Origin of the sequence: Pseudomonas sp. B10(2017) (assembly GCF_002113295.1) — a bacterium.
Lineage (GTDB): Bacteria > Pseudomonadota > Gammaproteobacteria > Pseudomonadales > Pseudomonadaceae > Aquipseudomonas > Aquipseudomonas pudica.
Window position 1 is genome coordinate 1 of record NZ_NEJU01000012.1, and the last position, 176589, is coordinate 176589.

At 64.5% G+C, this 176589-nt stretch carries 149 protein-coding genes; 80 read left to right on the forward strand and 69 right to left on the reverse strand.

All coding sequences use genetic code 11. The features are described 5' to 3' along the window. Window positions 1-283: 283 nt before the first annotated feature. Both CAF92_RS15540 and CAF92_RS15545 read left to right on the forward strand, forming a co-directional pair. Window positions 284-544 carry a hypothetical protein gene (locus tag CAF92_RS15540; RefSeq protein ID WP_085601292.1) on the forward strand — a complete coding sequence of 87 codons (261 nt, stop codon included), beginning with the start codon at window positions 284-286 and terminating at the stop codon, window positions 542-544. 89 nt (window positions 545-633) lie between these two features. Continuing rightward, on the forward strand, window positions 634-813 hold the full coding sequence (locus CAF92_RS15545) for a hypothetical protein (RefSeq protein WP_178081800.1): 180 nt from the start codon (window positions 634-636) through the stop codon (window positions 811-813). Window positions 814-1151: 338 nt separating this feature from the next. On the opposite strand, the gene CAF92_RS15555 is transcribed toward CAF92_RS15545, so the two are convergent. The 9 genes from CAF92_RS15555 to CAF92_RS27465 form a co-directional block, all read right to left on the reverse strand. After that, window positions 1152-1916 (reverse strand): hypothetical protein, encoded by a 765-nt coding sequence (locus CAF92_RS15555; RefSeq protein ID WP_085601293.1) that lies wholly within the window; start codon window positions 1914-1916, stop codon window positions 1152-1154. A 64-nt stretch (window positions 1917-1980) separates the two neighbouring features. After that, complete coding sequence (locus CAF92_RS15560) at window positions 1981-3258, reverse strand: bifunctional O-acetylhomoserine aminocarboxypropyltransferase/cysteine synthase (protein WP_085601294.1); 1278 nt, start codon at window positions 3256-3258, stop codon at window positions 1981-1983. 118 nt (window positions 3259-3376) lie between these two features. After that, window positions 3377-3814, reverse strand: coding sequence for a hypothetical protein (locus CAF92_RS15565; protein WP_085601295.1), 438 nt, complete (start codon window positions 3812-3814; stop codon window positions 3377-3379). A 63-nt stretch (window positions 3815-3877) separates the two neighbouring features. Further along, window positions 3878-4567, reverse strand: a complete 690-nt coding sequence (locus CAF92_RS15570; protein ID WP_046614039.1) for a hypothetical protein — start codon at window positions 4565-4567, stop codon at window positions 3878-3880. 180 nt (window positions 4568-4747) lie between these two features. Beyond that, window positions 4748-5464 carry an aspartate/glutamate racemase family protein gene (locus CAF92_RS15575; protein ID WP_085601296.1) on the reverse strand — a complete coding sequence of 239 codons (717 nt, stop codon included), beginning with the start codon at window positions 5462-5464 and terminating at the stop codon, window positions 4748-4750. Continuing rightward, window positions 5461-6657: a DUF917 family protein gene (locus CAF92_RS15580; RefSeq protein ID WP_085601297.1), complete on the reverse strand. Its 1197-nt coding sequence runs from the start codon at window positions 6655-6657 to the stop codon at window positions 5461-5463. The genes CAF92_RS15575 and CAF92_RS15580 overlap by 4 nt, the downstream gene beginning before the upstream one ends. 30 nt (window positions 6658-6687) lie before the next feature. Further along, window positions 6688-8946: a sigma-54 dependent transcriptional regulator gene (locus CAF92_RS15585; RefSeq protein ID WP_085601298.1), complete on the reverse strand. Its 2259-nt coding sequence runs from the start codon at window positions 8944-8946 to the stop codon at window positions 6688-6690. A 124-nt stretch (window positions 8947-9070) separates the two neighbouring features. Then, window positions 9071-10828 carry an OPT family oligopeptide transporter gene (locus CAF92_RS15590; RefSeq protein WP_085601299.1) on the reverse strand — a complete coding sequence of 586 codons (1758 nt, stop codon included), beginning with the start codon at window positions 10826-10828 and terminating at the stop codon, window positions 9071-9073. Between the two features lie 183 nt (window positions 10829-11011). Then, the gene (locus CAF92_RS27465; protein WP_178081801.1) at window positions 11012-11152 is read right to left on the reverse strand and encodes a hypothetical protein; all 141 of its coding nucleotides are present in this window, start codon (window positions 11150-11152) and stop codon (window positions 11012-11014) included. 211 nt (window positions 11153-11363) lie between these two features. On the opposite strand from CAF92_RS27465, the gene CAF92_RS27470 reads away from it, so the two are divergent. Then, a complete protein-coding gene (locus CAF92_RS27470; protein WP_178081802.1) occupies window positions 11364-11519 on the forward strand; it encodes a hypothetical protein in 156 nt (51 codons plus the stop codon). A gap of 80 nt (window positions 11520-11599) precedes the next feature. Here the strand turns inward: CAF92_RS27470 and CAF92_RS15595 are convergent, their stop codons facing one another. Beyond that, window positions 11600-12571 (reverse strand): GlxA family transcriptional regulator, encoded by a 972-nt coding sequence (locus tag CAF92_RS15595; RefSeq protein ID WP_085601300.1) that lies wholly within the window; start codon window positions 12569-12571, stop codon window positions 11600-11602. Window positions 12572-12701: 130 nt separating this feature from the next. On the opposite strand from CAF92_RS15595, the gene CAF92_RS15600 reads away from it, so the two are divergent. Next, on the forward strand, window positions 12702-13343 hold the full coding sequence (locus CAF92_RS15600; protein ID WP_085601301.1) for an HD domain-containing protein: 642 nt from the start codon (window positions 12702-12704) through the stop codon (window positions 13341-13343). Window positions 13344-13395: 52 nt separating this feature from the next. Here CAF92_RS15600 and CAF92_RS15605 read toward each other — a convergent pair whose 3' ends face one another. The 3 genes from CAF92_RS15605 to CAF92_RS15615 form a co-directional block, all read right to left on the reverse strand. Beyond that, complete coding sequence (locus CAF92_RS15605; protein ID WP_085601302.1) at window positions 13396-14445, reverse strand: 5'-nucleotidase; 1050 nt, start codon at window positions 14443-14445, stop codon at window positions 13396-13398. Window positions 14446-14507: 62 nt separating this feature from the next. Then, complete coding sequence (locus tag CAF92_RS15610) at window positions 14508-14999, reverse strand: DUF1543 domain-containing protein (RefSeq protein ID WP_046614034.1); 492 nt, start codon at window positions 14997-14999, stop codon at window positions 14508-14510. 213 nt (window positions 15000-15212) lie between these two features. Continuing rightward, window positions 15213-16127, reverse strand: coding sequence for a LysR substrate-binding domain-containing protein (locus tag CAF92_RS15615; protein WP_085601303.1), 915 nt, complete (start codon window positions 16125-16127; stop codon window positions 15213-15215). Between the two features lie 94 nt (window positions 16128-16221). Between CAF92_RS15615 and CAF92_RS15620 the strand changes: the two genes are divergently transcribed. Next, on the forward strand, window positions 16222-17397 hold the full coding sequence (locus CAF92_RS15620; RefSeq protein ID WP_046614032.1) for an MFS transporter: 1176 nt from the start codon (window positions 16222-16224) through the stop codon (window positions 17395-17397). A gap of 67 nt (window positions 17398-17464) precedes the next feature. Here CAF92_RS15620 and CAF92_RS15625 read toward each other — a convergent pair whose 3' ends face one another. Further along, a complete protein-coding gene (locus CAF92_RS15625) occupies window positions 17465-18088 on the reverse strand; it encodes a glutathione S-transferase family protein (RefSeq protein WP_046614031.1) in 624 nt (207 codons plus the stop codon). Window positions 18089-18286: 198 nt separating this feature from the next. Here CAF92_RS15625 and CAF92_RS15630 point away from each other — a divergent pair, with 198 nt between their 5' ends. The 3 genes from CAF92_RS15630 to CAF92_RS15640 all read left to right on the forward strand — a co-directional run bounded on the left by CAF92_RS15630 (window position 18287) and on the right by CAF92_RS15640 (window position 20423). Beyond that, window positions 18287-18589: a DUF3077 domain-containing protein gene (locus CAF92_RS15630; protein WP_025338583.1), complete on the forward strand. Its 303-nt coding sequence runs from the start codon at window positions 18287-18289 to the stop codon at window positions 18587-18589. 79 nt (window positions 18590-18668) lie between these two features. After that, window positions 18669-19391 (forward strand): hypothetical protein, encoded by a 723-nt coding sequence (locus CAF92_RS15635; protein WP_046614029.1) that lies wholly within the window; start codon window positions 18669-18671, stop codon window positions 19389-19391. Window positions 19392-19502: 111 nt separating this feature from the next. After that, window positions 19503-20423, forward strand: a complete 921-nt coding sequence (locus CAF92_RS15640) for a LysR family transcriptional regulator (RefSeq protein WP_085601304.1) — start codon at window positions 19503-19505, stop codon at window positions 20421-20423. Between the two features lie 168 nt (window positions 20424-20591). Here CAF92_RS15640 and CAF92_RS15645 read toward each other — a convergent pair whose 3' ends face one another. After that, on the reverse strand, window positions 20592-21896 hold the full coding sequence (locus CAF92_RS15645) for an MFS transporter (protein ID WP_085601305.1): 1305 nt from the start codon (window positions 21894-21896) through the stop codon (window positions 20592-20594). A 266-nt stretch (window positions 21897-22162) separates the two neighbouring features. On the opposite strand from CAF92_RS15645, the gene CAF92_RS15650 reads away from it, so the two are divergent. From CAF92_RS15650 to CAF92_RS15660, 3 genes are read left to right on the forward strand one after another with little or no spacing between them, the layout of a single operon-like run. Beyond that, window positions 22163-23326, forward strand: coding sequence for an iron-containing alcohol dehydrogenase (locus CAF92_RS15650; RefSeq protein WP_085601306.1), 1164 nt, complete (start codon window positions 22163-22165; stop codon window positions 23324-23326). Between the two features lie 21 nt (window positions 23327-23347). After that, window positions 23348-23662: an NIPSNAP family protein gene (locus tag CAF92_RS15655; RefSeq protein WP_013972037.1), complete on the forward strand. Its 315-nt coding sequence runs from the start codon at window positions 23348-23350 to the stop codon at window positions 23660-23662. Between the two features lie 33 nt (window positions 23663-23695). Beyond that, on the forward strand, window positions 23696-24472 hold the full coding sequence (locus CAF92_RS15660; RefSeq protein ID WP_085601307.1) for an SDR family oxidoreductase: 777 nt from the start codon (window positions 23696-23698) through the stop codon (window positions 24470-24472). A 123-nt stretch (window positions 24473-24595) separates the two neighbouring features. On the opposite strand, the gene CAF92_RS15665 is transcribed toward CAF92_RS15660, so the two are convergent. The 5 genes from CAF92_RS15665 to CAF92_RS15685 all read right to left on the reverse strand — a co-directional run bounded on the left by CAF92_RS15665 (window position 24596) and on the right by CAF92_RS15685 (window position 29209). Next, on the reverse strand, window positions 24596-25531 hold the full coding sequence (locus CAF92_RS15665) for a cyclase family protein (RefSeq protein ID WP_085601308.1): 936 nt from the start codon (window positions 25529-25531) through the stop codon (window positions 24596-24598). Between the two features lie 98 nt (window positions 25532-25629). Next, window positions 25630-26172, reverse strand: a complete 543-nt coding sequence (locus tag CAF92_RS15670; protein ID WP_085601309.1) for a WYL domain-containing protein — start codon at window positions 26170-26172, stop codon at window positions 25630-25632. Between the two features lie 107 nt (window positions 26173-26279). Beyond that, window positions 26280-27266, reverse strand: a complete 987-nt coding sequence (locus CAF92_RS15675; protein ID WP_085601310.1) for a zinc-binding dehydrogenase — start codon at window positions 27264-27266, stop codon at window positions 26280-26282. 134 nt (window positions 27267-27400) lie between these two features. After that, window positions 27401-28198 carry an SDR family NAD(P)-dependent oxidoreductase gene (locus tag CAF92_RS15680; protein ID WP_046614021.1) on the reverse strand — a complete coding sequence of 266 codons (798 nt, stop codon included), beginning with the start codon at window positions 28196-28198 and terminating at the stop codon, window positions 27401-27403. A gap of 87 nt (window positions 28199-28285) precedes the next feature. Next, window positions 28286-29209, reverse strand: a complete 924-nt coding sequence (locus CAF92_RS15685) for a LysR family transcriptional regulator (protein ID WP_085601311.1) — start codon at window positions 29207-29209, stop codon at window positions 28286-28288. 291 nt (window positions 29210-29500) lie between these two features. Here CAF92_RS15685 and CAF92_RS15695 point away from each other — a divergent pair, with 291 nt between their 5' ends. The 4 genes from CAF92_RS15695 (at window position 29501) to CAF92_RS15710 (ending at window position 32591) form a co-directional block, all read left to right on the forward strand. Continuing rightward, complete coding sequence (locus CAF92_RS15695) at window positions 29501-30694, forward strand: MFS transporter (RefSeq protein ID WP_085601313.1); 1194 nt, start codon at window positions 29501-29503, stop codon at window positions 30692-30694. Between the two features lie 30 nt (window positions 30695-30724). Continuing rightward, complete coding sequence (locus CAF92_RS15700; protein ID WP_085601392.1) at window positions 30725-31831, forward strand: alkene reductase; 1107 nt, start codon at window positions 30725-30727, stop codon at window positions 31829-31831. A 243-nt stretch (window positions 31832-32074) separates the two neighbouring features. Beyond that, on the forward strand, window positions 32075-32320 hold the full coding sequence (locus CAF92_RS15705; RefSeq protein WP_013972043.1) for a type II toxin-antitoxin system Phd/YefM family antitoxin: 246 nt from the start codon (window positions 32075-32077) through the stop codon (window positions 32318-32320). Further along, window positions 32310-32591: a type II toxin-antitoxin system RelE/ParE family toxin gene (locus tag CAF92_RS15710; protein WP_003259987.1), complete on the forward strand. Its 282-nt coding sequence runs from the start codon at window positions 32310-32312 to the stop codon at window positions 32589-32591. The genes CAF92_RS15705 and CAF92_RS15710 overlap by 11 nt, the downstream gene beginning before the upstream one ends. A 15-nt stretch (window positions 32592-32606) precedes the next feature. Here CAF92_RS15710 and CAF92_RS15715 read toward each other — a convergent pair whose 3' ends face one another. The 3 genes from CAF92_RS15715 to CAF92_RS15725 all read right to left on the reverse strand — a co-directional run bounded on the left by CAF92_RS15715 (window position 32607) and on the right by CAF92_RS15725 (window position 34648). Beyond that, window positions 32607-33239 (reverse strand): BRCT domain-containing protein, encoded by a 633-nt coding sequence (locus tag CAF92_RS15715; RefSeq protein ID WP_085601314.1) that lies wholly within the window; start codon window positions 33237-33239, stop codon window positions 32607-32609. Between the two features lie 16 nt (window positions 33240-33255). Continuing rightward, the gene (locus tag CAF92_RS15720) at window positions 33256-33651 is read right to left on the reverse strand and encodes a hypothetical protein (RefSeq protein WP_085601315.1); all 396 of its coding nucleotides are present in this window, start codon (window positions 33649-33651) and stop codon (window positions 33256-33258) included. Window positions 33652-33739: 88 nt separating this feature from the next. Further along, a complete protein-coding gene (locus CAF92_RS15725; protein ID WP_046614017.1) occupies window positions 33740-34648 on the reverse strand; it encodes a LysR family transcriptional regulator in 909 nt (302 codons plus the stop codon). A gap of 290 nt (window positions 34649-34938) precedes the next feature. Between CAF92_RS15725 and CAF92_RS15735 the strand changes: the two genes are divergently transcribed. From CAF92_RS15735 to CAF92_RS15745, 3 genes are read left to right on the forward strand one after another with little or no spacing between them, the layout of a single operon-like run. Further along, window positions 34939-36243, forward strand: a complete 1305-nt coding sequence (locus CAF92_RS15735; RefSeq protein WP_085601316.1) for an MFS transporter — start codon at window positions 34939-34941, stop codon at window positions 36241-36243. A gap of 28 nt (window positions 36244-36271) precedes the next feature. Continuing rightward, window positions 36272-37513: a Zn-dependent hydrolase gene (locus tag CAF92_RS15740; protein WP_085601317.1), complete on the forward strand. Its 1242-nt coding sequence runs from the start codon at window positions 36272-36274 to the stop codon at window positions 37511-37513. After that, window positions 37513-38535 carry a histone deacetylase family protein gene (locus CAF92_RS15745; RefSeq protein ID WP_085601318.1) on the forward strand — a complete coding sequence of 341 codons (1023 nt, stop codon included), beginning with the start codon at window positions 37513-37515 and terminating at the stop codon, window positions 38533-38535. Before CAF92_RS15740 ends, CAF92_RS15745 begins: the two co-directional genes overlap by 1 nt. Window positions 38536-38657: 122 nt before the next feature. On the opposite strand, the gene CAF92_RS15750 is transcribed toward CAF92_RS15745, so the two are convergent. Next, window positions 38658-40082 carry a PLP-dependent aminotransferase family protein gene (locus tag CAF92_RS15750; RefSeq protein ID WP_046614013.1) on the reverse strand — a complete coding sequence of 475 codons (1425 nt, stop codon included), beginning with the start codon at window positions 40080-40082 and terminating at the stop codon, window positions 38658-38660. A gap of 48 nt (window positions 40083-40130) precedes the next feature. On the opposite strand from CAF92_RS15750, the gene CAF92_RS26865 reads away from it, so the two are divergent. Further along, window positions 40131-40406, forward strand: a complete 276-nt coding sequence (locus CAF92_RS26865) for a hypothetical protein (protein WP_135002437.1) — start codon at window positions 40131-40133, stop codon at window positions 40404-40406. Further along, on the forward strand, window positions 40406-41815 hold the full coding sequence (locus tag CAF92_RS15755; RefSeq protein WP_025338600.1) for an amino acid permease: 1410 nt from the start codon (window positions 40406-40408) through the stop codon (window positions 41813-41815). Before CAF92_RS26865 ends, CAF92_RS15755 begins: the two co-directional genes overlap by 1 nt. A gap of 3 nt (window positions 41816-41818) precedes the next feature. Here CAF92_RS15755 and CAF92_RS15760 read toward each other — a convergent pair whose 3' ends face one another. Then, window positions 41819-41998, reverse strand: coding sequence for a hypothetical protein (locus CAF92_RS15760; protein ID WP_085601319.1), 180 nt, complete (start codon window positions 41996-41998; stop codon window positions 41819-41821). Window positions 41999-42182: 184 nt separating this feature from the next. On the opposite strand from CAF92_RS15760, the gene tam reads away from it, so the two are divergent. Next, window positions 42183-42959, forward strand: coding sequence for a trans-aconitate 2-methyltransferase (gene tam / locus CAF92_RS15765; RefSeq protein ID WP_085601320.1), 777 nt, complete (start codon window positions 42183-42185; stop codon window positions 42957-42959). On the opposite strand, the gene CAF92_RS15770 is transcribed toward tam, so the two are convergent. Continuing rightward, the gene (locus tag CAF92_RS15770) at window positions 42949-43320 is read right to left on the reverse strand and encodes a DUF2784 domain-containing protein (RefSeq protein WP_085601321.1); all 372 of its coding nucleotides are present in this window, start codon (window positions 43318-43320) and stop codon (window positions 42949-42951) included. The genes tam and CAF92_RS15770 overlap by 11 nt on opposite strands. A gap of 73 nt (window positions 43321-43393) precedes the next feature. Further along, a complete protein-coding gene (locus CAF92_RS15775) occupies window positions 43394-44263 on the reverse strand; it encodes a LysR substrate-binding domain-containing protein (protein ID WP_013972053.1) in 870 nt (289 codons plus the stop codon). Between the two features lie 243 nt (window positions 44264-44506). On the opposite strand from CAF92_RS15775, the gene CAF92_RS15780 reads away from it, so the two are divergent. The 5 genes from CAF92_RS15780 to CAF92_RS15800 all read left to right on the forward strand — a co-directional run bounded on the left by CAF92_RS15780 (window position 44507) and on the right by CAF92_RS15800 (window position 50723). Next, window positions 44507-45823, forward strand: a complete 1317-nt coding sequence (locus CAF92_RS15780) for an MFS transporter (RefSeq protein WP_046614008.1) — start codon at window positions 44507-44509, stop codon at window positions 45821-45823. 15 nt (window positions 45824-45838) lie between these two features. Next, window positions 45839-47230, forward strand: a complete 1392-nt coding sequence (locus CAF92_RS15785) for an FAD-dependent oxidoreductase (protein WP_085601322.1) — start codon at window positions 45839-45841, stop codon at window positions 47228-47230. A gap of 97 nt (window positions 47231-47327) precedes the next feature. Continuing rightward, window positions 47328-48038: a YebC/PmpR family DNA-binding transcriptional regulator gene (locus tag CAF92_RS15790; RefSeq protein ID WP_085601323.1), complete on the forward strand. Its 711-nt coding sequence runs from the start codon at window positions 47328-47330 to the stop codon at window positions 48036-48038. Window positions 48039-48182: 144 nt separating this feature from the next. After that, window positions 48183-49127 carry a LysR family transcriptional regulator gene (locus CAF92_RS15795; protein WP_085601324.1) on the forward strand — a complete coding sequence of 315 codons (945 nt, stop codon included), beginning with the start codon at window positions 48183-48185 and terminating at the stop codon, window positions 49125-49127. Window positions 49128-49310: 183 nt separating this feature from the next. Continuing rightward, complete coding sequence (locus CAF92_RS15800; RefSeq protein WP_085601325.1) at window positions 49311-50723, forward strand: DOPA decarboxylase; 1413 nt, start codon at window positions 49311-49313, stop codon at window positions 50721-50723. 37 nt (window positions 50724-50760) lie between these two features. Here CAF92_RS15800 and CAF92_RS15805 read toward each other — a convergent pair whose 3' ends face one another. Next, window positions 50761-52134: an MFS transporter gene (locus CAF92_RS15805; protein WP_085601326.1), complete on the reverse strand. Its 1374-nt coding sequence runs from the start codon at window positions 52132-52134 to the stop codon at window positions 50761-50763. A gap of 375 nt (window positions 52135-52509) precedes the next feature. Here CAF92_RS15805 and quiC point away from each other — a divergent pair, with 375 nt between their 5' ends. After that, window positions 52510-54417, forward strand: coding sequence for a 3-dehydroshikimate dehydratase QuiC (quiC, locus tag CAF92_RS15815; protein ID WP_046614003.1), 1908 nt, complete (start codon window positions 52510-52512; stop codon window positions 54415-54417). Between the two features lie 126 nt (window positions 54418-54543). On the opposite strand, the gene CAF92_RS15820 is transcribed toward quiC, so the two are convergent. The 5 genes from CAF92_RS15820 to CAF92_RS15840 form a co-directional block, all read right to left on the reverse strand. Next, complete coding sequence (locus CAF92_RS15820) at window positions 54544-55212, reverse strand: bifunctional 2-polyprenyl-6-hydroxyphenol methylase/3-demethylubiquinol 3-O-methyltransferase UbiG (RefSeq protein WP_085601327.1); 669 nt, start codon at window positions 55210-55212, stop codon at window positions 54544-54546. A gap of 45 nt (window positions 55213-55257) precedes the next feature. Beyond that, complete coding sequence (locus CAF92_RS15825) at window positions 55258-56121, reverse strand: sensor domain-containing diguanylate cyclase (RefSeq protein ID WP_085601328.1); 864 nt, start codon at window positions 56119-56121, stop codon at window positions 55258-55260. Between the two features lie 115 nt (window positions 56122-56236). Beyond that, window positions 56237-57565 (reverse strand): TolC family outer membrane protein, encoded by a 1329-nt coding sequence (locus CAF92_RS15830; RefSeq protein ID WP_046614000.1) that lies wholly within the window; start codon window positions 57563-57565, stop codon window positions 56237-56239. A gap of 1 nt (window position 57566) precedes the next feature. Then, window positions 57567-58907: an HlyD family type I secretion periplasmic adaptor subunit gene (locus tag CAF92_RS15835; RefSeq protein WP_085601329.1), complete on the reverse strand. Its 1341-nt coding sequence runs from the start codon at window positions 58905-58907 to the stop codon at window positions 57567-57569. Window positions 58908-58914: 7 nt separating this feature from the next. After that, window positions 58915-60651 carry a type I secretion system permease/ATPase gene (locus CAF92_RS15840; RefSeq protein ID WP_085601330.1) on the reverse strand — a complete coding sequence of 579 codons (1737 nt, stop codon included), beginning with the start codon at window positions 60649-60651 and terminating at the stop codon, window positions 58915-58917. Window positions 60652-61195: 544 nt separating this feature from the next. Here CAF92_RS15840 and CAF92_RS15845 point away from each other — a divergent pair. Next, on the forward strand, window positions 61196-72829 hold the full coding sequence (locus CAF92_RS15845) for a peroxidase family protein (RefSeq protein WP_085601331.1): 11634 nt from the start codon (window positions 61196-61198) through the stop codon (window positions 72827-72829). 143 nt (window positions 72830-72972) lie between these two features. Here the strand turns inward: CAF92_RS15845 and ttdB are convergent, their stop codons facing one another. From ttdB to CAF92_RS15860, 3 genes are read right to left on the reverse strand one after another with little or no spacing between them, the layout of a single operon-like run. Beyond that, window positions 72973-73581, reverse strand: coding sequence for a L(+)-tartrate dehydratase subunit beta (gene ttdB / locus CAF92_RS15850; RefSeq protein ID WP_013972066.1), 609 nt, complete (start codon window positions 73579-73581; stop codon window positions 72973-72975). After that, window positions 73578-74477 carry a L(+)-tartrate dehydratase subunit alpha gene (gene ttdA / locus CAF92_RS15855; RefSeq protein WP_080958421.1) on the reverse strand — a complete coding sequence of 300 codons (900 nt, stop codon included), beginning with the start codon at window positions 74475-74477 and terminating at the stop codon, window positions 73578-73580. The genes ttdB and ttdA overlap by 4 nt, the downstream gene beginning before the upstream one ends. A gap of 54 nt (window positions 74478-74531) precedes the next feature. Beyond that, window positions 74532-75869 (reverse strand): dicarboxylate/amino acid:cation symporter, encoded by a 1338-nt coding sequence (locus tag CAF92_RS15860; RefSeq protein WP_046613997.1) that lies wholly within the window; start codon window positions 75867-75869, stop codon window positions 74532-74534. A 195-nt stretch (window positions 75870-76064) separates the two neighbouring features. On the opposite strand from CAF92_RS15860, the gene CAF92_RS15865 reads away from it, so the two are divergent. Further along, the gene (locus tag CAF92_RS15865) at window positions 76065-76976 is read left to right on the forward strand and encodes a LysR substrate-binding domain-containing protein (RefSeq protein ID WP_046613996.1); all 912 of its coding nucleotides are present in this window, start codon (window positions 76065-76067) and stop codon (window positions 76974-76976) included. 61 nt (window positions 76977-77037) lie between these two features. Here the strand turns inward: CAF92_RS15865 and CAF92_RS15870 are convergent, their stop codons facing one another. The 6 genes from CAF92_RS15870 to CAF92_RS15895 form a co-directional block, all read right to left on the reverse strand. After that, entirely contained in the window at window positions 77038-77943 is a 906-nt protein-coding gene (locus CAF92_RS15870; RefSeq protein ID WP_046613995.1) for a MurR/RpiR family transcriptional regulator, read from the reverse strand. Between the two features lie 79 nt (window positions 77944-78022). Beyond that, window positions 78023-78787, reverse strand: a complete 765-nt coding sequence (locus tag CAF92_RS15875; protein ID WP_085601332.1) for an ABC transporter ATP-binding protein — start codon at window positions 78785-78787, stop codon at window positions 78023-78025. 19 nt (window positions 78788-78806) lie between these two features. After that, the gene (locus CAF92_RS15880) at window positions 78807-79919 is read right to left on the reverse strand and encodes a succinylglutamate desuccinylase/aspartoacylase family protein (protein ID WP_085601333.1); all 1113 of its coding nucleotides are present in this window, start codon (window positions 79917-79919) and stop codon (window positions 78807-78809) included. A 9-nt stretch (window positions 79920-79928) separates the two neighbouring features. Continuing rightward, window positions 79929-80627, reverse strand: a complete 699-nt coding sequence (locus CAF92_RS15885; RefSeq protein WP_085601334.1) for an ABC transporter permease — start codon at window positions 80625-80627, stop codon at window positions 79929-79931. Between the two features lie 13 nt (window positions 80628-80640). Further along, entirely contained in the window at window positions 80641-81330 is a 690-nt protein-coding gene (locus CAF92_RS15890) for an ABC transporter permease (protein ID WP_085601335.1), read from the reverse strand. Window positions 81331-81354: 24 nt separating this feature from the next. Further along, window positions 81355-82131, reverse strand: a complete 777-nt coding sequence (locus CAF92_RS15895; protein WP_046613990.1) for an ABC transporter substrate-binding protein — start codon at window positions 82129-82131, stop codon at window positions 81355-81357. Window positions 82132-82411: 280 nt separating this feature from the next. On the opposite strand from CAF92_RS15895, the gene CAF92_RS15900 reads away from it, so the two are divergent. After that, a complete protein-coding gene (locus tag CAF92_RS15900) occupies window positions 82412-82897 on the forward strand; it encodes an isochorismatase family protein (RefSeq protein WP_085601336.1) in 486 nt (161 codons plus the stop codon). Between the two features lie 184 nt (window positions 82898-83081). Here the strand turns inward: CAF92_RS15900 and catA are convergent, their stop codons facing one another. Together catA and CAF92_RS15910 are read right to left on the reverse strand one after the other, a co-directional pair. Next, window positions 83082-83981, reverse strand: coding sequence for a catechol 1,2-dioxygenase (gene catA, locus CAF92_RS15905; RefSeq protein WP_085601337.1), 900 nt, complete (start codon window positions 83979-83981; stop codon window positions 83082-83084). Window positions 83982-84146: 165 nt separating this feature from the next. Continuing rightward, window positions 84147-85850 (reverse strand): sigma-54-dependent Fis family transcriptional regulator, encoded by a 1704-nt coding sequence (locus CAF92_RS15910; RefSeq protein ID WP_085601338.1) that lies wholly within the window; start codon window positions 85848-85850, stop codon window positions 84147-84149. Between the two features lie 373 nt (window positions 85851-86223). Between CAF92_RS15910 and CAF92_RS15915 the strand changes: the two genes are divergently transcribed. The 7 genes from CAF92_RS15915 (at window position 86224) to CAF92_RS15945 (ending at window position 91818) form a co-directional block, all read left to right on the forward strand. After that, complete coding sequence (locus CAF92_RS15915; RefSeq protein ID WP_085601339.1) at window positions 86224-86481, forward strand: phenol hydroxylase subunit; 258 nt, start codon at window positions 86224-86226, stop codon at window positions 86479-86481. Window positions 86482-86536: 55 nt separating this feature from the next. After that, window positions 86537-87532, forward strand: a complete 996-nt coding sequence (locus CAF92_RS15920; RefSeq protein WP_085601340.1) for an aromatic/alkene monooxygenase hydroxylase subunit beta — start codon at window positions 86537-86539, stop codon at window positions 87530-87532. Further along, window positions 87529-87798 (forward strand): MmoB/DmpM family protein, encoded by a 270-nt coding sequence (locus CAF92_RS15925; protein WP_019097310.1) that lies wholly within the window; start codon window positions 87529-87531, stop codon window positions 87796-87798. Before CAF92_RS15920 ends, CAF92_RS15925 begins: the two co-directional genes overlap by 4 nt. Before the next feature lie 30 nt (window positions 87799-87828). After that, the gene (locus CAF92_RS15930; RefSeq protein ID WP_063913723.1) at window positions 87829-89343 is read left to right on the forward strand and encodes an aromatic/alkene/methane monooxygenase hydroxylase/oxygenase subunit alpha; all 1515 of its coding nucleotides are present in this window, start codon (window positions 87829-87831) and stop codon (window positions 89341-89343) included. A 65-nt stretch (window positions 89344-89408) separates the two neighbouring features. Next, window positions 89409-89768, forward strand: a complete 360-nt coding sequence (locus tag CAF92_RS15935) for a phenol hydroxylase subunit P4 (RefSeq protein ID WP_085601341.1) — start codon at window positions 89409-89411, stop codon at window positions 89766-89768. Window positions 89769-89779: 11 nt separating this feature from the next. Then, window positions 89780-90841, forward strand: a complete 1062-nt coding sequence (locus CAF92_RS15940) for an NADH:ubiquinone reductase (Na(+)-transporting) subunit F (RefSeq protein ID WP_085601342.1) — start codon at window positions 89780-89782, stop codon at window positions 90839-90841. Between the two features lie 77 nt (window positions 90842-90918). After that, on the forward strand, window positions 90919-91818 hold the full coding sequence (locus CAF92_RS15945) for a transporter (RefSeq protein WP_085601343.1): 900 nt from the start codon (window positions 90919-90921) through the stop codon (window positions 91816-91818). Window positions 91819-91992: 174 nt separating this feature from the next. Here CAF92_RS15945 and CAF92_RS15950 read toward each other — a convergent pair whose 3' ends face one another. Next, window positions 91993-92691, reverse strand: a complete 699-nt coding sequence (locus CAF92_RS15950; RefSeq protein ID WP_013972071.1) for a pirin family protein — start codon at window positions 92689-92691, stop codon at window positions 91993-91995. A gap of 175 nt (window positions 92692-92866) precedes the next feature. On the opposite strand from CAF92_RS15950, the gene CAF92_RS15955 reads away from it, so the two are divergent. Beyond that, window positions 92867-95383 (forward strand): UvrD-helicase domain-containing protein, encoded by a 2517-nt coding sequence (locus CAF92_RS15955; RefSeq protein WP_085601344.1) that lies wholly within the window; start codon window positions 92867-92869, stop codon window positions 95381-95383. Between the two features lie 7 nt (window positions 95384-95390). Here the strand turns inward: CAF92_RS15955 and CAF92_RS15960 are convergent, their stop codons facing one another. Beyond that, window positions 95391-100262, reverse strand: coding sequence for an NEL-type E3 ubiquitin ligase domain-containing protein (locus CAF92_RS15960; RefSeq protein ID WP_346641919.1), 4872 nt, complete (start codon window positions 100260-100262; stop codon window positions 95391-95393). 253 nt (window positions 100263-100515) lie between these two features. Here CAF92_RS15960 and CAF92_RS15965 point away from each other — a divergent pair, with 253 nt between their 5' ends. From CAF92_RS15965 to CAF92_RS15975, 3 genes are all read left to right on the forward strand, one after another. Then, window positions 100516-101442, forward strand: coding sequence for an alpha/beta fold hydrolase (locus tag CAF92_RS15965; RefSeq protein WP_085601346.1), 927 nt, complete (start codon window positions 100516-100518; stop codon window positions 101440-101442). A 77-nt stretch (window positions 101443-101519) separates the two neighbouring features. Then, complete coding sequence (locus CAF92_RS15970) at window positions 101520-101945, forward strand: VOC family protein (protein ID WP_046613984.1); 426 nt, start codon at window positions 101520-101522, stop codon at window positions 101943-101945. A gap of 264 nt (window positions 101946-102209) precedes the next feature. Further along, window positions 102210-103886 (forward strand): MFS transporter, encoded by a 1677-nt coding sequence (locus CAF92_RS15975; protein WP_046613983.1) that lies wholly within the window; start codon window positions 102210-102212, stop codon window positions 103884-103886. Between the two features lie 129 nt (window positions 103887-104015). On the opposite strand, the gene CAF92_RS15985 is transcribed toward CAF92_RS15975, so the two are convergent. Then, the gene (locus CAF92_RS15985) at window positions 104016-104585 is read right to left on the reverse strand and encodes a hypothetical protein (RefSeq protein ID WP_023662794.1); all 570 of its coding nucleotides are present in this window, start codon (window positions 104583-104585) and stop codon (window positions 104016-104018) included. 111 nt (window positions 104586-104696) lie between these two features. Here CAF92_RS15985 and CAF92_RS15990 point away from each other — a divergent pair, with 111 nt between their 5' ends. From CAF92_RS15990 to CAF92_RS16020, 7 genes are read left to right on the forward strand one after another with little or no spacing between them, the layout of a single operon-like run. Next, window positions 104697-105374 (forward strand): thermostable hemolysin, encoded by a 678-nt coding sequence (locus tag CAF92_RS15990; protein ID WP_085601348.1) that lies wholly within the window; start codon window positions 104697-104699, stop codon window positions 105372-105374. After that, window positions 105364-106824 carry an AMP-binding protein gene (locus CAF92_RS15995; RefSeq protein ID WP_085601349.1) on the forward strand — a complete coding sequence of 487 codons (1461 nt, stop codon included), beginning with the start codon at window positions 105364-105366 and terminating at the stop codon, window positions 106822-106824. Before CAF92_RS15990 ends, CAF92_RS15995 begins: the two co-directional genes overlap by 11 nt. Window positions 106825-106839: 15 nt before the next feature. Further along, window positions 106840-107520: a TenA family transcriptional regulator gene (locus CAF92_RS16000; protein WP_085601350.1), complete on the forward strand. Its 681-nt coding sequence runs from the start codon at window positions 106840-106842 to the stop codon at window positions 107518-107520. Beyond that, window positions 107507-108313 carry an SDR family oxidoreductase gene (locus tag CAF92_RS16005; protein ID WP_085601351.1) on the forward strand — a complete coding sequence of 269 codons (807 nt, stop codon included), beginning with the start codon at window positions 107507-107509 and terminating at the stop codon, window positions 108311-108313. Before CAF92_RS16000 ends, CAF92_RS16005 begins: the two co-directional genes overlap by 14 nt. Then, the gene (locus CAF92_RS16010) at window positions 108310-108951 is read left to right on the forward strand and encodes a hypothetical protein (protein ID WP_085601352.1); all 642 of its coding nucleotides are present in this window, start codon (window positions 108310-108312) and stop codon (window positions 108949-108951) included. The genes CAF92_RS16005 and CAF92_RS16010 overlap by 4 nt, the downstream gene beginning before the upstream one ends. Before the next feature lie 2 nt (window positions 108952-108953). Beyond that, window positions 108954-109616: a response regulator gene (locus CAF92_RS16015; protein WP_046613977.1), complete on the forward strand. Its 663-nt coding sequence runs from the start codon at window positions 108954-108956 to the stop codon at window positions 109614-109616. Further along, on the forward strand, window positions 109613-110980 hold the full coding sequence (locus CAF92_RS16020; RefSeq protein WP_046613976.1) for a sensor histidine kinase: 1368 nt from the start codon (window positions 109613-109615) through the stop codon (window positions 110978-110980). Before CAF92_RS16015 ends, CAF92_RS16020 begins: the two co-directional genes overlap by 4 nt. Before the next feature lie 6 nt (window positions 110981-110986). Here the strand turns inward: CAF92_RS16020 and CAF92_RS16025 are convergent, their stop codons facing one another. Then, window positions 110987-111373, reverse strand: a complete 387-nt coding sequence (locus CAF92_RS16025) for a VOC family protein (RefSeq protein ID WP_046613975.1) — start codon at window positions 111371-111373, stop codon at window positions 110987-110989. Between the two features lie 203 nt (window positions 111374-111576). Between CAF92_RS16025 and CAF92_RS16030 the strand changes: the two genes are divergently transcribed. Next, the gene (locus tag CAF92_RS16030; protein ID WP_046613974.1) at window positions 111577-111762 is read left to right on the forward strand and encodes a hypothetical protein; all 186 of its coding nucleotides are present in this window, start codon (window positions 111577-111579) and stop codon (window positions 111760-111762) included. Between the two features lie 149 nt (window positions 111763-111911). Then, the gene (locus CAF92_RS16035) at window positions 111912-112817 is read left to right on the forward strand and encodes a LysR family transcriptional regulator (protein ID WP_085601353.1); all 906 of its coding nucleotides are present in this window, start codon (window positions 111912-111914) and stop codon (window positions 112815-112817) included. Window positions 112818-112855: 38 nt separating this feature from the next. Here the strand turns inward: CAF92_RS16035 and CAF92_RS16040 are convergent, their stop codons facing one another. Continuing rightward, the gene (locus CAF92_RS16040) at window positions 112856-113329 is read right to left on the reverse strand and encodes a YMGG-like glycine zipper-containing protein (protein WP_085601354.1); all 474 of its coding nucleotides are present in this window, start codon (window positions 113327-113329) and stop codon (window positions 112856-112858) included. A gap of 151 nt (window positions 113330-113480) precedes the next feature. Between CAF92_RS16040 and CAF92_RS16045 the strand changes: the two genes are divergently transcribed. The 4 genes from CAF92_RS16045 to CAF92_RS16060 are packed head-to-tail and all read left to right on the forward strand — an operon-like array spanning window position 113481 to window position 116887. Continuing rightward, window positions 113481-114077 (forward strand): paraquat-inducible protein A, encoded by a 597-nt coding sequence (locus tag CAF92_RS16045; protein WP_085601355.1) that lies wholly within the window; start codon window positions 113481-113483, stop codon window positions 114075-114077. Continuing rightward, window positions 114074-114718, forward strand: coding sequence for a paraquat-inducible protein A (locus CAF92_RS16050; RefSeq protein WP_046613970.1), 645 nt, complete (start codon window positions 114074-114076; stop codon window positions 114716-114718). The genes CAF92_RS16045 and CAF92_RS16050 overlap by 4 nt, the downstream gene beginning before the upstream one ends. Next, entirely contained in the window at window positions 114702-116342 is a 1641-nt protein-coding gene (locus tag CAF92_RS16055; protein WP_085601356.1) for an intermembrane transport protein PqiB, read from the forward strand. Before CAF92_RS16050 ends, CAF92_RS16055 begins: the two co-directional genes overlap by 17 nt. Before the next feature lie 11 nt (window positions 116343-116353). Continuing rightward, window positions 116354-116887, forward strand: a complete 534-nt coding sequence (locus tag CAF92_RS16060; protein WP_085601357.1) for a membrane integrity-associated transporter subunit PqiC — start codon at window positions 116354-116356, stop codon at window positions 116885-116887. Window positions 116888-116895: 8 nt separating this feature from the next. Here the strand turns inward: CAF92_RS16060 and CAF92_RS16065 are convergent, their stop codons facing one another. Continuing rightward, entirely contained in the window at window positions 116896-118674 is a 1779-nt protein-coding gene (locus CAF92_RS16065; RefSeq protein WP_085601358.1) for a phosphoethanolamine transferase CptA, read from the reverse strand. A 154-nt stretch (window positions 118675-118828) separates the two neighbouring features. Between CAF92_RS16065 and CAF92_RS16070 the strand changes: the two genes are divergently transcribed. Then, window positions 118829-118975, forward strand: coding sequence for a DUF2986 domain-containing protein (locus tag CAF92_RS16070; protein WP_023662626.1), 147 nt, complete (start codon window positions 118829-118831; stop codon window positions 118973-118975). 88 nt (window positions 118976-119063) lie between these two features. Here the strand turns inward: CAF92_RS16070 and CAF92_RS16075 are convergent, their stop codons facing one another. Then, window positions 119064-119432 carry a hypothetical protein gene (locus CAF92_RS16075; RefSeq protein WP_046613966.1) on the reverse strand — a complete coding sequence of 123 codons (369 nt, stop codon included), beginning with the start codon at window positions 119430-119432 and terminating at the stop codon, window positions 119064-119066. A gap of 258 nt (window positions 119433-119690) precedes the next feature. Here CAF92_RS16075 and CAF92_RS16080 point away from each other — a divergent pair, with 258 nt between their 5' ends. Further along, window positions 119691-120182 carry a GNAT family N-acetyltransferase gene (locus CAF92_RS16080; protein ID WP_085601359.1) on the forward strand — a complete coding sequence of 164 codons (492 nt, stop codon included), beginning with the start codon at window positions 119691-119693 and terminating at the stop codon, window positions 120180-120182. Between the two features lie 35 nt (window positions 120183-120217). On the opposite strand, the gene CAF92_RS16085 is transcribed toward CAF92_RS16080, so the two are convergent. From CAF92_RS16085 to CAF92_RS16100, 3 genes are all read right to left on the reverse strand, one after another. Next, window positions 120218-121591: an 8-oxoguanine deaminase gene (locus CAF92_RS16085; RefSeq protein WP_085601360.1), complete on the reverse strand. Its 1374-nt coding sequence runs from the start codon at window positions 121589-121591 to the stop codon at window positions 120218-120220. 224 nt (window positions 121592-121815) lie between these two features. Continuing rightward, complete coding sequence (locus CAF92_RS16095) at window positions 121816-123396, reverse strand: aldehyde dehydrogenase (NADP(+)) (protein ID WP_085601362.1); 1581 nt, start codon at window positions 123394-123396, stop codon at window positions 121816-121818. A 262-nt stretch (window positions 123397-123658) separates the two neighbouring features. Next, a complete protein-coding gene (locus CAF92_RS16100) occupies window positions 123659-125038 on the reverse strand; it encodes an APC family permease (protein ID WP_085601363.1) in 1380 nt (459 codons plus the stop codon). A 281-nt stretch (window positions 125039-125319) separates the two neighbouring features. Between CAF92_RS16100 and CAF92_RS16105 the strand changes: the two genes are divergently transcribed. The 4 genes from CAF92_RS16105 to CAF92_RS16120 all read left to right on the forward strand — a co-directional run bounded on the left by CAF92_RS16105 (window position 125320) and on the right by CAF92_RS16120 (window position 132459). Further along, entirely contained in the window at window positions 125320-126162 is an 843-nt protein-coding gene (locus CAF92_RS16105; RefSeq protein WP_085601364.1) for a helix-turn-helix transcriptional regulator, read from the forward strand. Window positions 126163-126203: 41 nt separating this feature from the next. Then, complete coding sequence (locus CAF92_RS16110) at window positions 126204-127586, forward strand: aspartate aminotransferase family protein (protein ID WP_085601365.1); 1383 nt, start codon at window positions 126204-126206, stop codon at window positions 127584-127586. A gap of 177 nt (window positions 127587-127763) precedes the next feature. Then, window positions 127764-129257 carry an aldehyde dehydrogenase gene (locus CAF92_RS16115; RefSeq protein ID WP_085601366.1) on the forward strand — a complete coding sequence of 498 codons (1494 nt, stop codon included), beginning with the start codon at window positions 127764-127766 and terminating at the stop codon, window positions 129255-129257. Window positions 129258-129573: 316 nt separating this feature from the next. Then, window positions 129574-132459, forward strand: coding sequence for an HD domain-containing phosphohydrolase (locus CAF92_RS16120; RefSeq protein WP_085601367.1), 2886 nt, complete (start codon window positions 129574-129576; stop codon window positions 132457-132459). Between the two features lie 352 nt (window positions 132460-132811). Here CAF92_RS16120 and CAF92_RS16125 read toward each other — a convergent pair whose 3' ends face one another. After that, a complete protein-coding gene (locus CAF92_RS16125) occupies window positions 132812-134524 on the reverse strand; it encodes an FAD-dependent oxidoreductase (protein ID WP_085601368.1) in 1713 nt (570 codons plus the stop codon). A gap of 194 nt (window positions 134525-134718) precedes the next feature. Here CAF92_RS16125 and CAF92_RS16130 point away from each other — a divergent pair, with 194 nt between their 5' ends. From CAF92_RS16130 to CAF92_RS16140, 3 genes are all read left to right on the forward strand, one after another. Continuing rightward, window positions 134719-135495 carry an IclR family transcriptional regulator gene (locus CAF92_RS16130; protein ID WP_046613956.1) on the forward strand — a complete coding sequence of 259 codons (777 nt, stop codon included), beginning with the start codon at window positions 134719-134721 and terminating at the stop codon, window positions 135493-135495. 139 nt (window positions 135496-135634) lie between these two features. Continuing rightward, the gene (locus CAF92_RS16135) at window positions 135635-136687 is read left to right on the forward strand and encodes a Gfo/Idh/MocA family protein (protein ID WP_085601369.1); all 1053 of its coding nucleotides are present in this window, start codon (window positions 135635-135637) and stop codon (window positions 136685-136687) included. A 17-nt stretch (window positions 136688-136704) separates the two neighbouring features. Next, window positions 136705-137520 carry a sugar phosphate isomerase/epimerase gene (locus CAF92_RS16140; protein ID WP_085601370.1) on the forward strand — a complete coding sequence of 272 codons (816 nt, stop codon included), beginning with the start codon at window positions 136705-136707 and terminating at the stop codon, window positions 137518-137520. Between the two features lie 301 nt (window positions 137521-137821). Here CAF92_RS16140 and CAF92_RS16145 read toward each other — a convergent pair whose 3' ends face one another. The 5 genes from CAF92_RS16145 to CAF92_RS16165 form a co-directional block, all read right to left on the reverse strand. After that, window positions 137822-139111: an MFS transporter gene (locus CAF92_RS16145; protein WP_371916245.1), complete on the reverse strand. Its 1290-nt coding sequence runs from the start codon at window positions 139109-139111 to the stop codon at window positions 137822-137824. Between the two features lie 226 nt (window positions 139112-139337). Then, the gene (locus CAF92_RS16150) at window positions 139338-141017 is read right to left on the reverse strand and encodes an FAD-dependent oxidoreductase (RefSeq protein WP_085601372.1); all 1680 of its coding nucleotides are present in this window, start codon (window positions 141015-141017) and stop codon (window positions 139338-139340) included. Window positions 141018-141051: 34 nt separating this feature from the next. Continuing rightward, complete coding sequence (locus CAF92_RS16155) at window positions 141052-141372, reverse strand: NIPSNAP family protein (protein ID WP_046613952.1); 321 nt, start codon at window positions 141370-141372, stop codon at window positions 141052-141054. After that, window positions 141357-143090 carry an FAD-dependent oxidoreductase gene (locus CAF92_RS16160; protein WP_085601373.1) on the reverse strand — a complete coding sequence of 578 codons (1734 nt, stop codon included), beginning with the start codon at window positions 143088-143090 and terminating at the stop codon, window positions 141357-141359. The genes CAF92_RS16155 and CAF92_RS16160 overlap by 16 nt, the downstream gene beginning before the upstream one ends. 4 nt (window positions 143091-143094) lie before the next feature. After that, complete coding sequence (locus CAF92_RS16165) at window positions 143095-143904, reverse strand: shikimate dehydrogenase (protein ID WP_085601374.1); 810 nt, start codon at window positions 143902-143904, stop codon at window positions 143095-143097. 155 nt (window positions 143905-144059) lie between these two features. On the opposite strand from CAF92_RS16165, the gene CAF92_RS16170 reads away from it, so the two are divergent. After that, window positions 144060-144830 carry an IclR family transcriptional regulator gene (locus tag CAF92_RS16170; RefSeq protein WP_085601375.1) on the forward strand — a complete coding sequence of 257 codons (771 nt, stop codon included), beginning with the start codon at window positions 144060-144062 and terminating at the stop codon, window positions 144828-144830. Window positions 144831-145041: 211 nt separating this feature from the next. Here the strand turns inward: CAF92_RS16170 and CAF92_RS16175 are convergent, their stop codons facing one another. The 7 genes from CAF92_RS16175 to CAF92_RS16205 are packed head-to-tail and all read right to left on the reverse strand — an operon-like array spanning window position 145042 to window position 151556. Further along, window positions 145042-146085 carry an ABC transporter substrate-binding protein gene (locus CAF92_RS16175; RefSeq protein ID WP_015269996.1) on the reverse strand — a complete coding sequence of 348 codons (1044 nt, stop codon included), beginning with the start codon at window positions 146083-146085 and terminating at the stop codon, window positions 145042-145044. Beyond that, window positions 146082-147215, reverse strand: coding sequence for an FAD-binding oxidoreductase (locus tag CAF92_RS16180; RefSeq protein WP_085601376.1), 1134 nt, complete (start codon window positions 147213-147215; stop codon window positions 146082-146084). The genes CAF92_RS16175 and CAF92_RS16180 overlap by 4 nt, the downstream gene beginning before the upstream one ends. After that, window positions 147212-148570, reverse strand: a complete 1359-nt coding sequence (locus CAF92_RS16185) for an NAD(P)/FAD-dependent oxidoreductase (RefSeq protein ID WP_085601377.1) — start codon at window positions 148568-148570, stop codon at window positions 147212-147214. The genes CAF92_RS16180 and CAF92_RS16185 overlap by 4 nt, the downstream gene beginning before the upstream one ends. Next, entirely contained in the window at window positions 148567-148857 is a 291-nt protein-coding gene (locus CAF92_RS16190) for a (2Fe-2S)-binding protein (RefSeq protein ID WP_024086802.1), read from the reverse strand. The genes CAF92_RS16185 and CAF92_RS16190 overlap by 4 nt, the downstream gene beginning before the upstream one ends. 14 nt (window positions 148858-148871) lie before the next feature. Beyond that, window positions 148872-149666, reverse strand: coding sequence for an ABC transporter permease (locus tag CAF92_RS16195; protein WP_085601378.1), 795 nt, complete (start codon window positions 149664-149666; stop codon window positions 148872-148874). Between the two features lie 4 nt (window positions 149667-149670). Further along, complete coding sequence (locus CAF92_RS16200; protein WP_046613946.1) at window positions 149671-150540, reverse strand: ABC transporter permease; 870 nt, start codon at window positions 150538-150540, stop codon at window positions 149671-149673. After that, the gene (locus CAF92_RS16205; RefSeq protein WP_085601379.1) at window positions 150537-151556 is read right to left on the reverse strand and encodes an ABC transporter ATP-binding protein; all 1020 of its coding nucleotides are present in this window, start codon (window positions 151554-151556) and stop codon (window positions 150537-150539) included. Before CAF92_RS16205 ends, CAF92_RS16200 begins: the two co-directional genes overlap by 4 nt. Window positions 151557-151804: 248 nt before the next feature. Here CAF92_RS16205 and CAF92_RS16210 point away from each other — a divergent pair, with 248 nt between their 5' ends. Beyond that, window positions 151805-152632, forward strand: coding sequence for an IclR family transcriptional regulator (locus CAF92_RS16210; protein WP_039613319.1), 828 nt, complete (start codon window positions 151805-151807; stop codon window positions 152630-152632). Window positions 152633-152735: 103 nt separating this feature from the next. Here CAF92_RS16210 and CAF92_RS16215 read toward each other — a convergent pair whose 3' ends face one another. Beyond that, complete coding sequence (locus CAF92_RS16215; protein WP_046613943.1) at window positions 152736-154589, reverse strand: ABC transporter ATP-binding protein; 1854 nt, start codon at window positions 154587-154589, stop codon at window positions 152736-152738. Between the two features lie 354 nt (window positions 154590-154943). Here CAF92_RS16215 and CAF92_RS16220 point away from each other — a divergent pair, with 354 nt between their 5' ends. The 9 genes from CAF92_RS16220 to bcsC are packed head-to-tail and all read left to right on the forward strand — an operon-like array spanning window position 154944 to window position 168644. Further along, a complete protein-coding gene (locus CAF92_RS16220) occupies window positions 154944-156425 on the forward strand; it encodes a BcsE family c-di-GMP-binding protein (protein ID WP_085601380.1) in 1482 nt (493 codons plus the stop codon). Next, window positions 156422-156607 carry a cellulose biosynthesis protein BcsF gene (gene bcsF, locus CAF92_RS16225; protein WP_085601381.1) on the forward strand — a complete coding sequence of 62 codons (186 nt, stop codon included), beginning with the start codon at window positions 156422-156424 and terminating at the stop codon, window positions 156605-156607. Before CAF92_RS16220 ends, bcsF begins: the two co-directional genes overlap by 4 nt. Next, on the forward strand, window positions 156600-158219 hold the full coding sequence (gene bcsG, locus CAF92_RS16230) for a cellulose biosynthesis protein BcsG (protein ID WP_085601382.1): 1620 nt from the start codon (window positions 156600-156602) through the stop codon (window positions 158217-158219). Before bcsF ends, bcsG begins: the two co-directional genes overlap by 8 nt. Next, window positions 158216-158434, forward strand: a complete 219-nt coding sequence (gene bcsR, locus CAF92_RS16235; RefSeq protein WP_025339608.1) for a cellulose biosynthesis protein BcsR — start codon at window positions 158216-158218, stop codon at window positions 158432-158434. Before bcsG ends, bcsR begins: the two co-directional genes overlap by 4 nt. Next, window positions 158431-159138: a cellulose biosynthesis protein BcsQ gene (bcsQ, locus tag CAF92_RS16240; protein WP_085601383.1), complete on the forward strand. Its 708-nt coding sequence runs from the start codon at window positions 158431-158433 to the stop codon at window positions 159136-159138. The genes bcsR and bcsQ overlap by 4 nt, the downstream gene beginning before the upstream one ends. Next, window positions 159135-161744 carry a UDP-forming cellulose synthase catalytic subunit gene (gene bcsA, locus CAF92_RS16245; RefSeq protein WP_085601384.1) on the forward strand — a complete coding sequence of 870 codons (2610 nt, stop codon included), beginning with the start codon at window positions 159135-159137 and terminating at the stop codon, window positions 161742-161744. The genes bcsQ and bcsA overlap by 4 nt, the downstream gene beginning before the upstream one ends. Further along, window positions 161744-164023: a cellulose biosynthesis cyclic di-GMP-binding regulatory protein BcsB gene (bcsB, locus tag CAF92_RS16250; RefSeq protein WP_371916244.1), complete on the forward strand. Its 2280-nt coding sequence runs from the start codon at window positions 161744-161746 to the stop codon at window positions 164021-164023. The genes bcsA and bcsB overlap by 1 nt, the downstream gene beginning before the upstream one ends. Beyond that, window positions 164023-165138 carry a cellulose synthase complex periplasmic endoglucanase BcsZ gene (gene bcsZ, locus CAF92_RS16255; RefSeq protein ID WP_085601386.1) on the forward strand — a complete coding sequence of 372 codons (1116 nt, stop codon included), beginning with the start codon at window positions 164023-164025 and terminating at the stop codon, window positions 165136-165138. The genes bcsB and bcsZ overlap by 1 nt, the downstream gene beginning before the upstream one ends. Next, window positions 165126-168644 (forward strand): cellulose synthase complex outer membrane protein BcsC, encoded by a 3519-nt coding sequence (bcsC, locus tag CAF92_RS16260; RefSeq protein ID WP_085601387.1) that lies wholly within the window; start codon window positions 165126-165128, stop codon window positions 168642-168644. Before bcsZ ends, bcsC begins: the two co-directional genes overlap by 13 nt. A gap of 58 nt (window positions 168645-168702) precedes the next feature. On the opposite strand, the gene CAF92_RS16265 is transcribed toward bcsC, so the two are convergent. Continuing rightward, window positions 168703-169620 carry a LysR family transcriptional regulator gene (locus CAF92_RS16265; protein WP_046613933.1) on the reverse strand — a complete coding sequence of 306 codons (918 nt, stop codon included), beginning with the start codon at window positions 169618-169620 and terminating at the stop codon, window positions 168703-168705. A gap of 120 nt (window positions 169621-169740) precedes the next feature. On the opposite strand from CAF92_RS16265, the gene CAF92_RS16270 reads away from it, so the two are divergent. The 6 genes from CAF92_RS16270 to CAF92_RS16295 all read left to right on the forward strand — a co-directional run bounded on the left by CAF92_RS16270 (window position 169741) and on the right by CAF92_RS16295 (window position 176554). Next, entirely contained in the window at window positions 169741-170499 is a 759-nt protein-coding gene (locus CAF92_RS16270) for a 5-oxoprolinase subunit PxpA (protein ID WP_085601388.1), read from the forward strand. 90 nt (window positions 170500-170589) lie between these two features. Beyond that, on the forward strand, window positions 170590-171477 hold the full coding sequence (locus CAF92_RS16275) for an allophanate hydrolase subunit 1 (protein ID WP_046613931.1): 888 nt from the start codon (window positions 170590-170592) through the stop codon (window positions 171475-171477). Next, window positions 171474-172445 (forward strand): biotin-dependent carboxyltransferase family protein, encoded by a 972-nt coding sequence (locus CAF92_RS16280; protein WP_046613930.1) that lies wholly within the window; start codon window positions 171474-171476, stop codon window positions 172443-172445. The genes CAF92_RS16275 and CAF92_RS16280 overlap by 4 nt, the downstream gene beginning before the upstream one ends. A gap of 220 nt (window positions 172446-172665) precedes the next feature. Continuing rightward, the gene (icmH, locus tag CAF92_RS16285; protein WP_085601389.1) at window positions 172666-173538 is read left to right on the forward strand and encodes a type IVB secretion system protein IcmH/DotU; all 873 of its coding nucleotides are present in this window, start codon (window positions 172666-172668) and stop codon (window positions 173536-173538) included. A 14-nt stretch (window positions 173539-173552) separates the two neighbouring features. Beyond that, on the forward strand, window positions 173553-175631 hold the full coding sequence (locus tag CAF92_RS16290) for a type VI secretion system Vgr family protein (RefSeq protein WP_085601390.1): 2079 nt from the start codon (window positions 173553-173555) through the stop codon (window positions 175629-175631). After that, window positions 175631-176554 carry a hypothetical protein gene (locus CAF92_RS16295; RefSeq protein WP_085601391.1) on the forward strand — a complete coding sequence of 308 codons (924 nt, stop codon included), beginning with the start codon at window positions 175631-175633 and terminating at the stop codon, window positions 176552-176554. Before CAF92_RS16290 ends, CAF92_RS16295 begins: the two co-directional genes overlap by 1 nt. Window positions 176555-176589: the final 35 nt, after the last annotated feature.

Here is a 176589-nt window from a genome sequence, read left to right on the forward strand (position 1 = left end):
TTCGGCGATCGCGAGGGCGATACGTTGGCTGATGGTCATGAGCGATCCTCGTGTTGGACAGGTCCTTGTCGACCTCTGAACACTAACGGGGAATCGCTTTCCAGAGAGGCATTGGGCGTCCTAAAAGCTTGTAGGAAACGTCTCTAAATAGTGGTTTAGCTCTATAGGGACCATGATCCGTACCCCGGCCTTTTGCGCCACCTGTCGAACCCAAGGCACTGCTGCTGGTTGTTTCCCGTCCGATCTGTATGCGCGATCAACGCGCAAACCCAGGAGAACTTCCATGGCAAACGATCAGAAAGGCCCGGGCCTCGAGCAAACCGAGTCCGAGCCAAGGCAAGACGTCGGCGAGGCGTGGTCCGAAAAGCGTCCCGTCGATTGGGACCCACCGCCTGGCAACCCCGGTTCGGACCAGGACGGGCAGCCTGGCAGCGGTGACGGAGAGGTCCCGCTACCTTCGGATGACGAAGGCCCGATCGAGGAGGAGATGGAGGACGTGCAGGCCAACAATTCGGTTTCCGCCGAGCACCCGCAGCCTCGCTGACGGGAGGAACGAATGCGGTTCACACCTTTCTTGCGAGGTACGCAGCGATGAGCCCCGATCCAAATGTACAAGGCGGCACGAACCCGGACATGCCTACTTCACCCGAACCGGCCGTTGACCCCGACCGCCCGACCATACCCGACCCCGACGACGACCCGCTCATGAACGAAGAGGAGGGTGGTGATTGGCAGGAGGAAGACAGCCTGGCTGATGACGGCAGGCAAAGCGTAGAGCAGCCTGCGGAAGACGTGGATCAGCGCAGGGAATGACCATTGATAGGGCAGAGCCCTGTGGGAGTGGGTTTACCCGCGAAGAAGCCAACGCGGTGGCTGGCACCGGCTGCGCCGGTGTTCGCGGGTGAACCCGCTCCCACAGGTACTGCGGCTGCCTTGAGGGTTGTGGTGATCCTGTGGGAGCGGGCATGCCCGCGAAGAATCCAACACGGTGTATGGCACCGGCTACGCCGGTGTTCGCGGGTGAACCCGCTCCCACAGGTACTGTGGCTGCCTTGCCTTGAAGGCTGTAGTGATCCTGTAGGAGCTGGCTTGCCTGCGATGGGCTGCGCAGCAGCCCCAATGGACGCAGCCCTGGCATGCACGCCGGCGTATCACCCCCGTCGCAACACCGCCGCCAACCCCACGGTCAGGATCACGGCACAAAGCATTGCCAGGCTGATGGCAATTGCGACACCCCAGGCATCGAGCAGCCCCGCCAATACCAGATAAAACGCAATCACCCCCACCGCCCCGATCGCATTTCCCCGCACCATCGCCGCCATCCCGGCACGGCCATTCTGCACATGGGCAAACACCACCAGCGGCCAGGCAATGACCGGAATCGGCGCAAGCATCCCGCTGGTCGCCGGGCCCAGCCAGTTGGCCAGGCTGGTGGTGACCATCAGCAAAGAAGTGGCAGACACCATGCGCAAGGGGATTTCCCAAATCCGATTTCGCGGCCGGACCAAGGTGTCTGGCCTGGGCTCGCGGCCGCTGGCGCGTATCAGCCCCCCTATCAACAACAGCGCCACGGCAATCGACAGGTGCAGGCTGCCCCAGTGGGTAAATGCATGGGCAGCCATGCCATAGAACAGCATCGCCAGCAGCACGGCCGGGGTGATGCCGAGCCTGCGTGTGGCGAACAGGTAGAAGGTGTACGTGGCCTGCACCGCCGCCAGGCCGCCCAGGGCGCCGGGCACCGCACCCAGGGCGAAGGCCGTGCCCTGTTCCAGGCACAGGAAGGTCATTACCAGTGCCGAGGTGATCGGCAGGCCGGACAACAACCCGCCGAGCAGGCCGCCCCAGCGACGCGAGGCGAGGGAGATGGCCCACATCAGGAGAGGGGTGACGATCAGCTTGAGGTAGAACAGGGTCATCGCAAGGCTATCCAGATGTGCGAAAGGTGCGCCCGCCGTCGGCATTGGGTAGGGCGCAGATGAATCAGCCGCGGCTGGCATCCAGCGCTTGAGCCAGGTCGGCGATGATGTCGTCGCTGTGCTCGATGCCGATCGACAGGCGCACCATGTCCCGTGGCACGCCGGTCTTTTCCAGTTCCTCGTCATTGAGCTGGCGGTGGGTGGTGGAGGCGGGGTGGCAGGCCAGTGACTTGGCGTCGCCGATGTTCACCAGGCGCACCACCAGCTGCAACGCATCGATGAAGCGTGCACCGGCCGCCTGGCCGCCCTTGATGCCGAACGACAGGATCGACGCCGGCTTGCCGCCGGTGTAGCGCTGGGCCAGTTCATGCTCGGGGTGGTCGGGTAGCCCTGCATATTTCACCCACGCCACCTGCTCGTGCGCTTGCAGGTAGCGGGCGACCTTCAGCGCGTTCTCGGTGTGGCGCTCCATGCGCAAGGCCAAGGTTTCCAGGCCTTGCAGAATCAGGAAGGCGTTGAACGGCGACAGCGCGGCACCGGTGTTGCGCAACGGCACCACGCGGCAGCGGCCGATGAAGGCGGCGGGGCCGAAGGCCTCGGTGTAGGTGACGCCGTGGTAGGACGGGTCGGGGGTGTTGAGCAGCGCGAAGCGCTCTTTGTTGTCGGCCCAGGGGAATTTGCCGGAGTCGATGACGATGCCACCGATGCTGGTGCCATGGCCGCCGATGTACTTGGTCAGCGAGTGCACGACAATATCGGCACCGTGCTCGAACGGCCGGCACAGCACCGGGGTGGCCACGGTGTTGTCGACGATCAGCGGTACGCCATGACGGTGGGCAGCCTCGGCCAGCGCGGCGATGTCGACGATGTTGCCGGCAGGGTTGCCGATGGACTCGCAGAACACCGCCTTGGTGCGCGAATCGATCAATGCTTCGAGGGCGTCGATGTCGTCATGCGCGGCGAAACGGGTGTGGATGCCCATGCGCGGCAGGGTGTGGGCCAGCAGGTTGTAGGTGCCGCCGTACAGTTTTGCCACCGAGACAATATTGTCGCCGGCCTCGGCGACGGTCTGGATGGCGTAGGTGATGGCCGCCATGCCCGAGGCCACCGCCAGCGCGCCAACCCCGCCCTCCAGGGCGGCCATGCGCTGTTCGAGCACATCGTTGGTGGGGTTCATGATGCGCGAGTAGATGTTGCCGGCCACCTTCAGGTCGAACAGGTCGGCGCCGTGCTGGGTGTCGTCGAAGGCGAAGGAAGTGGTCTGGTAGATCGGTACGGCCACTGCCCGAGTGGTTGGGTCAGGGCTGAAGCCTGCGTGGATGGCGAGGGTTTCCAGCTTCATGCAATCGTTCCTTGAGCGTGGTGTGGAGCGAACGAGCATGTGGCGGGGGGAGGGTGTGGGTCAAGCGTGAACGCGCGATGGGCTGCCCGGCAGCAGCCCATCGCGTTCAAGGGTGCTTCTACTGGTCCTGGCGGCGCACCTGCATCAACCACTGCCCGGCCTGCCAGGCACCGCCTACCGCGATCAGGCCCGCCACCGCGCGCCAGTCACGGAAGAACAGTCGCATCGCGTTGATGGTGGGTGGCGCGTCGCTGCTGCGGACGAAGATGCGGATCCGCGAGGGTTGCGGGGCGGGATCGGTCTCCTCGTAGCGGTGCTGCGGCAGTGACGCGGGGCTGAGGCCCTCCTGGATGATCAGGTAGTCATGGCCCTGCTGAGTCACGCGGGCATTGATTTTCTCTTTCTTCAACTGTTCGACCAGCCCTCTGGTGACGCTTTCGATTTGTCGATCCACGGTATGGACGAAGTCCAGTAACTGGGCGCCACTCACCTTTGAGTCGGCCGTAAACGCCAGCGGGCCGGCGTCGAGGGTGGCGATGTCAATGGGTTTGTTCATTTTCAGCTCCTTGCCGAATCCGGCGACATCAGGCCGGCGCGCTGCTGCGCGCCGGCCGCAGCTTCAGGCGTGTTCAAGAACCCTGCCAAGGCGCTCCTGGCGGGCAGCGATCAACCGTTGGGTAGCCTCGTAGGATACTTTGGTCACTTCGGAGTAGGTTATGGTCAGTTTGATATTGGCGCCGTCCATGCGCGCAGTTGCGGTTGCGCAGTTCATGCCACTGGGGAACTTGATCTCTCTTGGGCCGACAACGACGTTGCTGCTGATGACTTCACCCAGCTGTACTTTCTGGAACAGCCCCAGGTAATAAGTGGGTGTCACCTTGAACTGAGCCTGGCCGCTACCGACCACATCCGGCTTGAACACCGAACCCTGCCCGCTCATGCCGATACCCAGGTTGGCAGGCAAGTTCGATTTGTTGTTGATCTGGATGCTGTCTCCGGGCGCCGAGCCGCTACCCAGCACCAGTTGCTGTACGTTGTCCTTGAACACACAGTCCCAGACCGATCCGAGCTGCGTCGACAGGGTCTGGCTGGCCTTGTACACCCCAACGCCACCGACCTGCCGATAATTGGCGATCACCACGTTGTAGTCGATGGTCCACTCCACCCCGCTGAAGCCCTGGGTGGGCACGGTAGTCTGCTTCCAGGACACGCTGTCGAGCCCTACCGAGCTTGGCAAGGTCTGGTAGACCGCGAGGGTCCAGGTATCGTTGGTCTGGTTGTCGAAATCTACATAGTAGTCAGTGCTCATGATGCTCTCCTTGTCATGTGGGCCGAGCGTGTGGGGTCACGCGCTCGGCCCAGTGACAGGAGCATCGATCATGCCAGGCTGGTGATCGCTTTCCTTTCAACCAGTTAGGCCGAAAAGCAGGGATACAGGTGGACGTTTTCGTCCACCCGGGGGAGCCCAAGGCGGACGTATCCGGCCACCTCAGCCAAGGGGCGCCCTGGCGTAGCACAAACGGCTCGGACGCACCTTCATCCGTACCAGCGACAGCAGGAAGCCGAAGCCACACTGGTTGGGGTCCAGCACCGGTACGTAGCAGCCAAGGTCCTGTTCGATAAGCTTCGACAAGCGCTCGGCGACACCCATGAAGCCGGTACAGCCAAGCAACAGTGCCTGCGCGCCATCCTCGTTGATGGCAGCCAGCCCGGCTTGCAATGCCTTGACCAGTACCACCTCCACATCACCCAACTGGGCTACCTGGCAGTCGATGGCACGGATCGAGGCAAAATTGATGCTTTGGCCATAATTGGCCACATGGCCGCGTTGCAGGGCCAGGGTGCTCTGCAGGATGGTGATGATGGAAAACCGCTGACACAACCCCAGGGCGCTGAACGCGGAGGTGGGGAAGCCGCCAATGATCGGGATATCGATCACTTCGCGGGCAGGCTCCACGCCGCACATGTCGAAATCGCTCAGCCAGATACCGTCGAACCCCTGTTGCTCAAGCTGCTGGGCCAGGCGCACCACCGCCAGGGCGTTCTCGGTGAGATTCAGCCGGTTCTGGATACACGGGCTGCCATGGTCGATGTTGTACACCTGGACCTCGACATCCGGGGGCACCACTGGGGCTATCGAGGCCAGCAGGCCCTCGTTGTAGTCGCTGCTGTTTACCGGAGCGAGAACCGCAATACGCAGGCTCATGGTCGTAACTCCTGCAGTTGCTCGATGCTTCGGTAGGCGCCCATGTAACCCAGGTCTGCCAGCAACTGCTCGAAGCTCCACGCGATCAACCCACCGGGTTGGCGCAGCGGCGCCGCCGCCTGCCAGCCGATAAGGCAGGCAGCGCGCCCGGCATAGCTCGGGTCCAGCGAGCCGTCGGCGCGCACCAGGTCGCCGTTGGAGGCCAGTGCCGGCCCTGGGCCTTCAAAGAACCAGGCAATGCTGTCCGGGGCCATGGCCAGCGGTTGCGGCTGGTGTTTGTCCCACAGCAACAGCGACTCGTTCTCGTAGCACAGGCGCAAGCTGCCTTCTGGGCTGTCGAGGTCGATGCGGCCAATGTCAAAGCCGCCTTGGGTAGTCACGCCGGCGTGGGTCAGGTGCGCATTGCGGGACAGGCAGCGGGCCATCAGGCCGAACTGGCCAAGCCAGTCGAGCACGGCCTGGCAAGTGTGCAGCTGCCCCGCAGCCAGGGCTCTGCCCAGCGCCAGGGCGCGGCTGAGGGTGCCGCGCAGCGGCAGCGCGGAAGGCAGCTGGTCGGGGCGCATGCACCATAGCGCCAGGCCACCGAACTCACCGAACGCCGGCGAGCCGACCACAGGGCGCAACATCTGCTCAGCGATCACATTGGCGTTTTCCGGGTACCCCCGGGCCTCGGCCGGCGGCGTCACATTCAGCTCCACCACCAGTCCGCCCTGGCTGACCACGAACGCCGGCCGCGGTGGTATACCGGCAGCAGCGAAGGTGAGCATCGGCAATGAGGGCACCGCGCGCCCGGCGCCGTCCGCATCGACCACCGCCAGGCCCAGCTTGGCGGCGGCCAGGCACGCAACCACAAAGCCTAGCGCGCCGCTTTCCGGCGGCACCACGTAGGCAAGCTCGCGGCCCTGCTCATTCAAGCGCTGGCGCAAGCATTCCAGTGCCTGGATCGGCCCGAGTGGGTACTCGCAACCCCCGATCGTTTCCGGTGCACCCATGTATGCCACAACCGCGGCGTCGCCAGCACGGGCCTCATCCACCGTGACCACCCTGACGCGGTCGTGCCGGTAGAATTCCCCGACCTTGAACGCGGCCAGCAAGTGCCGGGCCGACGCCAAGGTGCCACCACCACCACTGCCAAAGAAACAACCGCCGTTGATCAACGCTTGCAGATCCTTGTGCTCCAGCTCGAATGCCATGATCGTGCTCCTGCTTTCCGGTTGAGGGGATCAGCTCGACAAACGTGCCAGCCAGCTACGCACCTTGCTGGCGGGCGGGTAGTCCAGTTGCGGGTCGAGACCGCGAAGCGCACGCACCAGGATCGACTGCACCTGGGCGCCACGTTCGCTGCGTTCGAGCAACCGGGCCAATTCCAAGGCGGCGTGCAGCCGCGCCGGCACCACGCCGAGGGTCAGCGCGGTGGACAAGGCGACGCGCAGGGTCGCCTCGGCTTCGCGGTCGTCGCCAAGCGCCAGCAGCGCCCGGCCGCGTAACAGCATCAGTTCGCACAGGTAGGCGCGCTCCTGATGGTCCTGGGCCAGGTCGAGGGCGACATCCACCAGCTCCAGGCAGGCTTCTGCCCGCCCGCCCAGCAACAGCACTTCGCCGCGCTTCCAGGCCTGGAAGCCATGAAACAGAAGGCCGCCGTTACGCAGTACATGCTGCTGGTAGCCTTCGGCAATGGCCTGTTCACCGGCTTCGTACTCACCCGATATACCTTGGTGATAGCCGCGCAGGATCATGCCCACGCCCCGGTAGAAGGAGAATTCGTGGCGCGCACTGAGCAGCTCCAGTTCGCGGGCCTGGCGCCCGAGTGCATCCCGCTCGCCCAGCACTGCGGCTAGCCAGGCCGCGCCCTGCAGGGCGACCGCGCGGTTGAAGGGGTTGTCGACCGCCTGCTCGGCGCGGGACTGCAAGCGTGCCAGCGCCTGGCGCGCCTGGCTGAACAGGCCCAGCTCGAAGGCGGCCAGGCCTTCGAAAGTGCGGGCCAGGCCCACCAGGTCCAGCCCTTGGTTCGATGGCCAACTGACCTGGTCGTCCTCCAGCAGCCTGCCGCGCGTCAGGCAGGCCAGGCTTTCCTCGAAATCGCCGAGCCAGAACAGGGTGTTGGCCATGGCCAGGTGGGCCTCGATGCGCAGTGCCTCGCCACCGGCTATCTGCGCCTGCTGCAGCATCTGTTGTGCCGTAGCGCGGGCCTCTGCCAGTTCCAGGCCCATCAACAGGGTGGTCCACAGCCCGAACGACACCGACGCCATCTCTTGCGCCTGGCCTTGGCGCGCGGCCAAGGCCTGGGCGTCCCGGTAGCTGGCCAGGCTGGTGATGCTCAACCAGCCCTCGATACTGCGAAAGCTAACCCCCAGTAACCGGTGCAACTCAAATTGCAAACGCCACAGGTCCTTGCCCTCGTAGACCCGCTCGGCTACTTCCAGGCCTTTCTGCAAAGGGCCCAGGGCGCCGCGGAAGTCGGCCCCGTCGATCAGCTTGCGGCCTTCGGCCAGGTAGCGCTCCACGGTCAGGCGCAAGTCCTGGCGCAACCGGACCCGCCGCTCGATCACCTTGCGATTGACCCCCAACAGCTGCGCCGCAGCACTCTTGTTGCCGTTGCAGCGGTTCAGCGCATGCTCGATCAGCAGTGTTTCCACCGCCGCCAGCTTGTCCGGCCCCTCAAGCCCGAGCAGCGCTTCGGCCAGTTCTACGGCAAGCGCAGAGGCGGGCGAGGGCGGTGCCAGCAACTGCTCGAGGGTTTCCCGGTCAACCAGTGGTGACGGGGCCAGGGTGCCGATGCGATCGATCGAATTGCGCAGTTCGCGCACATTGCCCGGCCAGTCTCGCTGGCACAGCAGCTCCAGTGCTGCTGCATCGAAGTGCAGCGGTCGCCGTTGCTGACGGCAGAAGTGCTCGATCAGGTCCGGGATGTCCTCCCGCCGCTCGTTCAGCCCCGGCAGTTCGAGCTCGAACACCGACAAGCGGTAGTACAGGTCTTCGCGAAAGCGCTCCTCGGCCACCAGGCGCTTGAGGTCACGGTGGGTGGCCGCCACCACCCTGCCGCGGAAGTGCCGGCTCTCGCTGCTGCCGAGCGGCCGGTACTGCCCGGTTTCCAGCACCCGCAGCAGCTTCGGCTGCAGGGCCAGGGGCAGTTCGCCGATCTCGTCGAGGAACAAAGTCCCCGCCCCAGCCATCTGCAGATGGCCCATGCGCTCGCCAACCGCGCCGGTGAACGCGCCGCGGGCATGGCCAAACAGCTCGGACTCGAGCAATTGCTCGGGGATCGCCCCGCAGTTGAGGTCGATGAACGGTTTGCCCGGCGCGCTCAGGCGGTGCAGTTGCTGGGCGATGACTTCCTTGCCGGCTCCCGTCGGGCCAAAGATCAGCACCGGCCGGTCGCTCTGCGCCACCCGCCGCAGCAGGGCTTGCAATGCCTGCATAGCAGGTGAACGGCCAGGCACGCCGTCCTCGTCGCCCGGGTGCGTGGTGCACAGTGGCTCCATGAGAATCCATCCTCGTTGGGGTGAGCCAGGCAATGAGGTATAGCAGAGCGACGCGGCCGCTGCTGCGTGTCCGGGTGGCCACTGGTCAGAACGTGGCTGCGGCATGGCCGCGCGATGCCAACCGCTACAGCATCCGCACCATCTCCCAGAACGATGCCGCCACCCCGGTAATGCTTTCCCCGGCGATCAGCCCCGCTGCGGCCGTGATTGCAAACCGCTCTGTAACGTTCGGCCAACGGCAACCGACCAGCCAGGTAACCACCGCGCCGAGCCCCATCATCATGCTGATCGATGCCGGCAGTATGAACGCCAGGCCCAGCGCGCCGGTACTCGGCAGCCAACGCGCCACCCGCTGCGGCAGCAGGCTGTCCAGCGCGCCCAGCAGTACGCCAGCCGCGCTGCCGGCCAAAATTGCCCAGCGCAGCTCTGGCGCCAGCGCCCCCAGCCCTTGCATCAGGGTCTGGGCCACGGCTTTCCAGGTGGCCACGGCTGGTGCGGGCCATTGCTCGGTGAGCAGCAAGGTCTGCGGGTCGGGAATCAGCAACAGGTACACCAGCACGCCGACCACGCTGCCGATAAGGATGCCCAGGCACTGTGCAATCAGTTGCTTGTGTGGCGTGGCGCCGATCGCTTGGCCAACCTTGAAGTCGTTCATCAGGTCGGTGGCTTGCCCGGCCGCGCCACCGGCGGTGTTGGCGCTCATCAGGTTGATGGCCACCTGGCCTGGTGCAACCAGGCCAAAGCTCAGCTGCGACAGCTTGCCGATGGCGCCGATCGGCGCAATACCGGTGGCGCCGACCACGCGCGCGGCGACCACCGCAAGGCAGATCGCCAAGGGAATGCTCAGCAGCGCCATCCACCAGTCGATGGCGAACAGCAACGCCTGAAGCGCCACCACCAGCGCAATGGACAATAGAAGCCCGCAGGCAGGCGCCAGGGAAAACCGCCCACGGGCGTGCGCTACCCGGCTTGCCTGCGCTTCGGCGAGCCTTTGCCGGGGCATTTGCAACAGGCGGGCCGACAATGAAGTCAGGGTTGCGCATACCATCAGGCTGACGCCCGGCCACAACAGCCATTCCACCAGGGCGGCGAACTGCGGGCCGCTGGCGTTCGGGGCCAGCACCACCAAGGCATGGTCGACCAGCCAAGGTGCCAGCCCGCCCCACGCCAGCGCGGCGCCGAACAGCAGCGTAAGGCCCACCCGGATGCCGATGATGCCGCCGAAGCCGACCAGCATCAGCGAAGGATCGAGCGTGAATGTCAGGCGCTCGAGCACTGGCGAGGGTGCCCAGCGCGGTATCGCCCAGACGAACCCGTCAATCCACTTCACCAGCCCCGACAGCAACGCGGCGCTGCACAGCACCTTTATCCGCATCATGGCTTCGTGGCCGTGGCGGTAGATCTGCTGCAATGTCTCCAGGGTCGCCATGCCCTCGGGGAACTTCAGGCCATGGTCATCGAGCAGGGCGGGGCGCAGATACCAGGCGATCCAGATGCCCAGGAAGCTCACGGAGAACACCCAGGCCATCATCGGCAGCGGGTCGAGTTGGTGACCGGTGAGCAGGGTATAGGCGGGGATCGGTGCGACCAGCCCGCCAGAAACGATGGACGCGGCGGCCGAGGCCACGGTCTGGTTGATGTTGCTTTCGTGCAACGTCCATGCAGGCCGGCCGTTGCCGCGCCCTGCCAGGCCCTGCCACAGGGTGAAGCCGACCAGCAAGGCGATGATCGACATGTTGAACGACCAGCCGATCCGAAGGCCCGCGTACACATTCGCGGGCGTCAGCAGAATGCCCAGCGCTACGCCGGTGAGCACCGCCCGCGGGCTCAGTTCACGTTCGATGCGAACCTGGGGAGGGGCAGTGGACGGGGCAGATCTCATGGCAATCCCTTGTCGGAGTGGTAAGCGCGCTTTGCACAACTGAGCCACTGATGCCACAAAGGTTCACTGTTGCTTCTGATTGTGAAAGGTGTCCAGCAACAGCCCCGAAGTGCTAGTGGCGACAGCGTCGTGTCTCAAGAAAAGTGCTGTGCACAGGGGCTCGCTTTTGCTGACATTGCCGAATCAAGAGAGATTCGTTCCGAAAACCAGTTGGCCGCGTTGATCACCGCTTTGCATCGCTGTGCCGAAGGCCAGTTGCAGGTCACGCTGGTGCGGGCTGGCCTGCGATACGGCGTTCACGGTGCCGCTTTTCGATGAGTTCATGCGGCGTATCATGCCGGGCGATGATTGGCGGATGGGCTAGCCTGCTTTAAGGGCATGCAAGCCGCAACCACAGGCAACGGTCCTCCCTGATGCCAGTGCGACTGTAAAGATATGCAAAGTTTCCCCGTGCCATCACTCCGCAGCTCTAGAATCCGCCCGCTGCCGAACCGGCCAACGGCCGGCAGCAGATCTAGCCTTGTGGAGCGTTGCAATGAAGTCGAAACACCTTTTCCGCGCAGCCTTGGTTGCGGCGCTGGTATCGGCCTTGTCAGGCTGCTGGATGTTCATGCCGCCGGGTGGTGGTAATGGCGGTGGCCACGGTGGGGGCGGTGGCTTTGGCGGTCATCAGGGCGGTGGCCCTCGCTAAGCTGACCTTGCGATGGAGCGCACAGCCTCGGCCGGGACGCACAAGCGTACCCGGCGCGAGCGCAAACACCTCGGTTCAGCTCACCCCGACCGCCCAAACCGCTTGCGATACTCCGCCGGCGTCACCCCCACATGCTTCACGAACGCCCGCCGCAACGTATCCGCATTGGCAAACCCGCACAGCGCCGCCACCTGCTTCGGTGCCTCTCGCCCAGCCTCCAGCCGCGCCCGCGCAGCATTCACCCGCGCCAGCTCCACCCACGCGGCCGGGGTCATCCCCACATCACCCTGAAACACCCGCGCAAAATGCCTCGGGCTCAGCCCAACCCGCGCAGCCAGGCTGGCAACCCCGTGGTCCAGTGCAGGGTTGGCGGCCACGTAACGCTGCAACCCCTGCAATGCCGAACGCCCAACCGGTGATGTCCCACCTTGCCGGCTGAACTGCAGTTGCCCGCCAGGCCGCTTGAAGTACATGACCAGGTGCCCCGCAACCAGCTTGGCAATATCTCGCCCCAGGTCTTCCTCCACCAGGGCCAGTGCCAGGTCCAGCCCGGCCGTTACCCCCGCAGCGGTACGCAGGTTGCCGTCATGCACCTGAATGGCATCGGCATCCACCTGCACCCGCGGATAACGCTCGGCCAGCGGCTGCGCCACGGCCCAATGGGTGGTCACACGCCGGTCATCCAGCAGCCCGGCAGCCGCCAGTGCAAACGCCCCCGTGCACACCGAGCCGTAACGCCGGCAAGCGCCCGCGCGTTGCCGCAGCCAGTCGAGAATGCCGGGGCGCAGGTATTGCTCGGCAGCCTGCGGTGTGCCGGCGACCAGCAGGGTGTCGATTGCCTCCAGGTCTTCGCCGATCCAGCCGTCGGCCACCAGGCGCGTACCAGAAGAACTCACCAGCGGCCCCGGTTCGCAGGCCAGCAAAAGCAGGCGGTAGGCGTCTTGGCCGGCCTGGCGGTTGGCTTCGGCGAACACATCGAGCGGGCCGCAGGCATCCAGCAGTTGTACGCCGGGCATGGCCAGGATGGCGACTGTGATGGGGGCAGAGGGCATGGTGGCTCCGGGTTTTGCATCGCAAGTCTGTTATTCGCCGACAATGGCAGTATCTGGCGTTACAAGTCAATTGAGGACATCGACTCGCAGCCGCAGACTGGGCTCGTCATCAACCCACCCAGGAGCGACCATGTCTTCATCCATCGCCGGTATCCAGCTGCCCGACAGCGTCATGGCTCGGGAAATCACCGAGCTCGTCCGTGACACGGCTTCCCCTTTGCTGTTCCACCACTCCAGCCGGGTGTTCTACTTTGCGGCCCTTGCCGGGCAGCGGCTGGGGCTGCGTTACGACAGCGAACTGTTGTACGCAGGCTGCATGTTCCATGACATGGGCCTGACCCATCAGCACAGCAGCGATTGCTACCGTTTCGAGGTGGACGGTGCCAATGCGGCGCGCGATTTCCTCCAGCGCCACGGCGTGGACGAGCGCGATGTCGAGCGTGTGTGGACGGCGATCGCGCTGCATACCACGCCGGGCATTCCAGAGCACATGCACCCGCTGATCGCTCTGGTCACCGCGGGGGTAGAGACCGATGTGCTGGGGCTGCACCACGAAGGGCTGGAAACTGCCGCACGGGATGCCGTGGTCCAGGCGCACCCGCGTGGGGAGCGGTTCAAGGAGGCGATCATCCAGGCGTTTTACGACGGGATCCGGCACAAGCCGCAGACCACGTTTGGCAACGTGAAGGCGGATGTGATCGCCGACAAGGAACCTGCATTCCGGCCTGGGAATTTCTGCAGCATCATCCGGCAGTCCTGCTGGGCGAGCTGAGCAAAGCGGGCAAAGGCTGCAGAGCTGTCCCGGCACATTCAACTGTTGCGCATCAACCCTGGGGCCGCCTTGCGGCCCTTTCGCGACACAAGGCCGCTCCCACAGGTTCAGCGACAACCTCGGGAGCAACGCTGTACCTGTGGGGCACGTCGTGCGCAGAGTCCGCCGCCGAACGCTCGCGATTCGCCACCCCGAACGGCACATGCACCATCGGCAAATCCCCCGCCGGCGATTGCAAATGGCTGCGCTGGTCATCAAAGAACACATGCGGCTTCAGTATCGACAGCACCCTGGGTTTTTCCATCCCTCCCAGAAAGAAGCACTCGTCCGGCGAAACGCCCCAGTCTTTCAAGGTCGTCACTACCCGCTCGTGCGAAGGGGCATTGCGCGCCGTCACGATCGCAATCCGCAAGATGCGCTGGTACGCCGGGTCCTCGGCCAACCTGCGGTCCTCGAGCATGCGAATCAGCGAAAGCTTGCGGTACAGGTCGGCCAACGGCCCCGGCGAATGCGGGATGCCCTTGCGCACGCGTTCATGCTCCTGAAACTCGTCCAGGTTGTCGTCGCGCTTGTACACGCGCTCGGCCTCGTCATCGGCAATCACCCCGTCAAAGTCGAAGGCCACCCGCAGTTCGGTGTCGATCTCGTCATCGTAGATGCGTGTCGGCAGCACCCGCCCGGCCGGGTAGTTGGCGTCGATGGCTTTCTGCACATCTTCCTCGTTGGCGCTGAGGAACAGCGAGGCATTGAACGCCGGGATGTACTCGTAGGGCGAGCGGCCCGACATGAACGCCGCGCGGGTGATGTCCAGCTGGTAGTGGCTGATCGAGCGAAACACCCGTAGGCCGGTTTCCGGCGAGTTGCGCGACAGCAGCACCACCTCCACCGGCAACTGCTCGGGGAAGGCCTGATTGATGCTCAGGAAGCGGCGGATGAACGGGAACGCCACGCCTTTGGGGAAGGGTTCGTCCAGGTTCTGCTGCTGGTGCTGGCGGTAAGCCTCGACGCCCTGGGTCTGGTAGATGTCGTCCGAGACGGTGAGGTCGAACAGCGCACTCGAAGCAACGCCGATGACCAGTTTCTGTTCGATGGGGTAGGGCATGAAGCAACTCCTGAGCGTGAGCTGAAGGCAAGTGTACCGCGCGCTTAGCGGCGCTGTTGGCGTCAGATCAGGATGTAGTCGTTACGCACCACCACCGGCTCGTGTGCGCCTTCGACCAGGTGCACGAACTGGCCTGCTACCTGGTCGATCGCCAGGCAGTCGTCGACAGCCAGCAAGGCATCGGTATGCGGCTTCAGCCAGTCCGCCTGCATGCGTTGCTTGCCCAGGGCCTTGGCCTCGGTCTTGTTGTGGGCGGTGACCAGCAGGTAGCGGTGGGCCTCGCCGAACACTTCGCGTTCATAACCACCGAGGTTGATGAAGTACAGGCGCAGCGCACCGCGGGCGGGGGCGTGCGGGCGCAGTTCGATGCGCTGGCCGTCGACACCATGCACCTCCAGCCACGAATCGATGTGCAAACCTTTCGGGCTGCCGAACCAGGCCTGGCGCAACTGCGGGTAGGCCTGTTCGAAGGTGTCGGCCAGGGCGAACACCACATCGTGAACTTCGATCTTGGCGCCGGGGTGGCGGCCTCCGAGCATGACGACGTAAAGCATGGGCGGTCCTTTGCGGGGCTAACGTAAGAATGCGGCATTGTACTGCCTGATTCGCGGATGCCGCTTTCATGGAATTGCACAGGACTCACTGAATTAGCAGGGCCCCTGTGGGAGCGGCTTTAGCCGCGAACACCGGCGCAGCCGGTGCCATACACTGTGTTGGATTCTTCGCGGCAAAGCCGCTCCCACAGGGTACGCGTACCGTTTGCGAATTCAGTTCTCTGCGCGACAGCTCCGGCCTGACAGTTGTTCTACCAGAAAATCCACGAACACCCGCACCCGCGCCGGCATCGCCGGGCCGCCGACGAACACCGCATGGATCGGCTCGCGATCACCCGGGTTGTACACCTCCAGCAACGGCACCAGCTGCCCGTTGGCCAGGTCGTCGGCCACGGTAAAGGTACCGATGCGCGCCACGCCGGCGCCGAGCCTGGCCAACTGCGCCAGGGCCTCGCCGCTGCTGCATTCGATGTTGCCCGTCACCTTCAATGAAAAGACCTGCCCGTCGCGGCGGAACGGCCAGTCGGGCGCGGCGCGGCGGAAGTTGAAGCGCAGGCAGTTGTGCCGGGCCAGGTCCTCTGGCACAAGCGGCGTACCGCAGCGCGCCAGGTACTCGGGCGAGGCGACGATCACCTGGCCGGTTTCGCCAATGGCACGAGCGCTCAACGAACTGTCCGGCAGGTGGCCGAAGCGCAGCGCCACGTCGGCCTGGCCGCCGAGAACGTCGGCCACTTCGTCGCTGAGGGTAAGGTCGACCAGCACCTGCGGGTAGCGCGCGCTGAACGCTGCCAGCAGCGGTACCACGGTCAAGCGGCCATGGCCCAGCGCTGCACTGACCCGCAAGCGCCCGCGTGGCACGCCCTGGTCGGTGATGGCCTCTTCCACTTCGAGCATGTCGGCCAGCACCCGCCGTGCACCGCGCAGGTACGCTTCGCCCTCGGGCGTGAGGGTGAGCGCTCGGGTGGTGCGCAGCAGCAGGCGGGTGCCCAGGCGCTGTTCGGTGCGCGCCAGGATGCGGCTCACCGCCGAAGGTGTCAGGCCCAGCGCCCGGGCGGCGGCGGACAGGCTGCCCTCCTGGGCCACCTTGGTAAATATTTCCATCTCGCCGGATCTTCCACTGAAGTCCATTTGTGCCTCTTCAGCAAAGGTGGTTCGCAAAAATGCAGTCTAGTGCGGCTTGGCTTGGGATCGTAGCATCTGCAGCACAGATAAGGAGCTTGCCATGCGTATCAATCCACCTCTTGTCGCACTCGCCATCGGTGCCTTCGGCATCGGGGTCACCGAGTTCGCCCCCATGGGCATGCTGCCCAGCATCGCCACCGACCTTGGCGTCTCCATCCCCGCTGCCGGGTTGTTGGTCAGTGCCTATGCGATCGGTGTGCTGATCGGTGCGCCGCTGATGACCCTGGCCACGGTGAAGATCCCGCGGCGTTACCTGCTGATCGGGCTGATGGCCATCTTCACCCTCGGCAACCTGATGTCGGCCTTGGCCAGCGACTACGCCAGCCTGCTGGTTGCCCGCGTGGTCACCTCGCTGAACCACGGTGCGTTCTTCGGCATCGGCTCGATCGTCGCGGCCAGCGTGGTGCCGCCCGAGAAGCGCGCCGGGGCCGTGGCCGCCATGTTCATGGGGTTGACCCTTGCCACCATCGGCGGTGTGCCGCTGGCGACCTGGTTCGGTGAAATGCTGGGGTGGCGCACGGCATTCTGGGGCATCGCCGGGCTCGGCCTGGTAGCAATGACCACCCTCTGGTACGCACTGCCCAACGTGCCGTCGCCCAAGGGCGGCGGGGCCATGGCCGAAATCCGCGTGCTGGGCCGCGGGCCGGTGCTGGCGGCATTGCTGCTGACTGTGGTGGGCTCCAGTGCGATGTTCACGGTATTCACCTACATCGCGCCGATCCTGCAGAGCGAGGCGGCAGCGTCCACCACTTTCGTCACGGCCATGCTGGTGTTGTTCGGTGTCGGCCTGACCTTGGGTAACGTGTGGGGCGGCAAGGCGGCGGACCGTTCGATCGACCGTACCCTGATGCTGTCGCTGGCCGTGCTGATTGCGGTGTTGCTGGTGTTCCCGCTGGTGATGGACTGGCCGCTGGCGACTGCGTTGGCGGTCCTGGTGTGGGGCGCTGCCAGCTTTGCCCTGGTGCCGCCACTGCAGATGCGGGTGATGGAGGCGGCCAAGGATGCGCCCAACCTGGCGTCGGCGGTGAACATCGGGGCGTTCAACCTGGGGAATGCAATTGGTGCGGCGCTGGGTGGGGCAGTGATCAACGCCGGGCTGGGGTATTCGGCGGTTTCCCTGGCGGGGGCGGCGATGGCGGCTTTGGGCCTGGTGATGGTGCTGCTGTTCGCCTGGCGGGGGCGGGCGGGGGCTGCGGCGAGTCAGGTTGCTGTGTAACCGGTGGAGACTTTCGGGGGCGCTTTGCGCCCCATCGCGACACAAGGCAGCCCCACAGTTTTGCCCGTCACGGCGTACCGTTACGGCCATGCAGGTGATAGGCCGGGCGCTCGCTAAGCCGCTCGTAATAATCGCGCACTGCCGGCAGGTGCGGGTGCTCGAATGGCGTTTCGAACCAGCGGTTGACCGACAGGCCAATGGGGATGTCCGCCAAGGTGAACTGGCTACCAGCCACGTAGGCACCGGTGTTTGCCAGCTGGCGGTCGAGAATGCGCATGTAGCGCGCCCAGTCCGCGCAGCCGGCGGCCAGGGCCTGTGGGTCCTGGTGGGCGGGCGAGTGCCTGACCAGCGACATGAACGCGTAGCTCCACGAACGGTTGAGGTCCGAGGCCTGCCAGTCGATCCACTGGTCGATCCTGGCCCGCGCCTGCGCCTCGCCCGGGTAGAACCCGGTGGCGCCATAACGCGTGGCCAAGTAGCGGATGATGCTGTTGGATTCCCACAGGGTAAAGTCGCCATCCTGGATCACCGGGATCATGGCATTGGGGTTCAACGCAAGGAACTCGGCGCTGTCCGTGGGCTTGAAGCCCGCCCCCCAGTCTTCGCGCTCGAACGGGACCTCGAACTCGGCGCACGCCCACAGAACTTTTCGTACATTGATGGAGGAGGCTCTACCCAGTATCCGTAGCATGGTGTTCATCCTTGTGGGGGGACACCGATCGTCCGTCACTGCCGGGTTACCGGTCAAGAGCCTGAGTGGTGACGGAGCATCCCCTTTGTAGGGTTCTTGTAGTCCATTTCTGAAAGTAAGCCTTTCCACCCCCAAGGTTATTGTGGCGGGGCAGGCAGCGCCCTAGTCTCGGCACGCTCGTAACCCCGAGGAATGGACATGGACAAAGACACTCCGAAAGAAAGCAGCAACCTCAATGTCGTGCGTGCAGCGGGCCGTTTTGGCAACGGCGGCGCCGAACTGGTGCAGATGAACGCGCAGCTGCCAATGCGTACGGCGCTGATGGAGGCCTCGAGCATCATGGGCTGCATTACCGAACTCACCCGCAAGGCCATCGACCGGCCCGGTGACCGCAAGGCGATGATGCAGGCCACGTATTACCTGGCAGGCATGGCCAAGGCGCTGATCGACGGCCAGTTGCAGCAGTTGCGCCAGGCTCGGGGAGGCGAGCAGGAGCCTTAGTCAGGCTTGCCTGGGGGCCTTGAACTTGGCACCCTTGGTCGGTTTGAATCGTCTGTATCACGACAGAAGGAAGTTCGCATTGAGCTGGGACAAGGTGGGGAAACTCCTCGTAGCCGTGCTGCTTGGCCTGATGGTCCTGCTGGCCGCCTATGGGTTGCTCAGGGGCAACCCGCGCCTGGAGGCATCGCTGACCTATGCCTACCTCACCTATCCCAGCCAGTTCAGCGAACGCATCAGCAAGGCCAGCGAGCAGCTCAAGTACGAGCAGTTGCAGGGGCGTATCAATTCCATCAGCGAGGGTGGGCTGAGCCACGATCAGGTCGAGCGGCTGATCGAAATGGCCCAGGCGCCGTATGCCCAACTGTTCGCCAAGCCCTTCGAGGCCGGGCTGGTCGACCACCGTACCGGCCTGCTCATCGAGCTGCGCAACAGCGGTGATGCGCAGGTGCGCCAGGTGAAAATCCGCCTGCCGGCGAAAGGCCTGGTGCAGGTGCGCGATGCAGCTGGCAATGACACCATCCTGGAAACCTCCACGATGCAAGCGGACATCCCCGTCATCGAGCCGGGTGGCGCGTGCAAGGTATGGGTGTATTTCGATGCGGACTACTCGCAGATCCGTCAGGGCGGGGTCAGCATCAGTCACGCCGATGGCAAGGCTGACATCCAGGTGTACCGCGAAGTCATCGGTTTCCCGGCCTGGGTGGCCCGTTACAGCCGCGAGCTGATGGTGCTGCTGGGCGTATTGGCGGCCAGCGTCCTGGGCCTGGGGTATGCCTGCCTGTCGCGCCGCCGCGTGGCGTGAGCTTGCCGGGCGTGTCTTCAGGGCAAAGGACATTTGCCGCAAACTCAACAATCGCCCGTTGACAACCCTCTATAGTGCTCGGCATTACAAGACCCATGCCGAGCCTGCCCGATGATCCCCTCCCTGGACTCCATTTTTTCCCGCCTGCGCCTGCGTCAGTTGCGCCTGCTCATCGAACTGGACCGTTGCGGCTCCCTGCACAAGGCGGCGGAGGCCATGGCGATTTCCCAGCCCGGGGCTACCAAGGCCTTGCGCGAGGTGGAGGAAGTGCTGGGTGTGCCGTTGTTCCAGCGCCTGCCCAGCGGCCTGGTGGCCAATGACGTAGGCCGTTGCGTGGTGCGTTATGCGCGGTTGATTCACAGTGACCTGGGGCATTTGCGCGAAGAGGTGCTGGGCATTGTCCAAGGCCAGGGTGGGCGGCTGGCGGTGGGTAGCATCATGGGTGCCATGCCGACCCTGGTCGGTGCCCTCGGGCGGTTGCGCCGCAAGCAGCCGCAACTGGCGGTGGAGATCGCCGAGAACACCAGTGCCAACCTGCTGGCCCAGCTTGATGAAGGGCGCCTGGACCTGGCCATCTGCCGGCCAGGGTTGGGCCGCAATGCGGCGGACTACGCCTTTGTCGAACTGGCCCAGGAGCCGCTGGCGGTGGTCGCGCACCCGCAGCACCCGCTGGCCGGGGCGGCGGCGCTGGAGGTTGGCGACCTGAGCCAGTACCGTTGGATCGTCTACCCGGCCAACATGCCCATGCGCCAGGCGCTGGAGCGTGAATTGAGCGAGGCGGGGGTGGAGGTGCCACGCTACCCGCTGGAAACCTTCTCCACCTTCGCCACCTTCATGCTGCTGGAAGACGACCCGACGCTGGTGGCGGTGATCCCCAGCGCCGTGGCGGCCTTTGCCGAGCAGCGCGGGTTGCTGGTGTCGCTGGCAGTGCAACTGCGGGCGCTGAGCGAGCCGTTCGGGATCGTGCACCGAGTAGCAGCGCCGCTGTCGCCGGCGGCGCGGTTGCTGGTGGAGGAGCTTAAGGCCGGTTGAGCCCTGTTGCGGCTCCCTGTTGGAGCAATTGTCTCGCGCTGCCTGTCCTGGCCTTATCGCCGGCAAGCCAGCTCCCACAGGTACTGCAAAAACCTTGAAAGCAGCTCGACCGGTGTGGGAGCCTGCTTGCCGGCGATGGGCTGCAAAGCAGCCCCAACCGGCTGTATCTCAGAACTGCCGCTCGCGGTAATCGATCAAGCTGGAAAACACCGCAATCAACACCGCAGCCGCCACAAAGAAGATCAGCGCAAAGAAGTAGTCCCCGGTGAACTGTACGATCAGCCCGATCACGATCGGCACCAGCACCCCGGCCATGTTGCCGCAGAAATTCATGGTGCCACCCAGCACGCCGGTGCGCGACGGCCCGCCGATGATCGCCGGCAGGCACCAGTACATCCCGCACCAACGGATGAAGAACATCGCCACGCACAGCAGGCTGATCACCGCGACGGTCTCGCCCACATAGGCTGCCGCCAGGATGCACAGCGCCGCCACCAGCGCCGAGCCGCTGAACAGGGTGCGCATCACCAGGTTCGGCGAGGCACCGCTGGCCCGCCAGCGGTCACCGATCCAGCCACCGATCAGTTCGCCGACAAACCCGCACATGAAGATCAGGAAGGTCGCCCCGCCCATGGCCGAGATGTTCAGGCCGTGGGCCTTGTGCAGGTAGCTCGGCATCCAGGTCAGCAGGCCATAGAACACTGCCAGGATGCAGCTGTAGCCGGCGAACATGGCAAAGATCGAACGGTCCTTGAGCAATTCGCGCAGCGGCAGGCTGGCCTTGGCTGCCGCGGCATGTGCGCTGGCGTTGCCTTCGGTGATGTGGCGCAGCTCGGCCTCGTTCACCCCCGGGTGCTCGCTGGGGTGGTTGCGGATGTACTTCCACGCCAGGATGCCGGCCAATACGGTGCCGACCCCGGCCACCACGAAGGCCAATCGCCACGAGCCCAGCCAGGCAATCAGCCCGGAAATCAGGATCGCACCCAGGGCGCTGCCCAGCGGTGCGCCGCCATCCACCAGCACCGCGCCACGGCCACGTTCGTTAGGCGTCAGCCAGGCGCCATTGAGCTTGGCCCCGGCGGGCATGATCGGCGACTCGGCCACGCCCAGGCCGATGCGTGTCAGCAGCAGTACCAGCCAGTTGTGCGAGGCCGCGCCCAGTGCCTGGAACAGGCCCCAGGCCACGGTTGCCGCGCCAATGATGCCACGGGTTTGGAAGCGGTCCAGCAGCATGCCGCCAGGGATTTGCATCAAGGCATAGGACCAGAAGAACGCACTGAGCATCAGCCCTTCCATGGCCGGCGTCAGGTTGAATTCGGGGGCGATCAGCGGCAGCGCAACCGACAGCGAGGCGCGGTCGATGTAGTTGATTGCGGTCAGCAGCAACAGGATCAGGAAGATGCGCCAGCGCACCGTGGTCATCGGGGCCGCAGCGGGCAGCGCCAGGTCGGCCGGGGAGGGGATGGTCTTCATCGCAGGAGCTCGTTGTTGTGATTATCGGGAGGCGTAGCAACTACGCAGGCCGATTGTTGGAGCGCTGCCGGCATTGCAGGTAATGAAAAGAGCTGATCCGCCAATAACGCCTGCTTATTACCCGGGCAGGGGATAAGCAGCGGTTATTGGCGGATCAGCTCTTTTCATTATCGGCGGCCCTGGCCCGCGCTCTAGATTGCCCCGGCACGGCCCGCCAGCGTCACGGCGGGCACAACAAGAACAACGCAGTTGCCTGAGGACCCCTCATGAGCCAATTCCAGTTCCATTTCCCCACCATTGCCAAATGTGGCGCGGGCCTGGCCGACCAGGCCGGTGCGCTGCTCAAGCCGTACGTGGACGGTACCCTGTTGGTGGTCACCGACCAGGGCCTGATCGACGCTGGCATTCTGGCCGGCTTCTTTGCCTCGCTGGAGCAGGCGGGCATCGACTACCAGCTGTTCTCTGCCGTTGAAGCCAACCCCAGCACCGACGTGCTCGACGCTGCCGTGGCGCTGCTCAAAGCGCGCAACTGCACCGCCGTGATCGGCGTGGGCGGCGGCAGCAGCATCGACACCGCCAAGGGCGTGGCGGCGATGGCCACCAACCCTGGCAACATCCTCGACTACGAGGGCTACGACAAACTGCCCCAGCCGCCGCTGCCGATCTTCGCCATCCCGACCACCTCCGGTACCGGCAGCGAATGCACGGCGTCGACCGTGTTCACCAACAAGCGCACGCTGTTCAAGACGGTGATCGTCAGCCCGCGGCTGTTCCCGCGCCTGGCCATCCTCGACCCGGCACTGACCCTGAAGCTGCCTGCAGCCATCACCGCTGCCACCGGCATGGATGCCCTGACCCATGCCATCGAGTCGTATGTGTCGCGCCAGGCCAACCCGATCAGCCAGGCCATGGCCCTGCAGGCCATTCGCATGATTGCCGGCAGCCTGGAAAAAACCTACTTCGTCGGCACCGACATGGCCGCCCGCGAACAGATGCTGCTGGGTTCGTTCCTGGCCGGGGTGGCGTTCTCGCAATCCAAGCTGGGCAACGTGCATGCCATTTCCCACACCTTCGGCGGGGTGTTCAACATCCCCCATGGCATCGCCAACGCCGCCCTGCTGCCTTACGTGATCAAGTTCAACCTGCCGGCCTGCCCGGAGCGCTTCCGTGACATCGCCATTGCACTGGGCGCCGATGTGACCGGGCTCAACGTGGAACAGGCCGCGGCACGCACGGTGGACGCGGTGGTGGCCCTGAACCAGGCCATCGGCATTCCCGCGACCATCCGTGAACTGGGCGTGGACCTGGAGTTCCTGCCGCAAATGGTCAGCGACTCGATGCGCAGCGGCAACGTGCTGGTCAACCCACGCCTGACCACCGCGTGCGATGTCGAGCGCCTGATCACCGACGCCTACCACGGCAACCTCTGAACCTTTAGCGGAACCACGACCATGTTCTATGAAATGCGTACCTACACCCTTCACATCGGCAAGATGAAGCAATACCTGGAGCACTTCGAAAAGGAAGGCTTGCCGGTGATCTCGCGCTACGCCAAGCTGGTGGGCTGGTGGTACACCGAGATTGGCGAACTGAACCAGGTGGTGCACATCTGGGCCTACGAGAGCCTTGACGACCGCATCGAGCGCCGCGCCGCCCTGTACCGCGATGCGGACTGGCTGGAGCGCTTCATCCCCGTGGCCTTCCCGATGCTGGTGCGGATGGAATCGAAGCTGTTGATGCCTGCCGCGTTTTCGCCGATCCAGTGACCCTGTAACTGCATAGCATCAAGGAGCAACCCAATGGATCTAGGCATTACCGGCCGCTGGGCCATCGTCTGCGCGGCCAGCCAGGGCCTGGGCAAAGGCTGCGCCGAGGCGTTGGGCAAAGAAGGCGTCAACCTGGTCATCAATGCCCGCACCCAGGCCACCCTGGAGCAGACCGCCGCCGAGTTGCGCGCGGCCTGCCCGGGCATCGAGGTGCGCACCGTGGCCGGTGATGTCGCCGATGCCGAGGTGCGCCAGGCGCTGCTGGCAGCCTGCCCGCAGGTGGATATCCTGGTCAACAATGCCGGTGGCCCGCCGCCGGGCGACTTCCGTGACTGGGGCCGCGAGGACTGGCTGAAGGCACTGGACGCCAACATGCTTACCCCCATCGAGCTGATCAAGGCGGTGGTCGATGGCATGGCCGAGCGCGGGTTCGGCCGGGTGGTGAACATCACCTCCGGTGCGGTAAAGGCGCCGATCGATATTCTTGGCTTGTCCAATGGTGCACGCAGTGGCCTGACCGGCTTCATCGCCGGCCTGGCACGTCAGCAGCGCCTGGCGGGCAGCAACGTCACGCTGAATAATCTGCTGCCTGGGGCGTTCGACACAGCGCGCCTGCAGAAGACCTGGAAGGCGGCAGGTGGGGATGTGCAAGCCACCACCCAGGCGCGGCGCAAGGCCATCCCGGCGGCGCGCTTTGGCAATGCCGGCGAGTTCGGCGCTTACTGCGCGTTCCTGTGCAGTGCACATGCCGGGTACATCACTGGGCAGAACCTGTTGATCGATGGCGGGGCGTTCCCCGGTACGTTCTGAAGATGGGGCCGCTTTGCGGCCCTTTCGCGACACAAGGCCGCTCCTACAAAGGGATGTGCATCCCCCTGTAGGAGCGCCTTGTGTCGCGAAAGGGCTGCAAAGCAGCCCCAGGATCGAAATCGATCAGTGAATCGCCACGGGGTTGATGTTCACCTGGGTCGAGCCCTTGTACAGCGGCTGGCCAAGCACGAACAGGAACTCGAACGCCTTGTCCTTCACCAGCGCGCGGGTGTCGATCAGTTCCAGGTTGTAGATGCCGCGCTTGGCAAGCATGAACTGGTTGACCGGGAACTCTTCGCCGGTCGGGTTCGGGTACACCTCTGACGCCCAGGTATCGCCACCAAAGGCGACAATGCCCTGGTCCGCCAGCCACTCGGCCGCCGGCAGGTCGATGCCCGGTTCGGTGGCGAGGAACTGCTGGTTGTCCTTGCCGATCAGTTCCAGCCAACCGGTGTTGAACAGCACCACGTCACCCTTGCGCAGGGTAATGCCTTGCTTCTTCAGTACGGCCTTGATGTCGTCGACGGTGAACGAGGTGCCGCCGGGCACGATGGCCTTGCCGTAGTGAGCGGTCATGTCCAGCACCACGCCGCGGGTGACCATGGGCGGTACTTTTTCCACGCCCAGCTTGGTCACGCCTTCGACAGTGACGAAGTCGGCAGCTTTGTTGCCGTTGTAGTAGACATTGTCGATACCGATGTGGCCGATGCCGTTGAGCTGGGTGCCGACGCCGGTCCAGCCGTTGACCAATTCATCGTTGAAGCTGAACTTGTTGCGGCCCAGGGTCTGGCCGGCCTGCTCGCCAGGCTGGATGTTGTACAGGTGGAAGCTGCGGTGGCGGAAGGCTGGCAGGTCTTTGCTAACCGGTACGGCCAGCGGGTAGGTCTTGCCGGTCTTGACCAGGCCAACCGCCTGTTTGACCACTTCGGGGGTGAGCAGGTTGGCGGCGCCGATTTCATCCTGTTTGCCGTAGGGCGAGGTCTGCCAGTCGGCGGCCAGGGTGGCCTGGGCAGTGGACGCCAGGGCGACGGCAAGCAGCAGGGGCTTGAAGCGTTTCATCGGGTACTCCTGATAGTGAGGCGTTGTCAGGAGCTGATTCTGCGCAGGGCCACCTGTGGGAAAAAGCGGCCCGGGGGACAATGACTTTTGCTTGCCGGTCAACAACCATCATCGTGCAGCGCCAGGCTCTGGCGCAACTGCTCGAGCATGGCCTGGCGCAGTGCCTGGGGCGCCTGCACGCAGATCGAGCCGGCCTGGGAAAGTAGCCAGCCCATCAACGCGCGGTTGTCGTCGACGGTGGCTAGCAGGGTGGCGCCACCGTCCGCTTGCAGCGTCAGTTGCATGTCTGCCGACAGTGGCGACGCTTCCAGGCGCCGGGCCAGGGCATCATCGACCCACGCGTGCAGCACCACCTGTTCCGAGGGGGTGAGCGCATCAGGTTGCAACTGCTGCGCTTCACGCAGGTTCAGGCCCGGTTGCCAGTACCAGCCGTAGGGCATGCCTTTGCTGTTGCACTGCACCGGGAACAGCGCCGCAAGCTCCACCAGGTCGCGTTCGACGGTGCGTTTGCTGGTGATATGGCCCACGGCTGTCAGGGCGGCCTGCAACTGGGTGGAACTCATCCCTGGGTGACGGCCGGGCAGCAGCTTGAGCAGTTGCCACTGGCGGGCGATGGTGTGACGGGTAGGGTGGCTGGGCAAAGGGCTCGTCCTTGAAGACAGGCACGAGGCCTGCCTGAGCAGTGGCGTTTAGCTATTGCCCAGCATACCTTGTAGCAGAATGGGATCCAAGTTTTCGCACAGGGCGTTCAGTCGAGGCGCGTCACCCATTTGCCTGCGCCTTGGCCCTCTTTCAACTGCCGCAGAGCCTGTGGCAATGCCGAGAAAGCGAACTCGCGGCGTTGTGGCGCGATCAGGCTGCCATCGGCGACGGCCTGCAACAGGCGTTCACCAGCTACGCGCAGGGCTTGGCGGTCAGCCAATTGGCCATGGGCATGAATGCTGTTGAGCGCCACTTCATGCAGCGAGATCGCCGTGCCGAAGGCCGGCGTTGGCGCGGTTTCCTGGCGGTCCTGGATGCACACCAGGTGGCCGTTGTAACCGAGCAGGTGAGCAAGGCTGCCGGCATGGGCGCCGCTGACGGTGTCGAACAGGGCATGCAGCGGGCGCTCGCCCAGGGCGGCCTGCAGTTGGTTCTGCCAATCGGCGTCGTGGTAGTCGAACACCCCGCTCACACCAAGGGCCTTGAGCGTGGCGTGGTGGCGTCGGCCGGCACTGGCCCACACGCGCAGGCCACGCTGCGCGGCCAGTTGTGCGAGGTAGAAGCCCACTGCGCCACCGGCGCCGATCACCAGCACGTCGCGGCTGGCACCTTCGGGTACCTTGGCCAAGGCCTGCCAGGCGGTCAGGGCGGGGCAGGGCACAGCGGCCGCGGCGGTGTCGCCGAGCGCACTGGGGATATGCATCACCAGGCTGGCATCGAGCAGGCAGTGCTGGGCAAAGCTGCCGTCCCGCGCCAGCGACTGGTGGTAGGCAACGCGGCTGCCCAACGGCAGGTCGACGCCTGCGCCAACGGCGACTACCACACCGGCGCCATCCACACCCGGGACCGTGCCTTGCTGCCAGGCAGGGTGGCCCCATTCGCAGATTTTCCAGTCCACCGGGTTGAGGGCAATGGCGCGATTGGCCACCAGCACCTCGCCGGGGCCGGGTTGTGGCAGGGGTTTACGCAGCAGTTGCAGGCCATCGAGGCCGGCGTTCGGGGTCCAGGCCCAGGCTTGATGATCGGTTGGCATGGTGCGGGTCCTCTCGAGACGGGTGTGGGCGGCAGGCTAGCGGGGATCGGGCGGGGGAAACAGGTGCGGTGAGGGCAAGGTGTTTTGATTTCAGGGCAAAAGTCTGGGGCCGCAAAGCGGCCCCCAGGTTGAACTCAGATAGCCAGGCTGTCGACCACACCACCGTCGACCCGCAGCGCTGCACCGGTGGTGGCGGACGAGTAAGGGGAGGCCAGGTACACCGCCAGGTGAGCGACTTCGTCGACATCGGCGGCACGCTGGATGATCGAACTCGGCCGTGCGGTACGCACGAAGTTGTCGGCTTCTTCACGAATGCTGCGCCCGGACGCCTGGGCTGCATCAGCCACCAGCGCGGCCACGCCGTCGGTCAGTGTCGGGCCGGGCAGCACTGCGTTCACGGTTACCCCGGTGCCAGCCAGGCGCTTGGCCAGGCCATGGGATACCGCCAGGTTGGCAGCCTTGGTGACGCCGTAGTTGATCATGTCGGCAGGGATGGCGATGCCCGACTCCGAGGAGATGAACAGGATCCGCCCCCAACCGTTCTCCACCATGCCCGGGGCATAGAGGCGGGCCAGGCGCACGCCGCTCAGCACGTTGGTGTCGTAGAACCGCGTCCACTCGCTGTCGGCCACTTCGAAGAAGTCGACATCGTCGTAGATGCCCAGGTTGTTGACCAGGATGTCGGCCCGTGGGTGGGCGGCGAACAGGGTTTCGGCACCGGCGGCGGTGCCCAGGTCGGCAACCACGCCGTGGATCTGCCCACGGCCGCCTTGTTCGCGCAGTTCGGCCAGGGCGGCATCCAGCGACTTCTGGCTGCGGCCGGCAATGACTACGTCAGCGTTGGCGCGGGCCAGGCCGCGGGCGATAGCCAGGCCAATACCGCCGGTCGAGCCGCTGATGATGGCGGTGCGTCCGCCGAGGTCGATGTTCATGGAATGGCTCCTGTGGAGTGAGTTGTATCGATGGGAGCCATCCTAGTGAAGCGCAGTAAGACTGTAAAAGACGCAATTCGACTGAGTTCAGACCTTGATTGACTTATCAAACCCTTGCTCGGCCAATGCCAGTACGCGCTCGCGGAAAATGCCCACGATCGGCCTCAAGTCGACCTGGTGCCAGACCGCCCACAACTGCTCGCTGGGCTGGAACCAGTCCAGCTGGCGCAGCACCACGGTCGGCCCGGCACTGGCCGACAGGCTGCTTTGCACCATGGCCAGCCCCAGGCCGGCGGACACCAGGCCTAGCACGCTCAGCGGGTCGTTGGCCTCCAGCGACAGGCGCGGGGTGAAGCCGGCATCGCCACAGCGGGCGATGAAATCGTCACGCTTGTGGCCCTGGTCGGGCTGGCCGCCAGTGATGATCCAGTCGTGTTCGTGCAGGTCGGCGGGGGTCAGCTCGGCCCTGCTGGCCAGCGGGTGCGTGGCCGGGATGGCGAGCAGCAATGGGTCGTCCAGCACCGGCTGGCCGCTCAGGTCGGGGTCATTCTTTGGCGGCGGCTCGCAAACCAGGGCAATGTCCAGGCTGCGCTGACGCAGGCCTTCGAACTGTTCGTTGGGGGTCATGTTGTACAGCGCAATGTGAATGTTCGGACGCTCGCCACGAATCGCCCGCACAGCGCCCGGCAGCACGCCGGCATGGATGGCATGGTTGACGTAACCGATGCACAGCCCGCCTTCCTCACCACGGCCCAGGCGCTTGCCCAGCGATTCCAGGCGCTCGGCATGCTTGAGCAGGCCACGCGCTTCGGCCAGGAAGGTGCGCCCGTCCCTGGTCAGGTACAGGCGCTGGTTGCGCCGTTCGAACAGGGCCAGGCCAAGGTTGTCCTCCAGCTGAGCAATCTGTCGGCTGAGGGGGGATTGGGAAATATGCAGCTGCTCGGCGGCCCGGCCGACGTTCTCGCATTCGGCGACGGCTACGAAGTAGCGCAACTGACGTAGATCTTGCATGAGACCTCCAGGGACTTAACTGTTAACAATTATGACTTTGGCGGTCTCGATCTTGCCAGCCTGGGATGCGTTCACTTCGTCGGGTTGATGAACGCGGTCAATTGTGGGAGCGGCCTTGTGTCGCTCCCACAACTGACCGCGCAGGCTGGGACATTTAAGTTGACCCCCTCGCAATAGCTTGAAGATAACCTTTGCCTTCAAGTCAAAACTCATTGTCCCGTCCCCACCTTTTTCCCATCCCCACGTCCCCCGAGAATTCACCCATCCCAACCTTCCACAGGTGATTCTCAAATGCCTCTCGCCTTGTTAGCCCTGACCCTGGCGGCTTTCGCCATCGGCACCACGGAGTTCGTGATCGTCGGCCTCATCCCGACCATCGCCAATGACCTGGCGGTCACCCTGCCTTCGGCCGGCTTGCTGGTCAGCCTTTACGCCCTCAGCGTCGCCATCGGCGCGCCTCTGCTCACCGCCATGACCGGCCGTGTCCCGCGCAAGCTGTTGCTGGTCGGCCTGATGGCGCTGTTCACCGCCGGTAACCTGGTGGCCTGGCAGGCACCCAGCTACGAATCGCTGATCATGGCGCGCATCCTCACCGGCCTGGCCCATGGGGTGTTCTTCTCGGTCGGCTCGATCATCGCCACCAGCCTGGTGCCGAAAGAAAAAGCCGCCAGTGCCATCGCCACCATGTTCAGTGGCATGACCGTGGCCTTCGTCACCGGTATCCCGCTGGGTACCTTCATCGGCCAGCACTTCGGCTGGCGTGTGACCTTCCTGGTGGTGGCGGCCTTCGGCCTGGTGGCGCTGCTCGGTGCATTGCTGTTCGTGCCCAAGCGCATCCAGCACAGCCAGCCGGCACCGCTGCTGCGCCAACTGCGGGTGATGCTGCAACCGCGCCTGCTGCTGGTGTATGCCATGACTGCCGTGGGTTACGGCGGCTCGCTGATCGCCTTCACCTTCCTTGCCCCGATCCTGCAGGACATCGCCGGCTTCGGCGCCAACAGCGTCGCCCTGGTGCTGCTCGCCTACGGTGTTTCGGTTGCCCTGGGCAACATCTGGGGCGGCCGCCTGGCCGACCGCAAAGGCCCGGTCAAGGCACTGTCGATCATTTTCCTGCTGCTGGCCGTGGTGCTGCTGGCGCTGACTTTCACCGCGCCGCATCCGGTGCTGGTGGTAATCACCGTACTGGCCTGGGGCGCGGTGGCCTTCGGCAACGTGCCGGGCCTGCAGGTGTACGTGGTGCAGCAGGCGGAAAAGGTCGCCCCCGACGCAGTCGACGTGGCTGCCGGTTTCAACATCGCCGCCTTCAACCTGGGTGTGGCCGGTGGTTCCTGGGGCGGTGCCCAGGTCGTGCAACAGCTCGGCCTCGGCCACACCCCATGGATTGCCGCGCTGGTCACCCTCAGTGCCCTGGCCCTTACCCTGTACAGCGGCCGCCTCGACCGCCGCGTACCTGCCCAGCCACAACCTGTCGTCAGCCGCGCCTGACCCCTGATTCGACTTACGGAGATGCTCATGATGACTCAAGATCCGCTGTTCCAACCCCTGCAATTCGGCGCCCTTGACCTGCCCAACCGTGTGCTGATGCCACCGATGACCCGCTCCCGCGCCGCACAGCCTGGCGATGTCCCGACCGCGCTGATGGCCGAGTACTACGCACAACGCGCCAGTGCCGGGCTGATCGTCAGTGAAGGCACCTGGATCTCGCCACTGGGCAAGGGTTACGCCCGCACCCCGGGTATCCACACCCAGGCACAGATCGACGGCTGGCGCCTGGTCACCGAGGCGGTACATGCCGCAGGCGGGCGCATCTTCGCCCAGCTCTGGCACGTCGGTCGCCTCAGCCACAGCAGCCTGCTCGGCGGCCAGGCACCGGTGTCGTCCTCGGCGATGCAGGCCGAAGGCGTGAATGTGTTCATCGACAATGCCGACGGCACGCCAGGCTTTGTCCAGGCCTCCAAGCCGCGCGCGTTGAACGAAGCGGAAATTGCCGAGATCATCGAGCAGTACTGCCAGGCTGCGCGCAATGCCATGGCGGCTGGTTTTGACGGTGTCGAGTTGCACGCGGCCAACGGTTACCTGGTCAACCAGTTTCTCGATTCCGGCGCCAACGATCGTACCGACCGCTACGGCGGTTCGCTGGAAAACCGTCTGCGTTTCCTCGACCAGGTCACCCGTGCGCTGGTCGAAGGCACCGGCGACGCTCAGCGCGTAGGCGTACGCCTGGCGCCGCTGACCACGCTCAATGGCTGTGTCGATGCCGACCCGGTCACCACCTATACCGAGGCGGCCAAGCGCCTGGGCGAAATCGGCATCGGCTACCTGCACATTGCCGAAGCCGACTGGGATGACGCGCCGGACATGCCAGTGGACTTCAAGCAACAGCTGCGGGCAGTGTTCCCCGGGGTGATGGTGTATGCCGGCAAATACACCGGCGAACGTGCACGGCGTGCGCTGGAGGAGGGCTGGGCTGACCTGATCGGCTTCGGCCGGCCATTCGTGGCCAACCCGGACCTGCCGGCGCGGCTGAAGCTGAATGCGCCACTGGCCGAGCACGAACGGGCCACGCTGTTCGGTGGTGATGCCCATGGCCTGACCGACTACCCGGCACTGGCAACAGCCTGACCCCGACCGCTCCCCATGGAAATGCAAATGACTCATTGAGCTAGCAGAGACCCTGTGGGAGCGGTTTTAGCCGCGAACACCGGCGCAGCCGGTGCCATGCACCGCGTTGGATTCAAAGGGCTGGGCGATCTCCCACAAACACGGCATTTCGCCTGTCGTGTCTCACCTCTGTGCTTGAGCAGTGACGACTTGTTTGTGTCCTATATATGGACCAAAATATGGCTCTCTATTGAGGGTGTAAACATGCAAAACATATTCGCTGACGTGGCCGTAAGCGTGTCGGAACTGAAAAAGAACCCATCCGCGGTGATGACCGGCGCTGCGGGTATGCCCGTCGCCGTGCTCAATCACAACCGCGTGATGGGTTACATGGTGCCGGCCGAACTGTACGAGGCCATGATGGAACGCTTGGAAGATCTCGAATTGAGCGAACTGGCCAAGTCGAGGTTGGGTGAAAAAGGCGTACCGGTATCCCTGGATGACCTATAAACTCGAATTCCTGCCTTCGGCACTGAAAGAGTGGGGCAAGCTAGGCCACACCGTGCGCGAACAGATCAAGAAAAAACTCGCCGAGCGCCTGCAGTCACCCAAGGTACAGGCCGACGCGCTGCGTGACCTGCCGAACCACTACAAAATCAAGCTCAAGGCCTCTGGATATCGCCTCGTCTATCGAGTCGAGGACGAGCGTATCGTTGTAGTGGTGGTATCGGTTGGCAAACGCGAGCGTAGCGAGGTGTATCGATCCGCTCAGAAGCGGTAAACGCCATCATGGCCATCAACCAAACGCCGCACGCTGCCAATGCGCCTCGCTTACGATCGCAATGTTCGCACCCGCTTCCCTGATTTCCACTGCTTTCTTGATCTTCGTGCCATAACTGCTGTGTAGCCACTGCTCGTTGCCAATACTGCCAATGACCAGGTAGTGGGTCTTCTTGCTCACCCCCGCGGCGATTGAACCCCCACGTTCGACTACCAGCGCTTCGCATGCTTTGCGAGGCCCGTAAGCCATTGTGCCGGTAAACAGGAACATGCGGCCTGTCCACTCCAGTGTGGGTTCGGGGTTATCGAGTGGCAGTGAGGTGGGTGAAGAGAATGGGTTGTCGCTGCAGCGCGGCTTGCCGGTGAACTGCTGCAATAGCTCAAGCAGTTCAGCCGACTCGGCAGCATCCAGCATATTGTCCTTGAGCATGTCGCTCAGGCGCCGGTACAACAAATTGATGACCGGATCCTCAAGATGAACGAGTTGCTGCTCCATCCATCCTTTGAGGAACTCGGCTTCTTGTTGATTGACCTGATTGTCAGCAGTCAGGCCCGCAGCGATTCCAATCAACCCATCAACCGAGCGCTGCGCGATCCGCGCTTCGTGAAAAAAGCGGCTGTTCTGAAATTCCTGATGAAGATCGACCATTCCCTGTTCCTCGTTTCTATTCCGTCAGGATCACAGCATTGGCGTATTTTTCCTGGTCCGGTGTGAACGTTGTCAGCATGCCGGTGTGATTACAGGTCAGGGTGAGCTCTGTTCGCGTATCGATGAACAGATCCTCGCCGCGAAGGCCCTGCCATTGCGCCAGGTACTTGAACGAACCGTACTTCATCGGCTTCTTCAAGGCGCGATCATGGCCACCTTTCCAACCTAGCACCGGGAGTGCGCCATCGATGCAGTGCCGGGCAAGTTCTGGCTGGGTCAGGGCCCGCTCACGGCCAATCTCCCAGCACCGGATCAAGCCCTCGTCGGGCCCCTTCCATGCTTCTTCCCAGGTAATCAAAGTGCGGATGGGGTAATGAATAGGGCGTCGAATGACCCCGGTGGCTCGATCCATGACTGAGATTGTCCGTAATATTCAGTTGGTCTGGATGCTACTAATTGGCCACTATTGTGTCCAGTGCTCGCCAACCCCGGCTCCGCGTTCAGTCAAGGCGTTGCTGCAACGCCTCGATAAACACCTCTTCCGCCCGGCTGAAGCGCTGTTCCCTGTTCCACAACAGGTGGATATCCACATCGGCAATCCCTTCCTGCGGCGGCAGCTTCCACAGCAACCCGGCGTCTACATCCGGTGCTACCACATGCTCGGGCAGGCAGCCTATGCCAAACCCGGCAATCACCAGCCGGCGCACTTCCTCAAGGCTGGGTGACGATGCCACGATCCGCCCGGCAAACCCTTGCTGGTCGCGGAAAATGGTCAGTGGCGACAGCATGCCGCCAATCTGGTCACTGGTGAAACTGACGAAGTTCTCACGCTGCAGGTCGCCTTCGGCCTGGCCGAACAGGGCATGGTGCTTGCCACAGAAGAACGCATAGCGCTGGCGCAGGAACAACCGTTGTTCCAGCCGTGGCTGCGCACGCCGGTTCAGGCTGAGGCCCGCCGTGGCGGTTTTTTCCTGCAGGGCGGCGACGATGTCTGAGCTGCGCATTACATCAATCTCCAGCTCCACCCGCGGGTGCTGGCGGTGGAAGTCGGCCAGGAAGTCGTCGAAGCGTTCGTTGACGATACGGCTGATCATCAGCAGGCGTACCTTGCCCACCAGTTCGTCCGCCGGCTGCTCCAGCAAGCTGCCGATCTGCGACATCTGCCCATAGACCTCGCCAGCCAGCTGAAACAGCTGCTCGCCCATTTCCGTCAGCACGAAGCGCGGCCCGCGGCGGGCGATGAGCTGGCGGCCAAGCTGTTCTTCAAGGCGCTTGAGCGCCTGGCTCACTGCCGGCTGGGTGAGGTGCAGGCGCGCGGCAGCGCGGCTGATGGAAAGCTCCTGGCCGATGACCCGGAAGGTACGCAGCAGGTTCCAGTCGAGGCGGTCGTTGAGCAGACGGTCGGGCATGGCAGGCTCGATAATAAGCAAGGCTAATATTTCGAATAATAAATAGAAAATTGACTAATCATAGCCCCGGGCCGATAAATCGCAGGTATCGAGGCCTGCTGAGTCGGTGCTGGCCTCTTCGCGGGCTTGCCCGCTCCCACAGGGTCACCACAAGTTTCGAATGCTGCGCAGTACCTGTGGGAGCGGGCGAGCCCGCGAAGAAGCCAACACCGATTCAACAAGCCAAGCGCCACAAGAGCGCCCCCGTGCCCCTGACAACTCCTGCCAGAACAACAAGCAAAGGAGCCTCCATGAAGCCCACCGCTTCCCCCCAGCCACGCCGTGCCGCCGCTGCCGCGTTCATTGGCACCATGATCGAGTGGTACGACTTCTACATCTACGCCACCGCCGCTGCCCTGGTGTTCGGCGCGCTGTTCTTCCCCTCCGACAACAGCCTGTTCAGCACCATGGCCGCGTTCGGTACCTTCGCCGTCGGCTTCTTCGCCCGGCCGCTGGGTGGCATCGTCTTCGGCCACGTGGGCGACCGTATCGGCCGCAAGAAATCGCTGGTCATCACCTTGCTGATGATGGGCATCGTCACCGTGGGCATCGGCCTGCTGCCGACCTACGCACAAATCGGCGCCACCGCGCCGGTACTGCTGATCCTGCTGCGCATCGTCCAGGGCATTGCCGTGGGTGGCGAGTGGGGCGGGGCAGTGCTGATGGCTGGCGAGCATGCGCCCAAGGGCCGGCGCAACTTCTTCGCCTCGTTCGCCCAGCTGGGCAGCCCGGCGGGCCTGATCCTTTCGCTGCTGGCCTTTGGCGCGGTCACCCGCCTGCCGGAAGCAGACCTGATGAGCTGGGGCTGGCGCGTGCCATTCCTGGCCAGCGCGCTGTTGCTGCTGGTGGGCCTGGCGATTCGCCTGGGGGTGAATGAGTCGCCCGAGTTCATCGCCAGCCGCGAGCAGGCGGAAAAGGCCCGGCGCAAGGAGCAGGCCCCGGTATTCGAAGTGCTGCGCACGGCCTGGCGCCCGCTGTTGCTGTGCATCGGTGCCAATACCCTGGGTATTGCCGGGGTCTACTTCACCAACACCTTCATGATCAGTTACACCACCCAGCAATTGCACCTGGAGCGCTCGTTGATTCTGGAGTGCCTGTTCTTCGTGGCGATCATCCAGTTCTGCGTGCAGCCGTTGGCCGCCTGGCTATCGGAGAAGATGGGCGCCACCCGCTTCCTGGCCCTTGTCGCGCTGCTGGCGATGGCTTCGCCTTACCCGATGTTCGTGCTGGTCAGCTCGGGTCAGGGCCCGTTGATCGTACTCGGCATCGCCCTGGCAGCTGCGTGCATGGCGTCTTTCTACGCGGTGATCGCCGGCTATGTCAGCGGCATGTTCGAAACCCGCGTGCGCTACACCGCCATTTCCCTGGCCTACCAGATCTGCGGCGCCATCGCGGGCGGCCTGACCCCGCTGATCGGTACCTGGCTGGCCCACACCTTCACCGGCCAATGGTGGCCGATGGCGGTGTTCTACACCCTGATCGCCACTATTTCGCTGGTCTGCGTGCTCGCCCTGGCGCGCCAGTACGCCCGCAGCCAGCGCCTGGAACTGGCCTGATCGAACCGTTTTTCTGGAGTACCCGCACATGTTGAAAAGTAATGGCGAACGCCTGTGGGCGAGCCTGATGGCCATGGCCGAAATCGGTGCCACTGCCCGTGGCGGCAGCTGCCGCCTGGCCCTCAGCGACGAGGACAAGGCTGGCCGTGAACTGTTCAGCCACTGGTGCCGTGAAGCCGGCCTGACGCTGACCGTCGATGCCATCGGCAACCTGTTCGCTCGCCGCGCTGGCAGCGACCCGGATGCAGCGCCGGTGATGATGGGCAGCCACCTCGACACCCAACCTGAGGGCGGCCGTTTCGATGGCGTCTACGGTGTGCTAGCGGGCCTTGAAGTGGTACGCCGGCTCAATGACCTGAACATCCAGACGCGCAAACCGCTGGAAATCGCCGTATGGACCAACGAGGAGGGCGCCCGCTTCACCCCGGCCATGTTCGGTTCGGCAGTGTTCACCGGCACTCTGGCTCTGGACGAAGCGCTGGCCATTCGCGACGCCGATGGCATCAGCGTCGCCGACGAACTGCAACGCACCGGTTACGCCGGCCAGCGCCCGCTGGGCGGCCGGGTGGATGCCTATTTCGAGGCGCATATCGAGCAAGGTCCGATCCTTGAAGACAACGCCAAGGCCATTGGCGTGGTCAGCGGCGGGCAGGCCATCCGTTGGCTGGACGTTACCGTCGAAGGCATGGCCGCACACGCCGGCACCACACCGATGCCATTGCGCAAGGATGCCCTGTACGGCGCTGCACAGATGATCCAGGCCGTCGAGCAACTGGCCGCCGAGTTCGCGCCGCAAGGCCTGACCACCGTGGGTGAACTGTCCATCGCCAAGTCCTCGCGCAACACCATTCCAGGGTTGCTGCAGTTCACCGTCGACTTGCGTCATCACCGGGATGAAGCCATCGAGGCGATGGAGCGCGACCTGACGTTGAAGCTGCAAGCCATCGCCAATCAGCGCGGGTTGCGGGTGCGTATCGAGCGCCACTGGGTCAGCCCGGCCACGCCGTTCGACGCCGACTGCGTAGCTGCCGTGCAGCAGGCGGTGGATGGCCTGGGCTATGCCCAGCAGTCGATCGTCAGCGGTGCCGGCCACGACGCCATCCTGCTGGCCCGCTACTGCCCGACCGCCATGGTGTTCATCCCCTGTGTCGGCGGCCTGAGCCATAACGAAGCCGAAGACGTACTGCCCGAGGACGCCCGCCAGGGTGCCGATGTACTGCTCAACGCCGTGCTGGCCCGTGCGGGCCTGATCGAACAAGGAGAAGCCTGATGCGTTGCTACTTCCACCCCGAACAACTGCTGCACCACCCACGCAGCTATTACTCGCGGGGCGCCATGCGCACCCCGCAGGAAGTCCCCGAGCGCGCCCAGCGCCTGCTCCAGGCAGCCAAGGCTCTGGGCTTCGACATCCGTCAGCCTGAGGACGCCGGCCTCGAGCCGCTAAAGGCAGTGCATGGCGAGGCCTACCTGGCCTTCCTCGAAGAGGCCCATGCGCGCTGGAAGGAAGTGCCCGAAGATTGGGGCGACGAGGTCATGTCCAACATCTTCGTGCGCGAACCCAACGCCTTGCGTGGCATCCTCGCCCAGGCCGGGCGCTACCTGGCTGACGGCAGCTGCCCTGTAGGCGAACACACCTGGCGCTCGGCCTATTGGTCTGCGCAAAGCGCGGTGGCCGGTGCCAAGGCCATTCTCGACGGTGAGCCGGCGGCCTATGCCCTGTGCCGGCCGCCCGGCCACCATGCGCGCTTCGATGCGGCCGGTGGTTTCTGCTACATCAACAATGCCGCCGTGGCTGCCCAGGCCTTGCGCAGCCGCTACAGCCGAGTGGCCATTCTCGATACCGACATGCACCACGGGCAGGGCATTCAGGAAATCTTCTACGACCGCCGGGATTTGCTGTATGTGTCGGTGCATGGCGACCCCACCAACTTCTACCCAGGTGTTGCCGGGTTCGCGGACGAGCGTGGCAGCGGTGCGGGGGAGGGGTACAACCTCAACTTGCCGATGGCGCATGGGGCTAGCGAAGCGGACTTCATGGGCCAGCTAAAAATCGCGCTGGCGGCGGTGAAGGACTTTGGCGCCGAGGTACTGGTGTTGTCGCTGGGGTTCGATATCTACGAACTCGACCCGCAGAGCAAGGTGGCGGTGACGACTGAAGGGTTTGCGGTATTGGGCGAGCGGATTCGGGCGATGCGCTTGCCGTGCCTGATCGTGCAGGAAGGGGGGTATCACCTTGAGAGCCTGGAGGCGAATGCGCAGGCGTTTTTTGCCGACAAGGCGGACTGGCGATAAGTAGTGTCGGGGCTGACAGGTGCTTGCCATGACAGTTTCAGCGCCCATGAGATCGAGCGCCGCCCGCGCGGCGCTCGATCTCATGGGCGCTGAAGGTGTTGTGGCGAACACCCCGCAACCCGTTACACCCCACCCCGGCGCACATGCTTCACCAACACCTTCTCCAGCAACTCCCACATCGCCGGCTCGGTACTGAACGCCACGTTGAACCGCATCCACCCGGTCGCCTTGGCATCGACCATGAACAACTGCCCGGGCCCGAGCATGATGCCTTTCTCCAGCGCGTCATCCAGCAACGCCGCGCTGTCCGGAATCGCCGGGTGGCGGGTCCAGATATACATCCCTTCATCCGACTCGGTGAACAGCTCGAAGCCCAACCGATGCAGATGCCGGCCAACTTCCTGGTGCGCCTCGGCCAAACGCTGGCGCAGGCGCTTGAGGTGCTTGCGCCAGCGCCCGTCGATGATCGCGGCATACACCACGCGCTCCATCACCTGCGAGGTGGTCAGGCCAGAGCGCATCTTCAGGTGCAGCAGCTTCTGCATCAGCTCGGGGTTGGCCAACATGTAGCCGACCCGCACATTGGGCGAAATGCTCTTGGAGTAGCTGCCCACGTACACCACCTGCTGCAGGTGGTCGAGGCTGGCCAGACACGGCTGCGGTTCGGCGACCATGTCGGCGTACAGGTTGTTCTCCACCAGGCGGAAGCCGTGCTGGCTGGCCAGCTGCAGCAGGCGGTGCAGCTGCGGCAGCGGGGTGCGCGAGCAGGTCGGGCTGTGCAGGTGCGGCTGGGTGAAGAACGCAGTGGGGCGGTGATGGGTGAGCAACTGCTCCAGCTGGTTCAGGTCGTAGCCGGCCGGTGTGCGCGGCACGCCGACCAGGGTCGCGCCCTGGGTGCGCAGGATGCTCATCAGGTTGGGATAGCCCGGGTCGTCCACCAGCACCACGTCGCCCGGGCGCACCAGGGTGCGCGCGGCCAGGTCCAGGGCCTGGCTGGCGCCATGGGTGAGCATCAGCTGCGCCGGGTTGGCGACGATAGACAGTTCCTGCTGCAGGTTCTGTGCGGTCAGTGCACGCAGCTCCATCAGGCCCATGGGGTCGCCGTAGCCCGACAGCTCCAGCGGGCTGCCGGCCACCTGGCGCAGGCCGCGGCGCAGGCCGTCTTCGTACATCCAGTCGTTGGGCAGCCAGCCGCAGCCCGGCTTGAACGGCAACTGGCGGATTTCGAAGATCTGCTGCAGGTACCACTCGGAGTTGAACGTTGGTCGACTGGTGTCGGCCTCGGTGTTGTGCGGGTCGAGCAATTCGCCCGCCGCGCGGTTGACGAAGAACCCCGCATTGCCCCGGCTCACCAGCAGGCCCTGGGCGACCAGACGGTCGTAGGCCTCGACCACGGTGAAGGTGCTCACCGAATAGCTCGCGGCAAAGGCGCGGATCGAGGGGACCTTGGCGCCTGGCTTGAGGGTCTGGTTGTCGATCAACTCGCGCAGCCCGTCGATGATCTGGTTCACCAGCGGGGTCGAGGAGTCTGGATGTAATTCGAACATTCGGGGCCTTCAGGGTGCGTATCGCCCGGCGTTTGCAAGGTGTATTGCATGGGCGACCTGTACAGTGCAGTGCGAGTTTCATGCCACTGTGCATGGCTCTCTGCGCCGGACATTTTTACATTAGGTGTCAGATATCGCCACCTAAAGCATGTTCAGTTCGCCCCAGGCGCCTGCCCTGGGGCGCGTCAGCAGGCCGCCATGGAAGGCCTGCGTGTGTTCGCTCACACCATCCTGCGCGCATTGGCACTGATGTACGTGAAGCCGCCAGCCATCGGGGTTTCACAGTTTTCCTTGGATAAAAAGAAGCACGGGGTACACAACTGATGGACGCAACATCCACAACCACCACCGCGAAAAGCGGGCACGAGAGCAAGCTCAGTGCCTCGCTCAAGTCGCGCCACCTGACGATGATGTCGATCGCCGGGGTTATCGGCGGCGCCTTGTTCGTCGGTTCCGGCAGCGTGATTCACAGCGCCGGCCCAGCCGCCGTGCTGGCCTACCTGGCAGGCGGCATCCTGGTGGTACTGATCATGCGCATGCTGGGTGAAATGGCGACTTCCTCGCCAGACACCGGTTCGTTCTCTACCTACGCCGATCGCGCCATCGGCCGTTGGGCCGGTTTCACCATCGGCTGGCTGTACTGGTGGTACTGGGTCATCCTGATGGCCTGGGAAGCTTATGTGGCGGGCAAGATCCTGCATGGTTTCTTCCCCGACGTCAGCGTCAACGTGTTCGTGCTGGCCACGACCCTGTTGCTGATCACCGTCAACTTCTTCAACGTCAAGCACTACGGTGAGTTCGAGTTCTGGTTCGCCTTGATCAAGGTGATCGCGATCGTCTGCTTCCTGATCGTGTGTACCGCTGCCGTGCTGAACATCTGGCAGTTCGGTGAAGTGCGTGGCATCAGCCACCTTACCGCCGAAGGGTTCATGCCCAACGGCATCACCACCGTGATCGGTGCCTTGCTCGGGGTGATGTTCGCCTTCCTCGGCGCGGAAATCGTCACCATTGCCGCTTCCGAAGCCAAGGACCCTGCCGCGCAGATCGTCAAGGCGACCAACTCGGTGGTGTGGCGTGTGTGCCTGTTCTACGTAGGTTCGATCTTCCTGATCGTCTGCCTGGTACCGTGGAACGACCCGCACCTGGGCGTTTCCGGCTATGGCGCCTACCGCCGCACCCTGGAGCTGCTGGGCGTGCCGTATGCCGAGCTGCTGATGAACTTCGTGGTACTGACCTCGGTGAGCAGCTGCCTGATCTCGGGCCACTACACCGCTTCGCGCATGCTGTTCTCCCTGGCACAGCGTGGCGACGCGCCGTCGTTCTTCAAGATCACCCGCGCTGGCACCGGTGTACCTGTTTACGCGATCATGGGCTCGTGCGCCGTGGCCGTGGTGTGCGCGCTGATCAACTTCAGCGAGACCCTGCGCCCGAAAGACGTGCTGGAAACCCTGATGAACACCACCGGCATGATTGCCCTGCTGGTGTACCTGGTGATTGCCTTCTCGCAGCTGCGCATGCGCCGCAAGCTGATTGCCGAAGGCAAGGAAGTACGCCTGAAGATGTGGCTGTTCCCATGGCTGACTTACCTGGTGATCGCGTTCATCGTGGCCGCCCTGGTGACCATGGCCTTCATGCCTGACTACCAGATCCTGGTGATTTCCACCGGTATCGCCGCGGCAATCGTGGTGGCAATGGGTGTTGTGCATCAGATCCGCACTGGCAAGCAGCACTAAGCGTCATTCGCTCATCGAAACGGCCGGCTCCCTCGGGGACCCGGCCGTTTCGCGTTGTTGGGCATGGTTTTTTTCCGCTGGCATGTGAAAGCGCTGGTTCATCCAGGGCGAGCCGAGCAGGGCGGCGGTGGCGATCAGGGCCAGGATGGCGAGGGCGATGAAAGTTTTCATGGAGGGGCGCATACATGGACGACACCAAGCATAGGTGGTCAGTTCCGGCCCTATCGCCGGCAAGCCAGCTCCCACAGGTATTGCACATGGCTTGAGATCGGTGCGGTCCCTGTGGGAGCTGGCTTGCCGGCGATAGGGCCCTCAAAGCCGACAGATGGCATATGCTGAACACATTGCCCGCCCAGAGGAGCTTCACATGGCCTGGTCCGCCACCCAGTATTCGCTGTTCGAAGACGAGCGTACCCGCGCCGTGCGCGACCTGCTCGCCGCTGTGCCACCACGCCCGGTACGCCACGCCACCGACCTGGGCTGTGGCCCTGGCAATTCCACCGAGGTGCTGCTGCAACGTTACCCGGATGCCCAGGTGACGGCCATGGACAGCGACCCCGACATGATCGACAAGGCCCGCGAGCGCAAACGGCTGTGCATACCCCGGGTGCGCATGGTCATTGGTGACATTGCCGGCTGGTCAGCCCCCGAGCCGCAGGACCTGATCCTGGCCAATGCCTCGCTGCAATGGGTGCCTGACCACGCCTCGCTGTACCCGCACCTGGTGCGCCAGTTGAGCGAAGGTGCCAGCCTGGCCGTGCAGACCCCGGACAACCTCGACGAGCCGGCCCACCGGCAGCTGCGCGAAATCGCCAGCCAGGGCCCCTGGGCGGCGAAGTTCGCTGATTTCCAGCTGCCGCCACGGCACAGCGCGGCGTTCTACTACGACCTGCTCAGCACGCTGTGTGCACGGGTGGATGTGTGGCGCACCACCTACCACCACCCGTTGGCCGGCGGCGCCGAAGCCGTGGTGGAATGGTTCAAGGGTTCGGCCTTGCGACCGTATCTGGGGCGGTTGGATGCCCGGGAGCAGGTGGATTTCCTGCAGATGTACCTGCAGGCGATGCAGCGCGACTACCCGCCGGCCACCGATGGCAAGGTGCTGTTGCCGTTCCCGCGGCTGTTCCTGATCGCTACCCGCTAGGGCGGCGCCAGCGCCAGGCCACGTAGCTGTAGATGCCGAGGTTGAGCAGCAGCACCAAAGTGCCCAGCAGCAGCTGGATGTGCGGTGTCAGCCCTGCGGGGTAGATCAACGGCCAGATGTAGTGCTCGACGAAGCCGCCCTGGTAGCCTGCGTCACCGGCCGCGCTGCGCATGCGGTTTTCCCAGATGGTCAGCGGGCAGCCCAGGTGCAGGCATTCCACCGCCAGGCCCCAGGCCAGCGCCGGCAGGTGCAGCAGCAGGGCAGGGCGCCAGCGCAGTACCAGCAGGCCGCCGAACAGCACCAGCAGGATGAACAGCAGGTGCAGCAGGACCAGGGTGTCGGCGGCAAGGCGGTAGAGCATGGGTTGTGTGCCGAGGGTTGAGGTTATCCCAGCATAGTCGGGTTGCCTGTGCCGGCCTCTTCGCAGCACAGGCTTACAACCCTTCCTCCACCATCTGCAGGAAGGTCGCCACCACCCGCCGCGTGCGCTGCTCGCTCAGGCACACCAGTGTCTCGGTCAGGTGTCGCTGGCAATCGACGATCGGCAATGCGCACACCCGCGCATCCGCACCAAACTCCGCCGCCGACACCACCCCCACACCAATCCCCACCACCACCGCTTCCCGCGCCGCTTCCCGGCCTTCTACCTGGATCGCCGGGCGGATCCGCAGCCCGGCTCGTTGCATTTCTTCTTCCAGGGTCTGCCGCGTCACCGACCCGGGCTCGCGCAGCACCAGAGGCGTATCGTCCAGATCCGCCAGGCTGATCGCGCCGCGGCTGGCCCAGGGGTGCTGGTGGGAGACAAACGCCACCATCGGGTCGCGGCGCAGCGGCAGGCAGTGCAGGCGCTCATCGTCCACGTCCCGCCCCAGCAGGGCCAGGTCGGCCTGGTAGCTGAACAGCCGGGCCAGCGATTCGTCGGTGTTGCCAGTCTCGATCTTCACCTGGATGCCCGGGTAGCGCTGGCAGAAGCGGGCGATCTGCGGCAGTACGTGCACTGGCGCATCCACCGCCAGCACCAGGCTGCCGGTGTGCAGCGCACGCGAATCCTGCAGTAGTTCATGGGCCTCGGCCTCGCAGGCGAACAGGCGCTGGCTGATGCCCAGCAGGCGCTCGCCAAGGTCGGTGAGCTGCACCGAACGCTTGTTGCGGTGGAACAGCAAGACGCCGAAGCGCTCCTCCAGTTTGCGCACCTGGTCCGACACCGCTGGCTGGGTCAGAAACAATTTTTCGGCAGCGCGGGTAAAGCTGCCGTGAACGGCCACGGCATGGAAGGCCTTGAGTTGTGCGTGGGAAACCGACATGACGACCTCAGTAACAAGCTGGGCTTATGTGTGAAATACGATAAATCGATTTTATTTATCTTAGCGCAACTGTTTCCATGCATGTCAGCCCGACGCTGGCACCACAAGTGCCGCCAGGGCCATGGTTCCTACACGGCGCCATCTGACCCGATGACAGCCTCGTCATCGCTGTGCGTAACACAAGAACAAGACAGGCGTTTCTTCACATTCTGCCGGCACACTTGAGCAAGAGGTCAGACTTACATGAATCAGTCCCTAGCCGCGTTCAAACGCTGGCGCATCCAGATTTTCGCCATTACCTGGCTGGCCTACGCCGCCTTCTACTTCACCCGCAAGGCCTTCTCGGTGGCCAAGCTGGGCATCGGTGAAGACCCCAACTTCATGCTCGACAAGGCCGCCATGGCCAACCTCGACGCCATCTACCTGGCCGCCTACGCCGTGGGCCAGTTCACCTGGGGCATGCTCGCCGACCGCTTTGGCCCACGTGTAGTGGTGCTCGGCGGCCTGCTGATTTCTGCTGCTGCGGCGGTGGTGATGGGCAGTTACGCCACCTTCCCGATCTTCGCCACCTGCATGCTGGTGCAGGGGCTGGCGCAATCCACGGGCTGGGCCGGGTTGTGCAAGAACATCGGCAGCTTCTTCCCGGCGTCGCAGCGTGGGCGGGTGCTGGGCCTGTGGAGTTCCTGCTATGCCTTCGGCGGCCTGGTAGCCTCGCCGTTCGCCGGCTGGTGGGCCTATACCTTGGTCGGTACCTGGCACGCGGCGTTCTTCTCCAGTGCCGCGGTGGTGGCGCTGGTGGCCGTGCTCTTCTTCTTCCTGCAGCGCAACAAGCCTGAAGACGTCGGCCTGCCGGCGGTGGAGCCCGAGCCGCAGAGCATGGCCCCGGCCGGCAACCTGTGCAGCGTTTGGGCACCGCTGAAGGAGATCCTGCGCAACCGCACGGTGCTGACCCTGGGGCTGGCGTACTTCCTGTTGAAGCCGGCGCGCTACGCCATCCTGCTGTGGGGGCCGGTGATCGTCTTCGAGCAGATGCCCTCGGTGGGCAAGGTGGGGGCAGCGATCATACCGACAGCCTTCGAACTGGCCGGGCTGCTCGGCCCGATCATCATCGGCCTGGCCTCCGACAAGCTGTTCGGCGCCCGGCGCATGCCGGCCTGTGTCATCAGCCTGGTACTGCTGACCGTGGCGTTGGCGGCGTTCATGGCGGCCATGCACACCGGCAGCGTGATGCTGGTGGTGGCCCTGCTGTTCGTCATGGGCCTGACCCTGTACGGGCCGGACTCGATGATCAGCGGCGCTGCGGCCATCGACTTCGGCACCGCCAAGGCTGGCGCTACCGCAGCTGGCTTCGTCAACGGCTGCGGTTCGGTGGGGGCGGTGCTTGGCGGGCTGCTGCCGGGGTACTTCGATGGTGTCACGGTGTTCATCGTGTTTGCCGGCTGCGCGCTGTTCTCGGCACTGGTGCTGCTGCCGCACTGGAACAGCCGCCCGGCCAGCGCTGCGCAAAGCACCGACGTGGCACCCAATACCAGCATGGCAATCAAGCCACTGCGTACCTGAAAGGAAAGCGAGCGAATGAGACCCTTCTGGCTGCAACAGGCCCTGGATTCGGCGCAAGAGGCGGTGTGCCCGCCGCTGCAAGGTGATGCCCGCTGCGATGTGTGCATCGTCGGCGGCGGCTATACCGGCCTGTGGACCGCGCTGATGCTGAAGGAGGCGGTGCCGGCCCTGGATATCGTGCTGATCGAGGCCGATATCTGCGGTGCCGGTGCAAGTGGCCGCAATGGTGGCTGTGCGTTGTCCTGGTCGGCCAAGTACTTCACCCTCGAGCGGCTGTTCGGGGTGGCCGAAGCGGTGCGCCTGGTGCGTGAGTCGGAGCGCAGCATCGCTGAGATCGGTGCGTTCTGCGCGGCCAATGGCATCGATTGCGACTACCGCCTGGACGGCACGCTGTACACCGCCACCAATGCCGCGCAGGTCGGCGCCACAGACGCGGTGATCGCCGCGCTGGAGCAAAAGGGGATCAATTCGTTTCGCCGCCTGCCGCTGCAGCAGGTGCAGCGCCTGGCGGGTTCGGCGCGGCACCTGGAAGGCTGGTTTTCGCCGGCCGCGGCCACGGTGCAGCCTGGCAAGCTGGTGCGCGGCCTGCGCCGGGTGGCCTTGCAGCGTGGCGTGCGCATCCATGAGGGCAGCGCCATGACCGGCCTGGAGCACGGCGCCCCGGTGCAGGTGCGCACGGCCCATGGGACGGTGCGCGCCGACCGCGTGGTATTGGGCCTGAATGCCTGGATGGCGCGAGCTTTCCCGCAGTTCGAGCGCAGCGTGGCGATTGTTTCCAGCGACATGGTGATCACCGAACCTTGCCCCGAGCTGCTGCACCAGACCGGCCTGGACAGCGGCATCAGCGTGCTCGATTCGCGGATTTTCGTGCATTACTACCACAACACCTCCGATGGCCGGCTGATGCTCGGCAAGGGCGGCAATACCTTCGCCTATGGCGGGCGCATGCTGCCGGTGTTCGACCAGCCGTCGCCGTACCGGCCACTGCTGCGTGAAAGCCTGGGTGGTTTTTTCCCGGCGCTGGCCGAGGTGCCACTGGCGGCCAGCTGGAACGGGCCGTCCGACCGCTCGGTGACCGGCTTGCCATTCTTTGGCCGGCTGGACGGGCAGGGCAACGTGTTCTACGGCTTTGGTTACTCCGGCAGCGGCGTCGGGCCGTGCCACATGGGCGGGCAGATTCTGTCGTCGCTGGCACTGGGGCTGGACAACCCATGGACCCGTTCGCCGCTGGTCAAGGGGCCGTTGGGGCTGTTCCCGCCCGAGCCGATCCGCTACCTGGGCTCGCTGATGGTGCGCAATGCCATCCGCCGCAAGGAGCGGGCCGAGGACCGTGGGCTGCGGCCGCGCAGGCTGGATGTGCGGTTGGCGCGGTTTGCCGCGGCGGCTGGGAAGGCCGATAAAGGCTGATGAGATTTCTTGTCGAACACAGGCCGGAGGGCGTATAAACTGCACCCACTTTTGGCCGGTCGCTTCCTGAACCGGCCGCTGAAACAAGAGAGTCGACATGGGCGCACAGTGGAAAGCCAAACATAAAGAAGCCGCGGCCAACGCCAAAGGCAAGATCATGGGCAAGCTGTCCAAAGAGATCCAGATCGCTGCCAAGTCCGGCGCCGACCCGGACATGAACCCACGCCTGCGCCTGGCCATCGAGCAGGCCAAGAAGGCCTCGATGACCCGCGAGACGCTGGAGCGCGCAATCCGCAAGGGCGCGGGCCTGGACGGCGATGCCGTGCAGTACTCGGCGGTAAGCTACGAAGGTTTCGCCCCGCACCAGGTACCGCTGATCGTCGAGTGCCTGACCGACAACGTCAACCGCACCGTCGCGCAGATCCGTGTGCTGTTCCGCAAGGGCCAGCTGGGCGCCAGCGGTTCGGTGGCCTGGGACTTCAACCATGTCGGCCTGATCGAAGCCACCCCGAACGGCGACGCCGACCCGGAAATAGCGGCCATCGAAGCCGGTGCCCAAGACTTCGAGGAAGGCGACGAAGAGGGTTCGACCCTGTTCATCACCGACACCACCGACCTCGACGCGGTGCAGAAGGCCCTGCCGGAGCATGGCTTCACCGTGACCTCGGCGAAGATCGGCTACACCCCGAAGAACCCGGTGAGCGCGGCCAGCCTGAGTGCTGAAGCATTGGCCGAGGTGGAAGCGTTCCTCGAAGCCATCGACGAGAACGATGACGTGCAGAACGTGTATGTTGGTCTGACTGACTGATCTGCTTCTCTGGGGCCGCTTTGCGGCCCAATCGCCGGCAAGCCAGCTCCCACAGGTACAGCACAAGCCTCGATGGTTGTGGTGACCCTGTGGGAGCTGGCTTGCCGGCGATTGGGCCGGTCGACCCTCTGAAAGGGAGCCTGTATGAACCCCGCTTTCGCCTCCCTCAGCCTCGCCCACCTGCGCACCCTCGACCACCTGCTGCAGCTGAAGAACCTCAGCCACGCCGCCGAGCGTTTGGGCGTCAGCCAGTCCGCCCTCAGCCGCCAGCTGGCCCATCTGCGCGAAGCCTTCGACGACCCCTTGCTGGTACGCCAGGGCCGCGGTTACGTGCTCAGCGAATACGCCGAAGCCCTGGTCGAACCCCTGCGCCAGGTTCTCGAGGAGCTGCACGCCCTGCGCCAGCCCGCGGTGTTCGACCCGGCGCGTTGCGAGCGGCGCTTCTGCCTGGCCGCGTCAGACTATGTGGCCGAGCACATGCTGCCGCTGCTGGTGGCAGCGCTGGAGCGCGAAGCGCCGGGCGTATCGCTGGAATATCGAACCTGGCAGGCCGGCCAGTACACCTTGCTGGCCAGTGGCGAGATCGACCTGGCCACCACGTTGTTCGACGAGTCGCCACCCAACCTGCACGGCAGGTTGTTGGGCGAGGACCGCGCGGTATGCCTGATGCGCCATGACCACCCGCTGGCCGCCCGCGGCGCGCTCAGCCAGGCCGACTACCTGGCGCACAAGCATGTGCGTATTTCCGGTGGAGGCGACAAGGACAGCTTCATCGACCGCCACTTGCGCGCCCAGGGCCTGCAACGGCGGGTCAGCCTGGAAGTGCCGTTCTTCTCTGCCACCGTGCAGGTCATCGTCAACAGCCAGGCGCTGGCCACCGTGCCCGAACACATCGCCCGGCAGCTGTGCCGCCTGCACGACCTGGCCTGGCGGCCGCTGGGCTTCATCGACCACAGCCAGCGCTACTGGGTGGTGTGGCACCAGCGCCTGCAGGCCTCGGCCGAACATCGCTGGTTGCGCAACCGGGTGTTCGAGTTGTGGCGCCAGTCGCAGTTCGGTGTGCAGGGCGGGCATGCGGGTTTGCCATAGCAGGTATGCGCGAGGCGGGGTTATTCACTTCGGGATAGGTGCCTAGACTGGGGGCATTGCGCTGCCTGTAGCGGCCTCTTCGCGGGTAAACCCGCTCCCACAAGCGATGCAGTACCTGTGGGAGCGGGTTTACCCGCGAAGAGGCCAGTACAGGCAGCAAACCACCCCCCCAGGAGAACCCAGGTGACCCCCGAACAATTCCGCCAATACGGCCACCAACTGATCGACCTGATCGCCGACTACCGCCAATCCGTCGGTGAGCGCCCGGTCATGGCCCAGGTCGAACCCGGCTATCTCAAGGCCGCCTTGCCCGCTCAGGCCCCCCGCCAAGGCGAGCCTTTCGCCGCGATCCTCGACGATGTCAACCAGTTGGTCATGCCCGGCCTGTCCCATTGGCAGCATCCGGACTTCTACGGCTATTTCCCCTCCAACGGCACCCTGTCGTCGGTCCTCGGTGACTTCCTCAGCACTGGCCTGGGCGTGTTGGGCCTGTCGTGGCAGTCCAGCCCGGCCCTGAGCGAGCTGGAGGAAATCACCCTCGACTGGCTGCGTCAGTTGCTGGGCCTGTCTGGCCAATGGAGCGGGGTGATCCAGGACACCGCATCCACCAGCACACTGGTGGCGCTGATCTGCGCGCGGGAACGCGCCAGCGACTACGCACTGGTACGCGGCGGCCTGCAAGCCCAGTCCAGGCCGCTGATCGTCTATGTCAGCGCCCATGCCCACAGCTCGGTGGACAAGGCCGCATTGCTGGCCGGTTTCGGCCGCGACAACATCCGCCTGATCCCGACCGACGAACGCCATGCCCTGCGCCCGGAAGCACTGCAGGCGGCGATCGAGCAGGACCTGGCCGCCGGCAACCAGCCCTGCGCCGTGGTCGCGACCACCGGCACTACCGCCACCACGGCCCTCGACCCGTTGCGGCCGATCGGCGAGATCGCCCAGGCCCATGGCCTGTGGCTGCACGTGGACTCGGCCATGGCCGGCTCGGCGATGATCCTGCCGGAATGCCGCTGGATGTGGAACGGCATCGAGCTGGCCGATTCGCTGGTGGTCAACGCGCACAAATGGCTGGGCGTGGCCTTCGATTGCTCGATCTACTACGTGCGCGACCCGCAGCACCTGATCCGGGTCATGAGCACCAACCCCAGCTACTTGCAGTCGGCGGTGGATGGCGAGGTCAAGAACCTGCGTGACTGGGGTATCCCGCTGGGCCGCCGGTTCCGCGCGTTGAAGCTGTGGTTCATGCTGCGCAGCGAGGGGGTAGAGGCGTTGCAGGCACGGCTGCGGCGTGACCTGGACAATGCCCAGTGGCTGGCCGGGCAAATCGGCTCGGCGGCGGAGTGGGAGCTGCTGGCGCCGGTGCAGTTGCAGACGTTGTGCATTCGCCATCGGCCGGCGGGGCTGGAAGGGGAGGCGCTGGATGCGCATACCAAGGGGTGGGCCGAGCGGCTGAACGCGTCCGGGGATGCCTATGTGACGCCGGCGACGCTGGATGGGCGGTGGATGGTGCGGGTGTCGATTGGCGCATTGCCGACCGAGCGGGAGCATGTCGAACAGCTTTGGGCGCGCCTGCAGGAAGTGGTCAAGGGCTGAAATTGCCGGGGGCTGCAAAGCAGCCCCCGGCAATCGATCAGTGGCTCACTGCCTGAAAGCTCCCTTTACGGCTAGCCTCATACGCGGTCTTTTCCATCGGCTTGGCATTGGGGTTGCCAAGGTCATCCATCGCCAGGCGATGGGTTTCCGGGGCAATGTACGCTGCCAGGGCACACACGCAGGTGATGAAGAACGCCAGGCCACCGACCACCAGTGGGATGTTGTCCGAACCAGGCGGGGCAACCAGGGCGAACAGCGCCGGCAGCATGGCGGTCAGCATGGTGCCGATGTTCTGCGCGATGGCCATGGCCGAAACACGGTAGCGGGTGTGGAACAGCTCTGGGTAGAAGCTTGGGAACACCGCGTTGTAGCCCTGGTACACCATGCCCCACATGACGATCGACGAGGCGAACGCCAGCGGTACGTTCTGGATGCTGATCGCATACAGGTAGAGGAACGCCAGCAGGCCCGAGCCCAGGCAACCGGCGATCATGGTCGGGCGACGGCCGATCTTGTCGGACAGGTTGCCGACAAACGGAATCACCAGCACCGCAACGATGTTGCCGACTACCGGAATCCACAGGTATACGCTCTTGTCGAAGCCGATGCCATAGGCCGGCTGTACCGCGTAGGCCGCACCGAAGATGGTGGCCACCACCGGGATCACGTTCATCAGTGCCATGAACATCACCAGCACCATGTGCTTCCAGCTGTGGCGGAAGGCCTCGCTGATCGGCGACTTGGCGACTTTGTCCTGCTTCTCTTCCTTCACGAACGCCGGGGTTTCGTGCACTTCCTTACGGATGATGAAGCCGGCAATCAGCACGATGGCGCTCATCAGGAATGGAATGCGCCAGCCCCAGTCGTTGAAGGCTTCGCTGGGCATGAAGTAGGCCAGTGGCAGGAACACGGCCGCCGCCAGCACCTGGCCAGCCTGTACGCCTTGCAGGGTGAAGCTGGCGTAGTAGCCCCTTCGACCGAATGGCGCATGTTCCATGATCATCGAACTGGCACCGGAAATTTCACCGGCCACGGCAAAGCCCTGGATCAGGCGCAGCACCACCAGCAAGGCCGGGGCGAGCAGGCCGATGTCGTGGTAGGTGGGCAGCAGGCCCACGGCCATGGTCGACAGGCCCATCAGGAACATGCACAGCAACAGTACGTTCTTGCGGCCGCGGGTGTCACCCCAGTGGCCCAGCACGAAGGCGCCGAACGGGCGCGCCAGGTAACCCACGCCGTAGGTGGCCAGCGAGGCAATGATGGCCATTTTCGGGTCGGTGTTAGGGAAGAAGATCTGCGGGAAAATCAGCGCAGCGGCCTGGGCGTAGATGAAGAAGTCGTAGTACTCGAGTGCCGAGCCTATCCATCCACTGGCGGTCGCTTTCTTGGCTTGAGAGCTGGAGTGAGCCATCGTTGTCTCCGTTGTTATTGTTGTTAGCGCAGGTTCCGCCGGAGGTTAGCCAAGGCAGGAGGCAGTGGTCGGTGTGCCTGCGTCTGTGGTTCATGTTGACCACGGGCCAGCGGACTGGCAATTCGCTAAAACGGGTATTGTGCGATAATCGAACGCAAAACTAACCATTCCGTACAAAGAGATTGAAGCGACGACTTTACCTGCGAATAATCGATCGTGCCAGGAACTGTGGTTCTGATTTTCCAGGTCTGGCCCAATCGCCGGCAAGCCAGCTCCCACAAGGTATGCGCCAATCCTGTGGGAGCTGGCTTGCCGGCGATTGGGCCGGTACAGGCAGCCCTGGCCTCAACCCTCTAACAACAAGGAACTCCCGCCATGCAGCGTTCGATCGCTACCGTGTCCTTGAGCGGCACCCTGCCGGAAAAGCTCGAAGCCATCGCCGCCGCCGGTTTTGACGGCGTCGAGATCTTCGAAAACGACCTGCTCTATTACGCTGGCAGCCCGCGCCAGGTGCGGCAGATGTGCGCCGACCTGGGTATTGCCATCACCCTGTTCCAGCCGTTTCGCGACTTTGAAGGCTGCCGCCGCGACCGCCTGCAGAAGAACCTCGACCGCGCCGAGCGCAAGTTCGACCTGATGCAGGAACTGGGCACCGACCTGGTGCTGGTGTGCAGCAACGTCCAGGCCGATGCCCTTGGCGAAGAACAACTGCTGGTCGACGACCTGCGCCTGCTGGCCGAGCACGCTGGCAAACGCGGCCTGCGCATTGGCTACGAAGCCCTGGCCTGGGGCCGCCACGTCAACACCTACCAGCAAGTCTGGAACCTGGTGCGCCAGGCCGACCACCCGGCCCTCGGGGTGATCCTCGACAGCTTCCACACCTTGTCGCTCAAGGGCGACCCGAGCGCGATCCGCGACATCCCCGGCGACAAGATCTTCTTCGTGCAAATGGCCGACGCGCCGATCCTGGCCATGGATGTGCTGGAGTGGAGCCGCCACTTCCGCTGCTTCCCGGGGCAGGGCGAGATGGACATGGCCGGTTTCCTGGCGCCAATCCTTGCCACCGGCTACCGCGGGCCGCTGTCGCTGGAAATCTTCAACGACGGCTTCCGCGCCGCGCCGCCCCGGCAGAACGCCGCCGACGGCCTGCGTTCGCTGCTGTACCTCGAAGAGCACACCCGCCTGCGTCTGGAGCAGGAAGGCACCTCGATCGAGCCTGGTGTGCTGTTCACCCCGCCGGCGGCCAGTGCCTATGACGGCGTGGAGTTCCTCGAATTCGCGGTCGACGAAGCCGTCGGCGCGCGCCTGGGCAGCTGGCTGAAGCGCCTGGGCTTTGCCGAAGCCGGCAAGCACCGCAGCAAAGAAGTGCAGTTGCTGCGCCAGGGCGATATCAACATTGTGCTGAACGCCGAACCCTATTCCTTCGGCCACAACTTCTTCGAGGCCCACGGGCCGTCGCTGTGCGCCACCGCGCTGCGGGTCAAGGACCAGCAAGCCGCCCTGAAGCGCGCCACCGCCTTCCGTGGCCAGCCGTTCCGTGGCCTGGTCGGGCCCAACGAGTGCGAAGTGCCGGCGGTACGTGCACCGGATGGCAGCCTGCTGTACCTGGTGGAGCAGGGCACTGCCGGCCAGACCCTGTACGACACCGACTTCAGCCTGGACAAGAACGCCACGGCCACCGGCGGCCTGCGCCGCATCGACCACATGGCCCTGGCCCTGCCGGCCGAGTCGCTGGACAGCTGGGTGCTGTTCTACAAGAGCCTGTTCGATTTCGCCGCCGACGACGAAGTGGTGCTGCCGGACCCTTACGGCCTGGTCAAGAGCCGCGCCCTGCGTAGCCAGTGCGGCACCCTGCGCCTGCCGCTGAACATCTCGGAAAACCGCAACACCGCCATCGCCCATGCGTTGTCCAGTTATCGAGGTTCGGGGGTGCATCACATCGCCTTCGATTGCGACGACATCTTCCGCGAGGTGGCGCGGGCCAAACTGGCTGGGGTACCGCTGCTGGAAATCCCGCTGAACTACTACGACGACCTGGCGGCGCGTTTCGATTTCGATGACGAGTTCCTCAGCGAACTGGCCTACTACAACGTGCTGTACGACCGCGATGCCCAGGGCGGCGAGCTGTTCCACGTGTACACCGAGCCGTTCGAAGAGCGTTTCTTCTTCGAGATCATCCAGCGCAAGGGGGGGTATGCCGGTTACGGTGCGGCCAACGTCGCGGTGCGCCTGGCGGCGATGGCCAAGGCCCGCAGCGGGGCGGCGCGCAAGCCGGTCCTGTAGTTGCTTGCCTGTATCGGCCTCATCGCCGGCAAGCCAGCTACCACAGGATCACCGCGGCCCGATGGGCTTTTGCAGCCCCTGTGGGAGCTGGCTTGCCGGCGATGAGGCCGGTAAAGCCACTGCCGATCAGCGCCCCTCGGCCACCAACAGCAGCGACTGTGGCAGCGCACTCTGCGGGTGCTGTGGCTCCTGCAGGCTGGCCAGCCGCAACCCCGCCATGTCCAGCGCGCTCAGCCAGCTGGCCAGGGTACGGAAGTACCACGGCATCACCTGCCAATCCCCGACGAACCCGGCAAACGATTCCTCCCGCCAGCCATCCTGGTAATCCCCATCCGCCACGCCCCACGGGTGCAGGGTCTGGATCACCAGCGCACCGCCGGGCGCCAGCAATGCATTCATTGCCGCCAGCAGCGGGATGATGTCCTGCTGCAACAGGGCGAAGTTGGCACAGATCAGGTCATAGTCCTTGCCAACATAGGCCTGCCCGGCGGCCAGCTGTGCATAGCTGGCCAGGTGTACCTCGGCGGAACCGGCAGCACGCGCGGCATCCACCAGCGCCCGGTCTCCATCCACACCTACCGCCTCGACACCCCGGTCAGCCAGCGCGCGCAGCAGCCAGCCTTCACCACAGCCCAGGTCGAGCACCCGTTCGGGCTGGCGGCCAAGAATGGCCAGCAGGATGGCCTGGTCGGTGACCTGGCGACGGCTCTCGATACTGCCGCTGCGCACGGCATCGATCCAGGCCTGAGCGTTGTACTGCCAGCTGTCGAGCAAGGCGTCTTCAGGATTGCGCATGGTCATCTCCGTTGTGCTCGATTTCGCCAGCGGCCGCCAGAGCACTCAGCCGGCCGCAGCGCGCTGTCGCTTGATCCGGTACATATCGCCATCAGCATGGCGCAGCAGCATGTCGGCATCGTTGCCGTCATCGGGGAAACGGGCTACGCCAATGCTGCAGGATGGCGCATCGATGCCGGCAAACTCGGCGCCAAGTGGCTCGGCCATGGCGGCCAGGATACGTGCCAGCTGCTCGGCGATGGCCTCTGGCGACACGTAGTCGGTCAACAGCACGGTGAACTCGTCACCGCCCATCCGCGCCACTGTATCGGTCGCGCCTACGCAGCCTTCCAGGCGCCGCGCCAGGGTGCACAACACGCGGTCACCCATGCTGTGGCCGTGGTTGTCGTTGATGTCCTTGAAGTCATTGATATCGATGAACAGCAACGCCAGCGGCTGGTTGTGATGCCGGGCCGCGGCAAGGGCGGTGTCCAGCCGCTCGTTGAACATGGCCCGGTTGGCCAGGCGGGTGAGGGGGTCATGGTGGGCCAGGAAGCGCAGTTCCTCCTCGGCCTGGTGTTGGGCGGTGACATCCCGCGCCACACCGATGCGGGCATCGGCCTCATCGGACCAGCAGGCTGCCCACAGGATGTGCACGATACCGCCATCCTTGCGGATGTAGCGGTTGCGGAAGTCGTAATGGGATTGGCCGTTCATCACCCGGAGGATCGATGCACGGGTGATCGCCAGGTCGTCAGGGTGCATGTAGTCGGTGATCGGGGTGCCGATCAGTTCGCAGGCCCGGTAGCCCAGCAGCGCCTCGCAGGCATCGCTGACGAAAACGATCTGGTTGTCCCTGTCGACCACGAACACCGTGTCCAGCATCAGGTGGATCAGCCTGGGGTATAACGCTTGCAAGTCTACGGGCATGGGGCAGGGCGTCCGCGGCAGGGTGACCGATCATAGCCTGAAATGGAAGAAAATGCGGCAGGTGCCGCATACCCTGCCAGAGCGGGTATGCCCGCTGCCGCTGGGCTGCCGATAGTCAGTTGCTTACCACCAGTTCCGGCCCGAGGTAATCGTTGATCTGCTGGATATCGTCATCCCCCAGGCTGCCCACCGACGATGCCAGGCGCAGCCGCGACATCAGGTAGTTCAGCTTCGCCTCGAACAGGTCATGCCGGGCGTCAAACAGCAATTCCTCGGCATTGAGCACATCCGAGTTGGTGCTGGTGCCGCCTTCCCTGAACCCCTTGCGGGCCGAAAGCAGCGAGCGTTCGTTGGATGCCACGGCCTTTTCCAGCGCCTGAATGCGCAAGGCGCCACTCTGCACGCCGCGGTACTCGCGGGTGGTGCCAGAGATCACTTCCTCGCGTGTGGCGTCCAGTTCATCCAGGGCCTTGGAACTGTTGGCGCTGGCCTGGCGGGTGAGGGCGCTGGTGCTGCCGCCGCTGTACAGCGGAATGTTCAGCTCCAGCCCGATCGAGCTGTAGTGGTTGCGCTGGTTCAGTTCGGAAATCGACTGGCTGCTGCCGGCGGTATAGCCCGCCACGAAATCCAGGGTCGGCCAGTGCCCGGCGCGGGCGCGTTTCACTTCTTCTTCGGCCAGCTCGTAATTGTGCCGGCGCGCATGAATCAACGGGCTGTCGGCCTGGGCCTTGACCAGCCAGTCCTGCAGGTTGCCCGGCATCAGCGGCGGGGTGCTGAAGCCCGGCTGCAAGGTGGTCAGCGACTCCGGCGTTTCACCGATGTACTCTTCCAGCTTTCGGCGGGCGTTGACCAGGTTGTCCTGGGCCTCGATCAGGTCTGCCTCGGCCAGGTCGCGACGGGCTACCGACTCGTCGATGTCGGTGATGGTGCCGGCACCCAGCTCCATGCGCCGCTTGGCCGACGCCAACTGCTCTTCGAAGGCATTCAGCTTGGCCTTGGCCAGGGTGATGGTTTCACTGGCCAGCAGCACGTCGAAGTAGGCGTCTGCCAGACGCACCGCAGCGTCCTGGCTCTTGGCATCGAACACCGCCACGCTGTAGTCGGCACGTTGCTGGCCCTGACGGTATTCGGCCATCTTCTGCTTGTTGAACAGCGGTTGGCGCAAACGCACGTTGGCGCCCTTGGAGTCATAGTCCAGGTCGCTGTCCCGGCCATTCTGACGCTGGCTGCCATTGACCTTGTTGAAGTAGCCCGCAGCGTTGATCTGCGGTAGCAGGCCGGCCTGGCCGATGGCGCGGTTCTCGCTGCCGGCTTCTTTCTCGTGCACCGCGGCGCGGTAGATCGGGCCTTGGTACTGCAGCAGGTCCCAGGCTTGCTTCAGGTCCATGGCACTGGCCTGTACGGACAACCCCAACAGGCACAACATCAGGCACGGGCGATTCATGTCATTGCTCCTTGAACGAGGCGTCCACGCGTTCGAGCATCGGCTTGAGCAGGTAGCTGAGCAGGTTGCGCTCGCCGGTCTTGATGGTGACGGTGGCCGGCATGCCGGGGCGGATGTGGTTGCTGCCCAGCAAGCCCATGCCGTCCTGCGTCACTTCCACCTGGGCCAGGTAGTACGGCTGCTTGCTTTCTTCGTCCATCAGGCGGTCGGCCGAGATCGTCTTGACCCGCCCCGGGATGTTTGGCGTCTTCGCATGGTTGAAGGCGGGGAAGGCCAGGTCCACGTCCAGGCCCGGCACCATCTTGTCGATGGCCTGCACCGGGATCATCGCGTCCACCTGCAACGGCTGGTCGAGCGGCACCACCTCCATGATCTTTGCCCCAGGCTGGATGATGCCGCCGACCGTGGCGATGCTCAGAGCCTGGACCATGCCGTCGATCGGCGAGCGGATCACCGTGTGGGTCACTTCATAGTCCAGCGCGCGCAGGCGATCGGCCAGGGTGGTGTTCTCCTTGGCGGTATCGGTCAGTTGCGATTCCACTTCCTTGAGGTAGTCGTGCTGGCGTTGCAGGATGCGCAGCTTGATCTCGGTGGCCTGGCTGCGCGTCCGGGCAATGTTGTTGAGGTTTTCGGCCTGGCCGGCGGACAGGTCGGCATTGTTGCGCTCAAGCTCCAGCAGGCGGTTGCGTGGCACATAGCCTTCGGCGGCCAGCACGCGTGTGCCTTGCAGTTCCTGGTTGAGGAAGCCGATCTGCGAGGCCCGGGCGCCATACACCTGCTGCAGCCCCTTGAGCTGCACCGCCGTGGCAGCAAGGTTTTCCTCGAGGATGCTCAGTTCACCGGCCAGGCCAGCGCGGCGTGTATCCAGCAGGCGCTGTTGCAGGTCCATGGCGGCCAGCAGGCGCGGGTCGCCGTCGTAGTGCTTGAGCAGTGCAGGGTCGAAGGTGACTGTGTCGCGGCCATCGCGTTCGGCTTCCAGGCGGTTTTCCACGGTCTTGCTGACGATGTACTGGGCACTGACCGCGCCCTGTTCGGCCACCGCGCGCAGGGCGTCCAGGCGTACCACTTCCTGGCCTTTCCTCACCACATCGCCTTCGCGCACCAGGATCGCCTCGACCGTGCCGCCGGTCAGGTGCTGCACCGCCTTGCGGTTGCTGGTGACCTTGACCGTGCCAGTGGCGACCACGCCGGCGTCCAGCGGCGCCAGGCACGACCACAGCAGGAAGCCGCCAAAGCCCGCGATGACCAGCCATACCCCCCAGCGTGCCGGCCGCCCTGCGTCCAGGTCGATCAGGTTGCGGGCCTCGGCAGGAATCAATTCGGCGTGTTGGGTCATCTGCATGATTCGGTCACTCCCGTACTTTTACCGAGGCCAGCGGCGCTGCGGTCGCCGCCGGGATCACGCTGGCCTTGCGCAGCGCCGCGAACACCTCGTCGCGGCTGCCGAGCATGTGCACGGCGCCGTCACGCAACATCAGCACCTTGTCGACCGCACACAGCACATTGGGCCGGTGGGAAATCAGGATTACCGTGGCCCCGCGCGCCTTGAGTTCGGCCAGCGCATCGACCAGGGCCTTTTCGCCGACGTCATCCAGGTTGGCATTGGGCTCGTCCAGCACTACCAGGTTCGGCTCACCATACAGCGCACGGGCCAGGGCGATGCGTTGCTTCTGGCCACCGGACAGCGGGCTGCCGTCGGCTGCCAGGCGGGTGTCGTAGCCCTGCGGGAAGCGCAGGATCATGTCGTGCACGCCGCTGCTACGGGCCGCACGGATCACCGCTTCGCTGTCCACCTCGGCGAAGCGTGCGATGTTCTCGGCGATGGTGCCCTCGAACAACTCCACGTCCTGGGGCAGGTAGCCGAGCCACGGGCCGAGTTCGGCCTTGTTCCAGGTGAAGATGTCGGCGCCGTCCAGGCGCACCTTGCCGGCCTGGGTCGGCCACACGCCTACCAGCAGGCGGGCGAGGGTGGACTTGCCCGAGGCCGAAGGGCCGATGATGCCCAGGCTTTCACCCGGGACCAGGCTGAAGCTGACCCCGCGCACGATGTTGTTGCTGGTGCCGGGGGCGCCGGCGATCACGTTTTCCACGGCCAGCATGCCCATAGGCCGCTGCAGCGACATGCTCGGTGGCCGCTGCGGGTAGTCGTGCAGCAGGTCGTTTAGCCGGCCCCAGGCAGAACGGCAGCCCAGCAGCTGCTTCCATGCGGCGATCACCTGTTCCACCGGGGCCAGGGCGCGGCCGGTAAGGATCGAGCAGGCGATCATCATGCCGGGGGTGATCTTGCCTTCGATCGCCAGCAGTGCGCCGGCACCGAGGATTACCGATTGCAAGGTGATGCGCACGAAGCGCCCGGTGCTGCTGATCACCGCGGCGCGGTCGGAGGCCAGTGTCTGCATCTGCAGGATGCGCAAGTGCCCCTGGTACCAGCGCTTGCCAATCGCCGGCAGCATGCCCATGGCTTCGATCACTTCGGCGTTGCGCAGGTTGTTGTTGGCATAGCTGGCCGAGGCCAGGGCCGCCTGGTTGGCTTCGGCCAAGGGTTTTTGCGTGGCCTTCTCGGTGAGGTAGGCCAGGCCTACCAGGATCAGCGAGCCGATCAGCGTTACCAGCCCCAGCAGCGGGTGGATCAGGTAGCAGACCAGCAGGTAGATCGGTGTCCAGGGGGCATCGAAGAAGGCAAACAGGCCGTTGCCGGTCAGAAACTGGCGCACCTGCGCAAGGTCCTGCAGGGCCTGGGCGGGGTTGCCGCCGGCGCGGCTCAGGTTGCGTTCGAAGGCAGCGCTGAAGATGCGTCGGTTCAGGTCCATGTCGAGGAAGTTGCCGACCCGGATCAGAACGCGGGTGCGGACCATCTCCAGGGCCGACATCAGCATGAACAAGCCGATCACCAGCAGGGTGAGCATGGTCAGGGTGGTGACGTTGCGGCTGACCAGGGCGCGGTCATACACCTGCAACATATAAATTGCTGGCGTCAACATCATGACGTTTATCACGCCGCTGAAGGCGGCCAGGGTAAAAAAGCTGCGGCGCAGGCGGAACAGCACATCGGCCAGCTCTGAGCGAGTGCGTGGTGGCTTGTGCATCGGGGCCTCCCTTTTATCGCAAATCGGGAAGCCCTTGCGGCGCCCCGTACAGCGGTAGTTGTGGCTTCTGGTCGGCTCGCAGGCGGGTCGCTCTAAGGGCGAATGGTCCAAAACGCTGCGCTGCTCCCACATGCTGGAGCGTAGGTTGCAGCTGGGTGGCCGGTAATATCGTTTCGCTCTATAAAATCTCTGAACTTTTCATAAGTGCCAAAAAAACAGCTAGTTGCATCGCATTATCATCGAGCGATGATTTTTTTGACGGGATATTGACAATGTTTTGCCCTACGACTTTAGTCTGAAGTATTCGGGCCCTGTGCGAGCTGGGGTCGATGCATGTGCGTTACAGCTGTATCGCATGCTTAACAAGGCCCCCCTGACAGCGGTGCCGGCTTGCGAATGATTAGGCCAGTGGGAGCCAGCACAAGAGTGTTGTGCCCACTGCACCTGTAATACCGAACCAGTATCTGCGCACGTCAACACTGACTGGGCGCGGGAAGGACCCTGTTGCCCTGTGTCATCTCCGGACAGATCGAGGGCAATTGAAATGGCAGATTTCAGCAAGTCGGACCTGGAGTTCATCCTTCAGCAGATTTTCATCGCCGAAGCCCACGCCGATGGCGCGAGCCTGATCGACCTGCTGCCCAACAGCCAGGTACCGTTCGGCCTGCGCACCGTGGACGGCAGCTACAACAACCTGGTGACCGGGCAGAGTGAGTTCGGCGCCGCCGACAATTCGTTCCTGCGCCTGCTCAGTCCGTCCTTCACCGGCGCCTATGCCGGCACCGGTACGGTCACCGACTCGCAACCACGTACCATCAGCAACCTGATCGTCGACCAGACGGCGAACAACCCGGCCGCAGTCGAAGCCAATGGCGGCGCCGCCCCGGTGATCAGCCCCGGCATCGATGGGGTATTTGGCACCGCTGATGACACGGAAGTGTTCTTCATCCCCAACGTGTCGCCCGACGTCGGCCTGACCGCCGGCTTCAACGCCTGGATGACCTTCTTCGGGCAGTTCTTCGACCACGGCCTGGACCTGGTCACCAAAAGCAGCACCGACGTCGTGTTCATCCCGCTGCAGCCGGACGACCCGCTGTTCGTTGAGGGCAGCCCGACCAACTTCATGGTGCTGCCGCGTGCCGTGCGCACTGCCGGCGCCGATGGTGTGGTGGGTACGGCCGACGATGGTCAGACCAACACCACCTCGCCGTTCGTCGACCAGAGCCAGACCTACAGCTCGCACCCCTCGCACCAGGTGTTCCTGCGTGAATACACGCTCAATGCCGCAGGCGACCCGGTAGCCACCGGGCGGCTTATCACCAACCGTGACCTGGGCGCCGATGGCCGCTTCGGTACTGCCGACGATGGCAATGGCGAAAACGGTGGCATGGCCACCTGGGCAGTGGTCAAGGCCCAGGCCCGCGACCTGCTCGGCATCAACCTGACCGACGCCGACGTGCACAGCGTGCCGCTGCTGGCCACCGACCCCTACGGCAACTTCCTGCGCGGGCCCAACGGCATGCCGCAGGTAGTGATGCGCGTGAACAATGGCGCCGACGGCATCGCCGGTACCGCCGACGACGTCACCACGCTGGTCGAAGGCAACCGCGACGCGCCGATCAGCCTGGCCAATGCCGTGAGCACCGGGCATGGCTTCCTTGACGACATCGCCCATAACGCCGCGCCGGTGATCGTGAACGGTGTGCTGCAGGCCGACGCCGATACTGCCGTGGGCAACGCACAGCCGGTGGGGCCGGGTGGCAACAACCTGACCTACGACAACGAACTGCTCGACGCCCACTACATCGCTGGCGACGGCCGGGTGAACGAGAACATCGGCCTGACTGCCGTGCACCATGTGTTCCACTCCGAGCACAACCGCCTGGTGCAGCAGACCAAGGACACCCTGCTGGCTTCCGGCGACCTGGCGTTCCTCAACCAGTGGCTGATCGATGATGTTGCTGCCATCCCCACCACGCCCGCCGAAATCGCCGCGCTGGTATGGGACGGCGAGCGGCTGTTCCAGGCCGCCAAGTTCGGCACCGAAATGCAGTATCAGCACTTGGTGTTCGAAGAGTTCGCCCGCACCATCCAGCCGCAGATCGACGAATTCCTCGCCCCCAACGGCTACGACACCTCGATCGACCCGGCCATCCTCGCCGAGTTCGCCCATGTGGTGTATCGCTTCGGTCACTCGATGCTGACCGAGACCGTCGACCGCTTCGACCCGGCATTCGCCCCGGTGAACGGCGACCCGCAGCTCGGCCTGATCGCTGCCTTCCTCAACCCGCTGGCCTTCGCTGGCAGTGGTGCGACTGCCGACGAGGCGGCCGGCGCGATCATCCGCGGCGTCACCCGCCAGCTGGGCAACGAAATCGACGAATTCGTCACCGAGGCGTTGCGCAACAACCTGCTTGGCCTGCCGCTGGACCTGCCCGCGCTGAACATCGCCCGGGGGCGTGACACCGGCATTCCCACCCTGAACGAGGCGCGCCGCGATTTCTACGCCATGACCGGCGACAGTCAGCTCAAGCCGTACATCAGCTGGGCCGACTTTGCCGACCATCTCAAACACCCGGCGTCGCTGATCAACTTCATCGCTGCCTACGGCACCCACGCCACCATCACCGGGGCGGACACCGAAGCGGCCAAGCGCGCCGCCGCCGTGGCGCTGGTGCTTGGTGGCGACGGCGCGCCAGCGGACCGCCTGGACTTCCTCAACGGCACCGGCGCCTATGCCAACGTGACACTGGCCGGCGCGGACGGCATCCCCGGCACCGCCGATGACATCAGCGGGGTGACCGTGACCGGCGTCGATGACATCGACTTCTGGGTCGGCGGCCTGGCCGAGCAGAAAATGCCCTTCGGCGGCATGCTCGGCTCCAGTTTCAACTTCGTCTTCGAGACCCAGCTGGAAGCCCTGCAGAACGGCGACCGGTTCTACTACCTGTCGCGCACCGCGGGCATGAACTTTGGCACCGAGCTGGAGAACAACTCCTTCGCCAAGCTGATCATGCTCAACTCCGATGTCACCCACCTGTCCAACACCGTGTTCCTCACGCCGACCTTCACCCTCGAGGTGAACCAGGCCAACCAGTTCACCGGGCTGGGGGCCGATGGCCGGGCCGACCCGACAGGCGGCATCATGATCAACGGCGTCGAAGTGGTGCCGCTGGTGATTCGCGACAACCCCGATACCGTGGGCACCGACACCAACTTCCTGCATTACACCGGCGAAGACCACGTGGTGCTGGGCGGCACTTCCGGCAACGACATCATCATCTCCGGTGAGGGCGACGATACTGTCTACGGCGACGCCGGCAACGACACCCTGGAAGGCGGTGCGGGCAATGATGCGGTGCTGGGCGGTGCCGGTGATGACATCATCACCGACTCCTTCGGCGACAACCGCCTGGAAGGCAACGACGGCAACGACGTGATCGTCGCCGGCAGCATGCTGGTGGGCGGTAACCTGATCCTGGGCGGCAACGGCCAGGACTTCATCATCACCACCGAGGACATCAGCACCACCTTCGGCGGCCAGGGCGACGACTTCATCCTCGGCGCCAAGACCAACCTGCCACCGACCGGCAACGAGGGTGACGACTGGATCGAGAAGGGCACCCAGGACGGTGCGCCCGGCGACAACTTTGCGCCGCTGCTGGGTGACGAAGTGGTCGGCAACGACATCTTCGTCGGTGGCGGTGGCTTTGACGAGATGATCGGCGAGGGCGGTGACGACATCTTTGTCGGCAGCGACGCCCAGGACAAGATGGACGGCATGTCCGGCTTCGACTGGATTACCAACAAGAATGACCAGGTTGGCGTCACCGTCGACCTGACCCTGGCCGCCCTGGCTCAACCCCATGGCAACGCACCGAACCAGAACACCGGTATTTTCAACCCGGTCGGCGCCTCGCCGGCTTCCATCCTCGACCGCTTTGCCGAGGTCGAGGGCGTGTCCGGCTCGAACTTCGCCGATGTGCTCAAGGGCGATAATGTCGATGCCGTGACCATCCTCAACCACGGCGGTGCCACCGGCAGTGCGCTGACCAACGTGGCACTGATCCGTGGCCTGCAGCAGTTCCTGGCCGATGCCGGGTTGCCAACCACCGGCTTTGCCACCGGCAACATCATGCTCGGCGGCAACGGCAGCGACCTGATCGAAGGCCGTGGGGGCGATGACCTGATCGACGGTGACAAGTGGCTCAACGTGCGCATTGCCGTGTATGCCCCGGGAGACGTCGACCACACCGGCCCCGAGATCGCCAGCTTCGACAGCATGGTCGACATGATTCCGTTCATGCTCGACCGTACCTATAACCCCGGGCAGCTCAAGGCCGTGCGGGAAATCCTGCCTGGCACCTCGACAGGTGGAGCGGCGTTCGACACGGCGGTGTTCTCGGGGGTGCAGAGCGAGTACACGGTGACTCAGAACACCAAGGGTACGCTCGACACATCCGATGATGTCTGGACGGTGACCGACAACGTGGCTGGCCGCGATGGCGTCGATACCCTGTTGCACATCGAACGCCTGCAGTTTGCCGACAGCCAGCGGGTGCTGGTGGAAGGCGTGAATGCGCAACCTGTCGGCAGCCCGGCCATTGCCGACGGCAACGGCGGTGCTATCACCGTGGGCGATCTGCTTACGGTTAACGTGGCCGGCGTGCGGGATGCCGATAACATCAGCGCCGGCAACCCGTTGGGCACGCTCGCCGACCGGTCGGTGTCGTACTACTGGCAGTTCGAGGCTACCCCGGGCAGCGGTGTGTTCGAAGACATCATCCTGCTGCCGGCCGGCGACCTGGCGTTCCAGAGTGCCGACGGCACCTCGTTCAAGGTGTCACCAGACCTGGCCGGGTTGTCCCTTCGGGTCAAGGCGATCTACCAGGACGCCCATGGCACCACCGAAGTGCTGTTCTCCCAGCCCACCACCGTGGTGCAACCGGGCGCGCCTGTGGTACCGACACCAGCCACGCCGGTGGCGGATGCCACGGCTGGCGGTGCCGGGTTGCACATGGTGCGTTCCGACCTCAACTTCATCCTCGAGCAGATCAAGATTGCCGAGGCCGACGCCAACGGGGCAGATATCCTCTCGCTGCTGCCCAACATTCGCGCGCCACTGGGCCTGCGGGCGGTGGATGGTTCGAACAACAACCTGATGAACCTCAACGGTATCAACAACACGCAGTACGGTGCTGCCGACAACGTCTTCCCGCGCGTGACCGACCCAGTGTTCAACCCGGCCGAGGGTGCACCGGCCGGCTTCTTCGGCCCTGGTTCGCCGGCCATTCCGGGCTCGTCGTACGAGCAGACCAGCGGCCCGGTATTCGACTCGCAACCACGCACCATCAGTAACCTGGTGGTCGACCAGACCTCCAACAACCCGGCGGCCTATGCCACCGCGTATGACCCCGGTGCGGACGGCGTGCTCAACTTCGGCGCCGTGGGCAACGACGACGTGCTCAAGGACGGCGTGCGCATCGTCGCCAGCCCGGGCATGGACGGCCAGTTCGGCACCGCCGACGACCACGACGTGTACCTGTTCGAGAACACCGCCGCCGATGCTGGCCTGTCCGCGCCGTTCAACGCCTGGATGACCTTCTTCGGGCAGTTCTTCGACCATGGCCTGGACCTGGTCACCAAGGGGGGCTCCGGCACCATCTACATCCCGCTGCAACCGGATGACCCGCTGTACGTGGAGGGCGGTTTCACCAACTTCATGGTGGTGACCCGTGCCACCAACCTGCCCGGGCCGGATGGCATCCTCGGCAATGCCGATGACATCCACGAGCACACCAATACCACCACCCCGTTCGTGGACCAGAACCAGACCTACAGCTCGCATCCTTCGCACCAGGTGTTCCTGCGCGGTTATGTGCTGACCGACGACGGGCCTGTCGCTACTGGCCGGTTGATCACCAACCGGGACTTGGGCGCCGACGGCCGTTACGGTACCGCCGACGACACCGAAATTGGTGGCATGGCGACCTGGAAGGTGGTCAAGGCCCAAGCCCGTGACGTACTGGGCATCAACCTGACCGATGCTGACGTCGACAACGTGCCGCTGCTGGCGACCGATGCCTACGGCAACTTCATCAAGGGGCCCAACGGCTTCCCGATGGTGATCATGAAAGGGGCCGATGGCATTGCCGGCACGGCCGACGACCAACAGGTCGAAGGCAACCCGCTAGCGCCGATCGACCTGACCAACGCCGTGCGCACCGGCCACCAGTTCCTTGCCGACATCGCGCACAATGCCGTGCCGGTGTTCAGCAATGGCATACTGGTGCCTGATGCCGATACCGACGTGGGCAACGCCGTGCCGGTGAACCCGCAGACCGGCGCCAACCTGGCCTACGACAACGAGCTGCTCGATGCGCACTACATCGCCGGCGACGGCCGGGTCAACGAGAACATCGGCCTGACTGCCGTGCATGCGATCTTCCACTCCGAGCACAACCGGCTGGTGGCGCAGACCATGGACACCGTGCTCGATTCGGGTGACCTGGCCTTCATCAACGAGTGGTTGCTCAACCCGATAGCCGTGCTGCCGGCCGACCAGGCCGCAATCGACGCACTGGTGTGGAATGGCGAGCGCTTGTTCCAGGCGGCCAAGTTCGGTACCGAAATGCAGTACCAGCACCTGGTGTTCGAGGAGTTCGCCCGCACCGTGCAACCGCGTGTCGACCTGTTCTTCGCCCCGACCCAGGTGTATGACGTCGACCTCGATGCGTCGATCGTTGCCGAGTTCGCACACACCGTGTACCGCTTCGGCCACTCGATGCTGACCGAGACCGTCGACCGCTTCGACGTCGACTTCAACGTCATCAGCGACCCGGCCAGCGCCAATCCCGACCAGCAACTGGGCCTGATCGCGGCGTTCCTCAACCCGCTGGCGTATGCCGCCAGCGGTGTCACCCCCGAGGATGCCACCAGCGCCATCGTGCGCGGGGTCACCCGCCAGGCCGGTAACGAGATCGACGAGTTCGTCACCGAGGCGCTGCGCAACAACCTGCTCGGCCTGCCCCTGGACCTGCCGGCGATCAACATCGCCCGCGGCCGCGACGTCGGTATCCCTTCGCTGAACGCTGTGCGCCGCGACATCTACGCGCAAACCGGCGATACCCAGCTCAAGCCTTACACCAGCTGGGTCGACCTGGTGCAGCACCTGAAGCATCCGGAGTCGCTGATCAACTTCATTGCTGCCTACGGCACCCACAGCACCATCACCGGGGCTACCACGTTACTGGAAAAACGTGCGGCAGCCATGGCCTTGGTGTTCGGCGGCGACGGTGCACCAGCCGATCGCCTGGACTTCCTCAACAGCACCGGTGCCTATGCCAATGTCACGCTTCCTGGCAAGGATGGCGTACTCGGCACCGTCGATGACCTGCGGGCGGTGACCGTGACCGGGGTCGATGCCATCGACCTTTGGATCGGCGGCCTGGCGGAGGCGAAAACCCCGTTCGGCGGCATGCTCGGCACCACCTTCAACTTCGTGTTCGAGAACCAGATGGAGAAACTGCAGGACGGCGACCGCTTCTACTACCTGGAGCGCACTGCTGGCCTGTCGATGAACGCCGAACTGGAAAGCAACTCGTTCGCCAAGCTGATCATGGCCAACACCTCGGCCACCCACCTGCCGGGCCTGGTGTTCTCCGACCCGGGCTTCTACCTGGAAGTGGACCAGAGCAAGCAGTTCAACGAAGGCCTGGGCAATGCCGACCCACTGGGCGAAAACGGCGAGCAGGTGGTGTTCCGCGACAGCCCGCTGACAGCAGGCCCGGACACCAACTACATCCGCTATGCCGGTGACCAGCACATCGTGCTGGGTGGCACCGACGGTGACGACATCCTGGTCTCCAGCGAGGGTGACGACACGGTCTGGGGCGATGGTGGCAACGACCGCATCGAAGGTGGCGATGGCAACGACCAGCTGCGTGGTGGTGCCGGCGACGACATCATCAGCGACATGGGTGGTGACGACAACATCCAGGGCGGCGACGGCAACGATGTGCTGCACGGCGGTAATGGCGTCAACCTGATCATCGGCGGTTTCGGCAACGACTTCATCGTCACCGGTGAGGACGCCTCCGAAGCCATCGGCGGCCAGGGCAACGACTTCATCCTGGGCAGCAAGGCCAACGAGCAGGACATGGGCAACGAAGGTGACGACTGGATCGAGAAGGGCACCTCGGACGGTGCGCCTGGCGACAACTTCGACCCGCTCGGCAACGACCCGATCATCGGCAACGACGTGTTCATCGGAGGCAACGAGAACGACAAGTTCAACGGTGAAGGCGGCGACGACATCATGGTTGGCAGCCTGGGCTTCGGTGACCGCTACATCGGTGGTTCCGGCTACGACTGGGCGACCTTCAAGGGGCTGGCCCAGGGCGTGACCGTCGACTTCAGCGACCGCTTCTTCGATGTGCCGCCGGTACCGGGTTCGGGCGCGTCTGCGCTGGTGCGCTTCGACATCATGGAAGGCCTGTCGGGTTCGGCCCATGGCGACTTCCTGCGCGGTGACAGCGAAACTTCTGCCACCTTGCCTACCAATGGCGCCAACGGCAGCGTGCTGACCAACATCAGCCTGATTGACGGCCTGGCCGGCCTGCTGGCTGCCGGGGCAACGTTCTACGATGGTGGCAACATCATCCTCGGCGGTAGTGGTAGCGACCTGATCGAAGGCCGTGGTGGCGACGACATCCTCGACGGTGACAAGTGGCTGAACGTGCGCATCAGCGTGCGCGCCAACAGCGACGGCACCGGCCCGGAAATCGCCAGCTACGACAGCATGGAGCCGATGGTGCCGCTGATGCTCAATGGCACCTACAACCCGGGCCAGTTGGTGATCGTCCGTGAAATCCTGAGCGGCACCGACAGCTACGACACGGCGGTGTTCTCGGGGGTGGCCAGCGACTATAGCGTGGTGGTCGATGGCAACTCGGTGATCGTCACTGACCTGGTGGACGGGCGTGATGGTGTCGACCGCCTGACCGGTATCGAACGCCTGCAGTTCTCCGACAGCGCCCAGGCCTCCGGTGTGGGTACTGCGGTCAACGCCGGCCCAACGGGCCACCTGGCGATCCTCGACGCTGTCACCGGCCTGCGTAACGACACATCGGTCAGCGGTCAGTTGCTGCGGGTTAGCAACCTGGCGGTACACGATGCCGACAATGTCAGCGCCACCAATGCGAGCGGCGCCATCAACGGGCCTGTGGCGTACTATTGGCAAGTCGAGACCCTGCCAGGTTCGGGTGTCTATGAAGACATCACCTTCGTCGCTGCCGGCGAAGTTTCCCGGGCCACCGGCGCCACCTACCGGGTCACGGACGATGTGGCGGGGCTGAACATCCGCGTTCGGGCGGTGTATCAGGACGCCAAGGGCACGCTGGAAATCGTCGATTCGGCGGCGAACAGCGCGCCGACCGCCGGGCCGACCGTGACCGGGCTGCTGGTGCAGAACCAGACGCTCACCGCCAACACGGCGACCATCGTCGATGCCGACGGCCTGAGCAACCCGCAGTTCACCTTCCAGTGGCAGTCCAACCGAGGGCTCGGCTGGGTCAATATTGCCGGCGCCATCAGCAGCACCTTTGTCCTTACCCAGGAACAGGTGGGGCAGAACATGCGGGTGGTGGTCAGCTATGTGGACGACTTCGGCGTGCAGGAAAGCATCGCCTCCGACATCCTCGACCCGGTGGCCAACGTCAACGATGCGCCTACCGGTGCCGTGCTGATCAGCGACACCACGCCAGCCCAGGGGCAGACGTTGACGGCGCTTACCGGCAGTATTGCCGACCTGGACGGGCTGGGGGCGTTCAGCTTCCAGTGGCAGCAAGGTAATGGTACCTCGTTCAGCAACATTGCTGGTGCGACTGCCGCTACCTTCACCCCTGGTCCTTCGCAGGGCCACTTCCAACTGCGCGTGCTGGTGCGCTACACCGATGGGTTCGGCGCTCAGGAAACGTTGACCTCTGCACCTACGGCAGAGGTGCCGGCGGTCCCAGGCGTGACGCTGGTGGGCACAACCGCTGCAGATACGCTGACCGGTTCGGTGGGTGACGACATCCTGATTGGTCTGGCTGGTAACGACACGCTCATCGGCCTGACCGGGTTCGATCAGTTGTTCGGTGGCGATGGCAACGACACGCTCGATGGCGGTGATGGCAACGATACCCTCGACGGCGGCGCCGGTAACGACGTGCTCAATGGTGGGCTTGGTGCAGATGCGATGACGGGCGGCGCTGGCAACGACACCTTCGTCGTCGACAACGCTGGTGACACTATCAGCGAGGCGGCTGGCGGAGGCTCGGACCTTGTGCAGACCAGCCTGGCAAGCTACACCTTGGGTGCCAACCTGGAGAACCTGAGCTTTACTGGCACCGGCAACTTCATTGGTGTGGGTAATGCCTTGGCCAATACCATCGTGGGTGGTGCCGGCAACGACTTCCTCAACGGTGGCGCGGGTATCGACCAGCTGGTGGGCGGTGCCGGTAACGACAGCTATGTGGTCGACAATGCAGCCGATGTGCTCGTGGAACAGGCAGGCGGTGGTACCGATCTGGTGCGCACGACGCTGGCCAGCTGGACGCTGGGCAACAACCTGGAGAACCTGACCTACTTCGGCGCTGCCAACTTCGTCGGTACTGGTAACGGCCTGGATAACGTCATCACTGGCGGTTCAGGTAACGACATCCTCACTGGCAACGCCGGCAACGACACACTCAACGGTGGGCTCGGTGCGGACACAATGATCGGCGGAGTTGGTGACGACACCTTTGTCGTCGACAACACCGCAGACATCGTCGTCGAGGTGTTGGGCGGTGGCTCCGATCTGGTGCGCACCAGCCTGGCGAGCTACACCCTGGCGGCAACCTTGGAAAACCTGAGCTTTACTGGCACCGGCAATTTTGTAGGTGTAGGTAATGGTCTGGCCAACACCATCGTCGGAGGGGCCGGCAACGACTTCCTCAACGGCGGCGCGGGAATCGACCTGTTGATAGGCGGTACCGGCAACGACAGCTATGTGGTCGATAATGCCGGGGACGTGCTCGTGGAACAGGCAGGGGCAGGTACCGACTTGGTGCGTACGACGCTGACCAGCTGGACACTGGCCAATAATCTGGAGAACCTCTCCTACTTCGGTGCCGGCAACTTCGTCGGAACCGGTAACGGCCTGAACAACGTCATTACCAGCGGCTCGGGCAATGATGTCCTGAACGGTGGGGCAGGCGCAGATACCATGACAGGGGGTGCCGGCAACGACACCTATGTTGTCGATAACGTGGGTGACACTGTCATCGAGGCTGCTGGCGGTGGCACGGACCAGGTGCAGACCAGCCTGGCAACCTACACCTTGGCCGCGACCCTCGAGAACCTGACCTTTACCGGCACCGGCAACTTCACTGGTGTGGGTAATGCCGTGGCCAATACCATCGTCGGCGGAGCCGGCAACGACTTCCTCAACGGTGGTGCGGGTATCGACCAACTGGTGGGCGGTGCCGGCAATGACAGCTATGTAGTCGACAATGCCGGCGACGTGATCGTGGAACAGGCCGGGGGTGGTACCGACTTCGTGCGCACCACGCTGACCAGTTGGACGCTGGGCAACAACCTGGAGAATCTGAGGTACTTCGGCGCCGGCAACTTCACCGGTACCGGTAATGCCCTGAACAACGTCATCACCGGTGGTTCAGGTAACGACACCCTCAACGGTGGCGACGGCAACGACAGCCTGGATGGTGGCCTCGGTGTCGACATCCTGAACGGCGGGGCAGGCAACGACACGCTGTTCGGCGATGATGGCAACGACATCCTGTCGGGTGGTAGCGGAAGTGACTTCCTCAACGGCGCAGCAGGCGATGACACGGTCAACGGCGGTGCGGGCGATGACACGATGATGGCCACTGATGGCAATGATGTCTTCCAGTTCGCCGCAGGCTTCGGCAATGACCTGATCATCAACTTCGATAGCGATGCGACGGGTGGGCAGGACCTGCTGGATATCACTGCCTTCAACATCACCGCGGCTACCTTTGCCGCCAACGTTACCATCGCCGATGACGGCGCGGACACGCTGGTCAGCATCGGTGCTACCGACTCCATCCGCCTGGTGGGAGTGGCGGATGCAACCACAGTGACTGCAGCGGACTTCAACCTGTCGGTTTGAGGAACCGAAGGATAAGCTGTCGGCTTGAAATGCACGGGCTGCTGCGTGGCCCATCGCGACACAAGGCCGCTCCTACAGGAGATCCCCTGTAGGAGCGGCCTTGTGTCGCGAAGGGCCGCAAAGCGGCCCCATGTCGCACGCAGTTACTTGATGAACCGCACCTGGCTGTTGATCTTCTCGATCACCGCCCCCTTGCGTTCGTTGAACCGGGCCTTGTTCTGCTCGAACAGGTTGTTGCCCTTGGTGTCGATGGAGATGATCAGCGGGCCGAACTCGCGCACGCGGTTAACCCACAGCGTCTCCGGCATGCCCAGGTCCTGCCATTCCGCCCGCTCGATCTCTTCCACCTGGGTCGCTGCCAGCACCGCGCAACCGCCCGGGAACACTGCATGCACTGCCATGTTCTCCAGGCAACCGGTCGTGGTTTCCGGGCCCATGCCGCCCTTGCCGACGATCAGCTTGACGCCGGTCTGCTCGATGAACTGCTTCTCGAACTTTTCCATGCGCATGCTGGTGGTCGGGCCGATGGAGACCATCTCGAAGCTGCCATCGTCCTTCTTCCTGACGATGGGGCCCGCGTGGAATATCGCGCCGCCACGCAAGTCGACCGGCAGCTCGCGGCCCAGCTCGATGAGCCGGCGGTGAGCAACGTCACGGCAGGTCACCAGTTGGCCGGTGAGGTAGACCACATCGCCCACGTTGAGGTTGGCCAGGTCTTCGTCGCTGATAGGTGTGCTCAGGATCTTTTTCACAGTACTACCCCTTCGTGCGAGAGGATGTCGTAGGACAGGTCGGCGTTGATGCGGATCTTGCCGCGGCGGTGCGCCCAGCAGCCGGTGGACACCGCCACACCGATGGTGGACGGGTGGCGGGCCGAAGACTCGATGTTCACGCCCATCACGCTGCTGTTGCCGGTAAGGCCCTGCGGGCCGATGCCGATTTCGTTGAGGCCTTCCTCCAGCAACTTTTCCATCATCGCCGCGCTTTCGTTGGGGTGGCTGGAGTCCACTTCGCGCAGGATGGCCTTCTTCGACAGGCGTGCCGCTGTCTCCACCGAGGTCGATACCCCTACACCCACCAGCAGTGGCGGGCAGGCATTGACACCGCGCGAGGTGATGACATCGAAGACGAACTCGGTCACCCCTTCATAGCCTTGCCCCGGCATCAGTACCTTGGCCGAGCCCGGCAGGGTGCAGCCACCGCCGGCCATGTACACGTCGATGATGGCGTAGTCGGCATCGGGGATGATTTCCCAGTCCAACCACGGGATTTTCGAGCCAGTGTTGGTGCCGGTGTTCTTCTCGATGAAGGTTTCCACCGCATTGTGACGCAGCGGCCCCTGGATGGTGGCTTCCCTGGTGGCGTTCTCGAGGATGCCTTCCATCTCGCCCAGCAGCGGGAAGCGCGCGCCTGCCGAGACGAAGTACTGGATGACGCCGGTGTCCTGGCAACTGGGCCGGTTGAGCTTGTCGGCGTATTCCTGGTTGTCGGCCATCGAGTCGTACACGGCGATGGCCAGCGGGTTGGTTTCGGCGGCGCGCAACTTGGCGGTCTTTTCCTTGACGTCGCGGGGCAGGCGCTTGCCGATATAAGCGGTGAACTTGGCCATCACGTCGGTAAGCGATGACACGGCTGTTTCTTTGTCCATGATTATTTCCTCACTGCATCACAAGGCGGGTTCTTTTTGCTGATTTTCGAAAGGTCAGGGTGCGGGTGTGCCGGCCTCCATGCGTGCGAGGGCAGGGTGCGGCGCAGCGGCTTCGGGTTCGGGGTCGGCCGGCAGCTGGCCGTCCAGGGCCTGGGCCATGCGCTGCTTGTCCAGCGCACCCACCCAGCTGGCGATGGCCACGGTGCCGACCGCGTTGCCGATGGTGTTGGTGATGGCCCGGGCTTCGGACATGAAGCGGTCCACGCCCAGCAGCAGGACCATGCCGGCGACCGGGATGTTGTCCATGGTCGCCAGGGTCGCGGCCAGGGTGATGAAGCCCGAGCCGGTTACGCCTGCAGAGCCTTTGGAGGTGAGCAGCAGCACACCCAGCACGATCAGTTGGTCCATCAGGGTCAACGGTGTGTTGGTGGCCTGGGCGATGAAGATGGCGGCCATGGTGTAGTAGATGCACTGGCCGTCCGGGTTGAAAGTAAGGCCCGAAGGGATCACCAGGCCGACCACAGGCTTGGACACGCCAACCTTTTCCAGCTTGTTCATCAGTTGCGGCACCACCGACTCGGATGAGCTGGTACCCAGTACCGTGAACAGTTCTTCCTTGAGGTACTTGAGGAACTTCCACAGGTTGAAGCCGCACAGCCGGGCGATGGCGCCCAGCACCACCACCACGAACAGGAAGCAGGTCAGGTACATGGTCGCCATCAGCTTGCCTAGCGAAACGATCGAGCCCAGCCCGTACTTGCCCACGGTGAAGGCCATGGCCCCGCAGGCGGCCAGCGGTGCCACGCGCATGATCATGCCGACGATGAAGAACATGCCGTGGGAGAACGCTTCAAGCACATCCACCATCGGCTTGCCGCGCGGGCCCAGGTGGGAGAGGGCGATGCCGAACAGGGTGCTGAACAGCAGGATCGGCAGGATCTCGTTCTTGGCGAAGGCATCGGTCACGCTGCCGGGTATCACGTGCAGCAGGAAGTCGATGAAGCCGCCGCTGTTGCCGGCTGCCGCGGCGGTGTAAGTGGAGATGCTCTTGGCATCCAGGGTGGCAGGGTCGACGTTCATGCCCTGGCCGGGCTGCACGATGTTGACCACCACCAGCCCCAGTACCAGGGCAAAGGTGGACAGCACTTCGAAGTAGATCAGCGCGCGCACGCCGACACGGCCGAGTTCCTTCATGTTTTCCATCTTGGCGATGCCCAGCACCACCGTGGCGAAGATGATCGGGGCGAAGACCATCTTGATCAGTTTGATGAAGGCATCACCAATGGGCTTCAGGTCAGCGCCAACCTGTGGCCAGAACACCCCGATCAGCACCCCGAGGGTTACGCCGATCAATACCTGTACGTAGAGCTTGCCGAACAATCGCTTGGCCATTGCCGTCTCCGAATTATTGTTGTGAGTCGGATTTATCTGGCGGCCGGGCTGCTCGTGAGGGTGCAGGTCACACCTGGCCTTGGCGGCCGAAGAGCCCAGCTTTGTTGTGGTTAATCACGCAGGGCAAAAGGTAATGGTTTTTCAAAAATGCTGTAATACAATGAAATTCAACTCATTATTTCCCTCAGGTTAATTATGAATCCGGTATCGGAGCTGGCGTTCTTCACCCAACTGATCAGGGTGGGAAGCCTGGCGGGCACTGCTCGCGAACTGAACCTGACCCCGCCAGCTGTCTCCAAGCGCCTGGCGCAGCTGGAACAGCGCCTGGGCGTGCGCCTGCTAAACCGCACCACACGCAGCATCAGCCTTACCGCCGAGGGCGAGACTTACCTGGTGAATGCCAAGCGCATACTGGGCGAGATCGAGGAAATGGAGCGGCAGGTGTCCAGCAGCCGCGCCGAGCCCAAGGGCTTGCTGCGGGTCAATGCGCCGCTGGGCTTTGGCCGAACTCACGTGGGGCCGGCGGTGTCATCGTTTGCCAAGCGCTACCCCGAGGTGGAGGTGCAGTTGCACCTGACCGACCGCCCCATCGCCCTGCCGAACGACGCCATCGACGTGGGCATCCGCTTTGGCGAGTTGCCCGACTCGCGGCTGATCGCCCGCAAGATCGCGGCCAACCGCCGGCGATTGTGCGCGTCGCCCGGTTACCTGGAGGCCCACGGTACCCCTGAGGCGCCGAAGGACCTGGCCAGCCACAACTGCATCGTATTGCGCCAGAACGACGCCGCGTTCGGTATCTGGCGGCTCAGCCGCGGCAAGCAGAGCGAGTCGGTGAAGGTGCATGGCAGCCTCAGCACCAACGATGGCGAGGTCGCCCTGAACTGGGCGCTGGACGGGCAGGGTATCCTGCTACGGGCCGAGTGGAACCTGGCCGACCACCTGCGCAGCGGGCGCCTGGTGGAAGTGTTGGGCGATTACCAGACGCCGCCTGCGGACATTTATGCGGTGTACCTGGAGCGCCTCAACCTGTCGGCCAAGGTGTCGTGCTTCGTCGAGCACCTGAGGGCGTTCTTCCGCCAGGGCGACAGCCGGGCGGCGTGGCAGTAAGGCCGTGTCAGGAAGTTGGCAAGCACTGCAATTGCCCAGCCGGCCTCCGATCATGCAGTGACTACTTTCTTGAAGCCTTGCCGCTGGGCACATGCAGATAGGACATCACGCTTTCTGTCAATTCTGTCGCCAGCTTCACCGCTTCCTTGTTGCGCGCCATGGCGCCGGCTACCAGCCCTTCTATCAGTGCCAGCACGGCAATGTTGGAGCTGGTAAGCACCGGATGATCGGCGGGCGCGAACAACACATGGTGAGCGATGGCTGTAAGGGGGGAAGCGGGCGAATCGGTAATCGCCAGCACCGTGGCATTGCGCTCGCGGGCAAAGCGCGACAGCTGGAGGGTGTCCTGGGAGTAGCGGGGCAGGGTAATCGCCAGCAGCACGTCCTGCTCGGTGATGGCAGCCAGACGGTAGGCGGCATTCTCGTTGCCACCCTCCATGCTGATGGCACATGTGTCCTTACAGAACGGTACCAGCGTCGAGGCCGCGAGGCCGGCCATGTAGACACTGTTGCCGAAACCCAGCACGTAGACTTTGCGTGCCGCGATCAGGTTGCTGACGAAGGCTTCGAACGCATCGGCCTGGTTGTTGCTGGCGGCAGTGGCCAGGTTGCTGCTGGCGCTCTGGATCTGCTCATGCAGCCCAAAGTCGCCACCGGGCCGCTGGGCCAGCTCATTGCGCAGTTTGTCCACGGGCGAGACCATTTGCTGCAAGGTCGTCACCAGCTCGGCTTTCATGCCGCTGTAGCCGCCCAGTTGCAGGGCCTTGGCCAGGCGATTGACGGCCGCTGGCGAAGTGCCCGTGGCTTGGGCCATGTCTTCGATCGTCAGGGTCGCTGCCTTCAGCGGGTGACGCAGGATGTAATCGGCAACCTTGCGCAGCGAAGGCGGCAGGTCGGTCAGGCTCTCCGACAACTTGCGCATGACTGGCGAGGCGTACACGGTGGTGTTTTTCGAATTGCTCGGCATGCGGCTCAACACTCCCTGAATGAGTGCCGTAGTGTATCCCAAGGCTTCCCCGGCAGCAGCCGGGGGCGCTTGTCGAGGCTTACTTGAGGCTGCCAGCAAGGAATTGCTGCAAGCGTTCGGACTGCGGACGAACGAGTACCTCGCGCGGATCGCCACGCTCCAGGGCCAGCCCCTGATGCAGGAACATGACCTGGTTGGAGACCTCGCGAGCGAAGCCCATTTCATGGGTGACCACCACCATGGTCCGGCCCTCCTGGGCCAGCTCCTGCATGACCTTCAGCACCTCGCCGACCAGTTCCGGGTCGAGCGCCGAGGTCGGTTCATCGAACAGCATCACCTCCGGCTCCATGGCCAGGGCCCGGGCGATCGCCACGCGCTGCTGTTCGCCACCGGACATGTGTGCCGGGTAGGTGTCACTGCGATGGCTGACGCCGACCTTGTGCAGGTAGTACTCGGCTTTGTCACGGGCGTCCTTGCGGCTCATGCCCAGCACATGCACCGGGGCTTCCATGACGTTGTCCAGGGCGCTCATGTGTGACCAGAGATTGAAATGCTGAAAGACCATGCTCAGCCGCGAGCGCAGGCGCTGCAGTTGGCTCGGGTCAGCTGCCCGCAGCCCGACGCGTGGGCAGGTGCGCAACTTCAGGCGTTCGCCATTGACCATGATCTGCCCGGCATTGGGTTGCTCGAGCAGATTGATACAGCGCAGGAAGGTGCTTTTGCCCGAGCCGCTGGAGCCGATGATGCTGATCACGTCGCCTGCCTTGGCCTGCAGCGAAACGCCCTTGAGTACCTGGTGGTTGCCGTAGCTTTTGTGCAGGTCCTGAATTTCCAGTTTGTTCATCGATGGGTACTCGTTGGTATCAGTCGCTGAGCAAGCGACCGTGGCGAATGGGCAGGCTGCCAGCGACTTTCGCCAGCCAGAGGCCCGGTTGGGCGAAGCGAAGGCGTTCGCGGGCATAGAGAATGCCGTCGGTTGTGGCCCTGACTACGCTGTGGCGGTCACTGAGCGGGTCGATGACTTCGAAGAGTGGGTCCCCGGTTCTAACCTGGGCACCCAGAGGTTGCAGATAGCTGACTACGCCGGGGTGTTCGGCATAGGCGTACTGGGCGCCGGCAAACGGCGTGGCCTGGCAGCAATGGGTCGGTGCCTCCGGCCATGGGCCGCTGACCAAGCCCTGGTCGGCCAGGTAGGCAAGAATGTGCTCTGCGTCGGCTTGGCAACGTTCTCGCTCGGTATCGGCCATGCCGCGCAGCTCGATGGTGGTGGCGATACAGGCCAACGGGATGTTTGCCTGCGTAAAATGCTCGGCCAGCTTCACCCATGGCAGCGCACAGGCTTCGTCGAACGCATTGCCGCCAGCATCCTCGGCCAGCAATGCAGCTTCAGCAGCCAGGCGTGCCGCCAGCGAGCGCAAGCGGGGCCAGTTTTGCGGCAGTGCATACAGCAGCATCACCGATTCGAAATCACAGTGCAGGTCCAGCACCACATCGGCGTCGCACGCATGCTGCAGAAGCAGGCGACGAAGGCCTTCGAGCTCCGATGGCGCAGCAGGCAGGTCGTGGAGGATGTCGAGCATGGTGCGGCGAATGATGGCCACGTTGGCCTCGCCATCCTTGCCTAGATGGCCCTCCAGGCGCCTGATAAGCGCTTCGGTCAGTGCCGGAAAATCGCGGTTGAAGTTCTTGCCGCTGCTGAACTCGAAACGGCCTTGATGGGTGGCCTGTAACATCTGGCCGATACCGATCGGGTTGGCCAGCGGCACCAGTTCTATCACGCCCGTGAGTCGGCCCTGGGCTTCCAGCTCGGTCAGACGGGCCTTCAATGCCACCGCCACGCGCATGCCGGGCAGTTCGTCAGCGTGCAGAGAGGCCTGAATATACGCTTTGCGCGGGCCGTTGCCGAAGCGGAAGAGGCGCAGAGTGCGCTGGGTACCGCAGGCACTCCAGGGCAGGATATGGTCGATTTGCTGCATGGATGCTCCTCAGTGCTTGCGTGGGGCCAGGTACGTCAGCCAGCGGCGCTCGGCCAGCTTGAAGAGGCGAACCAGCAGGAACGTCAGGGCCAGGTAGATCAGCCCCGCAGTAATGAATGCCTCGAACGGAAGGTAGTAACGAGCGTTGAAGGTTTTTGCCGCGCCTGTGATATCGACCAGGGTGACGATCGAAGCCAGGCTGGTTGTCTGTAGCATCATCAGCACTTCGTTGCTGTACTGCGGCAGCGATCGACGCAGGGCCGACGGCAGCAGGATGCGCCGGTACAAGGCCAGGCGCGACATGCCCATGGCACGTGCGGCTTCAACTTCGCCGTGCGGCGTGGCCCGCAGGCTGCCGGCCAGCAACTCGGCGCTGTAGGCGCTGGTGTTGAGGGCGAACGCCAGGCAGGTGCAGAAGGTTGCGCTGGACAGGTACGGCCAGAGCGGGCCCTGACGCACCAGTTCGAACTGAGCCAGGCCGTAATACACCAGAAACAACTGCACCAGCATCGGTGTGCCACGAATGACATAGGTGTAGAGCCAGGCCGGGTAGCGCAGCAGGCAGGAGTGCGAAACGCGCATCAGTGCCAGTGGGATAGCCAGTGCCAGGCCGCAGGCCAGGGAAATCAGCAGCACCTTCAGGGTCAGCGCAATGCCGTTCAGGTACAGCGGCAGGTTCTGCCAGATAAGTGGGTAGTCAAGCATCATGCAAACCTTCCCTTCATAGGTCGGCGGCTTTGAAGCCGAACGAATAACGCTTTTCCACGCTGCGCAGCAGGACCAGCGACAGGCTGGTCAGCAGCAGGTAGAGCCCAGCCACGGTGAGGAAGAACGTGAACGGTTCATGGGTGGCATCGGCTGCGTTCTTGGCCTTGAACATCATGTCCTGCAGGCCGATCACGGAAATCAGCGCAGTCGACTTGATCAATACCAGCCAGTTGTTGGTGAAACCCGGCAGGGCCAGGCGCACCAGCTGCGGCACGCTGATCCGCCAGAACACCTGGAGGCTGCCCATGCCAAAAGCGGCCCCCGCTTCGGCCTGGCCCTTGGGAATGGCGAGAAACGCCCCGCGAAAGGTCTCCGAAAGATAGGCACCGAAAATGAAACCCATGGTGCAGACTCCGGCGATGAACGGGTTGATGTCGATGTACTGCTCGTAGCCCAGTGCCAGCGCAAGACGGTTGATCAGGTCCTGTCCGCCATAGAACACCAGCAGAATCAGGACCAGGTCAGGAATACCGCGCACTGCCGTGGTGTAGATCTCGCCCAGGGCTGCCAACCATCGCAGTGGTGACAGCCGGCAGGCGGCGCCGACCAGGCCGAGGCTGATGGCCAGGGCCATCGCCATCAGGGCCAGGCTGATGCTTAAACACGCGCCATCGAGAATGCTCGATCCGTAGCCGTGAAGCATGATGAAAGTCCTCGTCAGCCGGGGTCATTGGCCGTAGATATCGAACGGGAAGTACTTGCTCTGCACTTGCTGGTAGGTCCCGTTGGCGCGAATGGCCGCAATGGCGGCGTTGAAGCGCGCCAGGTTGGCGCTGTCCCCCTTGCGCACGGCAATTCCCGCACCCCGACCGAAGTAGCGGGGGTCGTTTATATCCGGACCGACAAGCGCAAAACCTTGGCCGGCGGGCGTCTTGATGAAGCTCTCTTCGGTATTGACGATGTCGGCGAGGGTGGCATCCAGCCGCCCCGCGGCCAGGTCGAGGAAAGCTTCGTTCTGCGAGGCGTAGCGCACGACCTCGACACCTGCACTCTCCAGCTGCTCGGTAGCGAAGCGGTCATAGGTGGAGGCGCGCTGCACGCCGAGTTTCTTGCCCTTGAGGTCCTGCATCGGGTCGCTGATCTGGCTGCCGGACTTCATCGCGAACTTGCCCGGGGTGTGGTAGTACTTGTCGGTAAAGTCGACGGACTTGAGCCGGTCTTCAGTAATCGACATTGACGACAGCACGGCATCAATCTTGCGCACCTTCAACGACGGGATCATCCCGTCGAACTCCTGGATCACCCACTGACATTTGACTTGCATCTGCGCGCACAGGGCGTTGCCGATGTCGTAGTCAAAGCCGGCGAGTTCGCCTTCGGGGGTGCGGTAGGAGAAGGGCGGATACGCCACTTCGATCCCGATGCGCAGGCTGCCTTCGTCAGCCTGGGAAAGTGCGCTGCAGGCACAGAGTGCCAATGCGCCTAGAAGTCCGGTCTTGTTCATATTCTTGACTCCGGTGGATAGGGCGGTACCAGCCTGGGCCCATTGTGGGGCTCGGTTCGGCAGGAAGAAAAATGACACGTTTAATTTCACAAATCAATATTAATGAAAATATATGTGTCAGTTTGGCGGCTGCCGGTCATCCGGCGTGCGCGGAGGTGGGGAAGATGGCTGCTGCGTGAGGCGTGGGTTGGCCAGGCGTATCGTGTCCGGGCCCGCTGGGCGACCACGGCACTTGCATCACGCTATACTCCGCGCCTTTTGCCAGCACCGGAATCCGCCCATGCGCCAGGTTTTGCTCATCGTCGATGTCCAGTCCACCTTCAGCCCGCCCGAGTGGCTGGTCGATGGGCTGCGCCGTTTGTCGGCGAACATCCCCACTATCGCCTCGGTCGAGTTGCACGACGAACAGGTCACGCCGTTCGAGCGCCAGCTTGGCTGGCACCCGGCGGCCGAGGACGACAGCCTGGTCGAGGCCGACCAGGTGTTCGTCAAGCATGGCTACGGGCAGAGTGCAGAGGCCATCGAGTACATTCGGCAACTGGGCGTGGAGAGAGTGCTGGTATGTGGGCTGCAGACCGAAACCTGCGTGCTGGCCGCGGGTTTTGCCCTGTTCGACGCGGGGCTGATGCCCACCCTGGTCACGGACATGACAGTAGGATCTTCGCTGGACAGGTCGGGCAAGCTGGGCATCGACCTTTGGAAGCATCACTTCCGCCAGGTCACCACCTCGGCCGAGGTGTTCGCTGAACTGGCCGCACGAGGCTAGTGCATGTCGTCATCATGCGGGGTAGCTTTAGCCGCGAAGAATCCAACGCGGAGCATGGCACCGGCTGCGCCGGTGTTCGCGGCTGAAGCCGCTCCCACAGAGTCCCTGCCAATTCAATGAGTCGTGTGCAGTTCTGCGGGAGCGGCCTTTGTCGCGAAAGGGCTGCATGGCAGCCCCGGCAATCTCAAGCTGTTTGCATGGCCCGCGGCCGCTGGCTGCGTTGCTCGTCATCCGCATGCGCTGCCGGCTGCAGGCAGAAGTCGAACACCACCCGCGCCACGCCGCCCTCGAGCCGTTCCACCTCGCCCACCAACCCGTCGCGGGTAGCATGGGCAAAGTCATCCCACAGGTACGCGTCACCCGCCAGGTTGATCTGTGTGGTCAGGTGCCGGTACCCCGGTGCACTGATGAAGAAGTGGATATGCGCAGGGCGCTGGCCATGCCGGCCCAACTGGTCCAGGCAGGCCTGGGTCGGGCCATCGGCCGGGCAGCCGTAGCCGCTCGGGACGATGCTGTAGGCGCGGTAGCGGCCTTGGGCGTCGGTGACAATGCGGCGGCGCAGGTTGTAGGCCGACTGGCCGGAATCGAAGTAGGAATAAAGGCCTTGGGTATTGGCGTGCCACACGTCGACGATAGCCCCGGCCAGCGGCTGGCCGGCCAGGTCCAGCACCTGGCCTTCAAGCAGCATCGGCTGGCCTGGGTCACGGCCGTCGTCCAGCCGCGCCTCGCCTTCGCACAGCGGCGCACCGGCCACGTACAGCGGACCTTCGATGGTGCGCGGGGTGCCGCCGGTATGCCCAGCCTGGCTGTCGCGGGCATCGCTGAGCAGGTCGAGGAAGTGCTCCAGGCCAAGGCCGGCCATCAGCAGTCCGGCTTCGTTGCGGCTGCCCAAGCGGTTGAGGTAGTCGACAGCGGTCCAGAATTCGTCGTCGCTGATCGCCAGGTCCTCGATCAGCTTCGCGCTGTCCTGCAGTATGCGCAGCACGATCTGCTTCAGGCGTGGGTTGCCCTGGTCGTTGCCAACGCCTGCCGCTTTCGCGAAGAAGGCTTGTACTTCGGGGGAATGGGAAATCGCTACTGTCATGGTTGCCTCACCGGTCGTTGTTGTTTTGCGGTGCAAGGCTCGAAGCAAATGCGATGCCATATTCATAACTGTTTGATATAAAAAGAATTTTTATTTTTCACTTACCGGGTGCCGGCGCGCGCTCGATCATATGATCAATTCGCACCAGCACCATTGCGCAAATGCTCAAGGCTTGTCGGTCACGCTTTCGCCTGGGGCTTTCTTCAGCCGATAGGCCAGGGCCGGGCGGGTCATGCCGAGCAGGCGCGCGGCTTCCGAGACGTTCTGCCGGCAGCGCTGCATGGCTTCCTGCATCAGCGCTTCCTCGACGGCATCCAGGCTGGTGCCGCTGTCGAGAATCTGTGCCACCCAGCCGGGCGCGGCCTGGTCACTGGCCGCCACCAGCCGACCATCGCTGGCCAGGCCGATGCTGTCGGCGGCCGGTGGCGCATGCGGGAACAGTGCATCCAGGCCGATGCTCTGGTTTTCGTCGGTGATGATCACGCCGCGTTCCATGAGGTTTTCCAGCTCGCGGATGTTGCCCGGCCAGTCGTACTGCAGGCACACCTCCAAGGCCCGGTCGCTGAGGCCACGGGTTTTCTTGCCGTAGCTCTGGTGCAGGCGGCCGAGGAAGTGCTCGATCAGCAGCGGGATGTCTTCGCGGCGCTCGCGCAGCGCCGGGACATGCACCGGGAACACGTTCAGGCGGTAGAACAGGTCGGCGCGAAAACGCCCGTCCTTGACCGCCTGTTCGAGGTTTTCGTGGGTGGCGGCGATCACCCGTACATCCACCGGCCGCGTGCGGCTGTCACCCACCCGTTCCAACTCGCCCTCCTGCAGTACGCGCAACAGGCTGGCCTGCGCGCGCGGCGTGAGCTCGACGATTTCATCGAGGAACAGGGTGCCGCCGTTGGCCCGCTCGAAGCGGCCCATGCGCGCCTGCTGGGCGCCGGTGTAGGCACCTTTCTCGACGCCGAACAGCTCGGCCTCGATCAGGTCGGGCGGGATGGTCGCGCAGTTCAGCGCCACGAACGCCGCGCCGGCGCGCTCGCTGCGCAGGTGCAGGCTGCGGGCGATCACCTCCTTGCCGACCCCGGTTTCGCCCAGCAGCAGCACCGAGGCCTTGCCCGGGGCCACCTTGTCGGTCAGTGCGCAGCAGCGCCGGTACACCGCCGACTGGCCGATACCGTAGAACTGTCCCGACTCGTACTGCAGACGCTGGCGCAGGTTGGCCACCTGCACCTGCAGCGATTGCAGCTCGTCGATCACCGGGTCGCTCTGGAAGTAGCGCAGGAAAGTCTCGGCATCTTCCCACTGTTCCACCGGCTTGCCGATGATGCGGCATTCGCTGCCACCGCAGCCGCGGCAGCTGACTTCCTTGTAAAGCACCTGGCGACCGAGGAAGAACGAGCTGTAGCTGATCGCGTAACCCAGCAGCATCCAGCACACCGGCTGCTCGGAATGCAGGCCTTCGGACTGGCAGTTTTCCACCTCGAAGGAGTCCTGCCACTCGATGTCGGCGTAGAAGTGGCCGCTGTCCATGTCGATTTCCAGCTGTAGCGGGCGCACCTTGACCATGCCCTTGAGCGAGTGCAGCTGGGGGCCGATGAAGAACATCTCCACCGGGTTGCCGTTGGGGCGCAGCTTGCGCGCCAGTTCGGCGTCCTTCAAGCCCGACTGGTAGCCCAGGCGCAGGAAGAAGCCCTTGGCCCGCTCCACACCGAGCATTTCGATCAGCTCGCGGCGCATGCTGGCCATGGTCGCGGCCTGTACCAGCAACATTCGCTGCTCGTCCAGCCAGATCTTGCCTTCGGTGCCGAGGAACCGCACCCGTTCGGTAAGGTCCTTCAGCGCCGGTGCAGGCTCCGGCGCCCTGTACTGGGTAATCATTCGCTTGCGCCCCTTGCTTGTAGTTGTATGGGGAGGTGGCGTGCGCCCCGCTCAGGCAAGGCGGGTACTGGGCGCGCCGGGACGACCGCGGCGCTGCAGGCAAGGCTCGGGTCGCTCTTTTACTAAACCGCCTGAAAGCGGCGCAGAAGTCAATCGCCGGTCTTGTTCGCCATTTGCTCGAAGCGCCCTGGCCCGATTGAGCAAATGATCAATCGGGCCGGCTGTGGCGCGTCGGCCGCACAGGCGGTGGTCAACCTATCCATGATTAAAAAATTTTAAAAAACAATTGGTTATGTCTTGGCTTTGAGGTTTTTCAAGCGCCTGGCACAGCCGTTGCTCTAGTCCTTGGCACGTCCAACCGGAGCACCTGCGCATGACCCCAGCCACCACACCCTTCGAGCAGATGCCGCGTTACGTCCGCGTACGCAGCGAGCCGGACTCCACCTTTGTCGAGTTCGACTTTGCCATCGGTTACCCGGACCTGTTCGTCGAACTGGTCCTGCCGCGTACTGCCTTCGCCAGCTTCTGCGCCAGCAACCGGGTCCGCCACATGGACGCTGCGATGGTCGCCGCCGTCGATGCCGACATGCAGAAGTGGCGCTATGGCGAAAGCCGCGACGAGGACGAATGAAGCGCCGTTTGTCGGCACGTTGCATCCCCACAACAACAAGTACAGGACGCCTTGCATGAGTATCGAGATCAAGACGGCCACGGTCGAGCCGATCCGCCAGACCTTCAGCCATACCCGCCGCCGTTTCGGCGACAAGCCGGCCAGCCGCTACCAGGAAGCCAGTTTCGACATCGAAGCGGCCACCAATTTCCACTACCGCCCGCTGTGGCAGCCCGACAAGCTGCTCAACGACCCCAGCCGCACCGCACTGCAGATGGCCGACTGGTACGCCGTCAGCGACCCGCGCCAGTACTACTACGGCACGTACGTGCAGGCCCGGGCGCGCATGCAGGAAAACGCCGAGCACAGCTTTGCCTTCTGTGAAAAGCGCGAGCTGCTGGCCAGCCTGCCGGCGGCAACCCGTGCCCTGGTCGCACGCCTGCTGCTGCCGCTGCGCCACGCCGAACTGGGCGCCAACATGAACAACAGCGGCATCGCCGCCGACGCCTTCGGCACCAGCGTCACCCAGATGCACATGTTCCAGGCCATGGACCGCCTGGCCATCGCCCAGTACCTGTCGCGCATCGGCCTGCTGCTGGAGGACGATGGCCTGGCACTGCTGGCCGAGGCCAAGCAGCGCTGGCTGGACGATCCGGCCTGGCAAGGGGTGCGGCGCTATGTCGAGGACAGTCTGGTGATACGCGACTGGTTCGAGCTGAGCCTGGCGCAGAACCTGGTCAGCGACGGCCTGGTGTACCCGTTGCTGTTCGAATACTTCGATGCGCAGCTGGTGGCCGCCGGGGCAGGGCAGCTGGGCATGCTCACCGAATTCATGCGCCTGTGGTTCGCCGAGAGCCAGCGCTGGGTAGATGCGCTGGTCAAGACCGCGGTCGCCGAGAGCCCGCACAACCGCCAGCTGATCGAAGGTTGGGTCAGCCAATGGCGCGGACGAGCCGTGCAAGCGCTGCTGCCGCTGGCCGAGACCGGCCCCGGCCGCGACGCGCTGGATGCCTGCGACAGCGCCTTTGGCGCACGCCTGAAAAAGCTCGGCCTCAGTGGAGACGCCGCATGACTTCCCTCGTCTACATCGCCTTCCAGGACAACGACAGCGCCCGCTACATCGTCGAGGCCATCACCCAGGACAACCCCCACGCCCAGGTGCAGCACCAGCCGGCGATGATCCGCGTACAGGCCGAAGGGCGCCTGGAAATCCACCGTGCCACGGTGGAAGAAAAAATCGGCCGTGAATGGGACGTGCAGGAAATGCTGATCGACGTGATCACCCTGGGTGGCAACGTCGAGGAAGACGAAGACTGCTTCGCCTTGCACTGGAACTGATCCGCACACGACAAGAACCCGGAGACCACCATGGCCGCCAAGCGCCTCAACCAGAAAGACAAGTACCGCTGCCTGACCCGAGACCTGGGCTGGGAGCCGAGCTACCAGAGCAAGGACGCCATCTACCCCTACGAGCGGTTCGAAGGTATCAAGATCACCGACTGGGACAAGTGGGAAGACCCGTTCCGCCTGACCATGGACGCCTACTGGAAATACCAGGCCGAAAAAGAGAAGAAGCTGTACGCCATCTTCGATGCCTTTGCCCAGAACAACGGCCACCAGAACATCTCCGACGCCCGTTACGTCAATGCCCTGAAGTTGTTCCTGAGCGGTGTCACGCCCCTGGAGTACCAGGCCTACCAAGGCTTTGCCCGGGTGGGCCGGCACTTTGGCGGCGCCGGTGCGCGGGTGGCCTGCCAGATGCAGGCCATCGACGAACTGCGCCACGTGCAAACCCAGGTGCACGCCATGAGCCACTACAACAAGCACTTCAACGGCCTGCATGACTTTGCCCACATGCACGACCGGGTGTGGTTCCTGTCGGTGCCCAAGTCGTTCTTCGAGGATGCGCGCACGGCTGGGCCGTTCGAGTTCCTCACTGCCATTTCGTTCTCGTTCGAGTACGTGCTGACCAACCTGCTGTTCGTGCCGTTCATGTCGGGCGCGGCGTTCAATGGCGACATGGCCACGGTCACCTTTGGCTTCTCGGCGCAGTCCGACGAGGCCAGGCACATGACCCTGGGCCTGGAGGTGATCAAGTTCCTGCTGGAACAGCACGAGGACAACGTGCCCATCGTGCAGCGCTGGATCGACAAGTGGTTCTGGCGTGGCTATCGGTTGCTGACCCTGGTCGGGATGATGATGGACTACATGCTGCCGAACAAGGTGATGTCCTGGGCCGAAGCCTGGGAGGTGTACTTCGAGCAGGCCGGCGGCGCGCTGTTCAAGGACCTGGAACGCTACGGCATTCGCCCGCCGAAGTATGTAGAGCAGACCACCATCGGCAAGGAACACATCAGCCACCAGGCCTGGTCGATCTTCTACCAGTACAGCCAGGCCACCAACTTTCACACCTGGATCCCCACCGACGAGGAACTGGACTGGCTGTCGGCCAAGTACCCGGACACCTTCGACCGCTACTACCGGCCACGCTACGAGCACTGGCGCGAACTGCAAGCGCGCGGCGAGCGCTTCTACAACCCGACGCTGCCGATGCTGTGCCAGGTGTGCCAGATTCCGCTGGCCTTTACCGAGCCGGATGCGCCCACGCAGCTAAGCCACCGCAGCCTGGTGCATGAAGGCGAGCGTTACCACTTCTGCTCCGATGGCTGCTGCGACATCTTCGCCTTCGAACCGGAAAAGTACGTGCAGGCCTGGCTGCCGGTGCACCAGATCCTGCAGGGCAACTGCGGTGGCGGCGATGTCGAGGCAGTGGTGCGCGACTACTACAACATCGCCCCCGGGCAGGACAACTTCGAGTATCAGGGCTCACCCGAACAGCAGCGCTGGCAGGCCGTGCAGGGCACCGAGCGCCAGGCCGGCTGAGCCACTGAAGCGCCAGGGCGCCGTTGCTGCGCCCTGGTTCCGACAAGAACAAGAGGAACATTGCCATGCCCGTGACCGCCATCGGCACCTACACTGCCCAACCCCTGGACCGCCAGGCCAACTTCCACGGCGCCCAGCTGGTGTACCTGTGCTGGGAGAACCACTTGCTGTTCTGCGCACCCTTCACCCTGCCGGTGGACCCGGCGCAACCCTTCGCCGCCTTCATCGAGCAGGTAGTCAAGCCGGCCATTGCCCTGCACCCGGATGCCGTCCGGGTCGACTTTACCGTGGCGCGCTGGCGCCTGGACGAGCAGCCGTTCAGCCCTGACCTGGCCTGTGGCCTGGCCGCCAACGGTATCGCCCACAAAAGCCTGCTGCACCTGCATACCCCTGGCCTCGAAGGCCTGGGCGGCAGCCATAACTGAGGAATGCTGCCATGAGCTACCAAGTCACCATCGAACCAACCGGCGAACAGATTGAAGTGGAGGAGGGCCAGACTATCCTCGAGGCCGCCCTGCGCCAAGGCGTGTGGCTGCCGTTTGCCTGCGGCCACGGCACCTGTGCCACCTGCAAGTGTCAGGTGCTCGAAGGCGAAGTCGACCTGGGGGGGGCCTCGTCATTTGCGCTGATGGACATGGAGCGCGACGAGGGCAAGGTGCTGGCCTGTTGTGCCATCCCGCAGAGCGACCTGGTGATCGAAGCCGACATCGATGTCGACCCGGACTTCGCCGGCCTGCCGGTGCAGGACTACCGCGCCGTGGTCACCCGGCTTGTGGAATTGTCGCCGACCATCCGCGGTGTTCACCTCAAGCTCGACCGGCCGATGGCCTTCCAGGCCGGGCAGTACGTGAACCTGCTACTGCCGGGCATTGAAGGCACCCGGGCGTTCTCCCTGGCCAACCCGCCGCAGCAGGCCGACGAGTTGGAGCTGCATGTGCGCCTGGTGGAAGGCGGCGTGGCTACCGGGCACATCCACCGGCAGCTCAAGGTGGGCGACGCACTGGAGCTGTCCGGCCCTTACGGGCAGTTCTTCGTGCGCAGCTCGCAGCCGGGGGACCTGATTTTCATCGCTGGTGGTTCGGGGCTGTCCAGCCCGCAGTCGATGATCCTCGACCTGCTGGCGCGTGGCGACACCCGGCGCATCACCCTGTTCCAGGGCGCCCGCACCCGTGCCGAGCTGTACAACCGCGAGCTGTTCGAGGCGCTGGCTACCCGGCATGCCAATTTCAGCTACGTGCCGGCCCTCAGCCAGGCCGCCGAGGACGTGCAGTGGCAAGGTGTGCGCGGCTACGTGCACGACGCGGCCAGGCAGCATTTCGAGGGCCGTTTCAACGGCCACAAGGCCTACCTTTGCGGCCCGCCACCGATGATCGATGCGGCCATCACTTGCCTGATGCAGGGGCGCCTGTTCGAGCGCGACATCTTCATGGAGCGCTTCTACAGCGCCGAAGACGGTGCCGCCGACGGCCAGCGTTCGGCCCTGTTCAAGCGCATCTGAACCCTGTGCTGCCCGGCTCCCTGACCTGCGGGGGGCCTGCGTGCACCCGACCGATAACAACAACAAAGGTTGACCCGATGAACCCGACCCTAGCGAACCTGCTTCGCCTTGCCGTGTGCGCCTCGTTGTTTGGCGCTGCCAACCTGTCCCATGCCACCGAAGGGGGCGGCACCTCGTACCCGCTGGGTGCCGAAAACTACATGTCCGGCGCCATGCCGCCGCCGGGCTTCTATGGCCAGCTGTTCGTCAACCATTACGAAGCCGACAACCTGCGTGGCAACGACGGGCGCAAGCTGCCGGTGGACTTTCGCGTGCGCGCCAACGCCATCGTGCCGCGGCTGATCTGGGTGAGTGACTACACGGTGCTGGGCGCCAGCCTGGCGCTGCATGCGATCGTGCCGCTGGTGGACGTCAAGGTGTCGCTCAATGGTCAGTCGCAGCGCAACAGCGGCCTGGGCGACGTGATCTTCGGCCCGGCGCTGGGCTTTCACCACAGCGACAAGTTCCACAGCATCCTGGCTTTCGACATGATTGCCCCCACCGGCCGCTACGACAAGAATGACCTGGCCAATCCCGGGCGTAACTACTGGGTGTTCGAGCCGGTGTATGCGATGAGCTATGTCGACCCGGCCGGGCTCAATCTGGATGCCAAGGTGATGTACGACTTCAATCGCCGCAACCCGGCCACCGATTACCGCTCGGGCCAGGAATTTCATGTGGACTATGCCGTGGGTTGGGGGCTTGGGAATGGTTGGGTGCTGGGGGTAGGGGGGTATTACTACCGGCAGACGACAGACGACAATCAGGATGGCGAGCGCATCGACGACAACAAAGGGCGCAGCTTTGCCGTTGGCCCGTCAATCAAGTACAGCGGCAAGGATGGCTGGTTCGTGACGGCGAAATGGTCGAAGGAAACCGGAGTGCGCAACCGCGCACAGGGTGATGCCTACTGGTTGAAGCTGACCTTGCCCTTCTGAAAAGGGGCTGCTGTGCAGCCCATCGCCGCGGTTCGTGCCACGGCAAGCCAGCCCCCACAGGGACCATACAGGCCTTACATCAATTTTCAGGCCTGCATGGTTCCTGTGTTAGCTGGCTTGCCGGCGATGAGGCCAGCACAGGCAATACAAGGCAGCCTGAACTGGCCCGATCCATCAGGCCACATCCACCAGTACGATCTCGCTGTCCTCGATGGCGGTAACCCGCAGCACCTCCTCCTGCTCGATCGCCACGCCATCGCGCGCCTTGGCACGCAGCCCGTTGACCTCCACCAGCCCCTTGGCTGGCACCAGGTAACCCCGGCGAGCGGTATCGAAGCGGTACTCGGCAGTTTCACCGGCCCGCAGGGTGGCAGCCACCAACCGCGCATCGGTGCGGATCTGCAGGCTGTCCTCATCGCCCGCACGGCCGCTGGCCAGGGTTACGAAGCCTTCGCCACGCTCACCTTTGGGGAACGGCCGGGTACCCCATTGCGGTGCTTCGCCGGTGCGCTCCGGCACGATCCAGATCTGGAAAATACGCGTGTCGACGTCTTCCAGGTTGTACTCGCTATGCACGATGCCAGTGCCGGCGCTCATCACCTGCACGTCACCGGCTTCGGTACGGCCTTTGTTTCCCAGGCTGTCCTGGTGGCTGATCGCGCCTTCACGCACATAGGTGATGATTTCCATGTCGCGGTGCGGGTGCGGCGGGAAGCCGCTGCCGGCGGCGATCAGGTCGTCGTTCCACACCCGCAGGTTGCCCCAGTGCATGCGCGCCGGGTCGTAGTACTCGGCAAACGAGAAATGATGGTGGGCATCGAGCCAGCCGTGGTTGGCGTGGCCGAGGCTTTCGAACGGTCGCAGTTGCAGCATGGTCGTGCTCCTTGAATCAGTGGAATGAGGCCATGATGCGTCAAAGAAGCATCGAAAATAAGCGTAAATATCGGCTTAAAATAATCAGTAAAATAGATTTGTTGCGATGGCGTGTTTTATCCGTTTCATCGCCTAATCCACTGATTTGCATGCATTCGCTGGCGATTTTTTGTCGATGCGGCGAACATGCCCGCTGTTTTTGTTTTTCAACGGAGTGACCGTGGCCCACGAGCAACCCCAGGCCCCCGCCGACCTTGCCCCTCCTGCCCAGCTGCCTTGGTTTCGCCGCCTGGCGGCCCGCCTGCTGGGGCGTGGCCTGACCCGCTTGCAGGCCCAGCACCGCGACTCCTGGTTCCTCGGCCATGTCAGCGGCCAGCGCAGTGGCCATGCCGATGGCGTGCGTGAAGGGTACGAACGCGGGCGGGTGGAAGGTTACGAGGCCGGGCGCCAGGTTTTGGTGATCCGCGATACCCGGCCCGACACCGCCGCAGTGCCGGGCCGGGATGACAACCTGTTCGATGACTGGCGCCTGCCGCTGACTGCCGAGCTGAAAAAGCGCTTCAAGGCCGATGTCGCCCAGCGCCTGCCCGCCGAGGCGCAACCCAGTGCTGCGCAATGGAAGCTGATTTTCAGCGACACGCCATCCACCTGCGTGGTGGCGGGGGCCGGGGCGGGCAAGTCCACCTCGCTGGTGCTGCGCATCCTGCTGTTGCGCCACTACCTGGGCTATGAGCTGGATGCGATGACCGTGGTCACCTTCACCCGCGAGTCGCGCAAGGACTTCATCAAGCGCCTGCTGCAAGTGTTCGCCCTGTGGCAGATCAACCTGCAACCGCTGCAGGCCCGCGAGCTGGTGCGCACGTTCCACTCGCGCATCCTGCCGCTGGTGCGCAGCCTGCCGGGCTTTGGCCAGGTGCGCGCCTTCGAAACGCTGGGCAACGAGATGCCGGCCGGGCGTGAGGCCGAGGCCGAGAGCAACCCGTTCGACCTGCGCCTGAACGATGCTCAGCGCCAGCAGCTGAACCAGTGCTACAGCACCCTGCTGGGCGAGAGCCCGCGTTTTGCCGAGCTGGTCGGCCTGTTGCGCAGCGAAGCCCTGCAGCTGAAGCCGCTGGACCCGAACAATCCCGAAGTGCAGAAGCGCGCTCAGGTAACACAACTGGCTGCCCAGCGCGACGAAGAACTGTGTGACGTGATCGAGGACCTGTGGTTCGCCGCCGGCGCCTGGCCGATCAAGGGCATCGAACCCTGCCGCGAGACCATCCAGATCCGTGGCAGCCGCTTCCATGTACATGGCCGCCTGGCCGGCCAGGGGCCTTTGCTAGTGCTCGGCTTCGACCCGGCGGAAAGCGCGCAGTATCAGCGCCCCGGTGCCAAGCTGACAGTGCGCGCCGAGTGGGCGGTCAAGCGCACCCTGTTGCAGGCCTTCTGCGACCAGCCGCTGATCTGGCTCGACAACTACGCCATGGCCCGGCGCCTGGCGGCTTCGCTGGCCGGTGATGCCGTGGCCGGCCCCGGTTTCGAATACAAGGTCAAGGGCGAGCTGGCCCCGGCGCCGCTGCTCGATGCCTTTGTCGGTGCGGCGAATTTCATCGAGAACCTCGGCCTGGAGGTGAATACTGCCGTGGCGGCGATGAGTTTCCCGTCCGGCGACAGCGATGCACTGTTCTTCGAGGCCCTGGCTCTGTACTGGAAGGCCCTCGAGGCGCACCTGCTGGACCAGTCGCCGCCAGTGATGAGCTACAACCGCATGTTCGCCTTGTTCGGCGAGAACAACCCGGAAAACCTGCAGCTGCTGCCCGACCCGTTGCTGCGGCCGCTGGCGCACCTGATGATCGACGAGTTCCAGGATGTGTCACCGCAGATTGTCAGCTGGCTGCGTGCCAGCCTCGCCGAGATCCGTCGTCGCGGGCCGGCGATGCACACCGGGCGCCATGCCCAGCACTCGTCACTGCTGTGCGTGGGCGATGACTGGCAGTCGATCTACGGCTGGCGTGGCAGTTCGCCCAAATACTTCATGGAGTTCACCAAGGCCTTCCCGTCGCCGGCCAACACCCGTGTGATGCTGGTCGACAACTACCGTTGCCAGCAGCAGGTTATCGACGCGGCCGAACACTTGGTCAAGGGCACCCCGGCGATTGCCGGAAAGAAAGCTCGGGCCAGCGGCCCGGCGGCCGAGCTGCCAGGTTCGCCGGTCAAGGTGTTCGACCGAGACGAAGCTGCCCTGGGTGAAACGCTGCTCGAGCACTACCAGCGTGGCGAGACAGTGATGATGCTGTACCGCAAGGGCAGCGACAGGGCGCTGATGAACGAGCACCTGCAAGGCGTGCTGCACGCCGAGGCGGCGTTGCCGACCGAGCAGCGCCGGCTGCGCCAGTTGACCTACCACAGTGCCAAGGGCTTGCAGGCCGATGCGGTGTTCATGCTGGGCGACTGCCAGTACCTGACCAGTTCACCCTACAAGAACCAGGTGTATCGCCAGGCCGGGCTGGGCAGGCCCGGTGATGCCCAGCCGTTCGATACCGCACAGAAAGAAGAGGTGCAGCGCCTGGCCTACGTGGCGGTGACCCGCGCGGTCAGGCACTGCTATTGGCATGTGGAGGCGGCCAACGCAGAGGCGGCGGCAGCGCCGCGTGCGTCGAGCCAGGTGGATGGGCGGCAGGCCTTCTTCGAAGACCTGCGGGGTCATTGATCAGCGTTCAGGCATTGAGGATGTCCGCTTGCCGGGTAAGGCTTAGCAGTAGCCCGGCTTCCACCTCCTGCTGTGCCTGGGCCAGGGCGTTCGTAGCCTTGACATAGGCTTCCTCATTGAGGGGAACCCGACGTAGCGTGCCGTTTTCGTCCAGCGCAGAGGTAGGCATTTGCGGGGCCAATGCACGTAATATCGCGTTGTCCAGGTGCGTGACCGGCTCCTGGTTTTCATCTAGGCAATACAACAGATAATCCAGGCCCGGGCGCCAGAATTCGGCAATGGCGTCGAACTGACCGGCATTCTCGCGCTTGAAGTAATCAACCCAGACCGGTTCTTTGCTGATCCACTCCTGTCGGGCGGTGGCATCGGTATCGAGTTTGCGCACGGCATCGCGTACGTTGTCGATGATTTGCTGGTTGATCCGTGCAACATCCCGATAGAGCATGCCGCTGCTGGGCTCAGGGAAATCGAGCTCTGCGCTCAAGGACTGGCGCAGCGCCAGGCGGACTTCGATATCGTCAACCAGGCCCGTTTTAAGGTCCGTATCGGGGAACGCTTCCTCGACATCCAGCACATCACGGGGCGGTAACTGCGCAGCATTTTCCTTCAGCTTCTGTTGGCGCAAGTTGCGATGCAGGCTGATGCGATCGGCCAACTCGTCGACTTTATGGCGACGATACAGCTTGCGATAGAGTTCGAGCAGCGGTTTGAGCGTGCCCTGTGCTCCCTCTGATGCTTGCTTGGCCAGTAACGCTGTTTCCAAGGCGCTGAATCCATCGGCGGCGGCATCACCGCAGGTGGCGGGGGAGGCTTGCGCCACTTCGTTCAACCGCTCGCGCAACGCCGTATCCTCGTGGGCCTGCTGCAATAGTGCCCATACTCGCGCACGCAGGCCTTGCGGATCTCGTCGTGCTTCCACCGACTCGGTCAGGCGCTCCAACACCGCTTGCAGGTAACCATTGTCGCCCTGATCGAACAGTTCGGCCCACAGCTCTATCTGCTGGGCTGTCGCGGCATCGCGCCATACCCCTTGCCACTCTGGTCTGTCGGGCGCGTGCTCGAAGATATTGACGCCGCTGGCTCGTAGGCGTCTGGCCGATTCGGCTTCCAGATCGTTGTAGTTGAACAGCCAGCGGCGCTCGGGCAAGCGAGCGGCAACATCCCGCGCATAGGGACTGCGCAGGATACCTTCCAGGTCTGGAACATGGTGAATGCGGTTGAATGAGAGGTCCAGGTAGCGCAACTGGTACTGTGTCTGGCTCATCAGGGTGGTCAAGCCAGTGGGAAATGCCCGCAACTCAGCATTGGACAGGTTCAGGCGCTGCAGCCGCGCCATGTAGCGCACATCAGGCGCATGCTGCAGCGGGTTGAAGTTCAGGTCCAGCTGCTGCGGATGGACCATGTCCTGGAAGCGCGTGGCGAGGTTTTCATCGAGCGTGATGAGGTTGTTCCCCAGCTTGAGGACATCCAGTGGCCGGCTGCAGAGGAAGGACAATGTCGCTTGATCCAGTGTCAACCGGTTGTACCGCAGGTTCAGCTGGCGCAGGTCTGGCATCGCTGCCAGCACTCGCTGTGCGGTGGGTGAGAGGGCAGCAAGGGTGTTGCCGGTCAGGTCCAGAGAGCGCAGCCTGGGCACCGATTCGAGTGCTTGGAACAGCGCTTCTCCGTCGATTTCCCGGTTGTTGGTCACTTCCAGCACTTGCAGGTTGGGGAAGCGTGACAGGAACGCCCTGTCCAGTCGTTGCAGTTGCAGTTCGTTTAGCTTGAGTTCACGTATGTGGGGCAGGCTGGCTGTGATCGCTGGTAACTCGGGTAACCGCATTCGCTCCAGAACGAGCCTGTCCAGATTGCTTTGACCCTCCCGCCGCCATGCATCCTTGATGCGTTCGGCGCATCTTTGTCGCTCGAAGCGCTCGGTGAGGTCGTGCGGGCTCTTGTACCATGTATCCAGATAGCGTTTCAGATCTTGCCACTCTGTCTGCAGTTGCCGTACTGCCGCACCCAGATCTCCGGTCTGGCTCAGTTCGATCCGCAGGGCTCTGATCTGGTTGTTGCTCAGTGAGGGAAACAATGACTTGAGTCGGCGTGTCGCGGCGCTTTCGTCAAGAGGGCCTGCGCCTCGACCACTGAGCGGGTAACCGATTCGCCCATGTGCCAGGCGCATGGGCGAGCGAAAGCCTGGCTTGATGGGTTGCTGGCCAAGTAGCTCGGCGCAGCCCGCGCGGTCGGCGAGAGCGCTGGCGAACAGTTCAGCGTCATTCGCCTGCGGCTGTTCGGTTACCAATGCGTCACGCAGCAGTTGGCTGTCGGCATTGGCCAGGGCTGGTCGGTACAGGCCGGTCAGGGCACGATCGAGGCGGGCGCGGGCTTGCAGGTAGCGGGCTTCTTCAGCCACGCGCAAGGGCACGCGCCCACTCTTCAGGCGTTCGCGTTCGGCACTGTCGGTATGCGCGACCAGCTCTTCAAGGGCATTGTCGGGCAAACCGGGGAATTGGCGGCCCAAAGTCTGTGCTTCGTCGCCAAGCGGTACTCGATGGCTTTCCAGCATGCTCGCGTAGACTTCGCGACGACGCGCTTTCAGGTGGTTGGCCAGTAGCTCGTTCAGGGCGCCCGGGCGCTGCTCTGCTGGTGTATCGGGTAGCAACTGCTGTATGACATCTTCGTCCATCTGCGCCAGGACAACCTGGCTCAGTCCGCCTTCGTCAAGTTCTGTGCGGCCGATCTCGATCTGCAGCGTGTCGGCTTTTGGCTGCGCACCGAAGTAGACTGCGTCCCCCCATTTTTCGGCACCGGTGAAGACTTTCAGCCTGTAGTTCGCGGGCCAGCCAGGCAGCTGTACCAGTTCCGGCAGCGCGAAGTTCATATGTGCAGCCAAAGGCTGGCCATGGCGTACCTTGGTGATGATGCCATCCATGTCGCCAGCCAGTCGCAGGCGCAGCAAGGTATCGGCCAGCAGAGCCGGCGGCCGCGAGCCGGTGACCTGGCTGCGACGCAAGGTGTCTGCGTCGACTTCGGTAATGCGCAAGGCGGCAAGTTGCTCCGATGCATCCAGCCCCTGGGCGAACTGGCCCAGCCCTTCGAGCAGCTGCGATTCGTCCCATTCGAGCGGGTTGTCGTGGGCCAGCTGCCAGCGCTGGTCGCCGAGGTAGTGCAAGGCCGGAGTGTAGGCATCCGGGGCGTTCGGGTGGCGCACATGCCACTGACCGTCGGTTTCGAACACTTCATACAGTGTGCCTTGAAGCCAAACATGGGTTTTGTCATCGATGACGTAGAGCCCTTGGGCGTTTTTCTGCACACCCACCGGCAACGAGTTCGAAGTGCTGTAGGGACCCATGTCAGGGTGCCAAAGCCTTTCGCGGCCATCTTTCCAGACGCTTTCCAGCGCATCGACGAACCCTGATGCCTTGAGCGCCTTGCTGCTGACGGCGAAACCGGCAATCACGGCGGCATTGACGGCAAGTGACTCGAGTTGTTGCAGCGCTCCCTGGGTATCGCCTTCTTCCCAGGCTTCGAACCCGGTGAACACCGAATCCATGAGGTCGTAGGCAAATACGCCAAGCATCACGGCATCCAGCCCAGGCACGAAGAAGGCGGCCACGTTCAGTATGTTCATGCCTGCGTCCAGCCAATGCTGCAGCCGCTCCTTGCGTGCCTTGGCGTCGGCATCGGCGGTCGGTACCGCAATCGCTCTGGCAGTTGCCTTGACGCGGCGCTTGTGGTCCCTGTAAAGCACCTGCCAGACAGGAAGGGCCAGGCGCGTTCGTTTGAAGTGCAGCTCAGGCTTGTCGTTGGGTTTGCGTGTGGAAGCCTCGTGCTTGAATACGGCATTTTCGAGCTTGCGGCTGAGCTCGACCTGGTTGTCCTGGTCAGCGAAGCTGATCAAGTCCTGGCGAAACGTGGTTTGCACCAGGCGTTGACGCAGGAATGAGCCGGCCTTTTGCAAAGAAGCAAACTCCCTCACCGGGTGTTCGGTATCGTGGGGAATGTAGAGCATGCACGGATTGATCTGGTCGGCTTCATCAGGGCCTGTCAGCAGTACGCCATGAAGCGGGATGCCGAACAGGCTGAAGCGCCAGCAGTGAAGCTTGTGTTCACCGTAACGCGGCGTGCTGTCGTTGTCGCATAGCTGTACCAAGGCATCGCGACCTTTGAGCGTTACCAGGTTCTTGAGATAAGCGATCATTGTCTCGGTTTTCAGCGCCTGCTGGCTTGCATCGATCCACTGCTGTTCGATCGCGGCCTTTCTCGGGCCTTCATAAATGCTCTGCAAGTGGTCTTGATACTGCTGGCCCAGGTCCAGGCTGCGGCAAAGGCTGACGAACGCTTCGGGCTCGAGCCCGGGAAGCGAGGCGTCGTTGCCCGGGCCAAGGGTCAGGGTGTCGAACGGGCCCACTTCGTCGGGCCCTTCGAAATTGTGCAGTGCGGCCTCCAGCAGCGAGCGCTTCTGTGGCGGCCCTTCGGGACGCTTGATGTACGTATCGTCACCGCCGAGCGAAAAATCGAGGCCGGGGGCATTTTCCAGCTTGGTGTACACCTTGAACGGCTGGTGCAGGTATTGGGCCTTGTCCGCGTTGATATCGGGGCCCAACCGGCTCTCGAGCAAAGGCTTGCAGAATTCGCTGATCTGCCTGAAGTCCTCGAGCAAGATTCGCAGCGATTTGAACGCGGCATCGCGGGCGCTGATCAGCTGCCGCACATGCGCCTGGTCTTCGTCGCTGGCAGCAGCGTACCAGGTGTAAGGCGAGCCGTTTTCGTCGAGGTAGTCCTTGCGCACGCGCTGCACGACGCGGCGGGTATGGTCGGGGTGCATCGTTCGGCACCAGGTAGGCAGGTTACGGACAATCTGGGCCTGATGGAAAGGCATGGGTTTGCTGGTCATGCTCGATACTCGTGGTCAATGGAGGCGCCAGTCGACAGGTTTCACCTCGGCATGCGGTGGTATTTAGTTGGGTGCACAGGTCGGTCCTGTGCACGAGAGCGTCGGTAGGGGAGCAGCGCGGGCAGGGTCGTTGGGAGATGGTGGAGCAAGACATGGGGTAGGCATGTCGTGTGGATGATGCCGGCGTGTGGGGCATGGGCCGATGTCATGTGATGCCTGGCCATGGGCCGGCGTTCTATCAGGGAGAACTACGATGCATTCGCTGTGCAGTCCCAAGGATCACCTGCTGGACCTCGACGGTATTGAAATAGCGGTACGGACCTGGGGGGCGGAGGATGGCATCCCGGTGCTGGCCCTGCATGGCTGGCTGGACAACGCCGCCTCGTTCGAGCGCCTGGCACCGATGCTGGACGGCTGCTTCGTGGTCGCCCCCGACCTGGTCGGCCACGGCCGCTCGGACCACCGCCGCCACGACAGTGGCTACTACCTGTGGGAACATGCCCAGGACATGCTGGCGGTGACCGACAGCCTGGGCCTGGCGCAATTCCATGTAATGGCCCATGGCATGGGCACCGGGGTAGCGTCGCTGCTGGCAGCGATGACCAGCGGTATTGCCAGCATGACCTTCCTCGACGGCATGGGCGCACCGTTCACGGTGGCCGAGGATGACCGCGTGCAGCACCTGGCCCGGGCCTACCGGCTCAAGCGCATGGTGCAGCGCAGCCAGCTGCAGGGTTTTGCCGAGCCGGACGTCGACCGTTTCGAGGACCTGGACACGGCGTTGGAACAACGCCGCGAGCGCCTGGACACCGAGCTGTCGGAAGAGGCGGCACGGCTGTTGGCAATGCGTGACCTGCTGCAACTGGGCGAGGGCTATTGCTGGCGCCACGACCCACGGCTGGTGCTGCCCGAACCCATGCCGCTGACCGAGCGCGAAGCCTGCGATTTGCTCAGGCAGATCCGTTGCCCGTTGTACCTGCTGTTCGGCCGGCAGGGGGCATTCACCGGTGAAGCCTTTACTCGCCGCCAGGCGGCCTTGCCCATCCAGGCGAAGATCTCCTGGCATCCGGGCGGGCACCACTTTCACCTGGATGCGCCGGACCGGGCGCTGGTCGACCAACTGTTGCGCATCCTGGCTCGCCATGAAGGGGGCGTGCTGCAACGGTTGGTAAACGAGTAACTGCATATGGCCATGCCATGCGCGCGTGGGCTATGGTGGTGAGCCTCAGGAATCCACCGGCCACAAGGAGCCTTGGCATGCGACCATTCGCCATCAAGCATATCGACCATCTCGTCCTGCGGGTCAGCGACCTGGAGCGCAGCGTCGCCTTCTACACCGAACTGCTCGGCTGCACGGTCAGCCGCGTGCGCGAAGACCTGGGCATGGTCCACCTGGCCACGGGCACGGCCATGATCGACCTGGTAACCCTAGACGGCCCCCTGGGGCAGCCTGGTGGGGCGGCGCCTGGGGCCGAGGGGCGCAATCTGCACCATTTCTGCCTGCGCATCGAGCCGTTCGACGAGGCGGCACTTACGGCCTACCTGCAAGCCGCGGGAGTTGAAGTAGAACCTGCCGAAAAGCGCTATGGCGCCGAGGGTGAGGGGCTGTCGCTGTACTGCTACGATCCCGATGGCAACCAGGTCGAGCTGAAAGGGCCGGTACCGGCAACCAAGGCCCCATGAGTAACCTGCACACCCTCGAGCACTGGGTCGATACCGCACAAGGCAAGCTGTGGCTCTCTCCAGGCTGGCGCGGTCCTGCAGGGGCCGTGTAAGCCAAGTGGATATCCCGCCAAAGCCTATTATGCTTCAGATACCTTGCTGCGATCCGAGGCGGCCTGCCTCGTCGTGCTTCGCATATCCAAAGCAAGCCCCCAGGGCCTGGGTGCGATGGTGTAAATGACATGAGGTGCTCCCGGCCTGAATGACGACAAGACGGAGGCACCCATGGCGGTTCTCGACAGCACATCCACGGGCAGCGCGCCCCAACGCGGTATCACCCGGGAGGAGCGCAAGGTCATTTTCGCCTCGTCCCTGGGCACGGTATTCGAATGGTACGACTTCTACCTGTACGGCTCCCTGGCGGCGATCATCGCCAAGCACTTCTTTGCCGGGGTCAATGAAACCACCTCGTTCATCTTCGCCTTGCTGGCCTTTGCCGCCGGCTTTGCCGTACGGCCATTCGGCGCCATCGTGTTCGGCCGCCTGGGTGACATGATCGGGCGCAAGTACACCTTCCTCATCACCATCGTCATCATGGGCCTGTCCACCGCTGTGGTGGGCCTGCTACCCAGCTATGCCACGATCGGCGTGGCCGCGCCGATCATCCTCATCAGCCTGCGCCTGCTGCAGGGCCTGGCATTGGGTGGCGAATACGGCGGCGCGGCCACCTATGTGGCCGAACATGCACCCAAAGGCCGGCGCGGCTTCTTCACTGCCTGGATCCAGACCACGGCCACCCTGGGGCTGTTCCTCTCGCTGCTGGTGATCATGGCCTGCCGCACGGCGATGGGTAACGAGGTGTTCGAGGCCTGGGGCTGGCGGGTGCCGTTCCTGCTGTCGATATTGCTGCTGGCGATTTCGGTATACATCCGCATGCAGCTCAACGAGTCGCCGGTGTTCATGAAGATGAAGGCCGAGGGCAAGGCGTCCAAGGCGCCACTGACCGAATCGTTCGCCCGCTGGGACAACCTCAAGGTGGTGATCATGTCGCTGCTGGGCGGCACCGCCGGCCAGGCCGTGGTGTGGTACACCGGGCAGTTCTATGCGCTGTTCTTCCTGTTGCAGATGCTCAAGATCGAGCCGCAGACCGCCAACCTGCTGATCGCCGGTTCGCTGCTGATCGGCACGCCGTTCTTCATCTTCTTCGGCAGCCTGTCCGACCGCATCGGCCGCAAGAAAATCATCATGGCCGGTTGCATCATCGCCGCGCTGACCTACTTCCCGATCTTCAAGGCGCTGACCCAGTACGGTAACCCGGATGTGTTCGTCGCCCAGGAGCAGAACCCGGTGGTGGTGATGGCAGACCCTGCCCAGTGCGCGTTCCAGTTCGACCCGGTGGGCAAGGCCAAATTCACAAGCTCGTGCGACATCGCCAAGAGCTTGCTGGCCAAGCGGGCCATCCCCTATACCAACGAAGCGGCCGAACCCGGCAGCGTGGCGCAGATCCGCATTGGTGAACGGGTACTGCCAAGTTTTGATGGCAGCAGCCTGGCGGCAGCGGACTTCAAGGCACAGAGCGACGCCTTTACCGCGACCTTGAGCGGGGCGTTGAAAGAGGCTGGCTACCCGGAAAAGGCCGACCCGGCGAAGATCCACTACCCGATGGTGCTGTTGCTGCTGACCATTCTGGTGATCTACGTGACCATGGTCTACGGGCCGATCGCGGCCTGGCTGGTGGAGCTGTTCCCGGCGCGTATCCGCTACACCTCGATGTCGCTGCCTTACCATATCGGCAACGGCTGGTTCGGCGGCTTCCTGCCGACCGTGGCGTTTGCCATGGTGGCGGCGACCGGGGATATCTATTACGGCTTGTGGTACCCGATCGTGATTGCGGTGATGACGGCGGTGCTGGGGATCTTCTTCCTGCCGGAGACCAAGGACCGTGATATCAACCACACTTGAAGTTTGAGGCTGCCTGTAACGGCCTCTTCGCGGGCATGCCCGCTCCCACAGGGATACCACTGTGCCTGAGGGCAGTGAGATACCTGTGGGAGCGGGTTCACCCGCGAAGAGGCCGGCACAGTCAACCCATCAGTCGAAATAGCCACGCAAGCCAAAGGCATACCCGGTATCCACTCCGGCAGCCTCGCCCCGGCTCCAGCGCTTCTTCAACACGAACTCGAACGCCGGCTCGTACAGCCCGTCCCGCACCAGCGCACCCGCCAGCACCTCCACGTCATACCAGCCATTGTCCAGCTCGATGATCGGCCGTCCGGGTACCTGGTAGCGCGCCATCAGGTCACCCAGCGTCTTGGGTGTGAAGTGCTGCAGGATGCGCCAGGTGTACAGCATCAGCGCACCGTGCTCGACCTGCAGCACATAGCCATTACGGCGGTGCTTGAGGCGGCTGCCGGGTTCGCGCAGGGCCGGGGTATGGTTGTCCAGGGTGAACAGGATGCGGTAGGGCAGGTTATCGACTCCGGCCAGTGGCAGCACAATCCCTTCGCGCACCGCCTGGTCGCCGCTGTCGCCGTGGGTGAACGCATGGGCCAGGTCGTCGGGCAGTTCATGTTGTTGCTTGAAGCGCTCGAGCAACTGGATATCGCCGAGCAGAAAGTAGTCGACCAGGTCGTTGAGCACTTCGCTGAATTCGTGGCGCATCTGTTTTCCTTGTTGGTGCGCATGAGGGCAATGGCAAATGTAGCACTTCAGATTGGCTTCAGATTGCCCCCTGATACTGCCCCCGAGACCTGACTTGAAAGGGGGACAGCCATGACCCAGGCAGACAGCGCCAGCCTGTTTCCACTGGCTATCGGCAGCCACGGCGATCGCCTTGCCCACATGACACTGAAACACCCGGGGGCGCCGGGGCGCGACGAGCTGGAACAGTTCATTCACGCCCGCTTTGCCTGCGCGCACCACGCCGACGTGCAGCACTACCTGCCCGAACTGCTCGGCCTGCATGACAGCCACGGGCGCCTGATGGCCGCTGCCGGCATACGCCTGGCCAGCAGTGGCCCGACCTTCATCGAGCGTTACCTGGATGAACCGCTGGAAGCGGCTGTGACCCGGCTGTCGGCCAGCCCGGTCAGCCGTACGCAGTTGGTCGAAGTGGGCAACCTGGCTGCGCTCAGCGCCGGCAGCGCGCGGATCATGATCATTGCCGTGACCTGGTTGCTGGCCGCCCGCGGCTTGCAGTGGGTGGCCTTCACCGGTGCCGCGACGCTGGTCAACAGTTTTCATCGCCTGGGCCTGGTGCCCACGGCGTTGGCCGTGGCCGACCCTGGCCGGCTGAACGGCGATGCCAACAGTTGGGGCAGCTACTACGCGCAGCACCCGCAAGTGTTCGTCGGCAACATCGACTACGGTCATGCAGCCCTGGCCCGCGGCGGCGTATTCGAGCGGCTGGGCTTGCCCGCGAGCGTGCAGGAGGCCGGCCATGCCGCGTGAATGCCAGCTGTTCAGGGACGTGTTGCAACTGCATGCCCGCCACCGAGGGGCGCAACCGGCGTTGCTGGGCCTTGGCGGGCCGTTCACCTATCAACAGTTGCTGGACGAGGTCGAGCAACGCCAGGCCTGGTTGAGCGTGCAGCCACCGGGCACCTTCGCCCTGGCCCTGGAGAACAGCCCCGAGGCGCTGTTCTGGGACCTGGCGGCGCTGTTCGCGGCGCGTCCCATCGTCATCCTGCCGGCGTTCTTCAGCAGCGCCCAGCGCCGCCACTGCCTGGCGCAGAGCGGGGCGGTACTGGCGCTGGCCGACGACGCCTTCGCTGACGACTTGCACGCCAGCGGCTTCACTAGCGGTGAGCGCTTCTGGAGCCGGCAGCTGCCAGCGGCCGCACTCTTGCCCCCGGGCACCGCGAAGGTTACCTACACCTCCGGTAGCACCGGTGCACCCAAGGGCGTATGCCTGAGCGCTGATGCCATGCTGCGGGTAGCGCTTGAACTGGAGGCCGCCAGCCGGCCCACGGCACCAGGCAAGTACCTGGCGGTATTGCCCCTGGCGGTGCTGTTGGAAAACCTGGGCCTGTACGCAGCCCTGCTGGCCGGGGCGAGCATTGCACTGTACCCGCAGGCGCAACTGGGTTTTCGCGGTGCCAGCCAGGTCGACTTCAAGCAATTGCTGGGCGCCATCGCCTTGAGTGGTGCCGAAAGCCTGATCCTGGTGCCGCAATTGCTGCTTGGGTTGGTCACCGCCATCGAGCGCGGCCTGATGCGGGTCGGCCCGTTGCGCTTCGTGGCGGTAGGCGGTGCGCGGGTGGCGCCGAGCCTGCTGGCCCGGGCCGAGGCCGTCGGGCTGCCGGTGTTCGAGGGCTATGGCTTGTCCGAATGTGCCTCGGTGGTCTGCCTCAATCGCCCTGGGGCGCACCGCGCGGGCAGTGTCGGGCGGCCGCTGCCGCATGTGCAGGTGCGCGTTGCCGAGGACGGCGAAGTGCAGGTGGCCGGTTCGGCGTTGCTCGGCTACCTGGGCGAGCCACCCTTCGAAGAGCCGTGGTTGCCGACTGGTGACCTGGGCCACTTCGACAGCGACGGCTTCCTGTACCTGGCCGGGCGCAAGAAGCACCAGTACAGCACCAGCTTCGGGCGCAACGTCAACCCCGAGTGGGTCGAGGCCGAACTGACCCAGGGCGGGGTGATCGCCCAGGCATTTGTCCACGGCGAAGGCCTGGCACACAACCTGGCGCTGATCTGGCCGCTGGACCCGCAGGCTGACGACCACACCCTCGAGCAGGCCATCCGTCAGGCCAATTCCGGCCTGCCGGACTATGCCCGGGTGCATGCCTGGCGGCGCCTGCCCGAACCCTTGAGTGCCGCCGGGCAAACCCTTACCGCCAACGGCCGGCCTCGCCGCGAACAGATCCTGCGGTGTTACCAGTCCTTGTTATCCGACCTTCAATGACCCACGAGGTTTGCCATGCTTTTCTTCGATACGCTGCAGCAGGAAACCGCCGACGAGCGTACGGCATTGTTCAGTGTTCCGGTCATCCGCGACGCGCTGGCCGGCAAGGCCAGCCTCGAGGCCTATGTGGCCTTTCTGACCCAGGCTTACCACCACGTGCGCCACACCGTACCCTTGATGATGGCCTGCGGGGCCCGTTTGCCGGCTCGGCTGGAGTGGCTGCGCGGCGCGGTGTGCGAGTACATCGAGGAGGAATACGGCCATGAGCGCTGGATTCTCGATGACATCGCCGCCTGTGGTGGCGACCCACACAAGGTGGCGGGCGGCCGCCCGGCATTGCCTATCGAGCTGATGGTGGCCTTTCTCTACGACCAGATTGCCCGTGGCAACCCGGTCGGGCTGTTCGGCATGGTCAACGTGCTCGAAGGCACCAGCATTGCCCTGGCCACCCAGGCTGCCGGTACCCTGCAGGGCAGCCTGGGCCTGCCGGACCAGGCGTTCAGCTACCTGAGTTCCCATGGCGCCCTGGACCAGGACCACATGGCCACCTACCGTGGCCTGATGAACCGCCTGGACCAGCCCGAGGACCAGCAGGCGGTAGTCCACGCTGCCAAAGTGGTGTACCGCCTTTACACCGCCATGTTCGAAGGGCTGCCGCGTGCCGCGCAGCAGGAGGTACAGCATGCGCTTGCCTGATTGCGTGGCGGTGCTCACCGGCGCCAGCGGTGGCATCGGCCTGGAGCTGGCGGACCAGCTTTGCAGTGCCGGGGCCCGCGTACTGGCGGTCAGCCGGCAGCAGGGCAAGCTGGCCGAACTGATGGCGCGCTACCCCGGGCAATTGCGCTGGCAGCAGGCCGACCTGCGCTGCGCCGAAGGCCGCCGTGAAGTGCTGGAGGCAGCGCGGGACATGGACAGTTGCAACCTGTTGATCAACGCTGCCGGGGTCAACCGCTTCGCCCTGCTCGAACAGATGGACGAGGCCGCCCTGGACGAGTTGTTCGACCTCAACATCAAGGCCGCCGTGCAGCTCACCCGCCTGTGCCTGCCGTTGCTGCGCGCGCAGCCCAGTGCACTGGTGGTGAACGTGGGGTCGATCTACGGCTCCATCGGCTACCCCGGTTATGCCACCTACTGCGCCAGCAAGTTTGCCTTGCGCGGGTTCTCCGAGGCATTGCGCCGCGAGCTTGCCGACACCTCGGTGAACGTGCTGTATGCCGCACCGCGCACCACCCGCACGACGATGAACAGTAGCGCCGCGCAGGCCCTGAACCAGGCGTTGAAGGTGGGCGTCGATGACCCGCAGGATGTCGCCCGGGCGGTGCTCGACGCAGTACAGGCCGAGCGTAGCGAACTGTACCTGGGCTGGCCGGAAAAACTCTTCGTGCGCCTTAACGGCATGCTGCCGGGCGTGGTTGATCGCGCCTTGCGCAAGCAACTGCCGCTGATCCGTCGCTACAGCGCCTGGCACAGCAAGGAGTCGAGCAAATGAAACGTGTGATTCTGGCCAGTCTGCTGGCCATCGCCCCGTTCACCTGGGCCCTCGACCAGAACGGTACCCAGCAACTCAATGCCATCCAGCAGCGCTGGGCGGTGATTCGCTACAACCTGCCCGAAGCCGAGCGTGCCGGCGCGTTCGAGGCCCTGGCGGTACAGTCGGCGGCGTTGGTGCGCCAGCAGCCGGGCTCGGCCGAGCCGCTGATCTGGGACGGCATCGTCAACAGCAGCTGGGCCGGTGCCACCGGCGGGTTGGGGGCGCTGGGCAAAGTCAAGGCTGCCCGCGCCAGCCTGGAAAAGGCCCTGGCCGTTGACCCCAAGGCTCTGCAAGGTTCGGCCTACACCAGCCTGGGCGCGCTGTACGACCAGGTGCCCGGCTGGCCGCTGAGCTTCGGTGACCAGACCAAGGCCGAGGCCATGCTGCGCCAGGCGCTGGTGATCAACCCCGACGGTATCGACAGCAATTACTTCTGGGCTGACCACCTGTACCGGCAGAACCGCTACGTCGAAGCCCGCGCCGCCCTGCAAAAGGCGTTGCAGGCACCGCCCCGGCCCGGGCGGGAGCTGGCCGATCAGGGCCGGCGCGGTGAAATCGATGCTTTACTCAAAGCGATCAAGGACAAACAGGATTAAGCATGCGCCTGCTGCTGGTAGAAGACGACGCCGCGTTGGGGGAGGGGATCTGTGACGGCCTGCGCCGCGAGGGCTATACCCTCGACTGGTTGCAGGATGGTGCCAGCGCCCTGCATGCCCTGTGCCACGAGGAGTTCGACCTGGCCATTCTCGACCTGGGCTTGCCGCGCCTGGATGGCATCGAGTTGTTGCGGCGCCTGCGTGCAGCCGGGAAGAGCCTGCCGGTGCTGGTGCTGACCGCCCGCGACGCCACCGAGGACCGCATCGCCGGGCTGGACGCCGGCGCCGACGACTACCTGGTCAAACCCTTCGACCTCAACGAACTCAAGGCCCGCTTGCGGGCCTTGCTGCGGCGCAGCAGCGGCCGCGCCCGGGTGCTGATAGAGCATGCTGGTGTGTGCCTGGACCCGGTCAGCCAGCAGGTGCACTACCAAGGCCAGCCGGTGGTGCTCACGCCCAAGGAATACCTGCTTTTGCACGAACTGCTGGCCCAGCCGGGCAAGGTGTTCACCCGCGAACGCTTGACCCAGTTGCTGTATGGCTGGGATGAGGAGCCGGAAAGCAACACCCTGGAAGTGAATATCTATCACCTGCGCAAGAAGCTGTTCAACAGCCTGATCCGCACCGTGCGCGGAATCGGCTACCTGGTGGAACGCAAGGCATGAGCTCGCTGCGCCAACGTACCTTGTGGCGGGTGATGCTGCTGTTGCTGGTCGGCAGCGGGTTGCTGGCGCTGTACAACTACCACGACAGCCGCCACGAAATAAACGAGGTGTACGACGCCCACCTGGCGCAGAACGCTCGGCTGTTGCAGGGCATCATGAGCCTGCCGGTGCAGGAACAGAGCCGTGACGAGTTGTACCGCGCCTTCGACGAGGCCTTGAGCAAGGCCGGGCACCACAAGGTGGGGCACCGCTACGAGAGCAAGCTGGCCTTTCAGGTGTGGGCCGACGACAACGGGCTGCTGGTGCATACACCCAGCGCCCCCCAGCTGGAGCAGGCACCGCGGGTGCCAGGTTTTGCCGATGTGGTGGTGGAAGGGCGCCGTTGGCGCAGTTTCGTCCTGCCGGTACCGGAAAAACACTGGGTGATCTGGGTGGGCGAGCGCAACGACGTACGTGACGACCTGATCGAACGCATCGTGCGGCACACGCTGTTGCCCTTCCTGTTCGGCAGCCTGGCCCTGGCCTTGCTGGTGTGGGCGGCCATTGGCTGGGGGCTGAAGCCGCTGCAGAACATGGCCAGGGTGATCCGCGCTCGCCACGCCGAGTCGCTGGAGCCGCTGCAGTTGGTGCCGCTGCCGAAGGAGCTTGAACCGATGCAGGCGGCGATCAACCGCCTGCTCGGGCAGATCGATGACTTGCTGCGCCGCGAACACCGTTTCATCGCCGACGCTGCCCACGAGATGCGCACGCCCTTGGCCATCCTGCGCCTGCATGCGCAGAACGCGCTCAATGCAGACAGCGCTGCCGAGCGGGACAAGGCCCTGCAGTTCCTGATGGGCGGCGTCGACCGCCTTGCCCGGGTGGTCAACCAGCTGTTGACCCTGGCTCGCCTGGAGCCGCGTCCAGGCCGCCGTGACTGGCCGCGGGTGGACCTGGAGGGCGTGGTGGCCGAAACCCTGGCCGAGCTGACTCCATGGATTCTGGAGCGCGGGCTTGAGCCTTCGCTGGACATCGCTGCAGGCGACTACCACTTGCACACCGACGCGGGCTTGCTGGGTATCGCCTTGCAGAACCTGGTGGCCAATGCCGTGGACCATTCGCCGGCAGGCGGTCGGGTTACGGTGACATTGCAGCGCGAAGGGCAGGCCTTGCTGGTCAGTGTCGACGACGAAGGGCCGGGCATTGCCGAGGTGGACCAGCAGCGGGTGTTCGAGCGTTTCTACAGCAAGGGCTCGACCAATGGCGCCGGGTTGGGTTTGTCGATCGTCAGCACCATCATGACCCGCCTGGGTGGCAGCGTGCAGTTGCGCAACCAGGCGCCCCACGGGTTGCGCGCGACCTTGCGCCTGCCCGTGGGGCCCTGAACGTTGCTAGTGTTTCTGTAGGATCTGGATCAGGTTGCCGCAGGTGTCATCGAACACCGCTACGGTGACGGGCCCCATGGCGGTAGGCGGCTGGGTGAACTGCACGCCCGCCGCGCACAGCCGGGTGTATTCGGCCTGGATGTCGCGCACGCCGAACGAGGTGGCGGGGATACCGTCCTGCTTGAGTGCGGCCTTGTAGTCCTTGGCGGCCGGGTGCGCGTCGGGTTCGAGCAGCAGCTCGACGCCGTTGGGGTCGTTGGGGGAGGTCAGCGTCAGCCAGCGGTGTCGACCCATGGGCATATCGTGCTTGGGCTCGAAACCGAGTACATGGTGGTAGAAAGCCAGGGCTTTGGCCTGGTCATCGACGAGAATGCTGGTGACCACGATCTTCATGAATGCACGCCCTATGCCTGGAACCGTTGAGTATCAGTAAAGACAATCGGGGGCGTTTGGCCAGGTCTCTCTCGGGGCGCCTGCGAATATCACGATGCGGTCCGACAGCATTTCTCTTTCCGGTCAAAGTTCCAGATGGGTTGGTGGCAATGGCGGCTGTAGCTTCGATCGGGCAATACCACCCAAACCAAGGAGTGAACCCCATGCAAGAAAAACCCATGAACGAGCCAGACGACACTCTCGACCAGGAGCAGCTGGAAAATGCAGAACCGCAGGCAACACTGTCCCGGCGCAAGCGCGGTATAGGGCCCGTAGTCGGCATGCCCTGCGCGCCAGGGTACAAATTGATTGGTGATGACTGTGTAATCGCTAATATCGATTTCGAGTGAAGCAATGGGGGGCGCCCGGCGCCCCCTTCGTAAAAACCTGCTCAAGCCATAGGTAAATCCTTCATTACCCGCCCCCCAACCAGCCGCTGCCAAGGGTAAAGTGACAGGCATGATCCCAGCGCGCCCAGACCGGCGTCAGAGAGGTGCCCGTGGCGGCCTACACATTGCGACAACTCAAGTACTTCGTCACCACCGTGGAAGCCGGCAGCGTGGCCGAGGCTTCACGCCAGCTTTACATCGCCCAGCCTTCCATCTCCACGGCCATCAAGGGCCTGGAGGAAAGCTTCGGTGTGCAGCTGTTCATCCGCCACCACGCTCAGGGTGTGTCACTGACGCCCAGCGGCAAGCGCTTCTATGCCAAGACCAAGTCGCTGCTGCAGATGGCCCATGAATTCGAGCAGAACGCCCTGGCCGACAACGACACCGTGGCCGGGCAAATCGATATTGGCTGCTTCGAAACCGTGGCCCCGCTGTACCTGCCGCGCCTGATCGCCGGCTTTCGCCAGCGTTACCCGGGGGTGGATATCCGCCTGCGCGACGGCGAACAGCAGGACCTGATCCAAGGCCTGACCGCGGGTACCTTCGACCTGGCGTTCCTCTACGACCATGACCTGGACGGCACCATCGAGGCCGAGCCGCTGATGCCGCCGCAGAAACCCTATGTGCTGCTGCCCGAGAACCACCGCTTTGCTGGCCAGGCCCAGGTGTCGCTGCGCGACTTGTGCCCGGAGCCGATGATCCTGCTGGACGTTGCCCCCAGCCGTACCTACTTCGTCAGCCTGTTCAACGAAATGGGCCTTACGCCCAACATTGTCTTCAGCTCACCGTCGATCGAGATGGTGCGCGGCATGGTCGGGCAGGGCTTCGGTTTTTCGCTGCTGGTAACGCGGCCTCACTCGGAGTACACCTACGACGGGCAACGCCTGGCCATGCTGGATATTGCCGAGCCAGTAGCGCTGTCAGGGCTGGCAGCAGCCTGGTTGAAGCGAGTGCAACTGACCAAGCCGGCGCAGCTGTTCGTGGAGTTCTGCCGGGAGCAGCTGGCGACGTTCTGAAACGGGCACGCCATGCAGGAGCGTGGCGTGCCCGGCGGTCAGGGGCTGACCTGATAACCGCGCCCTTGCAGGCACCCGGCATAGGCACTGGCATGAGCCTGGGCTTTCGCTTCGTCCTGGCCGCGCCGGTCCTGACGGCGGTCCTGACGCTGGCGCATGCCACCGACCGCAGCACCGGCGGCAGCCACTTCGCCCGCGCGGTTCTGCCGGTATTGCTGCTTGGCATCGTCACCAACCCGGTCATACAGCTCGTCGTGCTGGTTGCCGCGCACCTGCGCGCCTGCCGCACCGGCAACCGCGCCGGCGGCGGCACCGCGTACGCGGCCACCGACATGGGGGTCGCTGGAGGTCGCGGCACTGTTCGCGGCATTGGTCGCGACGGTATTGCAGTCATTGATATCCAGTTGCATCTGTTGGCTGCTCTGGCCCTTGAGCGGCACCACCGACTGCGCCTGGGCTGCCGATGCTGCGCACAGCAGCACCAGCAGGCAACTCCACGTGAACGTACGCATGGCAAACCTCCAGCAAGTGGGGATCCCGTTTCAGAGGATAGTCCGGCTTTGCTGCCCCTGATGGCAGTTTTGCCGGGATGGTCTAAACCGGATATCAGATGTTGTTCGCCTGCATATGACGGCCTGAACCCAGGCTGCCTGTGGAACCGCCATGAACCAGACTCAGCACCTGATCATCTGTGAATACTGCGACACGGTGTATCACCGTGCGCCGTTGCTCAAACACCAGCGCGCCGTATGCCCGCGCTGTGGCGGCGTGCTGTATCGGCACACCTCGCTGACCGTGCAGCAGCGGCTGGCCCTGAGCGTGACGGGTGGCATCCTGCTGGTGTTCGCCAACTTCTACCCGGTGATGACCATCGGCATGCAAGGGCTGACCCACTCGGCGACGTTATGGGACTCGGTACAGATTCTCAGCCAAGGCAGTATCACCTTCATCGCCCTGGTCATGGCTTTGGCGATCATCTTCGCGCCGGTGCTGCAGATTACCCTGTTGTGCTGGCTGCTGAGTTTCGCCCTGGCCGGCCAGCGCGCCCCCGGCTTTGCTGTGTGCATGCGCAGCCTGGAGAGCTTGCGGCCATGGAGCATGCTGGAGGTGTGCCTGCTGGGGGCGATGGTGGCCGTGATCAAGCTGGCGGGGCTGCTCGATGTGATCCCCGGCATCGGCCTGCTGGCCCTGGCCGCGCTGAGCATGCTGATCATCCATGTCGCCGGCAAGGACATCCGCGACTTGTGGGAGCAGGTATGAATACCCCGGCCAGCGCCGATGATCTGGGACTGTGCCTGTGCCATGGCTGCGGTCAGGCCTGCGAACTGGGCAGCGGCATGCACACCTGCGAGCGCTGTGGCGCCGCCATTCATCGGCGCAAGGCCAATGCCATCAGCCGCGGCTGGGCATTTCTGCTGGCGGCCCTGGTTTTCTACATTCCAGCCAATCTGCTGCCGGTGATGCGCACCGAAATGCTCGGCAGCGGCAGCGAAAGCACCATTGGCGGCGGCGTGCTGGAGTTCTGGGAGGCCGGTGCCTGGGATATCGCGCTGATCATCTTCATCGCCAGCGTGGGTGTACCGGCCATCAAGTTCTTCTCGCTCGGCCTGCTGCTTTTTACCGCCCAGCGCGGTTCCACCTGGGCTTGCCGACAGCGCTCGCAGCTGTACCGTTTCGTCGAGCTGATCGGCTACTGGTCGATGCTCGATGTGATGGTGGTGGCGCTGGTTGCGGCGCTGGTCCAACTGCGTGGGCTGGGCACCATCGAGCCGCGGGTGGGCATCCTGTTTTTCGGCATGGTGGTGGTACTGACCATGTTTTCTGCGATGAGCTTCGATCCACGCCTGATCTGGGATAGCCGTGCCAACGAGGGAGGCCGCATTGATGGTGCAACAGACTGACAAGCGCGAGGGCGCGGGGCAGGTTGAAGTGCACACCCGGCGCTGGAGTGTGTCGCTGGTATGGATCGTGCCGATACTGGCGATCCTGATCGGCGCTTCGCTGGTGGTGCGCAACTGGATGCAGCAGGGGCCGGTCATCGCCATTTCCTTCCACACCGGGGAAGGGCTGGTGGCGCACAAGACCCAGGTCAAGTACCGCAGCGTGGTGATCGGCGAAGTCACCACGGTGGACCTCGCCGATGACAAGAAGAGCGTGGTCGCCAAGGTCCAGCTGTCCAACGACGCCCGTGCCTTCGCCACCCAGGGGGCGCGCTTCTGGGTAGTGCGGCCACGCATTGGCGTGGGTGGTGTGTCCGGTGTGGATACGCTGCTGTCGGGCAGTTTCATCGGGGCGGATTCCGGCGAGTCGAAAGTGCCGGAGAAGTCCTTTGTCGGCCTGGAGCTGCCACCGCCGATCACCTACGACGAAAAGGGCAAGCGCTTTGTCCTGACCGCCAGCGACCTGGGGTCGCTGGATATTGGCTCGTCGATCTACTACCGCAAGATACCGGTGGGCGAGGTGGTGTCCTTTGCCCTGCAGGGCGATGGCAAGGGCGTGGAGATCGGCGTGTTCGTGCAGGCCCCCTACGACAGCTTCGTCACCGCCGATACCCGCTTCTGGAACGCCAGTGGCGTCGACATGCAGATTGGTGCGAACGGCCTGAAGATCGATACCGAATCGCTGTCGTCCATCCTGGTGGGCGGGCTGGCCTTTGGCTCGCCAGATTTCGCCCCGCAGGCCGAACTCGCTGCCGACCAGGCGCGCTTTCAGCTGTTTGCCGACCGCGACACCGCCCTGGCACCGCCCAGTGGCCAGGCGCAGTACCTGCAGTTGCGCTTCGACCAGGCCATGCGCGGCCTGTCGGTGGGCGCGCCGGTGGAGTTCAAGGGTGTGGAATTTGGCCGGGTCACTTCGGTCAAGCTCGACTACGATGCCACCCGGCAGAGCTTCCCCGTGGTGGTCGATGCGGTGATCTACCCGCAGCGGCTGGGGCCGGTGCACCGCAAGATGCTGGCCGTGTTCAAGCACGCCGAAGGCGACATGGATGGCGCGCGGAGGCTGATCGGCACCTTCGTCGAGCACGGCCTACGGGCCCAGGCGCGCAGCGGCAACCTGATCACCGGGCAGATGTTCATTTCCCTGGACTTCTACCCCGATGCCCCCAAGGTGGCCTTCGACAAGACCGCAGACCCTATCACCATACCCACATTGCCCGGCAGCCTGGAGCAGTTGCAGGAGCAGTTGCAGCGTGTGGTGGAGCGCATCAGCAAACTGCCGCTGGAGAGTATCGCCAACAACCTGGATGGCAGCCTGCGAGAGTTGCGCGCCAGCCTCAAGCAGTTCAATGGCCAGACGCTGCCGGACGTGAAGGTGGCGCTGGACGAGGTGCACAAGACCCTGCGCACCGCCAATTCGGCCATTTCCGAGGACTCGCCGCAGCGCGAGCGGATGGGCGAAACCCTGGACGAACTGGAGCGCATGTCACGTTCGCTGCGTGACCTTGCCGATTACCTGGGCCGGCACCCCGAGTCGCTGATACGCGGCCGGCCGAAAGCGGCCGCTGCCGCCGACCTTGAACCCTGAGGAGACAGCCGATGCATCGACTGCGCAATGTGTGTGGCGCCGGCCTGCTGGCCGTGCTGTGGGGCTGCAGCAGTACCCCGAACAACTATCACACGCTGGTACCGAGCGAACCGGTACGCGACGGTGGCCAGCGCATTCAGGTGGCGAGGGTGGCCGTGCCGCCGCAGGTGGACCGCCCGCAGTTGGTGGTGCGCCAAGGACAGAGCGGCCTGGCCATCCTCGAGACGGAGTGGTGGGGGGCCAACCTGGTGGATGAGTTCCGCAGCGCCTTGCAGGACCAGTTGGGCGGGCCGGTGGGTGGCGGCAAGGCGTTGCTGCGGGTGGACGTGCAGCGCTTCGATAGCGTGCCGGGGCGCTATGCCTCGCTGGAGGCGGTATGGCGCCTGACGCGCTCGGGCGAGGCCGAACTGACCTGCCGTACCTCGCTGCAGACGCCCGCGGACAACAGCATCGCCAGCCTGGTCAATGCCCACCAGGCCAACCTGCGCAAACTGGCCGAGGCGGTGCGGGGGAGTGCCCGGCAGGGCAGCTGTTCTGCATCCTGAGCAAGCAATCAGTTCAGGCGGCCAGCATTCTGTGTCTTGCCACTACTGACCGTCTCCCGCAACCGCTCGGCCTTGTCCAGCGGCAGGTGGTCGAACTCGCGCAGGCCATCCTTGCGGTACGGGTCGCCAATCCAGCGTGGTGCCACCACGAATTGCGGGCTCACCAGGCTCTTGGCCGGTTCGTAACGGTCATAACTCAGCCCGGCCAGGTCGGACAGGGTATGGATCAGGTGCGAGCTGCTGTAGGGGCGGTCGGCCATCGCCTGCAAGTCGCGCGGGTGCCCGGCCTGCCAGCTGGGCGAAGTCCACAGCAGGAAGGGAATGGTGTACATCGGCCGGGTCGGCGCGCCTTCGTTGCGCCCCAGGCGGTCGTGGTTGCCAGAGCTGTACACATCTTCGCCATGGTCGGACAGGTACAGCAGGAAACCATTGGGGTTGCCGGCCGAGTAACGCTTGATCAGGCTCGACACCACGTAGTCGTTGTAGCGCACCGCGTTGTCGTAGAAATTGTAGGTTTCCACCTGGTCATCGGTCAGCTTGCCGGGCACCCCCTGGCGGTCGTTGAAGTGCGCGTAGTCGTTCGGGTAGCGGTAGCGATAATCCATGTGCGTACCCAGCAGGTGCACGATGATGAACTTGTTTGGCGCCGGGTCCTGCAGGGCCTCCTCGAACGGTGGCAGCACCACGTCGTCGTACTGCCTGGCATTCTGGTTGCGCTGGTTGTTCAGGTACACCGGCGCGTCCGTCTGCTGCGAGAAGGTGGTCAGCATGGTGTTGCGCTTGGTCATGGTCTGCTGGTTGGTGATCCAGAAGGTCTTGTAGCCGGCCTGCTTCATCAGGTTGATCAGCGACGGGGCGGTGAGGAAGCGGTCCGGGTTCTGCTCGTCGCCGAAGGTGAGGATCTGCTGCATCACTTCGATGGTGTACGGGCGTGGCGACACCACGTTGCGGAACACCGTCAGGCCCTTGTCGCTGGCGGCCAGCGCGTCGAGGTTGGGCGTGGTGTCGCGGTTGTAGCCGTAAAGGTGCATGTGCTCGCGCGTGGTGGATTCACCCAGCACCAGCACCAGCGTGCGTGGCGCTGCACCGCTGCTGTCACGCAGGTTCTGCAGGGGCGGCAGCGCGGCATTCTGGGCCAGCAGCTCCTGCATGTTGTCCAGCTGCTGGCGGTACTGGCGGTAGCCGACCAGCAGTTGCCAAGGCACGGCGGGTTCCATGCGCTGCTGCACCTTTTCTGCCGCATCGGCGAAGCTGCGCTGCTGGGTTACCATCTGCTTGTAGAACGGGTACACCAGGTTGGCCAGCAACAGCAGGGCGACCACCGGCAGGCGACTGCGCAGCGGCAGGCTGACCGGGCGTACGCGCTTCCACAGCAGCACTGCCACCAGCGTGTATAGCAGCAATGCCAGGCCCAGCCAGGCGCTGAAGTACTGGCTGAAGTACTCACCGGCCTCGGCGGTGTTGGACTCGAACATCACGAAGATGACGCTTTGCGAGAACTCCTGGCGATAGATACCGAAGTAGCTCAGGCCCACCAGCGAAGCAGCCCACAGCACCAGGCCGATGACCGCTGCCGTGGCGCGAGTGAAGCGCGGTAGCAGCAGTACCGGGGCCAGCCACAGGCTGCTGAGGAAGAATGCATCGCGAAAACCGGCGAACCCGGTGGTACCACTGAACAGCAGCAACGCCTGGGTCACGCCCGAGAAGTACCAGAAGAACAGCAAAAGCCAGCCCAGGCCGGCCCAGTCCACGCGTTTGGGCGAGGAGGGGGATGCAGTGTGTGACACGTATGCCTCGTCGTAGCTTGGCGGCCAACGGATGTGCCCGTGGCCGGAAAGGGCGTGACGCTAATCTGCCGAGCGTGAAAATAACGTCAACGAGACGCTGGCCCAGGCAAGGTATGATGTGTTCCGCCAAACCGGACTGACAGGTCGAGTGAAAATGAACCGTCGCAAGAAGATCAAGCAGCTACTGCAGGCGCATGCCAAGAAGGCCAGCGCCAAGCTGGCGCCGCGCAAGCCCAAGTACATTTGCAAGGCCGACCGTTTGAAGATGGAAGCCGAGGCGGCGGGGGATACCCCCACCTGAAAGACTGGCGCGGACCTTGTAGCAGCGGTCTTGTGTCGCGATCAGGCCGCAAGGCCACTCCTACAGGGGGCGCGTTGGCGGCTTGCGATCAACGGCGATAGTAGCGGTGGTCATCATGGTAGCGGTGGTGCATGGCCCGCTCATGGCGGTGCTCCCAGTCGCGGCGCCGCTCCCAGTCGCGTCGGCGTTCCCAGTCTCGCCGGCGCTCCCAGTCACGGCGGGCCTGCTCGCGGCGCCACTGTTCGCGGCGCCAGTCGCTGCGGTGGTCATGCCAGCGGTCGTCATCGTGGGCCAGCAGCGTGGCTGGCTGTTCGTCGGCAATACTGGCCACCCTGGACCAAGGGTTGCCAGCAGGCTGCAACGGTGATTCAACCGCCGGGGCGGCTACTTCGGGCGCCTTCATTTGTGTTGCCGATGCCGTGCCCATTGCCGCGAACGAGAACAGGCCGAGCAGCATCAACCTAGCGACATGTATTTTCATGAGCGAAGCCAACCTCTGATAACAATTGAGCCATCTGGCCAGCAGGTGGTCGGCGAACCTTCTCTCGCGTTCCGCTACCTTTCTGTGCCTCCCACATAGACCGGTAAACGGGAAAAAGTTCGCAGCGGCAACAAGTTGTAGGATTTTTTTCTACCGGGTGTATGGCGTGGTGAAGTCCGGCGAGCGCTCATTTACCATGGCGGCTGTTTTCAGCCATTACCAAGGAAACCCGCCATGAGCGCCCCTCAGTTTCGCACCCCCACGGCCGCCGACGCCGAACGTTGCTACGCCATCGAAATCGGTGCCTATGAAGGCGATGAGGCGGCCACGCTGGAGAAGATCCGCACCCGCATCGCGCAGTATCCGCAGGGCTTCCTGCTGCTGGAAAGCGCGGGTGAGATCGTCGGTTTCATCAACAGCGGCTGCGCCCATGAAGTGGTGATGTCCGACGAGGCATTCAAGGAACTGGTCGGGCATGACCCGGCGGCGCCAAACGTGGTGATCATGTCGGTGGTGGTGGACCCGGCACACCAGGGCCAAGGCTACGCCAAGCGGTTGATGGATGAATTCATCGCACGCATGAAAGCTGCGGGCAAGCTGACCATTCACCTGATGTGCAGGGAGCAGCACGTGGCGCTGTACCAGAAGCTGGGGTATCAGTACATCAAACCATCGCCATCGGACCACGGCGGCATGGCCTGGCATGAAATGGTCATGGTCCTCTGATAGGCAATGGGCCGCAGGGCGGCCCAAATGGCAGCTTATTCGCCGCAGACCAGTTGGCGTGCCAACTGGTTGTGGCGCTCCAGCACCCGTGGCAGGTCGACCGTGGCCAGCTGGCCATCCTTCACCACCACACGGCCATTGATGACACTGGTGTGCACCTGGGTCGGGGTGCAGAACACCAGCGCCGCCAACGGGTCGTGGTGGCCGCCGGCATAGGCCACGTGGCCTAGGTCGAAGGCGACGAAGTCGGCCACCATGCCTGGGGCGAGGGCGCCGATGTCATCGCGATTGAGCACCTTGGCACCACCGAGCGTTGCAATTTCCAGCGCCTCGCGTGCAGTCATCGCGTCGGGGCCGAAGCCCACCCGTTGCAGCAGCAAGGCCTGGCGCACTTCACCGATCATGCTGGCGCCATCGTTGGATGCCGAACCGTCGACCCCAAGGCCTACCGGCACACCGTGGTCGCGCATCTTGCGCACCGGGGCGATGCCCGAGGCCAGGCGCATGTTCGAGCATGGGCAGTGGGCGACACCCGTGCCGGTGCGGGCGAACAGCTCGATCCCATGCTGGTCGAGTTGCACGCAGTGGGCGTGCCACACGTCGTGGCCGACCCAGCCGAGATCCTCGGCATACTCGGCGGGGGTCATGCCGAACTTCTCCCGGCTGTAGGCGATGTCGTTGACGTTCTCGGCCAGGTGGGTGTGCAACGACACCCCGTACTGGCGCGCCAGCACGGCGGCTTCGCGCATCAGGTCGCGGCTGACCGAGAACGGCGAGCAAGGCGCCACCACGATGCGGCGCATCGAGCCGTGGCTGGCGTCGTGATAGTCCTCGATCAGGCGCTGGGACTCCTTGAGGATGTCGGCTTCCTTCTCCACCACCGAATCAGGCGGCAGGCCGCCCTGGCTGCGGCCCACGCTCATGCTGCCGCGCGCGGCGTGGAAGCGCATGCCGATCTCGTCGGCGGCATGGATGCTGTCGTCGAGCCTGCAGCCGTTGGGGTAGATGTACAGGTGGTCGCTGGAGGTGGTGCAGCCGGACAGGATCAGTTCGGCCATGGCGGTCTGGGTCGACACCGCGATCATCTCGGGGGTCAGGCGTGCCCAGATCGGGTAGAGGTTGGTCAACCAGTTGAACAGCTCGCCGTCCTGGGCTGCCGGCACCACGCGAGTGAGGCTCTGGTACATGTGATGGTGGGTGTTGACCAGGCCAGGGATGACCACCTTGCCGGCCATGTCCAGCACCACGTCGGCGTGCTGTGGCAGGGTATCGCTGGGGCCGACCTGGCGGATCAGGTTGCCTTCGATGAACATTCCGCCGTTCTTGATCTCGCGGCGTTCGCCGTCCATGGTGACCAGGAGTTGGGCGTTCTTGACCAGTAGCGTTCTTGGAGCATTTGTAGATGACATGGCTTGAGCCTGCCGCAATACGCATCGGCGATTACCGATGTCATAGGCGCATGGCATTGTAAGCAAGGTTTTTGCGGATTGTATACAGGGCCGGTGATCCTGTGCCGGCCTCTTCGCGGGCTCGCCCGCTCCCACAGGTACGGCACAGTTCTGGAATTCTGTGCAGTACCTGTGGGAGCGGGTTTACCCGCGAAGAGGCCAGTACAGGCTACCTCAATGTCAGATCAAACCGCGCCACGGCTGGCGACCCCATCCACCAACCGCGCAATCCCCAGCGGGTTGGCACTTTTCAGCGCATCCGGCAGCAGCGTATCCGGGTAGTTCTGGAAGCACACCGGGCGCAGGAAGCGGTCGATGGCCAAGGTACCGACCGAAGTGCCACGGGCATCGGAGGTGGCCGGGTATGGCCCGCCATGCACCATCGCGTCCGATACCTCTACGCCGGTCGGGTAGCCGTTCAGCAGCAGGCGCCCGGCCTTGCGCTCCAGCAGCGGCACCAGCGCAGCAAAGGCACGCAGGTCGTCGGGTTCGGCAATCAGGGTGGCGGTCAGCTGGCCTTGCAGGTGGCGCAGCGCCTCGGCCAGTTGCTGGGCATCGGTCACTTCCACCACCACGGTGGTTGGGCCGAACACTTCTTCCTGCAGCAGCGGGTCGCTGTTAAGCAGCAGGCTCACGTCTGCCTTGAACAGCTGCGGCTGGGCCTGGTTGCCGGCTTGTGGCTGCCCGGCCAGGTGCTGGATGCCAGGGTGCGCCAGCAGGTGCTGCACACCGTTCTGGTAGCTGCGCAGGGTGCCGGTGTTGAGCATGGTCTGCGGCGCCTGGTCGGCCATGCGTGCCACCAGCGTGTGCACGAAGCGTTCGAACTGCGGCGACTTGATGCCCACCACCAAGCCCGGGTTGGTGCAGAACTGCCCGCAACCCAGCACTACCGAGGCGGCCAGTTCGCCGGCTACCTGCTCGCCACGGGCCTGCAGGGCCTGGGGCAGGACTATTACCGGGTTGATGCTGCTCATTTCGGCGAACACCGGGATCGGCTGCGCACGCGCAGCCGCCATGTCGCACAGGGCGCGGCCACCACGCAGCGAACCGGTGAAGCCGACCGCCTGGATGGCCGGGTGCTTGACCAGTGCTTCGCCCACGCCGGCACCATAGATCATGTTGAACACGCCTGCCGGCATGCCGCTGCCGGCCACCGCGCGGTCAATGGCCGCGGCCACGTGGGCAGCGGTGAGCATGTGCCCGCTGTGGGCCTTGAACACCACCGGGCAGCCAGCCGCCAGCGCCGAGGCGGTGTCACCGCCAGCGGTGGAGAAAGCCAGCGGGAAGTTGCTGGCACCGAATACAGCCACCGGGCCGACGCCGATGCGGTACTGGCGCAGGTCCGGGCGTGGCAGCGGGGTGCGCTCGGGCAGCGCGCGGTCGATGCGCGCGCCGAGGAAGTCGCCACGACGCACCACATCGGCGAACAGGCGCAGCTGGTTGCTGGTGCGGGCACGCTCACCGCGGATGCGTGCCTCGGGCAGTGCGGTTTCGCGCGTCACATGCAGGATGAAGTCATCGCCCAGTGCGTCCAGTTCATTGGCAATGGCATCCAGGAAAGCGGCACGCTGGGCCGGGCTGGTGCTGCGATAGGCCGGGTAGGCAGCCTCGGCGGCCTGCACGGCGGCTTCGACTTCGTCGCTGGTCGCCTGGTTGAAGGCGTATGGCAGTGGCTCGCCGGTGTGGGCGTCGACGCTGTTCAGCAGCACGTCACCGTTGCCGCTGAGCTGGCCGGCGATGTGGTTCAGGCGGTGTTCGATGGACATTTCGTTTCCCGTTGGCAATGACAGTCGATGGGCTGGGACTGTAGGGGGCGAAATGCGTGCTGAATAATGATTAATGCGGATCAGGTGATAACGGATCGTTATCGCAAAGGCCTTCTCCAAAAGTTTTCATCGTATGCACGGCCCCCTGTGGGAGCGGGTTCACCCGCGAACACCGGCGAAGCCGGTGCCATCCACCGAGTCGCCTGCTTCGCGGGTAAACCCGCTCCCACAGGGACCGCGCAAATGCTCGACAGCGCGCGTGTCACTCGGCCATCTGCAACTCCGGCAGCTTCACCCGGAACGCCCGGGTAAGCCCCAGCAACACCACCAGGCCCATGCCCATCCAGCACAAGCCGATGGTGAACGACAGGCTGGTCAGGCTGCTCCAAAGCCACAGCGTGCTGAGGAAGCCCAGGCCGGGAATGGCGCCATACAGCAGGTAGTTGCGAGCACCACGCAGCTTGTGGTCGATCAGGTAGTGCTTGACCACGGCCAGGTTCACCGCCGAAAAGGCGAACAGCGCGCCGAAGCTGATCATGTTGGCCACCGTGTCGAGGCTGATCACCAGGGCAATCAGCGACAGCAGGCTGACCAGCAGGATAGCCGTGGCCGGCACGCGCTTTTTCGTCACCAGCTGGCCGAAGGCACGGGGCAACGCACCGTCGCGGCCCATGGCGAACAGCACCCGCGACACGCTGGCCTGGGACACCATGGCCGAGGCGAAGCAGCCGGCCACGTAGGTGGCGGTGAAGGCGGTCACCAGCAGCTCGCCGCCAACCCGGCGCATCACGTCCACCGACGCCGAGTCCGGGTCGGCGAAGCTGCCCCAGTCGGGGAACACCATCTGTGCGCAGTACGACACCACCAGAAACAACATGCCGCCGATCAGCGACACGGCGAGGATCGCCACGGGAATGCGGTAGGTGGGGTTGCTGGTTTCCTCGGCCATGGTCGAGACCGCATCGAAGCCCAGGAACGACAGGCACAGCACGGCGGCGCCGGTCATGATCAACGGCACGCTGAAACCTTCGTGGTGGAACGGCGCCAGCAGCGACACCGGCTGTGCCTGCCCACTGAGGTTCTGGATGGACAGGGCGACAAACACGATGATGAACACCAGTTGCACCACCACCAGGATCCAGTTCACCCGGGTGATCGACTCGATGCCGATCAGGTTGAGGAAGGTGACCAGGGCAATGGAACCCGCTACCCACACCCAGGCGTGGATGGCCGGGAAGTATTCCGACATGTAGATGCCGATCAGCAGGTAGCTGAGCAGCGGCAGGAAGATATAGTCGAGCAGCAGGGTCCAGCCGGCGATGAAGCCGATGTGGCTGCCGAAGGCCTTGCGGGTGTAGGTGTAGACCGAGCCGGAGTAGGGGTGGGCCTGGACCATGCGGCCGTAGCTGTAGGCGGTCAGCAGCATGGCGGCGAGGGTCAGCAGGTAGGCGGTGGGCAAGTGCCCCTTGGTCATCTGGGTGACCAGCCCGTAGGTGGTGAAAACTGCAAGGGGGACCATGTAGGCCAGGCCGAACAGCACCAGGGCGGGCAGCCCCATGGACTTGCGGAAACGGCCGTTGCTGGCGGTGGGTTGCGACGGGCTATGTGCAGGGCTATGGGCTGTACTTGTTGTTGTATGCATTGCTAACTCCTGGAAAGGGATGCAGGACGCCGCGGTATGCGAGCGGGCTCGATACCGGTGGGTGTTGTGCAAGGAGGTCGAGCGGGTGGCTCGCAGCGCTGGGGCGGGTTGATGCTCCCACACCCCGCCGGTACCCGGAATCACCCTTTGGGGTGAGCCGGCAGAGGGCTTTGCCTGCTCACCCCAAAGGGTGATTTCGGTGTTTGCAGTGCCATGGGAGTATCTGGCCAACGACGCACCGCACTGGCGGCGGTGCCTTTACTTGACACGGCAGGCCCACAGTGACTGATCAATTGCTTTCGCAACAGTGGTTCGAGCACCTGGCCAAGGTCACCGAGGCGATCGGCCGGCCGGGCTTTGCCGCCAATCTCTTTGCAGCACTTGGCGTGATCCGGCCTATCCAGGCGACCACGGTGTACCTGTACCCCCACGACGGCATGCCCTGCGCGCTGTTCGAGCAGGACGACAAGGCGCCCTGGCAGCCCGAGGGCAATGTCAGCCGCTACCTGTCCGGCTTCTATCTGCTCGACCCGTTCTACGGGGCCTGTGTGGAGCAGGTCGAGTCCGGTTGCTATGGCCTGTTCGAAGTGGCGCCCGACCACTTCGAGGTCAGCGAGTACTACCAGTCGTTCTACCGGCACTCGCACCTGGAGGACGAGCTCAACTACATCCTGCAGGTCGCACCCGGGCAGAGCCTTGCGGTATCGATGGCGTTCACCGAAAAGCTCGATGGGCAAACCCGTGCGCTGTTCGGGCGTATCACGCCCTGGGTGCTGGCGGTGCTCGGCAAGCACTTCGTCGGGCTGGACAGCCGCAGCGGGCGCTTCGAGAACATCCTCGAGCAGCGCATCCACGCGGCGCTGAACAACTTCGGCAGCTCGCTGCTGACCGAGCGTGAATGCCGTATCGCCCAGTTGATCCTGCGGGGCCACTCGACCAAGTCGCTGGCCGAGCGCCTGGGGGTGTCGGAGGACACCATCAAGTCACACCGCAAGAACGTCTACGCCAAGCTCGATATCGGTACCCAGTCCGAGCTGTTCTCCCTGTTCATCGACGCGCTGGCCAATGCCCAGGGCGTGCTGGGCAAGGACCCGCTGGAAAGCTACATGGGCAAGCTGCGCTGAGCGTCAGCCGCCCTGCAACCCACCGCAAAGGAAAACCAACAATGAATGCGCCTTTCGCCCCGCAACGCCAGACCCGCGACTACCAGGCCTCCGATGCCGCACACCACATCCATGCCTTTCTCGACCAGAAGGCGCTGAACGCCGAAGGGCCGCGCGTGATCGTCGGTGGCGAACGCCTGCACCTGTGGGACAGCGAGGGCAAGCGCTACCTGGACGGCATGTCCGGCCTGTGGTGCACCCAGCTCGGCTACGGCCGTCGCGACCTGACCGCCGCCGCTGCCACGCAGATGGACCAGCTGGCCTACTACAACATGTTCTTCCACACCACCCACCCGGCGGTGATCGAACTGTCCGAGCTGCTGTTCAGCCTGTTGCCGGGGCACTACAGCCACGCGATCTACACCAACTCCGGCTCGGAGGCCAACGAAGTGCTGATCCGTACCGTGCGCCGCTACTGGCAGGTGGTCGGCCAGCCGAACAAGAAGATCATGATCGGCCGCTGGAACGGTTACCACGGCTCGACCCTGGCCGCCACGGCGCTGGGCGGCATGAAGTTCATGCACGAAATGGGCGGGCTGATCCCGGATGTGGCGCACATCGACGAACCTTACTGGTACGCCGAGGGCGGTGAGTTGACCCCGGCCGAGTTCGGCCGCCGCTGCGCCCTGCAACTGGAGGAGAAGATCCTCGAACTGGGTGCCGAGAACGTCGCCGGCTTCATCGCCGAACCGTTCCAGGGCGCGGGTGGCATGATCTTCCCGCCGGAAAGCTACTGGCCCGAGATCCAGCGCATCTGCCGCCAGTACGACGTGCTGCTGTGTGCCGATGAAGTGATCGGCGGCTTTGGCCGCACTGGCGAATGGTTCGCCCACGAATACTTCGGCTTCGAGCCCGACACCCTGTCCATCGCCAAGGGCCTGACCAGCGGCTACGTGCCCATGGGCGGCCTGGTACTGAGCAAGCGCATTGCCGAGGCGCTGGTGGAGCGGGGCGGGGTGTTCGCCCACGGCCTGACCTATTCCGGGCACCCGGTGGCGGCGGCGGTGGCCATCGCCAACCTGAAGGCGCTGCGTGACGAAGGCATCGTACGCCAGGTAAAGGACGACACCGGGCCGTACCTGCAGCGCATCCTGCGCGAAGTGTTTGCCGACCACCCGTTGATCGGCCAGGTGCAGGGTGCCGGGTTGGTGGCGGCGCTGCAGTTCGCCGAGCACAAGCCGACGCGCAAGCGCTTCGCCAACGAGAACGATTTGGCATGGCAGTGCCGTACCTTCGGTTTCGAGGAAGGGGTGATCATTCGCTCCACCCTGGGCCGGATGATCATGGCGCCGGCGCTGATCGCCAACCACAGCGAGCTGGATGAGCTGGTGGAGAAGACCCGCATTGCCGTGGACCGCACGGCGCGCCTGGTCGGCAAGCTCTAGACCGCTGATCCCTGTGGGAGCGGGCAAGCCCGCGAACACCGGCGAAGCCGGTGCCATCCACCGTGTCGCCTGTTTCGCGGGCATGCCCGCTCCCAAAGAGGGAGTGCGGCGTGCTTGCGGACTGTGTGGTATCTGTTAATTGCAAGAAGACCGCCACGACGGTCGCCTGGAGTACAAATGTACACCCTCGAATTCTGGCAACAACGTGCCTCGGACCTCTACCTTCCGGCCAATGCACTGATCGACGGCAAGCCCGTCAACGCGCAGGGCGGTGCCACCTTCGCCGCCATCAACCCCGCCACCAACAACGTACTGGCCCAGGTCACCGCCTGCGGCCAGGCCGAGGTCGACCTGGCCGCCGCCAGCGCCCGCAGGGCTTTCGAGCAAGGCCCGTGGCCGCGCATGGCACCGGGGGAGCGCAAGAAAGTGTTGTTGCGCCTGGCCGAGCTGATCATGGCCCATCGCGAAGAACTGGCCCTGCTGGACTCGCTGAACATGGGCAAGCCGGTCATGGACGCCTACAACATCGATGTGCCGGGCTCGGCGCAAGTGTTCGCCTGGTACGGCGAGGCGCTGGACAAGCTGTACGACCAGGTGGCGCCCACCGCACCCAACGCGCTGGCCACCATCACCCGCGAAGCCCTCGGCGTGGTCGCCGCCGTGGTGCCGTGGAACTTCCCGCTCGACATGGCCGCCTGGAAGCTCGCCCCGGCGCTGGCCGCTGGCAACAGCGTGGTGCTCAAGCCCGCCGAGCAATCACCGTTCTCGGCCCTGCGCCTGGCCCAGCTGGCGCTGCAGGCCGGTGTACCGGAGGGCGTGCTGAACGTGGTGCCGGGCCTGGGCGAGCAGGCCGGGCAGGCGCTGGGCCTGCACCCGGACGTGGATTGCCTGGTGTTCACCGGCTCCACCCAGGTGGGCAAGTACTTCATGCAGTACTCGGCACAGTCCAACCTCAAGCAGGTATGGCTGGAGTGCGGCGGCAAGAGCCCCAACCTGGTGTTCGAAAACTGCCAAGACCTGGACCTGGCTGCGGAAAAGGCGGCATTCGGCATCTTCTTCAACCAGGGCGAGGTGTGCTCGGCCAACTCGCGGCTGTACGTGCAGCGCTCCATCCATGACGAGTTCATCGAGCGCCTGCAGGCCAAGGCCCGCCAGTGGCTGCCAGGCAACCCGCTGGACCCGGCGAGCCGTGCCGGTGCGATTGTCGATGCCGGGCAGACTGGCCGGATCGAAGCCGCCATCGCCCGTGCCGGGCAGGACGGGGCGCGGTTGGTGTGCGGTGGCCGGCGCCTGACTATCGATGGTTCGGACAATTACATCGAGCCGACCATCTTTGCCGGGGTCGATGGCCGTATGAGCCTGGCCCAGGAGGAGGTATTCGGGCCGGTGCTGGCGGTCAGTGCCTTCGACAGTGAAGAGCAGGCCGTGCGCCTGGCCAACGACAGCATCTATGGGCTGGCGGCGTCGGTGTGGAGCGATGACTTCAACCAGGTGCACCGCGTGGCGCGGGCGTTGAAGGCCGGTACCGTGTCGGTGAACACGGTCGATGCGCTGGACGTGACGGTGCCATTCGGCGGCGGCAGGCAGTCCGGGTTTGGCCGCGACCTGTCGCTGCACTCGTTCGACAAGTATTCGCAGCTCAAGACCACCTGGTACCAGTTGCGCGCCTGATACATCCGATCTTGCACCGCGTCGCCTGTTTCGCGGGCTCGCCCGCTCCCACAGGTACTGCACTGGCTCAGGTGCTGCGCGGTCCCTGTGGGAGCGGGCAAGCCCGCGAAGCAGGCGACGCGGTACCCGGATCATTCATGGCGTTCCGTTAATTTTCTTTGCCAACCCGGCAGAAAGCTCGGGTCCGCTCTACACTGCTGCCAAGATGGGGCTGGGCTATGTGCCACCACGCCCCCGTCTCGCTGCCTGCGAATGGCTTCGGCCTGCATGATCGTCCTGGCTGCCCCGTCAAACCGCCATACATGGAGTACCTGAGATGGGCTGCGTGTCGAATGGTCGTGCTGCTGGCAACGCCGGACGTGGCATTTCACTACAGTGGCTGGTGGCACTCGCCATCGTGCTGGGCATGTTGCTGCTCGGCGCCGCCCTGGCCTGGCAGGGTTATCACGGCATTCGTCAGACCTTGGTGGCCGCAGCGGGTGATTCGGCCCAGCAAATTGGCAAGACCATCGACGAACGCGCCCGGCGCCTGATCGACCCGGTGCAAAGCAGTATCCGCCTGCTCGCCCACAACCCGGCCGCGCAAACCCCGGCGCAGCGCCTGGAACGCTTGCCGCAACTGGTCGAGACGCTGGACGCCAACCGCATGCTCAGTGCCGCCTACATGGGTTACCCCAGTGGTGATTTCCTGCTGGTGCGCCGCTTGCGTGACCCGCAGGTGCTGCAGCGTTTCGCCGCACCGCCGGGGTCGGCATTTCTGGTGCAGAGCGTCAGCCGTGAGGGTGGGGCGGTGCAGGGTGAGTGGCGCTTCTACGACCACGCGCTGAACCTGCTGCAGGCCCGGGCCAAGCCCGAATACCGCTACGATCCGCGTACGCGCCCGTGGTTTGTCGAAGCCAGCGCCCAACCCACAACCGTGCTGACCCACCCCTATGTGTTCTTCACCACCCGCGAGATCGGCCTGACCATGGCCCAGCGCAGCGTCGACGGCGGTGCGGTGATTGGCATGGACGTTTCGGTCGACGACTTGGTCAGCGAGACGCAGGGCCTGCGCATGACTCCCGGCACCGAGATCGTCGTGGTCGACGACCAGGGCAGCGTGGTGGCCTACCCGGACCTGCAGCGGGTCATCGTGCACGAAGGGCAGACCGTGCGCTTGTCGCGCATCGGCGAACTGGGCATTCCCAGCCTGGAGCACCTTTACGCAAACCTGTCGCAAGGCACCCGGCCGCACCCTTATCAGGTGGATGGCCAGACCTGGTATGGCATGCGTGTGCAACTGACCAACCTGGCCGGCCAGGACCTGCAGGTGCTGATCGCCGTGCCAGGCCATGAGTTGCTGGCCGGTGCGCGCAAGGTACTGCTCGAACAGTTGCTCTGGACCGCCGTCCTGATTAGCGTGCTGCTGGTGCTCGGTGGTGTGATTGGTCGGCGTATCGGTCGCCCGTTGCGGCTGCTGGCTGAACAGGTGCAAGGCCTGGCCGGCTTTGATTTCAGCCGCGAAGTCGGGGTGCGCTCGTGGGTGTACGAGGTGCGTGAGCTGAGCCGCGTGCTTGGCCGCATGTCGGGCACCATCCGCAGCTTCCAGGCGATTACCCTCACGCTCAGCCGCGAGCGCGACCTGGAGAGCATGCTCGACGGTGTGCTGACCCATCTGGTGGAAGCCGCCGGGGCCAACGCTGGCGTGGTTTACCTGTTCGATGCCGAACACACCTTGCTGCGCCTGGCCGCGGCCTGCCGTGGCGAGCAGTACCCTGGCGAGCTGGCCGTGGATGAGACTGCCCAGCAACACCTCGCCACGGCGGTGACCCAGGCCCTCGGCCTGCCCGAGCACAGCCTGGCCTTGGTGCTGAATGACCGTAGCCAGGCGCTGCTGGGCATCCTGGTCCTGCAACTGGGCGATGGACCTGCACACGAGCAGGCCGGCCAGCCGTTTCGCAGCTTTGTTGCGGAGCTGTCCGGGGTGGCAGCGGTGGCCATCGAGACGCGCCAGCTGGTCGAAGCCCAGCAACGCCTGCTGGATGCCATGATCAAGCTGCTGGCCGATGCCATCGATGCCAAGAGCCCCTATACCGGCGGCCATTGCGAGCGGGTGCCACAACTGGCGCAAATGCTGCTGGACCAGGCGGTGGCGGCCGAAACCGGCCCGTATGCCAGCTTCAGCATGAGCGCGGCTGAACGCTACGAGTTCCATGTGGCGGCCTGGCTGCACGACTGCGGCAAGGTCACCAGCCCTGAGTATGTGGTGGACAAGGCGACCAAGCTGGAAACCTTGTACAACCGTATCCACGAGGTACGCATGCGTTTCGAGGTGCTCTGGCGGGATGCCGAGCTGGTCTATTGGCAAGGCCTGGCCAGCGGTGGCGACCAGCAGGCGCTGCAAGCCACCCTGGCGCGCAGCCAGGTCCAGCTGCAGGACGACTTCGCTTTCGTCGCCCAGGCCAACATCGGCGGCGAGTTCATGCAGGACGCCGACATCGAACGCCTGCAGCAGATTGGCCGGCGCTGCTGGCAGCGCCATTTCGACAACCGCCTGGGCATCTCCCGTGATGAAGCGGAACGCTTTGCCGACATGCCTCCGCCCGCGCTACCGGTTGACGAACCACTGCTGGCCGACCGCCCCGAGCATTTCGTGCCCTGGGGCCCCCGCAAGCCACCGGTGGCCAAGGACGACCCGCGCAATCGCTGGGGCTTCGACATGCGCTTGCCGGCCTACGCCAGCAATCATGGCGAGCTGTACAACCTGGCGATCCGCCGCGGCACGCTGAATGATGAGGAACGCTTCAAGATCAACGAACACATCGTGCAGACCATCATCATGCTCAGCTCCTTGCCGTTCCCGCGCCAGCTCAAGCGGGTGCCGGACATCGCTGGCAACCATCACGAGAAAATGGACGGCAGTGGCTACCCGCGCCGGCTGGGCGAGCAGGACCTGGGCGTTGCCGAGCGGGTGATGGCGATTGCCGACATCTTCGAGGCGCTGACCGCGGCCGACCGGCCTTACAAGGCACCGAAGACCTTGTCCGAGTCGGTGAAGATCCTGGTGGGCATGGCCCGTGGCGGGCACATCGACGGCCAGCTGCTGGAGCTGTTCCTCAGCAGCGGGGTATACCGCCAGTATGCCGAGCGGTTCTTGCGTGCCGAGCAGATCGACGAGGTGGATGTGGCGTACTGGTTGGAGCAGATGCGTTGCCCGGCTTGAGCGAAAAATCGGATTCAGCCCCTTCCTTCCCCATTCCTTCGAAGACACCTTGATCGAGGTGCAGATGCCCAATGGGCGAAGCACTTTGCACCAGGGCAGAAGTAATGTGTTGCCTGCTCTGGCCTCTTCGCGGGCACGCCCGCTCCCACAGGATCTTCACCATACTCAAGAGTTGCACAGTACCTGTGGGAGCGGGGGTGCCCGCGAAAGGGGTGCGAAGCGCCCCCAACGATCTGTGCATCACTGCAAAATCGCTGGGGCCGCTTTGCGGCCCTTTCGCGACACAACGCCGCTCCTACAGGAATCGCGCCGTCCATGAGAAACAGGGCACGGCCATCAGTGATCGCTCACCTCATTCATACCCCTGCGCCCCGGCAATATGCCGCCCGGCCACATAGCCAAAGGTCAGCGCCGGGCCCAGGTTGATGCCACCCGACGGATACCAGCCGCCAAACACGCTGGCCATGTCGGTACCCGCCGCATACAGGCCAGCAATCGGCTGCCCGGCTTCATCCAGCACCCGGGCATTGCCGTCGGTGCGCAGCCCGGCAAAGGTGCCAAAGCAGCCGGGCTGCACCTTCACCGCATAGAACGGCCCCTGCTCGATGGGCGCCACGCAAGGGTTTGGCCCCTTGTGCTGCGGGTCGCCCTGCTTGCGGTTGAACGGTGTGGAACCACGGCCGAACGCCGGGTCCTGGCCGTTGCGGGCATGGTCGTTGAAGTCGCTGACCGTAGCGCACAACCCTGCCGGGTCGATGCCGCAGGCCTGAGCCAACTGCTCGAGGGTGGCCCCCTGCTTGAGATACCCGCTGCGCACGTGCGGCCACACCGGCAGCGGCGCCGGGCGGGCATGGCCCAGGCCGTAGCGGCGCAGGAAGCGATGGTCGCAGACCAGCCACGAACACACCTCTTCGCCTTGCGGCACCGCCGCGACCATCGCTGACACATAGTCGTAATAGCCATGCGCTTCGTTGACGAAACGCTTGCCATTGGCCAATACACCGATGATGCCCGGTTTGCCGCGTTCGATGATGTGCGGGAAGTGGCCGACCCTGCCGTCACGGTGCGGCACCCGCGAAACCGGTGCCCAGGCCACTGGCGACTTCAGGTCGGTGGCGACCACACCGCCGGCCGACTCGCCCAGGCGCAGGCCGTCGCCCGAGCAACCCTTGGGGGGCAGGGCCAGGTTGTCGTGGCCGCTGGCATCGCGCGGGAACAGTTGCCGGCGGCGGGCGTTGTCGTTGGGGAACCCACCCGCCGCCAGTACCACGGCCTTGGCACGGATCAACTGCTCGCCCTGCGGTGTCGCCACCAGCGCCCCCCGCACCTGGCCATCCTCGACCAGCAGGCGTTTGGCCGGTGCCGACTCTTGCAGGCGCACGCCCAAATCTTGCGCCGACCTGGCCAGGCGGGCCACCAGCGCCACGCCGTTGACCAGGTGCATCGCCCGGCCATACCGGACGAGGTGGTACAGGTGGCGGCCGAAGCGTTTGCACACGTGCAGCAAGGCCTTTGGCGAGCGGGTCATGTTGAGGAACGCGGCAAGGTCGGCACCTGCCATTATCGGCATGCCCATGAACGAGGTTTCGCGCATGGTCTTGCGCAGGCGTGGCAGCAGCGCACCGACCTCGCGCGCGTCATAGGGCGCGGCAATCACCTGGTGCCCTCCCTGGGCCGCTCCCGGTGTGTCGCCATGCATGTCGGGGATGCCGTTGCCGTCGGCAAACTGCAGCGCCGTGTGCTTTTCGAAAAACGCCACCATGTGCGGGCAGGCTTCGAGGAAGGCGTCGACGCGTTCGGCGTTGTAGTACGCCCCCAGTTCGTTGCGCAGATAGGTACGCGGCTGCTCGATGTCTTCCTCGATGCCGGCCCGGCGTGCCAGCGGGTTGCGCGGTACCCAGGCCCAGCCGCCTGACCAGGCGGTGGCGCCGCCGAACACTGGCTCCTTCTCCACCAGGATCACCTTCTGCCCGTGCCAGGCAGCCGTCACGGCCGCAGCCAGCCCGGCGGCACCAGAACCTATGACCAGTACATCGCATTCGGTTTCGTAGGGAGCGGAAGGCATTGCGGGATTCCTGTATTGTTATTGGAACAAGGTTCCACATTCTTATTGGCAGGGAATCGGCCTGCAAGGGCGTGGCGGCATTGGTGGGCAATTATTGGGCGATAACCGGACAGTTCGTGTTGCCCGGGCTGCGGCCGCTATCGGCGGTGTGGAATCATCTTCTAGAATTCGCAAAAATTTCAGGGACCTGTGTCATGGCTGGTAGTCAGATCGAACGCGCCTTCAGTCTTGTAGAAAGCCTTACCGGCGAGCCGCAGGGGCTGCCGCTGCAAACCCTGGCCGAGCGCCTGGACATCCCCAAGAGCGCCACCCATCGCATGCTCACCGAGCTGGTGCGGCTGGGCTATGTGCGGCAGAACCGTGACAACAGCCGCTACCAGCTGTCGGCCAAGCTGGTGGCGCTGGGCTTCCGTTACCTGGCCAGCAGTGGTGCCGACATCATCCAGCCGATTCTTGACCGCCTGGCCCAGGACAGCGGCGAACTGGTGCGCCTTGGCGTGATCGATGGTGCCCGCCAGACCTGGATCGCCAAGTCCCAGGGCGCCCGCTCCGGGCTGCGCTACGACCCGGACATGGGCCGTGACGCACCGCTGTTCTATACCGCGTCCGGGCATGCCTGGCTGGCCAGTCTGGACGATGAGCGGGCGCTGCAGATGGTGTTGCGCCAGGGCATTGCCGACCCGGCGCAGTTCGGCCCGAATGCGCCGCGCTCCACCGACGAATTGCTCACCTACCTGCGCCGCGCACGCGAGCGCGGTTACGCCTGGGTCGAGGAAACCTCGGCCATTGGCACCTCGGCCCTGGCTGCGGTGGTGCGCCGCCCGCAAAGCGACGAGGTGATCGGTGTGCTGAGCATCGCCGGGCCCAGTGCGCGCCTGGCACAAAGCCGCCTGGCAGACCTGGCGCCGCTGTTGCTGGCGGCGGCGGAGGAGCTGTCGGCGGCCAGCCGGGCCAGTGAATTGTTCGCCTGAAGTGCATTTCCGGTCGATTACCGCACACTGTGTTCTGCGGCTTCTTCTGAAAAGCTGAACCTGGTTCTAAATTGTTCAATGCGGAATGTGGAATTTAGTTCCGGAAACTGCATTACAACAATGACAAGAGGACAGGCTGTTGAACGCACCCCTACGTATTGCCTTGATCGGCGCCGGCATCATGGGCCGCCAGCATTACCAGCATTTGCTAAATGTGCCGCAGGCCCAGCTGTGCGCTGTGGCCGACCCGGGCCCCCAGGCCGAGGCCTTTGCCGCCGAATGCGGCGTGCCTTGTTTTGCCGACCACCGCCAGATGCTGGAGCACGCGCGCCCCGAGGCAGTGATCATTGCCAACCCGAACAACCTGCATGTCGCCACTGCCCTCGACTGCGTCGAGGTCGGTGTACCGGTGCTAGTCGAGAAACCGGTGGGCGTGCACCTGGATGAAGTCCGCGCGCTGGTGGAAGCCTCGCGCCGCCACAATGTGCCGGTGCTGGTGGGCCATCACCGCCGGCACAACCCGCTGATCGCCAAGGCTCACCAGGTGATCGCCGACGGCAAGCTGGGCCGGCTGATCAACGTCACCGCACTGTGGCAGTTGCAAAAGCCCGACAGCTATTTCGAAACCCCCTGGCGACGCGAGCCGGGCGCTGGCTTCTTGCTGACCAACCTGATTCATGACCTGGACCTGCTGCGCCACCTGTGCGGCGAGGTGGTGCAGGTGCAGGCATTCACCCGCAACGATGTACGCGGTTTTGCCAACGAAGACAGCGCCGCGGTGCTACTGCAGTTTGCCAATGGTGCATTGGGCAGCCTGACTGGCTCCGACGCGGTGGCTGCGCCATGGAGTTGGGAGCTGGACTCTGGCGAAAGCCCGGTCTATCCGCGTCAGGATGGCCAACCGTGCTACCTGCTGGCCGGCACCCAAGGGGCCCTGAGCATTCCGCAACTCAAGCGCTGGCACTACGCCGAGGTCGGGTCGGGCTGGCACACGCCGTTGTTGCAGAGCGAGGAAAGCATCCCCGCCGGCGAGGCATTGACCTTGCAGTTGCAACACTTCGTGCGGGTTGCCCGGGGTGAACAGGCGCCGCTGATCGATGCCGCCGACGGTGGCCGTACCCTGGCGCTGATCGAGGCGATCCGCCAGGCAGCGGAAACTGGCCGGGCCTGTGCGCCCGAGCACATTGCCTGACTTGTCTGGTGACGATAATGACTGATCGAATTTTCTCCCTGGCGGCCCTGACGGTACTCGAGCTGCCACCCCCGGACATGGTCGAGGCAGCAGCCCGCGCCGGGTACAGCCACGTAGGCCTGCGCCTGGTGCCCGCCACCGAGCAGGAACAGCATTTTCCGCTGGTGGCCGATGCCGGCCTGCGTCGGCAGACCCAGGCGCGCCTGCGCGACACGGGCATCAGGGTGCTCGACCTCGAGATATTGCGGCTGAAGCCGGAAACCTGTGTCGCCGATTTCGAACCGATCCTTGCAGTGGGTGCCGAGCTGGGCGGCACGGAGCTGCTGGTGGCTGGCAACGACCCGGATGAAGCGCGGCTGACCGAGCGCTTTGCTGCGTTGTGTGACCTGGCGGCGGGGTATGGCATTCATCCGCATCTGGAGTTCATGCCCTGGACTGATGTGCGTGACCTGCGCCAGGCCATGCGGGTGGTGGCCAACGCTGACCGTGCCAATGGTTGTGTGCTGGTGGATGCCTTCCACTTCAACCGCTCCGGCTCTTCGCTGGGCGATCTGGCGCAGCTGGCGCCGCAGCGCATGCGCTATGCCCAGCTGTGCGACGTTGCCGGCCCGGTGCCGGCCGACATGGACGAGATCCTGCGCCAGGCACGCAACGAGCGGCGCTTCCCGGGCGAGGGCGATGCCGACCTGGTCGGCCTGCTGCGCGGCTTGCCGCCCAGTGTGCCGTTGAGCCTGGAGATCCCCACGCGGCAGTTGCTGGAACAGGGCGTAAGCGGCGAACAGCGTGCGCGCATGGCGCTGGAGAAGGCCATGGCAGTGTTGGCCAGAGTCTGATTTATAGAATGCGGCGCATGGCACGGGCTACCGCCCGTGTTCGCGGCCACGCTACTCCTACAGAGCTGCACATGATTCACTGCCCTGGCAGGGGCCTTGTGGGAGCTGCAGATTTGCGGTGAGGCTGATGGCCCTATCGCCGGCAAGCCAGCTCCCACAGGTACAGCGACAACCTCGAGAACAACGCTGTACCTGTGGGAGCTGGCTTGCCGGCGATGAGGCCGGGCAGGCAAATTACTGATTGCTGACTGGCCAAAAAAAGGGCCCGCAAGGGCCCCGTAGAGGTAAGTGGCTAGCGCGTTCAGGCGCTCTCGATCTTGCGCGGCGCCATGAAGTACATCCACACCAGCGCCAGGAAGTACATCGCCGGGATCATGGTGAACAACACGGCATAGTTGTTGTTGGTAGCGGTCAGCACGCTACCGACAATCTGCGTCATGAACATCCCGCCAATCGCAGCGCACATGCTGCCGAAACCGAACACCGTGCTCACCAGGTGCTTGGGCGTGTAGTCCATCACCAGGCTCCAGATATTCGCCGTCCATGCCTGGTGTGCGCCCACCGCCAGCGAGATGGCCGCCACCGCGACCCACAGGCCACTGGCGTTGGCGGCAAAGATGACGCTGACCATGGTGCAGGCGAAGATCAGCATCGACACCAGCCGCGCCGTGGTAGCGCGCACGCCACGGCCGATGAGCCAGGAAGACAGGATGCCGCCGCCAATGCTGCCGAAGTCTGCCGTCAGCCAGATGATGATCAGCGGGATACCCATCTGGGTCACGTTGATGCCCAGGCTGTACTGCTGGTTGAGGAACGGTGGCAGCCAGTACAAATAGAACCAGAACACCGGTGCGGTAATCGCGTAAGCCACCGCGAACGCCCAGGTGCCACGCAGGCGCAGGATGCGGCTGAACGGCACGCGGGTCGGCTCGGGCTCGTCATCCTGCTGGATGTACTCCACCTCGCTCTGGCGCACGCGCGGGTGATCTTCAGGGTTGTAGTACTTCAGCACCCACAGCACCACCCACACCAGGCCCAGGCTGCCCATGGCGATGAACGCGGCCTGCCAGCCCCACACAGCCAGAATCAGCGGCAGCAGGGCGGGGGTGACCATGGCACCGACGTTGGTGCCGGCGTTGAACAGGCCGGTAGCGATGGCTCGTTCGCCAGCCGGGAACCACAGGCGCACGGTCTTCACGCAGGCCGGGTAGTTGGCGGCCTCGGTCAGGCCGAGGATGAAGCGGCAGACCATGAAGCCAGCCGCCGAGGTGGCCAGGCCGTGAGCGCCGGTGGCCAGGCTCCACAGCAGCACGGCGAAGAAGAACGCGCGTTTTACCCCGACCTTGTCGATCAGCCGGCCTTGCAGCAGGAAGCCGACCGCGTAGCCGACCTGGAACCAGAAGTTGATGTTGGCGTAGTCCATGGCCGTCCAGCCCATTTCCTTGGCCAGGACGGGCTGCATGATGCCGAGCGCGGCACGGTCGATGTAGTTCAGGGTGGTGGCGAAGAACACCAGGGCGAGCATGCCCCAACGGGTCTTGCCGACGCCGAAGGCGCCGCGAAGCTTGTCGCCGATCGAACCCTGGTGCATCCGGGGGGCGGCGGGGGTGATCTTGGAGTGGTTCATAGACTGCTCGTTTCTTGAAATTGTATTAGCTGCGGTGCTACAGGTGCGTGACCAAGTCCCAGGCAGGGGGCACGCAAGGCCGGTGCATGGTGAGCAGTGGAGGCGGCAGCGTCAATTCGAGGTAGGGGCTAGTGTTCGGTTACCGAACGTTTGCGTTGGGCCTGCGGGCGAAGCAAGGGGCAACGTAAACTCAGGTGGTCAAGGTACTCAACGCTCTTGCGGCCAGATAACCGAATGTCATCCCCGGCCCCAAGGTAATACCGCCACTCGGGTAATGCCCGCCCATCACACTGTCCATGTCGTTGCCCACCGCATGCAACCCGGGGATCGGCCGCGCATGGCGGTCCAGTACCCGGGCCGAGGCATCCGTGCCCAGGCCGGCGAAGGTACCCAGGCTGCCCGGCAACAGTTTCACTGCGTGGAACGGACCGTGCAGCAGTGGCCGCAGCGATGGATTGGGGGCTTGCAGCGGCTCGCCCTGGGCACGGTTGTAGGCCGATACACCACGCCGGAAAACCGGATCTTCACCCTGGGCTGCATGGCGGTTGAAACCGTTCACCGTGAGCTGCAACTGCGCGGCGTCGATCCCGCAGCGCTGCGCCAGTTCCTCCAGCGTGCGACCGCTGTGCAGGTAACCGCAGCGTTGATAGTGGCGGGTGGGGAAAGGGAAGGGCTTGGCCCAGCCGATACCATAGCGACGTTGCGCGGCATGGTCGCAGATCAGCCATGCTTCCGGCGCTTCCCCCTGCGGGGTGGCGGCGAACAGCGCGTTCATGAAGTCGTGGTAGCAATCTGCCTCGTTGACGAAGCGCCGGCCATCGCGGCGCACGGCGATGAAACCGGGCTTGGCACGATCGATCAAGTGCGGGAAATGGCCGAAACTGCCATCGCTGCGCGGCACCCGCGACACAGGTGCCCAGGCACCCGCATGGGGCGCAGCCACCTGGACCAGGCCACCGGCCTGTTCGCCCAGGCGCAGGCCGTCACCGCTGTTTTCCCTGGGGGCTGCGGAGTAATGCTGGGTACCTTCCGGCGCATGCGGCATCAGTTGCGCGATGCGCTGGCGATCATGCGCAAAGCCACCGCAGGCCAAAACCACACCGCGGCGGGCGTTGATCATCTGGCCATCGGCAAACTGTGCGCCGCTGACCCGGCCATCGCCCAGCAGGCGACTGGCCGGCTTGTCGGTCAGGAGCGTCACGCCAAGGTCCAGCGCGCTGCGCAGCAGCCGTGCCACCAGGGCATTGCCATTGACCAGGTGCAGGCCGCGCCGGTGCAGCAGCAGGTCGCGACCATGGCGCAGCAGGCGTTTGCCCACATGCAGCGCGGCCGCGGGCGAGCGCGTGGCGTTGAAGAAGGCGGCCATGTCGGCGCCGCCGGCAATGCCCATGCCGGCCAGGCTGACGATGTCCAGCGGTGGGCGCAGCTTGTGCAGCCAGGGCCCGAGCAGGCGCCCGTCGTATGGCAGCGCACACAGCGATCGGCCACCGCGCGCGCTGCCGTCGCCTTCGCGCATGTCGGGCATGCGGCTGCCGCACTGGAACTGTACGGCGGTATGTTGCTGGAAGAACGCCACCATCTCCGGGCCATGGTGCAGGAAGGCGCGCTGGCGCGGGTCCAGTTCGCTGACGTGGGTTTGCTCACGCAGGTAGCGCTCCGGGGCATCGTCGGTCTCGACGATGCCTTCGGCAATGGCCAGCGGGTTGCGCGGTATCCACAGCCAGCCCCCCGACCAGGCGCTGGTGCCGCCCAACTGGCTGGCTTTTTCCGCGACGATCACCTGCAGGCCGTGATGGGCGGCAGTAACGGCGGCAGCCAGGCCAGAGGCGCCGGAGCCGATGACGAGTACGTCACATTCGAGGGGTTGCATGTTGGGGTCCGCTCAGGCGTTGGAGGAAGAGGTTTTACTGCAGCGGCGAAAAACCGGTGGGCCGCAGCAGGCGTGACTGCAAGTGCAACACCGCGCCCAACTCGCGGTTGCGCCTTGAAAACTCTGCCCAACGCGGGTCCGCTGCCATGGCTGCGCGGCGTGCCATGCGTTCGTCGAGGCTGGCATAGCCCCAGACATGCACCACCTGGTTGACTTCGCCGAACTCGCTGGTGAAAAAGCCGACCAGGTTACCCAGGTGCTCGCGTTGCACCTCCAGCGCGTGGCTTTGGTACAGGCTCAGCCAGTCGGCCATTTTCAGTGGGTCGAGGGTGTAGGTTCTCAGTTCGTAGTACATGCTGGGGTCTCCATGTGGGTGGTTGGCGCCTGCAGGCGCGCGGCGATGTGGTTGGCAGCGAGCCAGCCGAAGGTGAGGGCAGGGCCCAGGGTGATACCGGGGCCAGGGTAGGTGCCTTTCATCAGTGAGTTCATGTCGTTGCCGACTGCATACAGCCCGGCAATCGGCTGGCCATTGCGGTTCAGCACGTTGGCCTGAGCGTTGGTCACCAGCCCGCAGGCCGAACCGAGGTCTCCGGTGTGGATGCGGATGGCGTAGAACGGGCCGCTGGTCAGCGGCGCGAGGCATGGGTTGGGCATGTGTTGTGGGTCGCCCATGTAGCGGTTGTAGCTGTTGCCGCCTTTGCCGAACGCGCGGTCGATGCCGTTGCGTGCGTCGGCGTTGAACTGCTCCAGGGTCTGCATGAACCCCTGTGGGTCCAGGCCAATGGCCTTGGCCAGGGCCTGCGCTGTTGCGGCGCGGTACAGGTAGCCGGCGTCGATCAATGCCTGGTTGTCCACCGGCTTTGGCCGCGCCAGGCCCAGGCCGTAGCGGTTCATCGCCTCGGCGTCGCAGACCAGCCAGCAGCTGGCGATGCCTTTGGCGAACATGGTCTGCACGAAGTGGTGGTAGGAATCGGATTCGTTGACGAAGCGTCGCCCGTCCGGGCTCACCGCGATCACGCCTGGTTTGGCGCGGTCGGTGACCAGGTGCGGGAAGCGTTCATGCTCGCCACTGGCATGCCGCAATTCGGAAACCGGTGCCCAGAAGAAGTTGGCCACCAGGCCTTCGCCCTGGGCTGCGGCCACGGCTTGGCCAAGGCGCAGGGCAGCGCCGTCATTGGTGGGCGGTGACATGGTCAGGTGCGGCGCTTGCCGGGCCGGCCGGTAGCTGTCGGCGAGCGCGCCTGCAGCGAACCCGCCCATGGCGCACACCACTCCACCCCGCGCCAGCACCCGCTCACGGCGCCCTTCGCGTTGCACCACCACGCCGGTGACCACGCCGCGTTCGACGATCAGTTCCAGGGCTTCGCTGCGTAACCACAGCTGCGTGCCATGGGCGAAGGCGCTGCTGGCCAGGCGGGCGATCAAGGCGTTGCCGGTGGTAAGCCGCGTGCCGCGCGGGTGGCTCAGGCGGTCCCGCGCATAACGCGCCATCAGCTTCAGACAATGCCACAGCGACCGGGGCGAGCGGCGGATACTGAGAAAATGCTGGATATCCACGCGGTTGACCATCATGCCGCCAAACAGCAGCATGCCGGGCGGCGGCATCTTCAGGTTCTTGAAGTGCTGCCCGAGCTGTTTGCCGTCGTACTCGACCATTTCCAGCGCCCGGCCAAACTGGGTGGCACCCGGGGCGTCCGGATAATAGTCCGGCGAGTGCGGGCGCAGGGCATAGCGCAGTTCGGTGTTCTGCTCCAGCCAGCGCAGCGCCTGGTGGCCATGCTCGATGAAGGCGTCGGCCAGGGCGGGATCGTAGCCGTCGCCGATGACCTGCCTGAGGTAGGTGCGGATGGCCTCGGGGGAGTCCACCGCACCGGCGGCGCGGGCTTGATCGGTACCGTAGAGCCACACCGCCCCGCCGGAAATTGCCGAGGTGCCGCCAAAGTGTTCGGCCTTTTCCACCACCAGCACTTTCAGCCCATGGCGCGCGGCCGTGGCGGCAGCGGTAAAGCCACCGGCGCCACTGCCCAGCACGACCAGGTCAAAGTTGTGTTGCGCATGTTCATGCGTCGGCATGGCTTCAGATCTCCAGCGGCGTGACGCCCATGAAGGCGCCCAGGTGCCCGAGTTGGGCGAAGGCCATTTCCGGGCCGGTCTGGACTGTGCAGCCAACCTGGCGTGCCCGGTTGAGCAGTGGGGTGATCTCGGGCGAGGTGACCACGTCGGCGACCAGGGTTTCGGGCTGCAAGGTGGCGAGCAGGGCGGCAGGCAGCGGCAGCTCCGCGCTACCGCCCATGCCGACAGGGGAGGCGTTGACCAGCAGGTCGAAGCCTTCCAGCCCGTCGACCCGGGTGGCGAGTTCGACCTTGGGGAAGGCATTGCCGAGCAGCTCGCAAACAGCGCCCACGCGTGCTGTGCTGGGGTCGCTGAGGGTGACGCTGGCGATGCCGGCCTCGCCCAGTGCATGGGCAATGGCACTGCCGACCCCGCCACAACCGATCACCAGTGCCCGCTTGCCTGCCGGCTCGAAACCATGTTTGCGCGCAGCACCGAGGAAGCCGGCGCCGTCCACGTTGTCGCCCAGCAGGCGACCGTCACGCTCACGGCGAATCACATTGACCGAGCCCAGCGCGGCTGCACGTTCGCTCAGGCCATCAAGGCGGCTGGCCAGGGCCTGCTTGTATGGCACGGTGACCACGCACCCACGCAGGTTCTGCCAGCCGCGCAGGGTACCGGCGAAGGTATCCAGTGCAGCCTCATGCAGGTCGATGGGCAGCATGGCCAGGTTGCAGTTGTTGTTGGCGAACCAGGTGTTGAAGTTGTCCGGGGACTTCACCTGGGCAATTGGCGAACCGACGATGGCGACCAGTTCAGTGGAACCACGAATCATGCTGACCTCCTTATTGGCGTTGTTATGGAGGCCAAGGGTGAGGCAACGGGGTCGTTGGCAACAATGCGCTGATCGGGCGTTTAATGCGATAATCGCATCCTTGATCCGGTTATCGCGGTAATCGGCTGTTTTTGCCCTGCTTGCGAGTCGAATAGATGAACACCCCCGCTATCCATCCTCGTGACTTGATCGCCGGCTTGCAGAAAGGCCTGGCGCTCATGCAGCTGTTCAGCGCCGAGCAGCCGCGCCTGAGCGTGCCGCAGGCGGCCAGGCTGTCCGGCCTTACCCCCAGTGCCGCGCGGCGGTTTCTGTTGACCTTGGTGCACGAAGGGTTTGCCGAAACCGACAGCCGTGAGTACTGGCTTACGCCCAAGGCGCTGCGCCTCGGCCAGGCGTATGTGGACTCGGCGCAATTGCCGCGCATGCTGCGGCCGATCGTCGAGCAGGTGGCGAGGCAGACGCAGGAGCATGTGTCGGTGGGTACCCGTGATGGTGACGAGATCATCCACCTGGTACGCAGCCGCTACAGCCATGTGGCCTCGTTGTCGATCCGGCCGGGTTCGCGGGTGCCGATGTATTGCACCGCCGGCGGGCGTGTCTGGCTGGCCTGGCTGGATGAGGGAGAACGGGATGCCTACTTTGCGCGTAACCCGCTGCGGGGGTTGACGCCTTATACGCAGACGGACCGGTTGCAACTGGAGGCGGAGTTGCTGCGGGTGAGGGAGCAAGGGTTCTGTATCGTGGACCAGGAGTATGAAGTCGGCATGCGGGTGCTGGGTGTGCCACTGCTGGACCGGGCCGGCCGGCTGAAAGCGACATTGACCATCACCACCCATGCTTCGCGGTTGAGTGTGGATGAAATACGCTTGCGGTATCTGCCGACCCTGTACGAGGCGCAGGCGTTGTTGCGGCCGGTGCTGGATTGAGGTGTTAGGGTTTGGAGGCGTGTTGCCTTCTTCCCGGGAAACTAGATCTCATAGAACTGAACATGATTCATTGAGCTAGCCGGGACCCTGTGGGAGCGGCTTCAGCCGCGAACACCGGCGCAGCCGGTGCCATGCACCGCGCTGGATTCTTCGCGGCTAAAGCCGCTCCCACAGGGTACGCAAAGGGGTGGGAGCGGCCCAGGCCCTCGGCTTATCTCTCGATCTGGCGGTTCCAGCGCGCGTTCCACTCGGGGCGCTGGGTATTGACCTGGTCCCAGTCGATGGTCACGGCGGTCTGCAGGTAGGTCTGCATGGCTTCGACCTGGCCACGGGTCTTGTCGCTGGTGGGCGTGTTGGGGTTGGACGGGATCTGGTCACCCAGCTCCAGTGCCGGCGACTGCGCCTCGGGGCTGAGCAGGAACTCGGCGAGCTTCTGTGCAAGCTCCGGCTGGTCGTTGTTGGCCGTGACGCATTCGGCCTGGTTGAGCACCACGGCACCTTCCTTGGGCGCGGCGTACTCCACCGGGATGCCTTTGAGCTTCAGCGCCGTCACCTGGGTGGGGGTGAGCGGGAACAGCGCGGCTTCGTCGGTTTGCACCATTTCCGAGAGCTTGGCCGAGTTGGGGATGTACTCCAGCACGTTCGGGCCCACGTTCTTCTGCCAGGCGGCGAAGCCCGGGTTGACGTCGGTATCGCTACCGCCGTGCAGGCGGTTGTACATCAGGAAACCATGCAGGCCGAAGGTGGACGATGCCATCGACTGGAACACCACCTTGTCCTTGAAGCGCGGGTCGGCCAGGTCGTTCCATGAGGTAGGCGCTGCCCAGCCATTGGCCTTGAACAGGCGGCTGTTGTAGGCAAGCCCGGTCACGCCCAGGCTGACTGCGGCGGCCTTGTCCTTGATCAAAGCCTTTTCCGGCAACTGGGCCAAGGTCGGGTTGGGTTTGAGCGTGCTGCACAGGCCCATGCCGATGGCGCGGTACATGATGCCGTCATCCAGCACCATCACATGGATCGACGGCTTGTTCGGCGTGGCCTGGACCTTGGCCAGGATGTCGGCCGAGGTGCCTGGAACGATCACCACCTTCACCCCGTTGGCCTGCTCGAACCTTGGCAGGATATTGTCGCTGAACAGCCGCTCCATGGTGCCGCCGTTCATGCCCAGGTACAGCGTGGGTTGGGCCATGGCGGGCAGGCAGGCGAACAGGCCGGGCACGGTGCAGAACAGGGCGAGCAAACGTTGCTTGTGCGTCATGACAGGTTTTCCTTGTAGTGGTTGGGCTGAAAGCGGTTGATGGAAAAAGCCGCCAGGCTGAGTGCCGGCGCGCCGTGCAGGATGCATTGCGCCAACGCTTCACCGGCAGCCGGGCCTATCTGGAAGCCGGCACCGGCAAAGCCGAAACCATGCAGCAGGCCAGGCTGGCGCAGGCTGGGGCCGAGCACCGGTTCGTCATCGGGCAGGTAACCCTCGGTGCCGCTCCAGGTGCGTATGGCCTGGGCGCCCGCCAGTGCCGGGTACAGCTCGGTGGCGTTGCGCAGGATGTCGAGTACTGCGGCCTGGCCCGGGCGTGCGGTGGTCGGGGTCAGGGCAAAACCGCGCCCGCCGCCCAGCACGCAGTTGCCACGCGCCACCTGGCGGGCGTAGATGCCGCCGCCTTCGACCCCGGTGCTGGCGGTCATGAACAGCGGCAGCGGCTCGGTAACCAGCATGGCCGGGTGGGCTGCGGTCAGCGGCACCGGCTCGCCGAACCGCTCGGCCAGTTGCGCCGACCAGGCGCCGGCGCAATTCAACAACCAGGGCGCCTTGAAGCCTTGGCCGCTGCTGGTGTGTACGCTGAAGCGGTAGCCGTCGTGACCCACCTCCAGCACCTTGCACTGCTCATGCACCTGGGCGCCGCTGCGCCTGGCCGCCTGGGCGAAGGCCGGTGACACCAGCCGTGGGTTGGCATGGCCGTCTTCGGGGCAGTACGAGGCGCCGACGGCGATATCGCCCACCCAGGGGAAGCGCTGGCGCAGTTCGCGTCGTTCAAGCAGTTGCAGGCGCAGGTCAAAAGCCTGGGTACGCTGGGCATAGGCCTTCAAGGCATCGAAGTCGGTTTCGCTGCGTGCCAGCTTCAGGTGGCCGCTGCGGGCGTATTCGCCATCGATGCCGATCCACTCGCGCAGATTCCCCCAGATGGCATGGGCGCGCATCGACAATGGCAGCTGCGCCAACGAGCGGCCCTGACGGCGCACACCGCCGTAGTTGACCCCGCTGGAATGCGAGCCGCAGAAGTCGCGTTCCAGCAATGCCACTTGCCGACCAGCGCGGGCCAGGGTCAAGGCAGCGCTGCTGCCGACGATGCCGCCGCCGACGATGATGGCATCCACTTCGATCAGCTTCATGGTTTTATCTCCAGGCCAAAGGGCAGGGGCTTGACCGGAGCCTGGCCACGCAGGCGCCCGACCTGGTCAATGGCCCGACCGCTTTCGCAGGCGATCAACTCGGCGGCAGCAGCACCGCACACGCGGCCCTGGCAGCGGCCCATACCGACTCGGCACATGGCTTTGACCCGGTTGATTTCCCAGTGCCCGGCACGCACGGTGGCGCGGATTTCCCCGGCGCTGATCTGCTCGCAGCGGCACACGGTGAGCTGGTCCGGGGCTTGCCGTGCCCACTGCTCGGGAAACGGAAAGGCCTGCTCCAGCCCCTGGCGGAAGCGCTGCAGGGTGGCCAGGCGCCTTTCCAGTTGCTGCTGGCGCTGCGGGTTGCCGGGCTTGCCGAGGTCGGCCAGCAGTGTCAGGGCGGCCAGTTCACCGCTCATCTCGGCACCGTCGGCACCGAGGATGCCGGCACCGTCACCTGCCAGGTATACGCCGGGGCTGCTGGCCCGGCCCTGGGCATCACGTACCGGTAGCCAGGCGCGGTTGAGCGCGCTCCAGGCGAACTGGCAACCCAGAAGGTCGGCCAGTTGGGTTTCACTGCGCAGGGCGTGGGCGAATGCCATGGCGTCGCACGCCAGGTCGTGTTGCTGGCCATTGCTCAACCAGCGCACACCGCTGGCGCGTTGCTCGCCGTCGATACCCAGCAGGGTCACGCCCTGGTGCACGGGCACACCCTTGCGGGCCAGCCAGGCTCGGTAGTACAGGCCCTTGGCAAAGGTGCCCGGTTGCAGAAGCAGGCGTGGCAGGGCACGCACCTGGGCGCTGAACGGTGAGGTGTCGAGCACCGCGCTAACCCTGGCACCGGCCTTGGCATACTGGTAGGCCACCAGGTACAGCAGCGGCCCGCTGCCGGCCAGCACCACCCGTTCACCGATCGCGCAGCCCTGGAACTTCAGGGCGATTTGCGCAGCGCCCAAGGTATAGACCCCAGGCAGGGTCCAACCGGGTATCGGCAACACCCGGTCGGTGGCACCGGTGGCGACGATCACCCGGTCGAACGCCAGGCGGTCGGCCAGGTGGCCCTGTTGCAAGGTGTCCAGCACTTGGTTCTCGGCGTTCCAAACGAGGGTGTCCGGGCGGTAGTCGACCTGCCCGCGCAGTTGCTCGAGGGTGTTGTGCAGGGCTTGGGCCTTGCCGGCCTCGAAGCCGTACAAGGCTTTGGCCGAGCGGCGAAAATTGGCCGGCTGCTGGCGGTAGATCTGCCCGCCGCCGCGGCTGGCTTCGTCCAGCAGCACCGGGCGCAGGCCGTGGGCTACGAGGGTTTGCGCGGCGCGGATGCCGGCCGGGCCGGCGCCGATGATCACGATCGCACTCATGGCTGGCGCCCCGGGTCGCGGGTCACGCACTGGCCCGGTTCCAGAAAGGTCGAGCAGGCGCGTACCCGGCGGCCATCCTGCAGGCGTACCCAGCAGTCCTGGCAGGCGCCCATCAGGCAGAAGCCGGCGCGTGGTTCGGCGTTGAAGTCGCTGCCGCGCAGGTGCCCGGCATTGGTCAGGATGGCAGTCAGCAGGGTATCTCCGCTCATGCCTTTGGCCGGTTGGCCGTCGAGCAGGAAAGGCACAGGCTCACGGTCGTGTTCGGCCACGCGCTTGAACAGGGGCATGGGAGCGTTCCTTGTCATTGCTTGCCCACCAGCACGCGGTCCAGGCCATATACGCGGTCCAGGGCGACCATGGTCAGGGCGGTGACGGCGATCACCAGTGCCGAGACGGCGGCCATCATCGGGTCGATGGATTCGGTGGCGTATACGTACATGCGCACTGGCAGGGTCTGGGTGGCAGGCGAGGTGACGAAGATCGACAGGGTCACTTCGTCGAAGCTGTTGATGAAGGCCAGCAGCCAGCCGCCGGCTACACCGGGCAGGATCATCGGCAGGGTGACCTTGCAGAACAGCGTGACCCGGCCAGCGCCCAGGCTTTGCGCAGCCTGCTCGGCACTGCGATCGATTCCGATGGCTGCAGCCAGTACCAGGCGTAGCACGTAGGGGGTAATCACCACGACATGGGCGAACACCAGCCAGGCGAAGCTGCCATTGACCCCCAGCAGGGCGAACAGCCGCAGCAAGGCCACACCCAGCACCAGGTGCGGGATGATGATCGGCGATAGCAGCAGGCCGTTGAGAAAGCCTTGGCCGGGGAAGCTGTAGCGGGTGATCGCCAGGCTCGCCGGCACGGCGATCAGAGTGGCCAGCGAGGCAGCCAGGGCTGCGAGTTTCAGGCTGTTGTAGAACGCATCGAGAAAATCGGCACGCTCGAACACGGCGCTGAACCAGCGCAGCGAGAAGCCGGCAGTGGGCAGGCTCAGGGTGTTTTCCGGGGTGAATGCCACCAGGCACACCACCACCAGCGGGGCGAGCATGAACAGCATCACCAGGGCGTGAAAGGACAGGGCCAGCGGGCCGTTACGGGTCATCGGTTCAGACTCCAAGTGCGCGTTTGTAGCGGCGTTCGACCAATCGGTTCCAGCTGAGCATCACCAGCAGGTTGATCAGCAGCAGGGCCACGGCGATGGTGGCACCCATCGGCCAGTTCAGTTCGGCCAGGTACTGGTCGTAGATCATGGTGGCGACCATCTTCAGCCGGCGCCCGCCCAGCAGGCCGGGAATGGCGAACGAACTGGCGGCCAGGCCGAACACGATCAGCGTGCCCGACAGCACGCCGGGCATGATCTGTGGCAGCACGATGCGGCGGAACACCGTCCACTGGCTGGCACCCAGCGAGAGCGCAGCCTGCTCGGCAGCCGGGTCGAGTTTCTGCAGCGAGGTCCACACCGGGATGATCATGAACGGCAGCATCACGTGGACCAGGCCGATGATCACTGCAAACGGCGTATACAGCAGCTTCACCGGCTGCCCGCCGAGAGCAGTGATGCCCTGGTTGACCAGGCCGTCGGCGCCTAGCAGCAGGCTCCAGCCGAAGGCTCGCACCACCACCGAAATCAGCAGCGGGGTCAGCACCAGGATCAGGAAGATCGAGCGCCACGGCGCGCCCATGCGGCTGAGCACCAAGGCCTCGGGGATGCCGATCAGCACGCAAAGCAGGGTGACCAGGGCGCTGATCCAGAAGGTGCGGAAGAAGATCTCGTAGTAGTAGGTGTCGGTCACCAGGCTCAGGTAATGGCCGAAGGTGTACTGGCCGGCCTGGATGCCGCTGCTGTAGTCGAACGCGTTGAACGACAGCAGCACGGTCAGCCCCAATGGCACCACCAGCAAGGCCAGGAACAACAGCAGCGCCGGGCTGCTCAAGCCATAGCCCCAGGCGCTGCTGCGCAGCTTTGCCGCGCTCATGCCGCCACCTCGCCAGCGTTCAGCACCCGCAGCAGGGCATCGTTCCAGTCCAGGCCGACCTGTGTGCCTTCATCCAGCGGTGTGTTGCCGTCGTTGGCACGCACCACAGCCAGGTTGCCCAAGGCTGTGTCGACCCGATACAGCCATTGGCTGCCGAGGAAGTAGCGGCAGCTGATGCGGCCTGCGAGCTTGCCGCTGCCGGCCGGGCCGAGGCTGATCTTTTCCGGGCGCAGGCTGAGGGTCAGCGGGCCCTGGGCATCCGCCTGCGGTTGCCCGCCGGGGCCGGTTACGCCGCGCAGGCGGTTGGCCTTGCCGACAAAGTCGGAAATGAAAGGCGTGCCCGGGTGTTCATACAGGCGGTAGGGGTCATCGACCTGGGTAATGCGCCCGGCTTCCATCACCACCACCCGGTCGCTGATCGACAGCGCCTCGGCCTGGTCGTGGGTGACCATCAAAGTGGTGATGCCGACCTCGTTCTGGATACGGCAGATCTCGAACTGCATTTCTTCACGCAGGTGGGCGTCCAGGTTGGACAGCGGTTCGTCCAGCAGCAGCACTGGCGGTTCGATCACCAGTGCACGGGCCAGGGCCACCCGTTGACGCTGGCCACCGGAGAGTTCGCGCGGGTAGCGCTCGGCATGTTTGTCCAGTCGCACCAGCGCCAGGGCCTGGTCGACCCGGCGGGCTATGTCGGCGTTGGCCACCTTGCGCATGCGCAGGCCGAAGGCGACGTTGTCGCGCACGGTCATGTGCGGGAACAGCGCGTAGCTCTGGAACACCACGCCCAGGCCTCGGCTGGCCGGCTTGGCGTGGGTGATGTCGCGGCCGTCGAGGACAATGCGGCCGCTGGTGACCTCGACGAAGCCGGCAATCATTTGCAGGGTGGTGGTCTTGCCGCAGCCCGAAGGGCCAAGCAGGGAGACGAACTCGCCTTTCTCGATGGCCAGTGACGAGCTGGCCACTGCCTCCGTGGCGCCATAGCGCTTGCAAAGCTTGTCGATCAACAGAAAGGTCATGGCTGTGCTCCATCGCAAACGGAACCGGGGTCAACCGGCAGTTTCAGGGTGGGCAGAGCGCCAGCGGCGAAAAGCAATGCTTTACGGACGTTGGCGCTCGCTGCTGTGGCGGCGGCCGATGTTGTGATATCGCCCTATGGACCGGAGAGTAGGGCAATGATTAGGATGGCGACAAAGGGTAATTTCACTGGGTGACAGCTATTTTGAAATTATTCCGCTGACTGGAATTTTCTAAGGTTTGACGAAAAATGGATTCCGATAAACGAAATGAGCAGGCCAAGGAAGTAGGCGTCAGTGCAGTGTCGCGTTTGTTCGCCGTGTTGCGTGCGCTGGGAGATTGCGGTGGCGAGGGCGAGAAGGTCAGCCAACTGGCGCAGCGGGTTGGCCTGGCGCAACCCACCACCCACCGCCTGCTGCGCAGCCTGATTGAAGAAGGCATGGTCGACCAGTGCGCGACCAGCAAGCGCTACCGGCTGAGCCTGGATTTTTTTGCCTTGGCGGCCAAGGCCGGGCAAGCCGGCAACCTGCGCGATGTGGTGCGCCCCAGCCTGCTGCGGCTGTCGGCCTCGCTGGGCGATTCGCTGTTCCTGCTGGCGCGCTCAGGGTTCGATGCGGTGTGCCTGGACCGCAGCGAAGGGCCATACCCGATTCGTACCTTCACCGGTGATATCGGCGGCCGTGTGGCCTTGGGGGTGGGGCAGGGCAGCCTGGCAATCCTGGCCTTTCTGCCGGAGGAGGAGCGCGACGAGGTGATCCGCTACAACCTGCCGCGGCTGAAGGATTTCCACCATTACGACGAAGTCATGCTGCGCGCCGAAATCGACAATGTGCGCAGCCTCGGTTATGCCGGGCGCAATACCGGAGTGCTCGATGGCATGGCCGGCCTGGCGGTGCCGATCCTCGATCGTAACGGCCATGCGGTGGCGGCCCTGAGCGTGGCGACCATCAGCGACCGCCTGGGGCCCAACCGCATGCCAACCGTGGTAGCGCTGCTCAAGCGCGAGGCGGCGGCGATTGGCGAGCGGGTCAACCCGTTCGACCCGGTGCTGCGCCGGCCTTCGCATGTGTTTGGTTGAGGGCCAGGATTGAGCTCAGTCCATCGTCGTGATGGAAAACTGATGGAGGTCGACGCATGGCACCGGCTTTGCCGGTGTTCGCCGGGCCCGCTCCCATACAGGCCTACTCCATCGCCTCGGCCACGCCCTGGTCCTCACCCAGGAACCCGCCGCTCTGGTGCTGCCACAACCGCGCATAAGTCCCATTCTTCGCCAGCAGTTGCGCATGGGTGCCTTGTTCGATGATGCGCCCTTCATCCATCACGATCAGCCGGTCCATGGCGGCAATCGTCGACAACCGGTGGGCGATGGCGATGACGGTCTTGCCTTGCATCATTTCATCCAGGCTCTCCTGAATGGCCACTTCCACTTCCGAGTCCAGCGCACTGGTGGCTTCGTCCAGCAGCAGGATCGGCGCGTTCTTCAGCATTACCCGGGCAATGGCGATGCGCTGGCGCTGACCACCTGACAGCTTGATGCCGCGCTCTCCCACCAAAGTGTCGTAACCGGTGTTGCCCTGGCGGTCGCTGAGCTGGCTGATGAAACCATCGGCCTGGGCATTGGCCGCAGCGGCGCGAATCTGCGCTTCGGTGGCATCGGGGCGGCCATAGGCGATGTTGTCGCGAATCGAGCGGTGCAGCAGCGAGGTGTCCTGAGTGACCATGCCGATGGCGCTGCGCAGGCTGTCCTGGGTGACCTTGGCCACGTTCTGCCCGTCGATGCGGATTTCCCCACGGTCCACGTCGTAGAAGCGCAGCAGCAGGTTGATCAAGGTGGACTTGCCGGCCCCGGAGCGGCCGACCAGGCCGACTTTTTCGCCCGGGCGGATGTGCAGGCTCAGGTCGTCGAGCACCTGGCGCTCGCCGTTGTAGTTGAAGCCGACCTTGTCGAAACTCACCGCGCCGCCCTTGGTTACCAGTTCGGTAGCGCCGGGCGCATCCTTCACCTTGGGGCCGCGGGTGAGGGTGGCCATGCCGTCCTGCACGGTGCCGATGTTCTCGAACAGCGAGGTTATCTCCCACATGATCCAGTGCGACATGCCGTTGATACGCAAGGCCATGGCGGTGATCGCCGCCACCGCCCCGGTGCCGACCTGGCCCTGGTGCCACAACCACAGGGCATAGCCACCGGCAGCCATGATCAGGCCCACCACCAGTGCCTGGTTGACGATTTCGAACTGGCTGACCAGACGCATCTGGCGAAAACCGGTCTGCTTGAAATCCTCCATGGCTGCGCGTGCGAAATGCGCTTCGCGGTTGGCGTGCGAGAACAGTTTTACCGTGGTGATGTTGGTATAGGCGTCAGAAACCCGCCCGGTCATCGATGATCGGGCGTTGGCCTGCTCCTGGCCGACCTTGCCCAGGCGCGGCACGAAATACAGCATGGCCAGGCCGAACAGCACGACCCAGGCAATGAATGGCAGCATCAGCTTCAGGGCAAAGCCACCGGCCAGGGCGATGATCGCGATGAAGTACACGCCGATCCCGGGCAGGATCTCGATGAGGGTGAACAACACATCGCGAACCGCCAGCGCCGTCTGCATCACCTTGGTGGTGACCCGGCCGGAAAACTCGTCAGAAAAGAACGACAGGCTCTGGCGCAGCATCAGCCGGTGAAAGTCCCAACGCAGGCGCAGCGGCAAGTTGATCGCCAGTACCTGGTGCTGAAGCATGGTGCGCAGCGCCACCAACCCGATGCTGACCAGCAGGACGATGCCGATACCCCAGAGCACCCGGGTTTCTTCGGGGCCGATGTTACCGCCGGCCTGCCAGGCCGAAAGCAGGTCCACGACCTGGCCGAGGAAGGCGAACAGCCAGGCTTCGTAGATCGATACCCCGGCACTGAGCAGTGCAAGTGCCAGGATGTAGCCGCGCGCCCCTCGGGTGCAGGCCCACATGAAGCGCAGCAGGCCAACGGGTGGCGGAGGTATCTCGTCGGGTGGGAAAGGGTCGAGCCAGCGCTCAAAGATACGAAACATGCTTGTCTCCGGAAGATCAATTCTTGCCTGGCCGGTGGCCATGACCCAGCGATGCATTCGCTGTCGACAAGCCGGGCGTGGGCTGCAGGGCAGCCCCGGCAAGCCGACAGACCTTAACTGACTGACACTGGCCCAACGCTTGTTGTTAACAAAAGTTTGCAAATTATTACATTTCCGCTTGATTTCATTTTGCCTTACTGCTGTAGAATTGACGGCTTTTAAAGATAGATGTCTTGTTTGCCGTTTTTTTGACGTGCGTCATGTGCGCTCAGCGGCAGGCAAGTCAAAGTTTCCCTTCAACCCGCCTCAATTTACTTTTGCAGAGCCAGTGTTTTGACGAACGGAACGCCGTGGTTGGCTATCTCCGGCTTAGACGCCGAAAGCAACCAGCTTCATGTACAAGGACTGTATTGGTTGGCCTGTGATAACGCAGAAGACGCCACCTTGCTATGCCGCCAAGTGGTCGAGGGGCTGCCGGAGCACGCGCGCGCAGCCCTGATCGCCGATGCGCAAGCGATCGGTGATGTGCTGGGTGCGCTCGATGCCGCGCAGGGCCCCGGCGAACTGGCGCTGTACGAAGCCAACCCGCAAGCCGCCCGGCACCTGGTCGATGACCTGCCGCGTATCGACGCCGCCGGGCGCGTGCTGGTGCTGCTGGCGCCTGCCGAGGTCTGGGGTGCTGGCAACATCGAAGGCTGGTGCAACGCGCTGCGCCCGGTCCTGTTGGCCGAGGCATCGCTGTTGCTGGTCATCAGCAGCGGCCAGAGTGCCGGGCTGGTAGAACGCCTGCGTGCGTTCAACCAGGGCGTCGATGGCCTGGCCCAGGTGTATCGCGGCAAAGGCGGGGTGCGCTACCTGCAGCATTTCTGGAGCAACCCGCTCGGCAAAACCGGTACGCGCGACGTGGAACTGGCGCGGCTTGAAACAGGCTTCGCCGCCGCCGGGGCGCCGCAGGCCCCCAGCGACACCGGTGGCGACGAGCTGTTGTACCTGGCCCAGCGCCCGGTACTGGAAGGTGCGCCAGCCTTCTCCGAGCACTGGCAGGTCTGCGAGAGCCTCGAGGAACTGGGGGCCAAAGCTGGCAGGGCGGTTTCCGCCACGGTCATCTTCGCCATGGACGGCGGGCAGCGCCTGGATAGCCTGGCGCGCCAGTTGCACCACTTGCGCCAATTGCGTGGCAATGCCCTGAAGCTGGTGGTGCGCGAGATGGCACCGACCCTGCGCTACCAGGATGAACAACTGCTGCTGGCCTGCGGGGCCAGCCAGATCGTGCCGTTCGGTGCCAGCCTGTCGCGCTTCCTGACCATGGTCGAGAGCATCCAGGGTTACCTCTGGCGCCGGCGCCTGCCAAGCGATTTCGATGCCTTGCTCGCACGCCTGCGGCCGCTGGCCATTTGTGGTCTGGTGGCGCCGCGCGCGTTCGCCGAAGCCGTGCAGACCATGTGGCACGGGGTGCGCAACGGCGAAATCGCCCACCAGTTGCTGGTATTGCGCCCGGCCCCTGGCCTGACCCCGCTGCAAGCCTGCTCGCGCACGGTGTTCCGCCGTGACGGCGACATCGCCTGCGTGGTGGGCGATGTGCTGTTCCTGTTCCTTTTCGCCTGCCGCTCCGAAGGCGTCGAGCAAGCCCTTGACCACATCTTCCAGTTGTCGTGGAAAGAGTTGTTCATCAGCCAGGAGGTGCTTGCCGGTGTCGACAGCCTGGCCACCCCGGCCTTCCTCGACGACCGCGTGCCACAGCCACCCCGGCTTGACGCGGCGGCACAGTTGACCGCCCAGGCCAGGCCGGCCCTGGCGCCGCGCCGGGTGGCCCTGGGCAAGCGGGGTACAGCATGAACTTCGCGCAACTGCTGCAAGTGGTCGGCATTACGGCGCTGGTCACCTTGGCGCTGGCCCTGCTGCTGTTACGCCTGCGCGCCACGCTGCGCGGCTGGTTGCGCCGCCGCCTTCCACCCCGTTACCTGAAACCGCTGGGCGTACGCCACCGCGCTGCACGCCAGGAACCCCGTAATGACTAATTTATCCGCCACCCTCCCGGTACCGGCCCGCTGGCCTGGACTGGGCGGGTGGAACCTCTATTTCCTGGCCAAGTTCCTGTTGGTCGCCCTTGGCATGCTCGACTTTCAGGCGCTGCCGAACCTGTTGTTCGCCGCGTTTCTGCTGGTGCCGCTGCCAGGCAGGTGGCTGCGAATCGCGCGGCAACTGGTGGCCGTACCGGTTGGCATCGCATTGTTCTACCAGGACACCTGGCTGCCACCCTTCAGCCGCCTGCTGGCGCAGCCGGGGGTGTTCGATTTCTCGTGGGACTACCTGCTCGAACTGCTCGGCCGCTTCATCAACTGGAACTTGCTGGGCGCGCTGGCACTGTTGCTGGTGGGTTACCTGTACCTGCGCCATTGGCTGCGGCTGAGTACCCTGAGCCTGCTGGGGCTGGCGTGGCTGGCGATCGGCGGCCTGCCAGCGCTGGGGTTCCACCCGGGCCAGGCGCCTGGCACCGCGGCTGCCAGCCCCACCGAGCAGGCGCAGGCCACCGTGGTTGCCGACAATGCCACGCTCGACAGCTGGCTCGAGCGGTTCTTTGCCAGTGAGCGTGAACGGGTGACAGCATTCCCGGCCGTGAAGGCCGATGAGCAGCCGTTCGATCTGCTGGTGATCAACATCTGCTCGCTGGCCTGGGATGACCTGTCTGCCGTGGGGTTGCGTGACAACCCGTTGTTTTCGCGCCTGGACGTGATCTTCGACCAGTTCAACTCGGCCACGTCCTACAGCGGGCCGGCGGCCATCCGCGTGCTGCGTGCCAGCTGCGGGCAGTCGTCCCACGCCGGCCTGTACCAGCCTGCCCCGGAGCAGTGCCTGTTGTTCCAGAACCTGGCCAGGCTCGGCTTCCAGAGCAACACCTTGCTCAACCACAGCGGCCGCTTCGACAATTTCATCGGCGACATCACCCAGCAGCACATGCCTCAACCCGGCCTGCGCAACACCGATTTCCCGCGGGCACTGGTCGGCTTCGACGGTTCGCCGATCGCCAGCGACCTGGATGTGCTGCGCCGCTGGTGGGGCCAGCGCAAAGGCGCGCCGGCCGAGCATGTGTCGCTGTTCTACAACAGCATCAGCTTGCATGACGGCAACCGGATCGTCACCGCCGACGGCGGTACCCGCGTGGCTGATTACGCAACGCGCGCCACCCGGCTGTTCGGTGAGCTTGGCAGTTTCCTCGATGAACTGGAGCGCAGCGGCCGCCGCGTGGTCGTGGCCATTGTCCCGGAACATGGCGCCGCGCTGCATGGCGACCGCATGCAGCTGTCGGGCATGCGTGAAATCCCCACCCCATCGATTACCCATGTGCCGGTCGGCCTGAAGTTCATCGGCATGGGCCAGCCTGCCCGCAACGAGCCGCTGCACGTCTCGGCACCCACCAGCTACCTGGCGCTGTCCGAACTGATCTCGCGCGTGTATGCGGGCCTGGGCCAGCAGCAGGTGCTGGATGTGCCCAGCCTGCTGAGCGACCTGCCGACCACCGAACAGGTCGCGGAAACCGCAGGTGCGCAGGTAATTAACTACCAGGGGCGTGCCTACATGCGCCTGCAAGGCCAGCCCGACTGGCAACCTGTTCCGAAGGAGCGCCAATGATCACTGGCAAGGCAGACCCTGCCGACCGCAGCGACGATATCGCCCAGTTGCGCCAGCATCTGGACATGCCGGACCTGAACTACCAGGACATTTCGTTGCTGGTGGGTGTCCAGCAGGCCTTGCAGCGCTGGCCGCTGCTGGGTGAAAGCTGCCGGAGCAGCGCCCAGGGCACCTTGTACACGGCGGCGCCGCGGCGCCAGGTACTGTCGCCATGACCAGCCTGGCGTTGCACGGCGTTCGCGGTGGCCTGGGGCGCAGTGCCTTGCTGGCGGCACTGGGGCATGCGTTGCAGGGCGTAGGTGAGCGGGTGCTGCTGGTCGACCTGTGCCCAAGCAACCTGCTCGGCCTGCACTTCAACCTGCCCCTCGACACGCGCGAGGGCTGGGCGCTTGCCGAGCGGGAAGGGCGGCCATACATCGATGCCATGTATGAGGTGCTCGATGGCCTGTGCCTGATGCCGTTCGGCAGTCTGCCTGCCGGCACGCGGCCGCCTTTGCCCGACGCTGAGGCCTGGCGCGCGCGCCAGGCCGAGCTGGCCGAACACTTCGACTGGTTGCTGTTCGACCTGCCGCAACTGCCGACCGATGCCGCTGGCCAAAGTGTCGAGACTGACGTGCGTGTGTTGGTGGCCGAGGCAGAAATGGCCAGCCACCTGCTGCTCGGGCGTCGGCAGGTCGAGCACTACGACCTGTTGCTGGTCAACCGCTACGACCCCGCCAGCCGCTTGCAGAGCGACCTGCTGATGGTGTGGCGCGACCTGTTCCGTGATCGCCTGCCGATCCAGGTGGTGCACCGCGACGAGGCGTTTCTCGAAGCCCTGGCGCACAAGGCACCGCTTGGCCATTACGCGCCGCAGAGCCTGGCTTGCCGGGACGTGCAGAGCCTGGCGGTGCGCTGCCTGACGAGGCGCCAGTCGTGACCCTGACCCCTCTGTCGGCCTACGCCTGGTTCCGCACACGTGGTGCGCGGCAGCCGGTCGCGTGGCTGTTTACCTTTGGCGTGTGGCTGGCCTTCCTGCTCCTGCGCCTGGAGTCGCCTGCCTGGCAAGCCCTGCTGGCCGAGCGGCAGCGGCTGTACCCGCAACTGGCGGGCAAGCGCCCCAGCCTGGGCGACCCGCTGCGCCTGCTGATTCAGAGCCTGTGGCTGCTGGTCCGGCGCCAACCGCTGCCTCGCCAACCAGGGTTTTCCCGCCGTGCCTGGGGGGCAGTGCAGGCGCAGCTGCGCGGTATGCGCCAGGTGCTGCGCCGCTACCATGGCCTGCTGATCGACCGCCTGCAGCAACTGCCTGCGCGCTACCGCGCCAGCGCTTTCAGGCAGCGAGCCTCGGCACGCCTGCGCGGCTTGAGCGTGTTCGCCCGGTGGGTTTTCTACGGTGTGCTGACCCTGGGCGCCATCGGCCTGGCCGTGTTGTGCGTCACCGAACCGTTTGGCTACCTGGCGCAGCTGGTGTTCATCTGCCTGTTGCTGGGCATCGCCCTGCTGGTGCGGCACATGCCGGGTCGTTTCCCGACCTTGATGCTGATCGTGCTGTCGACCCTCATCTCCTGCCGCTACCTGTGGTGGCGCTATACGTCGACCTTGAACTGGAACGACACCACGGGCCTTGTGTGCGGGGTGATCCTGCTGGCGGCAGAAACCTATTCATGGTTCGTGCTGATCCTGGGCTACATCCAGACCAGCTGGCCGTTGCAGCGCAAGCCGGCGAACCTGCCGGCTAATCCGGCGCACTGGCCGACTGTCGACCTGATGATCCCCACCTACAACGAAGACTTGTCGGTGGTACGCACCACGGTGCTCGCTGCCCTGGGCCTGGACTGGCCGCGCGAGTGCCTGCGCATCTATATCCTCGACGACGGCCGGCGTGAGGCGTTTCGTGCGTTCGCCGACGAAGTGGGGGTGGGCTACATCGTGCGGCCGGACAACAACCACGCCAAGGCCGGCAACCTCAACCATGCGCTGGGCGTGACCGACAGCGAGCTGATCGCCATTTTCGACTGCGACCACGTGCCGGTGCGTTCCTTCCTGCAAATGACCGTGGGCTGGTTCCTCAAGGACCCGAAGCTGGCGCTGGTGCAGACGCCGCACCATTTCTTCTCGCCCGACCCGTTCGAGCGCAACCTGGGCTCGTTCCGCCGGCGCCCCAATGAAGGCGAGCTGTTCTACGGCCTGATCCAGGATGGTAATGACATGTGGAACGCGGCGTTCTTCTGCGGCTCGTGTGCCGTGCTGCGCCGTACCGCGCTGGAGAGCATCGGCGGCTTCGCCGTCGAAACCGTGACCGAAGATGCCCATACCGCCTTGCGCATGCACCGCCAGGGTTGGTCATCGGCCTACCTGAGCATTCCGCAGGCGGCCGGCCTGGCCACCGAGAGCCTGTCGGCGCACATCGGCCAGCGCATTCGCTGGGCCCGGGGCATGGTGCAGATCTTCCGTACCGACAACCCGCTGTTCGGCCGTGGGCTGAGCCTGTTCCAGCGGGTGTGCTATGCCAACGCGATGCTGCACTTCCTGGCCGGCCTGCCAAGGCTGGTGTTCCTGACCGCGCCGCTGGCGTTCCTGTTGCTGCATGCCTACATCATCTACGCACCGGCGCTGATGATCCTGCTGTACGTGCTGCCGCACATGATCCACGCCAGCCTGACCAACTCGCGCATGCAGGGCAAGTACCGGCAGACCTTCTGGGGCGAGGTCTACGAGACCGTGCTGGCCTGGTACATCGCCCGCCCGACCACGGTCGCGCTGTTCGCGCCGAAGAAGGGCAAGTTCAACGTCACCGCCAAGGGCGGCCTGATGGAGCAGGAGCAGTTCGACTGGCGCATCGCCCAACCCTACCTGTGGCTGGCGGCGCTCAACGTGGCGGGCCTGGGTTTCGCCGTGTGGCGCCTGTTCACCGGCCCGGCGGCGGAGATCGGCACGGTGATCGTCAGCTCGCTATGGGTGATCTACAACCTGCTGATCATCGGCGCCGCCGTCGCTGTGGCTGCCGAAGTGCGCCAGGTGCGCCGCGCCCACCGGGTGCAGATGCGCTTGCCGGCCGGGCTGGTGCTGGCCAGCGGTCACGCCTACCCCTGTACCTTGGTCGACTACTCCGACGGTGGTGTCGGCCTTCAGCTGCACCGGGGCCTTGAGTTGCAAGCCGGGGAGCGGGTACGCCTGCTGCTCAACCGCGGCCAGCGCGAGTTCGCCTTCCAGGCCTGTGTCACCCGTACCGTCGGGCAACACGTTGGCCTGGTGTTTCACGACCTCGGCCAGCAACAGCGTATCGACCTGGTCCACTGCACCTTCGCCCGCGCCGATGCCTGGCTGGGCTGGAGCGAGCAGCACGAAGTCGACCGCCCGCTGCGCAGCCTGGTCGACGTGCTGAAGCTGGGCGGTGTCGGTTACCTGCGGCTGGTCGAGCACTTGCCGCCATGGGTGCGGGCGTGGCTGCGCCCACTGCACGCGCTGACGAACTGGCTGGCCAGCTACAGGCCGCGCACACCGCGGCCTGTCCCTTCCTTGAACCCTGTTGATCGAGACGCATGATGACTGGTTATCCCGCGCGTACCTGGGGCCTGGCGATGGCGCTGCTTGCTGCCTTGTCGCAGAGCGCCGCTGCCGCCTCTGTAGCCCCGCTTGCCGAGCCAGCCGTACCCACGGTACCGAACTGGCCGGTTGCGAAAACCTTCGAGCAGCTCGGGCATGCGTCCGACAGCCTGTTGCTGGGGGTGCGCAACAGCGAGCATATCGAATTCGGCCTGCGGCGCGACCGCCTGGCCACCGACGCCAGCCTGCAGCTGGACTACACGCCATCGCCCGCGCTGTTGCCGAACCTGTCGCACCTGCGCGTGTACCTCAACGACGAATTGATGGGCGTGGTGCCAGTGGAAAAGGACCAGCTTGGCCAGCGCGTGCGCCGGCAACTGCCACTGGACCCGAAGCTGCTCAGCGATTTCAACCGGGTACGCCTGGAGTTCGTCGGGCATTACACCGACATCTGCGAAGACCCTGCGCACAGCGGCCTCTGGCTGAACCTGAACCGCAAGAGCCAGGTACAACTGCACGAACAGGCCCTGGCCCTGGACAACGACCTGGCGTACTTCCCGCTGCCGTTCTTCGATGTGCGCGACACTGGCAAGGTAACCCTGCCGGTGGTGTTCAGCGGCGTGCCGAGCCTGGGCGAGCAGCGTGCGGCGGCGATCCTGGCGTCCTACTTCGGCAGCCAGGCCGGGTGGCGCAAGGCGACCTTCCCGGTGCTGTACGACAGCCTGCCGGCCCGTGGCGACAGACCCACGCCGAGCATCGTGTTTGCCAGCAACGACCGTCGCGCGGCCTTCCTCGCCGACTTGCAGCAGTTCCCACCGGTGGACGGCCCGGTACTGCAGATGATCGACCACCCGGACGATCGCTTCAGCAAGGTGCTGCTGGTGCTGGGCCGCAACGACGATGACCTGGTCAAGGCCGCTTCGGCGCTGGCGGTTGGCAACAACCTGTTCCGCGGTGCCCGGGTGAAGGTCGAGCAGATGACGGCACTGCAGCCGCGCCAGCCCTATGATGCACCGAACTGGACACGCACCGACCGCCCGGTACGCTTCGCCGAGCTGCTCGATTACCCCGAGCAGTTGCAGGTCAGCGGCCTGCAACCGCGGCCGGTGACGCTGGAGCTGAACCTGCCGCCGGACCTGTTCGTGTGGCGCAACCAGGGCATTCCGCTGCGTACGCTGTACCGCTACACGGCCCCGGCAGTGAGCGACGAATCGCGCCTGAGCATCAGTGTCAATGACCAGTACATCACCAGCATGCCGCTGGTGGGCAATGACCGGCGCGGCGGTACGCTCGAGGAAATGCGCCTGGCGGTGCTACCGGGTGACAACAGCGCATTGACCGAGAAGTCGCTGGTACCGGCGTTGAAGATCGGCGACCGCAACCGCCTGCGCTTCGATTTCAGCTTTGCCAGCACCCTGGGCAGCGCCCAGCGCGACCGCTGCCAGACCTCGTTGCCGGTGGATGTGCGCGCGGCGATCGACGAGAACTCGACCATCGACCTGTCCGGTTACCACCACTACATCGCCATGCCCGACCTGCGCGCATTCGCCCGCAGCGGTTTCCCGTTCAGCCGCATGGCCGACCTTTCCGAAACGCTGGTCGTCATGCCGGCCAAGCCCACGGCGATGCAGGTGGGCACCTTGCTCGATGCGGTCGGCGGGCTGGCCGGGCAGATCGGCTACCCGGCGCTTGGCCTGCGGCTGGTCGATGACTGGGCGCAGGCCGCAGCGGTCGATGCCGACTTGCTGCTGCTCGGCAGCCTGCCCGAGGCCCTGGGGGATTCGCCAAATCTTGGTCTGCTGCTCAGCGCCCAGCGGGACTGGCTGCTGCAGGGCCGCAGTACCGGGCTGCCGGGCAGCCAGCGCTTCGATACCGCAGCGGTCGCAGCGAGCAGCCGTGTGGCCGTCAGCGCGCAGGCGCCGATTGCCGCCATCACCGGGCTGAAGTCACCATTCCACGAGCAGCGCAGTGTGGTCGCCCTGTTGGCCAACAGCGATAGCGACCAAGCGTTGCTGCGCGACGTGCTCGGCGATGTGGGCAAGCTCGATGCGGTGGCCGGTTCGGTGACGCTGGTGCGCAGCAGTGGCGTCACCAGCCAGTTCGTCGGCGAGCACTACTTCGTAGGCGCGCTGCCGTGGTGGCTGCTGCTGTGGTTCCACCTGTCCGAGCACCCGGTGCTGCTGGCGGCGATCGCGGCCATTTGCGTGGTGCTGTTCGCCTTCCTGTTGTGGCGGGCACTGCGCTGGGCAGGCAAGCGCCGCCTGGGTGAGGCGGGGTGATGATGCGTCAGTTGCTGGTAGGGCTGGTCGCCTTGGGCCTGCCCGTTGTCACGAGTGCCGCACCGGCTTGCCCATGGCCGGCATGGGACCGCTTCAAGGCCGAGCTGGTGAGTGTCGACGGTCGGGTCATCGACCGGAGCGACGAGCGCCTGATCACCACCTCGGAAGGGCAGAGCTATGCGCTGTTCTTCGCCCTGGTGGGCAATGACCGGCAAGCCTTCGCGCAGTTGCTGCGCTGGACCGGCAACAACCTGGCGGAGGGCGACCTGGCCCGGCATCTGCCCGCCTGGCTGTGGGGCCGCAACGGCCAGCAGCAGTGGCAGGTGCTGGATGCCAACAACGCCAGCGATGCCGACCTGTGGATTGCCTACAGCCTGCTTGAAGCCGGGCGCCTGTGGGACGAGCCGGCCTACACGCAACTGGGTCAGCGCCTGCTGTGGCGTATCGCCGCGCAGACCGTGCGCAAGCTGCCGGGCCTGGGGGTGATGCTGCTGCCGGGGGACTACGGCTTCGAGGATGCCCGCGGTGCCCGCTTGAATCCCAGCTATTTGCCGCTGCAGTTGTTCGATCGCTTCAGCCTGGTCGACCCGTTGTGGGGCGAGCTGGCGGCCAACACGCGGCGTCTGTGGCTGGCTTCGTCGCCAAAGGGCTTTGCCCCGGACTGGCTGCTGTGGACGCCCGCCGGTGAACTGGCTGCGGACCCGCAACATGGCAGTGAAGGTGACTACGACGCCATCCGCGTCTACCTGTGGGTCGGCATGCTGGCCAAGGACGCGGCGCAGCGCGCCGAACTGGTGGCCCATTATGCCCCGATGGCGGCATTGACCACGCGCCAGGGGCTGCCGCCAGAGCATGTGGATGCGCACAGCGGTGTTGCCAGTGGCCATGGCCCGGCAGGTTTCTCCGCGGCGCTGCTGCCGTTGCTGGCAGCATCGCCGGAGCACGTCGCGGGCCTGGCGGCCCAGCGTCAGCGCCTGCGCGATCAGCCAGTCGAAGCCAAGGCCTATTACAGCCAGGTGCTGGCGCTGTTTGGCCAAGGCTGGGACCAAGGCCGTTACCGTTTCGACTCGCATGGCCGACTGTTGCCGGCCTGGAGCGCGCCATGCAGCGAATGATCGGTGTGCTGATGCTGGCGGCAGTGACCTGCCAGGCCACCGCGCAACCCAAGGATGCCGATGAACAGCGCCAATGGCTGCTGGACCAGGTGCGTCGTGGCGAGGCGCTGCATCGTGATGACCTGGTGCGCGATGCACTGGGGCGGCTGCAATTGCTCGAGCCGCGCAACCCGGATGTGTTGCTGGCGGCCCTGAGCCTGGCATTGCGCGAAAAGAACAGTACCGATGCCGAGCAGTTGAGCGCCCGGATCAGCGCTATCGCGCCTGGCAGTCTGCAGGCTCGCCAGGCCAGGCGCCTGCTCGAGCTGCAGCAGCCTGAGCGCGTGCGACAATTGCAGCAGGCTCGCCTGCTGGCGGTCACCGGGCGCAATGAAGAGGCGCTGGCGGCCTATGAACAGTTGTTCGCTGGTGAACCGCCAAGCCTGGAATTGGCCCTGGACTACTGGCGCGTGCGCGGCAACCTCCCGGGCCAGCGCCCCGAGGCGATCAGGCAGTTGCAGCAGCTGGACCGGCAGTACCCCGGCAGTGCCGGCTTGCGCCAGACCCTCGCCGGCTGGCTGTTCGCCGAAAATCGCGACCGTGAAGCCTTGGCCTTGCTCGACCAGCTGTCGCGCGACCCCGGCGCACGGGATGCCGCTGCCCAACGTGAGTTCGACTACCTGTCCGGGCAAGCGGTGAGCGCCGCCAGCGCGGCGGCCTGGCAAGCGTTTCTCCAGCGTTACCCGGCCTCACCGTTGCAGGCGCAGGCCAGCGAGACTCTGCAACACCAGCGCAAACTGCTGGCCGACCCGTCCTGGCAGGCTGGCCGACGGGGCTTGGCATTGCTCGACAAGGGCCGCAACGCTGAAGCCGAAGCACAACTGCGTCGGGCGCTGCGCCAGTATCCGGATGATGCCAGCCTGCAGGGGGCACTGGGCTATGCGTTGATGCGCCAGAGCCGCTACGAAGACGCCAATGCGGCGTTCCGGGCGGCAAGTGCCAAGGAACAGGACACTTACTGGATCAGCCAGTGGAAGGACCTGGAGTCGTCCAGCCAGTATTGGGCCCTGCTCGGCAAAGGGGAGCGGGCACTGCAGACGAAAGACCTGCGCGCGGCCCGCGCCTTCTACCAGCAGGCTCGCCAGCAGCGCCCGAAAGAGGAATACGCCCTGCTGGGCCTGGCGGATGTCTCGCTGGCCGAGGGCGATACCGCTGCCGCCGAGCGGCAGTTCCTGCAGGTTCGGCGCATGGCACCGGATAACGAAAGTGCCGTGCGCGGCCTGGTGCGTGTGTACCAGGCGCAATCGCCCGACAAGGCGCGGGCGTACCTCGACAGCCTGCCGCTTCGGCAGCAGGCACAGTTCGCCAGCCTGCGCCGCAGCCTGGAACTCGCACGCCTGCGCCAACAAGGTGACCAGGCCATGCAGCGTGAGGACTGGGCGGCGGCCAGCCAGGTGCTGGGCCAGGCCACGGCCTTGGCACCCGATGAGCCATGGCTGGTCTATCAGCTGGCCAACAGCTTGCGTCACCTGGGGCGCACCGCCGAAGCCGATGCGGCATTCGCCAGGATCGTACAGCGCCAGCCGGGCGATCCATCTACCCGTTATGCCCATGGCCTGTTCCTGGAGTCCAGTGACCGCGATGCGCTGGCTTTGGACAGCCTGGGCGCGGTGCCGCAGGGGGCCTGGAACGCTGACATGCATGCGCTGGAGCAGCGTATCCGCCGCCGCATGACCCTGGCTTCGGCACAGCAGCTGCAGGCACAAGGCCGTACGGCTGAAGCGACCCGCCTGCTCGAGGCCGGCCTGGCGCGTGGCGAAGGCAGCACCGATGACCTGATGCTGCTGGCTGACTGGGCGGCGGCCAACGGTGAGCCTGGCAAGGCGCGCGGTTATTACCAGCGCGTGCTCGCCGTGCAGCCTGGGCAACCCCAGGCGCGCCTGGGCGTGATCGAAAGCGCGGTGGCCGAAGGCAACCTGGCACAGGCCCGGCACATGCTGGCTGTGCAGGTACCGCAACTGGCTGCCGATGACAGCAACGCCCAACGGCGCCTGGCGGCTGTCTGGGTGGCCTTGGGCGAACACGACCAGGCGGCAAGAATGCTCGACCAGATAGCAGCGCAGCAGGCTCGCCCCGATCCCTTGTTGCGGCGCGACGCTGCCCGCCTGGTGGCGCCGGATGACCCGCAACGGGCGCTGGACCTTTACGCTGCAGCGATGGCCGATGCGCAGTTGCTCCAGCGTACTGCCGTGTCGCCACGAGACGACCGTGCACTGACGCTGGCCAGCCGGGAGCAGGATGACGACGACTGGCTGGCACGCAGCCTGCGCAGCGACGTCGATGCGCTGTATCGCCAGCGCAATACCCATGTGACGCTGATGCACGACTACGGTTGGCGCGAGGACGACGGTACGCCGGGCACGTCCGAACTGAGTACCCAGTCGACGTTGCTGCACGTCGATACCCCTTGGCAGGACGGCACCGCCTTTGCGCGGGTGGAGCGCATCGGCATGGATGCGGGCTCGTTCGAGCAGAACGACCAAAGGAGTTATACCCCGGATTTCGGTAGCTGCCAGTTTGTTGGCCGCACCGCCGACGGGAAGTCGCTCCCCGCCTGCGATGGTGGTTCGCAGACGGCGGACGGCAGCGTGCTGGCGCTGGGTTGGCAGGGCAGCCGCTGGGCCTTTGATCTGGGAACCACTCAGGGTTACGCCATCAACAACTGGTTGGGTGGCGCGACGGTCAATGGCGACCTCGGTCAGGTCGGCTGGTCGCTGACCGCTTCGCGGCGGCCGATGAGCAACTCGCTGTTGTCCTTTGCCGGGGCACGTGACCCGCGTACGGGCGTGCGCTGGGGCGGGGTCACGGCCAATGGCGCCACGCTCGGCCTGAGCTGGGACCAGGGCGGTGACAATGGCGTCTGGGCCAGCCTCGGGCACCACTGGCTGTATGGCGAGAACGTCGCCGACAACCAGCGCACCCGAGCCATGGCCGGCTGGTACCACCGCGTGGTGGAAAAAGCCGATGAGCGTGTGCGCGTGGGCCTTACGCTGATGCACTGGCGTCACGACAAGGACCTGGGCGGCTACAGCCTGGGGCAGGGCGGCTATTACAGCCCGCAGCGCTACACATCGGTTGGCGTGCCGGTCAGCTATGCCTGGCGCAACTACGACTGGTCGGTGTTGCTGGAAGGCTCTGTCAGCTGGTCCCAGGCCCACAGCGGCCGTAGCCGCCTGTACCCGGATGCGCACGTCAACCGCAAGGTGCTGGCCCAGTATGACGTTGGCTCCAATATCGATGCCATGAACGACGCCAGCGACAGCAGCGGCCTGGGCTACCGCCTGCGTGGGCTGTTCGAACGGCGCCTGAGCGACCATTGGGTGTTGGGCGCCGGCTTCGACTGGCAGCACAGTGATGACTATGCGCCTAGCCATGGCATGCTCTATCTGCGCTACCTGTTCGAGCCGTGGCGGGGCAACCTGGCGCTGCCGGTGACACCGCTGGAGCCCTATAGCGAGTGGCGTTGATTTCGAATGCAGGCGCTGTGTGTGGGTTTGCCCGTGAAGGCCCAGGCCTGCAGGGCGGTCAGCGCCGTGCCGACAATTGCTGCGGCGCCAGGAATGCACCATGGAAGTAATTGCGCACAGCCTGCATCGCCGGGCTGAACGCTCGTTCCCGGTGCCAGGCCAACCCAACGCTCATCGGTGTCACCGGGTCGCTGATGGTCACTGTCTCGATACGCTTGCCCTCCAGCGACCAGGGCCGGTGCACCAGGTCCGACAGGATCGCCACACCGCTGCCATTGGCGACCATGCTGCGCACGGCCTCCACCGAACTGGTCCGCACCCGTACTTGCGGCCGCTGACCGGCCTGTTCCCAATAGCGCATGGCGCTTTGCTCGGCCTCATCCACGGTCAGCAGGATGAACGGCTCGCAGGCCACGTCGGCCAGGCTTACCGCCGAGCGCTCGCAGAGCGGATGATGGCCAGGCAGCCACAGTCGGCGTTCGGAGTTGAACAGGGTTTCCGAGACGATGTCCGGGTGGGTGAGGTTGGCGGTGAGCACCACTGCCATGTCGAAACGCCCCTCCAGCAACCCTTGCTCGATGGCGCTGCGCTCCTGCTCGTACAGCTCCAGGGTCACGTCCGGGTGCCAGTGTTCCAGCCGTTGCAGGTGATGCGGCAGGAAGTAGCCGATCACCGTATAACTGGCCGCCAGGCGCAGCAGGCCACTGGCGCGAACATCCGGCAGCGGGCTGTTCAGCGCATCGTCCACGCTGCGCAGAATCACGTAGGCGCGGTTCAGGAAGTGGCGGCCGGCCTCGGTCAGGCTCATGCCCTGGGCCGAGCGCTGGAACAGCAGCACACCGAGCATCGCCTCCAGCTCCTTGATCGCCGTGGTGACCGCAGACTGCGAAATGTTCAGGTGGATTGCCGCCTGGGAAATCTGGCCGATCTCGGCGGTGGCGACGAAGTAGCGGACCTGGCGCAGGGTCAGTGACACGGTAGGCTCCTGGTGTATCTGATTTTCAGAAGACACCCTATCTGTTTATAGATCTTCCCAAGGGGGTGCGGAGAATCTAACGTGGCTTGCATGCGGTCACAAGCGCCAGGAGAGACAATCATGCAGGTGGTGGATTTCAACTCGGACATGGGTGAGGGCTTTGGCCCGTGGACCATTGGCGATGGCGTCGACAACGAGCTGATGGGCTACATCAGCACGGCCAACATCGCCACCGGCTTCCATGCCGGTGACCCCGGCACCATGCGCCGTACCGTCGAGCGGGCCAAGGCCCTGGGCGTCGCAGTGGGGGCGCACCCTGGGTTCCGCGACCTGGTCGGCTTCGGTCGCCGGCACATCAATGCCCCGGCCCAGGAACTGGTCGACGACATGCTCTACCAGCTCGGTGCTCTGCGGGAAATTGCCCGCGCCCAAGGTGTGCAGCTGCAGCACATCAAGCCGCACGGTGCTCTGTACATGCATCTGGCACGTGACGAGGAAGCTGCGCGGCTGCTGGTGGAAAACCTGCGGGTGATCGAGCCGGAGCTGCTGCTGTACTGCATGCCCGGTTCGGTGATCTGCCGGATTGCCCAGGAACTTGGCCAGCCGGTAATTCGAGAGTTCTACGCCGACCGCGAGTACGACCTGAGCGGGTCGATCGTGTTCACCCGCAACGTGCGGGGCCATGAGCCCGGGGCGGTAGCCGATCGGGTGTTGCGGGCTTGTCAGCAAGGCGTGGTGCGCACGGTCGAGGGGCAGGACCTGGCCATCGAATTCGATTCCATCTGCCTGCACAGCGATACCCCGGGGGCGCTCGACCTGGTCGAGGCCACGCGCCAGGCGCTGGACGCGGCCGGTATCGTGGTGCGTGCGCCACGCTGAATCCGTGGGGCATCCGGCAGGTATACGCCGGAGCCCGTGCAATTTGCTTTCGCCTGCCTTTCTATAAAGATTCCAAGAAAAGGAACAGTCATGGCCGAACCGCTCGCTACAACCCCTATCCGCTATAGCTTTGGCGCCGACGAGCACCTGTTTGCCGAAGTCAGCGAGAGCATGTCGCTGCAGGCCTTTTTCAAGGGCATGGCCGTCACCCGCGCGGTGGAGCGGCTGGCCCTGGACGGGGTGCTGGATGTGTGCCTGGCCAACGCCTCGTTCCAGATCCGCTTCGACCCGGACCGTATCGCGCCGCAGGCGCTGCTGGAGGCGGTGCGCGGTGCCGAAGCGCAGGCGGTGGCCGAGCGCTCGTTGCAGACGCGGATCATCGAGATTCCAGTGCTGTACAACGACCCCTGGACCCATGAAACGCTGATGCGTTTTCGTGACCGCCACCAGGACCCGGGCAGCACCGACCTGGAGTACGCCGCGCGGATCAACGGCCTGGCCGATGTCGAGGCGTTCATTGCCGCGCACAGCGGCGCGCCGTGGTTCGTGTCGATGGTCGGGTTCGTTGCCGGCCTGCCGTTCATGTTCCAGATGGTCGAGCGCGAGCGGCAACTGCAGGTGCCCAAGTACCTGCGCCCACGTACGGACACCCCCAAGCTCACCCTTGGCCATGGTGGCTGTTTCGGTTGCATCTATTCGGTGCGCGGGGCAGGCGGCTACCAGATGTTCGGCGTCACCCCGGCACCGATCTACGACCCGCAGCAGACACTGAACTACCTGAAGGAGCACATGGTGTTCTTCCGCCCGGGAGACATCGTGCAGTTCAAGCCAATCGACCGCCGCACCTACGACCAGGCGGTGGCGGATGTCGAGGAAGGCCGCTTCGACCTGCGCATTCGCCCGGTGGAATTCTCCCTGGATGCGTTCCTCGCCGACCCGGTCGGCTATCCACGGACCCTGCAGGAGGTGCTGGCATGATCAAGGTACTCAAACCCGGCCTGGCTACTTCGGTGCAGGACCTGGGCCGTGAAGGCTACTACCACCTGGGCATCCCGCCGTCCGGCGCCCTCGACCAGTACGCCCTGAGGGCGGCCAACCACCTGGTGGGCAACCCGGCCGGCGCCGCCGGCCTCGAGTGTGCCCTGGTGGGGCCGGAGCTGGAGTTCCAGCAGGATACGCTGGTGGCGGTTTGCGGTGCGCAGATGCCGGCCTTGCTCGATGGCCGTGAGCAACGCCCGGATACGGCGTTTGCCGTACGTGCCGGGCAGGTGTTGCGTTTCGGCTTCCCTACCGCAGGTGCCCGGGCCTACCTGGCGGTGGCCGGCGGTATCGATGTACCCGAGGTGCTCGGCAGCCGCTCCACCTATGCGTTGGGTGCATTGGGTGGCTTGCATGGGCGCAAGCTGATGGCGGGTGACCTGTTGCCGGTCGGCGTACCCAGCGGCAAGACCCGCGCCGGCGCGAGCCTGCCCATGGCCCTGCGCCAGGCCTTGGGCGGCGAGGTGGTGCTACGGGTGGTGCCGGGGCTGTATTTTCACCGCCTGACCAAGGCTGCCGCGCAAAGCTTTTTCACCGAAGCCTGGACGGTAGGCTCCGAGGCCGACCGTATCGGCTATCGCTACAAGGGCGGCAGTGCCCTGAGCTTCCAGCCACGTGAGCAGCCGTTCGGGGCCGGCTCGGACCCGTCGAACATCGTCGACAGCTGCTACCCGATCGGTTCGATCCAGGTACCCGCGGGGTTGGAGCCGATCATCCTGCACCGTGACGCGGTGTCGGGTGGCGGCTACGCCATGATCGGCACGGTGATCAGTGCCGACCTGGACCTGATCGGGCAGATGCAGCCCAACCAGCAGGCGCGGTTCCTGGAAGTCAGTCTGGAGGACGCACTGGAAGCCCGGCGCTCCTACAAGAAGAAGCTGGGCTTTCTGGCCAGGTTGTTTGGCTGATTGATCTTTTGCAGCGCTGCGCCACCCACGCAAAGGCTGGCGCGGTCGTTGCGCGGGCGGCCTTGTATCGCGAAAGGGCCCCAGATACCGGCATCACAGCGTCCAGACAAGCCAAAAGGAGAAAGTTCCTACAGCGTTTTGGGACGCCCCACGCTCCTCGAAGAATTGATTCCCCGATAGTGTTCATGTCTTCAGCCTACTGGAAGACAAGGACCTCTTCATGCCCGGCCCATCTGCTGTTCGTCCTGGAAAATTCCAGGCCGCCAACGCTGCCCATGACGTAACCGAAAGCAGCCTGCATGCCATGCTCGCTGTCCCGGCGGGCTCCGATTCACCCTATCTGCCCGGTCAAGGCAGGCGCGCAGATCACGAGGGTTATCCGGCCGACCCGGGCTTCCAGCTACGCGGCGGCTTCGCCAACCTGATGCTCGACGCGGCCAACCCGCTGTTCGGCCTGGTCATTCGCCTGCGTACGCTGGATGACCTGCCCAACATCGAACAGGTGCACAAGGCCCTGCAGACCCAGGTCAGCGCCGTCCGCGAGGAAATACAGCAGCACGGTTATTCCGCCGTGCACCTGGAAGTCTATTCCTATGCCTTGTGCCTTTATCTGGACGAGGCCGTGATGAGCCGCCCCTGGGGGAACAATTCGTGTTGGAGCCACGAACCGCTGCTCAGCATCTTCCATGACGAAACCCAAGGCGGCGAGAAGATCTTCGTGTTGCTGGAGCGGTTGATGCAGTCGCCCGAGGAGTTCCAGGATGTGCTGGAGTTCCTGTACTTCTGCTTCTGTCTGGGCCTGAAGGGCAAGTACGCCCTGGACCCGAAGTGCGATGAAATCATCAATGCCCTGATTTCGCGCATGCACAAGGTCATTCGTGAACTGCGCGGCCCCACGCCGGAATTCCCGGGCGATCCCTATACCAACGTCGTCCACCGTCCCTACCGCATGCGGCGCCGGGAATGGCCCTGGTGGAGCCCGTTGGTGATCTCCGCCATCGCCATGGTCTGCGCCTACTGCTTCTACAGCTACCGCCTGAGCTTGATCACCGCCGAGGTGCTGGAATCGCTCAACGGCATCTTGCAGCAGTAGCGGGAGGGATACGCATGCCTAGCCAATCCGACTTGCGTTTCACCTTCCAGCCGCTGGCTGGCCAGATTGACTTCGAGGTGGTTTCGTTCGAACTCGACGAAATGATCAGCTCACCGTTTCAGCTGAAACTGGAATTGATCAGTTTTGAAGACGAGGTCGACTTCGGCCAGTTGCTCGACAAACCGGTGCTGTTCACGATCTGGCGCGGTGAGCGCCCCCTGCGCTATGTGCACGGCCTGGTCAGCAGCTTCAGCCAGGGTGAGACAGGGTTCTGTCGCACCCGTTACCGCGCCTTGGTCGAGCCCGTGCTGGCCCGCGCCGGCTTGCGTTCGAACTGGCGCATCTTCCAGCACAAGACCGTGCCGCAGATTCTTGAATTGATGCTCAAGCGCCAGGGCATTGCCCGTTTCGAAATCAAGAGCATGGGCGAGCATCAGGTGCGCGAGTTCTGCGTACAGGCCGGTGAAACGGACCTCGACTTCATCGCCCGCCTGGCGGGTGAAGAGGGTTTTGTCTATCGCTTCGAACACACGCCGAAACACCACCAGCTGGTCATCACCGACCGACTTCTGGCACTGGGGCAGATCAGCCGAAGCGCGCTCAAGGCCAACGACGAAGATGAAGACTTCTTCGACGAAGACGACATCGGCCCCGACCAGGTGCTGTACCGCGCCAACAGCGGTGGCGACCAGGCCAGGCCTTGCCTGCGCCGCCTGCGCTACAGCGAGCAGGTGCGCACCGCACGCCAGGTGCAGCGGGACTACACCTTCACCAACCCGCAGTACCGGCAGGAACACCGCGCAGGTGACAGTAGCATCACCCATCAGTCCCGGGCCTATGAGCGCTTCGACTACCCCGGCCGCTACAAGCGCGATGCGGTCGGAGTGCCCTTCACCGCCACCCGCCTGACGGGCCTGCGCCATGACGCCCGTATTGCCGAAGTCGAGGGTGACGATGTACGGCTGCAACCAGGCCTGAGCTTCACCCTTGTCGAACACCCGCGCAACGACCTCAACGCCCATTGGCGCGTGATGCGCGTGCATCACCAGGGCAGCCAGTTCACCAGCCTGCAAGAAGAAGCTGCCGAAGCTGCACAAGGAACGCGCTATTCGCAGGAAGCCGTGCTGGTGCCTGGCCGGATCGAATGGCGTCCGGCACCGTTGCCCAAGCCACGCATCGACGGCCCGCACATGGCCACGGTCGTCGGGCCACCCGGGGAAGAGATCTACTGCGACGAGTGGGGCCGGGTCAAGGTGAGCTTCCCCTGGGACCGGGAGAGCGAAAACAACGAGTTCAGCTCCTGCTGGGTGCGCGTGTCGCAAGGTTGGGCAGGCGGCAGCTGGGGGGCGATGGCCATCCCGCGCATCGGCCAGGATGTGATCATCCAGTACGTCAACGCCGACCCCGACCAGCCGATGATCACCGGGCGTACCTATTGCGGCGACCAGCTGCCGCCCTACGACCTGCCCGAACACAAGACCCGCATGACCATCAAGAGCCAGACCCACAAGGGCGATGGTTTCAACGAGTTGCGTTTCGAGGACGAGCTTGGCAAGGAAGAAGTGTTCATCCATGCCCAGCGGGACCAGAACAATGTAGTCGGCAATGATGAGACCACGCGGGTGGGACGTAATCGTGTCGAGCAGGTCGGCAATGATGAGCACTTGAACATCGGCCATGACTTCCGCCAGGAAACCGGGGGTGACCATACCCAGCTCATTGGGCAAACCTGCAACGTAGACATCAAGCATGACTTTATCGAGAAAGTAGGCAACGACCGCAGCGAATCAACAGGGGCCAATCACCAGGCCGTTGTCGGAAAGGACGCCGAGCTTGTCGTCAAAGGTGCGCAAAAGGTCACCGTCGGGCAGGGCATTGAGCAACATACGACGATCTATCAGCTGCGCGCCAGTGAGCGCATCGAGTTCAGAACTGCGGGCGGCAGCATTGTGCTGGATGAGCAGGGCATCACCATCAACGGGCTCAAGCTCGACCTGCTGGGGCAAACCAGCGCGGCTGCGTCCGGGGCTGGAAACAGCCAGCCACTCTCGCTTGTGCCTGATACCAGCAAAAAGTGCGAGGCCAAGGTCTGATGCGCACTGACAACCTGGCCAGGCTCATCGAAAGCCATCATGGGGCGCACCTGTACTGCCATGTGCTGATAGACCCGCTTGCGACTGCTCACAATGGCGACCACGCCGTGCTTGCCCAGTTGCGCGATGCCCTGGGTGAGCATGCATTGACCCGTGTGCACCGGGACGACCTGGCCCATGCCCCTCAACTGCATCCCGTACTGGCCTGCCTGGCTTCGCCCGGCACGGTCCCCAGTCGCTGCCTGCTGGAACTCACGGCCCGAGCAGCGCAAAAGGCGTTGTTTCAGCAACGGCGTTACCTGTGTGGCTGGCTGTTCAGTGAGGCGCCTTCGGTCGCTGTCGCGTCCCATCTCACGGCCTTGTGTCGGCTACCCGATTCCCATCGGGAGTTTGGCTGCTACCCGGTCTACGAACCCGTCCGTCTGGAGTTGCTCGCAGCGGTGTTCGAGCGGCTCGAGCAAGGCCCATGGTGGCCGATCAGTGACTGGTTGTTCCTGAGTAGCGGGGGGCGGTTGGCAAGCCTGAAAGGGCAGGGCGGGCAGCGTCACCCTTTGCCGGCGCCTGCGCGGCGAATACAGGATGACGTCGGGCTGATCGAGCGTGTGCTGGCTATCTGGCGAGTGTTGCGGGCGGGTTCGCGCCGCGTCAATCAGTGCCAGATCCCACCTTTTGCAGCGGTCCGCGCTTCGAACCATATCGATGATGCACGCCGGTTGGGCTTGAGCGAGATGGAGGACATCGTGGCTTTCGCTCTCCATCACCTGTGCATTCACCCAAGGCTGCATACCGTACCTGTGGTCGGCGAAATGATCGACGCAGCGGCCAGAGGCCAGGCGCCTCTCGCCGCGTTGCTTGCCCGCTACTCCGAGGCGCAATGGCGCCACCTGATCGAATGCCTGCCGAAATCCGAGAGTCGCTCATGACCATCAGCCAACGTATTGCCCTCGCGATCGCCGAG

What these genes read in the sequence shown, in the direction of transcription:
- CAF92_RS16015 (WP_046613977.1), top strand. Translation starts at nt 108,954, where the DNA reads ATGCGCCTGCTGCTGGTAGAAGACGACGCCGCGTTGGGGGAGGGGATC.
- CAF92_RS15715 (WP_085601314.1), bottom strand. Translation starts at nt 33,239, where the DNA reads ATGGTCGATCTTCATCAGGAATTTCAGAACAGCCGCTTTTTTCACGAA.
- CAF92_RS15900 (WP_085601336.1), top strand. Translation starts at nt 82,412, where the DNA reads ATGCGCCAGGTTTTGCTCATCGTCGATGTCCAGTCCACCTTCAGCCCG.
- CAF92_RS16130 (WP_046613956.1), top strand. Translation starts at nt 134,719, where the DNA reads ATGGCTGGTAGTCAGATCGAACGCGCCTTCAGTCTTGTAGAAAGCCTT.
- CAF92_RS15895 (WP_046613990.1), bottom strand. Translation starts at nt 82,131, where the DNA reads ATGAACAAGACCGGACTTCTAGGCGCATTGGCACTCTGTGCCTGCAGC.
- bcsC (WP_085601387.1), top strand. Translation starts at nt 165,126, where the DNA reads ATGCAGCGAATGATCGGTGTGCTGATGCTGGCGGCAGTGACCTGCCAG.
- CAF92_RS15625 (WP_046614031.1), bottom strand. Translation starts at nt 18,088, where the DNA reads ATGCTACGGATACTGGGTAGAGCCTCCTCCATCAATGTACGAAAAGTT.
- CAF92_RS15865 (WP_046613996.1), top strand. Translation starts at nt 76,065, where the DNA reads ATGAATCCGGTATCGGAGCTGGCGTTCTTCACCCAACTGATCAGGGTG.
- CAF92_RS15885 (WP_085601334.1), bottom strand. Translation starts at nt 80,627, where the DNA reads ATGATGCTTGACTACCCACTTATCTGGCAGAACCTGCCGCTGTACCTG.
- CAF92_RS15620 (WP_046614032.1), top strand. Translation starts at nt 16,222, where the DNA reads ATGCGTATCAATCCACCTCTTGTCGCACTCGCCATCGGTGCCTTCGGC.
- CAF92_RS15890 (WP_085601335.1), bottom strand. Translation starts at nt 81,330, where the DNA reads ATGCTTCACGGCTACGGATCGAGCATTCTCGATGGCGCGTGTTTAAGC.
- CAF92_RS15755 (WP_025338600.1), top strand. Translation starts at nt 40,406, where the DNA reads ATGGACGCAACATCCACAACCACCACCGCGAAAAGCGGGCACGAGAGC.
- CAF92_RS15995 (WP_085601349.1), top strand. Translation starts at nt 105,364, where the DNA reads ATGCCGCGTGAATGCCAGCTGTTCAGGGACGTGTTGCAACTGCATGCC.
- bcsZ (WP_085601386.1), top strand. Translation starts at nt 164,023, where the DNA reads ATGATGCGTCAGTTGCTGGTAGGGCTGGTCGCCTTGGGCCTGCCCGTT.
- CAF92_RS15735 (WP_085601316.1), top strand. Translation starts at nt 34,939, where the DNA reads ATGAAGCCCACCGCTTCCCCCCAGCCACGCCGTGCCGCCGCTGCCGCG.
- CAF92_RS15840 (WP_085601330.1), bottom strand. Translation starts at nt 60,651, where the DNA reads ATGCACAAGCCACCACGCACTCGCTCAGAGCTGGCCGATGTGCTGTTC.
- CAF92_RS16040 (WP_085601354.1), bottom strand. Translation starts at nt 113,329, where the DNA reads ATGCGTACGTTCACGTGGAGTTGCCTGCTGGTGCTGCTGTGCGCAGCA.
- CAF92_RS16045 (WP_085601355.1), top strand. Translation starts at nt 113,481, where the DNA reads ATGAACCAGACTCAGCACCTGATCATCTGTGAATACTGCGACACGGTG.
- CAF92_RS15645 (WP_085601305.1), bottom strand. Translation starts at nt 21,896, where the DNA reads ATGAAGACCATCCCCTCCCCGGCCGACCTGGCGCTGCCCGCTGCGGCC.
- CAF92_RS15600 (WP_085601301.1), top strand. Translation starts at nt 12,702, where the DNA reads ATGTCTTCATCCATCGCCGGTATCCAGCTGCCCGACAGCGTCATGGCT.
- CAF92_RS16200 (WP_046613946.1), bottom strand. Translation starts at nt 150,540, where the DNA reads ATGAGCGCGGCAAAGCTGCGCAGCAGCGCCTGGGGCTATGGCTTGAGC.
- CAF92_RS16085 (WP_085601360.1), bottom strand. Translation starts at nt 121,591, where the DNA reads ATGTCATCTACAAATGCTCCAAGAACGCTACTGGTCAAGAACGCCCAA.
- CAF92_RS16100 (WP_085601363.1), bottom strand. Translation starts at nt 125,038, where the DNA reads ATGCATACAACAACAAGTACAGCCCATAGCCCTGCACATAGCCCGTCG.
- CAF92_RS15630 (WP_025338583.1), top strand. Translation starts at nt 18,287, where the DNA reads ATGGACAAAGACACTCCGAAAGAAAGCAGCAACCTCAATGTCGTGCGT.
- CAF92_RS15775 (WP_013972053.1), bottom strand. Translation starts at nt 44,263, where the DNA reads ATGTCGGTTTCCCACGCACAACTCAAGGCCTTCCATGCCGTGGCCGTT.
- CAF92_RS15555 (WP_085601293.1), bottom strand. Translation starts at nt 1,916, where the DNA reads ATGACCCTGTTCTACCTCAAGCTGATCGTCACCCCTCTCCTGATGTGG.
- CAF92_RS15615 (WP_085601303.1), bottom strand. Translation starts at nt 16,127, where the DNA reads ATGGACTTCAGTGGAAGATCCGGCGAGATGGAAATATTTACCAAGGTG.
- bcsR (WP_025339608.1), top strand. Translation starts at nt 158,216, where the DNA reads ATGATCACTGGCAAGGCAGACCCTGCCGACCGCAGCGACGATATCGCC.
- CAF92_RS26865 (WP_135002437.1), top strand. Translation starts at nt 40,131, where the DNA reads ATGGGCGACCTGTACAGTGCAGTGCGAGTTTCATGCCACTGTGCATGG.
- CAF92_RS15565 (WP_085601295.1), bottom strand. Translation starts at nt 3,814, where the DNA reads ATGAACAAACCCATTGACATCGCCACCCTCGACGCCGGCCCGCTGGCG.
- CAF92_RS15880 (WP_085601333.1), bottom strand. Translation starts at nt 79,919, where the DNA reads ATGCAGCAAATCGACCATATCCTGCCCTGGAGTGCCTGCGGTACCCAG.
- CAF92_RS16185 (WP_085601377.1), bottom strand. Translation starts at nt 148,570, where the DNA reads ATGAGTGCGATCGTGATCATCGGCGCCGGCCCGGCCGGCATCCGCGCC.
- CAF92_RS15675 (WP_085601310.1), bottom strand. Translation starts at nt 27,266, where the DNA reads ATGCCAACCGATCATCAAGCCTGGGCCTGGACCCCGAACGCCGGCCTC.
- bcsF (WP_085601381.1), top strand. Translation starts at nt 156,422, where the DNA reads ATGAACTTCGCGCAACTGCTGCAAGTGGTCGGCATTACGGCGCTGGTC.
- CAF92_RS15925 (WP_019097310.1), top strand. Translation starts at nt 87,529, where the DNA reads ATGACTTCCCTCGTCTACATCGCCTTCCAGGACAACGACAGCGCCCGC.
- CAF92_RS16290 (WP_085601390.1), top strand. Translation starts at nt 173,553, where the DNA reads ATGCCTAGCCAATCCGACTTGCGTTTCACCTTCCAGCCGCTGGCTGGC.
- CAF92_RS15680 (WP_046614021.1), bottom strand. Translation starts at nt 28,198, where the DNA reads ATGAACATCGACCTCGGCGGACGCACCGCCATCATCAGCGGCTCGACC.
- CAF92_RS15725 (WP_046614017.1), bottom strand. Translation starts at nt 34,648, where the DNA reads ATGCCCGACCGTCTGCTCAACGACCGCCTCGACTGGAACCTGCTGCGT.
- CAF92_RS15970 (WP_046613984.1), top strand. Translation starts at nt 101,520, where the DNA reads ATGCGACCATTCGCCATCAAGCATATCGACCATCTCGTCCTGCGGGTC.
- CAF92_RS15720 (WP_085601315.1), bottom strand. Translation starts at nt 33,651, where the DNA reads ATGGATCGAGCCACCGGGGTCATTCGACGCCCTATTCATTACCCCATC.
- CAF92_RS15590 (WP_085601299.1), bottom strand. Translation starts at nt 10,828, where the DNA reads ATGAGATCTGCCCCGTCCACTGCCCCTCCCCAGGTTCGCATCGAACGT.
- CAF92_RS15705 (WP_013972043.1), top strand. Translation starts at nt 32,075, where the DNA reads ATGCAAAACATATTCGCTGACGTGGCCGTAAGCGTGTCGGAACTGAAA.
- CAF92_RS16080 (WP_085601359.1), top strand. Translation starts at nt 119,691, where the DNA reads ATGAGCGCCCCTCAGTTTCGCACCCCCACGGCCGCCGACGCCGAACGT.
- CAF92_RS15605 (WP_085601302.1), bottom strand. Translation starts at nt 14,445, where the DNA reads ATGCCCTACCCCATCGAACAGAAACTGGTCATCGGCGTTGCTTCGAGT.
- CAF92_RS15805 (WP_085601326.1), bottom strand. Translation starts at nt 52,134, where the DNA reads ATGGCTCACTCCAGCTCTCAAGCCAAGAAAGCGACCGCCAGTGGATGG.
- bcsQ (WP_085601383.1), top strand. Translation starts at nt 158,431, where the DNA reads ATGACCAGCCTGGCGTTGCACGGCGTTCGCGGTGGCCTGGGGCGCAGT.
- CAF92_RS15825 (WP_085601328.1), bottom strand. Translation starts at nt 56,121, where the DNA reads ATGCCCGTAGACTTGCAAGCGTTATACCCCAGGCTGATCCACCTGATG.
- CAF92_RS15830 (WP_046614000.1), bottom strand. Translation starts at nt 57,565, where the DNA reads ATGAATCGCCCGTGCCTGATGTTGTGCCTGTTGGGGTTGTCCGTACAG.
- CAF92_RS27470 (WP_178081802.1), top strand. Translation starts at nt 11,364, where the DNA reads ATGAAGTCGAAACACCTTTTCCGCGCAGCCTTGGTTGCGGCGCTGGTA.
- CAF92_RS15875 (WP_085601332.1), bottom strand. Translation starts at nt 78,787, where the DNA reads ATGAACAAACTGGAAATTCAGGACCTGCACAAAAGCTACGGCAACCAC.
- CAF92_RS15965 (WP_085601346.1), top strand. Translation starts at nt 100,516, where the DNA reads ATGCATTCGCTGTGCAGTCCCAAGGATCACCTGCTGGACCTCGACGGT.
- CAF92_RS16000 (WP_085601350.1), top strand. Translation starts at nt 106,840, where the DNA reads ATGCTTTTCTTCGATACGCTGCAGCAGGAAACCGCCGACGAGCGTACG.
- CAF92_RS16210 (WP_039613319.1), top strand. Translation starts at nt 151,805, where the DNA reads ATGGATTCCGATAAACGAAATGAGCAGGCCAAGGAAGTAGGCGTCAGT.
- CAF92_RS15640 (WP_085601304.1), top strand. Translation starts at nt 19,503, where the DNA reads ATGATCCCCTCCCTGGACTCCATTTTTTCCCGCCTGCGCCTGCGTCAG.
- CAF92_RS15960 (WP_346641919.1), bottom strand. Translation starts at nt 100,262, where the DNA reads ATGACCAGCAAACCCATGCCTTTCCATCAGGCCCAGATTGTCCGTAAC.
- CAF92_RS15740 (WP_085601317.1), top strand. Translation starts at nt 36,272, where the DNA reads ATGTTGAAAAGTAATGGCGAACGCCTGTGGGCGAGCCTGATGGCCATG.
- CAF92_RS16205 (WP_085601379.1), bottom strand. Translation starts at nt 151,556, where the DNA reads ATGACCTTTCTGTTGATCGACAAGCTTTGCAAGCGCTATGGCGCCACG.
- CAF92_RS16060 (WP_085601357.1), top strand. Translation starts at nt 116,354, where the DNA reads ATGCATCGACTGCGCAATGTGTGTGGCGCCGGCCTGCTGGCCGTGCTG.
- CAF92_RS16005 (WP_085601351.1), top strand. Translation starts at nt 107,507, where the DNA reads ATGCGCTTGCCTGATTGCGTGGCGGTGCTCACCGGCGCCAGCGGTGGC.
- CAF92_RS15795 (WP_085601324.1), top strand. Translation starts at nt 48,183, where the DNA reads ATGAACCCCGCTTTCGCCTCCCTCAGCCTCGCCCACCTGCGCACCCTC.
- CAF92_RS15975 (WP_046613983.1), top strand. Translation starts at nt 102,210, where the DNA reads ATGGCGGTTCTCGACAGCACATCCACGGGCAGCGCGCCCCAACGCGGT.
- CAF92_RS15570 (WP_046614039.1), bottom strand. Translation starts at nt 4,567, where the DNA reads ATGAGCACTGACTACTATGTAGATTTCGACAACCAGACCAACGATACC.
- CAF92_RS15575 (WP_085601296.1), bottom strand. Translation starts at nt 5,464, where the DNA reads ATGAGCCTGCGTATTGCGGTTCTCGCTCCGGTAAACAGCAGCGACTAC.
- CAF92_RS15595 (WP_085601300.1), bottom strand. Translation starts at nt 12,571, where the DNA reads ATGCCCTCTGCCCCCATCACAGTCGCCATCCTGGCCATGCCCGGCGTA.
- CAF92_RS15585 (WP_085601298.1), bottom strand. Translation starts at nt 8,946, where the DNA reads ATGGAGCCACTGTGCACCACGCACCCGGGCGACGAGGACGGCGTGCCT.
- CAF92_RS16125 (WP_085601368.1), bottom strand. Translation starts at nt 134,524, where the DNA reads ATGCCTTCCGCTCCCTACGAAACCGAATGCGATGTACTGGTCATAGGT.
- CAF92_RS16275 (WP_046613931.1), top strand. Translation starts at nt 170,590, where the DNA reads ATGGCCGAACCGCTCGCTACAACCCCTATCCGCTATAGCTTTGGCGCC.
- CAF92_RS16020 (WP_046613976.1), top strand. Translation starts at nt 109,613, where the DNA reads ATGAGCTCGCTGCGCCAACGTACCTTGTGGCGGGTGATGCTGCTGTTG.
- CAF92_RS16160 (WP_085601373.1), bottom strand. Translation starts at nt 143,090, where the DNA reads ATGCCGACGCATGAACATGCGCAACACAACTTTGACCTGGTCGTGCTG.
- CAF92_RS16110 (WP_085601365.1), top strand. Translation starts at nt 126,204, where the DNA reads ATGAATGCGCCTTTCGCCCCGCAACGCCAGACCCGCGACTACCAGGCC.
- CAF92_RS15560 (WP_085601294.1), bottom strand. Translation starts at nt 3,258, where the DNA reads ATGAAGCTGGAAACCCTCGCCATCCACGCAGGCTTCAGCCCTGACCCA.
- CAF92_RS15930 (WP_063913723.1), top strand. Translation starts at nt 87,829, where the DNA reads ATGGCCGCCAAGCGCCTCAACCAGAAAGACAAGTACCGCTGCCTGACC.
- CAF92_RS16195 (WP_085601378.1), bottom strand. Translation starts at nt 149,666, where the DNA reads ATGACCCGTAACGGCCCGCTGGCCCTGTCCTTTCACGCCCTGGTGATG.
- CAF92_RS15780 (WP_046614008.1), top strand. Translation starts at nt 44,507, where the DNA reads ATGAATCAGTCCCTAGCCGCGTTCAAACGCTGGCGCATCCAGATTTTC.
- CAF92_RS15950 (WP_013972071.1), bottom strand. Translation starts at nt 92,691, where the DNA reads ATGCTGCAACTGCGACCGTTCGAAAGCCTCGGCCACGCCAACCACGGC.
- CAF92_RS16075 (WP_046613966.1), bottom strand. Translation starts at nt 119,432, where the DNA reads ATGCTGCTCGGCCTGTTCTCGTTCGCGGCAATGGGCACGGCATCGGCA.
- CAF92_RS16270 (WP_085601388.1), top strand. Translation starts at nt 169,741, where the DNA reads ATGCAGGTGGTGGATTTCAACTCGGACATGGGTGAGGGCTTTGGCCCG.
- CAF92_RS15695 (WP_085601313.1), top strand. Translation starts at nt 29,501, where the DNA reads ATGCCTCTCGCCTTGTTAGCCCTGACCCTGGCGGCTTTCGCCATCGGC.
- CAF92_RS15790 (WP_085601323.1), top strand. Translation starts at nt 47,328, where the DNA reads ATGGGCGCACAGTGGAAAGCCAAACATAAAGAAGCCGCGGCCAACGCC.
- CAF92_RS16150 (WP_085601372.1), bottom strand. Translation starts at nt 141,017, where the DNA reads ATGCAACCCCTCGAATGTGACGTACTCGTCATCGGCTCCGGCGCCTCT.
- CAF92_RS16140 (WP_085601370.1), top strand. Translation starts at nt 136,705, where the DNA reads ATGACTGATCGAATTTTCTCCCTGGCGGCCCTGACGGTACTCGAGCTG.
- CAF92_RS15845 (WP_085601331.1), top strand. Translation starts at nt 61,196, where the DNA reads ATGGCAGATTTCAGCAAGTCGGACCTGGAGTTCATCCTTCAGCAGATT.
- CAF92_RS15915 (WP_085601339.1), top strand. Translation starts at nt 86,224, where the DNA reads ATGACCCCAGCCACCACACCCTTCGAGCAGATGCCGCGTTACGTCCGC.
- CAF92_RS15580 (WP_085601297.1), bottom strand. Translation starts at nt 6,657, where the DNA reads ATGGCATTCGAGCTGGAGCACAAGGATCTGCAAGCGTTGATCAACGGC.
- CAF92_RS15655 (WP_013972037.1), top strand. Translation starts at nt 23,348, where the DNA reads ATGTTCTATGAAATGCGTACCTACACCCTTCACATCGGCAAGATGAAG.
- CAF92_RS16190 (WP_024086802.1), bottom strand. Translation starts at nt 148,857, where the DNA reads ATGCCCCTGTTCAAGCGCGTGGCCGAACACGACCGTGAGCCTGTGCCT.
- CAF92_RS15985 (WP_023662794.1), bottom strand. Translation starts at nt 104,585, where the DNA reads ATGCGCCACGAATTCAGCGAAGTGCTCAACGACCTGGTCGACTACTTT.
- CAF92_RS16280 (WP_046613930.1), top strand. Translation starts at nt 171,474, where the DNA reads ATGATCAAGGTACTCAAACCCGGCCTGGCTACTTCGGTGCAGGACCTG.
- CAF92_RS15745 (WP_085601318.1), top strand. Translation starts at nt 37,513, where the DNA reads ATGCGTTGCTACTTCCACCCCGAACAACTGCTGCACCACCCACGCAGC.
- CAF92_RS16070 (WP_023662626.1), top strand. Translation starts at nt 118,829, where the DNA reads ATGAACCGTCGCAAGAAGATCAAGCAGCTACTGCAGGCGCATGCCAAG.
- bcsG (WP_085601382.1), top strand. Translation starts at nt 156,600, where the DNA reads ATGACTAATTTATCCGCCACCCTCCCGGTACCGGCCCGCTGGCCTGGA.
- CAF92_RS15945 (WP_085601343.1), top strand. Translation starts at nt 90,919, where the DNA reads ATGAACCCGACCCTAGCGAACCTGCTTCGCCTTGCCGTGTGCGCCTCG.
- CAF92_RS15710 (WP_003259987.1), top strand. Translation starts at nt 32,310, where the DNA reads ATGACCTATAAACTCGAATTCCTGCCTTCGGCACTGAAAGAGTGGGGC.
- CAF92_RS15990 (WP_085601348.1), top strand. Translation starts at nt 104,697, where the DNA reads ATGACCCAGGCAGACAGCGCCAGCCTGTTTCCACTGGCTATCGGCAGC.
- CAF92_RS15920 (WP_085601340.1), top strand. Translation starts at nt 86,537, where the DNA reads ATGAGTATCGAGATCAAGACGGCCACGGTCGAGCCGATCCGCCAGACC.
- CAF92_RS27465 (WP_178081801.1), bottom strand. Translation starts at nt 11,152, where the DNA reads ATGAACTCATCGAAAAGCGGCACCGTGAACGCCGTATCGCAGGCCAGC.
- CAF92_RS16295 (WP_085601391.1), top strand. Translation starts at nt 175,631, where the DNA reads ATGCGCACTGACAACCTGGCCAGGCTCATCGAAAGCCATCATGGGGCG.
- CAF92_RS16215 (WP_046613943.1), bottom strand. Translation starts at nt 154,589, where the DNA reads ATGTTTCGTATCTTTGAGCGCTGGCTCGACCCTTTCCCACCCGACGAG.
- CAF92_RS15820 (WP_085601327.1), bottom strand. Translation starts at nt 55,212, where the DNA reads ATGCGCAATCCTGAAGACGCCTTGCTCGACAGCTGGCAGTACAACGCT.
- CAF92_RS16145 (WP_371916245.1), bottom strand. Translation starts at nt 139,111, where the DNA reads ATGCACCAGGGTTCGATCGGCGACAAGCTTCGCGGCGCCTTCGGCGTC.
- CAF92_RS16025 (WP_046613975.1), bottom strand. Translation starts at nt 111,373, where the DNA reads ATGAAGATCGTGGTCACCAGCATTCTCGTCGATGACCAGGCCAAAGCC.
- CAF92_RS16095 (WP_085601362.1), bottom strand. Translation starts at nt 123,396, where the DNA reads ATGTCCATCGAACACCGCCTGAACCACATCGCCGGCCAGCTCAGCGGC.
- CAF92_RS15750 (WP_046614013.1), bottom strand. Translation starts at nt 40,082, where the DNA reads ATGTTCGAATTACATCCAGACTCCTCGACCCCGCTGGTGAACCAGATC.
- CAF92_RS15910 (WP_085601338.1), bottom strand. Translation starts at nt 85,850, where the DNA reads ATGATTACCCAGTACAGGGCGCCGGAGCCTGCACCGGCGCTGAAGGAC.
- CAF92_RS15540 (WP_085601292.1), top strand. Translation starts at nt 284, where the DNA reads ATGGCAAACGATCAGAAAGGCCCGGGCCTCGAGCAAACCGAGTCCGAG.
- CAF92_RS16170 (WP_085601375.1), top strand. Translation starts at nt 144,060, where the DNA reads ATGAACACCCCCGCTATCCATCCTCGTGACTTGATCGCCGGCTTGCAG.
- CAF92_RS15770 (WP_085601321.1), bottom strand. Translation starts at nt 43,320, where the DNA reads ATGCTCTACCGCCTTGCCGCCGACACCCTGGTCCTGCTGCACCTGCTG.
- CAF92_RS16055 (WP_085601356.1), top strand. Translation starts at nt 114,702, where the DNA reads ATGGTGCAACAGACTGACAAGCGCGAGGGCGCGGGGCAGGTTGAAGTG.
- bcsB (WP_371916244.1), top strand. Translation starts at nt 161,744, where the DNA reads ATGACTGGTTATCCCGCGCGTACCTGGGGCCTGGCGATGGCGCTGCTT.
- CAF92_RS15835 (WP_085601329.1), bottom strand. Translation starts at nt 58,907, where the DNA reads ATGCAGATGACCCAACACGCCGAATTGATTCCTGCCGAGGCCCGCAAC.
- CAF92_RS15545 (WP_178081800.1), top strand. Translation starts at nt 634, where the DNA reads ATGCCTACTTCACCCGAACCGGCCGTTGACCCCGACCGCCCGACCATA.
- CAF92_RS15685 (WP_085601311.1), bottom strand. Translation starts at nt 29,209, where the DNA reads ATGCAAGATCTACGTCAGTTGCGCTACTTCGTAGCCGTCGCCGAATGC.
- CAF92_RS15610 (WP_046614034.1), bottom strand. Translation starts at nt 14,999, where the DNA reads ATGCTTTACGTCGTCATGCTCGGAGGCCGCCACCCCGGCGCCAAGATC.
- CAF92_RS15785 (WP_085601322.1), top strand. Translation starts at nt 45,839, where the DNA reads ATGAGACCCTTCTGGCTGCAACAGGCCCTGGATTCGGCGCAAGAGGCG.
- CAF92_RS16175 (WP_015269996.1), bottom strand. Translation starts at nt 146,085, where the DNA reads ATGACGCACAAGCAACGTTTGCTCGCCCTGTTCTGCACCGTGCCCGGC.
- CAF92_RS16165 (WP_085601374.1), bottom strand. Translation starts at nt 143,904, where the DNA reads ATGATTCGTGGTTCCACTGAACTGGTCGCCATCGTCGGTTCGCCAATT.
- CAF92_RS16120 (WP_085601367.1), top strand. Translation starts at nt 129,574, where the DNA reads ATGGGCTGCGTGTCGAATGGTCGTGCTGCTGGCAACGCCGGACGTGGC.
- CAF92_RS15935 (WP_085601341.1), top strand. Translation starts at nt 89,409, where the DNA reads ATGCCCGTGACCGCCATCGGCACCTACACTGCCCAACCCCTGGACCGC.
- CAF92_RS16030 (WP_046613974.1), top strand. Translation starts at nt 111,577, where the DNA reads ATGCAAGAAAAACCCATGAACGAGCCAGACGACACTCTCGACCAGGAG.
- CAF92_RS15860 (WP_046613997.1), bottom strand. Translation starts at nt 75,869, where the DNA reads ATGGCCAAGCGATTGTTCGGCAAGCTCTACGTACAGGTATTGATCGGC.
- CAF92_RS16050 (WP_046613970.1), top strand. Translation starts at nt 114,074, where the DNA reads ATGAATACCCCGGCCAGCGCCGATGATCTGGGACTGTGCCTGTGCCAT.
- CAF92_RS15940 (WP_085601342.1), top strand. Translation starts at nt 89,780, where the DNA reads ATGAGCTACCAAGTCACCATCGAACCAACCGGCGAACAGATTGAAGTG.
- CAF92_RS16010 (WP_085601352.1), top strand. Translation starts at nt 108,310, where the DNA reads ATGAAACGTGTGATTCTGGCCAGTCTGCTGGCCATCGCCCCGTTCACC.
- CAF92_RS15955 (WP_085601344.1), top strand. Translation starts at nt 92,867, where the DNA reads ATGCGGCGAACATGCCCGCTGTTTTTGTTTTTCAACGGAGTGACCGTG.
- quiC (WP_046614003.1), top strand. Translation starts at nt 52,510, where the DNA reads ATGCAGCGTTCGATCGCTACCGTGTCCTTGAGCGGCACCCTGCCGGAA.
- catA (WP_085601337.1), bottom strand. Translation starts at nt 83,981, where the DNA reads ATGACAGTAGCGATTTCCCATTCCCCCGAAGTACAAGCCTTCTTCGCG.
- icmH (WP_085601389.1), top strand. Translation starts at nt 172,666, where the DNA reads ATGCCCGGCCCATCTGCTGTTCGTCCTGGAAAATTCCAGGCCGCCAAC.
- CAF92_RS15650 (WP_085601306.1), top strand. Translation starts at nt 22,163, where the DNA reads ATGAGCCAATTCCAGTTCCATTTCCCCACCATTGCCAAATGTGGCGCG.
- CAF92_RS15660 (WP_085601307.1), top strand. Translation starts at nt 23,696, where the DNA reads ATGGATCTAGGCATTACCGGCCGCTGGGCCATCGTCTGCGCGGCCAGC.
- CAF92_RS16180 (WP_085601376.1), bottom strand. Translation starts at nt 147,215, where the DNA reads ATGAAGCTGATCGAAGTGGATGCCATCATCGTCGGCGGCGGCATCGTC.
- CAF92_RS15665 (WP_085601308.1), bottom strand. Translation starts at nt 25,531, where the DNA reads ATGAAACGCTTCAAGCCCCTGCTGCTTGCCGTCGCCCTGGCGTCCACT.
- tam (WP_085601320.1), top strand. Translation starts at nt 42,183, where the DNA reads ATGGCCTGGTCCGCCACCCAGTATTCGCTGTTCGAAGACGAGCGTACC.
- CAF92_RS15760 (WP_085601319.1), bottom strand. Translation starts at nt 41,998, where the DNA reads ATGCGCCCCTCCATGAAAACTTTCATCGCCCTCGCCATCCTGGCCCTG.
- CAF92_RS15700 (WP_085601392.1), top strand. Translation starts at nt 30,725, where the DNA reads ATGACTCAAGATCCGCTGTTCCAACCCCTGCAATTCGGCGCCCTTGAC.
- CAF92_RS16155 (WP_046613952.1), bottom strand. Translation starts at nt 141,372, where the DNA reads ATGTACTACGAACTGAGAACCTACACCCTCGACCCACTGAAAATGGCC.
- ttdA (WP_080958421.1), bottom strand. Translation starts at nt 74,477, where the DNA reads ATGGACAAAGAAACAGCCGTGTCATCGCTTACCGACGTGATGGCCAAG.
- CAF92_RS16115 (WP_085601366.1), top strand. Translation starts at nt 127,764, where the DNA reads ATGTACACCCTCGAATTCTGGCAACAACGTGCCTCGGACCTCTACCTT.
- CAF92_RS15870 (WP_046613995.1), bottom strand. Translation starts at nt 77,943, where the DNA reads ATGCCGAGCAATTCGAAAAACACCACCGTGTACGCCTCGCCAGTCATG.